General features: G+C 61.9%; 214 protein-coding genes, 9 tRNA genes, 1 other RNA gene and 1 pseudogene (2 of these 225 only partly in view). 86 read left to right on the forward strand and 139 right to left on the reverse strand.

All coding sequences use genetic code 11. From position 1 onward, the window contains the following. Nucleotides 1–429, forward strand: partial view of a Dyp-type peroxidase gene (locus AB0O87_RS10540; RefSeq protein WP_363515224.1) — the 3' portion only. It extends 798 nt beyond the left edge of the window; only the last 429 of its 1,227 coding nucleotides appear in the window; its start codon lies off the left edge, out of view; the stop codon is at nt 427–429. A gap of 287 nt (nt 430–716) precedes the next feature. Here AB0O87_RS10540 and AB0O87_RS10545 read toward each other — a convergent pair whose 3' ends face one another. The 4 genes from AB0O87_RS10545 to AB0O87_RS10560 all read right to left on the reverse strand — a co-directional run bounded on the left by AB0O87_RS10545 (nt 717) and on the right by AB0O87_RS10560 (nt 1,380). Further along, nucleotides 717–863, reverse strand: coding sequence for a hypothetical protein (locus tag AB0O87_RS10545; RefSeq protein ID WP_363515227.1), 147 nt, complete (start codon nt 861–863; stop codon nt 717–719). Between the two features lie 221 nt (nt 864–1,084). Next, nucleotides 1,085–1,156, reverse strand: a tRNA-Val gene (locus AB0O87_RS10550). 26 nt (nt 1,157–1,182) lie between these two features. Continuing rightward, a tRNA-Cys gene (locus AB0O87_RS10555) sits at nt 1,183–1,253 on the reverse strand. A 54-nt stretch (nt 1,254–1,307) separates the two neighbouring features. Further along, a tRNA-Gly gene (locus AB0O87_RS10560) sits at nt 1,308–1,380 on the reverse strand. Between the two features lie 151 nt (nt 1,381–1,531). On the opposite strand from AB0O87_RS10560, the gene AB0O87_RS10565 reads away from it, so the two are divergent. Next, nucleotides 1,532–1,607: transfer RNA gene (locus AB0O87_RS10565), tRNA-Val, on the forward strand. Between the two features lie 46 nt (nt 1,608–1,653). On the opposite strand, the gene AB0O87_RS10570 is transcribed toward AB0O87_RS10565, so the two are convergent. The 6 genes from AB0O87_RS10570 to AB0O87_RS10595 form a co-directional block, all read right to left on the reverse strand. Beyond that, on the reverse strand, nt 1,654–2,745 hold the full coding sequence (locus tag AB0O87_RS10570; protein WP_363515230.1) for a site-specific integrase: 1,092 nt from the start codon (nt 2,743–2,745) through the stop codon (nt 1,654–1,656). Beyond that, nucleotides 2,745–2,936 (reverse strand): helix-turn-helix domain-containing protein, encoded by a 192-nt coding sequence (locus tag AB0O87_RS10575; RefSeq protein ID WP_363515233.1) that lies wholly within the window; start codon nt 2,934–2,936, stop codon nt 2,745–2,747. The genes AB0O87_RS10570 and AB0O87_RS10575 overlap by 1 nt, the downstream gene beginning before the upstream one ends. Nucleotides 2,937–3,635: 699 nt before the next feature. Next, nucleotides 3,636–4,475, reverse strand: a complete 840-nt coding sequence (locus AB0O87_RS10580; protein ID WP_363515236.1) for a hypothetical protein — start codon at nt 4,473–4,475, stop codon at nt 3,636–3,638. Next, nucleotides 4,472–5,017, reverse strand: a complete 546-nt coding sequence (locus AB0O87_RS10585; protein ID WP_363515239.1) for a hypothetical protein — start codon at nt 5,015–5,017, stop codon at nt 4,472–4,474. Before AB0O87_RS10585 ends, AB0O87_RS10580 begins: the two co-directional genes overlap by 4 nt. Next, nucleotides 5,014–5,286 (reverse strand): hypothetical protein, encoded by a 273-nt coding sequence (locus tag AB0O87_RS10590; RefSeq protein ID WP_363515242.1) that lies wholly within the window; start codon nt 5,284–5,286, stop codon nt 5,014–5,016. The genes AB0O87_RS10585 and AB0O87_RS10590 overlap by 4 nt, the downstream gene beginning before the upstream one ends. Before the next feature lie 74 nt (nt 5,287–5,360). Continuing rightward, nucleotides 5,361–5,657 (reverse strand): hypothetical protein, encoded by a 297-nt coding sequence (locus AB0O87_RS10595; protein WP_363515244.1) that lies wholly within the window; start codon nt 5,655–5,657, stop codon nt 5,361–5,363. Between the two features lie 125 nt (nt 5,658–5,782). Between AB0O87_RS10595 and AB0O87_RS10600 the strand changes: the two genes are divergently transcribed. Together AB0O87_RS10600 and AB0O87_RS10605 are read left to right on the forward strand one after the other, a co-directional pair. After that, nucleotides 5,783–6,214, forward strand: coding sequence for a hypothetical protein (locus AB0O87_RS10600; protein WP_363515247.1), 432 nt, complete (start codon nt 5,783–5,785; stop codon nt 6,212–6,214). Between the two features lie 157 nt (nt 6,215–6,371). Continuing rightward, entirely contained in the window at nt 6,372–7,259 is an 888-nt protein-coding gene (locus AB0O87_RS10605; protein WP_363515250.1) for a hypothetical protein, read from the forward strand. On the opposite strand, the gene AB0O87_RS10610 is transcribed toward AB0O87_RS10605, so the two are convergent. From AB0O87_RS10610 to AB0O87_RS10620, 3 genes are all read right to left on the reverse strand, one after another. Next, entirely contained in the window at nt 7,256–8,440 is a 1,185-nt protein-coding gene (locus tag AB0O87_RS10610; RefSeq protein ID WP_363515253.1) for a replication initiator, read from the reverse strand. The genes AB0O87_RS10605 and AB0O87_RS10610 overlap by 4 nt on opposite strands. 164 nt (nt 8,441–8,604) lie before the next feature. Next, nucleotides 8,605–10,203 (reverse strand): sulfatase-like hydrolase/transferase, encoded by a 1,599-nt coding sequence (locus AB0O87_RS10615; protein WP_363515256.1) that lies wholly within the window; start codon nt 10,201–10,203, stop codon nt 8,605–8,607. Between the two features lie 33 nt (nt 10,204–10,236). Continuing rightward, nucleotides 10,237–11,745 carry a sulfatase gene (locus AB0O87_RS10620; protein ID WP_363515259.1) on the reverse strand — a complete coding sequence of 503 codons (1,509 nt, stop codon included), beginning with the start codon at nt 11,743–11,745 and terminating at the stop codon, nt 10,237–10,239. A 104-nt stretch (nt 11,746–11,849) separates the two neighbouring features. Here AB0O87_RS10620 and AB0O87_RS10625 point away from each other — a divergent pair, with 104 nt between their 5' ends. The 7 genes from AB0O87_RS10625 (at nt 11,850) to AB0O87_RS10655 (ending at nt 20,859) form a co-directional block, all read left to right on the forward strand. Further along, nucleotides 11,850–13,391 (forward strand): ABC transporter substrate-binding protein, encoded by a 1,542-nt coding sequence (locus tag AB0O87_RS10625; RefSeq protein WP_363515262.1) that lies wholly within the window; start codon nt 11,850–11,852, stop codon nt 13,389–13,391. 98 nt (nt 13,392–13,489) lie between these two features. Next, entirely contained in the window at nt 13,490–14,437 is a 948-nt protein-coding gene (locus AB0O87_RS10630; RefSeq protein ID WP_363515265.1) for an ABC transporter permease, read from the forward strand. Nucleotide 14,438: 1 nt separating this feature from the next. Then, entirely contained in the window at nt 14,439–15,350 is a 912-nt protein-coding gene (locus AB0O87_RS10635) for an ABC transporter permease (protein ID WP_363515270.1), read from the forward strand. Beyond that, the gene (locus AB0O87_RS10640; protein WP_363515273.1) at nt 15,347–16,984 is read left to right on the forward strand and encodes an ABC transporter ATP-binding protein; all 1,638 of its coding nucleotides are present in this window, start codon (nt 15,347–15,349) and stop codon (nt 16,982–16,984) included. The genes AB0O87_RS10635 and AB0O87_RS10640 overlap by 4 nt, the downstream gene beginning before the upstream one ends. Nucleotides 16,985–17,053: 69 nt before the next feature. Then, the gene (locus AB0O87_RS10645; protein ID WP_363515276.1) at nt 17,054–17,698 is read left to right on the forward strand and encodes a helix-turn-helix domain-containing protein; all 645 of its coding nucleotides are present in this window, start codon (nt 17,054–17,056) and stop codon (nt 17,696–17,698) included. A 161-nt stretch (nt 17,699–17,859) separates the two neighbouring features. Then, the gene (locus tag AB0O87_RS10650; protein WP_363515279.1) at nt 17,860–19,521 is read left to right on the forward strand and encodes a SulP family inorganic anion transporter; all 1,662 of its coding nucleotides are present in this window, start codon (nt 17,860–17,862) and stop codon (nt 19,519–19,521) included. A 162-nt stretch (nt 19,522–19,683) separates the two neighbouring features. Continuing rightward, complete coding sequence (locus AB0O87_RS10655; protein WP_363515282.1) at nt 19,684–20,859, forward strand: DUF1611 domain-containing protein; 1,176 nt, start codon at nt 19,684–19,686, stop codon at nt 20,857–20,859. Here AB0O87_RS10655 and AB0O87_RS10660 read toward each other — a convergent pair. From AB0O87_RS10660 to zapE, 3 genes are all read right to left on the reverse strand, one after another. Beyond that, nucleotides 20,825–21,409 carry a type II toxin-antitoxin system PemK/MazF family toxin gene (locus AB0O87_RS10660; protein ID WP_363515285.1) on the reverse strand — a complete coding sequence of 195 codons (585 nt, stop codon included), beginning with the start codon at nt 21,407–21,409 and terminating at the stop codon, nt 20,825–20,827. The two genes, AB0O87_RS10655 and AB0O87_RS10660, sit on opposite strands and share 35 nt — an antisense overlap. A gap of 19 nt (nt 21,410–21,428) precedes the next feature. Further along, nucleotides 21,429–22,667, reverse strand: a complete 1,239-nt coding sequence (locus AB0O87_RS10665) for an ammonium transporter (RefSeq protein ID WP_363515288.1) — start codon at nt 22,665–22,667, stop codon at nt 21,429–21,431. A 136-nt stretch (nt 22,668–22,803) separates the two neighbouring features. After that, on the reverse strand, nt 22,804–23,841 hold the full coding sequence (gene zapE / locus AB0O87_RS10670) for a cell division protein ZapE (RefSeq protein WP_363515291.1): 1,038 nt from the start codon (nt 23,839–23,841) through the stop codon (nt 22,804–22,806). Nucleotides 23,842–23,986: 145 nt separating this feature from the next. Between zapE and AB0O87_RS10675 the strand changes: the two genes are divergently transcribed. After that, a complete protein-coding gene (locus AB0O87_RS10675; protein WP_363515294.1) occupies nt 23,987–24,880 on the forward strand; it encodes a sulfurtransferase in 894 nt (297 codons plus the stop codon). Between the two features lie 19 nt (nt 24,881–24,899). Further along, nucleotides 24,900–25,331 carry a SufE family protein gene (locus tag AB0O87_RS10680; RefSeq protein WP_363515297.1) on the forward strand — a complete coding sequence of 144 codons (432 nt, stop codon included), beginning with the start codon at nt 24,900–24,902 and terminating at the stop codon, nt 25,329–25,331. Here the strand turns inward: AB0O87_RS10680 and AB0O87_RS10685 are convergent. Beyond that, nucleotides 25,315–26,469: an alpha/beta fold hydrolase gene (locus AB0O87_RS10685; RefSeq protein WP_363515300.1), complete on the reverse strand. Its 1,155-nt coding sequence runs from the start codon at nt 26,467–26,469 to the stop codon at nt 25,315–25,317. The genes AB0O87_RS10680 and AB0O87_RS10685 overlap by 17 nt on opposite strands. A 25-nt stretch (nt 26,470–26,494) precedes the next feature. Between AB0O87_RS10685 and AB0O87_RS10690 the strand changes: the two genes are divergently transcribed. From AB0O87_RS10690 to AB0O87_RS10705, 4 genes are all read left to right on the forward strand, one after another. Then, on the forward strand, nt 26,495–27,076 hold the full coding sequence (locus tag AB0O87_RS10690) for a DUF3000 domain-containing protein (RefSeq protein WP_363515303.1): 582 nt from the start codon (nt 26,495–26,497) through the stop codon (nt 27,074–27,076). Beyond that, complete coding sequence (locus AB0O87_RS10695; protein WP_363515306.1) at nt 27,069–28,262, forward strand: HRDC domain-containing protein; 1,194 nt, start codon at nt 27,069–27,071, stop codon at nt 28,260–28,262. Before AB0O87_RS10690 ends, AB0O87_RS10695 begins: the two co-directional genes overlap by 8 nt. Before the next feature lie 72 nt (nt 28,263–28,334). Next, nucleotides 28,335–29,543, forward strand: a complete 1,209-nt coding sequence (locus AB0O87_RS10700; RefSeq protein ID WP_363515309.1) for a thiolase family protein — start codon at nt 28,335–28,337, stop codon at nt 29,541–29,543. 8 nt (nt 29,544–29,551) lie between these two features. Beyond that, a complete protein-coding gene (locus AB0O87_RS10705) occupies nt 29,552–31,696 on the forward strand; it encodes a 3-hydroxyacyl-CoA dehydrogenase NAD-binding domain-containing protein (RefSeq protein ID WP_363516210.1) in 2,145 nt (714 codons plus the stop codon). A gap of 56 nt (nt 31,697–31,752) precedes the next feature. Here the strand turns inward: AB0O87_RS10705 and dxs are convergent, their stop codons facing one another. From dxs to dut, 5 genes are all read right to left on the reverse strand, one after another. Continuing rightward, entirely contained in the window at nt 31,753–33,693 is a 1,941-nt protein-coding gene (gene dxs / locus AB0O87_RS10710; RefSeq protein ID WP_363515312.1) for a 1-deoxy-D-xylulose-5-phosphate synthase, read from the reverse strand. 156 nt (nt 33,694–33,849) lie between these two features. Further along, entirely contained in the window at nt 33,850–36,687 is a 2,838-nt protein-coding gene (locus AB0O87_RS10715; RefSeq protein WP_363515315.1) for an aconitate hydratase, read from the reverse strand. 153 nt (nt 36,688–36,840) lie between these two features. Further along, nucleotides 36,841–37,575 carry a DUF3159 domain-containing protein gene (locus AB0O87_RS10720; RefSeq protein ID WP_363515318.1) on the reverse strand — a complete coding sequence of 245 codons (735 nt, stop codon included), beginning with the start codon at nt 37,573–37,575 and terminating at the stop codon, nt 36,841–36,843. After that, entirely contained in the window at nt 37,572–38,159 is a 588-nt protein-coding gene (locus tag AB0O87_RS10725; protein WP_363515321.1) for a DUF3710 domain-containing protein, read from the reverse strand. The genes AB0O87_RS10720 and AB0O87_RS10725 overlap by 4 nt, the downstream gene beginning before the upstream one ends. After that, nucleotides 38,152–38,625 (reverse strand): dUTP diphosphatase, encoded by a 474-nt coding sequence (gene dut, locus AB0O87_RS10730; protein ID WP_363515324.1) that lies wholly within the window; start codon nt 38,623–38,625, stop codon nt 38,152–38,154. Before dut ends, AB0O87_RS10725 begins: the two co-directional genes overlap by 8 nt. Before the next feature lie 12 nt (nt 38,626–38,637). On the opposite strand from dut, the gene AB0O87_RS10735 reads away from it, so the two are divergent. Further along, nucleotides 38,638–39,102 (forward strand): DUF3093 domain-containing protein, encoded by a 465-nt coding sequence (locus AB0O87_RS10735; protein ID WP_363515327.1) that lies wholly within the window; start codon nt 38,638–38,640, stop codon nt 39,100–39,102. A 129-nt stretch (nt 39,103–39,231) separates the two neighbouring features. On the opposite strand, the gene AB0O87_RS10740 is transcribed toward AB0O87_RS10735, so the two are convergent. Further along, nucleotides 39,232–39,525, reverse strand: coding sequence for a DUF4193 domain-containing protein (locus AB0O87_RS10740; RefSeq protein WP_363515330.1), 294 nt, complete (start codon nt 39,523–39,525; stop codon nt 39,232–39,234). A 198-nt stretch (nt 39,526–39,723) separates the two neighbouring features. On the opposite strand from AB0O87_RS10740, the gene sepH reads away from it, so the two are divergent. Next, a complete protein-coding gene (gene sepH, locus AB0O87_RS10745) occupies nt 39,724–40,770 on the forward strand; it encodes a septation protein SepH (protein ID WP_363515333.1) in 1,047 nt (348 codons plus the stop codon). Between the two features lie 33 nt (nt 40,771–40,803). On the opposite strand, the gene AB0O87_RS10750 is transcribed toward sepH, so the two are convergent. Next, nucleotides 40,804–41,832 carry a nucleotide pyrophosphatase/phosphodiesterase family protein gene (locus AB0O87_RS10750; protein ID WP_363516213.1) on the reverse strand — a complete coding sequence of 343 codons (1,029 nt, stop codon included), beginning with the start codon at nt 41,830–41,832 and terminating at the stop codon, nt 40,804–40,806. Between AB0O87_RS10750 and AB0O87_RS10755 the strand changes: the two genes are divergently transcribed. Both AB0O87_RS10755 and AB0O87_RS10760 read left to right on the forward strand, forming a co-directional pair. Further along, entirely contained in the window at nt 41,761–41,913 is a 153-nt protein-coding gene (locus tag AB0O87_RS10755) for a hypothetical protein (protein ID WP_363516258.1), read from the forward strand. The two genes, AB0O87_RS10750 and AB0O87_RS10755, sit on opposite strands and share 72 nt — an antisense overlap. Nucleotides 41,914–41,969: 56 nt before the next feature. Continuing rightward, nucleotides 41,970–44,411: a DNA topoisomerase IV subunit A gene (locus AB0O87_RS10760; protein WP_363515336.1), complete on the forward strand. Its 2,442-nt coding sequence runs from the start codon at nt 41,970–41,972 to the stop codon at nt 44,409–44,411. Between the two features lie 48 nt (nt 44,412–44,459). Here AB0O87_RS10760 and AB0O87_RS10765 read toward each other — a convergent pair. Continuing rightward, a pseudogene (locus tag AB0O87_RS10765) lies at nt 44,460–44,714 on the reverse strand (hypothetical protein); the annotation flags it as partial. An 11-nt stretch (nt 44,715–44,725) separates the two neighbouring features. Next, nucleotides 44,726–46,876 carry a DNA topoisomerase IV subunit B gene (locus AB0O87_RS10770; protein ID WP_363516216.1) on the reverse strand — a complete coding sequence of 717 codons (2,151 nt, stop codon included), beginning with the start codon at nt 46,874–46,876 and terminating at the stop codon, nt 44,726–44,728. A 149-nt stretch (nt 46,877–47,025) separates the two neighbouring features. On the opposite strand from AB0O87_RS10770, the gene AB0O87_RS10775 reads away from it, so the two are divergent. Further along, nucleotides 47,026–47,244: a hypothetical protein gene (locus AB0O87_RS10775; protein ID WP_363515339.1), complete on the forward strand. Its 219-nt coding sequence runs from the start codon at nt 47,026–47,028 to the stop codon at nt 47,242–47,244. A gap of 22 nt (nt 47,245–47,266) precedes the next feature. Here AB0O87_RS10775 and AB0O87_RS10780 read toward each other — a convergent pair whose 3' ends face one another. Further along, a complete protein-coding gene (locus tag AB0O87_RS10780) occupies nt 47,267–48,307 on the reverse strand; it encodes an alanine racemase (RefSeq protein WP_363515342.1) in 1,041 nt (346 codons plus the stop codon). Further along, the gene (locus AB0O87_RS10785; protein ID WP_363515345.1) at nt 48,304–49,008 is read right to left on the reverse strand and encodes an alanine racemase C-terminal domain-containing protein; all 705 of its coding nucleotides are present in this window, start codon (nt 49,006–49,008) and stop codon (nt 48,304–48,306) included. The genes AB0O87_RS10780 and AB0O87_RS10785 overlap by 4 nt, the downstream gene beginning before the upstream one ends. An 80-nt stretch (nt 49,009–49,088) precedes the next feature. On the opposite strand from AB0O87_RS10785, the gene AB0O87_RS10790 reads away from it, so the two are divergent. Further along, entirely contained in the window at nt 49,089–50,105 is a 1,017-nt protein-coding gene (locus AB0O87_RS10790) for a sugar-transfer associated ATP-grasp domain-containing protein (RefSeq protein WP_363515348.1), read from the forward strand. Nucleotides 50,106–50,165: 60 nt separating this feature from the next. Here AB0O87_RS10790 and AB0O87_RS10795 read toward each other — a convergent pair whose 3' ends face one another. The 3 genes from AB0O87_RS10795 to AB0O87_RS10805 all read right to left on the reverse strand — a co-directional run bounded on the left by AB0O87_RS10795 (nt 50,166) and on the right by AB0O87_RS10805 (nt 53,206). Continuing rightward, on the reverse strand, nt 50,166–50,861 hold the full coding sequence (locus AB0O87_RS10795; protein WP_363515351.1) for a coenzyme F420-0:L-glutamate ligase: 696 nt from the start codon (nt 50,859–50,861) through the stop codon (nt 50,166–50,168). Then, a complete protein-coding gene (locus tag AB0O87_RS10800) occupies nt 50,858–52,096 on the reverse strand; it encodes an RNA polymerase sigma factor (protein WP_363515354.1) in 1,239 nt (412 codons plus the stop codon). Before AB0O87_RS10800 ends, AB0O87_RS10795 begins: the two co-directional genes overlap by 4 nt. Nucleotides 52,097–52,264: 168 nt before the next feature. After that, nucleotides 52,265–53,206: a PAC2 family protein gene (locus tag AB0O87_RS10805; RefSeq protein ID WP_363515357.1), complete on the reverse strand. Its 942-nt coding sequence runs from the start codon at nt 53,204–53,206 to the stop codon at nt 52,265–52,267. 115 nt (nt 53,207–53,321) lie between these two features. Between AB0O87_RS10805 and AB0O87_RS10810 the strand changes: the two genes are divergently transcribed. The 3 genes from AB0O87_RS10810 to sucB all read left to right on the forward strand — a co-directional run bounded on the left by AB0O87_RS10810 (nt 53,322) and on the right by sucB (nt 57,927). Beyond that, entirely contained in the window at nt 53,322–54,794 is a 1,473-nt protein-coding gene (locus AB0O87_RS10810; protein WP_363515360.1) for a leucyl aminopeptidase, read from the forward strand. 3 nt (nt 54,795–54,797) lie between these two features. After that, the gene (lpdA, locus tag AB0O87_RS10815; protein WP_363515363.1) at nt 54,798–56,171 is read left to right on the forward strand and encodes a dihydrolipoyl dehydrogenase; all 1,374 of its coding nucleotides are present in this window, start codon (nt 54,798–54,800) and stop codon (nt 56,169–56,171) included. 67 nt (nt 56,172–56,238) lie between these two features. Beyond that, complete coding sequence (sucB, locus tag AB0O87_RS10820) at nt 56,239–57,927, forward strand: 2-oxoglutarate dehydrogenase, E2 component, dihydrolipoamide succinyltransferase (RefSeq protein ID WP_363515366.1); 1,689 nt, start codon at nt 56,239–56,241, stop codon at nt 57,925–57,927. A gap of 19 nt (nt 57,928–57,946) precedes the next feature. Here the strand turns inward: sucB and AB0O87_RS10825 are convergent, their stop codons facing one another. After that, complete coding sequence (locus AB0O87_RS10825) at nt 57,947–59,395, reverse strand: hypothetical protein (RefSeq protein WP_363515369.1); 1,449 nt, start codon at nt 59,393–59,395, stop codon at nt 57,947–57,949. Nucleotides 59,396–59,559: 164 nt separating this feature from the next. Here AB0O87_RS10825 and AB0O87_RS10830 point away from each other — a divergent pair, with 164 nt between their 5' ends. Further along, nucleotides 59,560–60,270 carry a DUF4191 domain-containing protein gene (locus AB0O87_RS10830; RefSeq protein WP_363515372.1) on the forward strand — a complete coding sequence of 237 codons (711 nt, stop codon included), beginning with the start codon at nt 59,560–59,562 and terminating at the stop codon, nt 60,268–60,270. Nucleotides 60,271–60,330: 60 nt separating this feature from the next. On the opposite strand, the gene AB0O87_RS10835 is transcribed toward AB0O87_RS10830, so the two are convergent. Then, on the reverse strand, nt 60,331–61,518 hold the full coding sequence (locus tag AB0O87_RS10835) for a RimK family alpha-L-glutamate ligase (protein ID WP_363515375.1): 1,188 nt from the start codon (nt 61,516–61,518) through the stop codon (nt 60,331–60,333). An 18-nt stretch (nt 61,519–61,536) separates the two neighbouring features. Between AB0O87_RS10835 and AB0O87_RS10840 the strand changes: the two genes are divergently transcribed. Then, the gene (locus tag AB0O87_RS10840) at nt 61,537–62,025 is read left to right on the forward strand and encodes an ATP-dependent zinc protease (protein WP_363515378.1); all 489 of its coding nucleotides are present in this window, start codon (nt 61,537–61,539) and stop codon (nt 62,023–62,025) included. 11 nt (nt 62,026–62,036) lie between these two features. On the opposite strand, the gene AB0O87_RS10845 is transcribed toward AB0O87_RS10840, so the two are convergent. After that, complete coding sequence (locus AB0O87_RS10845; RefSeq protein ID WP_363516219.1) at nt 62,037–62,447, reverse strand: RDD family protein; 411 nt, start codon at nt 62,445–62,447, stop codon at nt 62,037–62,039. A 165-nt stretch (nt 62,448–62,612) separates the two neighbouring features. Between AB0O87_RS10845 and glnA (AB0O87_RS10850) the strand changes: the two genes are divergently transcribed. From glnA (AB0O87_RS10850) to AB0O87_RS10860, 3 genes are all read left to right on the forward strand, one after another. Continuing rightward, nucleotides 62,613–64,037, forward strand: a complete 1,425-nt coding sequence (gene glnA / locus AB0O87_RS10850; protein WP_363515381.1) for a type I glutamate--ammonia ligase — start codon at nt 62,613–62,615, stop codon at nt 64,035–64,037. Nucleotides 64,038–64,129: 92 nt separating this feature from the next. Continuing rightward, the gene (locus tag AB0O87_RS10855) at nt 64,130–64,672 is read left to right on the forward strand and encodes a hypothetical protein (protein WP_363515383.1); all 543 of its coding nucleotides are present in this window, start codon (nt 64,130–64,132) and stop codon (nt 64,670–64,672) included. A 130-nt stretch (nt 64,673–64,802) separates the two neighbouring features. Then, the gene (locus tag AB0O87_RS10860) at nt 64,803–65,939 is read left to right on the forward strand and encodes an AI-2E family transporter (RefSeq protein ID WP_363515386.1); all 1,137 of its coding nucleotides are present in this window, start codon (nt 64,803–64,805) and stop codon (nt 65,937–65,939) included. Here AB0O87_RS10860 and AB0O87_RS10865 read toward each other — a convergent pair. Genes AB0O87_RS10865 through AB0O87_RS10880 form a run of 4 tightly spaced genes read right to left on the reverse strand, consistent with a single transcriptional unit; the run spans nt 65,926 to nt 71,444 of the window. Next, nucleotides 65,926–66,846: a diacylglycerol kinase family protein gene (locus AB0O87_RS10865; protein WP_363515389.1), complete on the reverse strand. Its 921-nt coding sequence runs from the start codon at nt 66,844–66,846 to the stop codon at nt 65,926–65,928. The two genes, AB0O87_RS10860 and AB0O87_RS10865, sit on opposite strands and share 14 nt — an antisense overlap. A 50-nt stretch (nt 66,847–66,896) precedes the next feature. After that, entirely contained in the window at nt 66,897–69,872 is a 2,976-nt protein-coding gene (locus AB0O87_RS10870; protein ID WP_363515392.1) for a bifunctional [glutamine synthetase] adenylyltransferase/[glutamine synthetase]-adenylyl-L-tyrosine phosphorylase, read from the reverse strand. A 7-nt stretch (nt 69,873–69,879) separates the two neighbouring features. Next, entirely contained in the window at nt 69,880–71,217 is a 1,338-nt protein-coding gene (glnA, locus tag AB0O87_RS10875) for a type I glutamate--ammonia ligase (RefSeq protein ID WP_363515395.1), read from the reverse strand. Nucleotides 71,218–71,219: 2 nt separating this feature from the next. Then, complete coding sequence (locus AB0O87_RS10880; RefSeq protein WP_363515398.1) at nt 71,220–71,444, reverse strand: SPOR domain-containing protein; 225 nt, start codon at nt 71,442–71,444, stop codon at nt 71,220–71,222. Between the two features lie 68 nt (nt 71,445–71,512). Here AB0O87_RS10880 and ppgK point away from each other — a divergent pair, with 68 nt between their 5' ends. After that, the gene (ppgK, locus tag AB0O87_RS10885) at nt 71,513–72,259 is read left to right on the forward strand and encodes a polyphosphate--glucose phosphotransferase (RefSeq protein WP_363515401.1); all 747 of its coding nucleotides are present in this window, start codon (nt 71,513–71,515) and stop codon (nt 72,257–72,259) included. A 152-nt stretch (nt 72,260–72,411) separates the two neighbouring features. On the opposite strand, the gene rnpB is transcribed toward ppgK, so the two are convergent. The 4 genes from rnpB to AB0O87_RS10905 form a co-directional block, all read right to left on the reverse strand. Next, an RNA gene (gene rnpB, locus AB0O87_RS10890) (RNase P RNA component class A) lies at nt 72,412–72,794 on the reverse strand. Between the two features lie 42 nt (nt 72,795–72,836). Continuing rightward, nucleotides 72,837–74,537, reverse strand: a complete 1,701-nt coding sequence (locus AB0O87_RS10895) for a bifunctional 3'-5' exonuclease/DNA polymerase (RefSeq protein WP_363515404.1) — start codon at nt 74,535–74,537, stop codon at nt 72,837–72,839. Nucleotides 74,538–74,559: 22 nt separating this feature from the next. Further along, nucleotides 74,560–75,294: a C4-type zinc ribbon domain-containing protein gene (locus tag AB0O87_RS10900; RefSeq protein WP_363515407.1), complete on the reverse strand. Its 735-nt coding sequence runs from the start codon at nt 75,292–75,294 to the stop codon at nt 74,560–74,562. 36 nt (nt 75,295–75,330) lie between these two features. Further along, nucleotides 75,331–75,753, reverse strand: a complete 423-nt coding sequence (locus AB0O87_RS10905) for a YchJ family metal-binding protein (RefSeq protein ID WP_363515410.1) — start codon at nt 75,751–75,753, stop codon at nt 75,331–75,333. Between the two features lie 42 nt (nt 75,754–75,795). On the opposite strand from AB0O87_RS10905, the gene AB0O87_RS10910 reads away from it, so the two are divergent. Beyond that, the gene (locus AB0O87_RS10910; protein ID WP_363515413.1) at nt 75,796–76,644 is read left to right on the forward strand and encodes an aldo/keto reductase; all 849 of its coding nucleotides are present in this window, start codon (nt 75,796–75,798) and stop codon (nt 76,642–76,644) included. 56 nt (nt 76,645–76,700) lie between these two features. Here AB0O87_RS10910 and AB0O87_RS10915 read toward each other — a convergent pair whose 3' ends face one another. The 4 genes from AB0O87_RS10915 to AB0O87_RS10930 form a co-directional block, all read right to left on the reverse strand. Continuing rightward, complete coding sequence (locus tag AB0O87_RS10915; RefSeq protein ID WP_363515416.1) at nt 76,701–77,654, reverse strand: L-lactate dehydrogenase; 954 nt, start codon at nt 77,652–77,654, stop codon at nt 76,701–76,703. 56 nt (nt 77,655–77,710) lie between these two features. After that, the gene (locus AB0O87_RS10920) at nt 77,711–78,598 is read right to left on the reverse strand and encodes a TIGR01777 family oxidoreductase (RefSeq protein WP_363515419.1); all 888 of its coding nucleotides are present in this window, start codon (nt 78,596–78,598) and stop codon (nt 77,711–77,713) included. A gap of 136 nt (nt 78,599–78,734) precedes the next feature. Then, nucleotides 78,735–81,035, reverse strand: coding sequence for a hypothetical protein (locus tag AB0O87_RS10925; RefSeq protein ID WP_363515422.1), 2,301 nt, complete (start codon nt 81,033–81,035; stop codon nt 78,735–78,737). A gap of 422 nt (nt 81,036–81,457) precedes the next feature. Then, nucleotides 81,458–81,530, reverse strand: a tRNA-Val gene (locus AB0O87_RS10930). Nucleotides 81,531–81,684: 154 nt separating this feature from the next. On the opposite strand from AB0O87_RS10930, the gene aceE reads away from it, so the two are divergent. The 6 genes from aceE (at nt 81,685) to AB0O87_RS10960 (ending at nt 89,308) form a co-directional block, all read left to right on the forward strand. Further along, on the forward strand, nt 81,685–84,411 hold the full coding sequence (gene aceE / locus AB0O87_RS10935; protein ID WP_363515425.1) for a pyruvate dehydrogenase (acetyl-transferring), homodimeric type: 2,727 nt from the start codon (nt 81,685–81,687) through the stop codon (nt 84,409–84,411). A 7-nt stretch (nt 84,412–84,418) separates the two neighbouring features. Continuing rightward, nucleotides 84,419–85,642, forward strand: a complete 1,224-nt coding sequence (locus tag AB0O87_RS10940) for a helix-turn-helix domain-containing protein (RefSeq protein WP_363515428.1) — start codon at nt 84,419–84,421, stop codon at nt 85,640–85,642. A gap of 98 nt (nt 85,643–85,740) precedes the next feature. Beyond that, on the forward strand, nt 85,741–86,661 hold the full coding sequence (locus AB0O87_RS10945) for an ACP S-malonyltransferase (RefSeq protein WP_363515431.1): 921 nt from the start codon (nt 85,741–85,743) through the stop codon (nt 86,659–86,661). Further along, the gene (locus AB0O87_RS10950; protein WP_363515434.1) at nt 86,658–87,659 is read left to right on the forward strand and encodes a beta-ketoacyl-ACP synthase III; all 1,002 of its coding nucleotides are present in this window, start codon (nt 86,658–86,660) and stop codon (nt 87,657–87,659) included. The genes AB0O87_RS10945 and AB0O87_RS10950 overlap by 4 nt, the downstream gene beginning before the upstream one ends. Nucleotides 87,660–87,727: 68 nt before the next feature. Beyond that, nucleotides 87,728–87,976, forward strand: a complete 249-nt coding sequence (locus AB0O87_RS10955; protein ID WP_017830435.1) for an acyl carrier protein — start codon at nt 87,728–87,730, stop codon at nt 87,974–87,976. A 93-nt stretch (nt 87,977–88,069) separates the two neighbouring features. Further along, nucleotides 88,070–89,308 (forward strand): beta-ketoacyl-[acyl-carrier-protein] synthase family protein, encoded by a 1,239-nt coding sequence (locus tag AB0O87_RS10960; RefSeq protein WP_363515437.1) that lies wholly within the window; start codon nt 88,070–88,072, stop codon nt 89,306–89,308. Between the two features lie 97 nt (nt 89,309–89,405). Here AB0O87_RS10960 and AB0O87_RS10965 read toward each other — a convergent pair whose 3' ends face one another. Next, complete coding sequence (locus AB0O87_RS10965; protein ID WP_363515440.1) at nt 89,406–90,071, reverse strand: hypothetical protein; 666 nt, start codon at nt 90,069–90,071, stop codon at nt 89,406–89,408. A gap of 95 nt (nt 90,072–90,166) precedes the next feature. Between AB0O87_RS10965 and AB0O87_RS10970 the strand changes: the two genes are divergently transcribed. Next, nucleotides 90,167–91,570, forward strand: coding sequence for a PLP-dependent aminotransferase family protein (locus AB0O87_RS10970; protein WP_363515443.1), 1,404 nt, complete (start codon nt 90,167–90,169; stop codon nt 91,568–91,570). Between the two features lie 143 nt (nt 91,571–91,713). Here the strand turns inward: AB0O87_RS10970 and AB0O87_RS10975 are convergent, their stop codons facing one another. Together AB0O87_RS10975 and AB0O87_RS10980 are read right to left on the reverse strand one after the other, a co-directional pair. After that, nucleotides 91,714–92,217, reverse strand: coding sequence for a DUF3145 domain-containing protein (locus AB0O87_RS10975; protein WP_363515446.1), 504 nt, complete (start codon nt 92,215–92,217; stop codon nt 91,714–91,716). A gap of 226 nt (nt 92,218–92,443) precedes the next feature. Then, nucleotides 92,444–93,217 (reverse strand): hypothetical protein, encoded by a 774-nt coding sequence (locus AB0O87_RS10980; protein WP_363515449.1) that lies wholly within the window; start codon nt 93,215–93,217, stop codon nt 92,444–92,446. A 176-nt stretch (nt 93,218–93,393) separates the two neighbouring features. Between AB0O87_RS10980 and AB0O87_RS10985 the strand changes: the two genes are divergently transcribed. Further along, nucleotides 93,394–95,397 carry a DUF262 domain-containing protein gene (locus AB0O87_RS10985; RefSeq protein ID WP_363515452.1) on the forward strand — a complete coding sequence of 668 codons (2,004 nt, stop codon included), beginning with the start codon at nt 93,394–93,396 and terminating at the stop codon, nt 95,395–95,397. A gap of 2 nt (nt 95,398–95,399) precedes the next feature. Beyond that, the gene (locus AB0O87_RS10990; RefSeq protein WP_363515455.1) at nt 95,400–96,647 is read left to right on the forward strand and encodes an alpha/beta hydrolase; all 1,248 of its coding nucleotides are present in this window, start codon (nt 95,400–95,402) and stop codon (nt 96,645–96,647) included. Nucleotides 96,648–96,724: 77 nt separating this feature from the next. Here AB0O87_RS10990 and AB0O87_RS10995 read toward each other — a convergent pair whose 3' ends face one another. The 3 genes from AB0O87_RS10995 to glgA form a co-directional block, all read right to left on the reverse strand. Beyond that, entirely contained in the window at nt 96,725–96,982 is a 258-nt protein-coding gene (locus AB0O87_RS10995; RefSeq protein WP_028501712.1) for a type B 50S ribosomal protein L31, read from the reverse strand. Nucleotides 96,983–97,195: 213 nt separating this feature from the next. Beyond that, entirely contained in the window at nt 97,196–97,981 is a 786-nt protein-coding gene (locus AB0O87_RS11000) for an ABC transporter ATP-binding protein (protein ID WP_363515459.1), read from the reverse strand. Between the two features lie 17 nt (nt 97,982–97,998). Further along, nucleotides 97,999–99,183 (reverse strand): glycogen synthase, encoded by a 1,185-nt coding sequence (gene glgA / locus AB0O87_RS11005; protein WP_363515462.1) that lies wholly within the window; start codon nt 99,181–99,183, stop codon nt 97,999–98,001. A gap of 46 nt (nt 99,184–99,229) precedes the next feature. On the opposite strand from glgA, the gene AB0O87_RS11010 reads away from it, so the two are divergent. Together AB0O87_RS11010 and serB are read left to right on the forward strand one after the other, a co-directional pair. Further along, nucleotides 99,230–100,471, forward strand: a complete 1,242-nt coding sequence (locus AB0O87_RS11010; protein ID WP_363515465.1) for a glucose-1-phosphate adenylyltransferase — start codon at nt 99,230–99,232, stop codon at nt 100,469–100,471. 47 nt (nt 100,472–100,518) lie between these two features. After that, the gene (serB, locus tag AB0O87_RS11015; RefSeq protein WP_363515468.1) at nt 100,519–101,154 is read left to right on the forward strand and encodes a phosphoserine phosphatase SerB; all 636 of its coding nucleotides are present in this window, start codon (nt 100,519–100,521) and stop codon (nt 101,152–101,154) included. Nucleotides 101,155–101,188: 34 nt separating this feature from the next. Here serB and fabG read toward each other — a convergent pair whose 3' ends face one another. Beyond that, a complete protein-coding gene (fabG, locus tag AB0O87_RS11020) occupies nt 101,189–101,899 on the reverse strand; it encodes a 3-oxoacyl-ACP reductase FabG (protein WP_363515471.1) in 711 nt (236 codons plus the stop codon). 128 nt (nt 101,900–102,027) lie between these two features. Between fabG and AB0O87_RS11025 the strand changes: the two genes are divergently transcribed. From AB0O87_RS11025 to AB0O87_RS11035, 3 genes are read left to right on the forward strand one after another with little or no spacing between them, the layout of a single operon-like run. Beyond that, nucleotides 102,028–102,375: a DUF3099 domain-containing protein gene (locus tag AB0O87_RS11025; protein WP_363515474.1), complete on the forward strand. Its 348-nt coding sequence runs from the start codon at nt 102,028–102,030 to the stop codon at nt 102,373–102,375. Beyond that, nucleotides 102,372–102,566 carry a hypothetical protein gene (locus AB0O87_RS11030; RefSeq protein ID WP_363515477.1) on the forward strand — a complete coding sequence of 65 codons (195 nt, stop codon included), beginning with the start codon at nt 102,372–102,374 and terminating at the stop codon, nt 102,564–102,566. Before AB0O87_RS11025 ends, AB0O87_RS11030 begins: the two co-directional genes overlap by 4 nt. Further along, nucleotides 102,563–103,375: an SURF1 family protein gene (locus AB0O87_RS11035; RefSeq protein WP_363515480.1), complete on the forward strand. Its 813-nt coding sequence runs from the start codon at nt 102,563–102,565 to the stop codon at nt 103,373–103,375. The genes AB0O87_RS11030 and AB0O87_RS11035 overlap by 4 nt, the downstream gene beginning before the upstream one ends. Before the next feature lie 24 nt (nt 103,376–103,399). Here AB0O87_RS11035 and AB0O87_RS11040 read toward each other — a convergent pair whose 3' ends face one another. Next, nucleotides 103,400–103,882, reverse strand: a complete 483-nt coding sequence (locus AB0O87_RS11040) for a pyridoxamine 5'-phosphate oxidase family protein (protein WP_363515483.1) — start codon at nt 103,880–103,882, stop codon at nt 103,400–103,402. A gap of 126 nt (nt 103,883–104,008) precedes the next feature. Continuing rightward, nucleotides 104,009–105,607, reverse strand: a complete 1,599-nt coding sequence (locus AB0O87_RS11045) for an ABC-F family ATP-binding cassette domain-containing protein (RefSeq protein WP_363515486.1) — start codon at nt 105,605–105,607, stop codon at nt 104,009–104,011. A gap of 164 nt (nt 105,608–105,771) precedes the next feature. On the opposite strand from AB0O87_RS11045, the gene AB0O87_RS11050 reads away from it, so the two are divergent. Continuing rightward, nucleotides 105,772–106,407 (forward strand): DedA family protein, encoded by a 636-nt coding sequence (locus AB0O87_RS11050; protein WP_363515489.1) that lies wholly within the window; start codon nt 105,772–105,774, stop codon nt 106,405–106,407. A 23-nt stretch (nt 106,408–106,430) separates the two neighbouring features. Here the strand turns inward: AB0O87_RS11050 and AB0O87_RS11055 are convergent, their stop codons facing one another. Continuing rightward, nucleotides 106,431–107,024, reverse strand: coding sequence for an energy-coupling factor transporter transmembrane protein EcfT (locus AB0O87_RS11055; protein WP_363515492.1), 594 nt, complete (start codon nt 107,022–107,024; stop codon nt 106,431–106,433). Then, nucleotides 107,021–107,716 (reverse strand): ABC transporter ATP-binding protein, encoded by a 696-nt coding sequence (locus AB0O87_RS11060; protein ID WP_363515495.1) that lies wholly within the window; start codon nt 107,714–107,716, stop codon nt 107,021–107,023. The genes AB0O87_RS11055 and AB0O87_RS11060 overlap by 4 nt, the downstream gene beginning before the upstream one ends. 78 nt (nt 107,717–107,794) lie before the next feature. Here AB0O87_RS11060 and AB0O87_RS11065 point away from each other — a divergent pair, with 78 nt between their 5' ends. Next, a complete protein-coding gene (locus tag AB0O87_RS11065) occupies nt 107,795–108,367 on the forward strand; it encodes a TetR family transcriptional regulator (RefSeq protein ID WP_363515498.1) in 573 nt (190 codons plus the stop codon). A gap of 9 nt (nt 108,368–108,376) precedes the next feature. Here AB0O87_RS11065 and AB0O87_RS11070 read toward each other — a convergent pair whose 3' ends face one another. Genes AB0O87_RS11070 through sufB form a run of 6 tightly spaced genes read right to left on the reverse strand, consistent with a single transcriptional unit; the run spans nt 108,377 to nt 113,628 of the window. Next, complete coding sequence (locus AB0O87_RS11070; RefSeq protein ID WP_363515501.1) at nt 108,377–109,528, reverse strand: aminotransferase class I/II-fold pyridoxal phosphate-dependent enzyme; 1,152 nt, start codon at nt 109,526–109,528, stop codon at nt 108,377–108,379. A gap of 40 nt (nt 109,529–109,568) precedes the next feature. Then, the gene (locus AB0O87_RS11075; RefSeq protein WP_363515504.1) at nt 109,569–109,898 is read right to left on the reverse strand and encodes a metal-sulfur cluster assembly factor; all 330 of its coding nucleotides are present in this window, start codon (nt 109,896–109,898) and stop codon (nt 109,569–109,571) included. Between the two features lie 9 nt (nt 109,899–109,907). After that, nucleotides 109,908–110,678, reverse strand: coding sequence for a Fe-S cluster assembly ATPase SufC (gene sufC / locus AB0O87_RS11080; RefSeq protein ID WP_363515507.1), 771 nt, complete (start codon nt 110,676–110,678; stop codon nt 109,908–109,910). A gap of 3 nt (nt 110,679–110,681) precedes the next feature. Next, a complete protein-coding gene (locus AB0O87_RS11085; protein WP_363515509.1) occupies nt 110,682–111,008 on the reverse strand; it encodes a non-heme iron oxygenase ferredoxin subunit in 327 nt (108 codons plus the stop codon). Continuing rightward, nucleotides 111,005–112,210 carry a Fe-S cluster assembly protein SufD gene (gene sufD / locus AB0O87_RS11090; protein ID WP_363515512.1) on the reverse strand — a complete coding sequence of 402 codons (1,206 nt, stop codon included), beginning with the start codon at nt 112,208–112,210 and terminating at the stop codon, nt 111,005–111,007. The genes AB0O87_RS11085 and sufD overlap by 4 nt, the downstream gene beginning before the upstream one ends. Beyond that, on the reverse strand, nt 112,210–113,628 hold the full coding sequence (gene sufB / locus AB0O87_RS11095; protein ID WP_363515515.1) for a Fe-S cluster assembly protein SufB: 1,419 nt from the start codon (nt 113,626–113,628) through the stop codon (nt 112,210–112,212). The genes sufD and sufB overlap by 1 nt, the downstream gene beginning before the upstream one ends. A gap of 312 nt (nt 113,629–113,940) precedes the next feature. Here sufB and AB0O87_RS11100 point away from each other — a divergent pair, with 312 nt between their 5' ends. Together AB0O87_RS11100 and AB0O87_RS11105 are read left to right on the forward strand one after the other, a co-directional pair. Continuing rightward, nucleotides 113,941–114,966: a COX15/CtaA family protein gene (locus AB0O87_RS11100; RefSeq protein WP_363516222.1), complete on the forward strand. Its 1,026-nt coding sequence runs from the start codon at nt 113,941–113,943 to the stop codon at nt 114,964–114,966. A gap of 66 nt (nt 114,967–115,032) precedes the next feature. Then, a complete protein-coding gene (locus AB0O87_RS11105; protein WP_363515518.1) occupies nt 115,033–115,443 on the forward strand; it encodes a hypothetical protein in 411 nt (136 codons plus the stop codon). Between the two features lie 85 nt (nt 115,444–115,528). On the opposite strand, the gene AB0O87_RS11110 is transcribed toward AB0O87_RS11105, so the two are convergent. Beyond that, on the reverse strand, nt 115,529–116,434 hold the full coding sequence (locus AB0O87_RS11110; protein ID WP_363515521.1) for a heme o synthase: 906 nt from the start codon (nt 116,432–116,434) through the stop codon (nt 115,529–115,531). A gap of 217 nt (nt 116,435–116,651) precedes the next feature. Between AB0O87_RS11110 and tkt the strand changes: the two genes are divergently transcribed. Genes tkt through pgl form a run of 6 tightly spaced genes read left to right on the forward strand, consistent with a single transcriptional unit; the run spans nt 116,652 to nt 124,765 of the window. Beyond that, the gene (tkt, locus tag AB0O87_RS11115; protein ID WP_363516225.1) at nt 116,652–118,763 is read left to right on the forward strand and encodes a transketolase; all 2,112 of its coding nucleotides are present in this window, start codon (nt 116,652–116,654) and stop codon (nt 118,761–118,763) included. Next, nucleotides 118,760–119,872: a transaldolase gene (gene tal / locus AB0O87_RS11120; RefSeq protein ID WP_363515523.1), complete on the forward strand. Its 1,113-nt coding sequence runs from the start codon at nt 118,760–118,762 to the stop codon at nt 119,870–119,872. The genes tkt and tal overlap by 4 nt, the downstream gene beginning before the upstream one ends. Next, on the forward strand, nt 119,869–121,476 hold the full coding sequence (locus AB0O87_RS11125) for a glucose-6-phosphate isomerase (RefSeq protein WP_363515526.1): 1,608 nt from the start codon (nt 119,869–119,871) through the stop codon (nt 121,474–121,476). Before tal ends, AB0O87_RS11125 begins: the two co-directional genes overlap by 4 nt. Before the next feature lie 21 nt (nt 121,477–121,497). Continuing rightward, on the forward strand, nt 121,498–123,048 hold the full coding sequence (gene zwf, locus AB0O87_RS11130; protein WP_363515529.1) for a glucose-6-phosphate dehydrogenase: 1,551 nt from the start codon (nt 121,498–121,500) through the stop codon (nt 123,046–123,048). Next, nucleotides 123,045–123,980 carry a glucose-6-phosphate dehydrogenase assembly protein OpcA gene (locus AB0O87_RS11135; RefSeq protein WP_363515532.1) on the forward strand — a complete coding sequence of 312 codons (936 nt, stop codon included), beginning with the start codon at nt 123,045–123,047 and terminating at the stop codon, nt 123,978–123,980. The genes zwf and AB0O87_RS11135 overlap by 4 nt, the downstream gene beginning before the upstream one ends. 5 nt (nt 123,981–123,985) lie before the next feature. Then, nucleotides 123,986–124,765, forward strand: coding sequence for a 6-phosphogluconolactonase (pgl, locus tag AB0O87_RS11140; RefSeq protein ID WP_363515535.1), 780 nt, complete (start codon nt 123,986–123,988; stop codon nt 124,763–124,765). A 50-nt stretch (nt 124,766–124,815) separates the two neighbouring features. Here the strand turns inward: pgl and AB0O87_RS11145 are convergent, their stop codons facing one another. After that, nucleotides 124,816–125,835, reverse strand: a complete 1,020-nt coding sequence (locus AB0O87_RS11145; protein ID WP_363516228.1) for a DMT family transporter — start codon at nt 125,833–125,835, stop codon at nt 124,816–124,818. Nucleotides 125,836–125,896: 61 nt separating this feature from the next. Between AB0O87_RS11145 and def the strand changes: the two genes are divergently transcribed. Further along, nucleotides 125,897–126,463, forward strand: a complete 567-nt coding sequence (gene def / locus AB0O87_RS11150) for a peptide deformylase (protein ID WP_363515538.1) — start codon at nt 125,897–125,899, stop codon at nt 126,461–126,463. Between the two features lie 659 nt (nt 126,464–127,122). Here def and AB0O87_RS11155 read toward each other — a convergent pair. The 5 genes from AB0O87_RS11155 to dusB all read right to left on the reverse strand — a co-directional run bounded on the left by AB0O87_RS11155 (nt 127,123) and on the right by dusB (nt 132,497). Further along, a tRNA-Asn gene (locus AB0O87_RS11155) sits at nt 127,123–127,198 on the reverse strand. A gap of 97 nt (nt 127,199–127,295) precedes the next feature. Further along, the gene (locus AB0O87_RS11160; RefSeq protein ID WP_363515541.1) at nt 127,296–128,069 is read right to left on the reverse strand and encodes an ATP-binding cassette domain-containing protein; all 774 of its coding nucleotides are present in this window, start codon (nt 128,067–128,069) and stop codon (nt 127,296–127,298) included. 36 nt (nt 128,070–128,105) lie between these two features. Continuing rightward, a complete protein-coding gene (dnaG, locus tag AB0O87_RS11165; protein ID WP_363515544.1) occupies nt 128,106–129,968 on the reverse strand; it encodes a DNA primase in 1,863 nt (620 codons plus the stop codon). After that, nucleotides 129,968–131,353, reverse strand: a complete 1,386-nt coding sequence (locus AB0O87_RS11170; RefSeq protein WP_363515547.1) for a deoxyguanosinetriphosphate triphosphohydrolase — start codon at nt 131,351–131,353, stop codon at nt 129,968–129,970. The genes dnaG and AB0O87_RS11170 overlap by 1 nt, the downstream gene beginning before the upstream one ends. Beyond that, a complete protein-coding gene (gene dusB / locus AB0O87_RS11175) occupies nt 131,343–132,497 on the reverse strand; it encodes a tRNA dihydrouridine synthase DusB (protein ID WP_363515550.1) in 1,155 nt (384 codons plus the stop codon). Before dusB ends, AB0O87_RS11170 begins: the two co-directional genes overlap by 11 nt. A 59-nt stretch (nt 132,498–132,556) precedes the next feature. Between dusB and AB0O87_RS11180 the strand changes: the two genes are divergently transcribed. After that, complete coding sequence (locus tag AB0O87_RS11180; RefSeq protein ID WP_363515553.1) at nt 132,557–133,051, forward strand: glutathione peroxidase; 495 nt, start codon at nt 132,557–132,559, stop codon at nt 133,049–133,051. Here AB0O87_RS11180 and AB0O87_RS11185 read toward each other — a convergent pair. Then, nucleotides 133,048–133,734 (reverse strand): DsbA family oxidoreductase, encoded by a 687-nt coding sequence (locus AB0O87_RS11185; RefSeq protein ID WP_363515556.1) that lies wholly within the window; start codon nt 133,732–133,734, stop codon nt 133,048–133,050. The two genes, AB0O87_RS11180 and AB0O87_RS11185, sit on opposite strands and share 4 nt — an antisense overlap. Before the next feature lie 68 nt (nt 133,735–133,802). Here AB0O87_RS11185 and AB0O87_RS11190 point away from each other — a divergent pair, with 68 nt between their 5' ends. Then, complete coding sequence (locus AB0O87_RS11190; RefSeq protein ID WP_363515559.1) at nt 133,803–134,414, forward strand: AAA family ATPase; 612 nt, start codon at nt 133,803–133,805, stop codon at nt 134,412–134,414. Here AB0O87_RS11190 and AB0O87_RS11195 read toward each other — a convergent pair. Together AB0O87_RS11195 and recO are read right to left on the reverse strand one after the other, a co-directional pair. Continuing rightward, nucleotides 134,354–135,157: an isoprenyl transferase gene (locus AB0O87_RS11195; protein WP_363515562.1), complete on the reverse strand. Its 804-nt coding sequence runs from the start codon at nt 135,155–135,157 to the stop codon at nt 134,354–134,356. The genes AB0O87_RS11190 and AB0O87_RS11195 overlap by 61 nt on opposite strands. Next, nucleotides 135,154–135,897, reverse strand: coding sequence for a DNA repair protein RecO (gene recO / locus AB0O87_RS11200; protein ID WP_363515565.1), 744 nt, complete (start codon nt 135,895–135,897; stop codon nt 135,154–135,156). Before recO ends, AB0O87_RS11195 begins: the two co-directional genes overlap by 4 nt. A gap of 34 nt (nt 135,898–135,931) precedes the next feature. Here recO and AB0O87_RS11205 point away from each other — a divergent pair, with 34 nt between their 5' ends. Next, nucleotides 135,932–136,624, forward strand: coding sequence for a TRIC cation channel family protein (locus tag AB0O87_RS11205; protein ID WP_363515568.1), 693 nt, complete (start codon nt 135,932–135,934; stop codon nt 136,622–136,624). Between the two features lie 245 nt (nt 136,625–136,869). Here the strand turns inward: AB0O87_RS11205 and leuA are convergent, their stop codons facing one another. The 11 genes from leuA to AB0O87_RS11260 all read right to left on the reverse strand — a co-directional run bounded on the left by leuA (nt 136,870) and on the right by AB0O87_RS11260 (nt 147,949). Then, a complete protein-coding gene (leuA, locus tag AB0O87_RS11210) occupies nt 136,870–138,624 on the reverse strand; it encodes a 2-isopropylmalate synthase (protein ID WP_363515571.1) in 1,755 nt (584 codons plus the stop codon). A gap of 143 nt (nt 138,625–138,767) precedes the next feature. Next, complete coding sequence (gene era, locus AB0O87_RS11215) at nt 138,768–139,661, reverse strand: GTPase Era (protein ID WP_363515574.1); 894 nt, start codon at nt 139,659–139,661, stop codon at nt 138,768–138,770. Next, on the reverse strand, nt 139,654–140,949 hold the full coding sequence (locus AB0O87_RS11220) for a hemolysin family protein (RefSeq protein ID WP_363515577.1): 1,296 nt from the start codon (nt 140,947–140,949) through the stop codon (nt 139,654–139,656). Before AB0O87_RS11220 ends, era begins: the two co-directional genes overlap by 8 nt. After that, nucleotides 140,946–141,404 carry an rRNA maturation RNase YbeY gene (gene ybeY, locus AB0O87_RS11225; protein ID WP_363515580.1) on the reverse strand — a complete coding sequence of 153 codons (459 nt, stop codon included), beginning with the start codon at nt 141,402–141,404 and terminating at the stop codon, nt 140,946–140,948. Before ybeY ends, AB0O87_RS11220 begins: the two co-directional genes overlap by 4 nt. Continuing rightward, nucleotides 141,401–142,426 (reverse strand): PhoH family protein, encoded by a 1,026-nt coding sequence (locus tag AB0O87_RS11230; RefSeq protein WP_363516231.1) that lies wholly within the window; start codon nt 142,424–142,426, stop codon nt 141,401–141,403. The genes ybeY and AB0O87_RS11230 overlap by 4 nt, the downstream gene beginning before the upstream one ends. 79 nt (nt 142,427–142,505) lie before the next feature. Next, nucleotides 142,506–142,856 (reverse strand): HIT domain-containing protein, encoded by a 351-nt coding sequence (locus tag AB0O87_RS11235; RefSeq protein ID WP_363515583.1) that lies wholly within the window; start codon nt 142,854–142,856, stop codon nt 142,506–142,508. A gap of 64 nt (nt 142,857–142,920) precedes the next feature. After that, complete coding sequence (locus AB0O87_RS11240; RefSeq protein WP_363515586.1) at nt 142,921–143,649, reverse strand: 16S rRNA (uracil(1498)-N(3))-methyltransferase; 729 nt, start codon at nt 143,647–143,649, stop codon at nt 142,921–142,923. 2 nt (nt 143,650–143,651) lie between these two features. Next, nucleotides 143,652–144,767 (reverse strand): molecular chaperone DnaJ, encoded by a 1,116-nt coding sequence (gene dnaJ / locus AB0O87_RS11245; RefSeq protein WP_363515589.1) that lies wholly within the window; start codon nt 144,765–144,767, stop codon nt 143,652–143,654. Nucleotides 144,768–144,810: 43 nt separating this feature from the next. After that, on the reverse strand, nt 144,811–145,842 hold the full coding sequence (hrcA, locus tag AB0O87_RS11250; RefSeq protein WP_363515592.1) for a heat-inducible transcriptional repressor HrcA: 1,032 nt from the start codon (nt 145,840–145,842) through the stop codon (nt 144,811–144,813). Nucleotides 145,843–145,916: 74 nt separating this feature from the next. Beyond that, a complete protein-coding gene (gene hemW, locus AB0O87_RS11255) occupies nt 145,917–147,296 on the reverse strand; it encodes a radical SAM family heme chaperone HemW (RefSeq protein WP_363515595.1) in 1,380 nt (459 codons plus the stop codon). Next, nucleotides 147,296–147,949 carry a DUF1990 family protein gene (locus AB0O87_RS11260; RefSeq protein WP_363515598.1) on the reverse strand — a complete coding sequence of 218 codons (654 nt, stop codon included), beginning with the start codon at nt 147,947–147,949 and terminating at the stop codon, nt 147,296–147,298. The genes hemW and AB0O87_RS11260 overlap by 1 nt, the downstream gene beginning before the upstream one ends. Nucleotides 147,950–148,179: 230 nt before the next feature. Here AB0O87_RS11260 and AB0O87_RS11265 point away from each other — a divergent pair, with 230 nt between their 5' ends. Continuing rightward, nucleotides 148,180–148,527, forward strand: a complete 348-nt coding sequence (locus tag AB0O87_RS11265; RefSeq protein WP_363515601.1) for a GIY-YIG nuclease family protein — start codon at nt 148,180–148,182, stop codon at nt 148,525–148,527. A gap of 601 nt (nt 148,528–149,128) precedes the next feature. On the opposite strand, the gene lepA is transcribed toward AB0O87_RS11265, so the two are convergent. Continuing rightward, nucleotides 149,129–150,976: a translation elongation factor 4 gene (gene lepA / locus AB0O87_RS11270; RefSeq protein ID WP_363515604.1), complete on the reverse strand. Its 1,848-nt coding sequence runs from the start codon at nt 150,974–150,976 to the stop codon at nt 149,129–149,131. Nucleotides 150,977–151,216: 240 nt separating this feature from the next. Here lepA and AB0O87_RS11275 point away from each other — a divergent pair, with 240 nt between their 5' ends. From AB0O87_RS11275 to rpsT, 6 genes are all read left to right on the forward strand, one after another. Further along, the gene (locus AB0O87_RS11275; protein WP_363515607.1) at nt 151,217–152,200 is read left to right on the forward strand and encodes an ABC transporter permease; all 984 of its coding nucleotides are present in this window, start codon (nt 151,217–151,219) and stop codon (nt 152,198–152,200) included. A gap of 1 nt (nt 152,201) precedes the next feature. Beyond that, a complete protein-coding gene (locus AB0O87_RS11280; RefSeq protein ID WP_363515610.1) occupies nt 152,202–153,134 on the forward strand; it encodes an ABC transporter permease in 933 nt (310 codons plus the stop codon). After that, nucleotides 153,131–155,059 carry an ABC transporter ATP-binding protein gene (locus AB0O87_RS11285; RefSeq protein WP_363515613.1) on the forward strand — a complete coding sequence of 643 codons (1,929 nt, stop codon included), beginning with the start codon at nt 153,131–153,133 and terminating at the stop codon, nt 155,057–155,059. Before AB0O87_RS11280 ends, AB0O87_RS11285 begins: the two co-directional genes overlap by 4 nt. Before the next feature lie 116 nt (nt 155,060–155,175). Further along, complete coding sequence (locus AB0O87_RS11290) at nt 155,176–156,885, forward strand: ABC transporter family substrate-binding protein (RefSeq protein ID WP_363515615.1); 1,710 nt, start codon at nt 155,176–155,178, stop codon at nt 156,883–156,885. 74 nt (nt 156,886–156,959) lie between these two features. Next, entirely contained in the window at nt 156,960–157,691 is a 732-nt protein-coding gene (locus tag AB0O87_RS11295) for an alpha/beta hydrolase (RefSeq protein ID WP_363515618.1), read from the forward strand. A gap of 165 nt (nt 157,692–157,856) precedes the next feature. Then, nucleotides 157,857–158,117, forward strand: a complete 261-nt coding sequence (rpsT, locus tag AB0O87_RS11300; protein ID WP_363515621.1) for a 30S ribosomal protein S20 — start codon at nt 157,857–157,859, stop codon at nt 158,115–158,117. Between the two features lie 85 nt (nt 158,118–158,202). Here the strand turns inward: rpsT and holA are convergent, their stop codons facing one another. The 6 genes from holA to AB0O87_RS11330 form a co-directional block, all read right to left on the reverse strand. Next, nucleotides 158,203–159,240 (reverse strand): DNA polymerase III subunit delta, encoded by a 1,038-nt coding sequence (gene holA, locus AB0O87_RS11305; protein WP_363515624.1) that lies wholly within the window; start codon nt 159,238–159,240, stop codon nt 158,203–158,205. Nucleotides 159,241–159,301: 61 nt separating this feature from the next. After that, complete coding sequence (locus AB0O87_RS11310) at nt 159,302–159,757, reverse strand: nuclear transport factor 2 family protein (protein WP_363515627.1); 456 nt, start codon at nt 159,755–159,757, stop codon at nt 159,302–159,304. Nucleotides 159,758–159,793: 36 nt separating this feature from the next. Continuing rightward, nucleotides 159,794–162,190, reverse strand: coding sequence for a ComEC/Rec2 family competence protein (locus AB0O87_RS11315; protein WP_363515630.1), 2,397 nt, complete (start codon nt 162,188–162,190; stop codon nt 159,794–159,796). 3 nt (nt 162,191–162,193) lie between these two features. After that, nucleotides 162,194–162,790: a ComEA family DNA-binding protein gene (locus tag AB0O87_RS11320; protein ID WP_363515633.1), complete on the reverse strand. Its 597-nt coding sequence runs from the start codon at nt 162,788–162,790 to the stop codon at nt 162,194–162,196. Nucleotides 162,791–162,880: 90 nt separating this feature from the next. Further along, nucleotides 162,881–165,457, reverse strand: coding sequence for a leucine--tRNA ligase (gene leuS / locus AB0O87_RS11325; RefSeq protein WP_363516234.1), 2,577 nt, complete (start codon nt 165,455–165,457; stop codon nt 162,881–162,883). A gap of 33 nt (nt 165,458–165,490) precedes the next feature. After that, nucleotides 165,491–166,819: an anthranilate synthase component I family protein gene (locus AB0O87_RS11330; protein ID WP_363515636.1), complete on the reverse strand. Its 1,329-nt coding sequence runs from the start codon at nt 166,817–166,819 to the stop codon at nt 165,491–165,493. Between the two features lie 41 nt (nt 166,820–166,860). Here AB0O87_RS11330 and AB0O87_RS11335 point away from each other — a divergent pair, with 41 nt between their 5' ends. Genes AB0O87_RS11335 through AB0O87_RS11345 form a run of 3 tightly spaced genes read left to right on the forward strand, consistent with a single transcriptional unit; the run spans nt 166,861 to nt 169,469 of the window. Next, nucleotides 166,861–167,532, forward strand: coding sequence for a DedA family protein (locus tag AB0O87_RS11335; protein WP_363515639.1), 672 nt, complete (start codon nt 166,861–166,863; stop codon nt 167,530–167,532). 4 nt (nt 167,533–167,536) lie between these two features. After that, the gene (locus AB0O87_RS11340) at nt 167,537–168,562 is read left to right on the forward strand and encodes a phosphatase domain-containing protein (RefSeq protein ID WP_363515642.1); all 1,026 of its coding nucleotides are present in this window, start codon (nt 167,537–167,539) and stop codon (nt 168,560–168,562) included. Nucleotide 168,563: 1 nt separating this feature from the next. Beyond that, nucleotides 168,564–169,469: a 3-methyladenine DNA glycosylase gene (locus AB0O87_RS11345; RefSeq protein ID WP_363515645.1), complete on the forward strand. Its 906-nt coding sequence runs from the start codon at nt 168,564–168,566 to the stop codon at nt 169,467–169,469. Here the strand turns inward: AB0O87_RS11345 and AB0O87_RS11350 are convergent. Both AB0O87_RS11350 and AB0O87_RS11355 read right to left on the reverse strand, forming a co-directional pair. Beyond that, a complete protein-coding gene (locus AB0O87_RS11350) occupies nt 169,430–170,617 on the reverse strand; it encodes a glycoside hydrolase family 3 N-terminal domain-containing protein (protein ID WP_363515648.1) in 1,188 nt (395 codons plus the stop codon). The two genes, AB0O87_RS11345 and AB0O87_RS11350, sit on opposite strands and share 40 nt — an antisense overlap. 22 nt (nt 170,618–170,639) lie before the next feature. Further along, nucleotides 170,640–171,296 carry an SDR family oxidoreductase gene (locus tag AB0O87_RS11355; protein WP_363515651.1) on the reverse strand — a complete coding sequence of 219 codons (657 nt, stop codon included), beginning with the start codon at nt 171,294–171,296 and terminating at the stop codon, nt 170,640–170,642. Between the two features lie 116 nt (nt 171,297–171,412). On the opposite strand from AB0O87_RS11355, the gene AB0O87_RS11360 reads away from it, so the two are divergent. Then, a complete protein-coding gene (locus tag AB0O87_RS11360; RefSeq protein ID WP_363515654.1) occupies nt 171,413–172,435 on the forward strand; it encodes a DUF2804 domain-containing protein in 1,023 nt (340 codons plus the stop codon). Here AB0O87_RS11360 and AB0O87_RS11365 read toward each other — a convergent pair. Beyond that, entirely contained in the window at nt 172,422–173,492 is a 1,071-nt protein-coding gene (locus AB0O87_RS11365; RefSeq protein ID WP_363515657.1) for an NAD(P)-binding domain-containing protein, read from the reverse strand. The genes AB0O87_RS11360 and AB0O87_RS11365 overlap by 14 nt on opposite strands. A gap of 138 nt (nt 173,493–173,630) precedes the next feature. Here AB0O87_RS11365 and AB0O87_RS11370 point away from each other — a divergent pair. Then, a tRNA-Ala gene (locus AB0O87_RS11370) sits at nt 173,631–173,706 on the forward strand. A gap of 44 nt (nt 173,707–173,750) precedes the next feature. Here AB0O87_RS11370 and AB0O87_RS11375 read toward each other — a convergent pair. Beyond that, nucleotides 173,751–174,173, reverse strand: a complete 423-nt coding sequence (locus tag AB0O87_RS11375) for a helix-turn-helix domain-containing protein (RefSeq protein WP_363515660.1) — start codon at nt 174,171–174,173, stop codon at nt 173,751–173,753. 82 nt (nt 174,174–174,255) lie between these two features. On the opposite strand from AB0O87_RS11375, the gene AB0O87_RS11380 reads away from it, so the two are divergent. Continuing rightward, complete coding sequence (locus AB0O87_RS11380; protein WP_363515663.1) at nt 174,256–175,113, forward strand: NAD(P)H-binding protein; 858 nt, start codon at nt 174,256–174,258, stop codon at nt 175,111–175,113. 26 nt (nt 175,114–175,139) lie between these two features. After that, on the forward strand, nt 175,140–175,325 hold the full coding sequence (locus AB0O87_RS11385; RefSeq protein ID WP_363515666.1) for a hypothetical protein: 186 nt from the start codon (nt 175,140–175,142) through the stop codon (nt 175,323–175,325). A 56-nt stretch (nt 175,326–175,381) separates the two neighbouring features. On the opposite strand, the gene AB0O87_RS11390 is transcribed toward AB0O87_RS11385, so the two are convergent. From AB0O87_RS11390 to AB0O87_RS11430, 9 genes are all read right to left on the reverse strand, one after another. After that, entirely contained in the window at nt 175,382–175,801 is a 420-nt protein-coding gene (locus AB0O87_RS11390) for a hypothetical protein (RefSeq protein ID WP_363515669.1), read from the reverse strand. Nucleotides 175,802–175,865: 64 nt separating this feature from the next. Beyond that, nucleotides 175,866–176,150, reverse strand: coding sequence for a hypothetical protein (locus tag AB0O87_RS11395; RefSeq protein ID WP_363515672.1), 285 nt, complete (start codon nt 176,148–176,150; stop codon nt 175,866–175,868). Between the two features lie 93 nt (nt 176,151–176,243). Continuing rightward, nucleotides 176,244–177,329, reverse strand: coding sequence for an Lrp/AsnC family transcriptional regulator (locus AB0O87_RS11400; protein ID WP_363515675.1), 1,086 nt, complete (start codon nt 177,327–177,329; stop codon nt 176,244–176,246). After that, nucleotides 177,275–178,174 carry an alpha/beta hydrolase gene (locus AB0O87_RS11405; protein ID WP_363515678.1) on the reverse strand — a complete coding sequence of 300 codons (900 nt, stop codon included), beginning with the start codon at nt 178,172–178,174 and terminating at the stop codon, nt 177,275–177,277. The genes AB0O87_RS11400 and AB0O87_RS11405 overlap by 55 nt, the downstream gene beginning before the upstream one ends. Nucleotides 178,175–178,200: 26 nt before the next feature. Further along, nucleotides 178,201–179,379, reverse strand: coding sequence for a Xaa-Pro peptidase family protein (locus tag AB0O87_RS11410; protein WP_363515681.1), 1,179 nt, complete (start codon nt 179,377–179,379; stop codon nt 178,201–178,203). A 9-nt stretch (nt 179,380–179,388) separates the two neighbouring features. After that, nucleotides 179,389–180,288, reverse strand: coding sequence for an ABC transporter permease (locus tag AB0O87_RS11415; RefSeq protein ID WP_363515684.1), 900 nt, complete (start codon nt 180,286–180,288; stop codon nt 179,389–179,391). Next, the gene (locus AB0O87_RS11420; protein WP_363515687.1) at nt 180,285–181,247 is read right to left on the reverse strand and encodes an ABC transporter permease; all 963 of its coding nucleotides are present in this window, start codon (nt 181,245–181,247) and stop codon (nt 180,285–180,287) included. Before AB0O87_RS11420 ends, AB0O87_RS11415 begins: the two co-directional genes overlap by 4 nt. A gap of 32 nt (nt 181,248–181,279) precedes the next feature. After that, nucleotides 181,280–182,899 (reverse strand): ABC transporter substrate-binding protein, encoded by a 1,620-nt coding sequence (locus AB0O87_RS11425; protein ID WP_363515690.1) that lies wholly within the window; start codon nt 182,897–182,899, stop codon nt 181,280–181,282. After that, nucleotides 182,899–184,104 (reverse strand): membrane dipeptidase, encoded by a 1,206-nt coding sequence (locus tag AB0O87_RS11430; RefSeq protein ID WP_363515693.1) that lies wholly within the window; start codon nt 184,102–184,104, stop codon nt 182,899–182,901. The genes AB0O87_RS11425 and AB0O87_RS11430 overlap by 1 nt, the downstream gene beginning before the upstream one ends. A gap of 125 nt (nt 184,105–184,229) precedes the next feature. Between AB0O87_RS11430 and AB0O87_RS11435 the strand changes: the two genes are divergently transcribed. Further along, nucleotides 184,230–185,930 (forward strand): ABC transporter ATP-binding protein, encoded by a 1,701-nt coding sequence (locus tag AB0O87_RS11435; RefSeq protein WP_363515695.1) that lies wholly within the window; start codon nt 184,230–184,232, stop codon nt 185,928–185,930. 4 nt (nt 185,931–185,934) lie between these two features. On the opposite strand, the gene AB0O87_RS11440 is transcribed toward AB0O87_RS11435, so the two are convergent. From AB0O87_RS11440 to rplU, 10 genes are all read right to left on the reverse strand, one after another. Next, nucleotides 185,935–186,624, reverse strand: a complete 690-nt coding sequence (locus AB0O87_RS11440; protein WP_363515698.1) for an SDR family oxidoreductase — start codon at nt 186,622–186,624, stop codon at nt 185,935–185,937. Between the two features lies 1 nt (nt 186,625). Next, nucleotides 186,626–187,006, reverse strand: coding sequence for a ribosome silencing factor (gene rsfS / locus AB0O87_RS11445; protein WP_363515701.1), 381 nt, complete (start codon nt 187,004–187,006; stop codon nt 186,626–186,628). Then, the gene (locus tag AB0O87_RS11450; RefSeq protein ID WP_363515704.1) at nt 187,006–188,193 is read right to left on the reverse strand and encodes a hypothetical protein; all 1,188 of its coding nucleotides are present in this window, start codon (nt 188,191–188,193) and stop codon (nt 187,006–187,008) included. Before AB0O87_RS11450 ends, rsfS begins: the two co-directional genes overlap by 1 nt. Beyond that, a complete protein-coding gene (gene nadD / locus AB0O87_RS11455; RefSeq protein ID WP_363515707.1) occupies nt 188,190–188,795 on the reverse strand; it encodes a nicotinate-nucleotide adenylyltransferase in 606 nt (201 codons plus the stop codon). Before nadD ends, AB0O87_RS11450 begins: the two co-directional genes overlap by 4 nt. A gap of 6 nt (nt 188,796–188,801) precedes the next feature. Further along, complete coding sequence (locus tag AB0O87_RS11460; RefSeq protein ID WP_363515710.1) at nt 188,802–189,026, reverse strand: hypothetical protein; 225 nt, start codon at nt 189,024–189,026, stop codon at nt 188,802–188,804. Between the two features lie 58 nt (nt 189,027–189,084). Further along, a complete protein-coding gene (locus AB0O87_RS11465) occupies nt 189,085–190,338 on the reverse strand; it encodes a glutamate-5-semialdehyde dehydrogenase (protein WP_363515713.1) in 1,254 nt (417 codons plus the stop codon). A 9-nt stretch (nt 190,339–190,347) separates the two neighbouring features. Further along, nucleotides 190,348–191,133 carry a glutamate 5-kinase gene (gene proB / locus AB0O87_RS11470; protein WP_363515716.1) on the reverse strand — a complete coding sequence of 262 codons (786 nt, stop codon included), beginning with the start codon at nt 191,131–191,133 and terminating at the stop codon, nt 190,348–190,350. After that, entirely contained in the window at nt 191,130–192,629 is a 1,500-nt protein-coding gene (obgE, locus tag AB0O87_RS11475) for a GTPase ObgE (RefSeq protein ID WP_363515719.1), read from the reverse strand. The genes proB and obgE overlap by 4 nt, the downstream gene beginning before the upstream one ends. Nucleotides 192,630–192,727: 98 nt before the next feature. Next, nucleotides 192,728–192,985 carry a 50S ribosomal protein L27 gene (gene rpmA / locus AB0O87_RS11480; RefSeq protein ID WP_028501603.1) on the reverse strand — a complete coding sequence of 86 codons (258 nt, stop codon included), beginning with the start codon at nt 192,983–192,985 and terminating at the stop codon, nt 192,728–192,730. Between the two features lie 18 nt (nt 192,986–193,003). Further along, nucleotides 193,004–193,312, reverse strand: a complete 309-nt coding sequence (gene rplU / locus AB0O87_RS11485; RefSeq protein WP_363515722.1) for a 50S ribosomal protein L21 — start codon at nt 193,310–193,312, stop codon at nt 193,004–193,006. Nucleotides 193,313–193,557: 245 nt separating this feature from the next. Between rplU and AB0O87_RS11490 the strand changes: the two genes are divergently transcribed. Beyond that, complete coding sequence (locus tag AB0O87_RS11490; RefSeq protein ID WP_363515725.1) at nt 193,558–193,827, forward strand: DUF4031 domain-containing protein; 270 nt, start codon at nt 193,558–193,560, stop codon at nt 193,825–193,827. Here the strand turns inward: AB0O87_RS11490 and AB0O87_RS11495 are convergent. Then, nucleotides 193,789–196,320 carry an Rne/Rng family ribonuclease gene (locus tag AB0O87_RS11495; protein WP_363515728.1) on the reverse strand — a complete coding sequence of 844 codons (2,532 nt, stop codon included), beginning with the start codon at nt 196,318–196,320 and terminating at the stop codon, nt 193,789–193,791. The two genes, AB0O87_RS11490 and AB0O87_RS11495, sit on opposite strands and share 39 nt — an antisense overlap. 281 nt (nt 196,321–196,601) lie before the next feature. Here AB0O87_RS11495 and AB0O87_RS11500 point away from each other — a divergent pair, with 281 nt between their 5' ends. Next, nucleotides 196,602–197,213 (forward strand): vitamin K epoxide reductase family protein, encoded by a 612-nt coding sequence (locus AB0O87_RS11500; protein WP_363515731.1) that lies wholly within the window; start codon nt 196,602–196,604, stop codon nt 197,211–197,213. Between the two features lie 69 nt (nt 197,214–197,282). Here the strand turns inward: AB0O87_RS11500 and ndk are convergent, their stop codons facing one another. The 6 genes from ndk to AB0O87_RS11530 all read right to left on the reverse strand — a co-directional run bounded on the left by ndk (nt 197,283) and on the right by AB0O87_RS11530 (nt 205,049). Then, complete coding sequence (ndk, locus tag AB0O87_RS11505) at nt 197,283–197,699, reverse strand: nucleoside-diphosphate kinase (protein ID WP_363515734.1); 417 nt, start codon at nt 197,697–197,699, stop codon at nt 197,283–197,285. A gap of 1 nt (nt 197,700) precedes the next feature. Next, entirely contained in the window at nt 197,701–198,114 is a 414-nt protein-coding gene (locus tag AB0O87_RS11510) for a DUF4233 domain-containing protein (RefSeq protein WP_363515737.1), read from the reverse strand. After that, nucleotides 198,111–199,463, reverse strand: a complete 1,353-nt coding sequence (locus tag AB0O87_RS11515; protein WP_363515740.1) for a folylpolyglutamate synthase/dihydrofolate synthase family protein — start codon at nt 199,461–199,463, stop codon at nt 198,111–198,113. Before AB0O87_RS11515 ends, AB0O87_RS11510 begins: the two co-directional genes overlap by 4 nt. Beyond that, nucleotides 199,460–202,942 carry an isoleucine--tRNA ligase gene (ileS, locus tag AB0O87_RS11520; RefSeq protein WP_363515743.1) on the reverse strand — a complete coding sequence of 1,161 codons (3,483 nt, stop codon included), beginning with the start codon at nt 202,940–202,942 and terminating at the stop codon, nt 199,460–199,462. Before ileS ends, AB0O87_RS11515 begins: the two co-directional genes overlap by 4 nt. 290 nt (nt 202,943–203,232) lie before the next feature. After that, the gene (locus tag AB0O87_RS11525) at nt 203,233–203,706 is read right to left on the reverse strand and encodes a hypothetical protein (RefSeq protein WP_363515746.1); all 474 of its coding nucleotides are present in this window, start codon (nt 203,704–203,706) and stop codon (nt 203,233–203,235) included. Next, entirely contained in the window at nt 203,703–205,049 is a 1,347-nt protein-coding gene (locus tag AB0O87_RS11530) for a hypothetical protein (protein WP_363515749.1), read from the reverse strand. The genes AB0O87_RS11525 and AB0O87_RS11530 overlap by 4 nt, the downstream gene beginning before the upstream one ends. Nucleotides 205,050–205,232: 183 nt before the next feature. On the opposite strand from AB0O87_RS11530, the gene AB0O87_RS11535 reads away from it, so the two are divergent. The 4 genes from AB0O87_RS11535 to AB0O87_RS11550 all read left to right on the forward strand — a co-directional run bounded on the left by AB0O87_RS11535 (nt 205,233) and on the right by AB0O87_RS11550 (nt 207,834). After that, nucleotides 205,233–205,793 (forward strand): hypothetical protein, encoded by a 561-nt coding sequence (locus AB0O87_RS11535; RefSeq protein ID WP_363515752.1) that lies wholly within the window; start codon nt 205,233–205,235, stop codon nt 205,791–205,793. Nucleotides 205,794–205,835: 42 nt separating this feature from the next. Next, complete coding sequence (locus tag AB0O87_RS11540) at nt 205,836–206,396, forward strand: hypothetical protein (protein WP_363515755.1); 561 nt, start codon at nt 205,836–205,838, stop codon at nt 206,394–206,396. Nucleotides 206,397–206,438: 42 nt separating this feature from the next. Then, nucleotides 206,439–206,999 carry a hypothetical protein gene (locus AB0O87_RS11545; RefSeq protein ID WP_363515758.1) on the forward strand — a complete coding sequence of 187 codons (561 nt, stop codon included), beginning with the start codon at nt 206,439–206,441 and terminating at the stop codon, nt 206,997–206,999. 184 nt (nt 207,000–207,183) lie between these two features. Next, the gene (locus tag AB0O87_RS11550; protein WP_363515761.1) at nt 207,184–207,834 is read left to right on the forward strand and encodes a pentapeptide repeat-containing protein; all 651 of its coding nucleotides are present in this window, start codon (nt 207,184–207,186) and stop codon (nt 207,832–207,834) included. Here the strand turns inward: AB0O87_RS11550 and AB0O87_RS11555 are convergent. The 4 genes from AB0O87_RS11555 to AB0O87_RS11570 are packed head-to-tail and all read right to left on the reverse strand — an operon-like array spanning nt 207,824 to nt 212,721. Further along, nucleotides 207,824–209,332 carry an ABC transporter ATP-binding protein gene (locus AB0O87_RS11555; RefSeq protein WP_363515764.1) on the reverse strand — a complete coding sequence of 503 codons (1,509 nt, stop codon included), beginning with the start codon at nt 209,330–209,332 and terminating at the stop codon, nt 207,824–207,826. The genes AB0O87_RS11550 and AB0O87_RS11555 overlap by 11 nt on opposite strands. Then, nucleotides 209,329–210,141: an ABC transporter permease gene (locus AB0O87_RS11560; RefSeq protein ID WP_363515766.1), complete on the reverse strand. Its 813-nt coding sequence runs from the start codon at nt 210,139–210,141 to the stop codon at nt 209,329–209,331. The genes AB0O87_RS11555 and AB0O87_RS11560 overlap by 4 nt, the downstream gene beginning before the upstream one ends. Then, on the reverse strand, nt 210,138–211,082 hold the full coding sequence (locus tag AB0O87_RS11565; RefSeq protein WP_363515769.1) for an ABC transporter permease: 945 nt from the start codon (nt 211,080–211,082) through the stop codon (nt 210,138–210,140). The genes AB0O87_RS11560 and AB0O87_RS11565 overlap by 4 nt, the downstream gene beginning before the upstream one ends. A 28-nt stretch (nt 211,083–211,110) precedes the next feature. After that, a complete protein-coding gene (locus tag AB0O87_RS11570; RefSeq protein WP_363515772.1) occupies nt 211,111–212,721 on the reverse strand; it encodes an ABC transporter substrate-binding protein in 1,611 nt (536 codons plus the stop codon). 170 nt (nt 212,722–212,891) lie between these two features. Between AB0O87_RS11570 and valS the strand changes: the two genes are divergently transcribed. Beyond that, nucleotides 212,892–215,507 carry a valine--tRNA ligase gene (gene valS / locus AB0O87_RS11575; protein ID WP_363515775.1) on the forward strand — a complete coding sequence of 872 codons (2,616 nt, stop codon included), beginning with the start codon at nt 212,892–212,894 and terminating at the stop codon, nt 215,505–215,507. Continuing rightward, nucleotides 215,507–215,731, forward strand: coding sequence for a hypothetical protein (locus tag AB0O87_RS11580; protein ID WP_363515778.1), 225 nt, complete (start codon nt 215,507–215,509; stop codon nt 215,729–215,731). Before valS ends, AB0O87_RS11580 begins: the two co-directional genes overlap by 1 nt. 389 nt (nt 215,732–216,120) lie before the next feature. Here the strand turns inward: AB0O87_RS11580 and clpX are convergent, their stop codons facing one another. The 10 genes from clpX to AB0O87_RS11630 all read right to left on the reverse strand — a co-directional run bounded on the left by clpX (nt 216,121) and on the right by AB0O87_RS11630 (nt 225,494). Beyond that, on the reverse strand, nt 216,121–217,389 hold the full coding sequence (clpX, locus tag AB0O87_RS11585) for an ATP-dependent Clp protease ATP-binding subunit ClpX (protein WP_363515781.1): 1,269 nt from the start codon (nt 217,387–217,389) through the stop codon (nt 216,121–216,123). Nucleotides 217,390–217,556: 167 nt separating this feature from the next. Next, nucleotides 217,557–218,408: an aldehyde dehydrogenase family protein gene (locus AB0O87_RS11590; protein ID WP_363515784.1), complete on the reverse strand. Its 852-nt coding sequence runs from the start codon at nt 218,406–218,408 to the stop codon at nt 217,557–217,559. Continuing rightward, nucleotides 218,405–219,874 carry an aldehyde dehydrogenase family protein gene (locus AB0O87_RS11595; protein ID WP_363515787.1) on the reverse strand — a complete coding sequence of 490 codons (1,470 nt, stop codon included), beginning with the start codon at nt 219,872–219,874 and terminating at the stop codon, nt 218,405–218,407. Before AB0O87_RS11595 ends, AB0O87_RS11590 begins: the two co-directional genes overlap by 4 nt. Nucleotides 219,875–219,887: 13 nt before the next feature. Continuing rightward, complete coding sequence (gene deoC, locus AB0O87_RS11600; protein WP_363515790.1) at nt 219,888–220,889, reverse strand: deoxyribose-phosphate aldolase; 1,002 nt, start codon at nt 220,887–220,889, stop codon at nt 219,888–219,890. Further along, nucleotides 220,886–221,803, reverse strand: a complete 918-nt coding sequence (locus AB0O87_RS11605; protein WP_363515792.1) for a sugar-binding domain-containing protein — start codon at nt 221,801–221,803, stop codon at nt 220,886–220,888. The genes deoC and AB0O87_RS11605 overlap by 4 nt, the downstream gene beginning before the upstream one ends. A 170-nt stretch (nt 221,804–221,973) precedes the next feature. After that, nucleotides 221,974–222,615 (reverse strand): ATP-dependent Clp protease proteolytic subunit, encoded by a 642-nt coding sequence (locus AB0O87_RS11610; protein WP_363515795.1) that lies wholly within the window; start codon nt 222,613–222,615, stop codon nt 221,974–221,976. Between the two features lie 20 nt (nt 222,616–222,635). Next, nucleotides 222,636–223,232: an ATP-dependent Clp protease proteolytic subunit gene (locus tag AB0O87_RS11615; RefSeq protein WP_363515798.1), complete on the reverse strand. Its 597-nt coding sequence runs from the start codon at nt 223,230–223,232 to the stop codon at nt 222,636–222,638. An 81-nt stretch (nt 223,233–223,313) separates the two neighbouring features. Continuing rightward, nucleotides 223,314–223,808: a tetratricopeptide repeat protein gene (locus tag AB0O87_RS11620; protein ID WP_363515801.1), complete on the reverse strand. Its 495-nt coding sequence runs from the start codon at nt 223,806–223,808 to the stop codon at nt 223,314–223,316. A 70-nt stretch (nt 223,809–223,878) separates the two neighbouring features. After that, nucleotides 223,879–225,360, reverse strand: coding sequence for a trigger factor (gene tig, locus AB0O87_RS11625; RefSeq protein ID WP_363515804.1), 1,482 nt, complete (start codon nt 225,358–225,360; stop codon nt 223,879–223,881). Between the two features lie 60 nt (nt 225,361–225,420). Then, a tRNA-Pro gene (locus AB0O87_RS11630) sits at nt 225,421–225,494 on the reverse strand. Between the two features lie 122 nt (nt 225,495–225,616). On the opposite strand from AB0O87_RS11630, the gene AB0O87_RS11635 reads away from it, so the two are divergent. After that, nucleotides 225,617–225,690 (forward strand) — tRNA-Gly (locus AB0O87_RS11635). 117 nt (nt 225,691–225,807) lie between these two features. Beyond that, nucleotides 225,808–227,037 carry a hypothetical protein gene (locus AB0O87_RS11640; RefSeq protein ID WP_363515807.1) on the forward strand — a complete coding sequence of 410 codons (1,230 nt, stop codon included), beginning with the start codon at nt 225,808–225,810 and terminating at the stop codon, nt 227,035–227,037. 75 nt (nt 227,038–227,112) lie between these two features. Here the strand turns inward: AB0O87_RS11640 and AB0O87_RS11645 are convergent, their stop codons facing one another. The 4 genes from AB0O87_RS11645 to AB0O87_RS11660 all read right to left on the reverse strand — a co-directional run. Then, nucleotides 227,113–227,466, reverse strand: a complete 354-nt coding sequence (locus AB0O87_RS11645; RefSeq protein ID WP_363515810.1) for an RNA polymerase-binding protein RbpA — start codon at nt 227,464–227,466, stop codon at nt 227,113–227,115. Beyond that, nucleotides 227,466–227,714 (reverse strand): preprotein translocase subunit SecG, encoded by a 249-nt coding sequence (gene secG / locus AB0O87_RS11650; protein ID WP_363515813.1) that lies wholly within the window; start codon nt 227,712–227,714, stop codon nt 227,466–227,468. Before secG ends, AB0O87_RS11645 begins: the two co-directional genes overlap by 1 nt. Before the next feature lie 81 nt (nt 227,715–227,795). Beyond that, entirely contained in the window at nt 227,796–228,587 is a 792-nt protein-coding gene (gene tpiA / locus AB0O87_RS11655) for a triose-phosphate isomerase (protein ID WP_363515816.1), read from the reverse strand. Next, on the reverse strand, nt 228,578–228,675 hold the final stretch of the coding sequence (locus AB0O87_RS11660) for a phosphoglycerate kinase (protein ID WP_363515819.1). Its footprint extends 1,117 nt past the window's final position; the window shows 98 of its 1,215 coding nt (coding positions 1,118–1,215); its start codon lies beyond the right edge, outside the window — the gene reads right to left on this strand; its stop codon occupies nt 228,578–228,580. Before AB0O87_RS11660 ends, tpiA begins: the two co-directional genes overlap by 10 nt.

The raw sequence follows: 228,675 nt of genomic DNA on the forward strand, positions 1-228,675 counted from the left end.
CTCGACAAGTGGGACAAGCTCGACCGCGGCGGACGTGACGCCTCCATCGGTCGCACACTCAGCAACGGCGCTCCCCTCACGGGGACGGAAGAGTTCGATGAGCCAGATTTCGATGCCACATCTTCGATTGGGTTCCCTGTGATCCCCCAGTTCGCGCACATCCGGCGCGCACGCGGAGATGGCAAGGAGCGCATCTTCCGTCGTGGGTACAACTACGACGAGCGGCCAGCCGGTTCAGAAATCTCGGATTCGGGTCTGCTCTTCGTCTCGTTCCAAGCTGATGTGGACAAGCAGTTCACGCCGATGCAACGCCGACTCGACGAGCTTGATCTTCTCAACGAGTGGACGATTCCGATCGGCTCAGCCGTGTTCGCTGTTCCGCCGGGATGCGCCGAGGGCGGATTTATCGGAGAGACGCTTCTGTCCTGATCTGTCGTGATCTCCTGAGCGGCCTTGCGCGACCCGTCCCTGGGAGCGCAAGGTCGCTCCGCTATCCGATATTCCCCCGCCTGCCATGCACACCGTCGGGGAAAGACCAGGGCACTCGTCCGAGGGCCGCGAGCTCAAGATCCTCGACGCTCTTCCGCCGGCCTAGGCGGGCGGGTCCGCGAACGAGTTCCGTCTTGTAGCCCCCCAGTTCACCAAATCCGGATGCCTGGCGGCGGTTGGACCGGGGCGGCGAGGCAGGAACTAGCGGAACGGGAGGGCAGTGAGCGTTAGCGGTCCTGTTTCATGTTCTGCTCTGCCGTGTGCTTACGTAGCGCAGACAGTGTTGCGCTGCGGGTGGTTAGCCAAATGATGGTGACCCCGCCAACAAGTGAAGGGAACCAGATGGGCGCGGCAAACATGATGTCATCAAACATGTTGCACACTCTACTGAGGCGGTTGGACTGCTGTGCGGAGAGGTGTCGGTTTGTAGTTACGCCGCCCCCCTGTTCAGGCGGGTATCACGCTGATGCCGCTGCTGAGACCAAGTTGAAACCAAGTAGTTTCCGGGGCGCACTATTGCCGGATCGTATTGCCCAGATATTGCCCAGACTCCCGCGGACACGAAAAAGCCCCCGGGAAACCGGGGGCTTGTCTGTGCGCGATACTGGGATCGAACCAGTGACCTCTTCCGTGTCAGGGAAGCGCGCTACCGCTGCGCCAATCGCGCCCGTTAGGGCTATTAAGTTTTCCGCGAGGTGGCGACGGGATTCGAACCCGTGTAAACGGCTTTGCAGGCCGGTGCCTAGCCGCTCGGCCACGCCACCGTGTGGATTGACCCCACGTGCAGAAGACCTTCCGAAGAAGACCTGCTGCACTCGAGCGGATGACGAGACTCGAACTCGCGACCCCAACCTTGGCAAGGTTGTGCGCTACCAACTGCGCTACATCCGCATTTCGTTCCCGGTTGTCCCGGGCACTCATGAAACATTAGCCGAAGTTGAGCCCTCCTCCAAACCGAGATCGAATCTCGCGCGTGTCTCACAGAGTTGTCAGATCGGCCACTACGCGTCCGGTAGTATCGGTTGACGTACCCCGCGGGTATGGGCGATTGGCGCAGTTGGTAGCGCGCTTCCTTCACACGGAAGAGGTCATCGGTTCGAGTCCGGTATCGCCCACCACCCGGAGAGGCCTTCTGCCCCTTGACAGGAGGCCTTTTCGCTGCCGTCATCCCGCCGCCTCGCTCTCATCGTCGCGCACCCCCGGCGCACCCCCGCCGCCGTTCAGCAGCGCCAACGCCGCCAAATCAGCGCGTGATCCCTGGTAGTGGACGTAGTTCCTCGACGTGACCGACACATCAGCGTGCCCCATGTACTTCGAGAGCGTCGCGAGGTCAACGCCCTTCGCGATAGCGAGTGTGGCGAAGGTGTGCCGCAGGTCGTAGATGCGTCTGTTGTCGCTCGCCACCGTGTAGCCCGACGAGCGCAGGAAGGCCGAGCGCCACAGCTGGCCCCCGTTTTCTCCGGTCAGCAGCAGATCGTCACGACCCTTGCCGAGGATCAGACGCTTGACGATGGTGTGTGCCCGATCCGTCAGCGGAACCGTGCGAGCCGTGCGCCCCTTCGTCGGTGACGCTTCCTGCCCCTCCGACCGTGAGCGGGCCACGCGCAGCGACGGGATCGGTAGCTCGATGAGGTCGCGCCGCCGAAGCTCTCTCGCCTCACCCCACCGCAGGCCCGTTTCGGCAAAGAACACCACGACGTCGGCCAGGTGCTCCGACCGTTCCCGCACCTTCGCGACGGTCACCGCAAGCTCAGACTCCGAGAATGGGCACATCTCGGCAGGAGGATCGACCACGGACGGCAGCCGTGCGCCACGAACCGGGTTATCCTGCCTCCGCCCGACAGCGACGCACGCCGCAAAGAACGAGGACAACGAGGTGCGGTAACGCTTGATCGACGCATCTGACAGGTCACGATCCCGCAGACCGACCAGCCACCGCTCAATATCCACCGAAAGAATCGAGGCGACCGAGCGCGCGCCCAGCGCAGAACTCATCAGCCGAATCAGTTGCGCATCCGTCGTCGCCGCCTGAGGCGTAACCGTCTTTCGCCGATACTCGATCCACTCCGGCAACAGGTCGCGCACCAGTGCCTTCCCCGCGCGAACATCGACACCGCCGTCAGCCGCTGCCTCCAACCGTTCCGCCCAGGCCAGCGCATCCTTGCGCCTGTCGAAAGTGCGCGTGCCTAGGAGAACGCGACCCCGCTTCGCAACGCCTCGGAACCGTCCGGCCTCGTTTTTCCTGACGAATGCCATCAGGCGACCCGAGCTAACGCCAGCAACGCCTGGCGCGGGTAAACCCGGCGGTGCCCAACGTAAACCGGCTGCACCGGCAGCTTGCCTTGCTGAGCAAGCCGCGTCAGCGTCGAGGGATGCACGCCGAGATGCCGCGCGAGTTCTCGCTCGCTGATGAAGAGGCGTCCTTCATCCGCTGTGTCGTCACTCATCGTCGGTTCCCTTCTCATGGCTGACGCACTCGAACAGTTGGCCACGCGGCCCATGCCCGACCGGGCGTTGAGGCTCGACCTCATTCCCGCACACGACCCAGCGCCGACTTCTCGAACTTCGACAACGACGCTTGATCCGCGCGATCCGGGCATTGAGGCCGTCAATGCTCATCGTCGTCACCACCGCGCACGGGTGCCGGGAACCGGCGCGCAATCTCAGCGATGTCCTCGTCAGACACCCATGACGCCCGGAACTGCACGATGTCGCCGGTATCCCCGTCGATCACGTACCCCATGCTAGGTGTCGAGGTTGGGATGCGGTCGCAGTGAGCGCCGGCCTCGTACGCAGCCGACCCGAGCGCGAGCACAGCGTCATCCTTCGTGCGAAACCGCAGCGCGACGGTAGCCGTGAACAGATCACGCGACGCCAGCGACTCCTTCCGAGGGTCCTGCATCGCAGCCAAGGTGGCCCCCGCAGCGGCTCGTGCGACGCTAAGCCACCTTTTGAACGACGCGTCGAGCGCGTTCTTCGACTTCGCATCCGGCGCGAGATAAGACAGCGAAGCCGCCTCATCGACCAACAGGAGTTCGAGAGGCTGCTCCGTCGTCGGGACGTGCTTTCGCAGCCCGTTCTCACGCATGTACGCGAGCCGGTCATCCAGCCGCCGTGCGAGACCTTCGATCATCGCCGCCGCCTCGTCATAGGTGTACGCGACATCGTGGAACAGCGCACGGCCTGCCGTGAGCTCGACGCCCCCTTTCAGATCGACGCCATGCACGCGCACGATTCCCGCGTGGATGCTCGGAGCGAGCTGCCCGAGCACGCTCCAGATCACCGACCCTTTTGCCCGATCCTGACGCGCCGACCAGGAGCGTCTGCCGTCCGAAGATCGGGAGCGAGAACGGGCCTTCCGAAGTCACTCCGACACGTACCGGCGCCGCAGGATCAGAAAGCGGAACCATGCGGAACGGAATCGTGCCCTGATCCGCCAGCGCGTCACGCGAACGCATCTGAATCCGCACCGTCGATGCCGACGCCGCCGAACACTCGACCGGGAACCCCAGCGCCGCACTTACCTTCTCGTCGTCGTAGTCACTCGGCACCGACCCCGGCACCACCTGGAACAGCGCAGCAGGCCCATGCGGTCGTAGCTCGACCCGCGCCAGCCCTGGGAACGTGCGCACCTTGTCGCCGTTGCGGGTCGTGCTGTCACGGGTGATACCCGCAGTGACAGCCCAATCGGGATTGAGTCGCCGCAGACGACCCAGCGCCGACTTCTCGAACTTCGACAACGACGCTCGATCCGCACCGCTCAACCGAGGTTGGAACAGCCGCGCCAGGAGCCAATTACGCCCGAGCACACGATGACGCAGCGCAGGAACCGCGACAACGAGAACCACATCGATGATGAGCACCGCCCACAAGATGCGCCCGAGCAGCGCGACGGACTCCATACCCGACGGTGCGCCGAACAGCCCGAAGCCGAGCAGCAGCACAGCCATCAGCGCGACGACAGCGAACGCAATGAACCTGTTCAACGTTCTTCCTCCTCCGGAACATGCACCCTCAGCCGATCGACCGCGGGCGCTTCGTAGTCGTAGTGCCACTCGCCGGTCTTTGTGTTCTGAGGGACGGGAAACATGAACACGTCGAACTCGTGCTCGCCCGACGTGAGTCCGGTCAGCAGCACTCGGAGGCCGTCAAGCGTGCCAACTCGGTCACCCTCGCGACTATCGAGCCGTTCGAGCACCAAAAGCTCACACGCCCCCGAAGCTGTCTCTACGTCACCAACGACCGAAACCGCGCAGACTTCGCTACCGAACGCGTACGGCTCCACCGACCGCACCCGCACCTCAACACCCGACCAAAACACCGGCAGATAGACCGTGGCTTTCGCGCCTTCATTCGACGCCGCGTCAGACTCCACCGACAACACCGAGAAGCCGTACTTGTCCGGCGCCATCGGTGACGCAACCGCTGCGGGAACCTGCCCCTTGTGTGGCGCGCACCCGGCGATGACGCCTCCCGCAAGAAGCATCACCGCCAGGAACGCGGACCCGATAGCGAACCGCCGCATCACGCGCCGCCCTTGCTGTCGGGCAGCAGCGAGGCGGACACCGTCAACGCGAGGTTGTAGGCATCTTCCGGTCGTACCGTCAGCGTCGCCCTTGCCGGATCAAGCTTCACCGGCTTGAGCACCCCGAGCGGTGCAGCACTGTCGATCACCAGCGCCACCTCTTCGGCAGCGTCCGCCGTGTACCGGATGAGCGCCTTGTGACGGAAGACCGGGCGACCCGCCGCATCACGACGCTGATTGTCGGTGCGTTTGCCGTCGACGTACTCGAACACGGGGCGACCCTCGTCACCGTTTAGGCCTAGTACCTCAGTTCCCGCAGTGAGCGGGAAGCTCATCGTCGATGCCATTAGCGGAACCCCCAAACACGAACCGCGACAAGATCGAAGTCCTTGCGCGCACGTCCAGACCGGTAGTGACCGCCCTCGCTGAAGCACGGCAGACCCCGAGCCTCCGCCATCGCATCGAAGACACGCGCCCAGTTCACGACCCGCTGGAACTCCGCGAAGCTCTTCAAGCTCACCTGACGGGGGTGATCCGCCTTCGCGTATGCGCGCGCCTCAACCTCCGCCTTCGCCGCCAGCAGTGCGGGCAGCGTCGCAAACTGACGCACCCGCTCCGCCTCGGTAACTCTCTTCTTGCCCATCCTCTTTCCTTCTCTCTGTGTCAAAGGTCAGCACACAGTAGACTGCCAAACACCCGTAGCGACGTATCATCCGTACTACTAATACGTCACTACGACAGTAACATCAACCAGGGAGAAGTCAAGTCATGTCGCACTATTGGAACGCCAGCACCGAGGCGGTTGCCGCTTTCGAAGCCACGACGCGCCCCGCGCTCATTGAACGGGCGCGCACCACAAGCGAAGGTCTAGACGGCACAAGCCGCGCTGACCCTGAGCGGTTCCTTCTGCTCACGCAAGAGTCGGAGCGGGTTGCCCGTGCAGCAACCGTGATTGCAGCCGCGCAGCTACTGAGCAACGGCCACAGCGCAAGGTCAATCGTGCGCATGCTCGGTTCGACTGGCAGTGCGTCGAACTGGGCGAGCGATCGTCTATACCGTCAGCTTGCTCCGCTAGCCGACAAGCTCACCGAAGCACGAGCAGCCGGGCAACCTCGACTTGCCGAGGTGAGCCTAGACGTTCCGCTCAATCGCACCGAGGTTCGCACCTACGTCTTCCATGACGTTCCTACCGGCCTCTGATCCGTTGTTGTGCGGAGCAGAGATATTCAGGATCAAGGGCGGCTTCGCCGCGAAGCGAGGGTGAAGCGACCCTCCCGCTTCGCTCCGGGCCGCTTCACCCTCGCTTCGTGTCACACACTGCCCGATAGTCTTGCGACAAGAAACAAGGAGCTAGCCAGTGCATGAAGAACCAACTACGAAACTACGCGAGAAGAGCCCCGCGGCAGGCTGGCGAATTGCACGTCTAATTATCGCGGCAGCGCTGTTAGTTGCGTATGCACTGGCAGCACTCTCTTTCTACAAGGAGTGCTCGACCAAGAACACCGAAGGGGCGGCGCTCGTAACTACATGCCAGCCACCGACCGTTACAAGTGCGACCGTGTTGGTTCTGCTACTTCTCGTGGTGCTCCTGCTCTGGCCGGACATTTCAGAGGTCACAGTCCTCGGCGTGTCCCTCACGCGCAAAGTCGCCGCCGCTGAAGCGGACGCGAAGAAGGCTAGGGACGACGTCACCTCACTTCAGACCTCGTTCCAACTCCAGCAGGTGCGAATCGATGGAATTGTAGAGGCGACCGCTTCCGCATCAGCGAACATAACCATGCATAACAACTGGGGAGCCGAACCACAGTGGTCCAAAGACAGATCGGCACAACTGGAAGATATTGCGAACAAGCTCAGCAGTCAGAACACACCGGGCGAGGCAGAGGCCCCCTCTTCCAACCAGTCAGCATCAACTTCTGACCTGAAACTAGAACTGCTGAGCCAATACGAGGCATTCGCTACAAAAATGGGCTACAACTACGATCGACGACGTCTTCGCGCCAGCGAAGATCCAGCGGTCAAACGCTGGGCCCATGCACAACGGGAGTTCTTCGAGGAGAACCGAGATGCCGTGCAGTCAGTTCGCGCACTACGGAATGGCATCGCGCACGCCCAACCAGTTGAGCGACAAGATGTGGTCGAGGGACTTCAAGTTCTCTCACGATTGCGTCCGATGCTTGAAAAACACTACGCAAGTTTTGACGTACGGGTGCCGTACGAAGTTGAACACGATTCCTTTTTCTAAAGGCGCATGGAGCCTGGCCTGATGTCATCGACTTCTCGGTCTGTCACGCCCTGCTGAGCTACCCACTGCTGCCGCAGCATCTCTTCGCGATGCTTTGCCATCTCAGCCCTGTACTCGCGTACCAGCCTGCTCGCGTAGAGGTCAGCGCCGCTCATACCTTCCGGCTCTTCGTGGGTCGCCTCGTCATCACCTCCTCGCATGGCATCGGCGTAAACCCGTCGAGCCTCCCGAAGGCCCGTCCGCGTCGTGGCGCTCATCGACCACTGCTTGGACTGCGATAGCACCCGCTCACTGCCGACCAGATCAGAATGGATCGGGTGCCGACACTCAGCGCCCCCGTCTTGCCGGTCGCACTCCGCCGAGCAGCGGTAGTCATACGCCGCGTACATCAGCAGCCGATCCGCCGCGCGCGATACCTGCCCCGTCGCATGGTTCACGTCCTTGACAGCGTAGGAAGTCATCTTCACGAGATAGCGCGCGGTTCGAGCAGCATCGTCCGGGTTCTCGGCAGGGTCGAGCAGCTGCACATCGGACTGCCGCCCCCACCGGATGACCTCGCCCGTCCACGCCGCCGTGTACGACTCAGCAGCGACGGCCAGCAACTCGTGAGCGAGAATCGAGCCGCGTTCGAACCGCACCAAGACATGCTTGTGCATCGTTCCCCGCTTCTGAGCCTCCGTCACCGCGAAGTATTGGAACTCCTTGCCGAACGCGCGCCGCCAACGTGTCGTCGTGTTGTTCCACAGTCGCCCCAATGACTGATTGAACAGCAGCGCCCCGTCGTAGTCGTAGCGCCACGGCTCGATGGGTTCCCCGGCCTCTTCCGCGCCGAACTCGTGAACCACGCCGCACGCGCACTTCTCCCGCTTGTCGCGCAGCCGATGCGGAACACGATGCACCTTCCCGAACGACGGCGCTGTGAGCGTGACGAGCGCCCAGACGTAGCCCGTCAGTGGTTGGCCGTCGGCGTCGAAGATCCCGCTACGGCAGATCGCCGCCCAATCGCCCTGAAAGAGCTTCGAGCACGCGGGGCACTTCGAGGCTAACCGGCCATTGCAGCGCACCCACACCGAGCCGTCGCCGTTCACGTCATACGGGTTCGCGCACACCGATTCCAGGTACGCCTCAGCAGCCGCGAGCCTGATTCCTTCATCAGACCCCGGCGCAGTCCGGGAGGTCATCGAGCGCGCACCCCCGGCGCACCCCCACCATGCGAACGACTACCTACAGCCGCAACCGATGCAACGAAATCATCGCGTGGAACCCGCTGCAATACGGGTTCCGAGTCCTTCACACGGAAGAGGTCATCGGTTCGAGTCCGGTATCGCCCACCAAAATCTTCTCGTCACCCCATTGCACGCATCGGGTGTAAGCCGCGCGCTGCGTAGTCATCGAGAACGTCCTGCCAAGGCATGACATCGTGCTCCTCAGCCCAGCGCATATAGTCCGCGGCCAGCAACGCAACTACTTCTGGGCGATCGATCGCGAGGTCTACCGACTCGGTGCGATCAACGGAAAGGTCGTAGAGTTCCCACTCTCCGCCCCACTCGCGCACGAGCTTGAGAGCGCCCCGGCGAAGTGCAGCATTGCCAACGTGCTCCCAATAGAGAGTTCGATCCCCAATGTCAGCATCAGGATCACGCCAAGCTGGCAACAGGTTGCACCCGTCTACTCCGCCTCCCGCTGCCCCTGCAGGGAGAGCACCAGATTCCGGGAGCGCGTCGACCGCCGCGAGGATTGTCGGCACGACATCAGTGATGTGACCAAGGCTACGGTTAATACCCCCTCCCCCCGCTAGCCCGCCGTTGGGCCAAGAAGCGATGAAAGGAGTGGATATCCCACCTTCATGAACCCAGCGTTTCCACTTGCGAAAAGGGGTATTTGAAACGGTCGCCCACTCTTCACCGTAGCTCTGGTAAGTATCTTCTGCCCCCGGCAAGATCGCTGGGTCGTTCCCGAAGCGCACGACGCTCCCGGCGCGCGTCGCTCTCGGCGCCACATCCTCAGCGAAGTAGTTCATTCCGACAGGTAGATCCTCCGAGCATCCGCCATTGTCGGAGAAGAACAGCACGATTGTGTCGTCTTCAGAGTCTGTGGCGGAGACGGCCTCGAGGATTTGCCCCACCCCGCGATCAAGACTCTCGACCTGAGCGGCGTACACCGCCATCCTCTCGGTTTGCCAGAGCGCGTTTTTCTCGTCCCATTCAGGCAGTGGTTGCCCAGGCGGAAGCTCATCCATCTCAGGCAGGAGCCCGCTGACTTTCAGTCGCCTCAACCGCTCGAGACGCGCAGCATCCCACCCACCGGCGAAACGTTCACGGTATTTCTGGATATCTTCCTCCGCTGCATGCAGCGGCCAGTGGGGAGCCGTGTAGGTCATGAAGAGGAAGTACGGATGGTCCGTCGCGCCGTGGCGTCGAACAAAGTCGACGCCGCTCGCAGTGATGTCATCGGTCAGGAAGAAATCGTCATCGAGCTGGTCATCTGCGACGCGCTCCTCGCCCTGCATCAACGGTGGTCGGTAATAGCTCGTTGCTCCGGGGAGTATCCCCCGAAACTCGTCGAATCCTCTCCGTGTCGGCCAGGTTTCACTCGGTGTCTTCGTTTCGCTCGCAAGATGCCACTTGCCGAAAATTCCTGTCGCGTATCCACGGTCTTTCAGACGCTCGGCAAGGGTTGGCACCTCCGCACTGAGCGATCCGGCGTAGCCGTTGGGTCGATTGTCAGTTGTCAGCACGCCGATGCCCACAGAGTGAGGATTGCGTCCTGTGAGCATCGCGGCGCGCGACGGACTGCATCGAGGCGTGACGTAGAACGAGCTCATCCTCGTTCCCTGATCCGCGAGTTTTTGCAAGGCCGGGGTGTCGATCTCACCACCAAAGGGTGCGATGTCGGAGAAGCCGAGGTCGTCGGCCATGATGATGATCACATTGGGGCGAGGCATTGTCTTCGATCCTTTTCGGCAGAAATAGTAGTGTCAGCGCGCTGCGCGAACGTTGGCGACGTATTGCTGCACAAGGGCGAAGATCGTCTCGTCATGCGGCCCCCAATCCGGTCGCGGCGTGTCCGGTCCGACGTACGGCTCGTCGCCGAAACGGCGCTGATACTGCGCGAGCTTCTGTTCAAGCTGGGCTTTCACCTCGACATAGCCAGGATCATCAGCGACGTTGTGCATCTCTGCGGGATCCGCGACAAGGTCGTACAACTCCCACTCGGGCTCGAATATTTGCTCCGAAGCTCCAGGCACGCCCAGGCCGGCGCCGTAGTAGTAGATGAGCTTGTGTTCAGCCGTGCGAACCCCGTAGTGCGCTGGCGCACTGTGAATGGGGTCGTCATGCTCCCAGTACCGGTAATACACCGCATCCGGCCAATCAGGAACCTCCTCGCCGCGCAGTAGTGCGCGAAAGCTTCGGCCCTGTGAAGTTGGCAGCGCAGATGCGGCGTCGATGCCGCAGATGTCGAGGAACGTGGCAGCGAAATCGACATTGGTGACGATTGCATCGCATTGAGTGCCCGCCTCGATTTCGGCCGGCCAACGAATCAACATCGGCATTTGCAACGACTCATCGAACATCAGCCGCTTGTCGAACCAGCCGTGATCGCCCAGGAAGAAGCCCTGGTCCGAGGTGTAGACGATCACCGTGTTGTCACTCAGCCCGCTCTCGTCGAGATAGTCGAGCAGTCGTCCGACGTTGTCGTCGATTGACTGGATGCACTGCAGATAGTCCCGCATATAGATCTGGTACTTCCAACTCATCCGCGCGTGACGGTTCTCCTCCCCACGCAGATGATCGGGCATCGCAATTTTGAGGTCGTCAGCCCCCATGTCATCGGCGATCGTCATGCGTACGCCGCGCACGGCCTTACTCCGTGTAGCGCTGTCGTCGAAGAAGGACTCTGGTTCAGGGATGGCTCCATCTGCGTAGAGGTGGGAGTGCTTTTCGTCTGGAACCCAGGGCCGATGTGGCGCCTTGTGATGCACCATCAGACAGAACGGTTCATCGTCGCCAAGGGACGACATCCAATCAATCGCGAGATCGGTCGTTACGTCGGTCGCGTACCCGCTCATCGTCCGTTCGCCGTGTGCGTCGATCATCGGGGGGTCGACGTACTCTCCCTGTCCAGGGAAGATCGTCCACGCATCGAATCCACGTGGAAGGGCGGAACCGTGTTCCCCCAGGTGCCACTTTCCGAACATCGCCGTCTTGTATCCGGAGTCGTGCAACACATCAACAAATGTCGGGACACGGTAGTCCATCTCCGTCCAGATCGATGAGACACCGTTCACGTGGCTGTAGGTGCCAGTGAGAATCGACGCACGAGACGGGCTACAGATGGAGTTTGTGCAGAAAACTGCGTCCATCCGAGTGCCTTCGCGAGCGATCTTGTCGAGGTTCGGGGTCTGATTAACTCGGCTCCCGTACGCCGAGATTGCATGCGCGGCGTGGTCGTCGGCCATGACGAAAACAATGTTGGGTCGCGACATCTGTGTCGCACCTCCTCCGGAATTGAGTGCTTGCAAACCTACTAAACATTCATTAAGTTAGCCACCACTGCCTGCTATCTCAACGACGAGGAAAGTGAGAAACGATGCTGCACACCAGACGGCGCCAGAGCACACTTGCTGCTGTGGCCGGAATCGCGGCCTTCACAATCGCCCTGGCCGGATGCCAGTCCGCTGTGGACCGCGACACGACCGGTTCTGCGGAACCAATCGAAGGCGGAACGCTCTCGGTGGCGCAGAGCGGTGACATGCAACCGCGAAATCTAATGGCCGCTCGTGCAGGTAACGCCACCTGGGCTTCAAACGTCTTTGAAACGCTGACAACGTACGACGACAACACCGAACCGCAGCCAATGCTCGCGACCGACTGGACCCTCGCCGACGACGGAATGTCGATGCAGATCACACTGCGTGACGACGTCACGTTCCACAGTGGCAAGGCAATGACCGCCGACGACGTGAAGTTCTCGATCGAAACCTCAGCTGACCCTAGCTATAACGCTCAGGTCGGGTACATCGCTCGCAGCTTCACAGCCGTCACAGTATCGAGCCCGACTGAGCTGACAATCGAGTTTTCTGCGCCGACCGCCAACATCTTCGACTTCTTCGAGCAGACCTACATTGTCGACAGTGAGACGATCGCCGGCCTCGCTGACGGTTCCGAAGTTGTCGGAACCGGTCCTTTCACCTTCGAGAGTTGGTCTCCTGGATCGGAAGCGAAGCTCGCGCGGTTCGATGGCTATTGGGGAGAGAAGCCGTACCTCGATGCAATCGACATTGCGATCATCACAGACAGCACAGCCATGCTCAACGCCGTGCGCAGTAACCGCACGCAGGTCTCCTCTGGGATGAACGCCGTGGACGTCCAGACGCTGTCATCGAACAGTGCATACACGATCATCAATAGCGCCAGTGCCGCCTACCCGTTTGGTGTGGACACCACGGTCGCCCCTTTTGACAACAAGGCTGCCCGCCAGGCCGTTCAATACGCGATCGACCGCGAACGTATCGCGGATCAGATTTTCGGCGACGCCGGGCAGGTCACCAACCTCTTCTGGGACGCGAGCACGCCCGACTATCCCGCAGACCTGGAGAACTTCTATACGTATGACACAGACAAAGCGAAGGCATTGCTCGCCGAGGCTGGTGCTGCCGGCTCCGACGTGGAGATCACCGTCATCGGATTACCATCGAACACCGGCGTGGCAGAGATTATCCGAAACAACCTCGAAGAGGTCGGCCTCAATCCCGTCATCACCGTGCAGGATCCTCAGACCTGGGATCAAAACCAGGTCGCCGGGGAGCTAGGGCAGTCTTTCCTTCCGCTCCACGGGCTCAATGGATTCGGCCCGTCGACGTTGCTGAACGTGCTTCCTTCGCTGCGCGAAGGCAATCCCTCGAAGTTCTGGCCTGCTGAGTACGTCGAGCTCCGCGACGCTCTCGCCACCGCATCTGACGCTGAGAACGCCGACGCGCTGTACACGCTTACCGAGTACATCCTCGATGAGGCCTTTACAGGCGTGATCGTTCAGTCCGCAGGGCAGATCGTGGAGTCGAGTGAAGTGCAAGAAATGGACTACACCTCACGAGGCTATCTCCAGGCCGGCGCGGCATTCATCGAAGAGTGATCCTGAGGTCCTCCTCGATTAAGCGGAGGAGGACCTCGTAACTGAGGAGTTGTCATGAGATCTTGCGCGTACCGTCCCCGCAGAAGAGTCGAGGACCGATGATTCGCTTCCTGCTCAGCAAAATCCCATCTATCCTGCTCGTGCTCGTTGCCACATCTGTCATCGCATTTCTGCTGCCGCGATTCGCGCCAGGAGACCCTGCTCAGACGATCGCTGGATCGGAGGCCACCCCAGACCAAGTGGAAGCTATCCGTGTCTCGCTCGGGCTCGACCAGCCCTTGTTCGTGCAGTACTTCACTTGGCTGGGCGGTGTCTTCCGCGGTGAACTCGGCACGTCCTATATCTTCAATCGCCCTGTTTCCGACCTCATCGGTGCTCGTCTCGAAAGTACGGTCGAGCTTGCACTTCTCGCCACTGTGTTCATGATCGTGATCGGTATCGGCTTGGGAGTGCTCGGGGGTTCGTCGCGCACCCGTGCATCACGTATCGCCACCGACTCCATAAACACGCTTCTTATTGCCACCCCCGCTTTTCTCGTCGGGTTGCTCCTGATCGTCTTGTTTGGAGTCACTTGGCGCCTCCTACCCGTCAGCGGAGAGGTCGCGTTGAGCGAAGACTTCGGCATCGGAATGCGGTACCTCCTCTTGCCCGCATTGTCGCTGGGGCTTGCGATGGCGCCAGGAATTGCGCGTCTGTTGCAAACCACGATGATCGCGACACGTGGTGAGGAATTCATCGATCTCGCCTTCGCAAAGGGTGCTTCACCCCGAAGAATTACGTACCGTCATGTGCTGCGCACAAGCCTGGGGGCTGCGGTCGTCGCGATCGGGCTGCGGTTCGGTGAACTGTTCGGCGGCGCCATCATCATCGAAGCGATCTTCGCGCGAAACGGCTTGGGACAGCTCGCCGTACAGGCAGTGAACTCCCGCGACTACCAGCTCGTGCAGATTCTGATCATGGGAGCTGTGCTGATCGCAGTGCTCTCGCAACTCCTCACCGAGATCATCCTCGCTGCGCTCGACCCGCGCGTGAGATTGGACGTGTGATATGCCTCAACCTGATCCCACCCAGGTCGTGAAAGTACCCTCAACGACCGCGATCCTCACCCAGAAGCGGCGTCAGCGGCGGCTCACTCCCAACGCGACAATGCGAAGGTATCTTGCCGCATTCCGGACGCCGCGGGGCGTCGCAGGCGTGAGCATCGTCATCCTCCTGGTCGCGCTGGCACTACTTGCCCCGGTGCTCTTCCCCGGCGGATACGACAGGCAAAGCGGGGATTCTCTGCAGGGCCCCTCGTTCGCTCACCTGTTCGGCACTGATGAACTCGGCCGCGACATTCTGGTCCGCACGATCTACGGACTCAGGATGGACCTTTCGATCATCGCTGTTGCCGTGCCGATCAGCATGGTCTTTGGCACTGCGCTTGGTCTGGTCGGAGCGCTCTCAAAGTTTGCCGGTTCTTTCGTGCAACGTGTGCTCGACATTATTCTCGGCTTCCCCGGCGTGGTGCTCGGCGTGTGCATCGTCCTCATCATGGGGCCTGGCTGGCTTGCGCTGGTGGTGGCGATTTCGGTCAGCGGGCTCCCGCTTTTCGGCCGTCAAGCACGCGCCGCGCTGTTGGAGCAGATGCAACGTGAGTACGTGACAGCGGCAAGAACGCTCGGCGTCAACAAGCGGATGATCCTGACCCGCCACATCCTTCCCAACGCCGTCGATCCGATTCTCGTCAATGGTGCGATCTTCGTCGTGGTCGCAATCTTCATCGAAGCGGGCCTGAGCATTATCGGACTCGGCATTCAGCCACCGGAACCGTCTCTGGGCTCGCTCCTGAATGTCGGCATCCGGTTTATCGAGCAAGCACCCATGTACATCATTGGACCCACGATTGTGCTCATTCTCTTGTCGATGTCGTTCAGCCTCATCTCCGACGCCATGAATGAAACGGTGACCCGCAAATGAACACGCTTCCTTCACCACAGCCAGCCCCCGTTCTGCGCGTAGAAGATCTGCATGTCACTTTCACGCTCGAGCACGGCTCGGTCGTTGCTGTCGACAACATCAGCTTTGAGCTGCTCCCTGGTCAGATCCTCGGGATCGTCGGCGAATCCGGCTCAGGAAAGTCCGTGACTTCGAAGGCGCTCATGCGAATGCTGCGCCATCCCGGCAGGGTCGATAGCGGCAACATCGAACTCCATGGCAGAGACCTATTGGCGCTGAGCGCTAAGGAGATGCTGGAGGTGCGGGGTAAGGAGATCGCGATGATCTTCCAAGATCCCCAAGCCGCGCTGAATCCCGTGATGCGCATCAAAGACCAGATCATCGAGGCGATGAAGATTCACGGCGTCGATCGCGAATCCGCACGCGTGCGTGCTATTGAGCTCCTGGAAAAGGTGGGCATTCCTGAACCAGCCGTGGCCGCCGAGAAATATCCACATCAGTTCTCTGGAGGGATGCGACAACGCGTCGTGATCGCGATCGCGCTTGCGAACGAGCCCTCCGTATTGATCGCGGACGAGCCAACCACCGCACTCGATGTCACCATTCAAGCCCAGATTCTCGACCTCCTACGTCGATTGCGAGATGAGCTCGGCATCGCCATTCTGTTCATCACGCACGATATGGGTGTGGTCGCTGAACTGTGTGACGACGTCGTCGTGATGCACCAAGGACATATCGTTGAGCGCGGAACAGTTCGGCAGGTCCTTTCCAACCCCGTAGACGACTACACAATCGGCCTCATGGCGGCGATTCCAAAGACCGACTCACCGCTACGCGAGGATGCACCAGAGGCAAATTCACTTCCGACACTCGCGGTGAAGGAGCTCCGCACCAATGTGAACCTGCAGCGGCGTGGGCTGTTCCGCAGGACGACCCCACACTTTGCTGTCGATGGCGTCTCACTCCACATTTTGCCCGGCGAGACGCTCGCTCTCGTCGGCGAGTCCGGATGCGGAAAATCAACGCTTTCCCGAACGATCGTGGGCATTAACGAAGTCACGTCCGGTGAGATCGAGGTCGACGGTGTTTCTGTGTCGACGATGTCCGCTGCGCAGAAGAAGTCGATGGTTCAGTCGATACAGTACGTCTTCCAAGACCCGTACTCTTCACTGAATCCGCGGCGCACGGCGGGCCAGTCTCTCGAAGAAGCGCTCACGGTCGCGGGTGCGGACAGGCACGATGTGCGTGATCGCAGCGTAGAGCTCCTGAATCGCGTCAGCCTCGGTCCCGAGTATCTGGATCGGTACCCCTGGGCATTCTCCGGCGGTCAACGCCAGCGCATTGGGATCGCGCGTGCGCTGGCGTCTGATCCGAAACTGCTCATCCTTGATGAGCCGGTGTCGGCGTTAGACGTATCGATACAGGCACAGATACTCGAGCTCTTGCGAGAGCTTCAAGAGCAGTACACCCTCTCCTATCTCTTCATCTCACACGATCTCACCGTCGTGCGGGACATCAGCCACCGCGTAGCAGTGATGAAGAAAGGTCAGATCGTTGAAACCGGCACTACTCAGCAGGTCTACAACGCGCCCCAGCACCCTTACACTCGAGCACTTCTCGACGCGACGCCCCGCCTAGACGCCACAATCACATGATTCGCCTAGGGTGAAATCACTATGGACGGACAGTCGAGGCGGGTACCAAACACAGGGAACGCTCGAAGCGTGCCAGGGCTAAAGACTCGCGTGCGTGGAGAGGAGCGTCGACGAGAGATCCTCCAGACCGCAATGAAGGTGTTCGCCGAAGGCGGGTTTAACTCGGTGAGCCTCGCCGATATCGCGAGTGAGGTCGGGATCACCCCGGCAGGCATCCTGCACTATTTCCCTTCTAAGGCAGCGCTGTTGATGGCAGTCCTTCACGAACGTGAGGCACAAAACGCTGCAGCGCAACAAACACGTCGCGATAGCGGCGCCACACTCGTTGGCAGTTTTGTCGGGATGCTTTCGGACAACGACCGTCGACCCGATCTCGTCAAGTTGTTCGTTGTGCTTGCCGCCGAGGCAAGCGCAGTTGAGCACCCTGGTCACGAATACTTCAAGCATCGCAACGACGATGTGTTGCCTGACATCGCCGAAGAACTACGCGGAGTGATCGATGAGACCCGCTTACCCGATGGGGTCTCTGCCGAGACCGTGGCGCGCTGGCTACTGGCTCTGGCGCACGGGCTCGGCGCACAATGGGTCTTCGACACCACATCGTTTGACCGCGCTGGCCACGTCGCTTTGTTTGTCAACATGCTCGCGCCTTATCTCAAAGAGGGTCTCGACGTGAAACTCATCTCGGAGCGTGCCGCTCACGATCAGCAGTAGTCGAGCCCTCATTTGTCGAGCCCGCAGATGCGATCGATCCCGCACACGCATGGGCTGCCCCCGTCGAGATTCCCGCAGGAGCAACCGCACTCGTTTACTGCGAGGGCCAGTTCGGTGCACAAGATGGCAAGTCGTCGGGTGTGGCGATGTAGCCTGGCGGAGTGAAAAGCCGCGAGGCCGCGTCCTCATCCCCTGTGCGCTCGCGCTGGATCTTTCCCACACTCGCGGACTACCGCCGAGAGTGGATCCGCCGCGATATCGTCGCTGGGCTCTCTGCCGGCGCCATCGTTATTCCGCAGGCAATGGCTTACGCCACAATCGCCAACCTTCCCGTCCAGGTCGGGTTGTATACGTGCATCGTGCCGATGTTCGTCTACGCCGTACTTGGCGGATCGCGCGCTATGAGCGTGTCTACGACATCCACGATCGCAACGCTCACTGCCACAACGCTCTTCTCGGTCGGAGTCGTCAGTGATGCCCACCCCGACGATGCGCTCGGCGCCCTGATCACACTCACGATGCTCGTCGGAGTGATCCTCCTCATCGGGCGCTTGTTGCGGCTGGGATCACTCGTCGAGAACATCAGTCAAGCGACGGTGTTGGGGCTCAAGATCGGCGTGGGGGCAACTGTCGCGGTTGGCCAGCTCCCCAAGCTTCTCGGTCAAGATGCCAATGATTCCGGCGGCGGATTCGTTGCCTCCCTTGTGGGCGCGCTCGGTTCGCTCGACCATACCAACCTGGCGACGGTATTACTGTCGGTCGGATCGATTCTGGCGTTGATCGTGTTGCAACGTTTTGCACCACGCTTCCCCAGCTTTCTTCTCGTCGTGACGGGCGGAATCCTTCTGGTATGGGTGGCAGAGATCGATCAGCTCGGTGTCTCTTTGATCGAACCAGTGCCGTCAGGGCTCCCCATACCTCAGCTCCCAGACTTGTCGTTGGTCGAGGCATTGATTCCCGGCGCCCTAGCGATCGCCGTCATCGCGTTCCTCGAGTCGGCGGCCGTTGCACGAGCATTGAGGTCGCGCACAGATCAGCAGATCAATAGCGACCAGGAGCTGCTGGCTGCTGGCGCGGCGAACGCGATTGGCTCGTTCTTTAGCGCCATGCCCGCAGCTGGCGGGTTCTCACAGAGCGCCGTCAATGACCGCGCGGGGGCCAGGTCGCAAGTTGCTGGACTGCTCACCGTCTTCCTCGCGCTGTTGGTTGCCCTCTTCTTCGGGCCAGTGTTGAGCCTTCTCCCTGAGGCGACGCTGGCCGCGGTCGTGTTCGTGGCTGTCGCATCGCTGATCAACATCCCGGAGCTGGTGCGCTGGTTCTCGCTCAGCCGAATAGACTTCTGGATCGCGCTGATGGTCGCTGTGGTGGGACTCGTCGCCGGACTTCTCGTCGCGGTTGCTGTCGGCGTCTTCGCCACTCTTCTGCTCGTGCTGCACGAGTTGAATATTCCTCGCTTGAGCATCCAAAGCCGGAGCGGCGACGCCATTGTCATCCGCCTCGGGACTGGTCTGTATACCGGAAACGCCCTGGCTAACGAGCGAGCCGTTGTTGCTCTCGTGGCCGCTCAACCCGAAGCAACCCGCGCCGTCGTGCTCGACGTTCGACAGCTCAACATTCTTACCGTGACCGTGCTCGACATGTTGGAGGAGCTTGAGCACGAGCTGGCCGGCATGGGCATTGTTTTGCACCTTGCTCGCCTTCCCAGCGGCGCAAGCAAGATCGCCGCGAAAACCCACTGGTTCGCGGGGCTCGCGTCGGAGGGACGAGTGCACACATCCACTGAAGAAGGACTCGTCGCCGCACTTGCCAACGATCTCAGCTGACGAGCTGCATGCTTCTGCCGCTCGCGGCCTGCCTCCAGCCAGCACTGCTACGGTAAGCAAGCTGGCATCTTGCCGGCGCCAGGGAAGACTTCTTGTCGACCAACGGGCCGCATCGGCCATTTCGTTCTCCGTCGCCTCCTCTGTGTGAGCCCAAGGAGCGTCATGCCCACCCCGTCAGTGCCTTCATTTGTCGAGCCCGCAGATGCGATCGATCCCGCGCACGCATGGGCTGCCCCCATCGAGCTTCCCGCAGGAGCGACCGCACTCGTCTACTGCGAGGGCCAGTTCGGTGCACAAGATGGCAAAACCGCCAACGGGCTGGTTCGTCACTCCGAGAAGTACCAGATCCTCGGCGTCATAGACAGCACACATGCAGGCGCCGACGCCGGCATGCTGCTAGATGAGGCACCAAGCGGCATCCCCATTCTGAGCGGTCTCGACTCGGCAATCATCCACCTTGGCCGAGTACCCGACTACCTCATCTGCGGGGTGGCGCCAGCCGACGGGCTGCTCTCTGAGGATCAGCGCACCGTGTTGCTGGATGGCATTGCTCGCGGCATGCACATCATCAACGGTCTGCACGAGTTCTTGACAGATGACGCGGAGTTCATGGCAGCGGCCCTCCTCGCGCAGGTCACAATCACAGACATTCGCCGCCCGCGCGACAAGAAAGATCTTCACCTGTTTTCAGGGCGTATCTTCGATGTGACCTGCCCTCGCATCGCGATTCTCGGCACAGACGGCGCCATCGGCAAGCGAACCACCGCCACAATCTTGGTGCGCGCCCTCAACGAGCGCGGTATTCACGCTGTGCTCGTTGGTACCGGTCAGACGACAATCATTCAAGGTGGTCGTTACGGCGTGGCCCTTGACGCCCTCGTCCCCCAGTTCTGCTCTGGCGAGGTGGAGAACCAAGTCGTCGCCGCGTTCGAGGGCGAAGACCCCGATGTGATAATCGTCGAAGGTCAGGGCGCACTGAGCCACCCCGCGTACATCACTTCCGCCCACATCCTTCGCGGCAGTCGGCCGGCAGGAGTGATCGTGCAGCATGCACCTGGGCGCAAGGTGCTGGGCGACTTCCCGATGGTGGCGATGCCGACCGTAACGAGCGAGATCGCGCTCATTGAGGCCTTCGCCGACACTCGCGTCATCGGGGTCACCGTCAACCACGAGAATCTTTCCACGGTCCACCTCACCGCGGCGATCGATGAGATCGAGCTCGACACCGGTCTTCCCGCGACCGACCCCCTCACACGCCCGCTCTCCGATTTAGTAGAGATGGTGTTGCAGGCGTTTCCCGCTCTCAACCCGCGAGAGTCCACCCGTAGCGCCGCGTAAGTACGGCGCTTACGCCGTCATAGCGTGCGCGATCCAGGACAGCGGCCTCACGGCGCAATCCTCGCTCGTGCACGCTGTAGAGCTGCTCTACGTCAACCCATGACTCGCGCCCCTGCGCGTCCCAAGCCCCGGTGCCAATAGACACATAGTCGCTATCGGTGCCATGCTGCTTGCTTGTGAGCCTGACCGCATACACGCGATCGGCAGACTCGCGCCCGATCACCAGCACCGGTCGGTCTTTTCCTCGTCCGTCATTCTCTTCGTATGGCACCCAGGTCCAGACGATCTCACCGGCATCTGGCGCCCCATCTCGTTGCGGTGCGTAGGACACCTGTAAGCCGACGATCCATTCCGGATCGATCCGGATGGTCTCTGAGCCGGGCCGTCTGCCTGGTTCCACATCGGAGGTCGATTGCGACGATGCGGGTTGCGCTCCCCTCGCACGCGAAACCGGACGCCTCGGATCTGAAGTCCGAGACGCCCGGTTCGATCCCACTGCTTTGAGCAGGATGTTTGCGAGTGTTGCCAGGATGCCGTTTTTCTTGCTCACACGGTCACCCTAACCGCAGTCAGGCGTTCGTGAGTGCGTAGCCCTCTTCGCCGTGCACGACCTGGTCGACACCGGCGATTTCGTCTTCGTTGGTCACGCGGAAGCCGATCGTCTTCTCGATTGCGATGCCGATGATGAAGGCGACAACGAACGAGTAGATAAGGACGCCGACCGCGGCAAGCGCCTGCACGATGAGCTGGTTGGCGTTGCCGCCGACGAACAGACCGGTTTCGGTGGCGAAGAAGCCGAGGTACAGCGTTCCGATCATTCCACCGACGAGGTGGATTCCCACCACGTCAAGAGAGTCATCGAAGCCCCAGCGGAACTTCATCTCGACGGCGAGAGCACAGACGATACCCGAGACAGCACCCAGCAGCAGTGCCCATCCTGGGGTCAAGTTTGCGCATGCGGGGGTGATGGCCACAAGACCAGCAACTGCACCAGAGGCCGCACCGACGGAGGTGGGCTTGCCGTCCTTGATCTTCTCGATCAGAATCCAACCGAGGATGGCTGCTGCCGTAGCGCCGAGGGTGTTCAGACCGATGAGGCCGACGGCGCCCATGTCTTCTGCGAGCCACTCTGCACCGGCGTTGAATCCGAACCACCCGAACCACAGCAGCGCGGCACCCAGCAGGGTAAGCGGCACGTTGTGCGGCTTCAGGATGCCCTTCTGGAAGCCAATGCGCTTGCCGAGCACCAGGGCGAGTGCCAGAGCCGCCGCACCTGCGTTGATGTGCACTGCAGTACCACCGGCGTAGTCAATCACGCCGATTCCGCTGTCTTCACCAAACATGGTCGTGCCGAGGTTCATGATCCAGCCGCCGCCCCAGACCCACGCTGCGACCGGGAAGTACCCGACCGTCGCGAAGATTCCAGCGAAGATCAACCAGCTACCAAACTTGGCGCGGTCTGCGATCGCTCCCGAGATAAGGGCGATGGTGATGATCGCGAAGGTAGCGCCGTAAGCAACACCCAGAAGCGCGACGTTCGAACCTTCACCCGCAGCCAGGCTGGAAAGCCCGAAGTCCGCGAACGGGTTGCCTGCGAAGGCGGTTGGGCTGTCAACGGCGCTCATCGAGTAGCCGAAGAGAATCCACAGCACAGCGACGAGACCGATAGAGCCGAAGCTCATCATCATCATGCTGACGACGCTCTTCGCCTTGACGAGACCGCCATAGAAGAAGGCGACGCCTGGCGTCATGAGCAGGACCAACGCTGTCGCGGTGATGGCCCACGAGATGTTGCCGGGAGCATCCATAGGGGAAAACCTCACATCCGAAGTAATTGAGAGCTTCAGTGTGACGACCCGCGGTTTCGTGAATGCGTGGGCTATGTTTCGTCGTGGTTACAGCGCGACCGCATCCGTGAACATCACGTTACGCGCATCTTCAGGCTTACTCAGAATGTGTGAGGGCATTGAGGCGAGAGATAGCGCGCAAGTACTTCTTGCGGTATCCGCCTGCGAGCATCTCATCGGAGAAAACAGCGTCCAGGCTCAAACCGGTCGCCAGCATCGGGATCTGTGCGTCGTACACGCGGTCAACGAAAGCCACGAAGCGGAGCGCCTCTGACTGATCGGTGAGCTGTCGGACGTGACGCAGGCCCACTTTGGCGATGCCGTCGATCAAGCGGATGTACCGCGAAGGATGCACCTGAGCAAGGTGCCGAATCAGATCGTCGAAAAGGTCGTCCGACACAGCGCCCGTCGCGCCAGCCGCCTCAACCGCTGCCGTGTAGCCGTCGTCGTCGAGCACGACCGCATGTCCGTCGAGTGCGCGTTGACGAAAATCGACACCGTCAATACGCAAGGTCTGGAAGCTATCCGACATGGCGTGGATTTCGCGAAGAAAATCCTGTGCGGCGAAACGCCCCTCGCCGAGGGCGTTTGGCGGAGTATTAGAAGTTGCGGCCAGCCGCGTTCCCGTGGGCACGAGCTCACCCAGAAGCCGAGTCATCACCATCGTGTCGCCTGGATCATCGAGTTCAAACTCATCGATGCACAGCAGATCTGCTCCTTTGAGCAAGTCGACGGTGTTCTTATAGCCGAGCGCGCCAACCAAAGCGGTGTACTCGATGAAGGATCCGAAGTACTTCCGACGCGCGGGCATCGCGTGATAGATCGCAGCAAGAAGGTGCGTCTTTCCGACGCCGAAGCCGCCGTCGAGGTACACGCCTGGCTTCAGCTCTGGCTCCTTTTTCGCGCGGCTGAAGAACCCGCCGCGCTTGACCGGAGCGCCGCGTCCAGCGAACGACTGCAGCGTCTCTTTTGCCTCTTCCTGCGAGGGATACGCCGAATCGGCGCGGTAGCTGTCAAAAGTCGCCGTGTCGAACTGACGCGGCGGCACAAGGCTCGCCAACATCTCAGGTCCGCTCACAGTCGGCTGACGTTCGGTGAGGTGCACGACTCCGGTGCGGCTTGTCGTTTCGGTCATCACAGTCCTGAATCAGGTGCTGGCCTATATCGAAGTCTTACGAATTGGGCGCAGGAGGCTCGGCGGGGATCTATCGTCGAAGGGACGGATCAACAATACGCCGTCTGCAGCCGCACCTACGCCCGCTCAACGCTTCGGAGATCCCATGGCCATCGAGTTCGACTCCTCCTCCCCCAAATTCGCCGAGTACGCAGAGCCTGGTCGTCTTGTCACCACCGAATGGTTGGCTGAACGATTGGATGCGCCAGGACTAGTGGTGGTCGAATCAGACGAAGACGTTCTGCTGTACGAAACGGGCCACATCCCTGGTGCGGTGAAGGTTGACTGGCACACGGAACTCAACGACGCCGTCGTGCGCGACTACGTGGATGGCGAAGGCTTCGCCGCACTCCTCAGCCGCAAAGGCATCTCCCGAGACGACACTGTCGTGATCTACGGCGACAAGAACAACTGGTGGGCGGCATACGCACTCTGGGTTTTCTCGCTCTTCGGCCACGAAGACGTGCGTCTACTGGATGGCGGCAGGGACCGCTGGATCTCCGAAGGACGCCCACTCACACGAGAGGCTTCAAACCGCCCCGCGACTGATTACCCGATCATCGAGCGTGATGACTCGGTCATCCGCGCCTACAAAGACGATGTCTTGGCACATATCGGAAGCCCCCTGATCGATGTTCGTTCGCCAGAGGAGTACAGCGGCGAGCGGACGACCGCTCCGGCATATCCGGAGGAGGGGGCATTGCGCGCAGGTCACATCCCCACCGCGCAGAGTGTGCCGTGGGCCAAGGCTGTGGCAGAAGACGGCGGGTTCAAGAGCCGTGCGGAGCTTGAGTCGATCTACCGCGATGGCGCTGGCCTGAAAGACGGCGATGAGGTCGTCGCCTACTGCCGAATCGGCGAACGCTCCAGCCACACCTGGTTCGTCCTCAAGCACCTCCTCGGGTTCGAGAACGTGCGCAACTACGACGGCTCCTGGACAGAGTGGGGCAGCGCCGTCCGTGTCCCGATCGTCGCAGGCAACGAGCCTGGTTCCCTGTGAGCGTGTGACAATGACAGGGATGAGCACCATGCCACTTCCTGACACACTCGCTGAGATTCGCGACGGTTTTCTCGAGACCCCTGAATCGGATCGCCTTCTGCTGCTGCTCGAGTTTTCAGACGAGCTTCCAGATGTTTCCGCCGAGGTCGCCGAGCACCCCGAGATGCACGAGCGAGTAGTCGAGTGCCAGTCCCCCGTTTATATCTACGTCGAAGTGAACGACGGCATCGTGACGATGCATGCGACGGCACCCCCGGAAGCACCGACCACACGCGGCTTCGCCAGCATCCTCGTGCAGGGCCTCAGTGGGCTCACCGCAGAGCAGGTGCTGGCGATTCCCGATGACTACCCTCAGTCCATCGGACTCACCAAGGCGGTCTCTCCCCTGAGATTGGGTGGGATGACCGGCATGTTGATGCGCGCAAAAAACCAGGTCAAGCAGAAGAGCTAAAGCCCTGGGTTTCCAGCCAGCTGGCGATCGCCGTTGACCATCCGGTCTCGTCGTAGTTCCAGATCTTCGTGTGGCGAGCGACGGTAAAAGTGGGCATTGTCACCAAATCAGGGCGAGCTTGCTGAAGGGCGTGTGACGCATCCGCCGGCACAAAACCGTCGTCTTCGCTGTGCAAGATCAGGATGGGTGCGGTGAGTTCGTCTGCCCGGGCCACCATGTCAAGACGGTCGAACGCGATGGGTGCGTCAGCGCCGCTGAGTCGGGCAGTGAGCGGCAGCTGAAGCGCTCCCATAGCGAGCTGCGGCAAGGGAGCATGCACCCCGACCATTCGTGCTTGGTAGCGCAACACAGAGCGCCAGTCGACGACAGGCGACTCCAGAATCAATCCGACGATCGACTCTCGATGCCGGGAGTTGACAGCGGCCTGCAACGAGACGGCGCCCCCCATCGACCATCCCATCAAGATCACGCGTGCAGCGCCGTGACGGAGCGCATAGGTGATGGCGGCGTCGACGTCTCGCCACTCCGCCGCACCGAGCGCATAAGCACCAACCCGCGTTCGCGGTCCTTCGCCATCGTTGCGATAAGAGACCACCAGGTTCGCAAGACCAGCGGCCTGCAGGATCGGCACAGCCCGCAGACATTCTGCACGGCTCGCCCCTCGCCCGTGCACTTGGATCACCCAGGTGTCTGAGGAGGCAGGGAAGAACCAGCCAGGGCATGTGCCAGCTGGCGAGTCGATCGTCACTGACTCCCACTGCAGGTGCAGCTCCCCGGGAGACGAGTAGTAGTAACCGCTGAAGGCTGCGGCCCGATCGACTTTTGCCCCTGTTTCGATCTGCGTCAGAAGCTTGCGCCTGACCGCAGAACCGTCAATCCCAAGAACAGCGCCGAGCTTCACATAGCCGTAGGTGCCACTCGTGAAAAGTCCGTATCGGCCAGGCAGGACAGTGTCTGCTGTTGCCCGCAGCTCGATGGTTTGCGCGCCAGTATCGACCGAAAGAATATCGGTGTCTGTCGCGCGGCGCATCGGCGTCACGACCCGACGGGCGACGGCAAAGACCACCAAGGCCACCGCAGCGACCGAAGTGAGCAGAGCAGGGACAAGGAGCGTAACGGCGTGCCTGAGACTCTTCATCGCTTCCTGACTCTAGCCTGTCAGCGTGACCGCACACCCCGAGGCCGGGACGCCTTTCGACAGTGCCGTGGCTGAGCTGCGCGACACAGCGTTCCGCGATGACATCACGGTGAGCGAAATCGCCACCCCTCAGGGACTCGCTCCCTTCGCTATCGCCCTTGCGGCAAATGTGCGTCCAGCGGACGACGGCGAGTCGGTCTACGGCACTGGACGGTTCGTTCTGCTCCACGATCCAGACGCCCCCAGTGCCTGGGGTGGACTGTGGAGAATCATCATCTTCGCCCAGGCGCCGCTGGAGACCGAGATCGGCATCGACCCGCTGCTCGCCGACGTCACCTGGTCATGGCTCGTCGACGCGCTCGACTCCCGCGATGCGACGTATCACTCGCCTTCTGGCACCTCCACCAAGACACTTTCCAAGGGATTCGGCGGCCTAGACAGTGAAGGCGACGGCGCCCAGATAGAATTGCGGGCGTCCTGGACTCCGGACGGCCCCTTCCGACCACATGTCGAAGCATGGGCTGAGCTGGTCGGAATGCTGGCGGGACTTCCGCCCGGCTCCGAGGGCATCGCCGTGATCGGCGCGCGAAAGGCTGTACGTGACTGAATACTCCGTGATCTCGACTACTGAGGAGTTCCGCGCAGCATGCGGCGCCCTCGCCGCCGGTACTGGTCCGGTTGCTGTGGATGTGGAACGCGCCTCAGGGTTCCGCTACTCACAGCGCGCCTATCTGGTGCAGGTGTTCCGTCGCGATGCAGGGGTGTTCCTGTTCGACCCTCCAGCAATCGGTGATTTCTCAGCACTTCACGAGGCCATCGGAAATTTTGAATGGGTGCTCCACGCCGCGAGCCAAGACCTCCCCTCGCTCCGTGAGCTTGATCTCGAACCGCCGACGATCTTCGACACCGAACTCGCCTCACGATTGCTAGGGCACGAGCGCGTCGGGCTGGGGGCTGTGGTGGAAGACACTCTCGGTATCACTCTCAAAAAAGAGCACTCCGCGGCGGACTGGTCGACTCGCCCGCTCCCTGATTCCTGGCTCGACTACGCAGCGCTCGACGTACTTCATCTGATCGATGTGCGCGATGCGCTGGTGACTGAACTAGAAGAACAGGGCAAAACCGCTTTCGCCGACGAAGAATTCGCCGCCACACTCACTCGCCTTCCGAAACCGCCGAGAGAAGACCCATGGAGACGACTGAGCGGTCTTCACCAGGTGCGCGGCGCTCGCAATCTTGCGGTCGCTCGCTCGCTGTGGCAGGCGCGTGAGGCGTATGCCCAAGAGCAAGACACATCTCCTGGGCGACTCGTGCCAGACCGGTCTCTGGTTGCTGCCGTGATGGCGAACCCACAATCGAAGCAGGCGCTGGCTGGCGTCAAAGAGTTCCAGGGAAGAGCAAGCCGCAGCCAGTTGGATCGCTGGTGGCAGGCGATCGTCGACGGTCGCACAAGCGAAGATCTCCCCCGGGAGCGCGTGCCCAGCGACACTCTCCCCCCTCCGCGAGCCTGGTCTGACCGCAACCCCGAGGCAGACGCACGTCTGAAAGCCGCTCGTCCCGTTGTGGAGAGCGTGGCGACCGAGCTGGGTATGCCGACCGAGAACCTCCTCACGCCGGAGTATCTCCGCCGGATCTCGTGGGAACTGCCGGGTGAAACGTCGCAAGAGATCGCCGCGGCGCTGGCCGACCTCGGTGCGCGTACTTGGCAGATTGAACAAACTGCACAGAAGATTGCTGACGCCTTTGTAGAAGCAGCCCAATCGCCTGACCCTGCCCCTGCCGCGACTTCGTAGGTTCAGCCCAACCGATTCCTCCCGGTTTCTCTTGCTTCGTAGACTGAGGCTACGCACTAACTTGGAGGCAGAGTGGCCGAGATCTCGGACGTCTTCTTCGTCGATGGAGTACGCACGCCTTTTGGGCGTGCCGGCGAAAAAGGCATGTACTGGAACACCCGCGCGGATGACCTCGCCGTGAAGGCGACTATCGGGCTGATGGAGCGTAACGCTGCCGTCCCCACCGACCGCATCGATGACGTCGCTATCGCTGCGACAAGTCAGACTGGCGACCAGGGGTTGACCCTCGGACGCTCAGTGGCGATCCTCGCCGGACTCCCCCAGACTGTGCCAGGTCTGGCCGTTGAGCGCATGTGCGCAGGCGCGATGACCAGCGTCACGACCATGGGAGCATCGATCGGCGTTGGCATGTACGACTTCGCCATCGCTGGCGGCGTCGAGCACATGGGACATCACCCTATTGGTGGCAACGCAGACCCGAACCCTCGCTTCGTGTCGGAGAAGATGGTCGATCCGGGCGCACTGAACATGGGCGTTACTGCCGAGCGCATTTTTGACCGCTTCCCCCACCTCACCAAAGAACGCTCTGACCGCTTTGGCATGCTCAGCCAGCACAAGGTGCAGGCAGCTTACGACGCAGGCAAGATTCAGCCGGACCTCGTTTCCGTTGCTACCAAGGGCGTCGATGGCGCATGGGGCCTCGCAACCGAAGACGAGGGGCGTCGTCCGCAAACCACGATGGAAGACCTCGCCGCGCTCAAGACACCGTTCCGGCCGCACGGTCGCGTCACCGCCGGTACGTCGTCACCTCTCACCGATGGCGCCACGATGTCTCTTCTGGCAGGTGGTGGTGCGGTGAAGGAGTTTGGTCTCGCTCCCAAGATGCGGATGGTCTCGTTCGCCTTCGCCGGTGTGCAGCCAGAGATCATGGGCATCGGTCCGATCCCCTCGACCGAGAAGGCTCTTCAAAAAGCGGGCCTCACCATCTCCGACATCGGACTGTTCGAGCTCAACGAAGCTTTCGCCATTCAGGTGATCTCGTTGCTGGATCACTTCGGTATCGCCGACGATGACCCTCGGGTAAACCAGTGGGGCGGCGCAATCGCGGTGGGACACCCTCTCGCGGCCTCAGGTGTCCGACTGATGATTCAGCTCGCTGCACAGTTCGCAGAGCGTCCTGACGTGCGCTACGGCCTGACAGCCATGTGTGTGGGGCTCGGCCAGGGCGGTTCCGTCATCTGGGAGAACCCGCACTACGACGGCAAGAAGAAAAAGAAGTGAGCGCGAACGTGACGAATTACGACGAGATCGACTTCTCCCCCATCCAGGCCCTGACGGAGGGCGAGGTGATTACGCAGTCTCCTGTGCGTGACATTCGTCTCGCCTCCGGCAAGGTTCTCGCCCTGATCACGCTCGACAACGGGCGTGACCACACGCGTCCGAACACTCTGGGCCCGGCAACGCTCACTCAGTTGGGCCAGACGCTTGACGCTCTCAAAAAACGAGCGGCTGCCGGTGAGATCCAGGCTGTCGGCGTAACCGGCAAGCAGTACATTCTTGCTGCGGGCGCCGATCTCTCCGATATCAGCAAGGTGGGCTCGCGTGACAATGCCCGCATGATTGCGCAACTCGGCCACAAGGTTCTCGGAAAGTTCGGAGACCTGGGAGTGCCGTCGTTCGCCTTCGTGAACGGACTCGCGCTGGGTGGCGGGCTCGAAATTGCGCTGAACTCGAGCTACCGCACAGTCGACGCATCAGCAGCCGCTATTGCTTTGCCAGAGGTCTTCCTCGGCATCATTCCCGGCTGGGGCGGCGCGTACCTCTTGCCGAACCTGATCGGTATTGAGAATGCGCTCGAGGTTGTGATCTCCAACCCGCTCAAGCAGAACCGAATGCTGAAGCCGCAGCAAGCGTTCGATCTGGGCATTTTCGATGCGATCTTCCCCGCAGCCAACTATCTCGAAAACTCACTCGCGTGGGCAGACGATGTGCTCGGCGGCAAGAAAGTGGAGCGCAAGAACGAACCGGGAAAGATCGAGCGCCTGACCAAGTGGCCCATCGCGATCAAGATGGCGCGTGGAATGCTCGAGTCGAAGATCGGCACTGTTCCCCAGTCGCCGTATGCTGCTCTCGAACTCCTCGACAAGGCAAAGAGCGGAACGAAGGCCGAAGGCTTCGCCCGCGAAGACGAAGCACTCGCCGAGCTCGTGACCGGTGACCAGTTCGCCGCCTCGATGTACGCGTTCGATCTTGTACAGAAGCGCGCAAAGCGGCCAGTCGGCGCTCCGGACAAGCAACTCGCCAAGAAGGTGACCAAGGTCGGCATCATCGGCGCTGGTCTGATGGCGAGCCAGTTTGCTTTGCTTTTCGTGCGCAAGCTGCAGGTGCCTGTCCTCATCACCGATCTCGACCAGGCTCGCGTCGACAAGGGCGTCGCCTACATTCACGAAGAAATCGGAAAGCTCGAGGCTAAGGGTCGACTCGACTCCGATGCGGCGAACAAGCTCCGCGGGCTTGTTACCGGCACGACCGACAAGAGCCTCTATGCAGACTGCGACTTCGTCATCGAAGCCGTATTTGAAGAGGTCGGCGTCAAGCAGCAGGTTTTCGGCGAGATCGAGAAGGTCATTGCCGAAGACGCCATCCTTGCCACCAACACCTCTTCGCTGTCGGTAGAAGAGATTGGGGCGAAGCTCGCGCACCCAGAGCGTCTTGTCGGATTCCACTTCTTCAACCCGGTCGCTGTGATGCCGCTGATCGAGATAGTGAAGACACCGAGCACGTCGGAGGCCGCACTATCGACAGCGTTCGTGGTGGCAAAGAGTCTGGGAAAGAGCGCGGTACTCACCGCAGATGCTCCTGGGTTTGTTGTCAACCGGCTGCTTGCCAAGGTGATGGGAGAAGCAGCACGCGCTGTGTATGAAGGCACGCCCATCGCCGACGTCGAGAAAGCATTCGGCCCGCTGGGCTTGCCGATGGGGCCGTTCCAGCTCATCAATCTCGTGGGTTGGAAGGTCGCCGCACACGTGCAGGACACGATGGTGAAGGCCTTCCCCGAGCGTTTCTACGCGAACGAGAACTTCCATGCGCTGGCGGAGCTCGATGCAGTCGTAGAGAAAGACAAGGGCGGCCGCGTTGTCGGGTGGAGCAAGCAGGCGGAGAAGGTTCTGAAGCCCGCTGTCGGAAAGACCCCCTCCTCCGCGTCAACCATCCTGCAGAGAGTGCAGGATGGTCTCGCCACCGAGATCAAGCTGATGCTCGACGAGGGTGTTGTTCCCGAGGTTGAAGACATCGACCTTTGCCTGATCCTCGGCGCCGGTTGGCCGTTCATCGATGGTGGAGCATCGCCGTACCTCGACCGCGAAGGCGCCTCGGAGCGAGCATTCGGAGGCTCTTTCCACACCCCGCAGATCCGGGGCGTCGAGAGCCGCTGATTTCACGAAAAAGGGGCCGCATCTCTAGATGCGGCCCCTTTTTAGGTCTGTGGCGGCTAGTGCCGTTCGCTCAACGGCACGTCGACGATGTCGTTCTCTCCGACGTTTCGCGCCTTCGGAATACGTGTTCCGAGCACTTGAGAGACGATGTCTTGTGCGATGCGCGGTGCCGTGAGACCAGCGTCGCTCAGAATCTCGTCTCGGGAGGCGTGGTCAATGAACTCGTCGGGCAGCCCCAGCTCATCGACGGCGGTGTCGATACCGGCTTCACGCAACACCTGACGCACTCGAGTTCCAATGCCACCGACGCGGATGCCGTCCTCCAGCGTGATGACCAGGCGATGGTGTGCTGCGAGCTCAACAATTGAAGGCTGCACAGGAATCGCCCACCGCGGATCGATGACCGTGGCGCCGATACCCTGCGCGCGAAGCCGGTCTGCAACATCGATGGCGAGTTCAGCGAACGCACCGATAGCGACGATCAGAACGTCTTCCGATTCGCCGCGGGCCAACACATCGACACCATCGTCTAGCCGCTCGATCGCAGGAAGATCTGCCGCGACTGCTCCCTTGGGGAAACGGATAACCGTCGGAGCGTCATCGACCTCTACTGCTTCGTCGAGCGCCTCCGTCAGCCTCGCACCGTCTCGCGGAGCCGCGATGCGAATATGGGGGACGATCTGCAGCATTGCCAGGTCCCACATCCCGTGGTGGCTGGGGCCATCTGGACCGGTAACGCCGGCGCGGTCAAGTACGAACGTCACCCCAGCACGGTGCAGAGCAACATCCATCAACACCTGATCGAATGCGCGCCCCATGAAGGTCGCATACAGCGCAACAACGGGGTGCAGGCCGCCGAAAGCCAAGCCAGCCGCAGAAGTCACGGCGTGCTGCTCCGCGATGCCCACGTCGTATACCCGATCGGGGAAGCGCTCAGCGAAAGGGGCAAGCCCGGTAGGCCGCAACATCGCCGCAGTCATCGCAATGACATCATTGCGTCTTTCGCCGACAGAGACCAACGCTTCCGAGAACACGTCGGTCCAACCGCGCCCACCCGAAGAGAGCGTCTCGCCCGTCGCTGGGTCGATCCGACCCACGGCATGGAACTGGTCGGCTTCATCGTCGCGGGCCGGCTGGTAGCCGCGGCCCTTCTCGGTAATCGTGTGGACGATAACCGGAGCGCCATAGGACTTCGCCAACTCCAGAGTCTCCAGAAGTGCAGGAAGGTCGTGTCCGTCGACAGGCCCGAGGTACTTTATGTCGAGGTTGGAGTACAACGCCTCGTTGTTCACGAACCTCGACAGAAAGCCATGTGTTCCGCCGCGGACGCCGCGGAACACCGCACGCCCCACCGGACCAAGTGCGCGGAAGAGCCGGTCAGAGCGCTGATGCAGATCTTTGTATGCTCCGGCGGTTCGCACGCGGTTGAGATAGCGCGACATTCCACCGATGGTGGGTGCATAGGACCGACCATTGTCATTGACCACAATCACAAGGTTGCGATCGTTGTCATCGGAAATATTGTTTAGCGCTTCCCACGTCATGCCGCCGGTAAGCGCACCATCACCCACCACAGCAACGACGTGGCGATCCGCGCGACCGGTAGCGGTGAGCGCCCGGGAAATACCGTCTGCCCAGCTCAGAGAGCTCGACGCATGAGAGGACTCCACCACATCGTGGGGGCTCTCCCCGCGCTGCGGATACCCAGCGAGACCGCCGCGCACACGCAGCGCAGAAAAATCCTGACGACCAGTCAGGAGCTTGTGCACATATGACTGATGCCCAGTGTCGAAAATAAAAGGATCGTCCGGCGAGGAGAAAACCCTGTGTAACGCGATGGTGAGTTCCACGACACCGAGGTTGGGGCCGAGGTGGCCGCCCGTCCGTGAAACATTTTCTACCAGGAATGCACGAACCTCATCGGCGAGGTCGGCGAGCTGTTCGTTCGAGAGAGCGTCGAGATCGCGGGGTCCTGAGATGCTCGAAAGAATGGGCATCTGCGCCTCCTCATAGGCTCCGTCAGAAGCGCCCGACGAGGGTACGAGCGCTCTTTGATCTTACCCCGATAGGCATTACGGGGGCCGTGAACGGGCCCCCCTTGACACGAAGAAAGGGCCCGGATCTGAAGATCCGAGCCCTTTCTTCAGGTGCGGTTATACCAGCGAACGCAATACGTACTGCAAGATTCCACCGTTACGGTAGTAATCCGCCTCACCCGGTGTGTCGATGCGCACAACTGCATCGAATTCCACCGGCTGCTTGCCCTCAGGCGAATTCTCGCTCGGGGTGGCCGTAACACGAACAGTCTTTGGTGTGACGCCGTTGTTGAGCTCTTCCAGGCCGGCGATCGACACGATCTCCGTACCATCGAGGCCCAGCGACTCCCAGCTCTCGCCCGCAGGGAACTGCAGCGGCACAACGCCCATTCCGATGAGGTTGGAGCGGTGAATACGCTCGAAGCTCTCGGTGATGACTGCCTTGACACCCAGCAGGCTCGTGCCCTTAGCTGCCCAGTCACGCGACGAACCTGAGCCGTACTCCTTGCCACCGAAGATGACGAGGGGCGTGCCCTGCTCCTGGTAGTTCATGCTCGCGTCGTAGATGTACGACTGCGGGCCGCCCTCCTTGGTGAAGTCGCGAGTGAAGCCACCCTCGATGACCTGGCCATCGTTGACAGCCGAGACCATCGCGTTCTTCAGGCGGATGTTCGCGAACGTCCCGCGAATCATCACCTCGTGGTTTCCGCGACGAGATCCGAAGGAGTTGAAGTCCTTACGGTCCACTCCGTGCGCCGTGAGGTACTCAGCCGCCGGAGTGCCCGGCTTGATGTTACCCGCAGGCGAGATGTGGTCGGTGGTGACGGAGTCGCCGAGCGTCGCCATCACGCGAGCACCCTCGATGTCGCGCACCGGAGTGAGCTCCATCGTCATGCCATCGAAGTACGGCGCCTTGCGGACGTACGTGGAGTTGTCGTCCCACTGGAAGATCGCGTCGTCAGGAGTCGGCAGGCTCTTCCACCGCTCATCGCCCTCGAACACCGTCGAGTACTGCTTGATGAACTGCTCCCGCGAGATCGACGAATCGACAAGCTCCTGCACCTCGGCCGGCGTAGGCCAGATGTCCTTGAGGAACACGTCGTTGCCATCGGTGCCCTTGCCGAGCGCGTCGTTCTCGAAGTCGAAATGCATCGACCCTGCCAGCGCGTATGCGATGACCAGCGGCGGGCTAGCCAAGTAGTTCATCTTGACGTCTGGGCTGATGCGACCCTCGAAGTTACGGTTTCCGGAAAGGACAGCCGATACCGCGAGATCGTTTTCGTTGATCGCAGCCGAGACCTCTTCGATCAGCGGGCCGGAGTTACCGATGCAAATGGTGCAGCCGTATCCGACCGTGTAGAAACCCAGACCTTCGAGGTCTTTATCGAGCCCCGACTTCTCGTAGTAGTCGGTGACGACCTTCGAGCCTGGACCGAGGGTGGTCTTGACCCAAGGCTTCTGCTTGAGGCCCTTCTCGAGCGCCTTGCGTGCCACCAGACCCGCGGCGATCATCACCGAAGGGTTCGAGGTGTTTGTGCACGAGGTGATCGCCGCGAGGGTGACGGCACCGTTGTCGAGGATGTACTTCTCCCCCGACGGAGTGGTAACCGGCACCGGGTTTGAGACGTTTGCAGGAGCGCCGCTGTTGATGTGTACGGGGCGCCCGACCTCTTCTTCCTCATCACCGGGCACGGAGCCAGGGTCTGATGCGGGGAAGGAATGCTTCGACTCGAGGTCAACCACAGAGTCAGAAGTCGATGCAGACGCGTACGCCAGGATGTCCTTCTCGAACTGCGACTTGGCCTCCGAAAGAAGGATGCGGTCCTGCGGGCGCTTGGGGCCAGCAATCGAGGGAACGACTGTGCCGAGGTCAAGCTCCAGGTACTCGCTGAAGGTCGGCTCGACGCTGGCATCGTGCCAGAGGCGCTGCTCCTTCGCGTAAGACTCGACCAGAGCAACCGCCTCGTCGCTACGACCGGTGAGTCGCAGGTAGTCGAGGGTGACGTCGTCGATCGGGAAGATTGCCGCCGTGGAGCCGAACTCCGGGCTCATGTTTCCGATCGTGGCACGGTTTGCAAGTGGCACCGAAGCGACACCCTCGCCGTAGAACTCGACGAACTTGCCGACGACACCGTGCTGACGAAGCAGATCGGTAATCGTGAGCACCACGTCGGTCGCCGTCACACCGGCCGGAATCTCTCCGGAAAGCTTGAAACCCACAACGCGCGGAATAAGCATCGAGACCGGCTGGCCAAGCATGGCCGCCTCTGCCTCGATACCGCCGACACCCCATCCGAGCACGCCAAGGCCGTTGACCATCGTCGTGTGTGAGTCGGTGCCGACGCAGGTGTCTGGGTATGCACGCAGCACACCGTCAACATCGCGGTCGTAAATAACCTTGGCCAGGTGCTCAATGTTCACCTGGTGCACGATTCCGGTGCCTGGCGGGACCACCTTGAAGTCGCTGAAGGCGGTCTGGCCCCAGCGCAAGAACTGGTAGCGCTCACCGTTGCGCTCGTACTCGATCTCGACGTTGCGCTCAAGCGCGTTCTCCGAGCCGAAGAGATCGGCAATCACGGAGTGGTCGATCACCATCTCTGCCGGTGAGAGCGGATTGATCTTGTTCGCGTCACCACCGAGAGCCGTGACAGCCTCACGCATGGTGGCGAGGTCGACGATGCAGGGAACACCGGTGAAGTCCTGCATGACCACGCGGGCCGGCGTGAACTGGATCTCAGTGTTCGGCTCTGCCGCGGCGTCCCACGACCCCAGAGCTTCGATCTGCGCCTTCGTCACATTCGCGCCATCCTCGGTGCGAAGGAGGTTCTCCAAGAGAACCTTGAGACTGAAAGGGAGCTTTTCGAAACCGGGCACCGTATCGATGCGGAAGATCTCATAGTCGGTGCTGCCGACTGTCAGGGTGCTCTTGGCACCGAAGCTGTTCACCGTGGACACGAATCCGTCTCCTTCTATTCGGATGGGAGCGACAGGCGCCTCCATCTTGCTCGCCATCGAGCCCCTGCGGCTAGCAAGGCGCACCTAACCAGTCTGCTCCGCAAAGCTCGCGGGCGGAAGCCTACGATTTATCTTGATATCAAGATAAATCTATCACGCCTCTGTCGCGTCTTCGCGCGCTGGCTCGCGCGGGTGCAACGCTCTAACGACCAGCCAGGTAAGGGCGACCAAGGGGGCGAACAGCGGCAACCCCATGACCAGCTTGAGCGTGCCAAGCGCCGTCACATCGCCAGCCAAATACAGGGGAAGCTGCACAGCCAACCTCACGAAGAAGAGGGCTGCCCAGGCGATTCCGAGCCAGAAATAGGCCCGACGCTTGCGTCGGTCAGCACGCCAGGTCGTTCCCTCCCCCATCAAGAAGCCGATCGCAAGACCGATCAGAGACCACCCAACCAGAGCGGATATCAAAATCACCGATCCATAGACGGCATTGGTGATGAGACCGGGCACAAAGTTGTCGGCGCCGCGCCCCGTCCATAGCGCCAGAGCAGCTGCAGCTCCCGCGGCGAGAAGGCCTCCGAGAGCGGCTGACGGGGGGGATTTTTGCACAAGACGGATGAGGGTGAATACCGCGGCCAATCCGACGGAAACACCGAGCGAAAGGATGAGCGGCTCTGGACTCAGCGTGAACAGAATGACGAACGCAAGACTCGGCAAGACCGATTCGAGAATCCCACGCACTCCACCGATCGCCGACCAGACGACCTTGTGCGTGCCTGCGCTCTCCGCGGGGTCGAGACCCGCGCGGCGCGCCGCACCGCCGAGCGCTTCGCCAAGAATCTCTGATGCGCTCTTTTCGCGTTCGGAGTCAGGGTCGGGCGTGGTCACGCGGAACCAGGGGTCGCTGGCATCTTCAAGGGGATCAGGTCACGCGGGGGCATAGGCAATCCGCCACGGACGACGACGATCGAACGGAACAGGTCTTCGACCTTCGCTGCCGCCTCCGGATCTGACGCCGCGGCTCCGCCGACCACACCGCGCAGGAACCAGCGCGGACCGTCGATGCCAATGAAGCGTGCCAGTCGCAAGCCCGAGCCCTCGGCCGCTGTAGCGGGAACTTCGGCGAGAAGCTCTTTTCCGAGCGGGCCTTCGCGCTCCTCAACCCGACCACCTTGCGACTTCACCTGGTCGCGCAACTGCACGCGTGTTTCCTCCCACAGGCCGCCTGTGCGCGGAGCCGCGAACGGCTGCACTTGAAGCGAGGAGTCTGCGTAGTCGAGCCCCACCGCAACAACGCGCTTGGTCTGCTCCTCGACCTCCAGGCGGAGGTTTAGCCCTTCGCGCGGCAGAATTTTGATTCCGCCCAGGTCGATGTAGGGGCGCACCGGGTTCGCCTCTGAGTCGTCAAAGGGGCCAGAGGTGGCACGATCTACCGGTGCCGACTTCAAAGGCGTCTCGTTGTTATCAGTCATTGGCCTGTCCTGCTTCGTTCGGGTGGGGCGCTACCTGGTTACCGGTCGAGCCGAAACCGCCGGCACCGCGTGCGCTGTCTGGCAGCTCATCGACCGGGATAAAAACAGCACGGGTGACCGGCATGATGATGAGCTGTGCGATGCGATCGCCGACCGCCACATCGTACGCGCTCTGGGTATCAGTATTGATCAGGCTCACCTTGATTTCGCCCCGATAGCCCGCGTCCACGGTTCCTGGCGAGTTCACGATCGAGATCCCATGCTTCGCGGCGAGTCCACTACGCGGCACCACAAAGGCTGCGTAACCATCCGGAAGTGCGATGCGGACTCCTGTGGCCACGAGCGCCCTTTCTCCCGGCGCCAAATGCACGGACTCCGCCGCCACCAGATCGGCACCGGCATCGCCCGGATGCGAGTATTCAGGGGCGACTGCGGCGATAATGGGAACATCAACGGAATCGGTCACCCAATGAGGCTAATGCAGAACCCCACCACAGACACACGCCCCCGCTACCGCGAGCGACTCGCTCCCAGCCTCTGGTTGCTGGTCACAGTCGCCGTAGCAGGGCCGATGGTCTCGCTCGTTTTCGTGCCCGTCGGCTCAACAGTCGCGCTCGTGATCGGCGTCGTTGTATCAGCCGTGCTGGTGTTGGGATTTGTGGCCGCTACACCGGTCGTCGCTGTCGACGGCACGGTACTTCGCGCTGGCCGCGCGCACATCGACGCGGAGCACCTCGGCGAACCTGTCGCATTGACAGGCGAAGAGGCTCGTCAGGCCAGAGGCCCCGGTCTTCCGGCGAGAGGATGGCATCTCATCCGCGGAGGCATCGACGGGATTGTCGTCGTCCCCAACCTTGACCAGGATGACCCGGTCGAAGCCTGGACGATCTCCACGCGCACCCCGGATCGTCTCGCGGCAGCAATCCGCGTGGCACAGCAGTAAGAGCACAGCAGTAAGAGCTCTGACCGGATTCTGCGACGCCCTCACACCAACGAGGTTCCCCGCGTCTACAACGACAACGCGCCCCTGACCGCTGGTCAGGGGCGCGTAAGAGGTCGCTCAGAGATGCTGTTACGCAGCGCACTCCTTGCAGATCGGTCCGGATGCGCCATCGTGGTCGAGCTGCGAGCGGTGCTTCACGAGGAAGCAGCTCATGCATGTGAACTCGTCTTGCTGCGCAGGCAGCACGACGACGTCGAGCTCGAGGTCGGAAAGGTCGGCACCCGGAAGGTCGAAGCTCGCAGGGTTGTCGGAATCTTCGTCTCCGCTTGAGCCGGAAAGTTTGTCCGGCACACGCTCCTTGAGCGCTTCGATCGACTCGGAGTCGTCTTCACTCTTTCGGGGAGCGTCGTAATCGGTTGCCATTCGGTAAATCTCCACTTTCATGGTGCGAGTGGGTGGTGCGCCGTCGGGTATTCGGCGGCCATAGTTTGCACGACCAAACGGCATAACGCAAATGCGCGTCCGTGCGACAGGTCAAACTCACGGCACGCCCAGGGTATTCCCGCCCATCGAGTCCTGTGCGTGACACCATGAACACACACCCATCAGAGGGGCATTTGCATGGAAAACGTCACCATCGTCGGCACCGAAGCAGGAGTACTCGTACTCGCGACCGAGTCGGGCGAGCGGTTTGCGCTGCCCATCAATGACATGTTGCAGCGCGAGATCCGCCGTGCCACCAGACAAGCCGAACCGACGGCGCACAAGCTGGCCGCCAGTCCGCGTGATATCCAAGCGCAAATTCGTGCTGGTCTCACCGCCGTCGAAGTGTCCGAGCTTCTCGGAATCAGTCTCGAAGATGTCGCCAGATTTGAAGGTCCCGTACTCGCCGAGCGTGAGCACGTTATCGATCAGGCCCTTGCGGTACCTGTCCTCATCGGCAGTGAAGTAGAGCCAGACGCCCAGCCCACTTTTGGTGTTGCCGTGCGCGCAAAACTCGCAGAGGTCGAAGCGACCTCTGAGCGCTGGGCAAGCTGGAAAGAAGAGTCCGGCTGGACCATCAAGCTCGAATTCACGGCTAACGAGGTCGAACACGACGCTCGGTGGAGCTTTGACCCTCGACGCAGCGCCCTCTCCCCGCTGAACTCCGATGCCACGCAGCTCTCGCGCCAGGGCGCGCTACCTGAAGGGCTCATCCCCCGGCTACGGGCGGTAGAAGCCGACCGCGTCACGTCGCCCTACAAGGACGACAGCCGCTTCGACTCCGGCGCATTCGGTCCGAGACTTCTTCCTTCCCCCGATTCTGAAGCGGAAGAAGAATCACACTCGTCGCGCTCGGATGATGCAGCGCAAGACGCAGCGATCAATCGCGCGCCAGCCTCCCCGACGACGAATCAGGAAACGGCGGACTTGCTCGAAGCGCTCCGTCGCCGCCGTGGACAGCGTGAAACCGCACCATTAGTCGACGATTCTGAAGACGCGGAGCGCCCAGACTCCAGCCCCATTTCGCTCTTCGATGCTTTCGATCAGGATCCGGAAGAGCCGCGAAAGCCCGAGGCACAGGCGCCCAGCTCTCCGGAACCGAACGAATCAAGCGGAAGAAAGCGTCGCAGAAACGCAATGCCCTCGTGGGATGAGATCGTCTTCGGCGCTCGTACCGACGAATAGGTTCTGTCCATACGGCCTCGCCTTTCGTGCGCCTCAGCGAGCGAATGCGCCGAGCCGCACCAGGGGGACGTTTCGTTCCTCCGGAGTGAGAGCACCGTGCTGGCCGACCATGCCACGGGCTCTCTGATCTGCTGCTGTGCCGTCGTATAGCGCCCATGCTCCCCTGGCGATAACCAAGAGATCGCCGATGCGAGACGCCGACGCCTCGGTGACGACGGGCCCAAACACCCCAGATTGCACGGCCTCTTCACGAGAGATGACATCTGCCATACCGTCGAGGTCAGCACGCATTCGCGTCGTCACCACATCTGCGTCCGCCTCGGGTTCAAGGTAGGCGTGCAGCATTCGCGGCTCGCCACCAAGATGGCGAATGCCCTCGAGATGCGGCTCTTCCAACACGACCTGTCGGTTGGATGAGACATCGATCATGCCGTGGTCTGAGGTCACTAGAACGCCAACGCCGGGCGGTATGCGAGCGGCCAACGCGGCGTCGATATCTTCCAACGCCGCTACCCATTCGCCAGAGGCGACTCCGTGTTTGTGACCGGCCTTGTCTACCTGTGGCAAGTAGCAGTAGACAAGTGAACCTGGGTGGGACTGCGCTATCTCGTACGCGGTCTCGACATGAGATCGAGGGGTCGTTGCGGGCACGAACTTCGCGCCCCGCAGCGTGGCCTGCGTAAACCCACTGTGGGCATAGGCTGCCGCCCCCACCGCAAAACTCTGATGGCTGTTCGCATGCGCGCGTTCAAAGATGGTGGGAGCCGCCTGCCACGTCAGCGGGTCGATACCTTCGTTCTCCCAACCGCTGAGCTGGTTCACCAGGATGTCTCTTGGGGCGTCCAGTACCTGGTACCCCACCAGACCATGCTCTCCGGGCCACACCCCTGTCACGATGCTGGTCAGAGCGGCCGCGGTCGTGGAGGGAAAGACCGAGTGAGCGACGTCTTTCTTCGTCATGCTCCCGGTAAGCGCACGAGCATGACCCGCATGACTGCGAAGACTAATGGCGCCGAGGCCATCAACGACCACCAATACGACGGATTGGGCAGGCGGATACACCTCGGATTCACCGCGAAGCGCGGCGAACAGGTCGTCCGCCACCCCGACGATGCTCCGGGCGGTCGGCGACTCGGACGGTAGCATAAAAGACATCCGAGCCAGTTTGACACAGGCTCCCGCACGCCCTCAGGAAGTCCATGCCGAAAACTCCGCCGCCCGAACCCGTCGAGGAGCGCATCCAGGACATCGACCTCTCTACGGAGATGCAGGGGTCTTTCCTCGAATACGCCTACTCGGTGATCTACTCGCGCGCTCTGCCCGATGCCCGAGACGGACTGAAGCCCGTACAGCGGCGCATCCTTTACCAGATGGCTGAGATGGGGCTGCGCCCGGATCGCGGTCATGTGAAGAGCGCCCGCGTCGTCGGCGAGGTAATGGGAAAGCTTCACCCGCATGGGGACTCCGCAATCTACGATGCACTCGTGCGGCTCGCTCAGGAGTGGGCACTGCGGGTACCGCTGATTGATGGCCACGGTAACTTTGGTTCACTCGACGATGGGCCGGCCGCGGCTCGCTACACCGAGGCTCGCCTCGCCGCGTCGGCGCTCGCCCTCACCGAGAACCTCGACGAAGATGTCGTCGACTTCATTCCGAACTACGACGGTCAGTTCCAGCAACCCGCAGTGTTGCCCGCCGCGTTCCCGAACCTTCTGGTAAACGGCGCCAGCGGCATCGCTGTCGGTATGGCCACCAACATGGCGCCCCACAACCTCATCGAGGTTGTGGCTGCCGCCACGCACCTCCTCGAGAATCCCGACGCCACCACCGAAGATCTGATGGAATTCGTTCCCGGTCCTGATTTCCCATCTGGAGGAATCTTGATGGGGCTGGACGGTGTGAAGGATGCGTACACGAACGGCCGCGGCGCCTTGAAAGTCAGGGGCAAGATTTCGATTGAGCCCCTGGGTCCACGACGCACCGGAATCATCGTTTCTGAGCTTCCCTACATGGTGGGTCCTGAGCGGCTGATCGAGAAGATTCGCGACGCCGTACAGTCCAAAAAACTGCAGGGCATTAGTGACGTCACCGACCTCACCGATCGCAACCACGGGCTTCGTGTCGCGATCGGGATCAAGACCGGCTTCGACCCGCAGGCTGTTCTTGACCAGCTCTACCGTCTGACGCCGCTAGAAGACTCCTTCAGCATCAACAACGTCGCACTCGTCAAGGGTCAGCCGCGCACGCTCGGCCTCAAAGAGATGCTGAGCGTCTACGTCGGCCACCGCCTCGAGGTCATCACTCGTCGTAGTCGGTACCGTCTGATGCGCAGAGAAGAGCGCCTCCACCTGGTCGAGGGTCTCCTCGTCGCGATTCTCGACATCGATGAAGTCATTCAGGTCATCCGTTCCTCCGACGACTCTGAGCAAGCACGCGCACGACTTCGTTCGGTGTTTGATCTCAGCGAGTTGCAGGCGGAATACATTCTCGAGCTGCGACTTCGCCGGTTGACCAAATTCTCCCGCATTGAGCTCGAAGCGGAGCGCGACGCATTGCTCGCCGAGATTGCGGCTCTGCGTGAACTACTCGCAAGCCCTGTGTTGTTGCGCGCAGCCGTAGCTAAAGAGCTCGATGCCGCTGCAGAGGCGTACGGAACCCCTCGCCGCACGCTGCTGATGAATGCCGCACCACCCAAGCCGCGGGCTACAAAGGGCACCGCTGACCTGCAGATCGCCGATGCCCCGACTGTTCTCGTACTTTCGACGACAGGGCGCACCGTCAGAGTCGATCTCAGCGAAGGCCAAGAGCTCAGCATCCCCGCACGGCGTAGCAAGCACGATGCCATCCAGACCACCGTCTCTACGACAGTGCGCGCGGAGCTCGGCGCTCTTACGAGCCTCGGCAGGGTGGTGAGGTTCTCCCCCGTCGACCTTCCGTCAGTGCCAGCGACCTCCGTGCAACTCGCTGCGGGAGCACCGCTTCGCGACTACCTCGGAATTACGACCAAGGGAGAACGCGTCGTTGGCTTTGTCCGGTTCGACAGCGATGTTCCCGTCGCACTCGGCACAGCGCAAGGCACGGTGAAGCGGATCGTGCCCAGCGCTCTTCCTGCGCGCCCCGATGTCGAGGTCATCAGTCTGAAACAGGGCGATGCTCTTGTCGGTGCGGCCGAAGCGCCTGACGATGCAGACCTGGTCTTTGTGACCACGGATGCCCGTTTGCTGCGCTTCTCTGCTTCGACGGTACGCCCCCAAGGCGCAGCGGCAGGCGGCATGGCAGGCATCAAGCTGGGCGCAGGTGCCACTGTTCTGTTCTTTGGCGTGATCGCGCCAGAGTCAGAGGCTGTGGTAGCCACAGTCTCCGGTGGAGAGAGCATCTTGCCTGGCACGGACCCTGGCCGAGCCAAAGTGTCGTTCTTCACGGAGTATCCGGCGAAGGGACGAGCAACCGGAGGCGTTCGCGTGCATTCCTTCCTCAAGGGCGAAGACCGGCTCACGGTCGCATGGGTCGGCATCGCGCCGGCGCAGGCGGTAGATCCGACGGGCGCTGTGCGCAAGCTCCCAGAGGCCGGCGCACGGAGAGATGCTTCCGGCCAACCCATCGATGGCGTCATCGGAAGTATCGGACGCACGCTGGTATAGAGGTCCCACGAGCGGGACGAAGATCACAACGAGCGTCCAATTGAGCGCTTACACCGACGTGACGCGCTTCGCCGTCCGGGAGAAGAGACCGGCGCGATCGCTATGAGGAGCAAAGCCGCGAGAATCAGGCGCTACCGGTCGTAGATTTCGCGGCGATGCGCGGCACGCACGACCGTAACGGTTAGCTGCGCACTCTTCAAGGGCTTCCAAATCAGCCACGCTGAACAACACTGCGGCGAGCCTCCCATTGCGGGTGACGCCGATCCGCTCATCTGCGTATGTCGTGCGCCCCAGCACATCCGAGAGCTTGCGTTTTACGCGTCGATCGACTCGCGCGACAGCCGATCAGAAGACTCGATGATGAACTCGCGGCGCGGAGCCACTTCGTTTCCCATCAGCAGTTCGAACATGCGACCAGCGGCTTCTGCATCTTCCATCCGCACTCGTCGGAGTAGACGTCCTGACCGGTCCATTGTGGTGTTTGCCAATTGCTCGGCATCCATCTCACCCAGACCCTTGTACCGCTGAATCGGCTCGTGCCAGCGCTTTCCTGCCTTGCGCAGCTTTGCGAGCAGCTTCTGCATTTCAAGTTCGCTATAGGTGTAGATCGTCTCGTTTGGCTTCGACCCCGGATTCATCACGATGATTCGGTGGAGCGGGGGAACAGCAGCAAACACGCGACCGTGTTCGATCAACGGACGCATATAGCGGAAGAACAAGGTCAGCAAGAGCGTGCGGATGTGCGCACCGTCGACGTCTGCATCGCTCATCAGAATGATCTTGCCGTAGCGCGCAGCGTCGATGTCGAAGCTTCGTCCTGAGCCTGCGCCGATCACCTGAATGATCGATGCGCACTCCGTATTGGAAAGCATGTCGCCGATCGATGCCTTCTGGACGTTGAGGATCTTTCCCCGGATGGGAAGCAACGCTTGGAACTCACTGTTGCGCGCGTTCTTCGCCGTACCAAGGGCGGAGTCACCCTCAACGATGAAAAGCTCGCTGCGCTCGACCTCATTTGCTCGGCAGTCGACGAGCTTGGTGGGCAACGTAGAAGACTCAAGCGCATTCTTGCGACGCTGAGTCTCCTTGTGAGCACGCGCGGAAAGGCGTGCCTTCATCTCTGAGACGATTTTGTCGAGTAGCTGAGATGCCTGGTTCTTGTCGTCACGCTTGGTGGAACTGAAGCGCGCGGCGAGATCCTTACGGATCACCTGTGCGACGATCTGACGAACGGCAGGCGTGCCGAGGATCTCCTTCGTCTGCCCCTCGAACTGCGGCTCGGGAACATTCACCGTGAGCACCGCTGTAAGGCCGGCGAGGACGTCGTCCTTTTCAAGCTTGTCGTTGCCGACCTTGAGCCGACGGGCGTTCTGTTCGACCTGCGTACGGAGCACCTTGAGGAGCTCCTGCTCGAACCCCTGCTGGTGTGTACCGCCCTTAGGAGTCGCAATAATGTTCACGAACGAACGCACCCTGGTGTCGTAGCCGGTCCCCCAGCGCAGAGCGATGTCGACGGCGCACACTCGCTCGACTTCGGTCGCGACCATGTGGCCGTCTGCCTGCAACACAGGAACCGTCTCTTTGAACGTTCCTTCGCCCTGAATACGCCAGTTATCCGTGACGGGCGGGTCAATCGCAAGATAGTCGACGAACTCGGAGATCCCGCCCTCGTAAAGGTATGAGGTTACGAACTCGTCGGAAGTCTGGCCGTCTGCATCGACCTCTGCTGCGGATGGACGGTTCGGGCGCTTGTCAGCGACGACAATCTCGAGACCGGGAACAAGGAACGCCGTTTGACGGGCTCGGGTTTCCAACTCGGCGAGCTGGAACGCCGCGTCCTTCGTAAAGATCTGTCGATCAGCCCAATACCGCACGCGAGTACCGGTGACACCGCGGGGTGCCTTTCCGATGATGCGAAGCTCGCTGTTGTCTTGGAATGGCGTGAAGGGAGCGTCTGGCCGCTTCTCCCCCGTGTCAGTGAAGACGCCTGGTTCGCCGCGGTGGAACGACATGGCGTATGTCTTGCCGCCGCGGTCTACTTCGACATCGAGCCGCTCTGAGAGGGCGTTCACCACAGAAGCACCCACACCGTGCAGACCGCCAGAGGCTGCGTAAGAACCGCCGCCGAACTTTCCTCCGGCGTGCAGTTTCGTGTACACCACCTCGACCCCGGTGAGACCGGTACGCGGTTCGACGTCAACGGGGATCCCTCGACCGCGGTCGTGCACCTCGACGCTGCCGTCTGAGTGCAAGATGATGTCGATCTTGGTGCCGTTGCCTGCGACTGCCTCGTCGACAGAGTTGTCGATGATCTCCCACAGGCAGTGCATGAGCCCAGGCGATCCATTGGACCCGATGTACATTCCTGGGCGCTTGCGAACGGCCTCAAGGCCTTCAAGCACCTGGAGATGATGGGCGGAGTACTCGGCATTCACAATTTCCGAGTCTAATCTCGCTCGTCGCATCGCGACCGCAGACACCCCCGTTGGCCTCTAGATCAGGCGGCGCACGTACGCGCTGAGCGAAACACGCCGTAAACCGGGCATGCGCCAGCGTAGGGCGTGGTTGTATTGACGGAATCACCAGCGAAGCCGACACCCGAGGAGGCACCGAGATGAACGCAACGACCGAACGTGACACCTCCACCATCGAGTTCCGTCTGACCGCAGCCGACCGCTGCGACTCGTGTGGCGCTCAGGCCTACATTGCGGCTGAGGTCAACGGATCAGAGCTCCTGTTCTGCGCACACCATGGCCGCAAGTACGAAGAGAAGCTCCGCACCGTTGCCACCAGCTGGCACGACGAGACCGCACGTCTCATCGAAGCGGTCTAACGCGCTTCATCGCAGAGGGCGGTCAATCGACCGCTACTCTGCGCACGTGCGGGGTAAGCCGGGTAAGGATCTCTTCGCCGACGGTATCAATCCGCTCGGCAAGAGTGGTCGCCGAACTCTCTCCGTGTGCCCCTGGCCCGAACAGCACGACTTCATCGCCCACGCGTGCACCGGGCCAGCAATTCACTGAGGAGTCAGTGAAACCGACAGAGGTCAGCGTGACCGGCCCACTTGAGGTGCCGACGGTTGCACCCGCGAGCGTGGATGGCAGCCCATCGAAACTCCCGATGCCAATGCGCGCCTGGTCGCCGTCGAAACCTGCAACGAAGGCCACAAGACTAGCGGCAGGGCGAATTCCCTCTAGCTCTGGGCCATCGGCCGAGCGGACACCGTAACAAAAGGCGCCCACCCTCGACACAGTCCCGCGGAGCTCAGGGCGCCACCACGACGCAGCAGACGCAGTGAGGTGAAGGGCTTCTGGCATTGCGCCGGATTCGCCAACTGTACGGACAGCGCGCAAGAAAGCAGCCTGAGCGGTGTCATCTTCGGCATCGCTGGCTTCGGCGATGTGACTCCACACGCCCTTCAAATCGATGAGACCAGCGCGCTCAGCCGCGCGGACCATAGCAACCGCGGCGGCCCAGTCGTCGGCAAGGATGCCGTTGCGGTGCAGACCGGTGTCAATTTTGAGGTGAATGCGGGCGGGAACACCGAGAACTTGGGCCCTCGCGACGATGCGCCTGAGGTACTCCATCGTGCCCACACCGAGATCAATGCGCGAAAGCAACGCCTCATCGATCTCTGCATCGGTAGAAGTGGCCCAGGCAAAGATCCCGGCGTCGCCTTCGATGACTCTGCGAACCGCTAGGGCGCTGCGGACGTCGTAGCTGCCGAATAGGTCGACCCCGGAGTTCTCCGCCGCCCGCACAGCCCAATCGAGCCCGTGGCCGTAGGCATCATCTTTGAGTACCAACATCAAAGAGGACGGCGCCATGCGCCTGCGTACCGCCGCGATATTGGCGCGAAAGGTTCCTTCGCTCACACGAAGCTCAGGACGCCTCATGACTCCCACCTCCGCACCGCGTGCGTTCCGGCGACGGTGATGAGCTCCGCTGGCTTCATGCCAGTGACCGCAGCCCAGCGCGAAAGGCCGGCCATTGCTGGCCCCTCTCCCCCAAAGTACGTTGCCTCAGCGCCGATCTGCGTGTCTGAATTCCCAACATCGACCACGCAGACATCCATAGCGACCCTTCCCACGATGGGCATCGCAACGCCATCAATTTCTACGGCGGCTTTGTTACCGAGCGCGCGTGCGATTCCTTGCGCGTAGCCGCCTGTCACCAGCGCCACGCTGGTCTCCTCGGCAGCACGGAAGGTGTACCCGTACGACACAGCATCACCCGGTTGCAGTCGCTTGATCGACATCACGTGACCGGTCAACCGCATCACGGGGCGCGTGGCAACGACGCCGCTCTCGTCAGGCAGACCGTAAAGTACCGACGAATCCATATCGGGCCTACCGGTGGTCGCCGCCGTGATCCCCTCAAGACGCAGCGCCTCGACTTCTCCCGGTGCATCGACAAGCACGCTCCCTGCACCGGCAGCAACGACCGCCTGGGCGACGGCCAAAACGCCGTGGCCCCACGCATCGCGCCGCAGGTCAGCGACCGTCCCGCCAGCCCTCACAGCGGCCGATGCCGCTGCGGAAAGCGCAGATCGCGAGATGATCGCGTGCGGCAGGGAGCTAGAAGTCGTCTCACACACGCCTTCCACCCTAGCTTCCGCCTCCCAGGTGAGAATCCCATGCCACCGTAGACTGGTGGGGACCCCAACCCTGGAGCCTTATGTCTCGTCTTTCTCTCGCGCCCCGCATCCGTTATCTGCTGGGACGTGCCCGTCGTATCGATGTCGGATCGGTGGTGGAACGCGCCAAAGAAGCATCCGAGCAGCATGGAAAAGCCGTTCCAGCCATCGTCGTCGATATGCTCTGGTCAGCCGCACGTCACAACGTGGGTTTCCAGGACTACATCGACTACGACTTCGCCATGCTCAGTAAAGAAGAGCGCGAAACGTATATGACACACCCCGTGTCGAATCAGCTCTCGCAGCGTTACGACCACCCGGACTACCGGTGGATCTTCCAAGACAAAGTCGAGTTCGATAAGCAGTTCTCTGCGCATCTGAACCGCGAATGGATGGTCGTCGAAGAAGGCAACGCTGATGCCGTGCGTGAGCTCACCCAGCGCCTTGGCACCATCGTCACCAAAGAGCCGGTCGGACAGGCTGGCACCGGTGTGCACCGCTACCACGCTGCGGAGATTGAAGATTGGGATGAGTTTCATCGCGGACTTCTCAGCCGCGGCGAACTTCTCATCGAAGAAGTGATTCGTCAGCACGACGCTCTCGCGGCGGTGTGCCCTGGAACCGTGAATACGACCAGAATCACTGCCTTTTTCGATGGCGAGAAGGCACATATCCTCGCCATCGCGCAAAAGTTCGGTCGCGGCGCTGTCAGTGACCAAATGACCTTCGGCGGGTTCTACACAATGCTCGACGCAAACGGGCGTGCCGCGGGAGCCGGTTACGATTCCCACGGTCACGTGTACGAGACCCATCCAGACTCAGGCTTCCGGATTGCGGACTTCCAGCTTCCGCACATGGATCAGGTCAGAGAGTTCATCGATCAGGTAGCCCGCGTTGTGCCGCAGGTGCAGTACGTCGGCTGGGACATCGTGGTCTCCCCTGACGGGCCCGTGCTCGTTGAGGGCAACTGGGGCGCCGGTGTCTACGAGAACAAGCCGAGTGTCACTGGCATTCGTACCGGCCACAAGCCTCGTTATCGCGAGGTCATCGGCTTCTGAACAAAGAGGAAGGCCCCGGATGCATGCATCCGGGGCCTTCCTCTTTGTCTCTGGGGTGGGTTAGACCGCGCGCACGATACCGAGCGGAGTCGACTCCACACCCTGACCCAGCGGATTATCTCCGAGAATCTTCAACAGCCGGTTCTCGCCATCTTTGTCGAGGGTCGAACCCAAAATGTTGCCGCCAAGGTCGTTGATGTCCACGACGGCTACTTCTGCCTGGCCACCAATCAGCGCCTTCACACGTGCTGCCACGCCGTCAGGGTCTCGGGGTCCGAGCACAACTGCCTCGTTGTAGGGCGGGATGGTGTGCTTGGTCGGACCGTCGATCGCGCGGGCTTTGTCTCCCGCAATGCGGTAGAAATCACCACGCCTACCGAAAGCCTTGGTTACCGCCGCAACAGCAGACGCAAACAGGATGCGCGGAGTGCCGCACTCCCGCAAAGCCATCTCCATCGTCTCCGGCATGCCGAGCCCGATGCCGTACGGCGTACGAGTCACATATTTGGAGAGAAACAGAGCGAGCTTGCGCGGCTCAATCTCGTCGAGTCGATATGAGCGTCCCTGCGTGATCGCCACGATCTTCTCTGTCACGAAAAGCAGGTCGCCCGGCTCGACGTGATCTTTTGCGTACTCCGTGATGATCGCGTCAAGGTCGTCTTCGGGCATGACAACGCGAGTACGCAGCGGAATGCGCGCGTAGTTCTTGCCGCCAACGCTCGTCTCGAGCGCTTTACCGTCGTTCGCCTCGCTCATTCGAGGTAGTCCCGCAGCGACTGCGAGCGGCTCGGATGACGCAGTTTCGCCATGGTCTTGGATTCGATCTGACGAATACGCTCACGCGTCACACCAAAGGTGTCGCCGATCTGGTCCAGCGTCTTCGGCTGACCATCACCGAGGCCGAAACGCATCCGGATAACGCCAGCCTCCCGCTCGGAGAGCGAGTCGAGCAGCTGCTCCAGCTGACGCTGCAACATGGTGAAGCCCACTGCGTCAGCGGGGACCACTGCCTCAGTGTCTTCGATGAGGTCACCGAATTCGCTGTCTCCGTCTTCACCCAACGGGGTGTGCAAGGAGATGGGCTCGCGACCATACTTCTGCACCTCAACGACCTTCTCCGGGGTCATATCAAGCTCACGGCTGAGCTCTTCCGGAGTGGGTTCGCGACCGAGATCCTGCAACATCTGGCGCTGTACGCGGGCCAGCTTGTTGATGACCTCGACCATGTGCACAGGGATGCGGATGGTGCGGGCTTGGTCTGCCATAGCGCGCGTGATCGCCTGACGAATCCACCAGGTGGCGTAGGTCGAGAACTTGAAGCCCTTGGTGTAGTCGAACTTCTCCACCGCACGAATGAGACCGAGGTTTCCCTCCTGGATCAGATCCAGGAACTGCATGCCGCGTCCGGTGTAGCGCTTTGCAAGCGAGACCACGAGACGAAGGTTTGCACCGAGAAGGTGACTCTTCGCACGCTGTCCGTCGCGAGCAACCCACTGCAAATCGAGACCGAGCTGGCTCGTCTTCTCAGCGGCCGTCATTGCGGAGAGCTTCTCTTCAGCGAACAGGCCAGCTTCGATACGCATCGCGAGCTCGACCTCTTCGGCCGCGTTCAGTAGAGCGACCTTTCCGATCTGCTTCAGGTAATCCTTGACAGGGTCGGCCGTTGCGCCTGTGATCTGGGTCGAGTAGACCGGCACATCTTCATCGTCGTTCGACGAGATGACAATGGCGCCAGTTGGCAACGGCTCCGTGAACTTCGGCTTGGCGTCCTCGTCCTCGTCCTCGTCAGCCGCACTTACCGCGGGGGCCTCGTCATCTTCGACGATGTCCTCGGACTTCTTCTTTTTAACCGGGGCGCGCTTTGCGGCGGCGCGCTTAGCCGCGCTCAAGGGCGCTGGCTTCTCGGGCGCATCAGCCTGAACCGGAGCGTCGGCAGTCGTGTCTTCGGCAGCCTTCTTCGTCCGGGTTTTCTTCGTCGTGGCAGGAGTCACGTTTCGCCTTTCACGGGGCTGCTGAGTAGCCTCGGGACATTTCGGACACTAGTAAGACCCTTGTCAAGTCCAGCATTCGAAAACACTGATTGACAACGGGTCAGAGTCCTAGTATCTCACACGTACGGCGATGCGCACGCATTCTGACGAAGTTACGCAGAAATCGTGTTAGCCCCTGGAGGGCTTTTCGTCGTCACCAGAGGGCCTCGAGGCCAGGTAGCGCTCAAGCTCTGCCGCAAGTTCGTCAGCGCTCGGAAGGTCTCGCTCACTGAAACCGCCCTCATCGTATGAGTCGTCATCCGGGTTTCGTCCCGCCATGTAGGCGTCATAGCGACGTTCGAGGTTGTGCACCATCTCTTGAAGCTCATCGTTTCCCGCGACCTGCTCATCGACTCGAGCCAAGTAGTCGGTCCGTCGCTCTTGCACAGCGTCGAGCATCAATACCAGGCCTGTCGAGGCCATCAACCGCTCAGCGGCGGTGATAACGGCATCGGGATTCTCTGTCTCGGCGAGATAGTGCGGCACAAGCAGGACGAAACTCACTGCACTGTCACCTCGCTCGACGAAACGGAACTCGAGGAGATGCCCCACAGTCGCCGGCACCTGGGTGCGCGGACGCCACACCGAGTGCGCAACAGTCATCTCGCGGCGGTTGCCGCTGACGGTCGTACCAATCGGACGTGTGTGTGGCACCGGCATTGCGATGGAGTGCACCCAGTGCAAGCCAGAGGCGCCAAATTGAGTCGCCAAATCCAAAACGGCGTCTGCGAACCTGTTCCAGGCGAAGTCCGGTTCGTATCCCGAAAGCAGAAGGAATGGGCGTCCTAGCGCATCGGTCGCGAGCGAGAGCTCGAGGCGAGAAGGACGAAATTCGGTCAGGTGATCTTGGTCGAACGAAATCACAGGTCGCCGAGCGCGATAGTCGAGCAGCATGTCGTTGTCGAACACGACAACCGGCTCAGGAGAAGCGGTCTCCCTGAGATGGTCGATGAGGCCTGTCACCGCGCTGCCAGCATCGGTAAAACCAGTGAGAAGGACCACTAGAGGAAGACCGTGCGGCACCACCGGCGCATTCGCGACGCGTTCGTAGATATCACCGGAGAGGGGCATGTCCTCCATGCTACGAGCACGTGAGCAGGCGGGGGCGCGGCGCATCATGCTGAGAGCGAACACACACGCCCGCTTGCGCACGACCATGCCGCCGCGAAGATCCTAGGATGGAGGTATGACGCTTCCTGTGCTCTCGCGTACCCACGATCAGTTCCCCGGAAGCGCTGCAGATGCCGCAGTGCTCGTCGTCTCCGCGCTTCCTGAGTCCGCACAAGCGCTGGCTAGCTACCCCGGCCTCGCTGACACGCTCGCCGGGATCGGCTTCACCGGCGCTGCTGGCTCCTTTGCCCGCGTTTATGCGCCGGAGATCACGACGTTGCCGTTCGCCGTTGTCGGCGCTGGCTCAGCACCAGATGCGGCAGCCGTACGAGGAGCAGTCGGCGTCGCGTTGCGCTCGCTCACCGGCTTTGATCATGTGGCTCTCGGGCTCGCAGAGGGACTCGAGCAGTTTGCCGCCGCCGCAGCGGAAGGCGCGGTCCTTGGTGGTCACCGGTTCGATGGCTACCGCACAGATAAGGGCAAGCCGCGCGCCAGCGCCGTCACCCTTCATGCGGTCATCGAAGATGAAGAGGTCGCCCGCGCTCAGATCGTCGGCGAAGCAGTCGCGCTCGTCAAAGATCTCGTAAACACCCCGGCCGAGTGGCAGAGCCCGGCTCAACTTGCAGAAAGTGCCGCCGAAAGCGTTGCCGATCTGAACGTCTCTGTCGAGATCCTCGACGAAGCTGCTCTCGCCGAGCAGGGTTTCGGCGGCATCCTCGGAGTCGGCCAAGGATCTGACCGCCCTCCTCGGCTCGTACGTCTGGACTACTCTCCCGCCAACGCGGGTCGTCACATCGCGCTTGTCGGTAAGGGCATCACGTTCGACACCGGTGGACTCTCGCTCAAGCCAGCGGCGTCGATGGTCGGCATGAAGTTCGATATGGCCGGGGCAGCAACCTCTCTCGCGGCAATTCGCGCCATTGCCGCTCTCGAGCTTCCTGTGCATGTCACTGCATGGCTCTGCATTACAGACAACATGCCATCAGGGCGTGCGCTACGCCCAGGCGACGTCATCCGCATCCTGGATGGCAAAACGGTGGAAGTGCAGAACACCGACGCTGAAGGACGACTCGTACTCGCCGACGGTTTGGTCGCCGCAAGCCGCGAGCACCCGGACGTGATCATCGACGTGGCAACCCTCACCGGCGCTATCGTGGCAGCTCTTGGCCACCGCCACACCGGCGTGTTCGGCGATGACGACTCGGTCACCGAATTCCTCGCCGCCGCCAAGCAGGCCGACGAGCTGGCTTGGCACATGCCGTTGCCAGCACACATGGAAGAGTTGCTCGACTCGCCCATCGCAGACATGCAGAACGCGAACATGGGAGACCGCATGGGCGGAGCATCCTTTGCCGGTCTTTTCCTTCGTCGGTTCGTCGGACGCGTCTCTGAGGCAGAGGACGCGCCGCAGATCCCCTGGCTTCACCTCGACATCGCCGGGTCTGGCGAGCACAGCGGCTCACCCTACGGTTTCATTGAGAAGGGCCCCACCGGGGCGATGGTCCGATCGATCGTCGCCTTCGCCGCAGCATCCCACACGGAGGCATGACATATGACAACCCACACCTACGACATCGTCGTCTTGGGCGGCGGCAGTGGCGGATACGCCGCCGCTTTACGAGCGAGCGAGCTCGGCAAGTCGGTCGCGCTGATTGAGAAAGACAAGGTCGGCGGAACCTGCTTGCACCGTGGGTGCATTCCCACCAAGGCGTTGTTGCACGCAGCCGAGGTGGCAGAGAACGTGCGGGATGCGGCGGCCTTCGGCGTAACGGCACGCTTGGACGGCATCGATCCTGAAGGCGTGCGCAACTACCGCGAAGGGATCGTTGCCAAAAAGTTCAAAGGGCTCGAGGGTCTTATCAAGGCGCGCGGGATTACAACTGTGTCGGGGCTGGGGCGACTGAACTCAGACCGCACTGTCAGTGTCGGTGACGATGTGTACGTGGGAACAGACGTCGTGTTGGCCACCGGCTCATACAGCCGGTCACTACCCGGACTCGAAATCGGTGGGCGTGTGCTCACCAGCGAGCATGCTCTCGCTCTCGACGTCATCCCCGAGCGAGTGCTCATTCTGGGTGGCGGCGTCATCGGAGTGGAGTTTGCGAGCGTTTGGCGCTCATTCGGTTCCGAAGTGACGATTATTGAAGCGCTGCCCCACCTCGTGCCCAACGAAGACATCGCCATGAGCAAGGGGCTGGAGCGGGCGTTCCGCCGCCGCGGCATTCAGTATTCGCTCGGTGTGCGATTCCAGAGTGTCGTCCAAGACGACTCTTCTGTGACGGTAACCCTGGAAGACGGTAAAGAGTTCACCGCCGACTACCTTTTGGTGGCGGTCGGACGCGGACCAGCCACGGCAGATCTCGGTTTCGAAGAAGCGGGCGTCACACTTGACCGTGGATTCGTCTCTGTGGACGACAACCTGCGCACCGGGGTACCCGGTGTGTGGGCCGTGGGCGACATCGTTCCTGGCTTGCAGCTCGCGCACCGCGGATTCCAGCAGGGTATCGCCGTTGCGGAACGCATCGCCGGGCTGTCGCCAGTCAACATCCCCGACGTGCAGATTCCCAAGGTCACCTACTCGAGTCCAGAAGTTGCCTCGGTCGGTGTGTCAGAAGCTGCGGCCATCGAGACGCACGGAAGCGAAGCCGTCGTCGCATACGAATACAATTTGGCAGGAAATGGCAAGAGCGAGATCATCGCTACGGGTGGTCTCGTCAAGGTAGTGCGCCTGAAGGATGGGCCCGTAATCGGAGTGCATTTGCTTGGCGATCGCGTGGGCGAACTCATCACAGAGGGACAGCTCGCTGTCGCTTGGGAAGCACACCCGGAAGATATTGCCCCCCTGCTTCACGCCCATCCAACCCAGAGCGAGGCGCTCGGAGAGGCCTTCCTGGCCCTCGCCGGAAAGCCTCTGCACGCCCTCTGAGCACCAACCGGTGTCTGAGTCACTAAGCTAGACAAGCGTCATACAACTTCCTGAAGGAGACTGAGTCATGAGCACATCCGTGGTCCTCCCCGCTCTCGGCGAGAGCGTCACAGAGGGTACGGTCACCCGCTGGCTCAAGCAGGTGGGCGACACCGTTCAGGCGGACGAGGGCCTGCTCGAGATCTCGACCGACAAGGTCGACACCGAGATCCCCTCCCCCGTCACCGGCGTTATCGAGGAAATTCTCGTTGCCGAAGACGAGACGATCGAGGTCGGCGCCCTCCTCGCGCGCATTGGCGACGGAAGCGCAGCGGCAACGTCCGATGACGCACCCGCTGCCGAAGCGCCCGCTGCCGAAGAGGCACCCGCTGCCGAAGAAGCACCAGCAGAACCCACCCCTGCGCCGGCCGCAGAAGAGCCTGCTGCCGAGGCTGCACCTGCAGGCGACGCGACAGACATCGTGCTCCCAGAGCTCGGCGAGAGCGTCACAGAGGGCACAGTGACCCGCTGGCTCAAGCAGGTCGGCGACAAGATCGAAGTCGACGAAGCTCTCTTGGAGATCTCGACCGACAAGGTCGACACCGAGATTCCGTCGCCCGTCGCCGGAGTGCTGCAGGAGATCGTGGCTGGCGAAGACGAGACCGTCGCCGTCGGCGCTGTTCTCGCCCGCGTCGGCTCTGGTGCTGCCCCGTCGGCTGCACCGGCCGAAGAGGCCCCCAAGGCGGAGGCACCTGCAGCAGAAGAGCCCAAGGCTGAAGCACCTGCTGCCGAAGCACCGAAGGCTGAAGCACCCAAGGCTGAGGCACCTGTCGCAGAAACGTCGAAGCTGGCGTTGCCGACCGACAACGACAACCTTTACGTGACGCCACTGGTTCGTCGCCTGGCATCGCAGCAGGGCGTTGACCTTGCTTCCGTTACCGGCACCGGTGTGGGGGGTCGCATCCGCAAGGAAGACGTGCTCAACGCGGCAGAAGCAGCATCCGCCGCCCCAGCACAGGCAGCAGTGAGTGCACCAGCGCCCGCTCCGCTTGAGGTTTCGCCGTTGCGTGGCACGAAGCAGCCGATGTCACGTCTGCGCAAGGTTCTCGCCAAGCGCGCTGTGGAGTCGATGCAGCAGACCGCTCAGCTCACGACTGTCGTCGAGGTCGATGTCACTGCGCTTTCCGAGTACCGCGACAGCGTCAAGGCCTCGTTCTTGGAGAAGACAGGCGACAAGCTGTCGTTCCTGCCGTTCTTCGCCCTGGCCACGGCAGAAGCTTTGCAGGCGTTCCCGATTGTCAACGCGACGGTCGACGGCGAAGACATCGTTTACCCCGCCAGCGAGAACGTATCGATCGCTGTCGACACGGAGCGCGGACTGCTTACCCCGGTCTTGCGTGACGCTGCCTCGAAGAACATCGCGCAGATTGCTCACGAAATCGCTGATCTCGCCGCACGTACGCGCGACAACAAGCTCAAGCCAGACGAGCTCGCTGGCGGCACGTTCACGCTGACCAACACAGGTTCGCGCGGCGCGTTGTTCGACACCCCTGTCGTCTTCCTGCCTCAGTCCGCGATCCTCGGCACCGGAACTGTCGTGAAGCGACCTGGGCTGGTCAAGGTCGGGGGCGCAGACGCGATCGCCGTCCGGTCCTACGTGTACTTGGCGCTCTCGTACGATCACCGGATCATCGATGGTGCCGACGCCGCACGCTTCCTCGGCGCTATGAAGGCGCGCCTCGAGGCTGCCGCGTTCGCTGGTCAGCTCGGAGCCTGACCCTCGCACGAGCTCAGTACTAATCTGGCTGATCCGCGACGTTATAGACGTCGCGGATCAGCCATTTTTCGTCCGAGCGGACAAGCACGATCATCAGCTCCACAGCATCGCCGGATGAACTCTGCGCTTCGTCCGTGATGGCTGTAGTGGTCGCGAGTCTGATGACAGCGACGTCCCCGTACTGATCGACCAACGTTGCAGTTGCCGAGTCGGTGTTCACCGATGCGAGGGCGTCTATGACGCCGCTGGGCTCACCAGCAATAGCCGCAGCGCAGGCTGAATCTGATTTCTCGCGACAGGCATCAATCGTGTTCAGCAGCCGCGGCACCGCCTGTGCTGGGCTCTCCTCTGCTGGCGGGGTGGTTTCCGCAGGCAGATCAACAGCAGTCGATTCTGCGCCGTCTTGTGTCTCTGGCGGAGCCGCTGTCGTGGCTGCCGCTGGCGACGGCTTTGTGTCTACGACGTCTGCGTCTGCATCCGGCCAGAGCAACCCTGCGATGAGCACTGCCGCACCGGCGGTGGCGGCGATCGCTACCACTCGCATCCGGGAACGACGCCCATGCACCGCAGGTTTCGACGCCCCGCGGGGGGAGCGGGAAAGGCGTCGATCGCGCGCGCCAACGATGACGCGCACTCCGTGCAGTACGACCGAGCCAGATTTGGCGAGCATGCGTCCGATAAATGTGTCGTGGCTGGCCGTACGTTTCCGTCCAGCCCCGCGTGAGCGGCTCGCTCGCAGTCCTCGTTCGTCGCCCTCTGAGCTCACGGGGCGGGGTGCGACCGCTCTCGCCACATCCCTCGCCAGCTCGGGAGCATGGGAGTCACGCACCAGTGGCTGCGGTGCGGCCACGTCTAACAGCTCTTGCTCCCACGCCTCCAACAGTCGATGCGGGACCCGCGGTTGTGCGGCAGCCTTCGCCAGGCCGCTTTGTACGGCTCCGAGCGTCCGATTCAGCAACTTGTCGGTGCTCTGCGACTCCATCTGGTCGAGAATCTCGGAAACGCCGGCCCGAGCCTCCACCCCCGCACCAAAGACGAAGAGAGGACGGCCACCATCGGTCAGCCACCATTTGCCTTCGTGCCCGTTCTCGTCTCCTCCCAGCTCATCGATCCCACGAAGCAGACTGATTATCAGGGTGGTGCGCTCCCCCGCGCTCAGGTCGTTCCCGCCCGCTCTCCGACGAATCAAGAACAGCGTGACCGTCTCGGTGCACCACGGCAACAACACATCGTGTCCGCCACGGCAACGACTCACGTCCAGCGGTGCGGCGACATGCTCCGACCCCGCGAAGGCCCACCCCTTCCAGCCGGCCAAGATCGCCGTTCCCACCCGCACAGCCACGCCATCGCCCCGCGTCACCAGCGTTCCAGCAAAAGGGCCTTCCTTCGTGTCGAGCACCCGCACCACACGGTGCGCCCCTGGAATCAGCGGCGCACCCCTGGTGTCGCCTCCCTCGGTATCTCCCATGCGGCCATCACACCGCAAGATCCATCACGGCAGGTGCGGTACCGGTCCGAAGCGCACAAGTTTCGTGCCTATCGCCGGTCGTGCAGAAGCAGTGCCGCACATTCTGCTCCGCTTCACGCGAACGACGGCGTCAGCAGGCTCCCAGACTCGGTAGGCTGGTCCTCATGGCAAAGCGTGCTCCTGAACCCGAAAAGCGTCCTGGGTTCTTCTCCCAGATCAAGTCCCTCTTCCGGTTCACACGTGAGGCATATCCGTGGTTGCCGTGGGCACAGGTCGCGATCCTCGTCGGTGGTGTCCTTCTCGGACTTGTCGCCGGCTACCTCATTCCCCCCTTCCAGGTGTGGACACTCATCCTTTGGGGCATCACCGGTCTCATGCTCGGTGTTCTGGGTGCGCTGTTCCTCATGACGCGCATGTCAACATCCGCGATGTACATGAAGATCGACGGCATGCCCGGCGCGACTGGCCATGTGTTGAGCACCAGCCTCGGACGCCGCTGGCAGGCATCTGAGACGCCTGTCGGCATCAACCCCAAGACCCAGGAAGCGGTGTATCGCACCATCGGTCGCGGCGGAATTGTTGTCGTGGGTGAAGGTGCCAGAGGCCGACTCACCCGTCTCGTCAACGAAGAGCGCAGCCGTGCACAGCGCGTTGCCCACGGTGTTCCCGTCACCGTCCTCTATGTCGGACACGGAGATGACGAAGTCTCCATCGCCGACCTCGCCAAGACCATCAAGAAACTGCCGAAGTCCATCGACAAGGCCACGATGGCGGCGGTTATTCGTCGTATCGACTCCGTCTCTCAGTCTCTGTCGTCGTTGCCCATCCCGAAGGGCATCGACCCGACGAAGGTGCGCTCACAGCGTCCACGCTGAGCACCCATCTAGCGCTCGATAAAACGCGGCAGGCCTCGTACGAGGCCTGCCGCGTTTTCGTCACTCAGAGAGCGGTTGTCTGGGAAGTCGACGCACCTTGGCGCGCCGGCGGCGCCGCTCAGGAACCATCGAACGCATCTCTTCCAGTTTGCCGAAGCAGAACAGGCGGTCTTCGGCCTCCAGAACCACATGCTTGCGCGGGTTGGGGATGACACTCACCCCTCGGTGGAGTGTGAGGACCGTGATGTCACGCTCCCAGAGACCAGCGTCGCCCAGGGTCTTCCCCACGAGGTCGACGGCACCGTGCACCTTCAGCTCGGCGACGCCATAACCCGTGGAAACGGTCAATCGCTGGCGAACGTCGATCTCGGGAAAAGCGACTTGCCCGGCGATGTAGTCGATGATCGCGCCAGCGACGTCAAGCTTTGTCGCCGCTTCGATCCCCTGCAGACCGGGTGAAGAGTTAACCTCCATCACCAAAGGCCCATCGTCTCCTTCGAGCATGTCGACGCCCGCGACCCTGAGCCCCATGATTTGCGCCGAGCGTACAGCCGCTCGTTCGTAGACGGGATCGAGTTCGACAGGCTCCACAGATCCGCCTCGATGCACGTTGGAGCGGAACTCGTCGCCCGCAGCAGACCGGCGCATTGCGGCCACCACGCGGTCCCCCACCACCAGAGCTCGGATGTCCCGCCCGCGGCTCTCGGCGATGAACTTCTGGATCAACACGTTCTGCTTCGTGGAGTGCAGGGTCTCAATGATCGCCTCAGCCACCTTGACCTGCGGTGCCAGGATCACCCCGATGCCTTGCGTGCCTTCGAGGAGCTTGATGACGACGGGGGCACCACCGACGCGTTCAATGGCAGGACGCACGTCTGCACGGTTGCGCACAAACGCAGTCGGCGGCATCGAGATGTTGTGCCGCGACAGAATCTGGTTCGCGCGGAGCTTGTCTCGCGCGCTGGAAATACCGTGCGCGGTATTGGGCGTGTACACGTCCATCTGCTCGAACTGACGCACCACCGCGGTACCGAAATAAGTGATCGAGTTGCCGATACGCGGAAGAATCGCGTCGTAATCGCTGAGCTGACGACCCCGGTACTGCAAGTCCGGTTCGTCTGCGGTGAGGTCGATGGCGAACCGCAAGGTATTGAGGACCTTGACGTTATGGCCGCGCTGAAGCGCAGCTGCGCGCAGTCGCTGGGTGGAGTACGCCTGCGGCGCGCGGGAGAGCACTGCGATCTTCACGGGAGATTTCCTGCCAGGATGTATCAGGTGAGTAGGTCTACCCATTCAAACACCCTTACGGGGTGGCGAGAGTGGGTGAGCCTGCCCGATCTCGGAGTTGACTGGATAAAAGCCAAGATTGACACCGGCGCCCGCACCTCATCGCTGCATGCCTTCGACATCAACGAGTTCGAGCGCGAAGGCGAAGCCTGGGTGCGATTTCGAGTCAAGCCCTGGCAGGACAGCCAGGAAGATGCAGTCGTGGTTGAGTGTCCCGTGCACGACCGGCGCGCCGTACGCAGTTCGTCAGGGCACGCGCAGCAACGAATCGTCGTCCGCCTTCGCATTCGTCTGGTCGATAGGGAGTCGCTCGCTGAAGTCACCCTGAGCAACCGCGACGAGATGGGCTTCCGCATGCTGATCGGACGCGAGGCGCTGCGTCGCGGTTACATCATCGACCCCGCACGATCGTTTCTCGGCGGACGTGCACCTCGCGAAGCACGGCGGCGAAACCGCGGTCGCGAATAGCGCGGCGGCGCTCAGGTGCGAATCAGCACCGTTCCGACAGCCTTATCGTGAAGACCACGCTGGTCGGCGTCCCAAATCACCGCTGGCACCACGATCACCAGCAGAGCCGTGCGCACGATCGGACGCCACAAACCGATCCAGCTGCCGTCCATCCGCACCAGGCGCATGCCCAGGATGCGATGACCCGGGCTCCCGCCTGCGGTGGGGATGAACAGAATCTGCAGCACAGCGAAGACGAACATCGGTGCAAACTGCGTGAGACCAGCCTCAGTCGGCAACGCGAATTGGTTGTAACCCAAAAAACCGGTCGCAATAATCGTCGCAGCGACGTAGTCGATGACGAGGGCACCGATACGGCGGCCGGGGCGAGCAATGCTCCCTGCGCCCTGTTCGGGGAGTCCTAGTCGCTCACCGGGATACATGTACGCAGGATCGGTCACTCCCCCAGCCTACCGATCGCGAAAAGCCCGACCATCACTGGTGTGCCTGTAACAAGGCCGAAACAAAGCGGATACCGTAGAGAAATCCCCCGTCCGTACTCTGCAGAGTGGCCGTGAAGCCATCGATCCGCATTACAGGAGTCGTACATGTTCAAAGATTCGTCCGAGGTACTGAGCTACATCAAGGAGAACGACGTCAAGTTCCTTGACATCCGTTTCACCGATCTCCCGGGTGTGCAGCAGCACTTCAACATTCCGGCTTCGACCGTCGATGAGGCGTTCTTCACCGATGGTCAGCTTTTCGACGGCTCCTCGATCCGCGGCTTCGCGAGCATCCACGAGTCCGACATGCAGCTGATCCCCGATGTGACAACGGCGTACGTTGATCCTTTCCGCGAGGCGAGCACGCTCGTCATGCTGTTTGATATCTACAACCCGCGCACCGGCGAGATCTACTCGAAGGACCCGCGTCAGGTTGCCAAGAAGGCAGAGAAGTACCTGACGTCGACCGGCATCGCCGACACCGCGTTCTTCGCTCCCGAGGCTGAGTTCTACATCTTCGACGATGTGCGCTACTCGGTCACCGCGAACTCCAGCTTCTACAGCGTCGACTCTGAAGAGGGCGCATGGAACAGTGGCCGCGAGGAAGAGGGCGGCAACCTGGGCAACAAGACGCCTTACAAGGGCGGCTACTTCCCCGTCAGCCCCGTCGACAAGACAGCTGATCTGCGCGACGACATCACGCTGAAGCTCATCGAGTCTGGCTTCATCCTCGAGCGCTCGCACCACGAGGTCGGCACGGGTGGTCAGCAGGAGATCAACTACCGCTTCGACACGATGGTGCACGCGGCAGACGACATCCTCAAGTTCAAGTACATCGTCAAGAACACCGCAGAGGAATGGGGCAAGGTCGCCACCTTCATGCCCAAGCCCCTGTATGGCGACAACGGCTCTGGTATGCACACGCACCAGTCGCTGTGGAGCGACGGCAAGCCGCTGTTCTACGATGAGGCAGGCTACGGCCAGCTCAGCGACGTTGCGCGTTGGTACATCGGCGGCATTCTGGCGCACGCGCCGGCGATCCTCGCTTTCACCAACCCGACCCTGAACAGCTACCACCGTCTGGTCAAGGGCTTCGAGGCTCCGGTAAACCTGGTCTACTCGGCCGGCAACCGTTCCGCCGCGATCCGCATCCCCATCACGGGGTCGAACCCAAAGGCCAAGCGCATCGAGTTCCGTGCGCCTGACGCCTCGGGTAACCCGTACCTTGCCTTCGCTGCACAGCTGATGGCAGGCCTCGACGGCATCAAGAACCGCATCGAGCCGCACGAGCCCGTGGACAAGGACCTTTACGAGCTTCCCCCCGAGGAAGCGAAAGACATCCCCCAGGTTCCGAACTCGCTGCTCGACTCGCTCGACGCACTTGCGGCTGACCACCAGTTCCTCCTTGAGGGCGGCGTGTTCACCAAGGAGCTCATCGAGACCTGGATCTCTTACAAGTACGAGAACGAGATTCTGCCGATGGCCCAGCGCCCGCACCCGTTCGAGTACGAGCTGTACTTCGGGGTCTGATTTAGGTCTCCGGTCAATGGGCCCGCTTCAGCGTCACGCTGAAGCGGGCCCATTGCTGTGCGTGCACAGCAAGCGGCGTTTAGTCTTAAGGGGTGCATGACTCAGCCCCCGCCTACCGCGCGATCCTGAAGGTCCACAGCAAACTGCGCCCTGGCTTCGGCACCGAAGCCGCCGTCTACGGCACGCTTCTGGTCAGCGGGTTGATCGCTGTTTCATCTGTGCACAGCGAGACGAAGTCCGTCGCGGTCTTGATCACCGTCATCGCTACCGTCCTCGTTTTCTGGGGTGCTCACGTTTACGCTGGCACCATTGCTCGCATGAGCGATCCGCGCAGTGGCCCGGAAAGCGAGCACATCGGGCTCGGTGAGGCCTTTCGCGAGTCCCTCAAGCACTCGTTTGGCATGCTCACCTCTGCTGCTGTCCCCTCTCTTGTTCTGCTTGCAGGAACGACGAGGATCATCCCAGACGACATCGCAAACGACGTGGCATTGTGGAGCGGCGTCATTATCCTTGCCATCCTCGGCTACATCGCTTTCTTGCGCCGCGGCAGCTCACAGTTTGTCCGCATCATTGGGGCGCTGGCAACGGCATCATTCGGGCTGATGTTTGTGGCGCTGAAGGCTTTTGTGCACTGATACCCGGAAGCGAAAGCGCAGGCGACGATCGCTCTTTGTCAAGGGTTACGACGCCGCTTGACCGCGCGGGCCCTGAGTGCTCAACTTGTGAGTCTGACCGCGGACCGGAGGAAGCATGCGTCGCAAAAGAATGAACGCGAATCCCTCGCGGCCTAAGCCGATTGACCCGGTACTTTCACAACCTTCAAACGCCGTCGCGGCGTATGCACGGTCGAACCCCTTCATGTTCGGGCTGCTGGGCGCGCTCGGCGTGTTGGTAGCTCTGATGATCGGCAGCATCGTTGGGCAATTGGCGACTGTTCTCGTCTATGTCGGCGTTGCGGTCTTTCTCGCACTCGGGCTGGACCCCATTGTCACCTTCATCGAGAAGCGTCTCCCCCGCCCCGCCGCAGTGACCATGGTTGTGGCTGGTGTGCTGGCGGCTTTCGCCGGAATCATTCTGGCGATCGTTCCCCTGCTTGTGGAGCAGATCAGCAATTTGATCAACGACGGTCCGCAGATGATTGAAGACTTCATTGCCAGCGACTGGTTTGCCGACGTCAGCGGGCAGTTCGGTTCCACGATCGATGAGTCAGTGCAGGGTGGGCTGGACTTCGTCAAAGACCCAGACAACTTCCTCGACATCGGCGGCGGCGTCTTTGCTGTCGGCGCTGGCATTGCGGGCGGCCTCACCGGCGTGACAATCGTACTCATCCTCACGCTCTACTTCATGGTGTCACTGCGCAGCATGAAGCGCGTGGCGGTCCGCTTTGTTCCTGCGTACCACCGCGACACCTTCAGCGAGCTTTTGGAAGACGTCTCTGGTGCCGTCGGTCGCTATGTGATCGGACAAGCGAGCCTTGCGCTTACCAACGGCATCTTGAGCCTGATCTTTCTCAGCATTATCGGTGCGCCTGTACCAGCGCTCCTCGCGCTCATCGCATTTATCGGATCGATGATCCCGCTCGTGGGAACGCTATCCGCCTCGATCATCATCTCGTTGATCTGTCTCTTCGCCTCACCGACGACAGCCCTGATTTCGATCATCTACTACCTCGTGTACATGCAGATCGAGGCATACGTGCTCTCACCGCGCATCATGAGCAAGGCAGTCGCTGTTCCCGGCGCGCTGGTGGTTATCGCGGCCGTCGGCGGCGGCGCGCTGGGAGGCATCCTCGGTGCGCTCGTCGCAATTCCGGTGGCGGCGAGCGTCATCATCATCGTGCAAAAGGTTGTCTTCCCCGCGCAAGACAACAAGAAGGCTCCACCGGCTGTCACCGCACGGTGACTGCTCCCGGTTGCACGCGCACGGTAAAGGATGTGATTTCGCCGATCTCTTCCCCGTCGATTTCAAACATCTGCGGGGACGAGAGCTCCACTGCAATGCGTTCAGCCACCACGTGACGCGTTGATTCGGTGCTCACCGCTTCGGTTCCGCCGCTGAGACGACGACGAATACCGTTGTCCCACACCACCGAACGCACGGTGTCGAGCCACTGCAACGCGCCATCGGCGCTGACCATCAACAGGTCGAGCTGACCATCGTCGATGAGCGCGTCTGGGAGGATGCGGATTCCGCCCTGAAGCATGCCGCAGTTACCGATCAGCATGGTGTGAGCGCGCACCGCCTGGGCTTCGTCATCGTCGAGCGTGAGGGTGATGTCGGTCATCTCCGTGCCAGCGAGGGCACGACCCATTGCCTCCACATATGCGAGCCAGCCCGCGCGATCCTTCAAGTCGTCATTCGTCTCGACGAGCATCTGCGCATCGACGCCAAAGCCGACCATCACGGCGAACGCGTGGTCTTTGCCATCCAGCTCGACCCATCCGAGGTCGATGTTCCGCGGCGCGCCGTCACGAATCCTCAGAAGCGCTGCCGGGATGTCGTCCAGCGGCACCTCGAGGTTCCTCGCCAACAAGTTGCCCGTTCCCTGCGGAACGATTCCGAGAGCCGTCGTCGTGCCTGCCACGGCCTCAGCAACGGCACGCACTGTGCCATCGCCGCCCACAGCGATCACGATGTCTCTGCCGTCTTCTACGGCCTCTTGAGCCATGCCGAAGCCCGGATCCTCGCGAGTGGTCTGCCACCAGCGAAGGTCGACGTCATCGCCAAATACTCGCTCCACAGCCTCGCGCAACGGACCCTCGTCGAGCTTGGAAGGATTCCAGACGACACCGATGCGCAATTCACTCATATCGTCAGCCTGGAGCACGGACACCGATAAGGCAAACGACCCGCGGCCTGCTACCCGTAGAACAGGTTTTCAAAGGTCTTTCTGGCACGTCTGGTGACCCCGAGATAGTCCTCTTCGAGCTCTGTTGCCGACCGATCGGGGTAACCAAGTAGGCGGCCGATGGCATCGAGCTGCCTCCGGTCTGCGGGCAAGACATCACTGGTCTTCCAAGTCAGGAGGGTAATCGCCGAACGCAGCCGGCTCGACAAAAGCCACGCCTCACGCAGGCGCTCCGCGTCTTCTTCTTCCATAAGCTCAGCGGCCACTGCGGCATCCAGCGCGCCGAGCGTCGACGTCGTGCGCAATCCAGGGACCGCATGCGCGTGTTGAAGTTGCAACATCTGCACGAGCCACTCCACATCGCTGAGAGTTCCTGGCCCCAGCTTCAGGTGCCGCCGCGGGTCAGCACCCTGCGGCAGACGCTCGCCCTCCACCCTGGCCTTGATCCGCTTGATCTCGCGGGTGCTCTGCAAATCAATTGAGTCGGGGTACCGGATCGTGTCGGCCAGCGCGGTGAAACGATCGATCAGCTTCACGCTTCCTGCCACTCCCCTGGCTCGCAGCAACGCCTGGGCCTCCCACGACAGTGACCAGCGTCGGTAGTACTCCGTATACGCAGCGAGCGAGCGCACGACTGGACCATTGCGCCCCTCAGGACGCAGATCAGCATCAAGATCGAGAGGAAGCCGATGATCGGTCAAATGCTCTCGCAGACCAGCCACGATCTGCGTCGAGAGCCGCTGCGCTCTCTGCGGATCCACGCCGTTAGCGTCGTAGACATACAAGATGTCGGCGTCTGATCCGAAGCCCAGCTCGGCACCACCGAATCGTCCCATCGCGATCACTGCAAAGTCGAGCGCCTCGTCTTCGGGCGAGACGACCTCCCTGACCACGGCGCGCAGAGCGGCCTGGATCGTTGCCTCAGTGATCTCTGTGAGCGCCGTAGCCACTTCTTCGATCGAGAGAACATCGAGCACAGCCCCCATAGCGATTCGCAGCAGCTCGCGCCGACGCAGGGATCTGACCGCCTTGAGAGCATCGCCGATCGTCTTGTGTCTGGTCTGGATCGCGCGCGCTTCTTCATCCAGCGCTACCGCCCCACGTGGCCGCAACTTGCTGGTGCTGTCCAGCCACGCAACCGACTCGGGGATCCACTCCAGCAGTTCGCCGATGTATCGCGAAGACGAAAGCAGGCGCGTCAGTCTCTCGGCTGCACCGGAAGAATCGCGCAGCATCCGCAAGAACCACGGCGTGTCCCCCAGCCGCTCGCTGATCCTGCGGAACGCGAGGAGCGCATAATCGGGGTCGCTCCCGTCTGCAAACCATCGCACCATCACGGGCATCAGGTGCCGCTGAATAGTCACCTTGCGGCTGAGCCCTGTCGTCAGCGCTCCGATGTGACGCAATGCACTTGCAGGGTCACGGAATCCGATAGCGGCGAGGCGCACGTGGGCCTGCGCAGCAGAAAGGGTGCGCTCCTCTTCGGGGAGGCCGGCGACAGCGCTGAGAAGCGGCCGATAAAACAGGCGCGTGTGAATCTCGCGCACCTGGCGACGTACCCGCTCCCAGCGCGCCCATACGCTCTCGGTCCCCTCGGGAACTTTGGCACTTCGGGCCAGAATGCGAAGGTCTGCTTGTGTGCGCGGCATCAGGTGCGTACGACTGAGCTCACGCAGTTGGAGGCGGTGCTCCAGGAGTCGGAGGAACCGATAGTCGTCGGCGAACGCTGCCGCATCGACGCGGCCGATGTAGCCCCCAGCGACCAGCGCATCGAGACTCTCCAGAGTGCCTCGCGTACGCAACGATTCATCGGTGAGTCCATGTACGAGCTGCAGAAGCTGCACGGTGAACTCGATATCGCGCAGCCCGCCGGCGCCGAGCTTGAGCTGATACGGCGCTTCCTCCGGATCAATGTGGTCCATCACACGCTCGCGCATGCGCTGCACACTCTCTACGAAGTCGTCTCGCGCTGCGCTCGACCAGATCTTCGGTTGCACAGCAGTGATGTACTCGGCCCCAAGACCGGGGTCGCCGGCGAGCGGACGAGCTTTAAGCAGCGCCTGAAACTCCCAGCTCTTCGCCCAACGGTCGTAGTAAGCCAGATGCGATGCGAGAGAGCGGACGAGGGCTCCCTGTTTGCCCTCCGGCCGCAGCGCGGCATCGACCTCCCAGAGTGGCGGCTCCACTTCAATCTCGCTCAGGTTGCGCATCGTCTCGCGTGCGAGACGGGTGGCGATGTCGATCGCCCGTGCCTCTGTCACAACCTCTTCGTCACTGCTGCCACCGACGAAGATCACATCCACGTCACTGACGTAGTTCAGCTCGTGTGCGCCTGCCTTTCCCATACCAATGATGGCGAGTCTGGTAGCCGCAACCTCATCGCGCCCTAGCGAGTCTTGAAGACGCGTCCGCGCGACGGCAAGCGAAGCCTCCAGCGCGGCCCCTGCGATATCAGCCAGCGCTTCAGAGACGTCGGCCAGAATCGCTTCAGGGGCCGGATGCGAGAGGTCGTACGCGGCGATCGCGGCGAGATTACGCCGGTACGCGACGCGGACGGCGCAGACAGCATCATCGTCGCTTGCATCCGCGAATCCGTCTCGCGCGCCGACGGCAGAGAGCAGGCTCTCCGTCAACGCTTCCGCCGACGGAAGCGAGGTGAGAGGGCCCTCCAATACAGAAAGCTCCTCCGGGTGACGAAGAAAGAACTCGGCAAGCCCCTCAGAAGCTCCGAACACGCGCCATGCTCGACGACGCATCGCTTCGTCGTCGAGCAGTCGGAAGAGCGGCGCAGGATCGCGCCTCGCCACTCTCAGCAGTCCACGGACCGCGGCATCCGGGTCGGCCGCATCCGCCGCCTCCAGCAGCAGCGACCGCGGACGGTCGAGAATCTCCGCCAGCTCAGAAAGGGCAGCTGCGGCCTCACTCAGCTCAGCAAACCCCAGTCTGGCCAGTGCCGACAGCGAGACGGAATCGTCCGGACGAACCATGGCGCTCTCAGAGAAGCTCGAGGTTGTTCTTCAACTCCAGCGGCGTGACCTGCCCTCGATAGGCTTCCCATTCCTTGCGCTTGTTTCGCAGAACGTAGTTGAACACCTGCTCACCGAGCGTCTCGGCGACGAGCTCGGAAGCTTCCATGTACTCGAGTGCATGGTCGAGGCTGGCAGGCAATGACGTATAGCCCAGGGCACGCCTCTCGGCCTCGCTGAGCGCCCACACGTTGTCTTCGGCCTCTGGAGGCAGCTCGTACTCCTCTTCGATACCTTTCAGACCGGCAGCCAACATGAGGGCGTATGCCAGGTACGGGTTCGCCGCAGAATCAAGCGCACGGTACTCCACACGCGAAGACTGGCCCTTATTCGGCTTGTACATCGGCACCCGCACAAGAGCCGAGCGGTTCGCGTGCCCCCAGGTGACAAAGCTTGGCGCCTCGTCGCCGCCCCACAGCCGCTTGTAAGAGTTGACGAACTGATTCGTGACCGCAGAAATCTCGTTCGCGTGCTTGAGCAAACCCGCGATGAAGTGTCGTCCTGTTTTGGAGAGCTGGTACTTCGCTCCCTCTTCGTAGAACGCGTTCTGATCCCCTTCGAAAAGCGACATGTGTGTGTGCATACCGCTGCCAGGGTGGTCGCTGAGCGGCTTCGGCATAAACGTCGCGTAGACGCCCTGCTCGATCGCGACCTCTTTGATCACCGTACGGAAAGTCATCACATTGTCTGCCGTGGTCAACGCGTCGGCGTAACGAAGGTCAATCTCGTTCTGTCCAGGACCACCCTCGTGGTGGCTGAACTCCACCGAAATCCCGAGGTCTTCGAGCATGCGCACTGAGCGGCGGCGGAAGTCGTGCGCCGTTCCACCGGGCACGTTATCGAAGTAGCCAGCAGAGTCGACCGGGATGGGTCCTTCCGGGCCGAATGAAGACGATTTGAGCAGATAGAACTCGATCTCAGGATGTGTGTAGAACGTGAATCCTGCGTCGGCAGCCTTTGCGAGCGTGCGCTTCAAAACCTGGCGCGGATCCGCAACGGCAGGTTCTCCATCCGGAGTGGTCAGATCGCAGAACATGCGTGCTGTCGGATCGATCTCGCCACGCCACGGGAGCGTTTGGAATGTCGTCGGATCAGGCTGCGCTAGCAGGTCGGACTCGTGAGTTCGCGTCAACCCCTCGATCGCGGATCCGTCGAAACCGATGCCCTCGGCGAAAGCACCCTCGACCTCGGCCGGAGCAATCGCGACAGACTTGAGTGTGCCGATCACATCGGTAAACCACAGGCGCACAAACTTCACGCCGCGCTCTTCGATGGTGCGAAGTACGAAATCTCTCTGCTTGTCCATGGTCACTCTGTGCCCTGGCCCTTTGCCTCGTCGTTTGTGTCCCAGCTTTGCTCTGCGGCGTCTTCCTCTGCCCAGACGCGCGCACGCTCCTCTACGACTTCAGGAGCACGCTGAGCTTCAGCCTCCGTCTCGAACGGGCCGATCCGATCGAGGGAGGGCGAGATCATGCCGAACTCAACCTCGCCGGTCTTCGAGTTGAACCAGTACTTGCGGTCGCCATCAGTCATGTCTGCCCCTTCTTCACGCGATGTCATCGATCCTACCGGCGCGCACCTCGGTCGCTAAGCTATGGCTCATGGCAAAAGCGATCGGCGTCGACATCGGCGGCACGGGTATCAAAGCAGGCATCGTCGACCTCGAACACGGGACGATGGCATCTGACAGGGTGCGGGTTCCCACTCCCAAGGGTGCTTCACCGCAAGACGTCCTTGACGCGGTGCGCACCGTTTTGAAGACACTCGACGTGCACAAGTCAACGCTTCCGCTCGGCGTAGCTTTTCCCGCCATCGTCAAGCGAGGCATGACGCTCTCTGCGGCAAACGTCTCGAAAGAGTGGATCGACTTCGACGCGGAGAGCTTTTTCCGCGAGGGACTCGGCCGCAACATCGTGTTTGTGAACGACGCTGACGCCGCCGGTGTGGCCGAAGTGCGGCACGGTGCTGCCAGAGATGTGCGAGGTTTCACGCTGCTGACAACCCTCGGCACCGGAATCGGATCGGCATTCCTCTACGACGGCGTGCTGCTTCCCAACACCGAGCTGGGACACCTGAATTTCCGGGAACATGAATCGGTGGAGCGTTGGGCCGCGACGTCGGCGCGCGAGCGCGAAGAACTGAGCTGGAGCGAATGGGCTGAACGCCTACAAGCGTTCTACTCCCACATTGAGTTCCTCTTCAGTCCCGACCTGTTCGTCGTGGGTGGCGGCGTGTCGAAAAACGCCGGGGATTTCCTCCCGCTGCTCGATCTGAAGACACCAATCGTTCCGGCGATCCATCGCAACAACTCGGGCATCATCGGTGCCGCTTCTTTGGCTGGCGACTGACCCTTCGACAGGCTCAGGGACCTCGGTTGCGGCTCAGGGACCTCGGTTGCGGCTCAGGGACCTCGGTTGCGACTCAGGGGTCCTTCGACAGGCTCAGGGGCCATGAAAGCCCCACTGGCGGTGTCGCCAGTGGGGCTTTCGTTGAGCTGAGGCGAATGGGCCGACCTGTACGCCGGGTTCTGTTCCGGGGTTCTTCGCCCCTTCGACGGCCATCTCTCTTGGCGACACGTTGCCGTGGCACTCTAGCGGTCTACCCGAGGACTCGGCGAGCCGCGTCAACACCCTCTGTCTGACCTTGCTCCGGACGAGGTTTACCTGGCGGGCCATGTCACCATGGCCCCCGGTGGTCTCTTACACCACCCTTTCACCCTTACCGCTTGGAACCCCTCGACAAGCTCAGGGACCAAACGGCGGTCTACTCTCTGTGGCACTTTCTCGCGGATTACTCCGGGTGGGTGTTACCCACCATCCTGCCCTGAGGAGCCCGGACGTTCCTCGGTGCGGTTGCCCGCAACGCGACCGTCCAGTCGACCCATTCGCGTGTCTATCCTACGTTCTTCGCGAGGATCCCCCAGCGCTACTTTTCTGCCGAGTCCGTGATGCGCAGGTCAAGAGGCACATCGATCGGGAACGACCCAAAGAGTCGGGTGGTGGCGGTATCTGCCGCCTCACGTACAGCCGCGGCCGCGGCTTCTGCGTGTTCCTGCGGCACGTGCAGAATTACTTCGTCGTGGAGGAAGAACGCAAGGTGCGGCGCGCGCGCGAACGGACCTGATGCCTCCGCCGCCGTGAAAACCTCAGGGAATTGCTGCAACCGATGCCTGATCTCGGCCAGCCAGATGAGAGACCATTCGGCGGCAGTGCCCTGCACAACGAAATTACGCGTAAAGCGACCCCAGTCGCGCGCCCGACGCCGGGATAGCGCCCCCACAGCCGGATCGGCATCGGCATCGGATGCCTCTGCCTGAAGCCGCATCCACTCTGCAGAGGGACGAGGCGAGGATCGGCCTAGCCAGGTCGAGACGATGCCCCCGTCTTCTCCCGTGCGTGCGGCAGCATCGACGAGCGCCATGGCACGCGGATACACCTTTCGCAGGCGCGGCACGAGCCGGCCGCTATCGCCCGTCGTCGCACCGTACATCGCCCCGAGCACTGCGTACTTTGCCTCTTCGCGCGTTGCAACAGCCCCGGACGCTACGACACCGGCGTACAGGTCGCTTCCCCGAGCGGCTCGGGCCATCGCTTCGTCCGATGCCATGGCAGCGAGCATCCGCGGCTCTAGCTGCGCCACATCGGCAACGACAAGAGTCCACCCCGGATCAGCTCGAACCGCGGGGCGCAGGATGCGGGGAAGCTGCAATGCGCCGCCGCCTGCCGATGCCCACCGCCCGGTGACCACACCGCCGGCGATGTACACGGGACGAAAGCGTCCTTCACTCACCCACTCAGTGAGCCAATTCCAGCCGTTCGCGCTCAGCAGTCTCGAAAGCTTCTTATACGCAAGCAGTGGTTCGACAACGGGATGGTCGTGCTCAGCGAGTTGCCAGCGGCTCGTCGACTCGACCTGCACGCCCACACGATGCAGCGCTCGCAACAGCTTTTGCTGACTATCCAGATGAAGCGACGGGTCACCGAGGAGGGCGCGCACCTGGTCTCCCAGCTCGGCCATGCGAGAGGGGACCCCACCAGCGACGGGGCGAGTGCCGAGCGCTGCGGTCAGAATCGCGTCGTGGACCTGTGGATCCCACGGCAGACCCGCGGCCCGCATCTCTTCTGCGATCAACCCGCCCGCGGATTCCGCGGCACACAGCAGAGTGAGGCGCCCATCCGGGGCTGCTGCGATGACGCGGCGCTGCGCTCTGTATTGATCAAGCAGCGCCGTGACGGCATCCTCATCGTCGTTCGTCTCGAAGACATCGAAGAGCGACGGTATGGCGACGCTGGCCTCGCGACGCTCCCAGCCTGCTTCCGCCAAGAGTGGAGAGGCCACCGACACTGTGTCGCGCAGAATCGCGTGACACAGCACCAGATCATGACTGCGATTGATGCGTACGCCGTCGCGCAGCAGCAGGCCATAAACTTCCACCGCGCTGCGAAAAATCCAACGAGGAGCGCTGTCCGCCTCTGTTGCAGTGACCCACGAGGCGAGTTCGTCTGTGCTCAGGGACGTGCGCTGATGCTCGTTATCTGATTCGTCGAGCTCAACAGCGACATAGCTCTTCGACCCAAGGGCGATGAGTGCGATACGCCGTTCTGTACGCGATTCCGGCGACGTCATCGCTGGTACGCGCAGGCGGCACTCACGAGAGCCCTGACTCCTCGGTGCGCACCAGGATGCAGCCACATTCAGGGCAGGAAACGACAAGGTCTTCTGCCGCCCGACGGATGTCGTTCAGGTCAGTGCTTGGCAGCAAGATACGGCACCCTTCGCAGGTGCCGCGGGTGAGCAGCGCAGCACCCGCACTGTTCGCGGCACGACGGGTGTACTCGGCGAGCAAATCCGCTGCCACTCCCTCTGTAAGGGCAGCGCGGTCGCGCGCGAGCTGCGCTCCGAGATCTGTAGCCGCCGCGACGTCTGCCTTTGCCTGCGCGGTGAGTGCGGAGCCCTCTGCCGTCGTCGTGTCGAGCAGCGCCTGCTGCGCGGCGACAGCTGCTTCGATCTCTTCGAGGCGGCCCATGACGTCGAGCTCAGTATCTTCGAGGTTGCTCTGTCTTCTGGCGAGACTGGCGAGTTCGTGTTCGAGGGCCTGCGCTTCTTTGGCATTGGTCGCCGCAGCAAGACGCTCGGCGTCGCGATTGCGGCGTGTCTCCACGAGCGCGACATCGGATTCCAGTCGCGAAAGTTCAGTCCGAACATCGTCGCGTGTGCCTGTCAAAACAGTTAGCTCGCGAAGCTGCTCCTGACGGATCGCGACGAGCTCGCTGATCCGCCCCGCCTGGGACGGCTTGGTACGGGCACGGTCTGCCTGCGCGATGCGCCGGTCGAGGTCGGCGATGTCGAGCAGGGTGCGCTGGTTCTCGGGGCTGGCGTTCACACTCTCAAATCTAGTCGCTGTGACGACATCCGCCCATCAGCGCACTTCGCCTTCGGTGTAAAACCAGTCTCTTCCCTCGCGCACGAAACTGCTGCGCTCATGCAAAGTTCCTCGTTGCGAGCCCTGCCGCCAGAACGCTTCGAACTCCACAACGCCCTGCCGGTCGAAGGGTCCCCCTGCCATCCGATCGACAATCAGCAGTCGGCGCCACTGGAGACCTGGCTCAAACTCGATCTCGTGAGGCCTCGTCGTGGGGTGCCAAGTACGAAGAAGATACTCCGCGTCTTCCATGGCAAACGCTGTGTAACGCGAGCGCATCAGCCGTTCGGCCGTGGGGGCAGGCGCTCCCTGTAGCAGCGGCCTGCAACAGTTTTCAAAAGTATCCCCCGAGCTACAGAGACAGCGCGCTGCCGCCTGTGGCGTCTCATTTTCTGACGCCGTGCCTCGTTCTGGTGCCATCCCTTCAGCGTACGCTCGTGGAAAACCCCAGAAGGAGCAACCGTGAGCAGCCACCCCGTCGTCCCCACTTTCGCCGCACACAACGGATTCACGCTTCCCGCCATTGGTCTCGGTACATATCGTCTCGATGGTGACGCCGGAGCCGACGCCGTCGCCAGAGGAATCGAGGCGGGCTACCGACTCATCGATACCGCGTTCAACTACGAAAACGAAGGATCAGTCGGGCGTGGGGTTGTTGCCTCCGGCGTGGCTCGCGCAGACATCATCGTCACCACCAAACTCCCCGGCAGGCACCACTCGTCGGCCAAGGCGCGCGCGAGTATCGAGGAGAGCCGTTCGCGCCTCGGCGCAGGGCCGACAGATCTTCATCTCATTCACTGGCCGAATCCCAGCCAGGACGAGTATGTCCAGGCCTGGGCCGCGCTCGTCGAGGCTCAGGAGCGCGGCACCGTACGGCAGATCGGCGTATCGAACTTCCTCCCAGAGCATCTTGAGCGCATCGAGCGAGAAACAGGGGTGCGTCCGGTCGTCAATCAAATCGAAGTGCACCCGTACTTTGCTCAGCAGGAGCAGCTCGAGTATCACCGCGAACGCGGCATCATCACGCAAGCCTGGAGTCCGCTGGGGAGGGCACAAGAGTTGCTCGACGAGCATGTCATTCACGAAGTCGCTGCAGCGCGCGGAATCACGCCGGCTCAGGCCGTGCTCGCATGGCACGTCGCGCGTGAAACGGTGTCGATTCCCAAAGCCTCGTCGCTTGAACATCAAGCAGCAAACCTTGCCGCAGCGGAGATCGTTCTGGACGACGCAGAAGTCGCCGCCATTTCCGCACTCAGCCGGCCGAACGGGCGTCTTTTCGACGCAGACCCCGCCACGCACGAGGAGTCGTAGGGGCTTGGGGTGAGTGATTCTCCGCGATGAGGGGTGACGGGCTCAGCCCGTACCTCTCAGGGGCGGAGAGTCGCTGCCGCCGCCGTAAGCGCGTCGGCAGACTGGCTCAGCAGCGCCAATTCATCGGGAGAGAACGACGTGCTGCGAATCGGCACCGCACCCTTGGCGCTGACGATAGAGGGCACTGAGAGCGCAACACCGTCGATTCCATGGAAGTCGTGCAGAACTGTGCTCACCGGCATGACTGCGTGTTCGTCGCGCAGAATCGCTTCCACGATTCTGGCGCTGGAGAGACCGATCGCGTAGTTCGTTGCCCCTTTGCCCTGAATGACCTTGTAGGCGGCATCACGCACGTCGACAGCAATCTCCTGCAACTCCTCCAACGTGAATCGAGGATGATCAGGCGTCTCCCACTCCAAAATGGGCACGGTGCCAATGGTTGCGCGCGACCACAGCGGGAACTCCGTGTCGCCATGCTCTCCAATGATGTGGGCGTGCACGCTGGCGGTCGACACGCCAGCACGTTGGGCAAGTTTCCAGCGCAAGCGAGAGGTGTCGAGCACCGTTCCAGACGCGAAGATCTGCTCAGGCGGAAGCCCTGTCTCATCCTGCGCGATCGCCGTGAGCACATCGCAGGGATTGGTGACAATCACGTACACGGCGTTGGGGGCGACCGCGAGAAGATCAGGCATCATCCGGCGAATGATCCCGGCATTGACTTCTGCGAGTTCAATGCGGGTCTGACCCGGTTTCTGCTTAGCGCCTGCGGTGATCACTACCACGTGAGAGCCCGCGGCGACAGAAATGTCACTCCCGCCGGTGATGTCGCTGGAGCCGGTGAACTGAGTGCCGTGAGCGAGGTCGAGAACCTCTGCCTCGACCTTCTCCGTCGCAATATCGTAGAGGGCCACATGGCGCGCAGAGCCACGAATGAGAGCCGCGTACGCCACGCTCGATCCGACACTTCCCGCACCGACGACGGTGAGCTTCGAGTTCTCGATGATCTCCATGCGCTCAGTCTTGCAGTGCGACACGAAGATCCGAAGTGAACATCGCCGGAAGAAAGCTAGATTGCAGCCGCGACGGCCTCTTCAGCGGTTGCGTGAGTAAAGCGATAGCCAGAGCGCTCCAAGACCTGCGGTCTGACATCTGCATCCGGCAGCAGCAGTGAATCCGCTGCATCACCGAGCGCCAAGCGGAGTGCCCACGCCGGAGCCGGGAGCCAAAACGGGCGATGCATCTGCGTAGCGAGTGCGCGTCCGACATCGTTCGCCGTGGCTGGTGTGGGGCCGGTGAGATTGACAGGCCCGGCGAGCTGCGCGTCAATAACGTGACGAATCCCTCGAACCTCGTCCTCGAGGGATATCCAAGGCCATACCTGGGTTCCCGATCCCAGCGGGCCAGCAAGCCCCCAACGGGTGAGTTGAATCATCGGCTTCAGAACGCCGCGGCGGTGGATCACGGGGGCGGTGCGCAAAAGCGCCACCCTGGTGTGATCTTCGGCCCGCCGCGCCTCTGCTTCCCAGCGCGCCGTGAGATCGGCCAAGAACGTCTCGCCCGCGGCAGAATCCTCTGTCAGCACCTCTCCAGGAGCCGAGCCGTAATACCCGACGGCCGATGCCGATACCAACGACGGCGTGTCTGTTCGCAGCGCCCGCAAGGCTGTTGTCAAAGTGCGCGTGGTCTGCAGACGAGAGTCGACAAGCTCACGCCGATAGCGCTTTGTCCAAGGGAGCCGCCCGACGCTGGCACCGCCGAGAGCCACAACAGCTTCTGCTCCGGCAAGCACCTCAGGGTCAAGGGGAGACTCCCCCGGCGACCACTGCGCCTCACTCTCTCTTTGCGGGGTGCGTCGGACGAGGGTGGTGACTTCTACGTCGTCCTCTCGCAGAGACGACACGAGTGCAGAGCCGATCAGCCCTGATGCTCCGCTGATGACGATACGCCGAGTCATGTGCTTGCTCTGGTCCCCTCGTAGATGGAATCGCCGTGCGATCCCACGCTACGCCGGATAAAAGGCGAAGGTCGGCATTACAGCAGAACGCCCGCCGGAGGTGTCTCCAGCGGGCGTTCTTCAGATCAGAACTTACTTAGTTTTGCTGCGCGCGGCGGCGGCGTAGAACCATCAGCGTGATCCCGAGCACTACCATCGCACCAGCTGCAGCCGAAAGAACGATCGGGAGCTGGCCTCCCGTCGTTGCGAGCGGGTTTGTCGGTCCCGCAGGGGCGCCTGGTACTTCAGGAACGATGGGGTGTGTGGTGCACAGCACACTGTCTTCGACACATTCTTCCGGAGCGATGGGGTCTTCACCCTCGACAATCGGAACGAGGTAGTTGTCGAGGCGGTCGTTGCCACGTTCGCCTTCATCGTTCACGGTCACGGAGTAGCTGACAACGACCGTAGCCCCAGGTTCGAGACTGCCGCTCACCGTGAACTGCCCATCCGTGACGGCGGTCGCGGTGAGAGATGCATCACTACTCACCGGCGCGGCTGTCACCGTTGCGTCGTCCAGCACATCGGAGATGAAGTCAACGTAGTTCACCTCTGCCACCCCGTTCCCGCTGTTAGCGAAGGTGAGGGTGTAGTCAATCTGTTCGCCGGCTTTCACTTCGGTCGTTGAGGCCGGGTCGCTCCCCTTAGAGACGCTGAGGTTGGGCTCCACCACAGGGTGAAAAGTGCAGAGCGCGTCTGCGGGCAGGCACTCAGCCGGCGGGGTCGGGTCCTCGCCATCCATAACGGCGACCAGATAGTTATTTAGCGCATCGTTGTGGCGCTCGTCGACAGCATTTACGGTCACGCTGTACTGAACTGTTGCCGTAGCGCCGGCAGCCACCGCGCCTGCGATGGTGAACTGTCCGTCAACGACTTCACTTGCAGACAACAGCGGACTGTCGCTCGTGGGCATCGTAGAAATCTCTGCGTCGTCGATGACGTCGCTCAAGAAGTCCACGTAGTCCACGGCCACTGGCGCTGTGCCGGTGTTCGTGAAGGTGAGCGAGTAATCGATGACGTCGCCCGTCGCTACCTCCGATGTGGAGACAGGGTTGCTCGACTTGGTAACGCTGAGGTTCGGGGTCACCGTGATGCTGTCGCTGACGTTGACCTGCGTGTACATCCAGTCATCGATGACGCGCACATCCCCCCAGGACCCGCCCTCGCCATTGTTCGCGTTCTGCGAGCAGGACCAGCCGTGCACACCTGCACTGCTATCTACGCCGCTGGTTCCATCGACCTCGGCAGTAACACACGAGCGTTCATCGGTTTCCAAGGCGGTGTCGTTCCAATAGAGCACACTGTCGCCTGCTGCGGGCCCAGCAAGCGCAACGACGGAGATTGAGTCGCGGCGCTCAACGTCCGTGCTGGTGAAGTGAATCTCACCAGCCTGCAAGATGCTCACTTTAAACGTCAGCTCATCGCCGAGCGGGATTTCCTCCCCGTCATCATCGAGGCCATTGAAAGCAACCGAACCGGTCCCGGATTGGGTAACCGCACCAGGCATTGTTCGCACAGGTGTGTCTGCTCCGTCTGCGTAGACCTCAATGGTGACCGAACCGACATGGTTGGCTGCGACGAAGCTGAGTTCCCCTGCGTGATTGGCTTCGCCACTGGAAACAAAAGACACGCTACTCAGAGTTGGTTCGATCCATTCTGGTGAAACGAACATCGTGTCGGTGCCGTTGGGAAGCAACGCTTCCGCTGGTAAGTCCGAGGAGGGCGCTTCGAAGAAGATGTGGTACCGGACGCCGCAGCGACCTCCAGAGACTTCGAACTGCGGATCTGCTTCGGGGCCAATCGCGTCATAGCTCTCGTACGCAGATATACATGTCCCGACTTCGACAGCACCAAACTGGTCCGACTCGAAAATACTGTCAATTCCCATGTATCCATTGAACGTGGCCTCGTAAACGTACCCGTTATTGGCGACGTACCAGAGCGGGAATGATGCAACGTCTGTGTTATACATCCGATAGCGGTCACTCCAGACGCGACCAGGAACATCTGCCCCTTCAGCCTGCACGTCAATTTGCCAAAAGAACTGAGTGCCGTATTCAACGGGTGGCGCGAATTCAATGCGCCATATACCAGTCTCTGCGGAAGTCAAATCAGTGAACTCGCATGCGGTGCCCGAAGTTGCGTTGGCATCGATGACACAACTTTCGTTGATGCCGCCTGGACCAGCGACCGTAATCGTCGTTGCTTCCTGGGTAGCGGTGTAACGCTGCGCGAAGCGCACATCGATTGTTTCGCCACTCTCCACGTAGGCATAGAAGGTCTGGCCACTGCGGATGGTCGTAGACCCATTATCCGGGGCGGTAGTCGCAGACGCAGGAGCGGCAACCCCCACCCCAGCCACCAGCGCTATCAACACAAGACTGAGAACAATAGCCATTGCGGCAACGCGAGATTTTATCTCGGAAATCAACATTCGAACACCCGTCATCACTTACCCCAGATAATTCGGCGCGCACTCGTATCTTCGAAGTGCGCGACCCCGGCATCAACCCTAAGCCGCGTTATATTGACGCTGTCAAATCAGGAAGAAATGGGTGAATTAGGGGTGTCGCAAAGGATGAGCGAAAGGGTGAAAGAAGGGGTGAGAGAAAGGGTGCTGTACGCGCATTCGGTGGCAGTGTGATGCGTGAACCCCGCAGAACGAGCCTGAACACGCCGGCAGGCGGCAGCACCCGAGGCATAGGGGTGGGGAAGCTACGGCGTGGGGAAGTTTCGCGAAAGACGAGGACTTGCGACTGCGGCGATGCACACCAGTCACTGGGATCCCCTAGGAAGGGTCTTTCGTTGACGTTCTTACTGTGGGCCCTGCCGGGATCGAACCGACGACATCCACGGTGTAAACGTGGCGCTCTACCAGCTGAGCTAAAGGCCCTGGTGTGTCCAGTCTAACGTCATTCAGATGCGCTTCAATGTCCACGAAGAGGGATAGGGTGAATCTGGCGCGCGTTGTGTACAGCTGACAAGGCTGCCCGCGTTGCTTCCCGTTTCCTTGGCATGACCTGCCAGCTTGACGAAAGGTTCCCCCCGTGACTGTGCACGACCAGGATCCGTATTCCCAGGGCCCCCTCGACAGCGATCCGGAGGAAACCGGCGAGTGGCAGCAGTCTCTCGATGAGCTGGTTGATGCCAAGGGGCATGGCCGAGGCCGAGAGATTATGCTCAGCCTGCTCAAGCGCTCGAAAGAGTTGCACTTGGGCGTGCCGATGGTCCCGACCACGGACTACATCAACACCATCGCTCCCGAGAACGAGCCGGAGTTCCCCGGCGACGAAGAGGTAGAGCGTCGGTATCGCGCCTGGATTCGGTGGAACGCCGCGATCACGGTGCACCGCGCACAGCGTCCAGGCATCGGAGTCGGCGGGCACATCTCGACCTATGCTTCGTCTGCCGCACTCTACGAAGTGGGCTTCAACCACTTCTTCAAGGGTGCTGACAGCCCCGGCGGTGCCGACCAGATCTTCATCCAGGGGCACGCCTCCCCCGGTACCTACGCGCGCTCGTACCTCGAAGGTCGTCTGAGCGAGGACCAGCTCGACGGATTCCGTCAAGAAAAGTCGCACGCACCACACGGCATCCCGTCGTACCCGCACCCGCGTCTGATGCCGGAGTACTGGCAGTTCCCGACCGTGTCGATGGGTCTCGGCCCGATCAATGCGATCTATCAGGCGATGTCGAACAAGTACCTCGAGAACCGAGGCATCAAAGACACTTCGCAATCGCACGTCTGGGCTTTCCTCGGCGACGGCGAGATGGACGAGGTAGAGAGCCGCGGTCAGCTTCAGGTTGCGGCGAACGAGGGCCTCGACAACCTCACGTTCATCGTCAACTGCAACTTGCAGCGCCTCGATGGTCCCGTCCGTGGAAACGGCAAGATTGTGCAGGAGCTGGAGTCGTTCTTCCGCGGCGCTGGCTGGAACGTCATCAAGGTCGTCTGGGGCCGCGAGTGGGACGACCTCCTCGCCCGTGACACCGAGGGTGCGTTGCTCAACCTCATGAACGTCACCCCCGACGGTGACTACCAGACGTACAAGGCCGAGTCCGGCGCCTACATCCGTGAGCACTTCTTTGGGCGCGATGAGCGCTCGGCCGCTCTCGTGTCGGACTACTCCGACGACGACATCTGGAACTTGAAGCGCGGTGGCCACGACTACCGCAAGGTGTACGCCGCGTTCAAGGCCGCGACGGAGCACAAGGGCAAGCCCACTGTCATCCTCGCGAAGACCGTCAAGGGCTATGGCCTGGGTCCGCAGTTTGAGGGGCGCAACGCGACCCACCAGATGAAGAAGATGACGCTGGACAACCTCAAGACGTTCCGCGACGCGATGCACATTCCGATTACGGATGCGCAGTTGGAAGAGAACCCGTACCTTCCTCCGTACTACAACCCCGGCCCTCAGGACGAGACGATCCAGTACATGCTCGAGCGCCGTCAGGCACTCGGCGGATTCCTGCCTGAGCGTCGCTCCACCCACGTCGGGCTCTCCCTCCCTGAGGACGCCGCATACGCGCTCCCCAAGAAGGGCTCTGGCACCCAAGAAATCGCCACCACCATGGCGTTCGTGCGGTTGCTGAAAGACCTGCTTCGCACCAAGGACTTCGGACACCGCATCGTGCCGATCATCCCCGACGAGGCTCGCACCTTCGGTATGGATGCGTACTTCCCCACAGCAAAGATCTACAACCCGAACGGCCAGCACTACACCTCGGTCGACCGTGAGCTGCTCCTGGCATACAAGGAGAGCCCGCAGGGTCAGATCATGCACGTTGGCATCAACGAAGCGGGTGCTCTCGCAGCGTTCACCGCTACTGGCACGTCGTACGCCACCCATGGCGAACCGTTGATTCCGATCTACATCTTCTATTCGATGTTCGGGTTCCAGCGCACCGGCGACGCCCAGTGGGCAGCCGGAGACCAGATGGCCCGCGGGTTCATCATGGGTGCCACCGCTGGTCGCACGACGCTCACCGGCGAGGGACTGCAGCACGCTGATGGTCACTCGCACTTGCTTGCGTCGACTAACCCGGCAACGCTTTCGTACGACCCTGCTTACGGCTACGAGATTGCGCACATCGTGCGTTCCGGCCTGGAGCGGATGTACGGCGGCGAGCACGAAGACCCGAACGTGATATACTACATCACCCTCTACAACGAGCCGCTCGTGCAGCCAGCCGAGCCAGAGAATGTAGACGTTGACGGCATCATCCGTGGTATCCACCGCGTATCGCGCGGCGAAGGCGAAGGCCACCGCGCCCAGCTGTTCGCCTCAGGTGTGGGTCTCCTCTGGGTGCTCGAAGCACAGGAGCTGCTGAAGAACGACTGGGGCGTAATCGCTGATGTCTGGTCGGTCACTTCGTGGACCGAGTTGCGCCGCGATGGACTCGCCGCCGACGAGCACAACTTCCTGCACCCTGAGGCCGAGCCGCGCACCGCGTACCTCACCCAGAAGCTTCAGGGCGCTGAGGGTCCGGTCGTCGCCGTCAGCGACTTCATGCACGCCGTTCAGGACCAGATCCGCCCGTGGGTGCCGAACCGTTTCGCCACGCTGGGCGCCGATGGCTTCGGCTTCTCGGACACACGAGCTGCGGCACGTCGCTTCTTCAAGATCGATGGACCGTCAATCGTCGTTCGCACGTTGCAGTCACTCGCAGAAGAAGGCGTCGTCGACCGCTCCCTCGCTGCGCAGGCGATCGAGAAGTACCGCCTTCATGACGTGAACGCAGGCACCAGCGGCAACGCAGGCGGCGAAAGCTGAGCTCTCGGTGACAGGTTCTCCTCCCTCCGCCGCGGCCAAGGCCGCGACGCTCACCTGGCTTCGCCGGATCTCCGGTGATATTGCTTCGGTGACGATTAAGCGCCTGGAGGACACCCTCCCGTGGTACGCCGACATGCCACCAGCCCGCCGCTCTGCGGTCGGGCTGGTGGCGCAGGCCGGTATCACTTCGTTCATCCAGTGGTACGACGACCCCACATCGACCCCGTGGATCGCGGCAGATATCTTCGCCGCCGCTCCGCGCGAATTGCTCCGCAGCGTCAGTTTGCAACAGACACTTCAACTCATCCGCGTGACGGTGGAGGTCACGGAAGAGCGCGTTGCCGGTCGTGATGATGATCTGCGCGAGGCGATTCTGCTCTATTCCCGCGACGTCGCCTTCGCTGCTGCCGATGTGTACGCCAGAGCTGCCGAGGCCAGGGGCCTCTGGGACGCACGACTGGAAGCACTCGTCGTTGACTCGATTCTTACAGGCGAAGCCGACGAGGAGCTTCCGAGCCGAATTGCCGCTCTCGGCTGGCACGGCCACGGAGAGGTCGCCGTACTGGTCGGTACGACGCCTCCACAGTTCGACGTCGATCTCGTTCGGAGAACGGCCCGAAAGCTCGCCGTAGATGTGCTCATCGGAGTGCAGGGTTCTCGGCTGGTGCTCGTGCTGGGCCGAGCACGTATCGATGGTCAAGACAGCGAAGAAGAAGAGGAGCTCGGTTTTCAAGAAATCGCTTCTCGCCTTGAGCCCTCGTTTGGCCCGGGGTATGTGGTGCTCGGACCCGCCGTCGCCGCACTCGTAGACGCAAGCCAGAGCGCACGAGCCGCCCTTGCCGGGTTTGCGGTGGCACGTGCATGGCGTGGCGCTCCTCGCCCAGTCGAAGCCGACGATCTCTTGCCAGAGCGGGCACTCGCTGGTGACCCACTTGCCAAGCAAACCCTGATCGAGCGCATCTTTCGCCCATTGCAAGCCCACTCGACCGATCTCGTCACCACGTTGTGGAGCTACCTCGACAACGGGCGCTCTCTAGAGGCCACTGCCCGGGAGCTCTTCGTGCACCCAAACACCGTGCGCTATCGCTTGAAGCGCGTAAGCGAAGTCATCGGATGGGATGCCACCGGCCCCCGAGAAGCACTCATTTTGCAGACGGCGCTGATCCTCGGTTCTATCGGCGCGGGTGAGCAAGCGCGCCGGCGTACACCTCTGCGACGCCCCCAGCGATAGACCGCTAACACCTGAACTGTGCGCCACACACAAGGGTTTCGCGCAATCTTGTGATGAATCATCCACCCTTCGCGCCCAAACGTTGGCAGACTAGGGATGTGATTGTCGTCGTATGCCCAGGTCAGGGCTCGCAGACCCCCGGTTTCCTCGCCCCTTGGCTCGAGCTCGATGGAGTGGCCGAGCGCCTCGCCGCGTACTCCGACGCCGCCGAAGTCGATCTTCGCGCGCACGGCACGGTGTCAGATGCCGACACGATCCGTGACACGCGTATCGCTCAGCCGCTTATCGTCGCCGCATCGCTGATTGCGAACGAGGCGCTGATAGCCGAGGCCAGAAGGCGACCTGATGGCATGGCCGGGCACTCCGTAGGAGAAATCGCAGCACTCGTCGGCAGCGGCGTGATCGACGCCGCCACTGGCATGCGCTTGGTCGGTATCCGTGGACGAGCAATGGCTGACGCAGCCGCGCTGGCCCCGTCTGGCATGAGCGCCGTGCTCGGTGGCGACGAGGAAGCGTTGCTCGCCCGGCTCGCTGAGCTCGACCTCTCCCCCGCGAACTACAACGGTGGAGGCCAAATTGTCGTGGCCGGCGCGTTGCCTGCTCTCGCGACCCTCGCAGAGGATCCGCTGAAGGGTACTCGCGTGATCCCGCTGCAGGTCGCCGGCGCATTCCACACTCGGTACATGTCAACGGCGGTCGCCGCTCTCCGCGACGCTGTGGCTGATGTCGCACCGGCCGACCCCGATATCACCCTCTGGACCAACCGCGACGGCTCGGCGGTTGCCGACGGTTCACAGGCACTTAGCTACCTGGTCGACCAAGTCTCATCGCCAGTGCGGTGGGATCTCTGCATGCAGTCGTTCGCTGATTCCGGCGTGACTGGCGTCATCGAGCTGGCCCCTGCCGGCGCCCTGGTCGGGCTCGCCAAGCGCGGACTACGCGGTGTGCCGACCGTTGCCGTGAAAACCCCCGAAGACCTCAACGCAGCCGTCGCGCTGCTGAACGGAGAAGCCGCATGAGTGTCACCCTTGCCCAGCTCGCTGGCCCGGCTTACACGCGTATCTACTCGTACGGTGCCGCGCGCGGTGAGAACGCCGTACCGAACGATGATCTGGTCGGGCCGATCGACTCGAGCGATGAGTGGATTCGCCAGCGCACCGGAATCATTACACGTGTGCGGGCGAATAAAGACACCGACGCGATCGACCTCGCCACCATCGCGGCCGCCGAAGCTATCGAGAAATCGGGCGTAGCGGCCGATCAGGTTGATCTGGTCATTGTGGCGACAATCAGTAACCCCAAGCAGACACCGTCGGTCTCCGCAATCGTCGCTGATCGTGTAGGCGCGAATCCTGCGGCGGCATACGACGTCAATGCGGCCTGCGCTGGATACTCCTACGCAATCACACAGGCAGACGCGCTGATCAAGGCCGGCGCCGCGCGCTACGCCCTCGTGATCGGCACAGAAAAGCTCTCAGACGTCGTAGACCCCACCGACCGCAGCATCTCGTTCCTTCTCGGAGATGGAGCAGGCGCTGCCCTCATCGGCCCCAGCGACACTCCGGGCATCGCCCCGGCAGTCTGGGGTTCCGACGGGTCCAAAGCGAGCACGATCGGTATGAACGCGACCCTCACCGAGTTCCGCGACGGTGAAGCAGCATGGCCCACGCTCCGCCAGGAAGGTCAGACTGTGTTCCGCTGGGCCGTCTGGGAGATGGCAAAGGTCGCGCGCGAAGCGCTCGATAAGGCAGGCGTCGAGCCGAACGACATCGCGGCTTTCATCCCGCACCAGGCGAACATGCGCATCATCGACGAGTTCGCTAAGCAGCTAAAGCTCCCGGAAACCACAGTAATTGCCCGCGACATCGAGACCACTGGCAACACGTCTGCCGCCTCGATTCCGCTGGCAAGCCATCGCCTGATGGCGGAGCACCCCGAGCTTTCCGGCGGTCTTGCTTTGCAAATCGGCTTCGGCGCAGGACTCGTTTTTGCCGCCCAGGTCGTCGTCCTTCCCTGAGAATGCGCTGAACTTCTCTAGACTGTTCAACGGTTCCGAAATCAACCCGCAAGAAAGAGGAAGACCACATGGCTTTCACCAACGATGAGGTCCTCGCTGGCCTCGCAGAACTGATCACCGACGAGACCGGCATCAACGCGTCTGAGGTCGCACTCGAGAAGTCGTTCACCGACGACCTCGACATCGACTCGATCTCGATGATGACGATCGTCGTCAACGCTGAAGAGAAGTTCGGCGTCACCATCCCCGACGACGAGGTCAAGAACCTCAAGACTGTCGGCGACGCCGTCAGCTTCATCGTCGCGGGCCAGGAGTAACTCCGGCAGGATGCCACCCCCGCCTCGGCGGGGAGTGGCATCCTCCGCTCTGCCTTCACCCGCTCGACTTCGTTCGACAAGGAACCACACCACATGACCAAGCGCATCGTCGTCACCGGCATCGGCGCCACCTCCGCTATCGGCGGCACGGCCCCGGAGAACTGGACAAACCTGCTCGCAGGGATGTCTGGTACCCGCCCGCTCGAACACGACTGGGTCCAGCAGTACGAGCTGCCGGTCACTTTCGCCGCGGAGGCTATCGTCCGCCCCGAAGAGGTGCTGCCACGCCACGAGGCGAAGCGTCTCGACCCATCGTCGCAGTTTGCGTTGATCGCAGCACGCGAAGCATGGGCAGATGCCGGTTCACCCGAAGTCGCCCCCGAACGCCTCGGCGTCGACTTTGCGACCGGTATCGGTGGGCTCTGGACACTTCTCGATGCATGGGACACGCTCCGCGAAAAGGGCCCCCGTCGCGTTATGCCACTCACCGTACCGATGCTGATGCCGAACGCCGCCGCAGGAAACCTGTCGCTTCAGTTCCAGGCACGGGCCTACGCACAAACCGTCGTAAGTGCATGCGCCTCCAGTACCGAGTCGATTATCCACGCTTTCCACCACCTGCAGGATGGCCTCGCTGACGTCGTCATCGCCGGTGGAACGGAATCCGCTATCCACCCGATCACGATGGCCTCTTTTGCTTCGGCTCAGGCGCTTTCGCGACGCAACGACGATCCAGCCCACGCTTCCCGTCCCGGCGCGATCGACCGCGACGGATTTGTGATGGGCGAGGGCGCTGCTGCACTCATCCTCGAGACTGAGGAGCACGCCAAGGCCCGCGGTGCAAAGATCTACGGCTATGTGCTTGGCGGTGGCGTGACCGCCGATGCCTACCACATCACCGGGAATGACCCCGAGGGCAACGGCGCAGCGCGCGCAGTCACCCAGGCGCTCGATGAGGCAGGAATCACGGCCGATCAGGTCACCCACATCAACGCACACGCCACCTCTACCCCGGTCGGTGACCCGAACGAGTACGTTGCCCTCAAGAAGGTCTTCGGCGACCGGATCGATGAGATTCCTGTCTCGGCCACAAAGGCCTCTACCGGTCACCTGCTGGGCGGCACCGGAGCGCTGGAGGCGATTTTCGCACTCCTCGCCATTCGCGACCGTGTGGCACCACCGACGATCAACATGACCGAGCCGGACCCGGCTGTGCCCTTCCGCCTTTCCGGCGCAGCAGAGCCGCTGGGCGACGGTCAGCAGTTCGCCATCAGCAACTCCTTCGGGTTCGGCGGACACAACGCCGTGCTCGTCGTCGCCAGCGCGGAGTAACTTTCCTTCTCGCACGTGCATGAATCCCGCACACCTGCATGAGCCGTCACCGGCATTTCATCATGCGGGTGTGCGGGATTCATGCATGTGAGGGGTATTAGGCGGGGCGCAATTCTCCGAGCTGTTGCGAGCGTGCCTGACGCCTGCGGGTGATTCGCGGCAGGAACAGTCCGATCAGCGGTCCGATGCCGAAGGCAAACAGCACCGTGCCGATGCCGACGGGTCCGCCGAGCAAGAAACCAAGAAGCAGGACGCTGCCCTCGATCAGCGTGCGTACCAGCCAGACTGCCCAGCCGGTGAGTCGCATGAGCCCCGTCATCAAGCCGTCTCGAGGACCAGGTCCAAAGTCCGCCGCAATGTAGAGGCCGGTGGCGAAGGCAAGCAACACGAGCCCAAAGATGAACATCGCACCACCGACCCATACCGAGGAGGGCTCTGGCAGTATCGCCAGCGCAAGCGCCGCGCTCGGCCCGACCAGTAGGGCGTTCAAAACCGTCCCCAAGCCCATTCGCTGGCGCAGGGGAATCCATAACAGCAACACCAGAAGCGAGACGATGACGGTCATCGCTCCGTAGCCCACCCCTGACTGCTCCACGAGGCCGAGCGCCAGCACATCCCATGGCGCGACACCAATACCCCCGCGCACCATGAAACCGAGCGCGACTCCATAGAGAAATAGCCCCACGAGCAGCTGCGCGAATCGCTCGATGAGGTCACGCCGGCTCGTGGCGGTGATGGGAATGAGGACCGAACGCACGTGCATAGTGCTACTCTGCCCGCCGCGTGGCGACATTTCGCGATACCACTGCACGCAAAGTGGTCTGACTAAAGCAGTCCACTTTGCCCCATGCTAGAAGTATGGGATCACGTTTAGTGGAACAGCTCGGAGCGCATAACGCCGCCGGCGTCGCGTCTACGACGTTGGCCGATCACATCAAAGCACTCATCCTTGATGGCCGCCTCACTGTCGGAGAACGGCTGCCGAGCGAGAGAGCACTCGCCCTGGAGCTGCGACGTTCTCGCTCCACGATTACACGCACCTACAGCCTCCTCGAACAGGACGGATACGTCTCGCGGCTCCACGGCGGGAGCACACGCGTCGCGCTCCCCTACGAAAACGCCTCCCCCGCCAGCGAGCAGAATGACAGCGCCATCGATCTCTCTATCGCCTCGATGGATTCGACGCCAGGTCTCTACGATGCCACCGTGCGGTCACTCCCTCGCCTCGCAGCGCTGCGAGGAACCAGCGGCTACTCACTGCGCGGGCTCCCGGAGCTCAGAGAAGCCGTAGCGCAGCGCTTCACGGAACGCGGCGCAGTGACATCAGCGGATGAGATCATCATCACTTCCGGCGCGCTGAGCGCGCTGAATCTGATCCTCGCGACAATCGGACGACGAGGCGAGCGCGCCCTCGTCGAACAGCCCACGTTCCCCCACGCGATCGAAGCGATCCACCGCCATGGCTACCGGATGATTCCGACTCCGGTGGATGTTGAAGGGTGGGACACGCGGCATCTCAGCGAAACGCTGCTCGGAGCCCGCCCGCACATTGCCTACCTCATCCCCGACTTTCATAACCCGACCGGTGCCACACTTCCCGACGACGTACGCTCACGGATCGTGACCACCGCGCGCAACGTTGGCACGCACCTCATCGTCGATGAGACGACAACAGAGCTCGATATCGACAGAGGCTGGGCCCCCGCACCAATGGCAGCCAGTGGTCCGAACGTCATCACCATCGGTTCCATGTCGAAGATTGCGTGGGGTGGCATGCGCATCGGATGGATTCGGGCGGAGCGAGCCCTCATCGCGCGTCTCCTGGCGGTTCGACCTTCTTTCGAACTCGGCACAGCGCTGCTTGAACAGTGCATCGCCGTCGAGTTGCTCGCTGACATTCCGGCGCTCACCTCTCATGTCAGCAGGCGGCTGCAAGCAGGTCGTGCCGCCGTTTCGAGTGGTGTTGCGACGATGCCAGGGTTTCAGATGCCTCTGACGCCAGGAGGACTCTCTGCGTGGGTAGACATCGGAGCAGCGCTTTCTACCCGCCTTTCGCTCGCCGCACGAAAGCGACAGCTGATTCTGCCGCCAGGCCCGAGGTTCACCACGGGAGGCGTGCTCGAGCGTCGGCTACGCATTCCGATCACGCTGCCGCCAGAACGTACAGCTGAGGCAATGCAACGGCTCTCGCTTGCATGGGACGACGTTCGTGAGGGTGCTCCATCTCACACCATGCACCTGCAACACGCCGCCGTGATCTGAGCAAAACGACGAGAACCCCGCCACCATATTCGGGGCGGGGTTCTCGTCGTGCGAAGCGGGGATACGTTTTCTCAGCGTCCGGGGAAATTCACCGACATCCGATACTCACGCCTCTCCCGCTCCCAGTCAGTGGAAAATCGGGTTCACCCGACCTTGTGCAGCCAGACAACCCTTGCATCGTCACCTGCGTGTCGGAAGGGCTCCAGCTCTTCGTCCCATGCCGCGCCGAGGGCAACATCGAGCTCGCGCTGCAACTCCTCTGCACTTCCCGCCGCGATCTCCATGGCGTACCGAATGCGATCCTCACCAATGACGATGTTGCCAGCGGCATCGGTTTGGGCAAAGTGAATGCCGAGGTCAGGGGTATGCAACCAGCGTCCGCCGTCGTTACCAGGCGTAGGGTCTTCGGTGACTTCGAAACGGAGATGTTCCCATCCGCGAATCGACGTCGCCAGAGCTGCGCCTGTGCCCACAGGGCCGTCCCAATGAAACTCTGCGCGTCGTGCACCATCCAACACGGGCTGCTCGGCCCAGTCGAAGTTCACCGCACGCCCGATAGCGCGACCCACCGCCCATTCAAGGTGCGGGCAGAGCGCGCGAGGCGCAGAGTGGATAAACACCACTCCGCGTGCGTAAGCCGTCGCCATGATCTCTCCGTTTCATCAGGTGCGTCTTCCCCAACGACCTAAACCACGAAGTGGCGAGAATATGCGGTTATGGGGCCATTATTGCCGAGTTACCTGGGAATAACAAGCATGTGATTCCACGACGAAGGCCCCGGTCGGATTGACCGGGGCCTTCGGACGCTTCGACAAGCTCAGCGACCGCGTGGGTGGAGCTCAGCGACCTGGTGGAGCTCAGCGACCTGGTGGGTTAGGCCTCACTCATGGCCTGCTTGACCTGCTGGCCCTTAGCGGCGTAGTACGCGGCGCGCGCTGCGTCCTTGCGCGCCTGCTCCGCGTAACCGAGCTCGAGCGTTTCCTGGTCAACCTCGTAGTTGGCTACATCATCGGTGCCGTTGTACTTCTCGATGTACGCGTCGAGTTCTGGCCCTGACGTCCACGAAGTGATGAGGCAGTACCGCGGCTCTGAACCGTTGTGAGTAGCCGCGTGCCATAGACGCTGCGTGTCGACAATGAGCTGCGCGCCAGCCGGAAGGGCAATGCGGTACTCGATGCTCGGGTCTGTGCGGTTCTCGCGCAGGACGAAGTAGCTGTCTTTGTCGTCGGTCAGGTTGAAGAATCCGCGGACGACCCAGCCAGTGCCATCAGGGTTCAACCGGTTGTTGTCGTCCTGGTGAAGGTTATAGAGGCACTCGCCGTATGGCGTCGGCTGCAGTTCGATGACGCGGCAACGCCCCACGTTGGCGCCTGGCTCCTGCGCACGGCGCGTGAGGTTTGGTGCCTTGGCAGTCTGAGAGTCGATCCAAACGCCGTCTTTGTCGGTGCGCGGTGGCTTGTGGTTCCAGAACCCGTTGCACTCGATGTCACCGAAAGCACTGGCGAGCGGAGCGAACCGGGTGTCACCCGAGGACTTCCAGTCGTTGTACTCGATGTCGAGCCATTCCTTCGGATCGAGTTCCTGGTTGTAGCTATCGAGGACGACGAATCCTTTTTCCTCGAGTGCAGCAGACTTGATGTAACCCATGATCGAGTCATGTTCCTTTCATCGGGGGCCAGCACGTTTTAACAGGCCCTGATAAGGCAAGCCTAACAGCGAAGCCCGCGAGGCCATCAGAGGTCGGCCGTGCATAACCGAATAGACTGATCGGGGCGCCTGGCGAGTCCTCGGCACCCGCGGCTACGGGAGGAATAGACACCAGCATGAGCACCGCGACCAACGTCGAGGCGACGGCAGTCAATACGATCGAGTGGCTCGCGGCGGGGGCGACCAGCATCGTTGTACCCGTGTATCAGCGCCAGTACCGCTGGGATATCGGCGGATGCGAACGGCTCTTGTCCGACATTCGCACAGTCGCCGGTGAAGACGATAAGCACCGGCACTTCATCGGCTCGATTCTGTCGGCAGAAGACGGAGCAACGACCAGCGCTCATCTGATCCTCATCGACGGACAACAGCGCATCACGACACTGATGTTGCTCGTCGCCGCCCTACATCACGCGGTGCGAGATACAAATCCCCACCTGGCTGCCGAACTCGAGCGCGTTTTGGTGCAGACAGACTCACCAGAGCGAACGAAACTACGCCCCCACGCCGCCTGGGCTGAGCTTTACGAGTCTGTCGTGCTGGATCGACGCGACGACACCGACCGCGAATCACGCTTTGACGATAACTACGCGTTCTTCCGCAGCCAGATCCATATCGACGAGGTTCCCCTCATCTGGCGCGGCCTGCAGAAGCTGGAGCACGTCTCGATCACTCTCGGATCCGAGGCGAATGCGCAACAGATTTTCGAGAGCCTGAATTCCACCGGTGAGCCGCTGCGGGATCACGAACTCATCCACAACTACATCCTGATGGGCCTCAGTCACGCAGAGCAGGTTGACGTCGAGTCGCGCTTTTGGGTTCCCATCGAGCAGCACACCGGCGAGGCGATTGGCGCGTTCTGGCGGCACTATTTGGTGTTGGTGACCGGGCGCGAAGTCGCAGCGAACGGTGAGCATGGCGTGTACAGCGCTTTTCGACAGTCGTTCCCGCGCGTCGACGCCGCACATCTGCAGGCCGATGCAGCCCAGTGGCGACACTACGCAGAGATTTACGGAGTCCTTCTGGACCCGTCGCAAGAAAGCGATCCCGAGATCGCGATGCAGCTCCGCCACGTCAACACATTTGGTCGGGCCCCTTATCCGCTCGTGATGAGTGCGTACAGCGACTATGTGCGTGCAGAAATCGACCGTACTGAGCTGGTGCAGACGCTGGAGTGGATCCAAGCCCTCTACCTCCGACGCGCGCTGGTGAACCTTCCGACAGAGCGGCTGGTGGCACGACTCTGCCGCGCCCGCACGGCAGGCGGCGACGCGCTCGCTCGCGCTTTCGCCCGCATCACCCCGTCAGATGAGAGGGTGAGCGCGGTGCTGAAGTACAGCGAACTCCCCCACCCGGCGTACGTCCTCGGGCGCCTAGAGAACGTCGAGAATCTCGATTCCTTCGACATCGAACACATCGTGCCGACAGTACCCAGCGATGCCTGGTCTGGTGATGGCACGCGGCCGTGGGCGGAGTACTCCGAAGATGAGCAGAACAGCCACCGCGCGCTCGCTCCGACACTCGGAAACCTGACGCTGCTCGAGCAGTCCCTCACCGAACGAGTCTTTGGTGCCAGCTTCGCCGATAAGCGCGTCGACGCCTACGCCCGTAGCGCTGTGCCTGCCACGCGCTCGATCGCCGACGTCTCGGTGTGGAATACCTCCGCCATCACCCAGCGCACCGTTGCGCTGACGTCACAACTGATTGACATCTGGGCGCGCCCCGCGCTGCCGGAGATCGACGACGACGGGCTCACCCCGATTCTGGATGCCGTGCGCCGCCGCGGGTGGCCGACTGGTTGGGAGCGCGAGTTCGACTATGTCGAGTACCGCGGGGAGCGATGGGAGGTTTACGACGTCAAGTACCTCTTCAACCGGGTCTTCCGGCGCGCGTGGACTGACAGCACGACGGCGGCGCTCGCATACTGCGCCACGCACGGTGGGCCGATCTACCCAGACATGGCCTGGAAGGGGCAATGGGACGAGCTCGACCGCTCCCACTACCTCTACATGGGCTGGGACTCGAACTACATGATGACCGCTGTGCAGGGTGTGCTGGAGGAGTCTGGCATCGCCTCAGAGGTCTTCATCAAGTACTCCTACATCGGAAATGTGATGTGAACATGAGCACCATCGTCCGTCGCCTGCTGGATCTCACCATCGAAGAGCACACACTCACCGTGCCCCTCGTGTGGGGTGACCCTAACGACCACCGCACCATCGAGATCTACGCCTCCGTTGTCGCAAGAGAGGGCGGCGAGGCGCTCCCCTACCTCGTCTTCTTGCAAGGCGGCCCTGGGCACGAGGCACCGCGCCCGTTCCACTCGTCGACCTCCCCTGCCTGGCTCGATGACGCGCTTAAGCACTATCGCGTGGTGCTGCTTGACCAGCGAGGGACCGGCCGTTCCACTCCGGTCGGAGATCAGGATCTCGCCCGCGGCGCTGCGGAGGTGGCTGAGCACCTCACCCATCTCCGGGCCGATGCTATCGTGCGGGACTGCGAAGCCATGCGGGAGCACCTCGGAGCCGCAACCTGGAGCGTGCTTGGCCAGTCATTCGGCGGCTTCACGACACTGGCGTACCTCTCTACCGATGCGGCATCGCTCGCCGACGTTTTCATCACCGGTGGCCTGAGCGCCGTCGGACGCCACCCAGACGATGTGTATGCCCTTTGCTACGACAAGATGCGCACCGCGTCGGAGCGCTACTACCGACGATTCCCGGAACACCGTGAGTCGATGCGGCGACTCGTCGATCTGGCAGACGCGGGAGAGATTGTGCTTCCAGACGGCGAGATCGTCTCCCGCTCGCGACTGCGCTCGATGGGCTCTGCGCTCGGATCGAACGAGGGCTGGCAGGCGGTATGGTCTCTTCTGGAGCGCGACCCCGCAACCAACGCCTTCCGCTACGACCTGATGAACGCAATGCCCTATGGCGGTCGCAATCCGCTGTATTTCGTGTTTCACGAATCCAGTTACGCCGACGGCTACGCAACTCGTTGGTCGGCTGAGCGCACGGAGCCCACTGATTTCCGTGAAGACCCGACACTTTTCACCGGCGAGCACATCCGCAGCGAGTGGACCGAGACAGTCCCCGCGTTCCGCCCGTGGCGCGACGTCGCGCTTACTCTCGCGGAATTCCAGTGGCCACGCACCTACGATGCCAAGACCATCGCAGCGTCCGGCGCCACAGGAGCCGCCGCCGTGTACGTTGACGACGTCTATGTACCGATGGAGTTCTCACTGGAAACCGCGCGGCTGCTCCCCGACGTGAAGCTCTGGGTCACGAGTGAGCACGAGCACAACGGTCTCCGCTCTGGGCCTGTGCTCCCCCGCCTCATCGACCTAGCCCACGGTCGACGCCTGCGCTGAGGCCGCGCGCAAAGAGGCGCCAATACACAAACAAGGCCTCACACTCCGCAGAGTGTGAGGCCTTGTGTAAGCGGTCGTTACTTTGACGATCCGCCGAAGCCCTTGAAGCGCTGGTTGAACTTCTCGACGCGGCCGGCCGAGTCCATGATGCGCTGCTTGCCCGTGTAGAACGGGTGCGAAGCGGATGAGATCTCGACGTCGATCACCGGGTACTCAACACCATCGAGCTCGATGGTCTTGTCGCCGGTCACGGTCGAACGAGTGAGGAACGTTTCGCCCGAGCCGAGGTCGCGGAACACGACAGCCTTGTACTCGGGGTGAATGTCAGTCTTCATGGGATTCCTTAGTTGCTGCCCTGGATTGTGCCAGGGACGAGGGAAGTCTGCGGTGCAGAGAGCACCAAGGGTCAATTCTATCAGTACTTCGACAAGCTCAGCAACCGGAGGGGACAAGCTCAGTACTTCGACAAGCTCAGTAACCGGAGGGAGACAAGCTCAGCACTTCGACAAGCTCAGTAACCGGAGGGAGACAAGCTCAGCGCGCGACGACTAGATCGTTGCCCTGGCCGCGTAGCGACCATCTTCGCTTGTCAACTTGATCGGCATGTTGAACGCCGCTGTCAGAGTTTCGGAGGTGAGCGTCTCAGCGATCGGCCCTGCTGCGACGACGCTTCCGTCGCGGACCAGCAAAACGTGAGTGAAGCCGACGGGAATCTCTTCCACGTGGTGCGTCACCATCACCATGGCGGGGGTCGTCGGCGACGAGGCATATCCGCTCAGCAGCGCAAGCAGCTCTTCCCTCGAACCGAGGTCAAGCGAGGCTGTCGGCTCGTCCAACAACAGAAGCTCTGGATCGGTCATCACGGCGCGAGCGATCTGTACCCGCTTCTGCTCGCCATCGCTGAGAGTTCCGAAAGATCGGTCAGCGAGATGTTCAAGGCGCCACTCGCCCAGCACACGACGAGCGCGTCGTTCATCGAGATCTTCGTACCTCTCGTTCCAACGCCCAAGTACGGAGTAGGCCGCGGTAAGCACCGTGTTGAGCACGGTCTCATCCCGAGGAATACGGCGGGCCATCGCAGAGGACGCAAAGCCGATGCGCGGACGCACCTCAAAAACGTCGGTGCGCCCGAGCGTCTCCCCCAGCACGGCTACTGAGCCGCCGGTCGGGTGCATAAGCGTGTACGCCAATTGCAGCAGGGTTGTCTTGCCAGCCCCGTTGGGTCCGAGGATCACCCACCGCTGATCATCGTTGACCTCCCAGGTCACGTGATCGATGATGTTGCGCCCTTCACGGCGCACGACAACGTCGGTGAATTCTAGAGCGCTCGGCATGTCTCCAGCCTAACGGCTCAGGCGGTCAGCTCCGCGTAAAGCGCGCGCGTCGTCTCGGCAATAGCTGCCCAACTGAAGTCGTCGCGTGCACGCTCGCGTCCGGCCTCACCATATGCGCGCGCTTGCTCTGGGTCCATTGCAACCTCTGTGAGCACTGCGGCGAGATCAGCAACGTAGCGCTCCGGATTCACCGGCGTGCCCGTTCCATCCTGAAGCTGTTCGATCGGCACCAGTCGTCCAGTGACCCCATCGGCTACTACCTCGGGGATTCCACCGGTCGCTGTGCCGACGACCGCGGCGCCGCATGCCATTGCCTCAAGATTCACGATTCCGAGCGGTTCGTATACCGACGGGCATACGAACGTCGTTGCCGCTGTGAGAATCGCCGACAGCTGCTCGCGTGGCAGCATCTTCTCGATCCAGATCACTCCGTCTCTGCTCTGCTGCAGAAGGCGCACTCCTTCTTGCACCTCCGCCATGATCTCCGGTGTATCTGGTGCCCCAGCACAGAGCACAAGCTGAACCTCCGGCGGCAAAAGTCGGGCGGCTTGCAGCAGATATGGCAGCCCCTTCTGACGCGTGATGCGTCCGACGAAAACCACGGATGGCCGCGCGGGGTCCATTCCGATCGATTGCAAAAATTCCGGGTCCTGCACCGGACGCCAGCGCTCTACATCGATTCCGTTGTGAATGACGTGAACCTTTGCAGGGTCCACCTGCGGGTAGCTGCGCAAGATATCGGCGCGCATGCCCGCACTCACCGCGATGACAGCGGCCGCGTTCTCATACGCGAGACGCTCAACCCCGCTGGAGATGGCGTAGCCACCACCGAGTTGCTCCGCCTTCCACGGCCGCAGAGGTTCGAGGCTGTGCGCTGTCAGCACGTGCGGAATTCCGTGCAATTGCGATGCAAGGTGGCCCGCAAAGTTCGCGTACCACGTGTGGCTGTGCACGAGATCGGCAGCTTCGATGCCGGCGACGATCTCCAGGTCAGTGCCGAGCGTCTGCAACGCCGCATTCGCATCTGCCAGCCCGGCCGGAGTGCGATACGAGTGGGTGTCCGCTTCGTCGCGCGCCGCACCGAACGCACGGACGGTCACATCGACGTGTTCTCGGAGCGCAGTAACGAGTTCGGCGACGTGCACCCCAGCCCCACCGTAGACCTCAGGCGGAAACTCTTTCGTGATCATTTCAACTCGCATGTCTGAACGCTAGTACAGCGAGGAGGATGGCATCTATGGTGGATCCATGTCCGCTCCAAAGAAGGTTTTCGGAATCATCCTCGCCGGCGGCGAGGGCAAGCGACTCATGCCGCTCACGGCGGACCGGGCGAAACCGGCCGTGCCGTTCGGCGGGCAGTATCGGTTGATAGATTTCGCGATCTCGAACCTGATCAACTCCGGCCTTCGACAGATCGTCGTACTCACTCAGTACAAGTCGCACAGCCTCGACCGCCACATCTCCCAGACGTGGCGCATGTCGGCCCTTCTCGACTCTTATGTCACGTCGGTGCCGGCGCAGCAGCGGCTCGGCAAGCGGTGGTTCTCCGGTTCTGCCGACGCGATTCTGCAGAGCATGAACCTGATCAACGACGAGAAGCCTGACATCGTCGTTGTGATCGGCGCTGACCACGTATATCGCATGGACTTCCAGCAGATGATCGAGGCTCATATCGAATCAGGCGCGAAGGCGACTGTCGCTGGTATCCGCCAGCCACTCGCGCTCGCATCGCAGTTCGGTGTCATCGATGCCGATGCCGAGTCAGGGCGCATTAAGCAGTTCCTTGAAAAGCCGACAGACATCGCTGGTCTCGAAGACTCGCCTCACGAGGTGCTCGCCTCGATGGGTAACTACGTTTTCGATGCGGATGCCCTCATCGCTGCCGTCGAAGCTGATGGCGAATCCCCCATGTCTGGACATGACATGGGCGGCGACATCGTGCCGTACTTCGTCGAGCGTGGTGAAGCCGGCTACTACGACATGAAGCAGAACGAGGTTCCGGGGTCATCTCCGCGTGACCGGTCGTACTGGCGCGACGTTGGAACGATTGATTCGTTCTACGACGCGCACCGTGATCTGATTTCTACGCTCCCGATTTTCAACCTCTACAACATGGAGTGGCCTATCCACTCGCAGGCGGTGAACTCTCCGCCAGCGAAGTTTGTGCGCGACTCTGTGGGGCGAATCGGAAACGCGATCGACTCGATAGTTTCTCTCGGTTCTGTGCTCTCGGGAGCCCATCTGGAACGCAGTGTCGTTGGGCCGTGGACACTCGCGGGCGGGGGGTCAACGATCACCGATTCCGTGGTGTTCGATCACGTGCAGATGGGTCAAGGAGCCCGCGTACATCGTGCCATCCTCGATAAAAACGTCGTGCTCGCCGACGGCGCGACCGTTGGCGTTGACCGCGAACGCGACCTCGCCCGCGGCTTTACGGTCACGGAATCGGGGATCACAGTCGTGGGTAAAGGTGTCTTCATCGAACGATGATGCTGTGCGCGGCACGCGGCACCCGAGCGGTCGCTAGGCTCGATAGCGTGACTTCTGCGCGCTTTCTCGTCGTTCTCGATGCCGACTCCACACTCATCCGCAACGAGGTGATCGAGCTTCTCGCTGACGAAGCAGGTCGCCGAGATGAAGTGCAAGCCGCTACGGAAGCGGCGATGCGTGGCGAGGTTGATTTCGCGACGAGTCTGCGATCGCGCGTTGCCGCCCTCCAGGGTGTGCCCGTCGCCGCATTCGAACGGGTCCGCGCGCGCATCGAACCCACCCCAGGCGTGCGGGAACTCACGGCAGCTGTGCACTCGAGAGGTGGCGTCGTGGGGGTTGTCTCTGGAGGGTTCCATGAGATTCTCGACACAGTCGCCCCTGATCTGGGTGTGGACCGCTGGCGAGCCAATCGGCTCGAAGTTGCCGACGGAGCGCTTTCGGGCCACGTTGACGGTGAGATCGTTGACGGGGCGGCCAAAGCCACCTCGCTACAGCAATGGGCTGCAGAGTTGGGTGTTCCTGCTCACGCGACGATCGCGATCGGCGATGGTGCGAATGACCTGCAGATGATGGCCGTTGCGGGTCTCGGTTTGGCTTTCAATGCCAAGCCTGCGGTGCGTCAAGCCGCAAGCCTGGTGATCGGCCCGCAAGACCTGTCAGAGGTCATCTCGCTACTCCCGTAGCGCCCGAAGTCGGCTGTTCGGCTCGGACGCGACGTCAGTGTCCCATCCCGAGACCACCATCGACCGGAATGACGGCGCCGGAGATATAGCCAGCTTCGTCGCCTGCGAGCCAGGTGACGACCCCAGCGACTTCGTCTGCGGTAGCAAAACGTGCCGCAGGAATGTTGGCCTTGTACTGCTTCTGCGTTTCTTCTGGAAGTTCCGCGGTCATATCTGTCTCGATGAAACCGGGCGCAACGACGTTGGCCGTAATTCCGCGAGAGCCCAGCTCTCTGGTGACCGAACGGGCGAATCCGACCAGTGCGCTCTTTGAGGCCGAGTAGTTGACCTGGCCTGCGGAACCATACAGGCCGACGACGCTGGAGATCAGAATGATGCGGCCAAACTTGGCGCGGAGCATCCCCTTCGTGGCGCGCTTGACGACACGAAAAGTACCGCCGAGGTTTGTGGCGACCACGCTGTCGAAGTCGTCCTCGCTCATACGAAGAAGCAGTGTGTCTTTGGTGATCCCCGCGTTTGCGACCACAATTTCCACCGGGCCGAGCTGCTGCTCCACCTCGGTAAAAGCGGCGTCCAAGGCAGCCGCATCCGTCACGTCTGCGCGCACGGTCAACGTGCCCTCGGGGCCTTCTCCGCTTCTGGCAGTGACAGCGACTCGATAGCCATCACGCACGAAGCGCTCTGCGATCGCGCGGCCGATGCCACGATTGCCGCCGGTGACGAGAACGACGCGCTCAGCGCTCATAAGAACTCTCCTGATCTGGGCCGGTAGTTCGGGTGCCGAACCGTCAACGATCCTATCGACGAAGTCGTCACACACAGCCACCTCTACGGCACGCCGCGATGCCCGTACAGGCGTAGGCTGGAGTCATCGTGAAGAACGCGCGCGAAGTCCCTGCCGTCACCTCACTACCGCTGTCTCCGCGGGATGAGGCTGATCATCGTGTGCGCAGGTATGCGCTGACGATGACGATCCGGATCGTGAGTTTCGCGCTCATGGTTCTCGTCCAGCCGTACGGCTGGTACACCTGGGTCTTCGCGCTCTCTGCCGCTGTGCTTCCCTACATCGCGGTGGTCTTTGCAAATGCGGGCAGTGACAGCTCAGAGACGAACGCCGAGTCCCCCACGCTGCAACTCGATGCCAGCCAGCCTCCTGTGGCAGCAAGTGATCCCACTGCTCCCCAGGTGTTCACTATCGGTGAAGGCCCACGCACCCGATGACAGAGCTCGAATGCTCGCGCGCCGGCTGCCGGAGCGCGGCAACAAAGCAGGTGGTCTGGCGTAATCCTCGTATCCATGCAGTGGACCGAGAAAAGATCTGGCTCGCCTGCGATGAACACGTCGATTTTCTGCACGACTATCTGGCGGCGCGTGACTTTCCGGTAGCCGTTCGCGATGGAGATTCTGCATGAGCCGGCGAGTCATCCGTTGGACGGTTTATGTGCTCATTGCGATCGGTTTTGCCGTCGCGTGCGTCTTCCTATCGAACTGGCAGTTCGAGCGGAGCGAAGACCGGGCTGCGCAGATCGAGCTCGTCGATCAGAACTACGACGCCAAGGCCGTTCCTCTCGCCGATGTCATCGGCGCAGACGGCGCTCTTGACCCATCTGATGAGTGGCGGCCCGTGGTCCTCCAGGGCGAGTATCTCAGCGAACAGCAACTACTGGTGCGCAACCGGCCCCTCGGCGGCACCAGCGCATTCGAAGTCCTTGTGCCGTTCCGAGATGTTGACGGTCGCGTGTTCATTGTTGATCGAGGGTGGGTGCCACCAGGCGACGGCGACTCACCAAACTTTGTGCCAGCACCGCCGGAAGGCGACGTCGAGGTCACCGTGCGATTGCGACCAGGCGAGCAGCTCCCTGCTTCGGGCCGCGGCGCACCGGACGGTCAAGTGCCGACGATTAATCTGCCATCCATCGCCGAGCAGGTTGACGGTGACGTGATCACGAGCGCCTATGGGCGACTCATCAGCGAGAACCCCGCAGGCGAAGGTGGACTGGGAACCTTTGACTCCCCCACTGATGACCCGGGGCCCCACCTTTCCTACGCCATCCAGTGGATTCTCTTCGCTCTGATGGGATTCATCTTCATCGGGTACATCATCCGCACCGAGATTGTGAAGCACCGTGAAGAGGTTGAAGGCGTCCCCGCGCCCGTCAAGAAGCCGCGCAAGAAAGATCATGACGCGAACATCGAAGACGAGCTTCTCGACGTCCGATGAAGTGACAATTGGCCAGCCCCGCTGCTAGTCCTTGGGCGAGTCGACGTCCAAGACAGAGTGGGTCCAGCCTGACTCAATGCGCTCGTAAACGATTCGGGTGTGTTTTCGATCAGGAGATCCTTGCCAGAACTCCACGCGGACAGCGTCGATGCGCCAAAGCACCCACTGACTGTCTCCCAGCGCCGCGCGGGCGGACGGGGAACGGGACGCGAGGTCGGCGGCGCTCTCGCTGACTGTTGCTTCGCTGATGCCGCCACGAATCCGAACGGCTCGCATCATGGGTTGCCACCAAAAGTTGAGTGCGCCCACGGGGTTGGACGCGATCTGAGCAGCCTTCCGGGACGACCGTGTTCCGGCGAAAGCCCAGCCTCGCTCATCAACGTCTTTCAGAATCAGCGTTCGGCTATCCGGGAGACCATCCTCATCGACGGTGGCCAACGTTGCCGCAAGCGGTTCGGGAACCCCCTCGCCTGCCGCGGCGACTATCCAAACACGGAAGAGTGTCACTGGATCGAGCGGGAGGTCTGCGGGCTCAAGCGGAGGCGGCGCTCCGATCAACGAAGGTTGTGAACGACACCACTCCCCCATTTGGGGTAGAAGATGCTCACCCGTCGACATACATCGATCATGTCACTACGCGAGCTCGATGAGGTCCTGATACTCCTGGTTCCAGATGTCTTCCACGCCATCTGGAAGGATCAATACGCGCTCAGGATTGAGGGATTGCACAGCTCCTGGGTCGTGCGAGACCAGAACAACTGCTCCCTCGTAGTGCGCCAGCGCATCGAGGATCTCTTCACGTGATGCCGGGTCGAGGTTGTTCGTTGGCTCATCCAGAAGCAACAGGTTGGCCGAAGACACCACAAGCGTGGCGAGCGAAAGACGAGTCTTCTCCCCACCAGACAACACGCCGGCGGGCTTCAGCACATCGTCACCGGTGAAGAGGAACGAGCCAAGAACTCGACGGGCTTCCGTCTCGGTGATGTGCGGAGCAGCGGAAACCATGTTCTGCAGCACAGAGCGATTGACATCGAGGTTCTCGTGCTCTTGCGCGTAGTACCCGACCTTCAGTCCATGACCAGGCTCCAGCTGTCCAGTGTCTGGCTTATCGACTCCGGCAAGCATCCGTAGCAACGTGGTCTTACCGGCACCGTTCAGACCGAGCACCACGACTTTGGATCCGCGGTCAATCGCGAGATCGACATCGGTGAAGATCTCCAATGATCCGTACGACTTCGAGAGCCCAGATGCCATCAGCGGAGTCTTACCGCAGGGCGCTGGCTTCGGGAAGCGCAGCTTCGCCACGCGGTCTTCCTGACGCACGTCGTCAAGTCCGGCAAGCATCTTCTCGGCGCGGGCAACCATCTGGTGTGCCGCGGCCGCCTTCGAAGCCTTCGCACCAAAGCGTGCGGCCTGCAGCTGTAGCGTCGTCGCCTTCTTCTCGACGTTGACGCGCTCCTTCTTGCGGCGTTCCTCGTCGGCGACCCGCTGACGCAGGTAGTTCTTCCAGTTCATGTTGTACGTATCGATGACCTGACGGTTCGCGTCCAGGTAGAAAACACGGTTGACGGTATCGCCGACGAGTTCTACATCGTGGCTGATGACAATCAGTCCGCCCTTGTAGCCCTTCAAGAACTCTCTGAGCCAGACGACACTGTCGGCATCGAGGTGGTTGGTCGGCTCATCGAGGATCATCGTCTGCGCATCGGAGAAGAGGATGCGGGCGAGCTCGATACGGCGTCGCTGACCACCAGACAGAGTGGAGAGCGGCTGATCGAGGATGCGGTCGGGCAATGAGAGATTATGCGCGATCGACGCCGCCTGCGCCTCTGCCGCGTACCCGCCCTGACCCTCGAATTTCTCTGTCAGCGCTGCGTAGCGCTTCATCGCCTTGTCAGCGACGGCTGGGTCATCCGACCCCATGGCGAGAGAGGCTTCTGTCATGCCGAGGTTCAGCTGCCCGAGACCTCTGGCATCCAAGATGCGTGTGCGTGCGAGGTCTTCGGGGTTGCCGGAACGCGGGTCCTGCGGCAGGTACCCCAACTCACCGGAACGGGTCACTTTTCCGCCAGACGGAAGGACGTCTCCGGCGAGCACTTTTGTGAGCGTGGTCTTTCCCGCACCGTTGCGGCCAACAAGACCAATCTTGTCGCCGTCGGCAACACGGAACGAAACGTTCTCCATCAGCAAGCGCGCACCAACGCGAATCTCAAGGTCGTGCACGGCAAGCACAGCAGACGTCCGTTCTTTTGAGGGAGGTGGTTCGGCCGAGTGGCCAGCCCCCCAGTATAAGCGGAGCGGCAGGGAACTACGCTCAGGAACATCAGCCGGAAGGCTGATGGCGGCACAACCACAGGCGGACGCGGCCGTTGGCGTGGGCAAAATAGCGTGTGAGTGTGGACATCATCAACGAGCTCATCTTGCAGGCCGTCGCCTCACCCTGGCTCTACCTCGTACTGTTCGCGGTCACCGTCATCGACGGCTTCTTCCCGCCCATACCCAGCGAGACAGTGCTGGTCGCTGCGGCGGCGGTCATCGCTTCTACAGGAAACGGCAACATCCTGCTGCTCGGCTTGGTCGGGGCTGTGGGCGCTGTAATTGGCGACAACATTGCTTTCACTCTGGGTCGCACACTCGGCACCACCCGCTTCGCGTGGATGCGTCGCCCTCGCGTGGCGCAAGCGCTCACCTACGCCCAGCGCGCGCTCGAACGGCAAAGCGCCACACTCGTTCTCGGAGCGCGTTACATCCCAGTCGGGCGGGTCGCCGTGAATATGTCTGCCGGGGCGCTGGGGTTCGCGTGGCGTCGCTTCCTCCCATTGACGATTATCGCCGGGCTCAGCTGGAGCGCATTCAGCCTCACAATCGGCCTTCTCGCCGGCGCCTGGCTCAAGGACCAACCCCTCTTGGGCGCCGGTCTCGGCATCGCCATCGCACTCGTCATCGGCTTTACGGTCGACAGGGTGTCTGCGGCAAGGCGCCGGGCTGACACTTCCTCCCAGATCCTCGCTGAGAGCATCAGTACGCCGTGAAAGTGCACAGCGCTGGTGCGGCCTCAGTCCAGACCTCGCGCAGCTAGCGCGTCGCCCACCTCGTCAGCATGACGAAGCGCAAGCACGAGCAAGGGCACCACCGCTTTCATCCCGAGCCTGACGCCACGAGCCGACTGGGCCTGTCGCACCCGGTCGGAGAACCCCGCTATCACCGGGATCATCGTGACGGCGAGAGAAACTGCCAGCGCAACCGACTCTGGGCTGTGCCCGATCCGACGAAGTGGCTGCAGCAAGCGACTGAGGACGGACAGGATCTCTGACATGCGCGTGGTGAGTGTCAGCAGACTCGCCAGCAAGAGCACGGCTACAACGCGACCGGTGTTCGTCCAGGCCGCCGCTGGCGAGACAAAGATCAGTAGTGCCCCGGCGAGCACCACCACGAGCCAGCGCAGACGCCACACCTGCTCGAATGGTGTTTGCCACGGCAACCTTCCGACCCAGTACAGCGGCACCACGAGAAATAGCACGAGCGCGACACTTACGGGATCCCGTGCGAACAACGACACCGCGAGCACCGTAATCGCCAATGTTGCGAGTTTGACGCCCGCTGACATGCGGTGAAACACACCGGTTCCCTGACGGTAGAGCACAATCATAAGGATGCTCGGCGATATGACTCAATAACCTCATTGGGCGAGCCGACAGCCACGACCTGTCCTTCTTCGAAGTAGAGCGCTTGAGAACAGCGCGCGGCAAGATCGAGATCGTGAGTCACGACGACAAGCTGCATGGGCTGTCGGAACAACAGATCTGCGATGCGCCGTGAGTTGCGCAGATCCAAGAGCGTTGTCGGCTCATCCGCGACGAGCACCCGGGGTTCGGCGATCAGCACCGAGGCGAGAGCGAGCATCTGCTTTTGTCCGCCGGACAATGTCGAGGCAGGCGAATCCGCGTGATCCTGCAAGCCATGTGCGCGGAGACTCTCACGCACGCGATCGGCAACCTCTGTCTTCGGCACACCGCGCAGAGACAGCGCGAGATCTTCCGCAGGCGTAGGCATGAGTATCTGTGCATCGGGATTCGAGAAAACGAACCCGACACGCTTGCGCACAGCAGCGCGATCGCGCACGGTATCTAGCCCATTCACTCGCACTCGACCGCTCGTAGGCGCGACCAACCCGTTCAGCAGCCGAGCGAACGTGGACTTGCCGGAGCCATTTGCGCCGATCACCGCGATAGTCGGCGCCGACAACTCCAGATTGATGTCCGAGAGCACTCGACGCCCATCGAAGTTGACTGACACTGCCTCTATCGACAACGTTGTCGAGGGCACTTCGGGCTTTCGCATGCTCAGCACTCTCTTCAATCGAACTCGATTCGTCACCTGAACAGTGTTCACCTGAACGACGTTCACTATAGTTGGCACATGAGTCCCGACTCGAATTCAACGCGACATGATCGCGAAAGCGTCGCGAGAGCAGCACTAGCGCTGCTCGACGAGGTAGGCCTTGCCGACCTCTCGATGCGACGCATTGCTGCGCGGCTCGAGGTGCAGCCGAGCGCGTTGTACTGGCACTTCGAGAACAAGCAGGAGCTCCTCGCTGATCTCGCCGACCGGATCACCGCTTCGATCCCCGTCGGCAGCGACGATGTTCTTGCCACGGCGCGTGGCATCAGGGATGCCCTGTTCACACATCGCGACGGCGCGGAGCTGGTTCTCAGCACCTACGCATTACAGCTCGGCTCAGCACGCGCGCAGTCCGCGTTGACAGAGGCGCTCCGTGGCGAAGGAGTCGCAGACGCGGAAGAGCGGGGCGCCGCCGTTCTGCACTTCGTTCTCGGCCATTCAACGCTCGTACAACAGCGGATGCACGCGGACAGTTACGGGGCACTGCCCCACTCCGATGAGCTAGACGTGACCGCCGGACTCGATCGTGTCTTCACTCTTGGCATTGAAGCCCTGGCTGGTCGCGTCAGTAGCGACAGAAACGCTCGCTGACAGAAACAGTCACTGACGGGTGATCGTCGCGATGCGTTCGACAGCCTCGGTGAGGATCTCCGGACTGGTGCCGAAGTTCAAGCGCACGTGGCCTGCTCCCTCGGCTCCAAAAGCAGGGCCGAAGTGCAAGGCGACCTTTGCCTCCTTCAGGATGCGTCGCGCCGGATTGTCACCCCACCCACAGGCCGATAGATCAATCCATGCGAGGTATCCGGCATCAGGAATTCGATAGCGCGCGCCAGGGATGTGCTCCGTGAGAAGTTCGTGAAGCAGGCGCCGATTCTCATCGAGGGTGCGCAGCAGCCCATCAAGCCATGCATCACTCTCTTCTGAGAACGCCGCGACGGCGGCGAGGAGACCAAACTGGCCGGTGCGCCACTCCACCTCCACAGGAAGTGACCTCACCACCGCACTCGTTTGATCACTGCTCGTCACCATCAGCGCGCACTTCAAGCCCGCGAGATTGAAAGCCTTGCTCGCACTCACGACGGCATATCCGACGAGCCGCGCCGCGTCACTCACCGCAAGGAAAGGTGTGTAGTTCGCCTCCGGTTGCGCCAGTGGAGCGTGTATCTCGTCCGATACAACCGCGACACCGAACTCCGCCGCCAATTCGGCGAGAGCTGCGAGACTTTCGCGGTCATGCACCGTGCCAGTGGGGTTGTGCGGGTTGCAGAGCAGGATCGCGGAGGCGCCGTCTTCGAAAGCAGTGCGGATGCCGACGAGATCAAGCTTCCACCCGGCACCTGTGTCGATGAGAGGAACGCGCAGCACCTCGGCACCGGCTTCTTCCACCAGGTCGTAGAAGGGCGGATAGACAGGCGGCGTAACGACAACCTGCCCCCCAGGTTGCGTCACCCGGCGGAGAATCTCCACGATTCCCATACTGACGTCTGCGGTACTCCGCATGCGCGCGGGATCTGGGTTCCACGCATATCGGCGGTGCGCAAAAGCGGCGAACGCCTCGGCAAGTGGCGTGCGTGAGGCCACGTACCCGGTGTCTCCGATTTCGACAGCGCGTTGCAATGCCGCCGACACCGCGGGCGCGAGTGGAAAGTCGGTCTCAGCGACAAAAAGTGGCAGGACATCCGCCGGATATTCCCGCCACTTTTCGCTACTGCGCTCGCGCAACTCCGGCAGGGATAGCGCGGTTACTTGCATCAAACTTTCCCCCGAGATCTAGAGCGTGTGGGTGCTCAGGTTAGATCGCGAACCCGAGCGCACGCATCATGTCGCGTCCGTCGTCGGTGATCTTCTCTGGGCCCCACGGCGGCATCCAGACCCAGTTGATTCTGAACCGGTCAACGACGCTGTCTAGCGCCTCAGCGGTCTGCTCTTCCAGCACGTCGGTCAGCGGGCACCCCGCGCTCGTCAGTGTCATGTGGATGACGAGAGCATCGTTCTCGTCGTCCCAGCTGAGATCGTAGATCAGACCGAGGTCGACGACGTTGATCCCAAGCTCTGGGTCCATAACGTCTTTCAACGCCTCGGTGACGGCGTCGTACTTCTCGTCTGTGAGGGTCGCTGTCATGCGATCAGCCTACGCTTCGATCGGAGCTGCGGGGTCGAGGAAACGGTCGTATCCCTCGTTCTCGAGCCGGTCGGCAAGTTCAGGGCCGCCCTCTTCGACGATCTTTCCTGCGACAACGACGTGCACGTAGTCGGGACGAATGTAACGAAGAATGCGGGTGTAGTGCGTGATTAGCAGAACGCCGAGTCCTGAAGACTCCTTCGCACGGTTTACACCTTCCGAAACGATCTTCAACGCGTCGACGTCAAGACCGGAGTCCGTCTCGTCGAGGATCGCAAACTGCGGCTTCAGTACCTCGAGCTGCAGAATTTCGTGACGCTTCTTCTCACCACCGGAGAAGCCTTCGTTCACGTTGCGCTGTGCGAACTTCGGGTCCATCCGCAGATTCGCCATTGCCGACTTCACGTCTTTGGTCCACCCACGGATCGCGGGAGCTTCACCATCGAGCGCCGTCTTGGCGGTGCGAAGGAAGTTGGTGACCGTAACGCCTGGAATCTCCACCGGGTACTGCATCGCCAGGAACAGACCAGCGCGGGCGCGCTCATCGACGCTCATCGCCAGAACGTCTTGGCCATCGAACGTGATCGACCCAGAGGTCACCGTGTACTTCGGGTGTCCAGCAATCGTGTAGGCCAGCGTCGACTTGCCAGAGCCATTCGGACCCATGATGGCGTGAGTCTCGCCAGTGCTCATGGTGAGGGTGATTCCATTGAGGATCGGGGTAGTCCCCGCCTCAGTCTCGACCGTTACGTGCAGGTCGCGGATCTCGAGAACAGACATTCTTCAAACTTCCTTAGTGACAGTCGGGTCAATGAGCACATCGTCGCCGTCGATCTGAACGACGTAGACGGGGACGGGCTCATATGCCGGGAGATTTTGGGGTTTGCCGGTAAGCAACGAGAAGGCTGAGCCATGTGCCCAGCACTCCACCGTGTCACCCTCGACAAAACCTTCGGACAGCGAGATATCGCCGTGGGTGCAGGTATCTCCGATGGCGTGGATTACCCCATCGCCATCTTTGATTACGGTAATGGGAACGCCGCCTGGATCGACACGAATTGGCGTGTCTTGTTCCAGATCAGCAACGCCACACACCCGCTCTGCGCTCATGCGTTCACCTCTGCGAGCTCCGCTTCGATCGCCGCCAGCAACTCTGTTTCTAGCGCGGGAATTCCCAGTCGCTGCACGATATCTGTCAAGAAGCCGAGCACGACAAGTCGACGCGCTTCTTCTTCCGTAATGCCGCGCGCCTGGAGATAGAACAACTGCTCATCATCGAAACGACCTGTGGCGCTCGCGTGACCGGCTCCGAGAATGTCGCCCGTCTCGATCTCGAGGTTCGGAATCGAATCGGCACGCGCACCTTCGGTCAGCACCAGGTTGCGGTTGGCTTCGTAGGAGTCAGTACCGGTGGCGTCTGCACCAATAAGCACATCACCGATCCATACGCTGTGCGCGTCCTGACCCTGCAGTGCACCCTTGTAGAGAACGTCACCCTTGGTGTGCGGCCCCTTGTGGTGCATGTACACCTGGCTCTCGAAGTGCTGCCCGGCATCTGCGTAGGAGAGTCCGTAGAGGTAGCCCTCTGAGCCGGCCCCTGCAAGCTCGATGTTCGGGTTGACGCGCACAATTCCGCCACCAAAAGTCACAACGAAGTGCTTGAGGGTGGCATCTGCACCGACTCGCGCCTGATGCGCAGCCAAGTGCACTGCGTCGTCTTCCCACTGCTGCAGGCTGATCACGGTGAGCTTGGCACCATTACGCACGATGATCTCGACGTTTTGCGCATACTGCGCAGAACCAGTGTGCTGAAGCACGACGGTCGCAGAACTGTGCTCGAGTGCCTCGATCACAATGTGTGCATCCGCGCGTCGATCGGCCCCGAGACCAGCGACGGAAACCAGAACCGGCTCCGCCACCTCTTCTTCACGCGGGATCTGCACGTGCAGCGCGTCAGCGGCTCCCTGCCAGGCAACTGCCGCAGTCACGTCTTCCGCCAGGAAAACCTCGCCACGCGGTGCTTGGCCAGCCGCGAGCGAGGAGGAAACGTACTGTTCCCCCGTCTCGAAGGTGTAGCTGACGCCATCGTTCTGCGTCGCTACCTCAAACAACGGACCGAGCTTTGCAACCGGTGTGTGCTTCCAGTTGACTTCGCGCCCAGTGGGGACTCCGAAGTCGGATGGTTCGAACGAGTGCGGACGCTCTGATCGCGTCTGCACCGGAACAAAACCTGCCGCGGCGACCTGAGCAGCCGGGTCAATATGCGCGTTCGTGTGCTGCGCCTCGGAAGGCGCTGTCGTCGAGGCCGTCACTAGCCGACCGATCCTTCCATGCCCATCTCGATGAGCTTGTTCAGTTCCATCGCGTACTCCATCGGCAGTTCACGCGCGATCGGCTCAATAAAGCCGCGCACGATCATCGCCATTGCCTCGTCTTCTGGCATGCCGCGGGACTGCAGGTAGAAGAGTTGCTCTTCGCTGACCTTCGAGACGGTGGCCTCGTGTCCCAACTGCACATCATCGACGCGGATGTCGATCGCAGGGTAGGTGTCAGAGCGAGATTTGGTGTCGACGAGCAGAGCGTCACACCGCACAGTATTTGCCGAGTGATGCGCAGCCGCATCGACTCTGACCTCACCGCGGTAACCCGCACGACCACCGCCGCGGGCAATCGACTTCGACACGATCGATGACTGCGTGTACGGCGCCATGTGGATCATCTTCGCGCCAGCGTCTTGGTGCTGGCCAGGGCCAGCAAACGCGACAGAGAGAGTCTCGCCCTTGGCGTGCTCGCCCATCAAGTAGATAGACGGGTACTTCATCGTCACCTTGGAGCCGATGTTGCCATCGACCCATTCCATCGTGGCGCCTTCGTAGGCAACCGCACGCTTGGTGACGAGGTTGTAGACGTTGTTCGACCAGTTCTGAATCGTCGTGTATCGAACGCGTGCGTTCTTCTTCACGATGATCTCCACCACCGCAGAGTGCAAGGAGTCCGACTTGTAGATCGGCGCAGTGCAACCCTCGATGTAGTGAACGTAGCTGTCTTCGTCGGCAATGATCAGCGTGCGCTCGAACTGACCCATGTTTTCCGTATTGATACGGAAGTATGCCTGCAACGGAATCTCGACGTGAACGCCCTTAGGAACGTAGACGAAGGATCCGCCAGACCACACGGCGGTGTTCAACGCAGCAAACTTGTTGTCTCCGGCGGGGATCACCGTTCCGAAGTACTCTTCGAAGAATTCAGGGTGCTCGCGGAGCGCCGTGTCGGTGTCCATGAAGATGACGCCCTGCTGCTCCAGGTCCTCGCGGATCTGGTGGTACACGACCTCGGACTCATACTGAGCTGCAACGCCAGCAACGAGTCGCTGACGCTCAGCCTCTGGAATGCCGAGGCGTTCGTAAGTCTCGCGGATCTCAGCGGGGAGGTCTTCCCACGTCTGGGCTTGCTTCTCCGTAGAGCGGACGAAGTACTTGATGTTGTCGAAGTCGATTTCGCTGAGGTCTGCACCCCACGTCGGCATCGGCTTGCGGCCAAAGAGCTGGTAGCCCTTGAGGCGCGTCTTCAGCATCCACTCCGGCTCTTTCTTGAGCCCAGAGATGCCGCGAACGACGTCTTCAGAGATACCGCGTTTTGCGATAGCACCAGCGGCATCTTCGTCATGCCACCCGAACTCGTACACCCCCAGACTGTCAAGCTCCGGGCGGTCGATCAGCACATCCGACATCCAACACTCTCCTCACAGGTCCCAAACGGTGTCATCCGCCCCGACACACCTGATCCCCGTCGAGTTTGCGGGAGCGGGTGCCGTTAGTGGGCCCTCATCACCGGCGCTTCCATCGCGCCTAAACTGTTGACGATGGTTTAGCGCTGTCAGCGCTCATCGCAACAATCCGATTCTACAGGTTCCGCCTGACAGACGGGCCATGCCCGCCGCGTCGCGCGGTCCGGAGGACCCATGCCCGAGACGACGTTCCCCGCTTCTTCGACGCCGAGCACCGTCTCGCCCCGTCCCACCGGGTGGCGGCGCGCCTTGACTGTGTTTGCATGGCTGTCGTTCATCAGCGAGACCGTCATCATCGGCACCGGCGGCGCCGTGCGTCTCACCGGTTCAGGACTCGGGTGCACTGAGTGGCCGCTATGCACACCGGAGTCGCTGGTACCGATTGTGGAGGTGCAGGGAATCCACGGCATCATCGAGTTCGGCAACCGCTTGATGACGGGAGTCGTCGGAATCATCGCGCTTGCTGTCGTGCTCCTGGTACTGCACCTTTTTAGTGGCAAGCGCGGTCTTTTTATCGCCCTCCGCTTCGCCGCAGGTGGGATCGTAGCCGCCGGCATCGCCTACGCCATTGCCTCGCCGTTCCCCATCCCTGCCTTCCCTGTTGCATCCGCTGTGCTGCTTTTGGCCGTCATCGCTGCCGCCATCTATTCGGCGCGCACAACACCGGCGCGCCGCGATCTGGTCGTCCTCGCGTGGCTCACCCTTATCGGCGTTGTCGCGCAGGCTCTGGTGGGTGGAATCACGGTATTGACGGGGCTCAACCCATTCATCGTCGGATTCCACTACACCTCCTCGCTTCTGCTCGTCTGTGTCACCGCCGCGTTCCTCGTAAGGCTGTACGCGGTGCCCGGCCCTCGCGAACGCTCTGTTCCCGCATGGTTCGCCGCCGCGACGCACGTCACTGGAGTCGCCCTGGCGGCCACAATCCTGTTCGGAGTCCTGACCACAGGCTCTGGGCCGCACTCTGGCGATGCCGAAGTTCTGCGTCAAGGGTTCGACGCGACCGTTCTTGCTCATGTGCATTCCTGGCCCGGATACATCCTCGCTGGGCTGGTCTTGTTTCTCGCGATCGCGGCATGGGTCCTTCGGCTCGAACCGCGCCGTTGGGTTTTGGCCCTGATGTTGCTCATCGTGGTACAGGTGGGCGTCGGCATCTGGCAAGCACGCGAAGGACTCCCCCCCATCCTGGTGGGAACGCACATGGTTTTGGCTGCGCTATCGGCAGCCGCCTACACAGTTGTCGTTCTGCACTTGAAGCGCCCGCGCGTCGATAGTCACTGAGGGCACACAGTTCATACATAGCCTTCACATCGCCGACTCATCAGCGCGTCGGCGATAGTGACACACATGAACAAGTCACTTTCGCGAAGCATCGGCTTCTGGCTCCTCGTCGTCGCCTCCATCGCTACGACGGCAATCGGAGGATGGCTCATCTCCGGCCAGATCGCCTTGATGACCACGACGTTGCTCGATGGCACCGCAACGGGCGTCGAGGTGTACGTGGGACAGTCGCTCGTGGTTGTGGGCGCCGGGGTACTTGCCGCGGGAATCGTCGGCATTCTGCTCTCGCTCGGATTGGTGGCCGCTCGCTCACTGGTCCCGACCCCCGCGCCCGCGGTCGTCGAAGCCATCGACTGGACGAGCGAAGCAGATGCAGAACCACTTGCCCCCGTCACCACCCAGGTCGCCACAGCCGCTGGCGTCGCCTCCGACGCAGACACAGAAGCGGACCCAGCTGCGCAAGAACCTACGCGCTAACAACCCTTAGCGAACAACGAAGCGGCGTCGAGTATTCGACGCCGCTTCGTTGTTCGCTAAGCAGATTTCAGGAAGGCTGCCGACTTCAGAACGGCAGAAGCGGGTCTACCGCGACCGCGACGAAGATCAGCGTGAGGTAGCTGATCGATGCGTGGAAGACACGCATCGGGCGGGCCTCTGTACCGCGCACTGCACGGTTGTAGAGGCGGTGTGACTCGTAAATGAACCAGCCGCCGAAGACAATGGCAGAGACCGTGTAAACGAGACCCATCTGCGCGATCGGGATCAAAAGTAGCGAGCAGGCTACTGTCGCCCACGCGTACAGAATGACCTGAAGCCCAACCTGAGACGCGTTTCGCGTAACCCCCAGCATCGGAACATCCACGTCTTCGTAGTCGTCCTTGTATTTCATCGACAGGGGCCAGTAGTGCGGCGGCGTCCAGAGGAACACCAGCACGAAGAGAATGAATGCGGGCCAGTCAAGTGAGCCAGTAACGGCAGACCAACCGATGAGCACGGGGAAGCACCCTGCGATGCCGCCCCAGACGATGTTCTGCTCCGTGCGCCGCTTGAGGATCATCGTGTAGATCACGACGTAGAAGAAGATCGCCGTGGCGGACAGCGCTGCCGTCAACCAGTTCGTCGTAGCCAGAAGCCACACTGTCGAGGCGATAGCGAGCGTCCAGGAGAAAATCAAGGCGCCGCGGGGGCTGACCTCGCCCGTCACGAGCGGGCGGTTCTCGGTGCGGTGCATGTGCGCATCGATGTCGCGATCGAGGTACATATTGAACGCAGCAGCGGAGCCGGCGCTCAATGAACCGCCGATGACGGTTGCCAACACCAGCCATAGGTTCGGCATGCCACCCTGCGCCAGGAACATCACCGGCACGGTGGAAACCAGCAACAGCTCGAGCACACGCGGCTTAGTGAGGGTGATGTACGCCTTTATGGTGCGACCAAAAGACGACTTCTTTACGGTCTGATCTGACATCGTCGAGATCTCGATCGCCTCCTCCGCACATGTGACCGGACAACCTCTTTAGTCTATGACACGCGATGACGTCATCTGGCCGCCGTCCAGCGAAGCGTGACTCGCGTCACCGCTATGCTGAAAACACTCGCGCCCGGCGATGCGCATACCCCTTCGTGATGATGCGGTTGCGCCAGGGAATACGGGCGCCCTCGAAACTGTCGGAAAGGGCATGAACGTGTCGGAATTGCAGTGGGATGAGATCGATCGGCGCGCGGTAGATACCGCTCGAATCCTGGCGGCCGATGCCGTCGAAAAGGTCGGCAACGGTCACCCCGGCACGGCCATGAGCCTCGCCCCCGCCGCCTATCTCTTGTACCAGCGCGTATTGCGACACGATCCCACCGACACCGACTGGCTGGGTCGCGACCGCTTCATCCTGTCTGTCGGGCACTCCTCGCTGACGCAGTACGTGCAGCTATACCTTGGTGGGTTCGGGCTTGAACTCGACGACCTGAAGGCTCTCCGCACCTGGGGTTCACTCACGCCAGGTCACCCTGAGTACGGCCACACCAAGGGTGTGGAGATCACCACCGGCCCGCTGGGTCAGGGACTCGCGTCTGCCGTCGGCTTTGCGTACGCAGCACGCTACGAGCGCGGCCTGTTCGACCCAGAGGCCGCGGAAGGCAGCAGCCCGTTCGATCACTTTGTCTACGTGATTGCCGGTGACGGCGACCTGCAGGAAGGCGTTACGAGCGAGGCTTCTTCGCTCGCCGGCCACCAGCAGCTCGGCAACCTCATCGCGATTTACGACTCCAACCAGATCTCGATCGAAGATGACACCAACGTCGCCTTCACCGAGGATGTCGCCGCCCGCTACGAGGCGTACGGGTGGCATGTGCAGACCGTCGATTGGAAGAAGAGCGGCGACTATGTCGAGGACGTGGCAGAGCTGCACACCGCCATTGAAGCCGCGAAGAGCGAAACTTCGAAGCCCTCGCTGATCGTCCTCAAGACGATCATCGGATGGCCGTCGCCAGGAAAGCAGAACTCCGGCAAGATTCACGGCTCCGCGCTGGGTGGCGATGAGCTCGCTGCCACGAAGAAGGTACTCGGATTCGACCCAGAGCAGACGTTCGTCGTCGACGAAGAGGTCATCGCGCACACCCGCGGCCTCGCCGAGCGTGCTGCAGATAGCCGAGCCGAATGGCAGAAGTCGTTTGACGCATGGGCAGCTGCGAACCCCGAGAAGAAGGAACTGCTGGATCGTCTGGAGGCCAAGGAGCTCCCAGCTGGCATCTCTCAGGCACTTCCCGTCTTTGAGGCAGGCAAGGAAGTCTCGACCCGCGCCGCATCCGGTCAGATCATCAACGCGCTCGCCGCAGAGATGCCTGAGCTGTGGGGCGGATCCGCTGACCTCGCAGAGTCGAACCTCACGACGATCAAGAACGCACCGTCGTTCATTCCGTCTGAGTGGTCGACTGGCGAATGGTCAGGAAACCCCTACGGTCGCGTTTTGCACTTCGGTATCCGCGAGCACGCCATGGGCGCGATCATCAATGGCATCGTGCTCCACGGCCACACGCGCGCTTTCGGGGGAACCTTCCTCATCTTCAGCGACTACATGCGTCCTGCAGTGCGCCTTGCGGCCCTCATGAACGTGCCAAGCATCTTTGTGTGGACGCATGACTCGGTTGCCCTCGGTGAGGATGGTCCTACCCACCAGCCTGTTGAGCAGCTCGCCACGCTCCGCGCGATCCCCAACCTCGCCGTCGTACGACCGGCCGACGCGAATGAGACGGCCGCCGTCTGGCACGAGCTTCTTCGCCGCAATGCTGGCCCCGCAGGAATCGCCCTGACCCGTCAGAACGTTCCGGTATTCGAGCGTGGCGACGGCGAAGCATCCGGCGAGACCTTCGCAGCTGCTTGGGGAGCCGCCAAGGGCGCCTACGTGCTTGCAGAGGCGCCGAACGGCACGCCAGACGTCATCATCGTGGCCACTGGCTCTGAGGTACAGCTTGCGGTCAACGCCCGAGAGATCCTGGCGAAAGACGGCGTCAATGTGCGCGTGGTCTCTGCTCCTGCTCTGGAGTGGTTCGACGAGCAAGATGAGGCGTACCGCGAGAGCGTGTTGCCTGCATCCGTCACGGCACGCGTTTCGGTCGAGGCCGGTTCGGTGCTGACCTGGCGCGGCATCGTCGGTGACCGCGGCCGTTCCGTCGGCATTGACCACTTCGGCGCTTCGGCCGACTACAAAACCCTGTTTGAGAAGTTCGGGATTACCACCGAGGCTGTTGTCTCGGCAGCCCGCGAGACGATTTCCGCACACAGCACCAAGGAGAACGCATGAGCACCCCCACTGAACAGCTCGCCGCCGCAGGTGTAAGCATCTGGCTCGACGACCTCTCGCGCACTCGCATCTCGTCTGGCAACATCGCCGACCTGATCTCATCGCGAAACATCGTCGGTGTCACCACGAACCCCACCATCTTCGCCAACGCGATCACGGATAAGAACGACACGTCGTACGACGCTCAGGTCACAGAGCTCGCTGCATCGGGCGCCAGCGCTGAAGAAGCAGTCTTCGCCGCCACCACCCAAGATGTTGCCGCAGCCCTCGACGTCTTCCGCCCCGTGTGGGAGGCAACCAACCACGTTGATGGTCGCGTATCGATCGAGGTCTCCCCCGACCTCGCCCACGACACCGACGGTACTGTCGCGCAGGCCAAGGAACTCTGGGCGAAGATCGACCGTCCGAACCTCCTCGTGAAGATCCCCGCGACCAAGGCAGGTCTTCCCGCTATTGCTGAGGCAATCGGTGCAGGAATCAGCGTCAACGTCACGTTGATTTTCAGCCTGGAGCGCTACGCCGACGTCATCGATGCGTACCTCACCGGTTTGGAGACAGCGAAGGCTGCGGGCATCGACCTCTCGACCATTCACTCGGTCGCGTCGTTCTTCGTTTCCCGTGTTGACAGCGAGACCGACAAGCGTCTCGCTGCGATTGGGTCGGAAGAGGCAACGGCGTTGAAGGGCAAGGCTGGTCTCGCCAACGCCCGTCTCGCCTACGAGCTCTACGAGCAGTCGTTTGCCACTGACCGTGCCAAGGCGTTGCTGGAATCTGGCGCGAACAAGCAGCGCGCACTGTGGGCATCGACCGGCGTCAAGGACCCCGCTCTCCCCGACACGCTGTATGTCACAGAACTCGTTGCACCGGACGTCGTGAACACGATGCCCGAGAAGACGCTCGAAGCGACATTCGACCACGGTGTCGTCACCGGCGACACAATCACGGGCGGCTACGAAGAGGCGCGCTCGGTTTTCGCCGGGCTCGCTGAGGTCGGTATCGACTTCGCCGATGTCACCCAGGTGCTGGAGGAGGAAGGCGTCGCGAAGTTCATCGACTCCTGGCACGACTTGCTGACGCAGGTTGCCGAGGGTCTGGAGTCGCAACGATGACTTTCTCCATCCACACCACCGGGGCCGCGAAGGCGGCGATCGACGAGACAGTCCCGAGCCTCGTTCACGATCTCGTTGCCTCGCGCATCACCGGCGGAGACGCGACGCTCTGGGGCCAAGACGCCGAAGCAGAAGCTGCGGTCCGGCTCGGCTGGGTCGAGGCAGTTTCGATCTCCCGCCCGCTCGTCCCTGAGATCACAGCGCTGCGTGCTGACCTGAACGCCAAAGGTGTCACCCGTGTCGTGCTCGCCGGCATGGGCGGCTCTTCACTTGCACCAGAAGTTATTGCGCAGACCGCAGGTGTGCCGCTGACCATTCTCGACTCCACGGCACCAGGGCAGGTACTAGCCGCTCTGGACGAGGGTCTGGAAGACACCGTTCTGGTCGTGTCGTCAAAGTCGGGCTCCACCGTCGAGACCGACTCGCAGCGACGCACGTTCGAGGCAGCATTCCGCGACCTGGGCATCGATCCCGTCGAGCGAATCGTCGTCGTCACCGACCCAGGTTCGCCGCTGGATACCGCTGCCAGGGAGGCCGGTTACCGCGTCTTCAACGCAGACCCCAATGTGGGCGGACGATACTCCGCGCTCACCGCTTTCGGACTTGTTCCTTCTGGCCTTGCGGGAGTGGACATCGACGAGCTGCTGGACGAAGCAGAGGCTTCGTTGCTCGAAGTCGCCGTCGACTCTGCTGACAACCCGGCGCTCCGCCTGGGTGCAGCAATCGCCGCAACGAGTCCACGCCGCGACAAGCTAGGGCTGATCACCGACGGCACCCACATCAAGGGGCTGCCCGACTGGATCGAGCAGCTCATCGCTGAGTCCACCGGTAAGCAGGGAACGGGGATCCTCCCCGTCGTGCTCCTTTCGGTCTCCCCTGAACTTGACCCGGTTCCTGCAGACCTGCAGATTGTGCGGCTGGTCGACGACGCGAACGAGTTCCACCTGCACGAGCGCCATCAGGGCGAGATTCTTGTGAGCGGAACCCTGGGCGCGCAGCTCATCATCTGGGAGTACGCCACGGCCATTGCTGGCCACCTGCTCCGCATCAACCCGTTCGATCAGCCCGATGTGGAGTCCGCAAAGGTCGCTGCACGGAGCCTGCTCGATGCTCGACCGGAGCCGACGACGCCCGCGTTCGTCGAAAATGGCGTGGAAGTGCGTGTCTCTGACCCCGCCCTCGCCGCCTCCGGCACCGTCGAGGGCGTGCTCGACGCGCTCTGGGCGCAGCTGGCTGACGACGGCTACGTCTCGATTCAGGCCTACGTCAACCGTCTCGAACTTGCCCAGCTGCAGGGGCTCCGTGAGCTCGTTGCGGCGGACTCCGGACGCCCGACGACATTCGGCTGGGGACCCCGGTTCCTGCACTCGACGGGTCAGTACCACAAGGGTGGCCCCGCGCAGGGAGTGTTCCTTCAGATCTTGGAACGCACCGATGTTGACCTCGAGATTCCCGACCGGCCGTTCACCTTCGGCCAGCTCATCCAGGCGCAGGCTTCTGGTGACGCTGCTGTGCTCGCCGAGCACGGACGTCCCGTCGTCACGTTGACGATCACGGAATCGTCTGACGACGTTCTCGCCCTTTTCGAAGCCGCACAGAAGTAGCCGTAGGAGAGTCCCTCACTGATGTCTGTTCCCATCTCGCGCGGGCACAACCCGCTGCGTGACCCCGACGATCGCCGACTCAACCGGATTGCGGGCCCCAGTGCCCTCGTGATCTTCGGCGTGACCGGAGACTTGTCACGCAAAAAGCTGATGCCAGCGGTCTACGACCTCGCCAACCGTGGTCTGCTTCCCCCAGGGTTCGCTCTGGTCGGGTTTGCGCGACGCGACTGGGAGGACCAAGACTTTGCGCAGGTCGTGTACGACGCGGTCAAGCAGCATGCCCGCACCCCGTTCCGCGAAGAAACGTGGGAGCAGCTGCTGCAGGGAATTCGCTTTGTCTCTGGTGAGTTCGATAACCCGGACTCCTTCGTCAAGCTCCGCGAGACCATCCAGCAGCTAGACGTCGAGCGTGGAACCATGGGCAACCATGCGTTCTACCTTTCGATCCCGCCAAAGGACTTCCCGCTTGTCGCGAAGCAGCTGAAGGACTCAGGACTTGTCGGCGAAGACAGCGACGACGATGAGCATTGGCGTCGGGTGGTCATCGAGAAGCCCTTCGGTCACGACCTAGAGTCCGCACGCGACCTCAATGCGGCACTCGAAGTAGCTTTCCCCGCCGATTCAATTTTCCGCATCGACCACTACCTCGGCAAAGAGACAGTGCAGAACATTCTGGCGCTGCGCTTTGCCAACGAGCTGTATGAGCCGATCTGGAACCGCAACTACGTCGACCACGTGCAGATCACGATGGCAGAAGACATCGGTGTAGGCGGGCGGGCTGGGTACTACGACGGCATCGGTGCAGCGCGCGATGTTATTCAGAACCACCTTCTGCAGCTGCTGGCACTGACGGCGATGGAGGAACCGATCAGCCTGTCGGCTGCCGACCTGCGGGCAGAGAAAGAGAAGGTGCTCGCCGCTGTGCATGTGCCAGAGGACCTTTCTCAGGCAACCGCACGCGGGCAGTATGACGGCGGTTGGCAGGGCGGCGAAGAAGTTACTGGCTTCCTCGCAGAAGAGGGGATGAACCCCGAATCGACGACAGAAACCTATGCCGCCATCAAGCTGCAGATCGACACCCGCCGCTGGGCCGACGTCCCGTTCTATCTCCGCACAGGCAAGCGACTCGGCCGCCGAGTGACAGAGATCGCCGTGGTGTTTAAGCGCGCCCCGCAGCACCTGTTCGGTCGCGGTAACGCATCTGAACTTGGCCAGAACGCTCTTGTCATTCGGGTGCAACCGGATGAGGGTGTCACGATCCGTTTCGGTTCCAAGGTTCCAGGCAGCGGTTCCAACGTGCGCGACGTCACCATGGACTTCGGGTACGGTCACGCGTTCACGGAGGCCAGCCCTGAGGCTTACGAGCGCTTGATCCTCGACGTCTTGCTTGGCGACCCGCCCCTGTTCCCTCGGCACGAAGAGGTTGAACTTTCTTGGAAGATTCTCGACCCTGTCGAGAAGTATTGGGCGGCCGAAGGTGGCCCTGTAGAGCAGTACGCTCCCGGCTCGTGGGGACCGGCATCTGCCGACGACCTGCTAGCCCGTGACGGACGAGTCTGGAGACGCCCGTGATTATCGATCTTCCCGATACAACTGTCAGCCAGGTCGCTAAGCAACTTGTCAAGATGCGCGAGGAAGGCGGCGCTGTCGCCCTCGGTCGTGTTCTTACGCTGGTCATCTCAGCGCGCAACGGCGTAGCTGAAGCGGCCATCGATGCAGCAAACGATGCCTCTCGCGAGCACCCGATGCGTGTCATCGTGCTCACCACGGGCGACGGCGATTCACGCCTCGACGCGCAGATCCGCGTGGGTGGTGACGCCGGGGCTAGTGAGGTCGTTGTCTTGCATGCATTCGGCGATGCTGCCAGCAATGAAGAAAGCCTCATCACCGGGCTGTTGTTGCCGGACGCACCGGTGGTCGCTTGGTGGCCGGAGGCCGCTCCCGCGTCACCCGCGAAGTCGCCGCTCGGTCGGATAGCGCAGCGTCGAATCACCGATGCAGCGACAGCTTCCGACGTTCTGGCGCGACTCGCGGACCTCGGCACCTCACACGCACCGGGAGACACCGACCTGGCGTGGACGCGTCTTACGCACTGGCGCGAACAGCTTGCTGCAGTGCTGGACCAGCCGCCGTATGAAGAGATCTCCGCTGTTGAGGTGCGAGGAGGATCGGCGTCGCCATCGACCGCTCTTCTCGCCGCTTGGCTGCAGATGGCGCTCGAGATTCCCGTGAAGTGGTCGTACGAAGATCCGGAGCACTGGCAAGAGGGCATCAAGTCTGTGCGACTCACCCGCGAATCTGGCGACATCCTGCTGGAGCGCCCCTCCCCCGGCGTCGCCATCCTCACACAGCCGAACCAGCCGAACCATGACCTCCACCTCCCGCGTCGCACACTGCGTGAGTGCCTGGCAGAAGAGCTGCGCCGCCTCGATCCCGACGTCCTGTACGGTCGAGTGATCACCGAGGGCTGGGAGAAGCTGGGTCCGCCCGAGACAGGAGAGTGACGTCGATGACGACATCGTCCGCCGAGAAGCGTGTGGTTATCGAAGCCACTCCCGCTATCCTCGCCACCCGCGTAGCTGATCGATTTCTTACGCGCGTGCGCGCGCGGACTCGGAACGGCCGGCTGGCGCATATCGCCCTCACCGGCGGCTCGATGGGTGCGGCAGTGCTTCGCGCCACAGCTGAGCACGCGCAAGCGGCTGATATCGACTGGTCACTCGTACATTTCTGGTGGGGTGACGAAAGGTTCTTGGCACGAGACGATGCTGACCGCAACTCGTTGCAGTCACGTGAGGCTCTTCTCAACCACATTCCGGTGCCGGCAGAGAACGTGCACGAAGTCGCTGGCCCCGATGCCGGAGTCACGCTTGAGGAGTCGGCAGCCAGCTACGCGGCTGAACTTGCGCGCTTTGGCACCGATGAGCATCCATGGCCCTCGTTCGCCGTGTGTTTTCTCGGAGTCGGTCCCGATGGCCACATCGCCTCGCTCTTCCCCGATCGTGATGAGGTCACTGTGACCGATGTCGCAGCGCTTCCCGTGCGCAATTCGCCGAAGCCTCCAGCGGAGCGTGTCACCCTCACTCGTCCGGTTCTCAACTCGTCAAAGCGTGTTTGGCTCGTCCTCACGGGCGCGGATAAGGCGTCGGCTCTCGGGCTGGCACTGGCCGGCGCAAGCTACACCAGCGTGCCTGCTGCGGGGGCTAAAGGGCGCAAGCGCACGGTCTTCTTTATCGACGAAGCAGCAGCCGACGAAGTATCTCCCGACCTGATCGATCAGGCGTACTGATTCGATCAGGCGTACTGGGCACCTAGGAGCCCGGCAGGTCACCCATGCTTTCAGCGCGGGGACGAGTCTGGCTTGTCTCCGGTGTGCGGGTCGCTGGGCATGGATGACGTACCGGAGCTGCCGCGGACGATACCCAAGTCTTGCGTATTGCTGATCACCTGCGGGTGGTACCGAGCAAGCCCCACTACTCCCCAGACAGCGATCGCGCCGGCAATGGCGAAGATGACCATCACCCAAGGCGGAGCTGCCGCGGCTTCTCCGAGGATAACCATGCCGATGAGCACCGCAACCAGCGGATCAACCACCGTGAGACCAGCGATGACGAGGTCGGGCGGGCCAGAGCTGTACGCGGTCTGTACAAAGTACCCACCGACGGCAGCGGCGGCGATCAGCGCGAGCACGCACACGGCGGTGATCCACTCGAACTGGCCGGCTTCGATGCGCTTGATGACCACTTTTGCAAGGGTCGCGACGAAGCCGTAGAGCACGCCAGCGCCGATGACGTAGAAGAGGGCACGCATCCGGCGACGGAGGATGAGCCAGCCACCACCGAGGATGATGATGACGACCAGCAGTAGCGCCAGAATCACGAAAAGCTGACGGTCTGTAACCTCTTGCTCTGTCGCGTAAATCGCGGCGAAGAACACGAACAGAAAGATACCGCCGACGCAGCAGGCGATGGCCGTCATCGATTGTTTGGTGGGCGCGTGGCCAGACACGCGCGCATTCAGCAATGTCGTGATCACCAGCGCAATGGCCCCGAGCGGTTGCACCACAATCAGCGGCGCCTGTACCAATGCCGCGAGCTGGCACACGACGGCGAGAGCGAGCATAAGTGTGCCGATGAGCCACGAGGGTCGCGTCAGCAGGCGCTTGATCTGGTTGAGACTGAGACCAGACGCCCCATCAGCGCCGCTGAGCACCTCAACTTTCTCAACGCCGCGGTGCTGGTACTGCGCACCCAACGACATAAAGACGGCACCGGCAAGTGCGAGCGGAATACCCAGGAGGATTCCGGGGTCTTGGAATGCTCCGACGAGCTGATCGCCGACTTCTGCTGCCCCACTCATCAATACGCCTGCGCTCACACTAAGACCCTACCTGTAGAGCCCTGCGCGCTAGGGTTGTGACGTGGCTGTACTACCAATTCGCATCATGGGCGACCCTGTCTTGCACTCCCCTGCATCCCCCGTCGAGACGATCACGGACGAAATTCGCACCCTGGTCGCCGACATGTTCGAGACGATGGATACGGCGCCGGGCGTGGGTCTTGCCGCGCCTCAGGTGGGCGTATCTCTTCGCATCTACACCTACACCTACCTCGATGACGAAGATCAGCCGTGGCGCGGTGTGCTCATCAACCCTGAACTGTGGATGATGCCGCTCGAACCGGGCGACCCCGATCCTGACCTCGAATCGGAAGGGTGCCTGTCATTCCCCGGTGAGCGGTTTCCGTTGCGCCGCTCTGAGCGAGTACGTGTGACAGCCACCGATCTCGACGGGCAGCCCGTATCTATCGACGTCGACGGCTGGCGCGCACGCATCATGCAGCACGAGTTCGATCACTTAGATGGCATCCTCTACGTCGATCGCCTTTCAGACAGCGATTGGAAGACGGCGCAGAAGATTGCACGCAAGCGAGGGTGGAACCGTCCAGGCGCGAGCTGGATCCCCGGCATCGACGATCTCGAAGGATAGTTGCCTAGGCAACCGACAGTCGCCGTCTTTCGAGGTGCTCACGTTTCGCATCTCGAGGAACGCGATCCGGTGCAAGGAACGCTTCAGCGATCTCTCGCGCCCTTTCACTCCCCCGGACCCGGTTGGCGGCGTTCTCATCGCCCTCGATGTCCAAGATGAGATGCGACTCGACGTCGTTGAGACCGCAGTAGGAAAAAATACCCACGTCGAGCTGTGTGCGCATCGCCTCGTCGTACCCGTAGCGATCGTACGTGGCTTGATCTGCTCCGCCGGTACCAATCAGCAGCGTGGGAACGCGGCGTAGCCGAGCGCGAGCGGTTGTTGCTGCATCTCTGCCACGTCTTCGGAGAGAGGACCACCGCGAAAGTGATCGAAGTCCGCCTGAGTGAAGCGTGGGTCAAAACCTTCAGCATGGAGGTCGAGCAGGTCTATCGTGGCCCCGCCTCCCGGAACGGCTCATGAAATGAATCCATAACTGTTGCCGCATATCGATCTGGCAGAGGGTGGGAGAAGATCGTCATCAAATGCAAAAGTAGGCTGCTTCCATCATCAGCCTCCTAGATAGAGGCTGTGGTCCCAGCCTGACGGATGCAGCGCAGATATGGGCGAATCCTTCAGAAAATGAAAGAAGCCCCCTCCGTGGAGGGGGCTTCTTTCATTGGCTCCCCGGCTTGGACTCGAACCAAGAACCTGCCGGTTAACAGCCGGCTGCTCTGCCAATTGAGCTACCGAGGAATGTGCACCGCTCAGCGGGCAACTCGACAAGCTTAGCAAACTCCAGACGCTGTGCGTGACACCGGGGCCACGTTCGCGGACGCCGGGCGTGTCGCATTTAGCGGCGCGAGTCCGACTCCGCATTGGGTACCCAGAGCAGGTCCTTGCCCACTCCGCGAGCAACGACGTGTCCATTGCGGAGCATCAGCGTCTCTGCGTTCAGCTCTCGAATGAACGCAGCATCATTGGTGACGAGGAGCGCTGCCATCGACTGTTCTTTACGCCGGCGTGTGATTGCGTCAAAGACCACAGGTCGCACCTCGAGGTCGAGGTTGGCAAGCACCTCATCAGCAATGAGCACTTTGGGCTCCAAGATGAACGAGCGCGCGATTGCTACCCGTTGACGCATTCCCGCACTGAGTTCGTAGGGGAACTTCGCCGCTGTACCGAGCGGCAAGTGCAACTCGTCGAGCAGCGTCGCAACGCGGATAGAGAGTGCCTTGGTGTTTACTTTGCGCTCACGAACGAGAATCGGCTCGGCGATCACCTCGTTGACCGTCAAACGCGGGGGCAGATCAGCGCCAGCACCCTGTGGCACAAAACCGGTGCGATAGGTGAGGATGCGGTGCTTGCGGCCCGGTCGGCGCACATTCACGCCGCACACCTCCGCTACGCCGCCGACAACTTTAACGGAGGGGTCAGTGGAGCCGGCAAGCGCGGCAACCAACGTCGATTTGCCGGAACCGGTCGGCCCGGCAACGCAAATCAGATCGCCAGGAGCGAGCACGAACGTCACTCCATCGACAGCCCTGGTGGGCATGCCATGACCGATCCGGTCGATCACCAGATCCGAGCACTCGATCGCGTTTGTGGATTCGGACCGTCTGGACATGTTTCCATCCTGCCCTCTTCGGAGCGCAGGGCGCTGTTACGACTCGGTGAAGCGCTGACGCTCTGCATCGATGTCGCGAAGCCGCATACGTAGCGCGCGTCCCCCCACCGAATCTGCAGGCACCCGCTGCACAGCACCAAGCAGCTCTTGTTTCTCGAATTCGAGTTGACGCAAGACGAGCCTGCGGGCGAGGTCAGCGACCGTCGCAACGGCACGTTCTTCGTCGCGGGCTGGGAAAGGTGTCATCAAGAGCTCGCCGGCGAGCGAGCGATACGGCTCACGAACCGCATTCACCGCCTCCGTCACCCACCCCGCCCTGGTGCGGTCATGCGCGGCAGCAATAGCCTCCCGCACTGCATCGAGCTCTTGCGTCCGGAATGGCGCCTCAAGCGCGCGATTCAGAAGAGTTTGATCGATCTGGTGGCCGTATTGCAGAGCCCCCATCAAGGCATCTCGCTCGACGGCGACATCACGACTACGAGGAAGACCAGCGAGCGTCACCGCGACCACCAGCGGCGCACCGGTTGCCGAGTCCACCTGCGGCTGTTGACGTTGTTGCGGTGATGGGGCGGTCGATCCGCCCCGTGAAGCGCGCTCGACTTCGCTACGAACCTCAGTGGGATCCATCCCGAGGCGGCGGGCCAGCACCCGCTCGTAGCCTGGTCGGAGGAGCTGATCGCGAATCTCGGCCACGATAGGAGCGGCGGCACGCAGAGCCCCCACCCGACCTTCGACCGTGGACAAATCGAATCCGCTCAACTTGCGATCGATCGCAAACTCGAACATCGGCTGCTTGGTATTCATCAGCCCTCGGACAGCGGCGTCTCCGCGCTGAAGGCGCATGTCGCACGGGTCGAGTCCGTCGGGCGCGACAGCCACGAACGTCTGTGCGTTGAAGCGGTCGTCTTCGGTGAATGCACGAAGCGCTGCTTTTTGTCCTGCCTCATCACCGTCAAAGGTGAAGACGACTTCGCCTGACGCGTTGTCGTCGCCCATCACTCGGCGCAGCACTTTGATGTGTTCACCGCCGAACACTGTTCCACAGGTGGCGACTGCCGTCGTCAGGCCGGCCAAGTGGCACGCCATCACGTCGGTGTATCCCTCCACGACAACCACTCGACGCGGGTCGCCTCGCGCGATGTCTCGCTTGGCCAGATCGAGGCCGTAGAGCACCTGCGCCTTCTTGTAGATAGGCGTCTCTGGAGTGTTGAGGTACTTCGGCCCCTGGTCATCATCGAAGAGCTTGCGGGCACCGAAACCGATCGTCTGGCCAGAAACATCGCGGATCGGCCACACCAGGCGCCCACGGAACCTGTCGTAGACGCCCCGCTGCCCTGTGGAGACAAGGCCAGCGTTGCTGAGTTCTTCTCTGGTGAACCCCTGTGCGGTGAGCGCTTTGAGCATGCCGTCCCAGCCACGCGGAGCGAAGCCGACACCGAAGTGTGCGGCGGCACCCGCATCAAAGCCGCGCTCCCCGAGAAACCGCCGTCCCGCTTCGGCGTCTGGCGTCAGTAGCTGAGCGCGAAAGAACTCTGCCGCCGCGGTGTTCGCTGCATAGAGCCGGCTACGGCCACTCGTCTCCGGGGCCGCTCCCCCGTCTTCGTAGTGCAGGGTGTAACCAATACGACCGGCGAGCCGTTCGACGGCTTCTGTGAAGCTGACGTGGTCCATCTCCCGCAGGAACGAATACACGTCTCCCGACTCTCCGCATCCGAAGCAGTGGTAGTACCCCACCTGCTGGCGCACGTGAAAGCTCGGGCTCTTCTCGTCGTGGAAGGGGCACAGCCCTTTGAGAGATCCGACACCCGCCGACTTCAGCGCAACGCGCTCACCGACAATGTCGGCGATATTCGTACGCGCCTTAACCTCATCGACATCAGCCTGCAGAATTCGCGGCATTAGCGTGCCCCTTCAGCGACAGGCTGCCCCTCCGCGTGCGGGCGCGCTCCTGGGCGAGGATGACGGGGAGTCCAGATCCCGACCTCGGCGGGATCGATCTCTCCCACCAGCCGGTTGTGCCAATCAATGGCGCTCTGATCAGTCAGGCTCGCGATCTGATCAACGACAACTCGTGCCCGCTCCGCATCCGTTTCGGCGGCGATGAAGTCCGCGGCGAACGCGGGCTCAAGCACATCGGAACCAGCCGACCACAGCGCATCAGTTGACCAAAGCGCATCCGCCAGTCGCTTCAAGACTCGCCGTTGCTCCTTGTAGACACCCTTGCGCGCCTCGATCGTCACGATCGCCTGCCCCATGATGCCTTTGAGGACAGCGATTTCTACCTCGATCACGCGTGGCACAACAACGTGCGCGTTGTAGCGCACGAGCGCCGTAGCTCCGTATGCCTCTTTCGTGGCTCCGACGGCTGCGCGTGCGAAGCGTCCGATCAGGTCGCTTGTCAAGTTTTTGAGTCGCGCAAGCGACTGACGAGAGCGATCGAAAGATCCGATCCACATCGGCTGCGAAGAGAGACGGTACAGGGCGTCAGCGAGCTCATCCCGCGTGAAGTCGTAGCCAACCCATTGCTGAATCCGCGAGAGAAGAGCCTCGTGCGCGCGTGGGTCTGCGAGCTGCGCGATATCGACGTAGCCGTTGACGATCGCATCTTCGAAATCGTGCACCGAGTAGGCGATGTCGTCGGAGAGGTCCATGATCTCTGCTTCGATGCACCGGAGCCTGCCAGGTGCGCCCTCGCGCATCCAGCGGAACACATCTTCATCCTCGGGGTATACGCCGAACTTGAGGCGCCCACCGGGGTCAGGAATCGGGCTGTTCACCGTCCACGGATACTTGCAGGTCGCGTCAAGGCTCGCGCGCGTGAGGTTGAGGCCAACGGAGCGGTCATCATCATCGAGGACTTTGGCTTCCAGCCTGGAAAGAATACGCAGCGACTGCGCATTGCCCTCGAAGCCGCCGATGGGCTCGGCCCACTCGTTGAGCGCGCGCTCGCCGTTGTGCCCAAACGGTGGATGTCCGAGGTCGTGACTGAGACAAGCAGTATCGACGACGTCAGCCGAGACGCCGAGGGCAACCGCAAGCTCGCGCCCCACTTGAGCGACCTCAAGCGAGTGCGTCAGACGATTTCGAGCGAAGTCAGCGGTGCTGGCCGGGCTCAGCACCTGGGTTTTCGCGGCGAGCCGCCGCAACCCTGCCGAATGCAACACACGCGCGCGATCACGCGCAAAGTCATTGCGCTCCGATCGGTGGGTCTCCGCGAAAAACCGCTCGGCATCGCGTGCGTCATAACCGTCGGCGCGAAGGCCGGAAGAAGAGTCAACCGCCACTGTTCTCGATCTCCGCTCCACGCATCATCTCCGAGGCAGTTGGGGCAAGCTCCCGCGACTCCAGCCACTTGTCTGGCAGTGCCGGGCGCTTCGCGTGTCCGGAGCGGCCACGCTGTCCCTCGGCATCAGCGCCGGGGTACGGCGCTGTGCGATCGAGCTTGCCGAGAAAGTCGTCGATCTCCGCGAGGCTCGAGGAGGTTGCCAGACCCGTGCGGATGTCTCCTCCGACGGGATAGCCCTTGAAGTACCAGGAGACGTGTTTGCGCACATCGCGGCATCCGCGATCTTCATCTTCAAAGAACTCGACAAGAAGCTCGGCATGCCGACGGAATGCATCGGAAACGAAGCCGAGCGTCGCGTCGACGGGCTGAGAGTCGGCACCAAATGCTGCGGCGAGCTCTCCGAAAAGCCACGGTCGCCCGAGGCATCCACGGCCAACCACGACGCCATCGCAGTCGGTCTGCGCCATCATCCGCACTGCATCATCTGCCGACCAGATGTCGCCATTACCCAACACGGGGATGCTGGTGACCGCTTGCTTCAGCTCGCCAATCGCGTTCCAGTCGGCGAAACCGGAGTAAAACTCGCTGGCCGTTCTGGCATGCAGCGCGACTGCCGCCGCACCCGCGTCTTCTGCCGCGCGCCCCGCTTCAAGAAAGGTGAGGTGGTGGGGGTCGATGCCCTTGCGCATTTTGACAGTGAGCGGAATGTCGCCTGCGGCCTTCACCGCTTGGTCGACGATGTCGGCGAAAAGCTTCGACTTCCAAGGGAGGGCCGCTCCCCCACCTCGGCGTGTGACTTTGGGCACAGGGCAACCGAAATTGAGGTCGATATGGTCGGCATGGTCTTCGGCGACGATGATGCGCACGGCCTCAGCGATCGTCTTGGGATCAACGCCGTACAGCTGAATCGAACGGGGCGTCTCAGACTCGTGGTGACGGATCAGCCGCATCGTGGTCTCGTTGCGTTCAACGAGTGCGCGCGATGTGATCATCTCGCTCACATAGAGACCAGCGCCGTACTCGCGGCAGAGGCGGCGGAACGCGGTGTTGGTAATGCCAGCCATGGGCGCGAGAACGACAGGCACGTCGAGCTCGATCGGGCCGATGCGGAGGGGGCGAACAGGTGCAGTAGCGACAGTCATTTCTTCTCTATTCTCCCAGACGCGGAGCCAGGAAGGATGCGGCGATTTAAGCTGTGAATATGACCGATTCTGCGCTGCGTTCCATCCCGTTCACCGACGCCAAGGGTGAGGAGAAAACACTCGACGATCTCGGCGCCGACGTGGTGCTGGTTGTCAATGTTGCCTCGAAGTGTGGGCTGACTCCGCAGTACGAGCAGTTGGAAGAACTTCAGCGTCTCTACAGCGACCGCGGCTTTACCGTTGTGGGGTTCCCCTGCAACCAGTTCTTCGGACAGGAACCGGGTTCAGTCGACGACATCTTGGAGTTCTGCTCGACCACATACGGTGTGAGCTTTCCGGTGAATGACAAGGTCAAGGTCGACGGCAAGAACGCCTCCGACCTCTACAAGGCGCTCAAGCAGGCCTCGGATGCCGACGGAAAGTCTGGTCGCGTGGAGTGGAACTTCGAGAAGTTCCTCGTGCTGCCGGACGGAGACGTCCTGCGCTTCCGCCCGAAGCAGAAGCCGGACGCCCCCGAGATTGTCAGTGCAATCGAGGCTGCACTGACCCGCTAGCTCACCGCGGGCTCAGCCTCAGCTTCTCCGCGCTTTGACCAAAGGTCGCGCAAAACGTTCTCGAACGCGGCTGGTGGCTGGGCTCCGCTGATGCCGTACTGGCCGTCGACGACGAAGAACGGCACACCCTGGATGCCATACGCCTGCGCCTGCGCCTGATCCTGACGAACGGCTGGAAGGTACTGCTCACTCTCTAGCGCCGCACGAGAGCGATCGGCGTCAAGCCCCACCTCTGTGGCGAGTGCGACGAGGTCGTCGATACGGCCGACGTGCTTCCCCTCGGTGAAGTAGGCAGACATCAGTCGCTCTTCCATCTCGTGCTGGAGCCCCTCCGCCTTGGCGAAGTGCAGCAACTCGTGTGCCTTGACGGTATTGGTGTGCTTCAGCAGATCGAAGCGGTACTCGAGACCCGCGTTCGCCGCGACGCCGCTCACGTTTGAAAGCATCTCTTCGACTTGCTCTCGAGGCATGCCCTTATGCCCCGCCAAGAAGTCGATCTCGTCTCCGTCGAAGTCGACGGGAGTGTCGGGTGAAAGCTCGAAAGAGTGGAAGGTAACCGTGACCTGCGGAGCGTCTGCATCGCCGGCAACGGCTTCAAGACCCTTCTCTAGGTTGCGCTTGCCGATGTAGCACCACGGGCAGGCGATGTCGGACCAGATGTCAATAGAGATAGGTTCAGTCACACCTATCTCTAACTTGCTGTGGCTCGGTACTATTCCGCAGCGCCCCGCCGCCTGGATAGGATTCTCGGATGCTCCGCGCCGATGAACCATTGTCATTGATGCCTCAGCGTGTGTTGGTGGCTGGGGTTTCCGGCTCAGGAAAGACAACGCTGTCGGGCCGTCTGTCCGAGATATGGGGTATACGGCATGTGGAGATAGACGCCCTCTTTCACGGCGCGAACTGGACGCAGCGCCCCGAGTTTTTAGCTGACGTGCGCGCCTTTGCTTCCGAAGACCGCTGGATCACGGAGTGGCAGTACACCAGCAAAGGCACCGACACGATCCTCACCCCGCGTGCGGATCTCGTGCTGTGGCTCGACTATCCCTACCGTGTTGTGCGCAGCCGCCTGATCAGACGCACGCTCGCCCGCGGCGTCTTGCGGCGTGAGCTCTGGAACGGAAATCGAGAGAAGGGACCGTGGAACATGCTGAACCGCGACCCTGAGCAGAACATCCTCGCGTGGCAACGATCCACGCTTCATAAGTGGGACGAACGGTTTCCGGATATTCAGGTGCGGTACCCGCAACTGAATATTGTGCGGCTACGTCACCCTCGCGAGACAGAGCGGTGGCTTCGTGATCAGGCCGAAGCCTCCGGTGTGTCGATCGCGCCGCCGAAACGACGATCGCGCGCGAGATAAATCTCGATCGCCCGCCATAGCTCTTCGCGTGAGAACTCCGGCCACAGCGTATCCAGGAACACCATCTCCGCGTACGCCGCTTGCCAGAGGAGGAAGTTTGATGTGCGTTGCTCTCCGGAGCTTCGCAAAAAGAGGTCGACATCTGGCATGTCCGGTACATAAAGGTTGCGGCGGATCATCTTTTCGCTGATCGCGTGAGGCTTGGTGCGCCCGGCAGCAACGTCGGCAGCGATCGATCGCATCGCGTCGACGAGCTCGACCCTGCCGCCATAATTGACGCACATCGTGAGGGTGAGGACATCGTTTCCGCGGGTGAGCTGCTCGGCGTGCTGTAGCTCTTTGATGACGCTGCCCCACAGCCGGGGCTTTCGCCCGGCCCAGCGGATACGCACGCCCCATTCGTTGAGCTGGTCGCGACGACGATGCAACACATCGCGGTTGTACCCCATGAGAAAGCGCACTTCTTCCGGAGAACGCGCCCAGTTCTCCGTCGAGAATGCATAAACCGAGAGATGCTTCACCCCGGCCTGGATGGCACCGGCGACGACGTCGAGCAGAACCTCTTCGCCTGCTTTGTGGCCTTCGATGCGGTTGAGGCCGCGCCGGTTAGCCCACCGACCATTGCCATCCATCACGACAGCGACATGCTCGGGAACAGCACGAAAAGCGGGTGGATAAACCCCGGTCCAATCCAGTGGCCGATACGGCACTGCATCTTTGTGGGTGTACGGCTTCGGGCTCACCGTGCTCCTTCCGAAGAGCTGTCAGACACATGGGCGAGCGAGCGAATGCCGCGCTCCAGATGCCATTGTGCGTATGCCGATACGAGACCAGAGGCGGCTGCGGTGTCAGACGAGGCGGCGGCATCGATGACCCCCCAATCCCCTCTCACGAGCGAGCGAAGCAACGTCAACGTCTGCTCCGCCACCCGAGGGCTACCTGCAGGGGCGCAGTTCGTGCACACGACCCCGCCGAGTTGCGCCACAAAACGCGAATGCGGGCCAGGAACACCGCATCGAGCGCACTCATCGAAAGACGGTGCCCAGCCGGAAAGCGACATCACGCGCAACAGGTAAGAGTCAAGGATGCTGCGAGCACCATGCTCACCACGCGACAGTGCGCGCAGGCCGCCCACAAGCAGCAAGTACTGATCTGAGGTGGCTTCAGAATCGCTCAACCGGTCGGCCGTCTCGACCATCGCGTTCGCCGCCGTGAATCGGTCGTAATGTGCCGCGATGTCCGTGCCGTAGGAGCCGAGAGACTCCGCCTGCTGCACGATGTCGAGGGAACGCCCTTGGTAAAGCTGGACGTCGGCCACCATGAACGGCTCGAGTCTGGCACCGAACTTCGAAGAAGTGCGACGCACCCCTTTTGCCACGGCCCGAACCTTGCCATGCCCCCGCGAGAGCATCGTTACGATGCGATCCGCCTCACCCAATTTGTGGGTGCGCAGGATCACCGCTTCGTCTCGGTAAGTGGGCACTCCTCGATTATCCTCCGTGCGGGAGAATAGAGGGGTGACCGAACCGCTCTTCATCATTCCGCTGTGGGCGGACCTGCTCGGCGTTGGCCTCGGCGGAGTCCAGGGCGCAATGTTCGCCTCGGGTTTTCAAGGCCAGCGGCGCCTCGATTGGCTGGGCGTCTCGATCATCGGCATCATGATCGGCATGGGCGGCGGTTTGATCCGCGACATCCTGCTCGGGCAGACGCCCGCAACGCTACAGAGCAACTGGTACCTGATCACCGCGGGCGGCGCTGCGTTGCTCGGGATGCTCCTTGCCGGACTGTTCTCGCGAGTAAACACGGCGATCGTCGTGCTCGACGCCGTCGTAATCGGAATGTTCGGCGCTTTCGGGACAAGTAAGGCCCTTGCCCTGGGCATTCCATCTGTTCCCGCAGTCTTCATCGGCGTGTGTGCTGCGGTCGGAGGTAGCGTGCTGCGCGACATGCTGATGGGACTCCCCACCGCCATCATGCACGTCGGCTCGCTGTACGCGGTCGCTGCTGGCGCAGGCTGTACCTTTATCGTCACCGGCGTGGCGCTGGGAATGCCCATCACACTCGCCGCCGTTATCGGAATCGGGGTGACCACCGTCATCCGCATTCTCGCGGTGACGTTCGACGTCTCCCTCCCGGAGCAACGCCGCATCTACCGCCGCAAGGTCGCCGCCGAAACCGGCGCCATCCGGATCGTCAAGCCCCGCGACTGACCTCGTTCCCCACCCTCGGGTCCCGGATCCCTGATCCCCGGGTCCCTGAGCTTGTCGAAGGGCCGGACTAGGTCCCTGAGCTTGTCGAAGGACCGGGCTAGGTCCCTGAGCTTGTCGAAGGGCCCGGGCTAGGTCCCTGAGCTTGTCGAAGGGCCCGGCGACGCTTCGACAAGCTCAGCGACCCAGCATGGGGGCCGCCGACGCTTCGACAAGCTCAGCGACCCAGCGTGGCGGCTGAGCGGGGGTTAGACCGCGGCGAGCTCGTGCTGGCGCGTGCGAATGGAACGGTTGATCCCCGACACGATTGCCTTCAGCGATGCGGTCGAGATGTCGCCGTCGATACCGATGCCCCAGAGGCGCTGGTCCCCGATCTGCAACTCAACGTAGGCCGCGGCCTGAGCGTCTCCGCCGGCACTGAGTGCATGCTCCACGTAGTCGTACACCGTGATGTCGAAGCCCTGACCGCGCAGCACCTCCACGAAAGCGGCGACGGGACCATTGCCGGTGCCAGACACCGACACCTGCTCGTCGTTATCGCGCAGCACCACATCAAGCACAACGTCACCAGACATATCGCTCCGTGTCTGCGTGCCGAGCAGCTCGAAACGTCCCCACTTCGCGTCGGAGTCGTCTGCTGGGAGGTACTCGTCGTTGAAGATCGACCAGATCTGGTCGGACGTGACCTCGCCGCCTTCGGCATCTGTCTTGGTCTGCACAACGCCAGAGAACTCGATCTGAAGCTTGCGCGGCAGGTCGATCGCGTGGTCCGACTTCAGCAGGTAAGCGACGCCACCCTTGCCAGACTGCGAGTTCACGCGGATGACGGCCTCGTACGAACGCCCGAGGTCCTTGGGGTCGATGGGCAGGTACGGAACAGCCCACTCGATGTCGTCGACCGTGACGCCCTCGGCCTCTGCCCGGGCGGCCATCGCCTCGAAGCCTTTCTTGATGGCGTCCTGGTGCGAGCCACTGAATGCGGTGAACACGAGGTCACCTGCCCACGGGCTGCGCTCAGGAACAGGCAGCTGGTTGCAGTATTCAACCGTTCGCTTGACCTGATCAATGTCGCTGAAGTCGATCTGCGGGTCGATCCCCTGGGTGAACAGGTTGATGCCCAGCGCCACGATGTCGACGTTGCCTGTGCGCTCGCCGTTACCGAACAGGCACCCTTCGATGCGGTCTGCGCCGGCCATGTATCCCAGCTCCGCAGCGGCGATCGCCGTGCCACGGTCGTTGTGCGGGTGCAGCGACAGGATGATGTTCTCGCGGTGATTCAGGTTGCGACTCATCCACTCGATGGAATCGGCGTAGATGTTGGGAGAGGCCATTTCGACAGTCGCCGGCAGGTTGATGATGACCTTGCGGTCTGGCGTGGGCTCAAGAACCTCGATCACCTGGTTGCAGATGTCGAGCGCGAACTCCAGCTCGGTGCCGGTGTAGCTCTCCGGCGAGTACTCGTAGTAAACCTTCGTGTCAGGGATGTTCTTCTCAAACTCGCGGCACAGCCGCGCACCTTCGAGAGCAATGTCGATGATGCCCTGCTTGTCGGTGCGGAACACGACCTCGCGCTGCAACACGCTCGTCGAGTTGTACAGGTGCACGATGGCCTGCTTCGCGCCAGCGATCGATTCGTACGTGCGAGCGATCAGGTGCTCGCGCGCCTGGGTGAGGACTTGGATCGTGACATCGTCTGGAATCAGGTTCTCTTCGATGAGCTGACGCACGAAGTCGAAGTCTGTCTGGCTTGCCGACGGAAAGCCCACTTCGATCTCTTTGTATCCCATGCTGACAAGCAGTTCGAACATCACTCGCTTGCGCTCGGGCGACATCGGGTCGATCAGGGCTTGATTGCCATCGCGGAGATCGACAGCGCACCAGCGAGGCGCCTCGGTGATGCGTGCGTCTGGCCAGGTGCGGTCAGGCAGATTGACCGTGATCTGTTCGTGGAAAGGCCGGTACTTATGAATCGGCATTGCGGAGGAGCGCTGATTGTTCTGCATGATGGGGCTTCTTCTCTTCGTCAAGATAAACGGGCCAACACAAGCGCCGCGACGAGGAAGGCCCTAGCTGTTAGGACTCGTCGCGGCAACTAAGAAGAAGCAGCCCACCGAAAAGCATGTGGCAATGCTAGCAGGGATGCTCGTCAGAATCCGAGCCGACCCAGCTGCTTGGGGTCGCGCTGCCATTCCTTGGCGACCTTCACGTGCAAGCCCAGAAAAACGCGGGTGCCAAGCAACGCCTCAATGCCGGTGCGGGCGCGGGCACCCACGTCGCTGAGACGCTTGCCTTTGTGCCCGATGATGATCGCTTTTTGACTGTCGCGCTCGACGACAATCGAGGCGTGCACGTCGGTGAGGTCGGTACCTTCGCGCGGCGCGATGTCGTCGATCACGACCGCGATCGAGTGCGGGAGCTCGTCGCGGACGCCATCCAGGGCGGCTTCACGAATCATCTCCGCAATGCGATCTTCTTCCGACTCATCCGTCGTGATTCCCTCTGGGTACAGCGCAGGCCCCTTCGGCATCAGCTTCAGGATCTCGTCGGAAAGCACGTCGAGTTGATCGCGGGTCAGAGCGGAAAGCGGAATCACTGCATCCCAGTCTTCTCGCAGCGCGTCGACCTCCAATAGCCGAGCGGTGATCTCGTCGCGGCCAGCAGCATCGGTCTTCGTGACGATGGCGATCTTCTTCGCACGCCGATAGCCGTCGAGAGAAGCGGCGATACGCCGATCGCCAGGACCCACTTTTTCATTCGCCGGCACGCAGAAGCCGATCACGTCTACGTCACCGAGTACTTGCTCTACGAGGTCGTTGAGTCGCTCGCCGAGAAGCGTGCGCGGCTTGTGAATTCCGGGGGTGTCAACGATAACGAGCTGACCGTCTGGGCGATTCACGATGCCGCGAATGGCACGCCGCGTGGTCTGCGGCTTCTCGCTCGTGATGGCGATCTTCTCCCCCACAAGAGCGTTCGTCAGGGTGGACTTTCCCACGTTGGGGCGTCCAACAAAAGTCACAAATCCGCTTCGAGTGTCAGTCATCGTTTCGATCTCCTTCATCCTGCGAAGCGTCAGGGACCCCTGCCGCACGTTCCACAAACACCGTCGCGATTCCGCGACCGCGTCCGCGTGATGCCCCGCCTGTAAGAACGAGACCTTCCACTGTTGCTGTCGCGCCCGGTTGTGGAACCTGACCGAGCGCTTTGCCGAGCAGTCCGCCAATCGAGTCGACGTCTTCGTCTTCCAACTCCAGACCAAAAAGGTCACCGACATCTTCGAGCGAAAGACGAGCACTCACGCGGTATCTGCCGTCACCGAGGTCGACGAACTCAGCGAAGACCTGATCATACTCATCTGCGATTTCGCCGACGAGCTCTTCAATGAGGTCTTCCAACGTCACCAGACCGGAGATTCCGCCGTGCTCGTCGATCACCATGCAGACATGCACGGCATCGCGCTTCATCTGTTGCAGTAGAGTCTCCGCGCGCATCGATTCAGGAACGAAGGTCGCTGGGCGCGCGATGGGTCGGATCGAGGCGGCCCGCCACGCGCTGTCGTCGCGGTAGGCAAACTGCACCAGGTCTTTGAGATACAGCACGCCAACCACATCATCGGCATCGTCATCGACGACAGGCACTCGTGAGACGCCCCGGTTGAGGAACATCGACATGGCTTCGTCGGTGGTCGCACTGGCATCGATCGTCACCATATCGGTGCGTGGCACCATCACTGCGCGGACGAACTGGTCGGTGAAGTCGAACACCGAGTGAATAAGGTCGCGGTCGTCTTCTTCGATGAGGTCGTTTGAGGCGGCTTCGTCCACCATGCTGAGCAGCTGGTCTTCGCTCGTGAATGAGCTGCGACCGGTGCCAGGGGTGACCTTGTTGCCGAGCAGTACCAGTCCCTGGGCGAGCGGCCCCAGAATTATGCGCAGACCGCGCACAATTGAGGCAGTGCCGCGAATCATGCCCTCCGCATGCTGGCGACCGAAAGAACGAGGGCTGGCACCCACCAACACGAAGGTGATCGCCGTCATCAGCAGCGCGGCGGCGAGCATCGCCCACCAGTTGTTTTCGATCAGGATCGTGAACGCGACCGCTACCAGCACTGCTGCGGTGACCTCGGAGAGCACACGAATGAACGCGACTGCGTTAACGTGCGCATCCAGGTCACCGGCAATGCGTTTCAGTGCTTTTGCCCTGCGGCCTTCCGTAGCCATATCGGCGAGATTCCCGCGGGAAGCAACCCCGTATGCGGCGTCGATCGCGGCCATCAGGCCACCGAAGGCGACGAGCAGAACCGACGCTATGAGCAGAAGTGTTGCGGTCATCGCCGTCGTTCAACCGCGGCGAAGCCCTGAATGAGCTCCTTCTGCAGGCCGAACATCTCACGCTCCTCGTCTGGCTCGGCGTGATCGAACCCGAGAAGGTGGAGCAAGCCGTGTGTTGTCAGCAGAATGAGCTCGTCCATCAGGGTGTGCCGCGCGGCTTGTGCCTGAGCTTCGGCTACCTGCGGGCACAGCACGATGTCCCCCAGCAACCCCGGAGGAGTCGGACGGTCTTCGCTTCCAGGGCGCAACTCGTCCATCGGAAAGCTGAGCACGTCTGTGGGACCAGGCTCATCCATCCACTGCACGTGGAGGGCTTCCATGGCGCCTTCGTCGACCAGGACGATGGCGACCTCGGCATCTGGGCTGACATGGAGCTGAGCGAGGTTGAAGTCCGTCAACCTCTGCAACACGGTCTCGTCGACGTCGATGGCAGATTCGTTGTTGATCTCGATCATGAGATTCCTCGCTTGGGCTTGCGGTCACGTGGTCCTGGGCGCTGTGCCCCTCGACGGTCAGCCCTGTTCGCGAACTCGGCGGCCTGTTCACGTTCGAACCGCTGCGCGGTGCGCTTCTCGTCGTATTCGCTGTACGCGTCGACGATGCGTCCGACCAGGGAGTGCCGCACGACGTCGTCGCTTGTGAGACGCGCGAAATGGATGTCGTCCATGCCGTCAAGCACGCGGGTCACCAGACGCAGACCGGAGGATCCCTGCGGAAGGTCGACCTGTGTGATGTCACCGGTAACGACCATCCGGGTCCCGAACCCGAGACGGGTGAGGAACATCTTCATCTGTTCTGGGGTGGTGTTCTGCGCCTCGTCGAGCACAACGAAGGAATCATTGAGCGTGCGTCCGCGCATATAGGCGAGGGGGGCGACCTCGATTGTGCCGGAGGCCATCAGGCGCGGCACGATTTCCGGGTCCATCATCTCGTTCAGCGCGTCGTAGAGGGGGCGCAGGTACGGATCGATCTTGTCTGTGAGCGTGCCGGGGAGGAACCCGAGCCGCTCGCCCGCCTCAACGGCCGGGCGGGTGAGAATAATGCGCTCGACCTCTTTGCGCTGCAACGCTTGCACAGCCTTGGCCATCGCCAGGTAGGTCTTTCCTGTGCCGGCAGGGCCGATTCCGAAGACAACCGTGTTTTCGTCGATGGCGTCGACATACTCTTTCTGCCCGAGCGTTTTTGGACGAATCACTTTGCCGCGCGTGGTGAGAATCGCTTCGCCCAACACCTCGCTCGGCCGGGGCCCATTTTCCTGGCGGAGCATGCGCGCCGAACTCGAGACGTCGCTGGGAGCCAAGTCGTGACCCGCTTTGGTCATCGTGAGCAGCTCATCGACCAGGCCTCTCGCCTTTGTGACGTGCGCGGTATCACCGCTCAGGGTGATCTCGTTTCCCCGCACAAGTACCTGCACCTGTGGGTGCTCTTTCTCGAGCATCCGAAGCAGGCGGTCTTGCGGACCAAGCAACTGCACCATCGCGACGCCGTCTACGTAGATCTTCTCTACGGATTCGGGTTGCGGGGCGTTGAGGCTTCGCTCTTGCGGTTCGTGATTTTCAGGCACTAACGCTCTTTTCGTTCAGTCCGCCAGCCAACACGTGGGCGTGGACATGAAAAATTGTCTGTCCGGCGTTCGCACCGGTGTTGAATACGAGGCGGAATTCCCCATCTTCGGTATGTGCCTTCGCAAGCTCGCCAGCGAAGGCGATCATCTCTGCGAGCAAAGCGGGGTCTCCCTCGGCGACCTCAACCACGTCGCGGTATTCAGCCGTCTTGGGCACAACGAGCAGATGAACCGGTGCTTGCGGAGCGATGTCTCTCAGCGCGAACACTCGGTCTGTCTCGCCAAGGATCTCGGCGGGGATCTTTCCATCGAGAATGCGCGTGAAGATGGTGGGTTCCGTCATACCCTCAAGTCTACTGACCACCGGTCCGGTGCAGCTCAGAGCTTGGTAATGGCTCTGACGCCCTTCACCATCGTCCGAGAGCTACCGAAAGCACCGCAATCGCCGCTGGTCCAGCCGTCGATGTGCGAAGAACCGTCTCGCCGAGAAGCACCCGCTCCGCACCGGCATCGACGAGCTGCACCAACTCCTGATCGGATACGCCGCCCTCGGGGCCCACCACGAGCACAATGTCTCGACCATCCGGTTCGATGTCCGAAAGCCGCGCCGACGCCGTGGGGTCGAGAATCAGCACCCGCTGAGTCGTCGCTCGCTCCGCGAGTTGCTTCGTCGAGACAGGTGCCGCAACCTCCGGCACCCAGGCGCGGTGCGCTTGCTTTGCGGCCTCGCGCACGATCGCGGCCCAGCGATCCCGACCCTTGACAGCTTTGGGGCCCTCCCAGCGCGACACGCTGCGACTTGCCTGCCACGGCACAACCTCGTCGATGCCTAGTTCGCACGCAGCCTGAACTGCGAGCTCGTCGCGGTCACCCTTGGCAAGAGCCTGAACCAAAACGACTCGCGGAGTCGGCAGAGGGCGCTCAGTACGTTCCGAAATGCGGATGTCGACACGGGCTGGCGAGACTTCTTCAGCAGTGCCGGACAGCCAGGCTCCTCGGCCATCGCCGACAGTGACTGCCTCGCCGACCCGAAGCCGACGCACCACCGCTGCATGCTTCGCCTCGGCGCCGATGAGGGCGACAAGATCGCCCACACCAGCATCCGTCGGCGCATCAAGAAGGAAGTGCAACGCCATGATCAGTGGTTGCGGAAGCGGTCGCGCAGCTTAGAGAAGAGTCCTTGCTGGAACTGCGCGAGCTGCGGCTCTGGCGACTTCGCCTTCTTCGCGAAGTCCTCGATCAGCGACCGTTGCGCTGAGTCCAACTTCGTCGGCGTCACCACCTGCACGCCGACGCGAAGGTCGCCACGCTGTGTGCCACGAAGTGGGGTGATCCCGCGGCCCTTGATTGTCAGGACGTCACCGGATTGCACGCCCTGTCGAATCTCGAGGTCGACCTCACCATCGAGTCCTTGGATAGACGTCTCCGTGCCGAGAATCGCATCGGTCATCGACACTTCAAGAGTCGCCAGAAGGTCGTCTCCATCCCGACTGAAGGCAGCGTGCGGGTTGACGGTCACCTCGACGTAGAGGTCTCCGTTGGGACCACCCGCCTTGCCGACCTCGCCGGAACCGGGGAGCTGAAGCCGGAGTCCGGTCTCCACGCCCGCGGGGATGTCGAGCGATACAGTGCGACGCGAACGCACGCGCCCCTGTCCTCCGCATGTGCCACACGGGTACGGAATGGTCGTGCCATAACCCTCGCAGGTGCCGCAGGGCTGAGAGGTGATGACGTTGCCCAGCAGGCTCCGCACCTGACGCTGCACGTGGCCAGAGCCGCCGCAAATATCGCAGGTGACCGGAGACGTGCCCTCTTGGCAACAGGAGCCATTGCACGTCTCACACAGCACAGCCGTGTCGACGTCGATGTCCCGGTGCGCTCCGAAAACGACATCGCCCAGGTCGAGCGTCACTCGCACCAGCGCATCCTGTCCACGCTCTCGGCGTGAACGCGGACGCGCGCCTCGTCCCCCGCCCTGAGAGGCGCCGAAGAAGGTTTCGAAGATGTCCCCGAACCCGCCAAAGCCGCCAAAGTCGTTCGCTGCGCCGTCTCCGCCGCCCATGTCGTAACGACGACGGGAATCGTCATCGCTCAACACGTCGTATGCGTGAGTGACGAGCTTGAACTTTTCTGCAGCGTCGTCTCCCGGGTTTACGTCCGGGTGCAACTGACGCGCGAGGCGTCGGTACGCCTTCTTGATTTCATCGGTGGAAGCTTCCCGGGACACCCCGAGAACTTCATAGTGGTCCGCCACAAATCGCCCTTCTGCGTGTGTGTCTGTTCTGGTGGCAGCCGCGTTAGCGGCTTGCCTCGTCTTCGTCGAGCATTCGCGACAAGTACCGGGCGACCGCCCTGGCTGCGGCGAGGTTGCTCGGGTAGTCCATTCGCGTCGGGCCCATCACGCCGACCCTTGCCGTGCCCCCGGGCGCGGCATAGTTACTGGCGACGATCGATGCCTCTCCGAGGCCGAATGGCGCGTTCTCCGTGCCGATGCTCGCAGCGAGACCGTGTTCGTCCGTGACCATCTCGCTCATCAGCCGCAACAGCGTCACCTGCTCCTCGATCGCTTCGAGAAGCGGATGAATACTGCCGCGGAAGTCTTGTTCGCGGCGTGCGAGCGTCGCTGCCCCCGCCATAACGAGTCGCTCCTGGCGGAAGGCTCCCAACTCGTCTGAGATCACGCCGGCAAGCGTCCGCAGCACACGGTCTCTCGGCGTTTCCTCTGCCGCGAGCAAGGTCTGCAGACGATCCGACGCTTCACTGATCGCCTGACCGGTAATCAAGGCGGCAAATCGCGCACGCAACGCGGCAAGATCTGCCTCATCGATTGTCTCCGGGAGCACGGCCAATCGCTGAGAAACCCCTCCCGCATCCGTCACCAGCACGATCAGCAGGCGGTTCGGCCCCAGTGCGACGATCTCGAGATGAGAGACGTGCGCCCTGGCGAACGACGGATACTGCGCGAGCGCGACCTGACCTGTGACCTGGGTGAGCACTCGCACAGTGCGCACCATCAGATCGTCAAGATCGGCAGGCTCGCTAAGAAAAGACTCAATGGCAGAGCGTTGAGCGGAAGAAAGCGGGCGCAACTGAGCCAAGTGGTTAACGAAGACCCGGTAGCCCTTGTCTGTCGGCACGCGACCAGAAGAGGTGTGCGGGGCGGTGATGAGCTCTTCGTCTTCGAGCATCGCCATGTCGTTGCGAATCGTCGCGGCTGATACCCCGAAAGAGTGCCGGTCGACGATGGAGCGGCTGCCGACGGGTTCGTGGGTCTCGACATAGTCCCGCACGATTGCGCGGAGAACCTGTAGTCCTCGATCTGAGACCATTGCCTTCCCTTCCGCTGGCACTCGGATGTTCAGAGTGCCAATCCTATCGCGTACAGCGACAGGTGTCCGGATTCTCAGTCTGTGAGCTCGCGCACCACTGCATCAGCAAGGAGCCGGCCACGCAACGTCAGCTGGATGCGACCTTGGATAGCCGCGGCGGGATCAACGAGACCATCAGCGATCAGCCCTGCGACGCGGGTTCGGTTGGCGAGCGGGACCTCGCTGATTGCAATCCCGTCGCGAATGCGGCTGAGAAGCAAGATGCGCTCCAGCGTGCGGGACTCATCGTCTGGTCGTTCGGTCCCTGCCGCTGGCGACTCTGCCGCAGCGAGCCGTTGCGCGTATGCGGCAGGATGCTTGACGTTCCACCAGCGCAATCCGGCCACATGGCTGTGCGCCCCTGGCCCGAAACCCCACCAGTCATTCCCCCGCCAGTACGCCAGGTTGTGCCGCGAGCGGTTGTCCCCCGCCGCCGAGCCACCCCCGGCCCCTGAACCTCCCCCGGCCCCTGAGCCTCCCCCGGTCCCTGAGCTTCCCCCGGTCCCTGAGCTTCCCCCGGTCCCTGAGCCTGCGTCGGTCCCTGAGCCTGCGTCGGTCCCTGAGCCTGCGTCGGTCCCTGAGCTTGTCGAAGGGCGCGCCCAGTTACTCACCTCATACCACTCGAAACCACCAGCGGCGAGTCGCGCATCCGCAAGCTCGTACATGTCGGCCTGCAGGTCGTCGTCTGGTGTGGGGACTTCGCCGCGTCGAATCTGTCGTGCGAGTTTTGTGCCGTCTTCGATGATCAGCGCATATGCCGAGATGTGCTCCGACTCAAGCGCGAGTGCCGCATCGAGGGATGCTTCCCAGTCTTGGAGCGACTCGCCTGGCGCGCCATAAATGAGGTCGACGCTCACAGACAGTCCGGCGTCTTTAGCGGCAGTAACCGCCGTGTGCACATTCTCTGGCTTATGCGTGCGGTCGAGAGTGCCAAGCACGTGGGGCACCGCCGACTGCATGCCGATAGACATGCGCGTAACTCCCGCGTTCGCGAGTGTGCGCGCCACAGCGGGCGTGACAGTGTCCGGATTCGCTTCGACAGTCACCTCTGCCCCTGCCGCGAGCCCGAAAGCCGACGTTGCAGCGTCGAGCATGCGCGCGAGGTCGCCAGCGGGAAGGAGCGTCGGTGTTCCACCGCCGAAGAACACGGTGTCCATCGGTCGCAATGCTCCTGCGTCGCTCATGACGCGACGGGCAAGCGCGATTTCAGAAATCAGTGTCGACGCGTAGTCCTCTTGCTTGGCGCCGCGGAGCTCCGTAGAGGTGTACGTATTGAAGTCGCAGTACCCGCATCGCACCGTACAAAACGGGATGTGGAGGTATGCCGAAAATGGAACATTAGTGTCGATCAGCAGATCGGCTGGCAGATGTCCGTCTTGCGGTGCGGGGTCGCCGAGAGGAAGCGGACCCGCCATCACAGCGGCGTCGCGTAGAGCGGTGAGATCGCCCGTAGGTAGCGCGCAAAAAGTTCGCGACGCCGACGCTTCACCAGTGCAGGAATGACGCGGTAGAGCAGCGCGTTCGGAGCATCGAACGCCCGCACGGTGAACCACACTTCGTCATTGTCTTCGCGCCAGTCGATGTCGAAGGATTCTTCACCACTCACCACGGAGCCGCCGACGGTTCCCAGAACAAAACCGATGCGTCGAGTCTCTTCTGTGACAGAGATCACTCGTAGCTCTGAGTCGGCGCGCATGCCACCGACGCGTCCGCGCAGCTGCAGGGTCATACCCGCCCCGACGAAGGGCATGCCTTCGGCGTCGTAGCGGGGCTCGACCTCGCGCTTGCTCGGGGCGATCGCATTGCCCTCGGCATCGAAGCTGACCCCTGCATATGCAGGTCCAGGGGCAGGACGCACGTCTTCTACTGACAACCCTGCCGCGCGCTGTGCCGTCCAAGACAGGAGCGCCTCGCCCGCGGTCTGAAAACGATCTGACCCGCTCCCGATACGCCACGACTCTTCCGCCGGGAGACTGCGCTCCGGCGGGTAGTGCATCAAATCGGGCGCATGGGTCGCACCCACGGCCGCATAGTCAACCGTGTCGTCTCGGAATGTACCGCGCCGCATGACTCCCACCCTACTTCGGGTTGCCTGGACGATCACCCACACGCGCCGCACAGCGTCACATCGATCCCCGCTCCGGTCCCTGAGCCTGTCGAAGGTCCCTGAGCCTGTCGAAGGTCCCTGAGCCTGTCGAAGGGCCCGACTTCCCCTCCACCGAAGGTCCCTGAGCCTGTCGAAGGGCAAAACCTATCAACACCCCCGTCACACCCCACTCCGTCCGGAGATCATGAACGATGGCGTGGACCTACATTCTGCAATGCACAGACGGCAGCTTTTACACAGGCAGTACCGGCAGGGACCTCGACTCGCGCGTGTGGGAGCACAACAATGACGACTATCTCGCGGCACGCTTCACCAGTAAGCGGCGCCCCGTCGTGCTTGTCTACGCGGAGCTGTTCGAGACCGTGGATCTTGCGTTCTACCGCGAGAAGCAAATCCAAGGCTGGAGTAGACAGAAGAAGATCGCCCTCATCGAGGAGCGTGGTGCGGATTTAACTGCCCTGTCACGGTCGTCGAGTTCGGGGACGCTTCGACAGGCTCAGCGACCCAGTTCCACGGAACACCAAGACCCCGCCCCCTGAGCTTCCCCATCGGGCCCTGAGCTTGTCGAAGGGGCCACCATCGGCGCTGGCAGGGACGCTTCGACAAGCTCAGCGACCCAGTTCCACAGAACACCAAGACCCCGCACCCTGTGAGCTTCCCCATCGGCCCCTGAGCTTGTCAAAGGGGCCACCACAGGCACAGGCGGGGACGCTTCGACAAGCTCAGCGACCCAGATTCACAGGACACCAAGACCCCGCACCCTGAGCTTGCCCATCGGTCCCTGAGCTTGTCGAAGGGGCCACCATCGGCGCTGGCAGGGACGCTTCGACAAGCTCAGCGACCCAGTTCCACAGAACACCAAGACCCCGCCCCCTGAGCTTCCCCATCGGTCCCTGAGCTTGTCGAAAGGGCCACCATCGGCGCTAGCGGGGACGCTTCGACAGGCTCAGCGACCCAGTTCCACAGACCCCGCACCCTGAGCTTGCCCATCGGGCCCTGAGCTTGTCGAAGGGGCCACCATCGGCACAGGCGGGGACGCTTCGACAGGCTCAGCGACCCAGTTCCACGGAACACCAAGACCCCGCACCCTGAGCTTGCCCATCGGGCCCTGAGCTTGTCGAAGGGGTCGCCGACGGGGCGCTACTTCTTGGTCTCGACGTCGCCGGAGAGCGCAGCGATAAACGCCTCTTGCGGAACCTCGACACGCCCGACCATCTTCATGCGCTTCTTGCCCTCTTTCTGCTTTTCGAGGAGCTTGCGCTTACGGGTGATGTCGCCGCCGTAGCACTTAGCGAGCACGTCTTTTCTGATCGCACGAATCGTCTCGCGCGCAATGATTCGGGCACCGATGGCCGCCTGGATCGGCACTTCGAACTGCTGACGAGGGATGAGCTTGCGCAGACGCTCAGCCATCAGGGTCCCGTAGGCATACGCCTTGTCGCGGTGCACGATCGAGCTGAAAGCATCGACCTTTTCGCCCTGCAAAAGGATGTCGACCTTCACCAGATCGGCTTCCTGTTGCCCAGCGGGTTCGTAGTCGAGCGAGGCGTACCCCTGAGTCTTGGACTTGAGCTGGTCGAAGAAGTCGAAGACGATCTCGCCGAGCGGCATGTTGTATCGCAGCTCGACACGCTCCTCCGAGAAGTACTCCATGCCGAGGAGCGTGCCGCGACGCGACTGGCAGAGTTCCATGACCGTGCCGACGTAGTCCTTCGGCAGCAAGATCGCGGCCTTCACCATCGGCTCAGAGACCGAGCCGATGCGCCCATCTGGATACTCACTCGGGTTGGTCACCGTGACGGTTTCGTTGGTGTCGCTGGTGAAAACCTCGTAGATCACGCTTGGCGCTGTGGTGATGAGATCTAGGCCGAACTCACGCGCCAACCGCTCGGTGATGATCTCAAGGTGCAGCAGGCCAAGGAAGCCACAGCGGAACCCGAAGCCGAGCGCGACAGATGTCTCTGGCTCGTAGGCAAGCGATGCGTCCGACAGCTTGAGCCGGTCGAGCGCTTCGCGCAGCTCGGAATAGTCGCTACCGTCGATCGGGTATAGGCCGGAAAAGACCATCGGCTTCGGATCGGTGTAGCCAGGAAGCGCCTGCGTTGCGGGCTTCCGATGCGTTGTGACCGTGTCTCCGACTTTGGAGAGCCGCACGTCTTTCACACCGGTGATCAGATAACCGACCTCGCCCACCCCCAGCCCCTGGCTCGGAATAGGTTCAGGGCTCGACACGCCGATCTCGATCAAATCGTGCGTTGCGCCGGTCGACATCATCTGGATGCGCTCGCGAGGCGACAAGCTGCCATCGACCATTCGGACGTACGTGACTACGCCACGGTAGGCGTCGTAGACGGAGTCGAAGATCATCGCGCGGGCCGGCGCATCCGCGTCACCCTTCGGAGCGGGGATCTCTTTGACCAGCCGGTCGAGCAGTTCTTCGACGCCGACGCCGGTCTTACCAGACACCCGTAGAACGTCTTCTGGCTTTCCTCCGATGAGAGACGCGAGTTCTTTTGCGTACTTCTCCGGATCAGCCGCTGGCAGGTCGATCTTGTTCAGCACGGGAATGATGTGGAGGTCATTTTCCAGCGCCAGGTACAGGTTCGCTAGCGTCTGAGCTTCGATGCCCTGCGCCGCGTCCACGAGCAGAATCGCCCCCTCGCACGCCGCGAGCGAGCGCGAAACTTCGTAGGTGAAGTCGACGTGGCCCGGGGTGTCGATCATGTTCAGGGCAACAGTCTCTCCATCGAGTTCCCAGGGCATCCGCACCGCCTGGCTCTTGATGGTAATGCCGCGCTCACGCTCGATATCCATGCGGTCGAGGTACTGGGCGCGCATGTCGCGATCTGAGACCACTCCGGTGATCTGGAGCATGCGGTCAGCGAGAGTCGACTTGCCGTGATCAATGTGGGCAATGATGCAGAAGTTACGAATCTGCGTAGCGGGCGTCGAGGCCGGCTGAAGAGGAGTGTGTGCGCGAGGAGACATGTCCACTCAAGTCTACGGTCAGGTAGTACTAATCCCCGATTCCGGTATACCGGTGATAGTCTCCCAAAGTTGCCCGGGGCAAATCCGTGACACCGGATCCCGTAAGCGATAAGACTCCGTCACACACCCCGTGGTCGCTGTCGCGTCGCGGAAAACGGTAGACGGAGAGTAATTGTCTGCCCGACTCAGCGTTGCGTCGGAAGATCCCGAGCGCGTCTGTAAAAGAGAAAGACTGACCCCTTGATCAAGTACCTCCTGCGCCGAGCGATCGGTTGGCTGCTCATGATCGTGGTCGCTACGAACATCACGTATTTCCTTGCGTGGGGGTTCCTCGACCCGAAGAACAACTTTGTTGGGCGGCGACCTCCGCTGTCGCCAGAGCAGATCGACCAACAGCTCATCCCGAAGAACCTGAGCGATACCGTTCCCCTCATCGAACGGTGGTGGACGTGGCTCACCGGCATCCTTCTGCGCTGGGACTGGGGTGTGAGCCCGACGGGTGGTTCGGTTAACGAGCAGGTCGCCTACCGCATGTGGGTCAGTGCGGAGCTCGTGCTCGGGGCGACGATCATCTCGACGATCCTCGGTATCGCGCTCGGCGTGTACACCGCTTCACGCCAGTACAAGCTCGCCGACCGCATCGGTCAAGCGACGTCGATCATCACGATGAACATCAACATCGTGGTCGCAGCGCTGGCTTTGGTGCTGCTGGCCATCAACTTCAACGAGTGGATTGGTGTCCGGGTCTTTTACGTCACCGGCAGCTCTTCCAAGGGGGTGGAGGGATTCTTCCCCGTCCTCATAGACGCGCTCCAACACCTTGCGCTTCCCACCATCGCGCTGACGATCGTTGGCTATGCGAACATCCACTTCTTGCAGCGTTCGCTTTTGCTAGACAACATCAACGCCGACTACGTGCGCACGGCGAGAGCTAAAGGCCTCACGAAGCCGCAGGCGATTCGTAAGCACGCCCTGCGCACTTCGATGATCCCGGTCGCCACGCAGGTTGCCTTTACGATTCCGGCGATCTTCACCGGCGCGATCCTCACCGAGACGATCTTTGCCTGGAACGGTATGGGCCGCTATTTCGTCGATGCCCTGAACAAGAACGACATCCACGCGACGGTCGCGATCGCGGCCTTCGGCGCTGTGCTGACAGCGATCGGCGCCATCATGGCTGACATCGCCGTCGTTGTCCTCGACCCGCGAGTGAGGGTGAGCTGATATGACCACCGAAATGATCGACCCTTCGATCCAGCCTCCCGACGGAGTGGAGACCACCACGCGGGCTCCCCGCAAGCGCATGTCTAAGTGGTCGCTGTACTACCGGCGTTTCATGCGCAACCGTCCAGCTGTCGGCGGAGTGGTGATCTTCATCCTGCTCGTGCTGTTCGCGGTGTTCGCCCCGCTGATCGCGAAGTACAGCTTCACCGACCTCGACTTCTTGAACCTCAGCACTCCCCCGTCGTCTGAGCACTGGTTCGGCACGACGTCTTCGGGTAACGACACCTTCGCCCAGACGGCGGTCGGCCTGCAGCGCTCACTGATGATCGCGTTGACGGTATCCATCGGAACCACCGTGATCTCGGCGATCGTCGGTACCGCGGCGGCCTACTTCCGTGGCTGGACCGAACGAATTACCCTGCTTGTCATCCACTTCATGATGGTGATTCCGAGCTTCCTGATCCTGTCGCTGCTGTCGAACAAGTCCGGTGGCGACTGGCGCATCATCTCGCTGATCATGATCTTTGTGATCGGCTGGTACTTCCCCGCACGAATCATCTGGACGATGGCGCTCTCGCTCCGCGAGCGCGAGTACGTGCAGGCAGCGCGCTACATGGGTGTGCGCGGAATGGTGATCGTTTTCCGCCACATGCTGCCGAACATTGGTTCACTCCTGGTGATCAACTTCACCCTCGGTGTTGTGACCGCGGTGACCACGGAGACAGGGCTCTCCTTCCTCGGGTTCGGTGTGAAGATCCCGGATGTCTCGCTGGGGTCCCTCATCGGATCCGGAGCGAACACCATCACCAGTGCGCCCTGGCTGTTCTACTTCCCCGCGGCGGCGCTCACCCTGCTGACTATCTCGATGGCTCTCATCGCTGATGGTCTGCGTGACGCCCTCGATCCCACTTCGGCTGCAGGAGGCCGCGCATGAGCCCTGTACTGTCTGTCCGCGACCTCAAGGTCACCTTTGCATCAGAGGCCGGAAGGGTCGATGCGGTCCGCGGCGTCTCGTTCGACCTAGAAGCGGGCAAGACGCTCGGCATCGTCGGTGAGTCCGGCTCAGGCAAGTCAGTGACCTCACTAGCTGTCATGGGCCTTCTCGATGAGAATGCCAAGGTCTCCGGCTCGATCATGTTCAACGGCGAAGAGCTGCTCGGAAAAAACGACGCGCAACTCTCCACCATTCGCGGCAACGGAATGTCGATGATCTTCCAAGATCCGCTGACCTCGCTGACGCCGGTGTACACGGTCGGAGACCAGCTGATCGAGGCGCTCACCGTGCATCGCAGTATGGGGGCGAAGGAGGCGACAGCGCGGGCTATCGAACTGCTCACGCTCGTCGGCATCCCCGAACCAGAGAAGCGGATGAAGTCGTTCCCGCATGAATTCTCCGGAGGTATGCGCCAGCGCGTCGTGATCGCGATTGCGATGGCCAATAAGCCGAAGCTGATCATTGCCGATGAACCGACCACAGCGCTGGATGTGACGATTCAGGCGCAGATTCTCGACCTGATCGAAAAGGCACAGGCCGAGACCGGCGCTGCGGTCATGATGATCACTCACGATATGGGCGTCGTTGCGCGCACGGCCGATGATGTCATGGTGATGTATGCGGGAAAGCCCGTCGAGCAGGCACCTGTCCGCGAACTGTTTCATCAGACGCGTATGCCGTACTCCATTGGTCTACTGGGAGCCATCCCGCGCATCGATAAGGCGGAGAAGGAACCCCTCACCCCCATCAAGGGCAACCCTCCGCTACTGATCAATCTGCCGGATGCGTGCCCTTTCGCTGACCGCTGCCCCATCGTGATGGATGCGTGCCGCACGCAAGAACCCGACCTCCTGCCGGTCGCCACCGCAGGCGGCGGGGAGCACCGCGCCGCCTGTATCCGCTCTCACGAGATCGAAGACGGCGGCAAGCTCGGCGGCTTGCCCGTTTATCCGGTGCGCGAGGTTCCGGAGAGTGAGCTCACCAGACTTCCCCGAGAAGAACGGCCGATCACACTCGAGGTCACAAACCTCACCAAGACGTTCCCGCTCCTCAAGGGAGCCTTCCTCAAGAGAAAAGTTGGCGAGGTGCACGCCGTCAAGGGCATCAGCTTCGATGTGCGCGAAGGGGAAACTCTGGCGATCGTCGGTGAGTCCGGAAGTGGAAAGACCACCACGCTGCTGCAGATCATGGACATGGTGAAGCAGTCAGAGGGTGACATCGTTATCGCCGGCACCAGCGTCAACAGCATCCGTAGCCGCAAGGTTGAGCGAGACCTGAGACGCGATATCCAGATCGTCTTCCAAGACCCCATGGGCGCGCTCGACCCACGCATGACCGTGGCGGACATCATTTCGGAGCCGCTCTTCGCGATTGGAACGCCCAAGACCGAAGCGCATCAGCGCGTAGATGAGCTCATGGATCTCGTGGGCCTCAACCCCGCGCACAGCGACCGCTTCCCACAGGCGTTCTCGGGTGGGCAGCGTCAGCGCATCGGTATTGCGCGTGCGCTTTCTACAAACCCGAAGATCGTGGTGCTCGATGAGCCGGTCTCGGCCCTCGACGTGTCGATCCAAGCCGGAGTCATCAACCTCCTGGACGATCTCAAGGTAAAGCTCGGGTTGTCGTACCTGTTCGTCGCGCACGACCTGTCGGTCGTCCGTCACATCGCCGACCGCGTTGCGGTGATGTATCTCGGCGACTTTGTTGAGCACGGCGATGTCGACGATGTTTTCGACAATCCACAGCATCCCTACACCAAGGCGCTGCTGTCGGCGATCCCCGTTCCTGACCCCGATATCGAGCGCACGCGGCAGCGAATCGTGTTCGATCCGGCGACGCTGACCGATCACCCCGCTGCGTCCTAACCGGTGTCGGATCACTGTCCGATAACAGTTAGCGGATATTCACTCGCGCCGGGGACAGACCCCGCTCCGGCGAACTATTCTCCCCCTATGACACGCCGCAAGGCGAAAGGAGCACCATGAAGCAGTACAAGCTGATGGGGACGCTGGCATTCGGCGCCACCCTCGCGCTCACCCTCGGTGGGTGCGCTGCCAACACCGGAGACAACGGTGACGGTAACGGCGATGCGCCCACGGGCGTCGATGCCGCGGACTACAACCCACAGTCGCGCGACAACCTTCAGGAAGGAGGCACAGTCAACTTCCCGATCAACGAGATCCCGGAGCAGCTGAACGCCTTCAACAGCGACGCGAGCGCCGACACCGCGCGCGTTGCCGCCTGGTACATGCCGCAGATTCTCTTGATGGAGCCAGATGGCACCCCATACAAGAACGACGCGTACCTCGATGAGTGGGACTACGAAGTCGTCGACGGTAAGACCCAGATCACCTTCACCTTCACGGATGAGGCGCACTGGAACGACGGTACAGACATGGACTGGACCGCCATCGACGCCACCTGGAAGGCCAACCGTTCGTACGACGAGGGCTACAACCCGAACGCGACTGACGGCTACAAGGAGATCGAGTCGGTCGAGCAGGGAGACACCGCAAAGACCGCGATCGTCACCTTCAAGAGCGAGTTCGCATGGCCGCAGATGCCGTTCCTCACCGGTGTCATCCACCCGGCGATCAACACGCCTGAGCTGTTCAACGAGGCGTTCGTCAACGAGTTGAACCCCGCCTGGGGTGCTGGCCCGTACACGGTTGAGGAGTTCGACTCGAACAGCGACTACGTGTCGTTCAAGCCGAACCCTGAGTGGTGGGGCAACGCACCGCTGCTCGACTCTGTCACCTTCCAGGGCATGGACGCTGCCGCTTCCATCAATGCCTTCAAGAACGGCGAGATCGACGCCGTCGCCACGGCGAGCAAGGACCGCCTCGAGCAGGTCAAGGACATGGAAGATGTCGTGACTTACCGCGCGCAGCAGTCCGCTAACACGCTGCTCCAGGTCGACGCCGACAAGCCGCAGTTCGAAGACGTCAACGTTCGCAAGGCGTTCTTCCTCGCGGTCGACCGCGAGCAGCAGCAGCAGATCGCCTGGAACGGTCTCGGTTACACCGAGGAGCCGGCTGGTTCGTTCACGCTCTTCTCCTTCCAGCCTGGCTACAGCGACGCGCTCGCTGAGGCTGGCTGGGAGCACGATGTCGACGAGGCCAACGCCCTGCTCGACGAAGCAGGCTGGGAAGTTGGCGAAGACGGTATCCGTGAGAAGGACGGCGAGAAGCTGACCGTCACGTACCCGATCTTTAGCGACTCCCCCGTAAACGAGGCTCTTGCCAAGGCGCTGCAGGCGCAGGAGAAGGAAGTGGGAATCGACGTTCAGATCGATGTTCGCTCCTCACAGGACTTCTCGGCGGACTACACCTCGAAGAACTGGGACATCGTCAGCCTGCGGTTCAGCTCGTCTGACCCGTTCGGTGCTGCCTGGTTCTGCCAGATCTACTGCACCGACAGCGGCCTGAACCTTTCCGCGACCGGTACGCCAGAGATCGATGAGCGCATCAAGAGCGAGGTCGAGTCGATCACCGATCCAGAAGAGCAGACTGCTGCGGCGATGAAGCTCGAGGCAGAGATCTTCGCTGAGACCTGGGGCATCATCCCGCTCTACAACGGCCCGGAGATCTGGACCGCGAAGGCGGGTCTGGCAAACCTCACGCCAGAGCCCTACGTGGGTCTTGACCTCTTCGGTGTACAGCCGGTGGAGAACGTGGGCTGGGAGAAGTAATTTCTCTTTAGCACCTTGTGTGTGAGCGGGGCCGGTGGTTTATCCACCGGCCCCGCTTTCTCTATGCTGGTCGCGTGAGTGCTCAGATCGTCTTCGTGCACGGGATACGTACGTCTGCGACCATGTGGCGTTCTCAGGTGGTCTACCTTGACGAGCACGACTACTCCTCTATCGCCATCGATCTCCCTGGACACGGCGCCCGGATGACGGAGGAGTTCACCCTCGAAGAAGCGTTGCGCACCATTGATGACGCAGTGCGCGCCGCTGCGAGAAAGGGTCCCGTCCTCCTTGTTGGTCACTCAATGGGCGGGCTGCTCTGTCTCGCGTATGTCGGCGGCACGTCAGAGCCCCCGGTCGCAGGGCTCATCGCGGCGGCATGCACCTCGCTCCCCCATGGCGCTGGACTCGCGGCGTACCGACTATTCACCCGCGCCGTTGATGCCCTGCCCGATCGCGGGATGTGGTTGACCGGGCGGATTCTCGAAGCGACTATCCCGGCGGACACTCGGCCGGACTTCGCGGCGGGAGGCTACGCGCTCGACACTCAAGACGCCGCGCTTCGCAGCCTCGGCGCGCTCAACCTTCTCACCGCTCTGCCGCGCATCACCGTTCCGATGTGGTTCGTGAACGGGCAGTACGACCAGCTCAGGCTCAACGAGGCCCTGTTCCGGCGGCTCGTCCCGCATGCCGAGCTGATCATTGTGCCTCGCACGACTCATCTGGTCACCGCGATGCGTCCGCAGATCTTCAACGCGGTGTTGAAACTGGCCATCGCGACGGTGGAACACCCCACCTCAGCCGGGTAGTCCAACGACACAGCGGCACGAGCCGTCCCCGTTTCGCGTGATCACCTGGTCTGCTGGTAGAGTTACTTCTTGGCTTGCGTGTGGGTTCTTCCCTCACGATCGCTGTGCAGCAGCCCTCTTCTGCTGCCGGCATTCCGAATATTCCTGTACAGAAAGCGTCCACACGTGGCAAACATTAAGTCGCAGATCAAGCGCAACAAGACCAACGCCAAGGCAAACGAGCGCAACAAGGCCGTGAAGAGCGAGCTCCGCACGCTTATCCGTTCCACGCGTACCGCCGTTACCGCTGGCGACAAGAAGGCCGCTGAAGCCGGTCTGAAGAAGGCTTCCGTCAAGCTCGACAAGGCCGTCAGCAAGGGCGTCTTGCACAAGAACCAGGCGTCGAACCGCAAGTCGGCTCTCGCCAAGCACGTCGCTTCGCTCTGAGCTGAAGCAGTTTAGAAAGGCCCGCCCCGTTCTCGGGGCGGGCCTTCTTCGTGTGTGTACGCTTCTGCGGCGTCAGCCTCGTGCGTTATTCGCCAAACGGCTGACGGGTAGCGATCACCGTGACCATACGTTCGAGCGCGAAGATCGGGTCACGCGCCGCTCCCTTAACCTCACCATCTGCGCGCGCTGTGGCCTGAATCGCCATTCCGAGCGATCGTTCGTTCCAGCCAGCCAGATCGCGGCGTGCCCGATCAACCTGCCAATCCTTCATCCCTAGCCGCTGGGCAAGTTGTCTGCTCGGCTCGCGATTGCCGGCAACACGAGCCATCGTGCGCAGCTTCATCGCAAATGCAGCCACCATCGGCACGGGATCGGCGCCAGAAGAAAGCGCATGCCGCAAAGCCACAAGAGCTTCGCCGTAGCGACCGGCGATCGCTGTATCTGCGACGACGAAGGCCGAGACCTCTACTCGTCCGCCGTAGTACTTGGTGACGACGTCTTCGGAGATATCTCCTTCGACGTCGCCGATGAGCTGCTGGCAGGCCGCCGCTAGTTCGGTGAGGTCGTCGGCGAACGCGGAGACCAACGCACGCAGCGCGGGGGGAGCAATACGTTTCTTAGCCGCACGGAACTCCCCTGCCGCAAAGTCCACCCGATCGCTGTCCCGTTTAACGGCCAAACATGCGATCTCGATTCCACCGCCGTTGCCCGCGCGGAGAGCGTCGAGCAGCTTCTTGCCGCGCACACTCGCCCCGGTGTGGCGAAGGATGACGGTGGCTCCTTCTTGCGGGTTGTCGAGATACGACACTGCCTCTTGGATGAAGGCATCTGAGCACTTCTCCACGCCTGAAACGCGCACAAGACGCGGCTCACCAAACAATGACGGAGATGTCAGCGACAGCAGAGTGCCAGGGGCATAGTCGTCGGCACGTACGTCACTCACTTCGAGTGCAGGGTCTTCGGCGCGCAAGTAGTCGCGCACTCCGGCAATCGCACGTTCAGCACAGACCTCTTCAGGCCCAAAGACGAGCACGACAGGTGCTGGACGCGGTTCCCGCCACGACACCTGCGGGATTTTGGTCGGTTTCGCTCCACCACGGGACGGGGGACGCGAAGCTGCCATGATCTCAGCCTACCGGCGGTCACAGACACGACAGACTTCTTCGGAGTTGCTCCAGAATTGACTAGCCGTTGATGGGAGCGGCCCTGGCTGCAGGGTTCCCCGCGTCAGCGACGGTCGCGAGCGCCCGCTCGAGCACTTGAAGGTCTTCGATAGTTTCCACCGCAGTGACCTTGCCCCACTTTAGAGTCATGAACTGGAAGACGGTGTTCTCATAGAGTTCTCCTCCGGGCAACGGTCCACTGACACGCGACCGCACGGCGATGCGTGTGTTCCATGGAGCACCGTTGACGAGCACCTCTTGAACGTCAAACTGCGCGCCAGGGAGCACGCTGAGCACCCGCTGCCACCACCGGTTCATCGCCGCTGTTGTCACCCGCCGACCACCCAGCGCATGCTCGCCGCCGAACACGTACTCAAAGGAGGGCGCGAGACCATCGACCATCGCCGCGTAATTGCCGACATTGATTTCGTCGAAGGTGCTGCGCACCTTTTTTCGCACGATCATCGAGTAGATCATTTCCACACCCTGCTTTCCGTAGGTCCGTACACACTCTCACTTTGTCTCGGTCCACACGTGCAACTCGCCGCCGCGGATACCCAGCAGTATGCGACCCTGTTCGTCGGTGCGCAGGATGTGTGCACCGTTCGCTGTCGTGAGCGCGATGGTCTCCGCACGCGGGTGGCCGTAGTCATTGTCGAGACCAGCGCTGAACAGGGCAACCTGGCCTTGCAGCGCCTCATAGAGACCAGGGTCTTGATCTGCGCTTCCGTGATGGGCCACCTTGACGACGTCGTATCGGCTGACTCCGGCGGCCCGGAGAAGGGCACGTTGCGAAACAGCCGAGAGATCCCCTAGGTAGATCGATCGTGGCACTCCTCCGCCTTCGAACTCGATGACCACACTCGCATCGTTCCCCGGGGCGAACGCCGCCGAATCGCGCGCGGGCCACAGCACGCGCCATGCGGCCAGCCCCAGCACTCCGCGCTGGCCCGCGAAGGTTTCGTCGATCCTTGCGCCCGCCTCATCGAGGTCATCGAGCGTTTGCTGATCGGCGCGCTCCCCCACTGGTCCGTGCAACACGGTGGTTACTTTCCCTTTTACGGCAGCGACACCTCCCACATGATCGAGGTCGAAGTGCGTGAGCACGAGCAGGTCGATCCGCTCGATACCAAGCGACCGTAGGCACGCGGCCAAGGGTGCAGGCTCCGGGCCGGTATCGACGAGAGCAACCATTTCTCCCGAGCGAATGAGCACGGCATCCCCCTGCCCGACATCACACAGCGCAATAGACCAGCCGTCTGGAGTCGTCGCTGTAGCCAAAGGTCCGTCAAGAAGAGCACGAGAACCCGCCAGTGCAAGCACAACTATCAAAACTGCAGCAGCGGCGCCTCGCATCCAGCTAGTCGCCCGTCCCGCGAATGCACGCGGCAGCGTGGACGAGCGTCGAATTAGTAAAGCCGTGATCGATGCGCACACGAGTGCAACAAGGAGAGCGCTGCTGATTCCCGGAGCCAACATGATCTGCGCCGCTGGCAGCCCCGCTGTCGTGTTCGCGGTTGTCGCGATCCATGCGGCTGGCAGCCAAGCGGAGGCAGCCAACAGGTCAGCAAGTAACGGTATCGGGGCCGCGAGACATGCCAGAAGGCCCACCACCGTTGCCAGCGGAGCGGCCGGCGCTGCAAGCAAATTTGCGGCGATGCCGACTAAAGACTGTTGTTCGGCGAAGAGGGCGATGATGGGAGCGCACGCCAATTGCGCTGCGAGTGGGACAGCGACAGCCAGGGCGATCGGAGCAGGGAGAGCTTTCTCGAGTCCCCTCGCTAACGCCGGGGCGAGCAGGATCAGCGCCCCAGATGCCGCGACAGACAACGCGAACCCCGGGGTAGCTGCCAACCACGGATCTGCGATCAGAATGCCAGCCACACAGAGCGAGAGAATGCCTGCCCCCGCGCTCGGTTTCCCAAGCAACACGGTGAGCATCCCAACCGCAGCCATCACCGCCGCCCGGATAACACTCGGTTCCGGGGTCACCAGCACCACGAACCCGGCCAGAGCTGTGAGCGACAGGACGACACGCAGCGCACGGCCACCCCCTGCGACCGCCGTCAACCAGAAAACCGCCCCAACGACGATGGCACAGTTCGCTCCGCTGACGGCGGTGAGGTGGCTGAGGCCACTCGCGCGCATGGCATCGTTCAGTTCCACCGAGACCGCGCGCGTGTCCCCCACCGCGAGCCCAGGCAACAAGACACCACCAGGCTCCGGCAAACGAAGCGACCTCTCCACAAACACGCCCCTGGCATCGGCGGCAACACCGAAAACACCACCAGCCGGAGAAACCACCTCCGACTCCATCGCATAAAGGACAACAACAGAACGCTCCCCCGCATCTGTCACCGCAGCCTCGCCCACCACACGAATCTCCGCACCCAACTCAAACCCATCAGCCGGCTCCGCACCGACCCGAATCGGCACCGACACCGGCATTCCGTCACCCCGCGAACCGATCATGCGCGACTGCACCTCAAACCACAGCCGCCCATCTTGACCCACCGATGCCGACGACGTCACCGTCCCTGAAACCTCCACCACCCGCCCCGCAGATGCCACCGCCACATCACGCGCCGTCATCGACAAACCAGCAGTGACCGCCACCGCCGCCATCGCGGCCAAAACCACCACCACAAGCCCCAGCGCCGGACGCACACCCCGACCCCGCCGCGACACTTCTGCCCACACCACCGTGATCCCGATACCGACAGCAGAAAACCCCGCCACCCACCACGTCACCGCAGGCAAAAACACACACACCAACGCCGCAGCCCACACCGCAACAGCAAGCGGCACAAGCCTCAAATCACGCGCCCGCACACGCAACACTTCCCCCAGCATTCCTTCCAACGACGCTAGCTCTCCGCCTCGATCAGAACGCTTCACATCGAATGACATCACCTAGACCCTGACTGCATCGCGCAAGGACGCCAGCATCTTCTCGCCGATTCCTGGCACGGCCATGAGGTCGTCCACGGACTGAAACCGTCCGTTCTCTTCGCGCCACGCAATGATCCGCTGCGAGATCGCTGGGCCGATCCCCGATAGCGTCTCCAGCGCCGCCTGGTCTGCCTCGTTGAGGTTGATCCTGTCGTCTCCGGGCGGCGCTGCCTGGGTCGGGTCGGCCGCAGCACCGACGACCGGGACGACGACCTGTTCACCGTCGGTCAGTACTCTGGCGAGGTTCACGGCGGCCAGATCGGCCTCCGCCGTTGTTCCTCCGGCTGCCGCCAGCGCATCGACGACCCGCGCATCCAGATCCAGAACGTAGAGGCCTGGATTCTCGACAGCGCCGAGAACATGCACATAGAGCTCGCCGGCGGCACTCGCCGTCTCGGTGGCATCTCCTAAAGGAACGGTTTGGGCGGGCGCAGACTGACCACGAACGATGCCGAGGCCGACTGCTACGGAGACCACCACCAACGACAAAACAACGGCGGCGCCGATACTGAGGCGTAGCCGACGTCGAGGCGGCAAAGGAGCCAGCGGTGATGCCATGGAGCCAAGCTAGGCCCGATCACGCACGGAGATCACCGCGAACTCCGCCACGGTGGACAATCCGTGCGGATCGTCCACCGTGCAGAGGCCTCAGCCCTTGACGACGAAGCTGACGATCTTGGGAGCGCGCACGACAACCTTCACGATTTCGCGGTCACCGATCGAGCGAATGACGCGCTCGTCTGCGCGTGCGAGCGCTTCAAGCTCAGACTCGCTGATACGCGCCGATACCTCCAGCTGCGCACGCACCTTGCCGCCCACCTGCACGACAGCCGTGATCGAGTCTTCCACCAGCAGTGCCGGATCGGCCGAGCGCCAGGTGACGAGGCCTACAGACGGCTCGTGCCCGAGAATCTCCCACATCTCTTCTGCAGTGTGAGGCGCAATGAGGTCGAGCATCACGGCGATTGTCTCCGCCGCTTCACGCACGGCAGGATCGGCCGCACCCGCCGCACCATCGATCGTCTTGCGTGTGATGTTCACGAGTTCCATCAAGCGGGCAACCAGCACGTTGAACTTTGTCTGTTCGACCAGCGCAGGCGCCTCAGAGAGAAGTTTGTGAGTCGCGCGGCGTAGAGCAGCGTCGCCGCCGTCGAAGACAACATCCACGGGACTCGAGACTTCGCTGGCAACCCGCATCGCGCGGGCCAGGAACTTCTGCGCCCCTGTCGTCGACACATCGGCCCAGTCTTTATCGTCTTCGACCGGTCCAGCGAACGCCAACCCCACACGCAGCGCGTCTGCACCGTGCGCATCGAGCTCTTCCTGGAACAACACCAGGTTGCCCTTACTCTTCGACATCTTCGTGCCGTTGAGAATGACCATGCCCTGGTTGATGAGGTTCGAGAACGGCTCCGTGAAGTCGATCAGCCCCATGTCGAAGAGCACCTTGGTGATGAAGCGCGCATACAGCAGGTGCAGAATCGCGTGCTCGACGCCGCCGATGTACGAATCGACGGGGGCCCAACGGTCGGCCTGAGCGGGATCGAACGCTACTGTGTCGCTGTTCGGCGACAAGAACCGCAGGAAATACCACGAGCTGTCGACAAACGTGTCCATGGTGTCTGGGTCACGCAACACCGGGTCGCCCGTTTCCGGATCGGTCGTGCGTACCCAACTCTCCGCGCCGCCGAGAGGCGACGTGCCCTTCGGCGAGAGATCGAGGCCATCGATGCTTGGCAGCTTCACCGGCAACTGGTCTTCCGGCACCGGGATGATGCGGCCGTCGTCGGCGTGCAACATCGGAATCGGGGTTCCCCAGAAGCGCTGACGCGAGATGAGCCAGTCCCTGAGGCGATAGTTCTTGGCTGCGCGACCGGTTCCGGATGCTTCCATCTGCTCGATCGCACGGGCAATCGCATTGCGCTTGGACAGGCCATTCAACGAGCCCGAGTTGATCATGCGACCTTCGCCGGTCAGCGCGATGCCGGTCGCAGCCGGGTTCTGCTCGTCAAGAGCCGCCTCTGGATCGATCGGTACGCCGTCTTCATCGACCTCGATGACGGGCATCGATCCGGTGATCGGAGCGGTCGTGTCGACAACAACCTTGACGGGCAGGTCGAACGCGCGAGCAAAGTCCAAGTCACGCTGATCGTGGGCGGGAACCGCCATCACAGCGCCATGACCGTAGTCGGCCAGCACGTAGTCCGCCGCCCAGACCTGCATCTTCTCGCCGTTGACCGGGTTGATGGCGTAGCGCTCGAGGAAGACACCCGTCTTCGGTCGATCCGTTGCCTGACGGTCGATGTCTGAGGCCTTCTGCACCTGCTCCAGGTACGTCTGGAAGCGCTGACGTACGTCATCTGTAGCATCTGCGGCAAGCTCTGCGGCCAGCTCGGAGTCGGGAGCGACGACGAAGAACGTCGCGCCGTGGAGTGTGTCTGGACGCGTGGAGAAGACCGTGACAGGCTCGTCGCGTCCTTCGATCACGAAGTCGACGTCGGCACCGATCGAACGGCCGATCCAGTTGCGCTGCATCTGGAGCACCTTGTGCGGCCAGAAACCTTCCAGCTGGTTCAGGTCATCCAGAAGACGGTCGGCATAGTCCGTGATGCGGAAGTACCACTGGGTGAGCTTCTTCTTGATGACCTCGGCGCCACAGCGCTCGCAACGACCATCGACGACCTGCTCGTTTGCCAGCACGGTCTGGTCGTTCGGGCACCAGTTGACTGGACTCTTCTTGCGATACGCGAGTCCACGCTCGTGCAACTTCAGGAAGAGCCACTGGTTCCAGCGGTAATACTCGGGGTCGGACGTGTGCAGCACGCGGGACCAGTCGAAGGAGACTCCGTATGCCTGGAACCCTTCCTTCTGCTGCGCGATGTTCTGGTACGTCCACTCGCGTGGGTCTGCCCCACGGCGGATCGCGGCGTTCTCTGCCGGCAGCCCAAAGGAGTCCCACCCGATGGGGTTGAGCACGTTGTGCCCGCGGTGACGCCAGAAACGCGCCACGATGTCGGAATAGAGGTAGTTCTCCGCATGCCCCATGTGCAGATCGCCAGAGGGGTACGGGAACATCGCGAGGACGTATCGCCGGGGACGCGTGTCATCGTCTCCCCCGGTAAGGAACGTGCCATTTTCCGCCCAGTACTTCTGCCATTTTTGCTGGATGGCGTGCGCCGATGGGGCCTCATCGCCAGTGGGAGCGGTGGACAGGTTCTCAGACAACGAGCGCACGACCAATCTAAGGAAAAAACGGGATCAGTTCAGGATATCGGAACCCCAGCTCGCCGGGAGTTCAGCGCCGAGCGCGGCCAACGGCGCTCGCGCTTTTGTCGTGACTTCTGCGACCTCTGCTGCGGCGACAGAACCCCAGGTGATTCCCCCACCCGCCCCCACCACTGCGCGGGTGGGCTCGATGACGATGCTTCGGATCACCATCGCAAGATCGAGCGAACCGTCGACACCGATGTACCCGAAGCAGCCCGCGTAAATACCCCGAGCGCCGCCCTCTCGTTCATATAGTCGCGTCATGGCCGACAGTTTGGGGGCGCCGGTCATGCTGCCCGCAGGAAAAGTGGCGGCGAGCAACTCACCGACCGTCACTCCTTTGGCAAGCGCACCGCTCACTGTGCTGACGAGCTGATGCACGGCAGGGTAGCTCTCGACGACCCACAAACCTTCGACCCTGATGCTCCCCGGCTCACAAACCCGGGAGAGGTCGTTGCGCATGAGGTCAACGATCATCACGTTCTCTGCGCGTTCTTTGCTGTTGGTTGCGAGCTCTGCTGCGAGGGCGGCATCTTCCACCGGATCGGTGCTCCGGGGCCGAGTGCCCTTGATAGGGCGGGTGCGCACAGTGCCCTGGGACGCGTGCAGGAACTGTTCCGGACTCGCGCTCAGCAACGACCGATCGCCGATGCGCACGAAGCCGCCGTGATGAGCCGGGGTCGCCGCACGCAAGCGAAGATAAACGTCTGCGGCGTTATGCGAACCCTCCACGGTGAAGCGGGTGGTCAAACAGAGTTGATAGGCGGTGCCCGCACGGATGAGTTCTCGACACTCTTCGATCAACGCGATGTACTCTGCGGGCTCGTGCCGGCTCACGGCATCTCGGCGCATCTCATTGCGGTCAAACGATGATGCGGCAGAGGCGGCTCGATCGGGAGCGTCGGTCCGTGCCGATACCTCAGCAGCCCATGCTTCGAGGTCATCTGCGGAGCTGATCGCCCATGCCTGTTGTGACGCATGATCAATCGCGAGAATGCGAGTGGCGCGCAGCCACGCCCCGTCCATTCGTTCAGAAGAAGCGACCGGGGCACCAGCGGCCGCCGCTCCCGTCTCGTAGTCGAGCCATCCGATCCATCCGTCACAAAACGGAGGGACAGCGCTCTCTGCCGCTGCGACGTCGAGTGCGACGTGATGCGGGAACGTCGAACGGGTGCCGGTGCCGATGAAGCTCCATCCCTCAACGGCGTCGATTCCGGCGTCAAGCCAAAACACCTCAGTGGAGCGCGATTCGAGCATCAGGAACACCGAAGCGGCATCCGGGCACACGGCGAGGATGCGGGAGTTCAGGCGATCAGGCACCTTTCCAGACTACGACCGCGCGACTCCCGTATTCTCATGGGGTGGACGACCTCCTGCTATGGCTCCTCGACACTGTGCAGTCGATCGATCCGATTGCCCGCACTCTGATCGCAAGCGTCGCCATCATGCTGGAGACGAGCATCCTGATCGGGCTCATTGTGCCGGGCGACACCATCGTGATCATCGCCTCGACCGGCGTCGCTACTCCGCTGGAAGGCGTCGCCATGGGCGTCGCGGTCGTGATCGGGGCGCTGATCGGCGAGAGCATCGGCTTCTGGCTCGGACGCTGGCTTGGCCCGCACATCAGAGCCTCCTGGCTGGGGCGCAGGATCGGTGAGCACAACTGGGTCAAAGCAGAGAACTACCTCGCCCGCCGCGGCGGTATTGCAATCTTTCTCTCTCGCTTTCTGCCGGTACTGCACTCCCTCGTTCCCCTCACCGTGGGGATGAGTGAGTACCCGTACCGCCGATTCTTGGCATGGACGGCCCCTGCGTGCATCATCTGGGCGGGTGCCTACGTGAGCGTCGCGTCGCTCGCTGCCGGCAGCTTCAGAGAGCTCGTCGATCGCGTACATTTCGCCGGCTACATCTTCGTCGGCGTCATCGCCCTGTTCCTTCTCCTCGCCTTTCTCGGCAAGAAGCTGTTGCACCGGATTGAAGCACGTCATCTGCACGCAGCGGATCCTGAGCCCGACGCTGACGTGAAAGACTGAGCCAATGGCATCCGCTCCCCCGGCGCACCGGATCCACTGGTTCGCCCGACTCGAACACCGCCTCCATGTGTGGCGAGAAGGTCGTGCGCGCCGTCGTGGCCGTGTCGCGACGATCCTGCCCTTCCCCGGCTACGGCGGTCCTGGGTGGGTGCGCGTCGTCGGACGAGTACTCATCGTGCCGCCGCAACGTCGCACGCGCGATGGTGAACCGGCGAGCGTCAGAGGGTGGCGTAGCTTTGTCGGAATCCCGGTAGGTTTCGCTGGCGTCACCGTGCACATGGGTGACACCACTCATCAGGTCGCGGCAGATCGCGGTGGCGTTTTTGACGCCGTGATTCGGGTCGATCTTGAGCCGGGCTGGCAGACATTCGCATTCGCTGTCGAAGGCCAAGAGCCTGTCGAGGCCCGCGCTTTCGTCGTGGCGGAAGAAACCAACTTCGGTGTGGTCTCCGACGTCGATGACACGGTAATGGTGACGGCTCTCCCGCGCCCTTTCATCGCCTTTTGGAACTCTTTTGTGCTTGATGAGCACGCCCGTCTTCCTGTTCCTGGCATGGCGGTGTTGCTCGACCAGCTTTTGCGACAGCATCCTGGCGCTCCGATGGTCTACCTCTCGACGGGCGCCTGGAATGTCGCCCCGACGCTGTGGCGTTTCTTGAGCCGGCACCTGTTTCCGGCAGGCGCCATGCTGCTCACCGATTGGGGCCCTACCCACGATCGTTGGTTCCGGAGCGGTCGCGAGCACAAGCTCTCGAACCTTCGACGGTTGGCCACAGAATTTCCCGACGTGAAGTGGTTGCTCATCGGTGACGACGGCCAGCACGACGAGTCCATCTACAGCCAGTTCATGGATGAGTACCCGGATTCGGTTGCTGGCGTCGCCATCCGACGGTTGCTTCCCGCTGAAGCAGTGCTTGCCGGCGGCCGCGCTGGCCACGAACCGCACTCCAAAGATGTCGCCCCCTGGGTGAGCGCGGAAGACGGCGCTGGGCTCCGTGATCTGCTCGGCGAAGCCGGCATCCTGCACTGAAATGCCCATAGCACGGCAAGACTGGGCACGATTCGAGTACGAGCATCGCGAGCGTGCAGACGAACTCACCGCTGCACACCGCGAACGTGCTGCGCGGGGTGAGAAGCATCCCGTGTGGGATTTTCTCTTCACCTACTACTCCTATAAACCCTCACAACTCAGACGTTGGCACCCCGGCGCGGGCGTCGAATTAGCGGACGCTACCGACCGACTTGCATGGCGTTGGTATGTCCCAGGCACGCGAGACGACAGTGCGGCGCCAGATGCGAGCGTGTTTGCCAGGGAGAAGTCTGAACTCGCCGGCCTCATCGAACGGATGCTGCGCAGAACAGCATCCAGGCCAGGTCAGTTCGGGTGCTTTGGGTTGCATGAGTGGGCGATGGTTTATCGCGCAGACGAGCATCGACATGCGGTGCCATTGCGGCTCGGGCAGGCCGGCACAGACCGGGTGGTCGAGGGCCACGATCTGCGCTGTACCCACTTCGATGCTTTTCGGTTCTTCACCCCGGAGGCCGTCCCGCGCAACCGCACATCGCTCAGTCGCGAAGAACAGCCGCTGTTCGAGCAGCCAGGATGCTTGCACGCCGGCATGGATCTTTATAAATGGGCGACAAAACTCGGACCACTCATTCCGGGAAATCTCTTGCTGGATTCCTTCGAACTCGCGCGCGACATTCGGCTACTCGACATGCAGGCGGCGCCATACGACCTCTCCCCGTGGAATGTCGTGCCCGTTCCTATCGAAACGGCGGAAGGTAAGGCGGAGTACGTGCGTCGGCAACGAGAATTCGCAGACAGAGGCGCCGCCCTTCGGATGGCCCTGCTGCATGCCTGGCTCGGAGAGACCGCCACAGCGGGGCACGCGCGTCAGTCGACCGGCTCGCAATCGGCGCAGATCGTCCACTGAGCGGTAGCCGCCGAAAGCTCCAACCGCAGACCTAAGACGCGAGTAGCCGCTTCTTCGAGCCGCTCCTCCGGGAGCGTTCCACCATCGACCGCTGCCGCGATTCCTGCCGCCATCTCGCTGGCAGTCTGCGCATCAGAACCCGCGATCATCAGCACCAGGTCGTTGCCTGCCGCAACGGCGGCGACGCCATTCGCGACCGGATCCGCATAGGCCGGGTCGCCAGAGGACAACAGCATGCCCAGGTCGTCTGTCACGGCTACTCCGGTGAATCCGAGCTCGTCTCTCGCGATTTCGTGCCAGGTCGCAGAGAGCGACGCCGGCAGAGGATCGACAGCCGAATACGCCAGGTGCCCGTACATCAGCAGCGATGCGCCCGCGTCAATACCGTCGGCAAATGGAATGGCCGCTGATTCGCGCCAGTCCGCGAGGCTCATCGTCGTGCTCGGGATGGCGCTGTGTGAATCTCCGGGAGCTGCGCCGTGGCCGGGAAAGTGCTTCAGAGTCGATGCGACGAACTGTTCTTGCGCCGCCGTCGCTGCTGCCACCCGTTTGCCGGAGCTTGCAGCGTTCGTCCCGAGAGCACGACCATAGATGAAAGAGCCAGTGTCGGCGGTGTAATCCGCCACTGTTCCGAAGTTCACATTGATCCCCGCTCGGGCCACCTGAGAGCCTCGTGCGAGGAAAGCCGTCGTGGTGTCGGCGACCGGAAGCTGTTTCAGCGACGTGGAAGCAGCGAAATTATCTCCCTTCAAACGCGAGACGATGCCGCCCTCCTGATCGACCGCGATAAGCGGCGGCAGCGAGGGGTCTGTCGTGAGCGCTGCGGTAAGGGCCTGCAACTCCGTCTCCGACGACGGGACGTTGGAACCCATGATGATGAACCCGCCAAGCCCGGATTCCATGTACGCCCGCAAGGCAGCCGGGTCCGTTCCTGCGACGTGGCCCATCACCACAGTCGAAGCCTGCTCCGCAACCGTCATCTCTTCCGCTAGAGCCTGCGCCCGATCCGCGACGACGCTCTCTTTGGACGTCTGGGAAGGGGCGGCGACGACGCCGGAGGGCGCCGCCGCCGCGACGGACGAGACGCACACGGTGGCCAGCGCGGCAACGACAAGTGCGGCTGCGCCTCGCCAGCGGTGATGACCCATGGTGTGCGTGATGGGCAGCGTCTTAGCAGGCGAGCGCGTCAGCGATCGGCACAGCCGATCCGTCTTCACCGTTGCCGAAACGAATCGTCTGACCGATCGTGCAGGGCTCGATCAGCGATGCCGCGATAACTGCCGCCACATCGGCGCGCGACACCGAGCCACGGCCATCAGGATCGATCTGGATCTTCGACGTCGGGTCGTCGAGGGTGAGCGCTCCTGGTCCCAGAATCGTGCTGTCGAGACCTGTACCGCGAAGGTGCTCGTCTGCTGCCCACTTGGCGTCTGCGTAGGCGAAGAAAGAGTCGTCTTCAGGCACACCGTGATCGGCCTTGGATCCGAGCCAGGAGACCATCACGTAACGCTGCACGCCTGCGCGCACGGCTGCATCCATCGAACGCTGAGCCGCGTCACGGTCAACAGCGTAGGTACGCTCTGGCGAGCCCCCGCCAGCACCGGCCGACCAGACAACGGCGTCGTGTCCGCTGACGATCTCGGCGATGGCATCGACGTTCATATTTTCGACATCGGCAACGAGTGCCGTAGCACCGGCCGCCTCGACGTCTGAAGCGTGATCCGGGTTGCGGATGACGCTGGTTACCTCGTCGCCTCGCGCGACAAGCAGCGGAGTGAGCAGAAGGGCGATGCGGCCGTGGCCGCCAAAAACAATAGTGCGCGACATACCTTCACCCTACGCGCCGGATCAGACGTCGGCGCTGAGAACGTCTGTGTGCTGTCGTCTACACTCGACGTAGCAAGGCCGACCCGAATGGCCTTCTCTCTGACAGCAGGACAAAGATGCCCGCATCGATGATCGAGCGCGAAATCACCGCGCCTACGTCGCTTCTCCACGCAGACGGCGCCCTGAACCCTGACGCGTTGGGCTGGTCTCGCACACCGCTACTCGACACCTCCGGCCTCCCAGGTCGCGGGCATTGGGGCCGCAACAAGCGGTGGGAGTACTGGAATGTGATGACGCCATCGCACATCGTTGCTCTCACCGTTTCGAGCCTCGACTACATGGCGGTGCACGAGGTCTGGGTACTTGACCGAGCGACGGGCGAAGACATCGGCTCGACGGTGATCGCCCCCGGAGGTGCCAGCGCAACGCTGCCCGCCTCACTCGGCAAGGGGCCAGCGCGTGCGCGAACACGACGAATCACTCTCGACATTGAAGAGTCGATCGGCGGGACTCGCCTGCGCGGTTTTGCACCACGGGTGTCGTTCGACATGCTTGCTGGTCGGCCGGCAGGACATGAGTCACTGGGCGTTCTCGTTCCCTGGCGGCTCCGCGCTGATGTACGAAGGTTCCAGTACACCGTGAAGGATGTGGCACGCCCAACGACCGGGCGCATCACCATTGACGGTGTCACCCACCAGCTCCCCTCCGACAGCTGGGCGGTACTCGATCATGGCCGGGGGCGCTGGCCCTACCGCGTTCGATGGAACTGGGCCGCAGGCAGCGGCACCGTCGATGGCCGAGTTGTCGGGCTGCAGTTGGGCTCGAAATGGACTGACGGTTCAGGAGCAACCGAGAATGCGGTTCTCGTCGACGGGCACTTGTCAAAGATCAGTGAAGATCTGGTCTGGGAGTACGACCTCCAGCGGCTCATGCACCCGTGGCGGGTGCACGGAACGACTGCTGACCTCACCTTCACTCCGTTTTATGAGAAGCGCACCCACACAAATGCACTCCTCGTCTCCAGCCGCATCGAACAGTCTTTCGGCGTGTGGAGCGGCTGGGTGCACGATGACACCGGCGCGCAGGTGCGCGTCGACGGCATCGAAGGCTTTGCGGAAGAAGCCATCAACCGCTGGTGAGCGTCGCCGCAGGAGAGGACAGCAGACGCTGAACCGCGCTCGCCGCTACCCGCCCAGCGCGGTTCGCGCCGATCGTGCTGGCCGACGGTCCGTACCCGACCATCTGCACGCGCGGATCGACCACGGCTGTCGTCCCTCTGCCATTCCTGTCCAGGCGAATACCACCAGCTGAACCGCGCAGGTGCAGCGGAGCAAGATGAGCGATCGCAGGTCGGAAGCCGGTCGCCCACAGGATGGCGTCTACCCGTGCGAAGCTGCCATCTGGCCACCGGACACCATCGGGTTCGATGCGCTCAAACATCGACCTTCTGGCGGCATAAGCGCCCAGACGCTCGGCGGCACGTTCCTGAGGACGAAGCATGAGTCCCGTCACACTCACCACGCTCTCCGGCGGTAGCCCCGCCGCTACCCGCCGCTCCACAAGAGCGACAGCAGCGGCCCCCGCTTCTGGGGTGAAGTCGTCGCTCCGCCACACCGGCTCATGACGCGTTACCCACACGGTCTCCGTCAGAGGGGCAAGCGCTCCGAGAAACTGCACTGCCGATGCGCCGCCGCCAACGACAAGCACACGTTTGCCTATGAAATGCGAGGGGCCAGGGTAATCGACAGTATGGAACTGTTCACCCCTGAACGCTTCCGCACCAGGAAGGCGCGGCACAAACGGTCGCGACCACGTACCCGTCGCATTGACGAGCGTCTTCGCCCACCACTCCCCCTCCGTGGCGGTCACCCTGAGCACCCCATCCCAGTCGTCGACCCGTGTGACGTGCACTGGCCGTATCACCGGCAGAGCATGCTTCTGCTCGTAGCCCGCGAAGTAGGCGGGCACCGCAACGTTCGCGCGGGCGTCGTCGCGCGGCGGCGGGGCGTCTCCCGGCAGTTCCGCGACGCCGTGCACATCACTCATCGTCAACGCGTCCCACCGGTACTGCCACGCTCCGCCAGGGCCATCACCGGCATCAAGCACCACATGCGAGACGCCCAACCTCGCGAGATGAAAAGACGCCGACAGACCGGCCTGCCCTGCACCAATCACCACGCTTTCCAGAACACTCACGCAGAGAGGAACCCGGATTCGTTCGTCGTTGTTCCACCTCGGTCTCGACACTCCCGGCTGCGCTCGCCGGATTGGTGCTTGTGCAGAGTCTTGTAGTATTCTTTTCAAGTTGCTCCGGCTCATGTGGAGCGGCATTTTGGGCCTGTGGCGCAGCTGGTAGCGCACCTGCATGGCATGCAGGGGGTCAGGGGTTCGAGTCCCCTCAGGTCCACCATTAAGCCCCCGGTCACCCGGGGGCTTTTTTGTATTAGCGGACTGTCACCGAATCTCGTTATCTGGGTGCTGCGCATCGTAAGTACGGCGCGCGAGCGCGATCGCGTCTCGATGCTCGATCGACCAGTCAGCCAGCGCTCTGACGAGATGAGAGATACTCTCCCCCGTCTCGGTGAGCCGGTAGTCGACCTGCGCGGGCACCGTGGGGTAGACCGTGCGCAACACCAAGCCATCACGCTCTAGTCGGCGCACGGTGAGGGTCAGCATCCGTTGCGAGATTCCTTGGATCGCCCGCTGAAGCTCCCTGAACCGCCGTGTGCCGTTACTGAGCTCGACGATTACCAGAACCGACCACTTGTCGCCGACCCTGTCAAGAACATCGCGGATCCCACAGTCCACCTGCTCTGCGTGACCACACGGGTCGAGCTGCGCGGGGCCAGCGGTTACATCCGTGTGCGTCAATGACATGAAAGTGCCTTCTTGTGCGTTGTGATGGTCCCTCTCAGGCTAGGGGTAGTTACGAAAGAGAACCACCTAAGGAGACAACACCATGATTCTGGTCACCGGCGCTAATGGACAACTCGCCACTCTCATCCTCCAGTCGCTGGCCGAGCGCGGCGCGGCCGCCACAGGGGGCACGCGCACGCCTGACGGTGAACAGCGATACGTCGACTTCGACGCACCAGACTCGCTTGATTTCAACGGCGTGACGACGCTTGTGCTCGTCTCAGCCGGATACGCAGAGGACGATCGGGTGATCGCTCGTCACCGTGCGGCGATCGATGCGGCGATCCGTGATGGCGTCGGCCATGTCGTCTACACAAGCGTGACGACGTCGGGTGACCACCTCGGTTTCACTCTCGCGCACCGCGCGACAGAACGGATGCTGCGGTCGAGTGGACTGAGCTGGACCATACTGCGAAACGGCCTCTATGCCGAGCTGTTCGGCGCCATGCTGATGTGGGGACCTGACGGTATTGAATCGGCCTTCGGATCAGGTGCCCTGGCGGCACCGACCCGCAACGACCTCGCAGCGGTCGCCGCCGTCGTAGCGATGCAGCCGAGTGCCCATGTGGGATCGACCTACGAACTCGTCGGCGACCTGATCACCGCGAATGACGTGGCTGCGGCGCTCCATGCAACACACCACAGCATCACCATGGAGGAGTACCGGCAACGACTGCTCTCTGACGCGCGCCTTCTCCCGTTCCAGCCTCCGATGATCGCATCAATAGCCACCGCCGTTCGACACGACTTTTTAAGCGCTCAAACCTCAGACCTCACACGGTTACTCGACAGGCCAGCGGAAGATTCGTTGAGCGCCGCCGCACTCGCCGCGCGGGCGACTAGCGCGGCAGTGGAGCACAGTCAAGGCGGTCGTCTGACGGAGGAACCCGTCGTATCTTGAGCGCATTCCGACGAAAGGATGCGAACATGTCGAACCCCATCTTCCCCCCGGTGCCTCCCCACTCGCACGGCGACGACCAGCCCGACGTACCAACGCAAGAGGTCGACGGTGAGCGAGTTCTTGACCAAGATGTCGATGACGCTCAGGTAGACAGCGCTGAGGCCGATCGCGTTGCCGCCGAGTCAGACACAGAATCCGACTCCCCCGCCTGACGCCAACAACGTCGAAGGTTCTCCCCCACTCGTTGCGGGGAGAACCTTCGTGTGCGTCACGACGACCGCTTGAGCTCCCGTTTCGGTGCCGCGGCACTGCGGATACCTAAAAACTGCAGAACGGCGACCGCGCCGACCAAGATGCCATCCAGAGCGACAAGCATTTTTCCGTCTGCGGGCTCGACCACCGCGATAGCAAGCGAAATCATCACGAGTGAGTACGGCGCGATGATAGCTAGATTTACCCAGGTCCAGCGCACCAGGTTGCTCGTCTTCTGGATCAAGACCAGGGCCACTGCGTGTCCGATCAGGACGAAACCGAAGACCACGATCCAGTAGTCGATGTCGAGTCGGATCACGTCGGCGATCGCCGAAGCTGCAACGACGAACAGCACTCCCATCAGCAACGAGAGCACCGCGTTGATTCTGACCCCTATACGCAGAAGCGAGGCGCGAGATTCACGTTCTGCGCTCATGCCCGTAACGGTACTGGTGGCACTTTACAAAGTAAAGTGCCACCGCCCTCCGAACTAAAGCGCGCTATGTCGTCAACAGCGGCGGGTTCTCCGAGATAGTCACAGGACGCGTCGAGGGGTGGGCCCCATCCATCCGCTCCAGGTCTGCGAGCACATCAAAAGCTGTGCCATAGCGAGTCGCCAGCGGAAGATCACGCAGCCAGGTGACCTCTACTTCTGTCTCCGCGAGTTCGTAAACGCAGGCGACGACGTGGCGCGGATCGTTAGAGGCGTATCGAAGGTCATTGATTACCCACTCCGACGCTGTGATGCGGTTGAGCACAAAGCGCGGATCCGTAACTTGATTCATCTGGGGTCCTCCAGGACTCTCTCTATAGAGAGAGTGCGACATACCTCCGACATTGGGAAGGCCCTTGACATCGCGGGAGGAATATATCCACCGCTATGAATTGGAGTCGGCGGCACCAGCTAGAGCCACTTGAGACCGCCACCACGGGGTCTCGATGAACCCACGCTTCATGAACACCAGTTCCATCGCGGCGTTCCAGCCGCGCACTCCTTTGAGATGCGCGATCGTGCCAGTCAAAAAGTCGTGCAGGGTCTCGGTGCTGGGCAGAATAATCTCGCAGTAGAGCGAGTTCTCCTCCAGCGCCGCAGCCAAGAACCGCACCGACACATGCTGCGCGAGTGTTTGCGCGACGGCGGCCATGCGCGATGGCTCGACGCGAAGAATAAGCAGCGTCTCGGCACTCATCCCCAACGCCGAAGCAGGCACCGTCGTGACGGTGGTGAGACAGCCAGCATTGCGCATGCGCTCGTAGCGACGACGAACGCTACTCTCGTTCATCTCAAGCTTGTTGCCGATCGACTGGAAGGACGCTCGTCCGTTGTGACGCAGCTCTTCAACGATTGCTTTATCCGCGTCATCGAAGTGCGTCGGGTCACACGTGTTCGGTGCCGGCATATACGACTGTGGATCGTTTTTGACCTCGGCATGCGCGTCGTACAGTTGCCGCCCCCAGTCAAAACTCACCTTGTAGGTGTGGACGACCAGGTCGCTGCGCCAGCGCTCTACCCCGGGAATTGCTTGCAGGTCTGTCAGCACATGGGCATATGTCGCCGAATCCCCAGGGATGACGACCTCGGCGAAGACATCGAACTTTCCCGTGACAAGTGTGACGAATCGCACGTAGGGCGATCCAATCAGTGCCTGTGCGACCGTCAGCTGTGCTCCAGGCGTGCAGTTGATGCGCACAAAGAACGTTTCAACGTGTCCCTCACTGCCCAACGTCGGCACAATGCCGACGCTGACTACCCCTTCAGCCAACAGTTGCTGGCCGCGGCGAGTCACCGTCGACACTGAAGCTCCGACAAAGTCTGCAATGGCCGTCCAACTCGCCCGACCATCCTGCTGCAACGCGACGACGATGCGTCGATCGAGATCTTTCACTTCCTTGCCGAGGTCGCCGCGGCTCATCCGATCGGTGGCTGCACTTTGTGCAGGAACGCGCGCACCGTCTTTGTCCACGCTTCTGCCTCCTCGATCTGCGGGGAATGTCCCGATTTTTCGAACACCACCATCTCGGAGTGAGGAATGAGATCGGCGATCGTCTGGCTACACGATACTGGCGTGATCCAGTCGGTACGACCCACGGTGATGAGTGTCGGCACACTGATCTCGTGCAGCCGCGGCTTCAGATCGTAGTTCGGCAGGTTTACGGAGAAGGCGTAGTTGTGCGCACGGTATCGGTAAGGCGTCGCTTGCACCTTCTGCTCCACCGCGTCTGGGTCGTAGGTGAAGTCGTACAGTGGCAAGATCTCCCGCCAGCAGTCCTTGAGGTCCTCATCGTCGTACACCTCGCCGACATCGATGCGGTCGAACTTCTCCATGTCGATCGAAACACGGTCGGACGCCAACGCGTTCTCCCGCGCCAGGTGACCGTTGGAATTATCAGCTGAGGTGTCTCGCAAGACGATCGCCGTCACACGGTCGGGGTAGCGCAGCGCGTACTCCATCGACATGAAGCCGCCATAAGAACCACCCGCCATCACGATCTTCTCTGCGCCGATCCACTCGCGGAGACCGTCGATGTCTGCCGCCCACTGCTCGTGACTGTAAATGCCTTCGCCTTCGCTCTGGCCGCTGCCGCGGGCGTCGAAGACAACCACGCGGTACTCGTCGGCGAGGCGCCCGAAACTCGCTCTCGGTTCCGCGCGGGATCCGAGCCCTGGGGCCCCGTGGTGCGTGATGATCACGGGTGCGCCCTCGGGGCCAAGGACCTCCACGGCCAGGTGGTTTCCATTGATCTCCACCCATTCGTATGCGCTGGTGGCTGCGGCGAACTCCGGGGATACCGGCGGGGTGTTGCTCATGATTTTCCCTCTCGAAGGTGGGCGCGTTACAGCGCGATAGTGCAGTCGTCGAGGCTGCGCGGGTAGGTGGTCAACGGTTCTGCGCCAGTTGGGGTGACCAGCATGCTGTCACTGATGCGGTATCCGGCATGACCTGGGACGTAGATGCCTGGCTCGTTCGAGACGACCATTCCTGCCTCCAGCACTGTCGCATCACCGTCTTCCAGCCAGGGCGCCTCGTGCATCCCCAGTCCGATTCCGTGACCTTGACGGTGGCGGATGAACTCGCCGAGCCCTGCTTCGCGAATCACATCAAGGCAGAGGCGATTTGCTTCCCTGCACTCCAAGCCCGCTCGAATCGTCTCCCTGCCACGCTGCTGTGCGGCGTGAATCGTGTCGTGGTATCGACGTTGATCTGCCGTGGGCTCACCCAGTACGAAGGTGCGTTCCCCTTCGACAAAGCGGCCACCGACGGCACACCCCAGCGAGAGCATGAAGGTATCTCCCGCTTTGAGTCGATTCACGGACGGGAGTCCGTGCGGGAACGCCGAATTCGCTCCGGAGTACACCAGCCCGCCGGCGAGAAGCGATGCGACCACCACGTTGCGATGCTCCGCATACATGATGCCGGTGCCCGTTGCCGTGACGTGCCGCTCGAGTTCCGTTTCTGTGGGCAAGTCACCCCCTGCGGCAACGGCCTGCGCCACCATTTGCACTCCGGCGTCGAGCATCAGATCGGTGACGCGCGCCGCTTCGCGGTGGAGCACCACTTCTTCGGGCGACTTGATGTAGCGGACTCGCGAGAGCATGTCAGAGCCGACCAGATCGGCCTGTCCCATCGCTGCGCGAGCGGCGTCGAGTCGCTGATACGGCATGGTCGAGGCGAACCCGACTCGTCCGCGAGGCGCCACCGCTTTGGCGAGCACTTCAAACGGGGCAACAACTCCGGGGTACTCGAAGAAGGCGACGAGTTCGGCTCTCGCCTGCTGTGATTCTGCGTACTCCCGCTCCAGTTCGGGGAGGAGCATCACCACCCGCCCGTCTGCGTCGATCCAGATGGCGACAGGGCGCTCCGACGGGTGGTGGAAGAAGCCGGTGAGGTACGCGATGTCTTCTGGATGATCCGTCAGGAACGCATCAAACCCTTCCTCCGCCATCTGTGCACGCACTCGTGCCTGCACACCATCGAAAGATATCGGCGCCAGGCGCTGATCAAAAGTGTTCATTTCTGGCTCCTATCGGGAGAGATGGCGGGGGTTGCGCGCATCGTTGTAAGAGATCGAGAGAAGCGTGGCTGACAGCACGAGGATCAGAATCGCGATGGACGGGAAGAGCGTGAGCCACCATGCACTCACCATCGCCCCGGCTTGCTGTGCTTCGTAAAGGATGCGGCCCCACGACCAGGTCGTCGGATCGCCGAGACCGAGGAACGCCAGTCCAGCGGCAGAAAGCACTGCGCGCGATGCTGTCACCACCACGGACACGACCACCACGGGTGTCACCGCCGGCAGAAGGTGACGGCTGATAATCCAGAACGGTGACGTCGTCATCAGTCGCGACGCATCCACGTACGGAAGCCCCACCACGGTGAGCGCTTGCGAACGCACCAGGCGAGTGACCTCTGGCCAAGAGAAAGCAGCGACAACGAAGATGATCGTGGCCGTGCTCGGTCCCACGAGCGCAGCGACCAGAATCATCAAGGGCAGCACAGGCAGGGAGAGCGTCATATCGACGATCACGCTGATGAATGTGTCGAGTTTGCGGAAGTACGCGCCTGCCACCGCGATGATCGTGCCGAACACGATCGCAATCACCGAGGCAGCCACTGCCACAAGCATGCTTTGCTGTGTGCCCCAGATCACTTCGGAGAACACATCGCGACCCAGCGCGTCTGTACCGAACCAGTACTCTCCGCTCGGCGGACGCAAGACGTCTGTTCCGTAGCTGGCGGGGTAAGGAGCGATCAGCGGTGCAGCCACGGCGATGATCACGAGCATGATCAGCAGCCCGAGAGAGATCATTCCTAGTGGGTCGCGGCGGAAAGCCCGCCAGGTGTGAGCGCTTGCACGCTCGCTACCGGCCGCAATGGGCTCCAGGGGAGGAAGGGCTTCGGAGGAGGGCATCGGCGCGGTCATGAGGTCTTCACTCTCGGGTCCAGGTAGCCGTAGATGATGTCAGTGATCGTGTTCGCGACCACCACAGTGACGGCGAGCATGAGGAAGGCGCCTTGCAGCACCGGGAAGTCGAGCTGGGTAACCGCTTCGTAGATTCCGCGACCGATGCCTGGGTAGGCAAACACGGTCTCTGTGAGCACGGCACCTCCCACCAAGAACCCCAGCTGCAGACCGATCAAAGTTGTCGTCGGAAGCAGAGCATTGCGAAGCGCGTGCTTCCAGAGGATGCGACTCCCCCGGATGCCGTTGGCTTTCGCAAGAAGGATGTAGTCCTCGCCGAGCGTCTCAATGAGAGTGGAACGCATCGTCAGCACGTAGGAACCCACTTGGATCAGCATGAGCGACACGGCAGGGAGCACAAGGTGTCGAGCAACGCTCAAATACCACTCCAGGCCGTAAGTGCCGTTGGTATATGCACCACCGATGGGGAACCAGCCAAGGTTGAGGCCGAAGACGTACAGCAGCAGAATCGCCACGCTGGGGACAAACAGGGACTGGCCGGTGACGCCAACCACCTGCACGGCCCGGTCAATGAAGCGACCCTTGTGAGAAGCAGCGGCGACACCGAGCGGCACGCCGATGATGATCGTCAACAGCAGTGCGGTGATCGTCAGCAGCAGTGTCCATGGCAACCGCTGCAGAAGAACATCTGTCACGGGGATCGACTGGGTAAACGAGATTCCCAGGTTGCCTTGGAGCAGCTGCCACATGTACAGCCCGTATTGCACAAGTAGCGGCTGATCCAGGCCGTACTGCTGGAGGATGGTCGCCCGGATGTCGTCCGTCATGTTCGGACTAGCCAGCGCAAGCGCTGGATCACCTGGGAGCAGACGCAGGAGCAAGAATGTCACGGTCACGGCAAACCAGATCGTGAGCAGACCTCGACCTGCGCGGTTGAGAATGAACGATGCTCGGGACACCCGGGCGACCTTCCTCGAGATTTCAGTGGGGGTTACTCGACCGGATACGCGCTCGCGAGCGAGAGCGGGTTCACGATCGAGAGCAGTTCACTCGGCTTCGAGATGAAGCCGGCCCATTCGTCGCTTGCAGCGAAGAACAGATTCTGCGTGTACATAATGTTGTCGTAGACCTGCTCGTGCACGATCTTGTTCGCTTCCTGCATGAGGGCGATCTTCTCGTCCTTCTCGAAGGTGACCATGCCCTCTTCGATCAGTGCGTTCAGCTCTGCGTCATCAACGTGGGTGTAGTTGATCGCTCCACCGGGCAGGTACGACAGGGCGAAGTTCGTCACCGGGTCGTCCATGATGGCGAAGTTGCCCGCGTAGATGTCGTAGTCGCCCTCGTTGGTCATCGAGAGATACGTGTTGCGTTCCGTGCCCTGCAACTCGATCGTGATGCCCGCTTCTGCCGCGCTGTCCTTGACCATCTGAGCCCACTGACTGGTCACGCTGTCCTGCAGCGAGTAGATCAGTCGGAACGAGAGGGGGAACATGCCATCGGAGCCCTCCGTGTAGCCGGCGTCTTCCATCAGGGAACGCGACAACTCCGGGTCGAACTCGTACTCCGAGATCGAATCGTCGTAGTAGTCAGCCAACACCGGCATCAGCGCGCTGGAACCTGTCGAAACAGCCTGTCCCTGCAGCACCACAGCGCGGATGGCGTCGTAGTCCACCGCATGGGCGAGCGCCTGACGCACCTCCGTCTTGGCGAGGTCTGGCTTCTCCATGTTGTAGACCAGGTGCGCGTAACCGAGCCCTGCGGCCTCGATTACCTGCAGACCGTCAGTGGTGCTGAGCTGCTCGACCTGTGCCGGCGGGAGCGCATTCGCGATCACGTCGATCTCGCCACTCTGCAGCGCAAGAATCTCCGTGTTCACGTCAGGGTAGACGCGGTAAACGACCTCGGCAGGCCCCGGAACGCCACCATCGATGAGCGGGTAGTCCTCCACGCGATCCAGCGTGTAGTGCTGACCCACCTGGAAGTCGCTCATCACGAACGGGCCCATACCGACCCAACCGCCATCGCTACCGTCGTTCGCGAACTCGGCAATCGACCCCTGCGGCTCGAAGATGTGCTTCGGAACAACCACACCCCAGAAACCGATCTCGTCAATGATCGAAGAGTCCGGCTGCGTGAGGGTGAGCTCAACTCTGGTGTCAGAAACTGCGGTCGCGGTATCAAGGTTGCCCAGCTGACCGTAGAACGTACCAGGGGCCTGATCGCGCTTCACGGCGTTCAGTGTCCAGGCAACATCCTCAGCGGTGAGAGGCTCTCCGTCGCTCCAGGTCAGGTCGTCACGAATCTCGTAGAACCCCGTGGTGTCATCCACGTAGCCCCAGTCAGTGGCGACGTGCTCTTCCTTACTGCCGTCGTCGCTGATGCTGAGAAGGTGCGGGTACATCAAGTTGGTGACCCACGAGTCGGTCCGGCTGTTACCCAAAACCGGGTTGAAGTTCACGACATCTGTCGTCGTACCGATGCTGAGCGTCTCATCACTCGGACCAGCGGAGCCAGAAGACTCCCCCGACTCCGGCGCAGACGGAGCGCACGCAACCAGACCAACAGCAAGAGCCGCAGCCGAACCGAGCGCGAGGTATTTTCTGTGCTTCATCAGACCCAAACCTCCTCGAGTACGCGCATGGTGTTGCCACCGACGACGGCGCGAATTTCATCGTCGGAGTAGTTGTGCTTCACAAGCCAGCCAATGATGTTGTAGAACGCCTCTGCAGGGTTCTCAATACCGTCAACGTACGGCTGCTTCTCGTAATCAACGTTGGCATGCGCCTGTCCCAGGGACAGGTTCGAAGAGAACGCGTCGTGCAGACCAACGTGGTCGCCGAACAGCGTGTCCGGGCCAAAGCTCACATGCTCCAGTCCCACCAAGTTGACGCAGTACTCGAAGTGATCCATCACCGAATCAAGCGAGTGCTTCGGGTGCTGAGGCGAGATGGTCGTGTGCGGAGCAGCCTCAATACCAATCACGCCGCCGCGCTTGGCGCACTCAATGATCGTCTCGTCGGTCTTCATCCGGTTCGTCGGCCACAGACCACGTGCACCAGCGTGAGTGATGAACACCGGCTTCTTCGAGTGCGCAATCACATCAAGGCACGTCTGGTCGCCGGAGTGCGAGATATCGATCGCCATGCCGAGCTTGTTCATTCGCTCAACCGCGCGCTCGCCGAAGTAGGTGAGTCCGCCGTCGCCGCGCTCTTTCAAGCCGCTGCCGAGGGTGTTGGCCTCGGAGTAAGCGATACCCATCTGACGCACGCCGAAACCGTAGAGCACGTCGAGGCGGTCTACCTCGTTCTCGATCATCGTCGATGCCTCGAGAGCGAAGATGTGCGCGACGCGTCCGGTCTCTGCGGCGTGACGAATATCTTTGATCGACTCGGCCTTCATCACGAAGTCCTGGTGCGCGAGGTCAGCCATGCGCACACCGAGGTCGAACAAGACGTCCTGGTACTTCCAGCCAGCGTCACTGGAGATGCAGCAGGTACCGTCCATACCGTTGTCGAACACGGCAGTCAGACCAGAGCGGGCAAGGCCCTGGTAAGCGGTGGGTTCGCGGCCCTGACGGATGTGCTCGCGGAGCTCCCCCATGTCTTCAGGGAAGACCTGCACGTGCTCGTGCATCGAGATCACGGTCTCTTCGCGGAGCAGACGTTCTGCGCGTTCCTGCTGCGCCTCGGTCAATCCGAGGTCGTAGGCCGGCACGCGGCCGATCTGCTTTGCGTAGCTGAACTCGCGGTAGTCCTTGCCTGCTTCGAGATAGTCGTAGGCGGTGTAGCCGGTGTACCGGCCTGCTTCTTCGAGCACGGATGCGCTCCTTCGGTTCGATGATGCGGGTGCCACTCCCGATCGACGAACGGGAGATTTCCTCGAATCTCGGGCATATCGGCGCTGATGTCAACTCTTATGGTGATTTTCGGCGAAAATGTTTCATGTTCGAAACATTTCAGAACCTGGAAGCTGGCATGATGGCATCCATGGAGAACACATCCGCCCCCCAGCAGGCCGTGGTCCTCGATGTTCAGGGACTCACCGTCACCCTCACCGGAGATGGGCGCCGAAACTGCGTCGTTGACGGCATCGACATCACGGTGCGCCGTGGGGAGGTGTTCGCGCTTCTCGGTGAGTCCGGTTCTGGCAAGTCCATGACCGCTCGAGCGATCATGGGGCTCATCGAGAACGGAGATGTCGAAGCCAGCACCATGACCCTGAGCGGGACCGATCTGCTCTCCCTCTCCCCCGAGCAACATCGTCGACTTCGTGGTGTGCAAGTGAGCTTGGTCATGCAAGATGCACTCTCCGCACTGAACCCGGTGCTCAGCATCAGCGATCAGATCATTGATCTCATTCGCGCCCACCGCAGTGTCAGTCGCAAGGAAGCGGAGGCCCGCGCGGTCGAGTTGCTCACGCTGGTCGGGATCCCCACCCCAGAAAAGCGCGTGCATGACTACCCGCATCAGTTTTCGGGAGGTCAGCGTCAGCGGATCCTCATCGCGATGGCCATCGCCCTCGACCCAGACCTCATCATCGCCGACGAACCGACCACCGCCCTCGACGTCACGGTGCAGGCGCAGATCCTCGATCTGCTGCTGTCGCTACGCGATCGCCTCGGCATGGGCGTCCTCCTCATCACGCACGACCTCGGCGTCGTGATGGAGGTGGCCGACCACGTCGCTGTCATGCGCACCGGCCGAGTGGTGGAATCCGGTCCTGCCGACGACGTACTCACCCAGCCAGAGCACCCCTACACAATCCAGCTGCTGAATTCGATGCCGCGCGATGTCAGCGCAGCTGCCGAAGACGATGGCGCCGCTCCGATTTTGGCGGGACATGGCCTTGAACGCACGTTCCGAAGCGGCACCGGTCGCCGCGCACACCGTGTTGCCGCTGTCGCTGGCGTCGATCTGGAGCTTCGAAAGGGCGAGATCCTCGCGATCGTCGGTGAGTCAGGCAGCGGAAAGTCCACGCTCGCGCGCATGCTGGTCGGTCTCGACTCGCCGGACGCCGGCACCCTGCGCTACCGAGATCAGGATGTCACGCGGGGGCGCCTGCGCGATCGCAAGATCTTGCGAAAAGGCGTGCAGATGGTCTTCCAAGACCCATATATGTCGCTCAACCCACGAATGACTGTCCAGCAGATCATCGCGGAACCTCTCGCAGCTACTCACTCCGGAACGCAGGCAAGCAGAAGCGCACGCGTAGCGGAACTTCTCGACCTCGTAGGGCTCACCCCCGAAATGGGCTCCCGCTTCCCCCACCAGTTCTCCGGGGGCCAGCGGCAGCGCATCGGCATCGCGCGCGCGCTCGCTCTTGATCCTGATGTCTTGGTGTGCGACGAGCCTGTCTCGGCGCTAGATGTGTCGATCCGGGCGCAGATCATCGATCTGTTGTGCGATCTCCGCGAACGGTTGGGTATGTCCATCGTGTTCATCGCCCACGATCTTTCGCTTGTGCGTCACATTGCCGACCGCGTCGCAGTGATGTACCTCGGCAACATGGTGGAGATCGGAGACACCGAGAAGGTCTACCTGCATCCGGAACATCCATACACGCAGTCGCTGCTGTCTGCTATTCCGCCACAGACGCGCGCCGATCGCGGAATGCTCGAGCGCCGCACGCGGCTCTCCGCCTGAGCGTCTAACGCCCTGGACGCACCATGAGGTCGGTGATGATCGCGTCGCGCGGGAGGTCAATGGCGGTGAGGATGGTGGTCGCGACGGAATCCGGCGTGATGAAACGCTCGGCGTCGTACTCCGCACCTTCTTGATGGTGCACACGCTCTTGCATGGGAGTTGCTGTGCGCCCTGGGAAGATCGAGGTGACCCGCACACCATGCGCTGATTCCTCCGCGCGGAGTGCGTCTGCAAGCGCCTTCAGCCCATGCTTTGAGGCCGCGTATGCCGACCAGCCAGCATTGGCCCGAAGCCCAGCGCCCGAATTCACGAACACGACATGTCCCTCAGAGACACGCAGTACCGGAAGCAGCAATCGCGTGAGTTCCGCAGGAGCGACCAGGTTCACCGCAAGCTGCTGCTCCCAGAGCGTCGCCGGAAGATCTCCCACGTCGCCGAGGTCGACGACGCCAGCCGCATGCACCAGGGAGTCAATACGGTCAGGCAAGTGCTGTTTCGAGAACGCCCACGAGAGCCGCCCTGGTTGAGACAAGTCCCCAACGATCACCGCCGCTCCGGGAAGCTCAGCCGCGATCTGTTTGGCTCTCCCCGCATCGCGGGCCAGCGCCACCACGTGATCACCGCGGTCCAGCAATCGACGAGCGAGCACCGCTCCGATACCGGATCCTGCACCAGTAATCAGGTGCGTCGACATGTCAGCTCTGGTCTGCTGCTGGCTCGGCCACATCAAGCGGTACGACAGGGCAGTCTTTCCACAGGCGCTCGAGACCGTAATAGACACGCTCTTCCTGGTGGAAGACATGCACGATCAGATCACCGAAATCAAGCAACACCCAGCGCGCCTCTGCGCGCCCTTCGCGGCGCACGCGCTTGTGTCCAGACTCAATAAGACGGTCTTCGATCTCGTCGGCGATAGCGGCGACGTTGCGCTCGCTGTTACCGGTGACGACCAGGAAGATGTCAACGAGCGGGAGAGGCTCAGAGACGTTCAGCGCGACGAGGTCTTCTCCGCCCTTGTCTACAGCGGCTTGTGCGGCGAGACGCAGCATCTCTTCGGCAGTTTCAGGTGATTGCATTAGAACACATTCGTTGTGATGGCGATAACGACGACGACACCGACAGCGAGGGCAAGGCCTCCGGCGACAATCGCCAGGATGACCATCAACCGATTGCCCTTTTCAGGTGCCGGCGGACGAATCACCTCGCCGGCGGGCTTTAGGGTACTGACCGCCGAGCTCGCGGCGATCGGAGTAGGTGATGACGCAGGAGGAAGCTCGCCGTCGATAAGAACAGCGTCGACATCTCTGCCATCGGTAGTACCGAGAGCATGGCCCTGTGAGCCCATGCCCTGCGGAAGTTCGTAGGAACCGGTGACGAGAACTTCACCGGTCGATGCCACTGGCCCAGAAAGCGAACCCTCACCCGGAGAGGGGGTAAAGATAAGCGCGTTTGCGGAGGAGTGTTGTGATCCTGTGGAGTCAGCCACCGTCAGGAGCTCATCAAAGGAGGGCCGGAACGGCGTGTGCGTGACGGCGGCGTCCGCGAGGACTCCTTCACCGAACGCAGAGCTCACGGTCGGTCGTTCGTCTGTGTCTTTTTCGGCGTCTGGCGCGGTGCCGGCATCGGCCTCCGCAAGCAGGTCATCGTTCTCAGCGACGTCGTTCTCGCTTGCATCCTGCTCATCGGATACAAGTCCCAGGGCCGCTTCGACATCGTCGCTGTCATCGACGCTGTCATCGTGGTCTACAACAGCTTCAGAAGGCTTTGGGGCTGGCAGCACCTCGTCGACATCCGCTACCTCAGTCGCGCTCACCGGCGCGACAACAACGGCATCGTCAATGTCATCGATATCGTCGTCGTCACCGGGATCAACGGCAGAAACGCGAGGGCTACTCGGCACGGCTTCTGCCGACTCGTCGCGTGATGGGTTGGCATCAGAGACAGTGCCATCAGAGACAGCCGTCTCACCGGTCTCGAGCTTCTCGCGCTCGCGTACCTGCCGACGCGTAAGCCGAGCGGTCTCTGCTGCCGCATTGGCATCATGCTCAGCCGATGGAGCTGGAGTTGCAGGTGGAGTTTCAGGAGTTACGGGTTCGGGAGTTGCAGGTTCAGCTACCTCAGGAAGTGGCGGCGCTGGCGGGGCTGCTTTCACTGCAGCCGCGGCGTCTTCGGTCGAGATGACGGGGGTGGACCCCGTCAACCGGATCTCACGCAGTTGCTTGCGCGTCAGCGGACCCTGCTCCGGCTGATCCGATGTACTCATTCCTTACTCCGATACAAATGGTGCTTCGCAATGTATTGAACGACCCCGTCGGGGACCAGGTACCAGACCGGCTGATCGTCGCGAACGCGTTCACGGCAAACCGTTGATGAAATCGACAGCGCCGGCACTTCCAGCTGGCTGACGTTGTCGCTCGGGAGGCCATCTGTGCTCAGGACGTGCCCTGGGCGAGAGACCGCGACGAAGTGGGCCAGTTCCCACAACTCATCATGGTCCCTCCAACTGAGAATTTGCGCTACGGCATCCGCACCCGTAATAAAGAAAAGCTCAGCATCGGGTCGTTCGCGCTTGAGATCCCGCAGCGTATCAATGGTGAAGGTGGGGCCATCCCGGTCAATATCTACTCTGCTCACCGTGAACTGAGGGTTCGATGCGGTCGCGACAACGGTCATCAGATAGCGATGTTCGCTGGGTGAAACTCCAGACTTCTGCCACGGGTGTCCGGTGGGAACAAACACAACCTCATCGAGACCGAAAGAGTTCGCGACCTCGCTCGCTGCAACCAAGTGGCCGTGATGAATGGGGTCGAACGTACCGCCCATCACGCCGATGCGCGGGGTGCGCGTGGTCACAGCATCGTTCATGGGGGCCTAGTGGCCGTGTCCTGCCTCGTGACCGTCCTTGCCGTGCTTTGCCGCCCACGCTTCCGCTTTCGCGGAGTGGCGGTTGGCGACGTTCTTGTACGAGAAGGTGACAAGACCCAGCAGAGCAAACAGGACCGCAGCGATAATTCCGAAGATGAGAGTTTCGAGCGCAACGTTTCCAGAGTGCTCGTTCTCGGCGGCGGCCATCGCGAATTGTGCGACGAGGTTCATCCTGACTCCGTTTCGTGGCGTGCTGTTCGGGTTCCTGCAGCAACCCCCAGTCTAGTCCTCAGGCGCGAGTCTGCCCTGCTCCACGCGCCAGCCACTTCGTACTCGTCAACTCTGGCAGCCCCATCGGGCCCCGAGCGTGCAGTTTCTGTGTCGAAATGCCCACCTCGGCACCGAAGCCGAACTCCGCTCCGTCAGTGAAACGCGTGGAGGTATTCACCATCACCACCGCGGAATCAACCTCCGCGAGGAATCGCTCTGCATTGCGTGTGTCTGTCGTAACAATCGACTCGGTGTGCCCCGTGCTGTAACGACGGATGTGGTCAAGGGCGTCGTCCAGAGAATCGACGACCTTCATCGCGACGTCAAGGCTCAAGTACTCAGTCGACCAGTCGTCCTCTGTCGCGGGAATGACCTGAGTCACCATGCCAGCGACAGTGTCGTCGCCATGAATCGCCACGCCCTCACTCTGCAGGGCACTGGCGACGAGTGGGACCAACCGTGGAGCGGCCTGTCGGTGCACGAGGACAGTCTCAACGGCGTTACACACGCTGGGACGCTGCACCTTGGCATTCACCACGATGTCGCGAGCCCAGTCGTCTGGTGCCGTTTCATCGAGCACAATATGAACGTTGCCCGCACCGGTTTCAATCACCGGCACTGTCGACTCGGTCACGACAGTCTCGATGAGCCCGGCACTTCCTCGTGGCACCAACACGTCGATGAAGCCGCGACCGTGCATCAGCGCCTTGGCACCGTCACGCCCGAAGTCGTCGACAGTCTGCACTGCCTCTGGAGTGAGGCCAGCGGTTTCCATCGCCCCGCGCATCACATCGACAAGCACCGTGTTGGACTCTCGCGCTGCGCTTCCGCCGCGCAGGACCACCGCGTTGCCCGAGCGCAAGGCGAGGGCGGCGATGTCGACCGTGACATTGGGTCTGGCCTCATAGATTGCCCCGACGACGCCGAACGGCACACGCACTTGAGTAAGAGCCACCCCATTGGGCATGCGATGTCCGCCGACTACCGCCCCCACAGGGTCTGGGAGTGCTGCGACCTCGCGCACGGCCGTGGCTAGTGCCTCGACACGCTTGTGATCCAGCCGCAGGCGATCAACGAGAGACTCCCCGATTCCTGCCTCACGACCGCGCGCCACGTCGCGTCCGTTTGCCTCAATGATGCGAGGGGCGGCTTCAAGCAACGCGAGGGCGATTGATTCGAGAACGCGCGCCTTGTCGTCGCTCGTCAACGCCGCGGTGGAACGGGAGGCCTCTTTGGCACGCTCAAGGCGTACCTGCGGGGTCTGGTCGGTCATCCGTCCAGTTTATGAGGTGGCCGGCTCGAACCAGGTACCTATTTCGGCCCCCGAGAGGGCTTCTCCCACCAGATCGGCGCTCGTCACAAGTACACCAATACCGGATGCCGCAGCGAGCCGCGCAGCGGAAACCTTGGTCGCCGCTCCCCCGGTACCCACGCTGTTGACAACCGTCGACCCAAATTCCAACCCCGCGAGGTCGGCATCCGGCGCCACGACATCGATAGGTTCGGCACCTGGGTCGGTGGGGGGCTTCGTGTAGAGCGACTCGATATCGCTCAGAAGAACGAGCGCATCTGCGTCGATCAGTTGGGCAACGAGCGCCCCGAGGCGGTCGTTATCGCCGAAGCGAATCTCTTGAGTCGCGACCGTGTCGTTCTCGTTGACGATCGGAAGCGTCCGCAATCCGAGAAGACGATCCATCGCACGGCGCGCGTTCGATCGCGAAGTCGGGTTTTCGAGGTCACCGGTGGTGAGCAAAACCTGTCCGGCGACGATGTCGAACGAGCGAAGCGCCTCCTGGTACCGATACACGAGGATGTTCTGTCCGACCGCCGCCGCCGCTTGCTGGGTGGCCAGGTCTGTTGGACGCGAGTCGAGCCGCAAGAAAGGAATGCCGGAAGCGATGGCGCCAGACGAGACAAGTACAACTTCTACTCCACGCGCATGCGCCGCTGCGAGAGCCTCAACGATGACGGGAATGCGCCACGACGACTCTCCACTGATCGAGGAGGAACCAACCTTCACGACGATACGAGACGCGGAGGCGAGCTCCGCACGAGTGTGTGCTGTCACTCGCCTTCCTCGCGGTAGGCAGCACGGCGCTGAGCTTCCACCTCTGCGCGCGCCTCAGCCTTGGCGTCCATTCGCTCGTAGTAAGTTTCGCGACGCTCTGATGTGGTCCGTCGAGCATTTGGAGCAAGACGAGGGTCAGTTCCGCGAGGGGCGCTCATCAACTCTGCCGCCGAGGTCATCGTCGGCTCCCAATCGAAGACGATGCTGTCGCCCTCGCCGATAACGACGGTAGAGCCTTGCACGGCACCGAGCCGGAACAACTCATCCTCGACGCCGAGCTTCTCGAGCCGGTCAGCGAGGTAACCCACGGCCTCTTCGTTCTGGAAGTCAGTTTGCTGCACCCAGCGAACCGGCTTCTCGCCCAAGATGCGGTAGACGTTTCCGTAGGTGCCGCCCTCAACCCGGATAGTGAACCCCTTCTTGGGACCCCTCGGACGAATGATGACGCGCTCTGGCGGCGTCTCGACGGCTGCTTCTGCGCGGTGCTTGTCGACCAATTCACCCAAGGCAAACGTGAGCGGACGGAGTCCCTCGTGCGAAACCGAGGAGATTTCGAACACTCTGAACCCTCGCGCCTCCAGATCGGGGCGCACCATCTCGGCAAGGTCGCGAGCCTCCGGAACGTCAATCTTGTTCAGCGCAACGAATTGCGGGCGCTCCAACAGAGGCGTCTGCCCCTCCGGCACCTGGTAAGCACCCAGCTCGGCAAGAATCACGTCGAGGTCGGAAATCGGGTCGCGCCCTGGCTCGAGCGTCGCGCAATCGAGCACATGCAGCAGGGCGGAGCAACGCTCAACGTGGCGCAGGAACTCGAGACCCAAACCGCGGCCCTCGCTCGCACCCTCGATGAGCCCAGGAACATCGGCGACGGTGTAACGGAAATCACCCACTTGCACGACCCCGAGGTTCGGGTGCAACGTCGTGAACGGGTACTCCGCGATCTTGGGACGTGCTGCCGAAACTGCACCGATCAAGCTCGATTTGCCTGCAGACGGGTAGCCCACGAGGGCAATGTCGGCGACAGTCTTCAGCTCGAGAACAACGTCACCTTCGTACCCGGGGGTACCAAGCAACGCGAACCCTGGCGCTTTACGCTTCGGGGTCGCGAGTGCCGCGTTGCCGAGGCCACCCTGCCCACCGGCGGCAATGACGAATTTTTCGCCAGGAATGATCATGTCGATCAGAACTTCGCCGTCGGTGTTCTTCACCACGGTTCCCACAGGCACGGGAAGTTCGAGAGTCTCGCCCAGGAATCCGGAGCGGTGGTCGCCCATGCCGGGGCCACCGTTGCCAGATGACCGGTGCGGCGAGTGGTGGTACGAGAGCAGCGTGCCGGTCTGCGTGTCAGCAACGAGCACGATGTCGCCGCCGTCTCCGCCGTTACCGCCGTCGGGGCCGCCGAGCGGCTTGAACTTCTCGCGGTGCACGGAGACGCAGCCGCCGCCACCCTTACCCGCACGCAGGTGCAGTGTGACGGTGTCAACGAACGTGACCATTTGCGAGTCCTCTGGGTTGCTTTAGATGTTGAAGGGTAGATACACAGATGGGGCGAGCCGAAGCCCGCCCCGTCCGGATGTCTAGTGCTGTGCTGTGATTACTCAGCTGCAGCGACGATGTTGACGACCTTGCGGCCGCCCTTCGCGCCGAACTGAACTGCACCAGCAGCCAGGGCGAACAGTGTGTCGTCGCCGCCACGGCCGACGTTAACGCCGGGGTGGAAGTGGGTGCCGCGCTGGCGGACGATGATCTCGCCTGCGAGAACCTGCTGACCACCGAAGCGCTTCACGCCGAGGCGCTGGGCGTTGGAGTCACGACCGTTACGGGTGGAGCTTGCGCCCTTTTTATGTGCCATGTCCTGGTCTCCTCGGTCTTACTTGATGCCGGTGATCTTGACGCGGGTGAGCTCCTGACGGTGCCCCTGGCGCTTCTTGTAACCGGTCTTGTTCTTGTACTTCTGGATGATGATCTTCGGTCCGCGGAGGTTGCCGATAACCTCTGCCGTGACCTTGACCTTCGCCAGCTTGTCGGCGTCGGTGGTCACCGAGGCGCCGTCGACGAGCAGCACAGCGGCAAGCTCGATCTTCTCGCCCTGGGCAGCCTGCACACGGTCGAGCTGAACGATCGTGCCGACCTCGACCTTCTCCTGCCGCCCACCGGCGCGCACTACTGCGTAAACCACTTCATACCTTGTTTCGTTGGGGAGCACGTTGGCTCCGAGAATCTCACGGGAAGACTGTTGCTTGCATGCGCCGTAAAACGACGGGCGCGAACGCAAGACTCTCCGCTTCAACCGACGAGGAAGACGCGGCATACGCACCAAGGGACTACTTTACCGGAAGCTGGTCGGTGTCGCAAAGCGAAGCGGTGCCGTGTCGCCGCACAGCACGCCGCGCCGGCCTGTCAGCACAGACTTAGGCTGATGAGATGACCATACTCGTCGACGCTCCACTATGGCCTGCACACGGACGCCTCTGGGCACACCTGGTCAGCGATGACAACCTCGAAGAGTTGCACACGTTTGCCCGAGCGAACGATCTACCAGCGCGCGCCTTCGATCTCGACCACTACGACGTGCCGGAGGAAATCATCCCCCGGCTCGTCGTGAACGGTGCCCACCCTGTGGGCAGCAAAGAGCTGGTACGCCGTCTGATCGCCTCAGGACTCCGAGTCCGCGGCAGGGACAGACGGCGCTGAAGGCTCGGAGTTCACCGAAACAGGCGTGCCGGTAAGCGCCGCCGTGCTCACGCGACGACGACCGCGGCCGTGCCCAGGAGCTTTGGGCTCTGGAAGCGCGTCGAGCACGGAGTCAAGCAGCTGCTCAGCCGGTGACTTCGGCGCCTTGCGGTCTCCTCCACGCTTCTTCCGGGGCTTCTTCGGCCGCTCTGCGGGTGCGGCTTCGATGGGAGCTTCGATGGAGCCGACTTCTTCGGCACCGTCGACGGTCGGGATGATCGTCGATGCAGCGATCTGAGCAAGAGCCGACTTCGCACCCTCGGTAATGCTGTGGGTCACATGCGGTGCAGGAGCGGCGCTCTGGTTCTGGCCATTGCCATTTCCGTTGCCGTTCCCGCCGCCGTTGCCGTTGCTATTGCCGCCACCGTTAGAACCGTTGCCGCGCTGGCGACGATTGCTCTGGCCATTGCCGTTCGAGTTGCTGCCGCCGTTGTTGTTGTTGGAGGAGCGGTGCTTGACGACGGGGTCGTGATGAACAACCACGCCTCGTCCAGCGCACACCTCGCACGCCTCGCTGAAGGTCTCCAGCAGGCCGAGTCCGAGCTTCTTACGGGTCATCTGCACGAGACCCAGCGAGGTGACCTCAGCCACCTGGTGCTTGGTCCTGTCACGGCTCAGGCATTCGATCAGTCGGCGCAGCACAAGGTCGCGGTTCGATTCGAGCACCATGTCAATGAAGTCGACAACGATGATCCCGCCGATGTCGCGCAGTCGCAGTTGACGGACGATCTCTTCGGCGGCTTCTAGGTTGTTCTTCGTGACTGTCTCTTCGAGGTTTCCCCCCGAGCCAACGAACTTGCCGGTGTTGACGTCGACGACCGTCATAGCTTCTGTGCGATCGATCACAAGCGAACCACCGGATGGCAACCAGACCTTACGGTCGAGCGCCTTCTCGATCTGCTCTGTGATACGGAAGGCGTCAAAAGGATCGGTGTCGTCTTCGTAAGCTTCTACCCGCTCAAGCAGGTCGGGCGCGACGCTTTCGAGGTAAGCGCGAATCGTCTGCTGCGACTCTTCGCCCTGAATCAGCATCTTGGTGAAGTCTTCGTTGAACACGTCGCGCACGATCTTCACAAGAAGATCTGGCTCTGCATGCAGGAGCGCCGGAGCCTGCTGACTCTCGACCTGCTTCTGGATGTGCTCCCACTGCGAAGTGAGCCGCTGCACATCGCGGGTGAGCTGGTCTTCCGTTGCTCCCTCGGCCGCGGTGCGCACGATCACCCCGGAGGACTCAGGAAGCACCTCCTTGAGGATGCGCTTCAGACGCGCGCGCTCGTTATCTGGGAGCTTGCGGCTGATGCCGTTCATCGACCCACCAGGTACGTACACGAGGTAACGCCCAGGGAGCGAGATCTGGCTCGTGAGCCGTGCGCCCTTGTGCCCCACCGGGTCTTTCGTGACCTGGACGAGCACTCGATCGCCTGGCTTCAGGGCGAGCTCGATACGACGCGGCTGGTTGCCGGTCTCGACACCATCCCAGTCCACCTCGCCGGAGTACAGCACGGCGTTGCGGCCGCGACCAATGTCGACGAACGCTGCTTCCATGCTGGGAAGCACGTTCTGCACACGGCCAAGATAAACGTTTCCAATCAGGGATGCGTCTTGGTTGCGGGCAACGTAGTGCTCAACCAAAACGCCGTCTTCGAGAACACCGATCTGGGTGCGACCGTTCTTGGAGCGCACCACCATCTTGCGATCGACAGACTCTCGACGTGCGAGAAACTCTGCTTCTGTGACAACCGGACGTCGACGTCCAGCATCCCGACCGTCGCGTCGGCGCTGCTTCTTGGCCTCGAGGCGCGTGGATCCCTTGATGGCCTTCGGCTCGGTGATGTACTCGACGACTCGCTGACGCTGACGCGGCTCTTCGCGCTGGTCATCGCCCTCGCTACCACCGCGACGACGACGTCCGCGACCACGACCGGAAGAGTCTTCCTGGGGCTGCTCACGCTCGACGTTGCGGTCCCGATCGGGGCGTGCGGGCAGCGGCACGACCTCCGGTGCATAGAAGTGCAACCGGGTAGAGACCTGGGAGACGAAGACCTCAGGGAGCAACCCCAAAGTCACAGCCGTCACTTCACGCGGGGCCTCAGGAGCAGGTTTAGCTTCTGGCGCTGTGACGTCTTGCTCGACTACAGCCTCGGCCGCGACGACTGCCGCAGCCTCATCCGCTGCAGCGTCGTCTGCAGCTGCCGCCGCTGTCGCGTCATCGGCAGCGGCCGCTGCGTCTTCCGCTGCAGCATAGCCAGCAGCGACGTGGTCAGCAGCGGCGTCGGCTGCTACTTCCGCGGCGTCGGAGGCCTTCTGGGAGGCGTTCTCGTCTTCGCGAGACGACTCACTCTCGGGCGCCGAGCTGTCGGCGGCGTCTGGAACGCTCTGCTCCGTCAGCTCTCCCGCGGCTTCAGCCGGGGCATCGAGGGTAGGGCTGTTGTTGTCATTATTGTCATCGGCCATCTCTGGCTTACTCCCTGCACGGGCCACTAGGTGTCCGTGAAATCTCATGCGGTACCCGCAGGTTCCGCAAACTCACTCGGTGTGCGACCGGCTCATGGCTCTGATCGCGTGGGGCATAGGGCCCCGAAGTCTTCTTGATGCGTGTCGCGACAACGTCGTTCATCGCATCACAGGCCATTATCGCACCAAGTCTGTCCGTTCGCGGCATCCCCGACTTCTCGGGCTCTTTTCTCTGGCCCGTTCTCGCCACATCCATAGCCGTTACTGGGATAATCCGCAGTATGAGCGAGCAGCACCCCCGCCCCGTCATCTACGCCGTCTGGCTGATCGTTGCGAGCGTGGTCGGCTGGTTTGCCGCCTTCGAGCTCACAGTCGAGAAGTTCGCCCTCTTGGAGAACCCGACCGAGGCACTCTCCTGTGACTTGAGCCCCTTTATCCAGTGCAGTACAAACCTAGAGTCGTGGCAGGGCTCTGTCTTTGGGTTTCCCAACCCGATTCTTGGTTTGACCGGATGGATGGCACCTTTTGTCGTGGGAGTTGCGATCCTGGCAGGTGCCCGGTTCCCACGATGGTTCTGGGCCGGATTCGGCGTCGGCGTGACCTTTGCGTTTGGCTTCGTGTGCTGGCTGATCGGGCAGAGCCTCTTCGACCTCTTCGTGCTGTGCCCCTGGTGCATGGTCACGTGGGCCGTCACCATCCCCACGTTCTTCGCGACCATGTTGCACCTGACCCGGAACGGTACTTTCACGCAAAACGCGAAGGTGCGAGCGCGCGCCAATGCACTGATGCCCTGGGTGCCCCTGGCGACGATTCTGGCGTATGCGCTGATTATTGTTCTCGCGCAATTGCAGGGCCTCGACTTCCTGGGCGAGATGGCCAAGATCCTCTTCTAATCGGGGTTTCCCCAACAAAAAGCCCGTCCGCCACAGTGGCGGACGGGCTTTCTTGATGATGGGTAGCGCTTAGCTGAACCAGATGCCCAGTTCGCGTGCGGCCGATTCCGGGCTGTCGGAGCCGTGCACGAGATTCTGCTGCACCTTGAGTCCCCAGTCGCGGCCGAAGTCGCCACGGATGGTGCCGGGGGCCGCGGTGGTCGGGTCTGTCGTTCCCGCGAGCGAACGGAAGCCCTCGATCACTCGGTTGCCAGCGAGACGGATCGCCACAGATGGTCCGGAGAGCATGAACTCCAGGAGCGGTTCGTAGAACGGCTTTCCTTCGTGCTCGGCGTAGTGCTCTGCGAGGAGGTCGCGATCTGGCTCGACAAGACGGATGTCGACGAGGGCGTATCCCTTCGCCTCGATGCGGGCAAGGATCGCGCCAGTGAGGCCGCGAGCGACACCATCGGGCTTAACGAGGACGAGTGTTTCTTCGGTGGCCATGTCATTCACTCTCTGTCTGAGTTGTGGTCGTGGATTCGGTCTGACGTCGTGCGTCGAGTCGAGCCCCTCCGATGGTGGCATACGCCCACATCCCGCCGAAAATCAGAACGACGAGCAAAATCGAGGGAACGAAGAACGCAGACAACGCGATGATGGCCTGAATGACCCATCCGGCGGTGATCGCCCAAGATTTCGTCATCATGCCGGAGATGGCAATACACGCGACCGCGAGCACGGCGCCAGCGACGATCCCCCACCACTGCGGGATGCCAGCGGGAAGGGCCCCTAGCCCGAAGATGGTCAGCCCCACGAGGAACACCACGATCGCTTCGAAGCCCAGTACAACCGGAGCGAGCTTTTGTACGAGCGTGCGCGGAGGGCGCGGAGGGCGAGCAGGGCTCGACGCGTGAGTCACGCGCGCCACCCCGACTTCCATTCCTCTTCTTCTGCAAGCACGATCGACTCTCCGGCGAGCACCACTGAGCCCGCGATGATCACGGCCCGGCGATCGGTGGATGCTGCCCACTCTCGTGCTGCGTCGGCCGCATCAGCCAGCGAGTAATGCACGGTAGCGCGGTGCCCCGCCTGCTCAACAAGGTCGGCGATCGCGTCTGCATCGCTGGCGCGATCAGAGTCTGGTGCGGTCGCAAAAACGTGGGCGACCGCAGGAGCGAGTTCGGCGACGATGCCTGCGGCGTCCTTGTCGGACAGAACCCCGAGCACTAGTCCCCACTCGTCGAAGTCGAAGCTGTCGTCCAGCGCCTGCGCCAATGCCTTCGCACCGTGCGGATTGTGCGCGGCGTCGACGATCACGGTCGGTGCGATACCGAGCAGTTGTAGCCGGCCGGGCGAAGCACTCTCCTGCAAGCCTGCGGTGACGATATCTGCCGCGATCTGCTGCGTCGCACCTCCGATGAATGACTCGACGGCGGCGACCGCAAGAGCTGCGTTATGCCCCTGGTGAGCGCCATACATCGGCAAGTACTCCTCGGTGTACTCGCCTGCAAGACCTCGAACCGTAAGAAGCTGCCCTCCCACCGCGAGTTTCTGCTCGGTGAGTCCGAACTCTTCACCCTCGAACACGATTGTCGCGTTGCGCTCTGCGGCCACGCGACGAAGCACCTCCACGGCCTCTGCAGGTTGCTGCGCGGAGACGACGGCGGCGCCCTCTTTAATGATGCCCGCCTTCACCTGCGCGATCTCTGCAATTGTGCTGCCGAGGCGGTCTGCGTGATCGATGTCGATGGGGGCGAATACCGCCACGTCGCCATCGGCGGTATTCGTGGAATCCCACTCCCCGCCCATGCCGACTTCGAGCACCAGTACATCGATCGGTGCGTCAGCTACCGCGACGAATGCCAGCACCGTCAGCAGCTCAAAGAACGTCAACGGGGCGTCGTCCGCTGCCTCAAGCTCCGCATCGACGATGTCGACGAACGGCAGAATCTCGTCCCAGGCATCAGCCACTGCCTCATCGGAGATCGGTTCTCCATCGATCATGATGCGCTCGGTGAAACGCTCCAGATGCGGACTCGTGAAGAGTCCGGTGCGCAGATCGTGTGCCCTCAGCAGGCTCTCGATCATGCGGGCCGTTGAGGTCTTCCCGTTGGTCCCGGTGACATGCACGACACGATAGGTGCGCTGCGGGTCGTCGAGAAAAGCCAGGATGCGCGCAGTGCGCTCCTTGCGGGGCTGCACCCACCGCTCCCCTGCCCGACTCAGCAGAGACTCGTAGACGGCATCCGCGCGGTCTTTGGCGCTCATGCTTCTGCTCCCATCCTGGTCACCGAAATCGTAAAGTCACCCGCGTTGGCGTAGGTGCCTGCGGGAATCTCTGCCGAGAACTCCGGCGTCAGTCCTCCAGCCGCGGCCAACACCGCGCCATGCCCGAAGATCGAATCGCCCTGCGCGTCGATGACGAAGTACTCTTCCGCCAAAGTCTCTGCGGCGATGCCTGCCAGTTCAAAGGCAGAGACGACCGCTGTCGTGTCTGCATCGTCTCCGAACCGCAGCACGAGCTGGATACGGTCACTCACATCAAAGCCGGCGTTCTTGCGGGTCTCTTGCACGGCACGAATGACGTCGCGTGCCAGCCCCTCTGCCTCCAGCTCTGTCGTCGTCTTCGTATCAAGGAGCACAAAGCCACCGGTCGGGACGATGGCCAACGCTTCGCCTTCAGGGCGACCAGTGGTCTCAAGCACGAGTTCGTATTCGGAGGGCTCGAGCTCGATCCCCCCGGCTGTGACGACGCCACTGAACTCGCTCCAGTCGCCAGAGCGCGAAGCCTGAATAACCTTCTGCACGTCTTTGCCGAGGCGCGGACCTGCGGCACGAGCGTTGACGCTGAGCCGGTGCGCGATGCCATACTCCGCTGCCGTCTCGTCGGCGAGGGTGACGAGCTCGACGGCCTTGACGTTGAGCTCCTCCCGCAGGATTCCTTCGAACTGACCGAGCGAGGCTGCCAGCGGAGAGACCACGGTAAACCGGGCGAGCGGGAGCCTGACGCGCAGCTTCTCCTTCTTGCGGAGGGCATTACCGACGCTGGACAACTCGCGGACCGCATCCATTGCGTCGCGGATTTCATCCGCCGCGGGGAACTGCGTGTCGTCTGGCCAGTCGGTCAGGTGCACGCTTCGGCCGCCAGTGAGCCCCTGCCACACGCGCTCACTGATGAGAGGCACAAGCGGCGCCGCAACACGGGTAAGCGTCTCCAAGACCGTGTACAGCGTGTCAAACGCCTCACGGCTCTTCGGATCTTCCGTCACCCCTGTCCAGAACCGATCCCGCGAACGCCGGATGTACCAGTTCGTGAGCACCTCAGCAAAGTCACGCAGACGAGCGGACGCTGTCGTGGAATCGAGACCTTCCAAGTCCGCGCGAACGTCGCGGACGAGGTCGCCGAGCCTGGCCAGGATGTAGCGATCGAGCACGTCTGTGGAGTCGGTGCGCCACGACGCGACATAGCCATCACTCGTCGACGCCGTGGCATACGTCGCAAAGAAGTACCAGGAGTTCCACAACGGCAACAGGAATTCCCGCACCCCGGAGCGGATACCTTCCTCCGTAACGGCGAGATTGCCACCGCGCAGTACCGAGCTAGACATCAGGAACCAGCGCATGGCGTCTGAACCGTCGCGGTCGAGCACCTCAGAAACGTCGGGATAGTTGCGCAACGACTTCGACATCTTGTAGCCGTCACTGCCCAGGACGATGCCGTGACAGCTCACACCGGTGAACGCTGGCCGGTCGAACAACGCGGTCGACAGCACATGCATCACATAGAACCAGCCGCGGGTCTGACCGATGTACTCGACGATGAAGTCTGCCGGTGCATGGGAGTCAAACCATTCCTGGTTCTCGAACGGATAGTGCACCTGCGCGTATGGCATTGAGCCAGAGTCGAACCAGACATCGAAGACGTCTTCGATGCGACGCATCGTGCTTTTACCCGTGGGGTCATCCGGATTCGGACGCGTGAGGTCGTCGATGTACGGACGGTGCAGGTCGACTTCACCCTCGGGGTTGCGAGGCAACGTACCGAAGTCTCGCTCCATGTCTTCCAAAGAGCCGTAAGCGTCGACGCGAGGGTACTCAGGGTCATCGCTCTTCCAGATCGGGATAGGCGAGCCCCAGTACCGGTTGCGGCTGATGGACCAGTCGCGGGCGCCCTCCAGCCACTTACCGAACTGGCCGTGCTTGACGTTCTCGGGGACCCACTCGATCTGCTCGTTGTTGGCGAGCATGTCGTCTTTGATGTCCGTGACCCGGATGAACCAGCTCGAAACTGCCTTGTAGATCAAAGGGTTACGGCAGCGCCAGCAGTGCGGGTAGGAGTGGTCGTAACTCTGCAGACGGATGAGGCGACCGCGCTCACGCACCAGACGCACCAGCGGCGTGTTCGCGTCCATCCACAGCTGTCCGGCGACATCTGTCACGTTCGGAAGGAACTTTCCGCCGTCGTCAAGCGAGAGGATCGTAGGGATGCCTGCCGCGCCGGCGACGCGCAAGTCGTCTTCACCGTAGGCCGGCGCCTGGTGCACGATGCCGGTGCCGTCGCTGATCGTGACGTAGTCGTCGACGAGGATGCGCCAGGCGTTCTCCGTGCCGTAGATCTCTGCGTCGGCGTAGTAGTCGAACAGCCGATCGTAGGTCACGTCCTGCAGCTCCGCGCCACGGAGGGTCATGCTCACCGCAGCGAGGGCATCTTCGGTGCTCTCGTAGCCGAGGTCTTTGACATAGCCGCCCAGCAGTTCGCGTGCGAGAAGGTAGCGGTGAGCAGATGCCTCTACCGCCGCGTCTGCGGTGCCAGGAGTCTGGTGCACATCGGCAGCGCCGTTGGGCCCTGCAGGAAGAACGACATATTCGATCTCCGGTCCCACAGCGAGCGCAAGGTTGGTGGGAAGCGTCCACGGCGTCGTCGTCCAGGCGAGTGCGCGCACCCCGGTGAGTCCGAGCGCTTCTGCCTTCGCACCGGTGAGGGGGAAGGTGACAGTCACCGACGGGTCTTGACGCATCTTGTAGACGTCGTCATCCATGCGCAGCTCGTGTGCGGACAACGGCGTCTCGTCACGCCAGCAGTATGGAAGCACGCGGTAGCCCTCGTACGCGAGCCCCTTGTCGTAGAGGGTCTTGAATGCCCAGAGGACACTCTCCATGTAGCCGAGGTCGAGCGTCTTGTAACCGCGTTCGAAGTCGACCCAGCGCGCCTGGCGGGTGACGTAGTCCTGCCACTCGTGCGTGTAGGCGAGCACCGAGCTCTTCGCCTTCGCGTTGAAGACGTCGATGCCCATTTCTTCGATCTGGGCCTTTTCGGTGATGCCGAGCTGCTTCATCGCTTCGAGTTCAGCAGGGAGGCCGTGGGTGTCCCACCCGAAAACGCGGTCGACTTTGTTGCCGATCATCGTCTGGAAGCGTGGGAAGACGTCTTTCGCGTAGCCCGTCAGCAGATGCCCATAGTGCGGAAGACCGTTTGCGAATGGTGGGCCGTCGTAGAACACCCACTCTGGCGCGCCTTCGCGCTGGTCGATCGACGCACGGAACGTGTCGTCTTGCTTCCAGTACGCGAGCACCTCTTCCTCGATCTGTGGGAACCGAGGGCTGGGCGCAACAGCGGCCGGTCCGAAGGCGCTGCCGCCTGTGGCGTCAGCCCCTGCTCCAGAGTCGTGGGTCCCTGATCCAGAGGCGTCAGCCCCTGAGCCGGAGGCGTGGGTCCCTGAGCTTGTCGAAGGGCGGGGGTAGGTCATCGTGTCTCGCAGTGTTCGTCGTGGCGGATGCTCTTGCAAGGACGACCCTCACGGACCGCGGTACCACCTCGCGTGCCTCCAAGACCCTTCGACAAGCGCAGGGACCTGGGACCACTTTCACTGCGGCTGTGACGGGCCTGCCCCGCTCGGTTCTACTGGGCCCGTTGCCGGGCTGTTCTTCCGAGAGCTCCCCGGTGATGCCGGATCAATGCTCGTATCTCCAGTGTACGCGAGTGCACAGTTCGTGGGCGTCGATGTCGTCCGCTCGCCGTCCACCAGAGGAAGGTGGCCTACGGAGCCAGTTCCGGTCCGACCCTGTCGATGAATCGCACCTTCGCTTCGCCCAAAAACGGCTCGTCGCCTACGCAATACGTGATCGCCATGCGGTCAGCGTGTGACGATTCGATGTCTGGACTGAAGCGCAATTTGATCGGCACCAGTGTGGCCAGAAACTCTTCTCTCGTTGAAGATTGCCTCCGCGAGTCGGCCGACTTCCATGCTTCGAAGAGTCGACTCATAGACGATGCGCCGTTGCGAAAGCCAGCACGAAGCACGTCGTCGATCATCGGCTGCACTCGGTCGAAGTTTTCAAGAACCGCATCGATGGTCTCGACAAGTTTGTCATCGAGCTTGCCGGGTTCGTCTATTTCCAGGGTTACCGGCACGGTATGGTGCTGAATCTGCATCGTGCTCTCTAAAAACCCGCCCCCTCTGCCGCCGTTAAGCACGATCGGTCCGAGCACTCGGCTCACGAGGTCGCTCACCAGGTCACCTCCGAGACTCCGAGCTCCGCATCATGAAGTTGCTTGACGGTAGCCTTGGCGTCCTCTTCGGTCTGGAAGTAGTCCGCAACTGTCGCGTCGAAGAGCGCAACCCCGCGAGCGTATTCTTCGGTCGAACGTGTGAGGCAACCGCGCAAACGACTGAACAGCGATGATGCTGCGGTGTAGGTCCCGTCGACCGAAACCCCAATCGAGGAGGGACGCACTGAAGGATTTGAGCCTGGTTCCGCGCCTAACGCGGATCCCGCTTCGGCCATGGAGCTGTGCACGCGCGTCATATTCTGCTTGATCAAGGAGGTTGACGTCGGGTCCATCGCCATGGTGCCGTCTGTCAGGGGGTAGTCGGCCAGCACAAAGTAGTCGAGATCGTAACTGGCTCGGCTCGAATAGATCTCGTCGTCCATCTGAGAGAGCATCAGGTTGAGTCTCTTGTCTTGCTCTGCGATGGTGGCGCTCAGACCTTCGAGCGCCTCGCTGAGCGATTCTAAAATACTGTCAAAACTGCTCCCGTTGACAGCAACTTCGCGGTCGATTCCGGCCAGCGCCACTGAGGCGGCTCCACCAACGGAGCCGAGGACGCCAGAAGCGGCCGCGGCGGAGGCCGCGGCTGCCGTCACAGTCGTCGCTGCCAGTGCCGCACCAGCTGTCACGACGGCTGCCACGCCGGAAGCCACTGCCCCGACAACCGCCAGCGCGGCCTTGGAGTTCGCGACTTCAGCCTCTGCCGCAGCCTTAGTCCACGCTTCCCAAGCCTGAAAACAGAGTCTTGCGACATCCTCACGTGCTGCTGGCCAGAGTTCTTCCTCGGCAGCGTAGCTTGCCGCCAGGATCACGCAACCGTCGCCGATTCCATGGACGACCGTCAACAGTTGCGAGCAGTACTTATCGACGAACGGCGCGACAAACATTCCCTTCAAATTGCCAGATGCCACGCTTGCAACCTGTGCGCGGGAGTCCTCGAGTTCCGGGCTATTCTCACGGGAGTTCCCCAGAATCGCGCTTGATCCATTCGCCGAGTCTTTGTAGGCACCTAATCCGGTACCGGTTGGCAACGAAAGCCATGGGTCCACAACACGGTCGACAGCAGCACGAACACTGTCCATGGCGGCTTCGCAATTGACCCCATCGCCATAGCCGACGCTCTTTCCGCCGCCATTCCCATTCTCATCTGGCCGGTGGTACTGGAACGGGGCCCAGCCAAATTTGGCATACGTGTGTTCTGCGCCGGCCGGCGGCGAGAAGCCTTGATCCGCCATCCAACAATCGATCGCGGCCCGATACACCTTTCCTTTGAAGTCAGCCAAGTCTTCATATGCCACAGCCATTTCGGCTCCCCCTTGCACCTTGCTACTACGAGTCTCCGGTCTTCAATGCTTGAACCGCCGGGTTCAATCATTGAAGCTAATCTATAGTCCACGATTAGCCACACCGCGCTCGATGCAATCAGATCCACGGCTCACCCAGCCGTGTACGCTCAGACGAGCTAACTGGCAATGTAGTGGGGTGCGATGTCTGAAGAGGTCTCTAGCGGCGATGCTACTCGGGCGGTGAGTCCGTGGTGGGGTGTTGCGGCGGTTGTGATCGCTACCGTTCCGTTCGCAGTGCAACCAGCCCTGGTGCGACTACCGTTCATCATCGTCGCCCTCGCGCTCGGTGCGTGGGCCGTCGTCGCCGCATTGAAGACACGCTCCAAACCCGCCCATCGACGCACGTCGTCGATCCTGGCTGTGGTTGCGCTTCTGGCCGCGGTCATCATGGTCATCGCCACCGTCGTCGGCGTGAATGCCGAGCGCAACCGACCCCGCGTGGTCACGATCGAGGCGTCTGGATCCGACATCATGCGGGTCAACTACGACGGGGGTGAGTATTCGGCTTCTCAGATCTGGGGCTCTGGTGACCGAAGCTCTTTCCTCGCCGAGGGAACCCGGGCAACTGTGCACGTGACAGCACAGATCGGGCCTGCCGAACCCCTCACCTGCAAGATCTACATCGACAACGAAATCGTCGTGACCGAAGTGTCAACGACCGACGAAGTCTCCTGCACCTACGTCTACCCGTGGCTGAAATAATCAACCACGCCGACGGCTCACCCCGCCGTGTACTCTCAGACGATGTCTGAAGAGAGTTCCGGTGGCGACGCTCCTCGGGCAGTGAGCCTGTGGTGGGGTGTTGCAGCGGTTGTGATCGCTGTTGTTCCGTTCGCGTTGCAACCAGCCCTGGTGCGGCTGCCGTTCGTCATCGTCGCCCTCGCGCTCGGGGCGTGGGCCGTCGTCGCCGCATTGAAGACACGCTCCAAACCCGCCCGTCGACGCACGTCCTCGATCCTCGCTGTGGTTGCCGTTCTGGCCGCGGTCGTCATGGTCATCGCCACCATCGTCGGCGTGAATGCCGAGCGAAACCGCCCCCGCGTGGTTGTCGTTGAGGCAACCGGATCCGACATCATGCGGGTCAAGTTCAGCGGAGGTGACTATCCGTATTCCGGGATCTGGGGCTCTGGTGACCGATACTCTTTCCTCGCCGAGGGAACCCAAGCAACCATGCACGTGACAGCACAGATCGGGCCTGCCGAACCCCTCACTTGCAAGATCTACATCGACAACGAACTGGTCGTGACCGAAGTGTCAACGACCGACGAAGTCTCGTGCACCTACGTCTACCCGTGGCTGAAATAATCAACCGCGCCGACGGCTCACCCCGCCGTGTACTCTCAGACGATGTCTGAAGAGAGTTCCGGTGGTGACGCTGCTCGGGCAGTGAGTCCGTGGTGGGGTGTTGCGGCGGTTGTGATCGCTGTTGTTCCGTTCGCGTTGCAACCAGCCCTGGTGCGGCTGCCGTTTGTCATCGTCGCGCTCACACTCGGTGTGTGGGCTGTCGTCGCCGCATTGAAGACACGTTCTAATCCCGCCCGTCGACGCACGTCCTCAATTCTCGCTGTGGTTGCCGTTCTGGCGGCGGTCGTCATGGTCATCGCCACCATTGTCGGCGTGAATGCCGAACGAAACCGACCCCGCCTGGTTTCGATTGAGGCGTCTGGATCCGACATCATGCGGGTCAACTACGACGGGGGTGAGTATTCGTCCTCTGAGATCTGGGGCTCTGGTGACCGACACTCCTTTGGCGCCGAGGGAACCCGGGCAACTGTGCATGTGACAGCACAGATCGGGCCTGCCGAACCCCTCACTTGCAAGATCTACATCGACAACGAACTGGTCGTGACCGAAGTGTCAACGACCGACGAAGTCTCCTGCACCTACGTCTACCCGTGGCTGAAATAACCAACCACGCCGACCACGGTCATGGATAGTCCCCGTCAGTCGTTGCCTGTCACGCGAACGCGTCCACGTCGAGCGCGCCTTTGCGGATTCTCGGCTCGGTGGAGTCTGGCACCAGGTACGTCATAGCGCGCGGCGACTGCAGCTCGTGGACGTGGATGTCGTCGGCTCGCCATACGCTCGAGGGATGGCCCGCACATCTGAGTCTCCTGCTCCTCCCCGCGTCTCGGCTCCTGATGTTCCGCCGGTGCTGGAGCTGGCGACACCGCGGCGCAGTGCAGACCTCATCGCATCTCGCCTTGAACTCAGCGGGGCCGTTGATCTCGCCTACGCGATGCTGGAGCAGTGCAGGGTCAGTGCCGAGGCCGACACTGTTGATTTGACGAGTGCGACGCTTCTCGATGTAGAGATCGTTGACGCACGCATCGCTTCGCTGCGTATGCGCGATACCAACGTGCGACGGCTGCGTATCAGTGGCGGACGGATCGGCACTCTTGATCTCAGTGAGGCGCGCATTTCGGAGCTAGAGCTGAACGACGTGCGAGTCGAGTACCTGAATCTCGGTGGGGCGAAGGTGAGCGATCTGGAAGTGTCCGGTTGCGCTATCCGCACGATCGATATGCCGCTGTCTACACTCACCCGCGTGCGTTTCACTGCTACGTCAAGCGACGAGGTCGATCCGCGAGGGATGCGTGCGAAAGACGTTGATCTACGAGGACTCGATGCGTCGGCGTATCTCGATGCGAACAGCCTGCGCGGTGCCACATTCACGCCGTTTCAAATGCAGCAGCTCGCGCCGATGTTCGCGGTCAGCCTTGGCATCCAGATCAAAGATTGACGCGCCCGCTCGCTGCCAACAGCTCCCGCGTAAACGCATGCTGCGGCGCTGAGAACACCGTTGCCGTGGCGCCCTGCTCCACAATCCGTCCTTCTTGCATCACCAGTACGTAATCGGCGACAGCTCCCACCACGTCCAGATCGTGCGAGACAAGGATCATGGTCAGTTGTCGCTCCTGCTGTAGCCGTTCGAGAAGCCGCAACACACGTTCGCGTACCGACGGGTCAAGCGCCGAAACCGGTTCGTCCAGCACCAACACGTTGGGGTCTGCGGCGAGCGCTCTGGCGATGGCTGCGCGCTGTCGTTGACCGCCCGAGAGAGCGTGTGGTCGCCGCGCAGCAAGTTCTGCTGGGAGCCCGACTTCCTCCAGGAGATCGGTAACGCGCCGTGTGCGCTGGCTGCGCTCGACGCCACCCGCTTCGAGGGCCTCTCGAAGCGATCGCTCGATCGTCCATCTCGGGTCGAATGCCCCCAACGGGTTTTGGTGCACGAGTTGCACTCGCGGATTGCTCCTCCACAGCAGAGTGCCCGTATCTGGTGCTTCGATGCCGACGATCATTCGCGCGAGTGTGGTCTTGCCTGACCCTGATTCCCCCACGACCCCGATCGTCTGAGCTTCGGCGACGGTAAAGCTCGCTCCGGCAACTGCTGGGGCGTTGGAGAAGCTCTTGGAGAGGTCGTTAGCTACCAGTAGCGGTGCCGTGTCCGTGGGGTCAGTGACTCTGGGTGCGTGCATGGTGGCAGCGATGAGCTGCTGAGTGTATTCGTGCTGGGGTCTTTCTAACACTTCACTGACGGCACCTGATTCCACTACTTCCCCTGCCCTCATCACGAGCACTCTGTCGGCGAGCTGTCGGACGGCCGCAAAATCGTGGCTGATGAAGACCACGGCCGTTCCGGCATCGGTAATCTCACGCAGGAGCGCCAGGATGCGGGCCTGCACGGTCGCATCGAGGGCGGTGGTGGGCTCGTCAGCTATCAGGATTGTGGGAGTTGCGGCGAGCGCGGAAGCGATCAAGGCACGCTGCCGTAGACCGCCAGAGAGTTCGTGCGGGTACTGTTTCGCTCGCCTTTCCCCCTCTGGCATCGATACGCGCTGCAACAGGTCCTGCACACGCTGTTGTCGACCGGCCCGTGAATGCACCAGCCGGTGCAGGCGCAGCGGTTCCTCAATTTCTGCGCCGATGCGACGCAACGGGTCAAGGGAAACGAGCGCATCTTGGGAGACAAGCGCGATGCGGTCGCCGCGGATCTTCCTCCACTCTCGCTCGGCAAACTCGCTCGCGTCGGTGCCATCGATACGGAGATGGTCTACGCCGACGGTGGCGTCTGGGGGCAACAAACCCAGGAGCGCTCTGGCGGTCAGGGACTTACCTGCACCAGATTCGCCGACAATTGCGACGCACTCGCCCTGTTCCACCGCGAAAGAGACACCGTCAACAACCCGGTCGCTGGCGAACGCTACCCGTAACCCTTGCACTTCGAGCGCCGCGGTCATGATGCTCCCCTGTCTGCCCGTGCGCGCAGGATGCGTCCGATTACCGTTGCCGAAACGACAGTGAGAGTGATGGCAATGCCGGGGAACAACGAGATCCACCAGGCTTGGCCGAGCACGTTTCGTCCGCCCGCAAGCATCAGGCCCCATTCTGGTGTGGGCTCGGAAGGGCCAAGCCCAAGGAAACTCAGACCTGCGGCCGCGAGGATGCTGGAGCCGATCCCGATGGTCGCCAGCACACTCAGCGCGCCGATGACGCCCGGCAGCACATGCCGGAAGAAGGCACGCACCGGCGGCACCCCCAAGATCTGAGCCGCCTCTACGTGCTCCGCCCTTCGCAGCGTCTGCGTCTGTACGCGGGCGAGCCTGATGTAGACGGGAACGGCAGCTACCGTCACGGCGATCGCGATATTCACGGGTCCTGGTCCCAGCACGGCTACGACAACCAGTGCGACGAGGAACTCGGGAAAAGCCATCAGGACGTCGTTTACTCGCATCACGGTGGTGTCGACCGGTTTTGGCGCTACTCCCGCGAGCCCCCCGATCAATAAGCCTCCGGTGAGAGCAACGGTGGTCGCAAAGAGTCCGATCCCCAAAGAGCGACTTGCGCCGTAGACCACGCGCGAGAAGACGTCGCGACCGCTCTGGTCTGTACCGAAGAAGTGTTCCGCACTGGGCGGGAGCAGGGCACCGCGAACATCCGTTTGGAGGGGATCGTGAGTGGCGAGCACCGCAGGCCATAGGGCCGCGAATCCGATCACAGCGAGAACCGCAATCGCTGCCCACAGCAGAATGCGTTGCGCGCGCTTCATCGAAGCCCCCTGTGACCATTCGACCTCGCGCGCGGATCAATCAAGGGCTGGAGGAGCTCAACGAGAAGGTTCACGACAACGAACACGAGTGCGCTCAGCAGAATGATGCCAGTGATGACGGGGAGATCGCGGTCGCTGATAGCGGCAAGGGTGACTCGACCAAGCCCCGGTCGAGCAAACACTGTCTCGACGAGCACCGCACCCCCGAGCACTGAACCGGTCAGGTAGGCGGCGAGTGTGATCGCCGATGCCGCGCCGTGGCGCAGTCCATGCCGCAACGTGAACCAAGAGGGTGTCGCCCCCCGTGCACGAACAGTCTCTGCAAACGGCATCCGCTCTGCCTGCATGAGCGCATCTCGCAGCACCTGGCTGAGCAACGCCGCAACGGGAAGAGCAAGCGTCACAGCCGGAAGCACAAGAGTGGCCGGATTACGTGCCCCTGATACCGGGAACCAGCCCAGGCCGAAAGCGAACACGCTGAGCAACACGAGTCCGATCCAGAACACGGGAGACGACAGCACCACCAGCTCCACACTGGCGGCAATCGTTCTCCCCACAGTGCCGCGCACGAAGACGGTCACGATCAACGCAAGCACCACGGCAAGCAGGAGAGCCAAGACGGAGAGTTGGATAGTCGCCCCCAGCTGCCTGCCGATCACCTCGGTCACCGGCATGCGCAACTGGTAAGACTCCCCCAGGTCCCCGCGTGCCAACTGGCCGATATACGAGAGGTACTGCTCGAACGGTGGTCGATCCAACCCGAGGTCGGCGCGAATGCCATCCTTCACCGCTTCGCTCACCTGCGCTTGGGGTCCCAGCATCACCGACACCGGATCTCCGGGAATCACCCGGAATGCGAGGAATGCCACCGTCGCCGCGCCCCAGAGCACGACGACAACAGAGGCGATGAGACCGGCGGCGCGGAAGAGAGCAGCCTTCACCACTCACTCCCTCCGCTCAGCCAGCGCTTTAGCCGACCGTCACATCGTAGAACAGCGGACGACCGTACAGGTCGTACTCCAACCCCTCCACCCGCTCGCCGACCGCTGTAATGGCAGCGGGGCTGTACAGGGGAACGATCGCTGTGTATTCCGCGTTCCACTGCTGCAACTGGGTGTACAGCTCGTTGCGTTCGTCCTGATCACTGCTGGCCACCGCCTGCTCCAACAGCGCGTCAATCTCGGGGTCGCTCACCTGGGACGCGTTCTGGAACCCATCGGTGTGCAGATGACTGCGCAACAGATCAGGGTCTACACCGGAGAAGCCCCAGTCAGTCAGATCGAACGTCTTCGGCTCATACTGCTCGTTGTACGCGCCGGGCTCCAGCACCTCACGCTCCACCTCAAACCCGATCGCCTTCAAATCAGACTGGATCGCGTTGGCGAGCGCCGCACGGTCATCCGGAACCGGCGTCCATGCAATCCACCGCACCGAAAGACGCTCGCCGTCTTTCATGCGAATGCCATCCTCGTCGCGCTCTGTCCATCCCGCGTCGTCGAGCAGAGCGTTAGCCGCATCCTGGTCGAACGGCCAGCTGTCTTCGAGCGTCGAGTCGTATCCAGGAGTTGTTGAACCCAAAATGCTCCACGCGCGAGGGTATTGTCCGAAGAAGATCTCTTCCACCGCGGCGTCGATATCGATGCCGCGCGCGAACGCCTGGCGCACCTTCTCGTCGGCGAACACACCGTACTCCTCATTCAGGTACAGCGAGTACGGCAGCCCGGGGTACTCGATCGAGTCGACAGTGAGGCTTTCGTCCAGGTCTTGGGCCAGGTTCGGAGGAATGTTGCTCGCAAGATCTGCCTCCCCACTCTCCGCCACCCCCGTGCGCACCGATGCCTCCGGCTGCACCTCGACGCGCAACGTCTCGAACTGAGGCGCCTTCGCTTCGTGAGGGCCCCACGCATAGTCATCGTTGCGGGTGTAAACGAGCTCTTGGTCTGGCGTGTACTCCGTCAGCTCGAACGGTCCAGTGCCGACGGTGATGCCAGGTCCGCCAGCCTTCAGCTGATCTGCCGAGGATTCGAGCACGGCTGGCGAGTAGAAACCGAGCTGTGCAGTGCTTGCCGCCTGCAGGAAGGGTGCATACGGCTGAGTGAAAGACACCGTGACGGTGTAGTCATCGATGACCTCTGTACCGTCATAAAAATCGGATCCGAGCATGCTCGCGGCCTGCGCGGAGGCGGTTTCCGGATCGACGATGCGATCGAAGTTCGCTTTCACTGCCGCGGCATCGAACGCTTCACCATCAGTGAACGTCACATCATCACGAAGCACGAAGGTGTATTCGGTGCTGTCGTCCGAAACCGTCCACTCCTTTGCGAGCCAGGGGGTAAACGTGCCGTCTGCCTCCTGGAACACCAGCGAGTCGAGCACCGCCCGCTGCACCATTCCGGAGACATCGAGCTGGCTCACCTGCGGATCCATGTGCCCCGCAGACAGGTTCGCTCCCTCAATTGACCAGACGAGCTCGCCGCCCCCCTCTTCCGAAGCAGGCGTGGCGCAGGCGCTGAGCACCAGTGCGCTGGCTGCGGTGAGTGCCACGAAGGGCAGGAGACGACGCACAGTATTTGCGGGCATAGCGGTTCCTCAGAACGAGCGGGTCGGGATATCTCCATCTTACGGCGAATTGTTGGACGGGGTCGATTTGCAGCGGAGTCCCCGCAGTACTTCGCTCGGTAGAATGGGCGACACCACCCACACTCAGGCACGCTCACACAGTGCCGCATACATCGCTCGAGGAGACGTCCATGCCTGCTTCCGCATCATCGCCGAACCAGATTCCTGACAAGCCAGCACTCGAAGGCCTCGAGACAAAGTGGGATGCCGCGTGGGCAGAGCAGGGCACCTACCTGTTCGACCGCATTCGTGCGGCACAGAGCGGCCGTGACGGCGTGTACTCGATCGACACTCCCCCGCCGACGGCCTCTGGCAGCCTGCACATCGGACACGTGTTCTCGTACACCCATACCGACGTAAAGGCCCGCTTCGAGCGCATGCGCGGCAAGACCGTGTTCTACCCGATGGGGTGGGACGACAACGGGTTGCCCACCGAGCGCCGAGTGCAGAACTACTACGGAGTGCGTTGCGACCCGTCGCTCCCCTACACCGAAGACTTCACTCCCCCGTTCGAGGGTGGAGACAACAAGTCCAGCCGCGCCGCTGACCAGCAGCCGATCAGCCGCCGCAACTTCATCGATCTGTGCGAACGCCTCACGATCGAAGACGAGAAGCAGTTCGAAGCGTTGTTCCGCCAGCTCGGATTGAGCGTGGACTGGTCACAGACCTACCGCACGATTTCGGACGACACGATCCGGCAGAGCCAGCTCGCTTTCTTGCGCAACATTGAGCGTGGCGAGGCATACCAGGCGATGGCCCCCACCCTGTGGGACATCGACTTCCGCTCCGCGATTGCGCAGGCCGAGCTTGAAGATCGCGACCAGCAAGCCGCGTACCACACCATCGAATTCCCTTTCGCTGACGGTTCAGGCTCGCTCACCATCGACACCACCCGTCCGGAACTGTTGCCCGCGTGCATTGCTCTGGTGACGCACCCAGAGGGTCCGCACAAGCACCTCATCGGCACCAAGGTGCGCACGCCTTTCTTCGGCGCCGAAATCGAGATCCACGGGCACCACCTCGCACAGCCAGACAAAGGCACCGGAGCGGCGATGGTGTGTACGTTCGGCGACGTGACAGACATCGTGTGGTGGCGTGAACTGCGCACCAGCGACAATGAGCCACTGCCCAACATGACGACGATCGGTCTCGACGGCCGATTCCTCCCAGAGGCGCCTGCGTCTGTTGCCGATGCAGACGCCGTCGCCTGGTACAACGACCAGCTCGCGGGGAAGACAGTCTTCAGTGCTCGCAAGGCGATCGTGGAGAAGTTGCAGGAGACCGGCGACATGACGGCGGTGGGCAAGCCGTTCAATCACGCCGTGAAGTTCTTCGAGAAGGGCGACCGCCCACTCGAGATCGTCTCCACACGTCAGTGGTACATCCGCAACGGCGCGCGCGACGGCGAACTCCGCGACAAGTTGATCGCGCACGGACAAGACCTCGCATGGCACCCCGACTTTATGCGCGTGCGGTACGAGAACTGGGTCGGCGGCCTCACCGGTGACTGGCTGGTGTCGCGTCAGCGCTTCTTCGGTGTGCCGATTCCGCTTTGGTATGGACTCGACGAAAACGGGGAACGCGACTACGACAGGGTCCTCACACCGGACGCCGCATCCCTGCCAATCGACCCGACCACCGACGTACCTGCCGGCTACACGGAAGAACAGCGCGGGGTTCCTGGCGGGTTTGAGGCCGAGGCCGACATTCTCGACACATGGGCTACGTCCTCCCTCACCCCGCAGCTGGCAGGCGGCTGGCAGCGTGACGAGGAACTGTGGGAGCTGACGGCACCGTTTGACCTGCGCCCCCAAGGCCAAGACATCATTCGCACCTGGCTGTTCTCTACGATGCTGCGCTCCGCCCTCGAAGACGACAGGACCCCGTGGCGCAACGCCGCGATTTCTGGCTTCATCGTCGACCCCGACCGCAAAAAGATGTCGAAGTCAAAGGGCAATGTGGTCACCCCGGCTGATGTGCTCGACAAGCACGGCTCCGACGCTGTGCGGTATTGGGCGGCTTCCAGCCGTCTCGGTATGGACGCGGCGTTCGACCCGCAGAACCCGACACAGGTGAAGATCGGCCGCCGACTGGCTATCAAGGTACTGAACGCGGCGAAGTTCGTCTTGTCGTTCCCCGTGCCGGAGGGCGCCGAGGTTTCGCACGCACTTGATGCGTCGATGCTGACCGCCCTCGATGGTGTCGTCGCCGAGGCGACCAAGGCGTTCGACCGGTACGACGCTGCTCGCGCTCTGGAACTCACCGAGGCCTTCTTCTGGACCTTCTGTGATGACTACCTGGAGCTCGTCAAGGAGCGTGCTTACAACCAAGCCGATCCTGGACAAGCCTCTGCGGCTCTGTCGCTGCGGTTGGCTCTTTCGACGCTCCTGCGCCTACTCGCGCCCGTGCTCTCGTTCGCGACTGAAGAAGCGTGGTCTTGGTTCGAAGAAGGCTCGGTGCACACCGCAGCCTGGCCGACACCGCTTGGCATCGAAGGCGACCCCGCCGTCCTGTCCGCCGCCAGCGAAGCACTCATTGGCATCCGCCGCGCGAAGACCGAGGCGAAGGCATCGCAGAAGACTCCGGTCTCCCGCGCGGCTATCGCCGCGCCAGCGGTAAAGCTCGATGCGCTGCGCGCGGCTGCCGACGATCTGCGGGCTGTCGGTCGCATTGCTGAGCTGGAATTCAGTGAGGCAGAGGAATTCGCCGTGACCGCGATCGAGCTCGCCCCGACTGAGGCCTCCTGATGCAGCTCGGCACTCGCTGGGCCGCAGGCGCTGAAGCTCCGGCTTCGGTGCCTGCGGCCCTGCGCCCGGCGATCGCTGAGGTCGAAAGCAGCCTCGGCGACGCAGCACACGGGCACTGGACGCTGACCTGGCTGGAAGGCCGAGCGATCGCAGAGCTCGATGCCGGCTGGGAAGTCTTCCAGACAGCATCAGGTGATGTTACAGCTCGCCCGTTCCAGGACTAAAAGCCCCACGACTGGGCACTCGTCTGTCGCGTGCGAATGCACAATTTCAGCGACCGATCCACTCCATCGCTTTGTACCAGGTGAGCTGGTGGTAGCTCTGGGCTAATTGGACACCGAGCCCATCCAACTCACGCGTATGCACAGCTATTGACTCGCTCTCGTCGAGTGACTGTTTGCCTACTTGCCGACAGTTCAGGGCTCTTCGACGACAATCGCTTTGTCGTTCGTGTCAACCGCCAGCACGGAGACTCAGTCTGCATATTCCATGACGTAGTACGGCGCTATCGTCCTACCAGAGGAGTCTTGACACTCGTCCGCGTGTAAACGAAGCCATCGGTCATCGACCAGCGTCGTTCGAGCGACTGTCGTCCAGGGCGCTGGATCCTGGCTCATGCGCTTTTACGCTTGCGCTCCATCACAATGGTGGGAGGCGCGCCCTCGTCGACAGCTGCGCGAGTGACGATCACCTTGGCGACGTCTTCTGCCGAGGGGATCTCGAACATGATCGGGCCCAGAACATCTTCGAGGATGGCACGGAGACCACGAGCACCCGTCTTGCGTTCGACGGCGAGGTCAGCGATAGAGCGCAGAGCCTCGTCTTCGAACTCAAGTTGCACACCGTCGATCTCGAACATGCGCTGATACTGCTTGACCAACGCATTGCGCGGGCCGGTGAGGATGTCGATGAGCGCCGACTGATCAAGCGGCGACACCGAGGTCACGACGGGCAGACGCCCGATGAACTCTGGGATCAGGCCGAACTTGTGCAGGTCTTCTGGGAGTACTTCGCTGTAGAGGTCAAGGTCTTTGTTCTTGTCGTGAAGCGGCGCACCGAAACCGATGCCGTGCTTGCCGACGCGCGCAGAAACAATATCGTCGAGTCCGGCGAAAGCGCCCGCCACGATGAACAGCACATTCGAGGTGTCGATCTGCAGAAATTCTTGGTGCGGGTGCTTGCGTCCGCCCTGCGGCGGCACAGAAGCAACGGTTCCCTCGATGATCTTCAAGAGCGCCTGCTGCACACCCTCACCTGAAACATCGCGAGTGATTGAAGGGTTCTCTGCCTTTCGGGCGATCTTGTCGACTTCGTCGATGTAGATGATGCCCTGCTCCGCCCGCTTGACGTCGTAATCCGCGGCCTGAATGAGCTTGAGAAGAATGTTCTCGACGTCTTCGCCGACATATCCAGCCTCCGTCAACGCGGTGGCATCTGCGACGGCGAATGGAACGTTGAGGCGCTTGGCAAGAGTCTGTGCGAGGTAGGTCTTTCCGCAACCCGTCGGTCCGATGAGCAAAATGTTGCTCTTCGCGATCTCGACCTCTTCTGCCTTTTGCTCGGCCGACTGCAATGTGCCGTGAGCACGCACGCGCTTGTAGTGGTTGTACACCGCGACGGAGAGGCTGCGCTTCGCCGATTCTTGACCGACGACATACTCCTCGAGGAACGCGAAGATCTCTCGCGGTTTCGGGAGCTCAAATTCAGCGACGCCCTCAGCGGAGGACTCCGCCATGCGCTCTTCGATGATCTCGTTGCAGAGCTCTACGCACTCATCGCAGATGTACACGCCGGGTCCGGCGATGAGTTGCTGCACCTGTTTCTGGCTCTTTCCGCAAAAAGAACACTTGAAAAGGTCGGCGCTTTCACCGATGCGGGCCATGCGCGTCCTCCCAGTGGGATCAGAGATCGTTCTTCGAGCCTAACCGCTGCATGCGACACCGGGCCGCATTGGCGCGGACCCGTCGTCGGATCGCGTAATGACACAGGGCCGGGCACCACCGAGGTGCCCGGCCCTGTGTCGGGTCAGCAAAGCGCTTGGACCAGTTTTTAGACCATGCTCTTCGTGTGCCAGACGGTCTTCACTTCAGTGAACGCACCAATCCGCTCCGGCGAGGCGATGACCTCTCCAGGGGGCAAGACGCGAGTGAGAGTCTCCGCCGCAGCAATCTGCATGTCGACCCAGTCCAGGTCACCAGCGCCAGCTAGATCGAGCGCGTTGACGTCCTGATGCGAGGCAAGCCACGGCGCCATTTCTGCCGGTGATCCCGTGAGCACGTTAACGACGCCGCCAGGCAGATCGCTGGTCGCCAGGACCTCAGCAAGGCTGATGGCCGACAACGGGTGCCGCTCACTGGCGATAACCACCACGCTGTTTCCCGCGACCAATGCGGGCGCCACGACCGATACGAGACCGAGCAATGCAGAGTCTTGCGGAGCGACGATCGCGACGACTCCGGTGGGCTCGGGTACGGAGATGTTGAAGTATGGGCCAGAAACCGGGTTCGCGTTACCGGCGACCTGTGCGTACTTATCGCACCACCCGGAGTACCAGACCCACAGGTCGATCGCTTCGTCTACCTGCGTCGCTGCGGCGGAGGAGGAAACACCCTCCTGAGCAACGATCTCGTCGATGAACTGCGAGCGTCGGCCTTCCAGCACCTCAGCGATGCGGTAGAGCACCTGGCCACGGTTGTAGGCAGTCGCTCCCGACCATCCTTTCACCGCGGCACGAGCGGCGACCACGGCGTCGCGGGCATCCTTGCGGGAGCCCTTCGCGGCGTTTGCCAGGAATGCGCCCTTGCGGGTCAGCACCTCATAGGTGCGGCCGGACTCGCTGCGAGGGAAGGCTCCACCGATCGCGAGCTTGTAAGTCTTGGGAACAGTAAGTCGCTTGCTCATTTTCCTTCTCCTCGGCTAAAACCCTGAGCATTTCGCGGGGTGAGGTAAGCAGTAAGCCCCTGCCGTCCACCCTCGCGGCCATATCCCGACTCTTTGTACCCACCGAACGGGCTCGCCGGGTCGAACCGGTTGAAGGTGTTGGCCCAGATCACCCCCGCACGCAGGCGGTCAGCGACAGCCAAAATGCGGGATCCCTTGTCAGACCAGATACCGGCAGACAAACCGTACGGCGTGTTGTTCGCCTTGGCGATGGCTTCCGCTGGTGTGCGGAAAGTGAGCACCGAAAGCACCGGGCCGAAGACCTCGTCGCGCGCAATCCGGTGCGAAGCCTCGACACCCGTGAAGATCGTCGGAGCGAACCAGAAACCGTTCTCGGGAATCGCGCAATCGGCCGTCCAACGCTCGGCGCCTTCTGCTTCGCCGATGTCGCTGAGTTCGCGGATGCGTGCCAGCTGGGCAGACGAGTTGATGGCACCGATGTCGGTGTTCTTGTCGAGCGGGTCACCCAGGCGAAGCGTTGACAGGCGGGTCTTCAGACGGTCAACAACTTCATCATGGATTGACTCCTGCACCAGCAGTCGGCTTCCAGCGCAGCAGACGTGACCCTGGTTGAAGAAGATGCCGTTGACGATACCTTCGACTGCCTGATCGATGGGCGCATCGTCGAACACGATATTTGCGGCCTTGCCACCCAGTTCCAGCGTCAGCTTCTTGTTCGTACCCGCAACGGCACGCGCGATGTCGCGGCCAACCCCGGTCGATCCGGTGAAGGCGATCTTGTTGACGTCAGGGTGACGCACAAGCGCGGATCCCGTTGCGCCCGCACCGGTGACGATGTTCACGACACCAGCCGGAAGCTCCGCTTGCTGCAGAATCTCTGCGAAGATCAGCGCGGTGAGCGGAGTCGTCTCGGCCGGCTTGATCACCACGGTGTTTCCCGCCGCGAGGGCAGGAGCGATCTTCCACGCCAGCATGAGCAGCGGAAAGTTCCACGGGATGATCTGACCAGCGACCCCGAGCGCCTGGGGGTTGGCGCCGAGCCCTGCGTGATCGAGCTTGTCTGCCCAGCCCGCGTAGTAGAAGAACCAGGAAGCCACGAGAGGCACATCGACGTCCCGGCTTTCCTTGATCGGCTTTCCGTTGTCGAGGCTCTCTGCGACAGCAAGTTCGCGAGCGCGCTCCTGCACAAGGCGAGCGATGCGGAAGAGGTACTTTCCTCTGTCGCGACCGCTCATCTTCGACCAGGTCTTGTCGTAGGCACGCCGAGCGGCGGCGACCGCACGATCAACGTCCTCGTCACTGGCGGAGGCGATCTCTGCGATGCGCTTTTCGGTGGCCGGGTTGATCGAGTGGAACGGTGTGCCAGCCCCATCGACGAACTCGCCGTTGATAAACAGACCGTAGCTGTCTTTGAGGTTGAGGACCGCAGTGGACTCCGGTGCCGGAGCGTATTCCAAAAATGTCATGTTTGTCTTCCCGTCAGTCGATCGTGACGTAGTCGGGGCCCGAGTAACGGCCAGAGCTGAGCTTCTGACGCTGCAAAAGCACGTCGTTCAGAAGGCTGGATGCACCGAACCGGAAAAGGTGTGGTTGCAGCCATTCCTCGCCGACCGTCTCTGCAACAGTGACGAGATACTTCACGGCGTCTTTCGACGAGCGGATACCACCGGCAGGCTTGACGCCGATCTTCTCCCCCGTGCCCTTGTGCCAGTCCCGCACTGTTTCGAGCATCAGCAGCGTGGTCGGCAACGTGGCTGCAGGCTGGATCTTGCCTGTCGAGGTCTTGATGAAGTCCCCTCCAGCCAGGATGCCGAGCCAGGAGGCACGCTTGATGTTGTCGTACGTGTTCAGCTCACCCGTCTCCAGGATCACCTTCAGCGAGGCGTACGAGCCGTCTTCACGACGGCATGCTTCCTTCACCTGAGCGATCTGATCGAAAACGAGGCCGTAGCGTCCAGAAAGAAAGGCTCCGCGATCGATGACCATATCGATCTCGTCCGCGCCCGCGGCAACCGCCTCAGCTGTGTCAGCGAGCTTGATCGCCAACGACGACCGACCGCTGGGGAACGCTGTGGCGACAGCCGCGACAGAAATCAAGCCGTCGTCCGGATCTCCGTGCGCTCCTGCAAGGGCAGTGACGGCGTCTGCGACCATGTCGCCATAGACGCACACTGCGGCTACCCGAGGGGTCGTCGCATCTGCGGCATCCGGCGTCTTGGCCTTCGCGACGAGCGAGCGCACCTTGCCAGGAGTGTCGGCGCCTTCCAAAGTCGTGAGGTCGATCAGCTTGATGATCGTATCGAGCGCCCACGCCTTTGATGTGGTCTTGATGGAGCGGGTGCCGAGACCGGCAGCGCGCTGCTCGAGACCGACGGCATCCACACCGGGAAGTCCGTGTAGGAAGCGTCGAAGTGTGGCGTCATCCGGCTCTCCGCCGAGGACATCCACCGCCGCCCTGCGGCTCAGTTCTTGGGTCGTCACTGTTCCTCCAACAATGCTCGTGCTGTGGTTTCATCGGTCACCAATACGCCACACAGTCCGCTTGTGACCACTGTGCGCGCAATGTCGTGCTTGGCAGGGCCTGCCGTCACGAAGACCGCGTGGGTAGCGCCGCGCAGCCGGTCCAGCGATACGCCGACCGTCCGTGCGTCAAGTTGTGAGTCGACGATGTTGCCTTCGGCGTCGACATATCGTCCGAGAACGTCACCGACGGCACCTCGCCGTGCGAGCTCGTCGACATCCTCAGCACTGAGGTAGCCGTTCTCGACATGTGCAGATGAGGCATCGCACGGTCCTGCTGTGAAGAGGAATGCCTGTGCTTCCGCTGCCTCTTCGAGAACGGCGGCAACAGTGCGGTCGGATTCAATCGCCTGCTTTGTCTCTACGCGTTCAAGAATCGCGGGGCTGGGCAGCAGTGATACTTGCCCCGATGCGCGCTGAGCAATCGTGACAGCCAGTCCGGCTGCGCCGCCGGAGCGGCGATTCAGGCTCACTCCCCCGTTCAGCTGAACGACAGTAACGCCGTTTGCCCAACCGTCGGGAAGTGCCTCTGCGACGGCGCGAAGTGTCCGCCCCCAACTCACACCGAGTGTGCGTGGAACAGGGCGCAACGCTGTCAAGAAGTCGGCAGCGGCCTGCGCCACGCGCTCGAGCGTCCCTTCGTCGCCTTCTGGCGAAGGGACAACGACAGCGTCAGTCAATCCGTACTGATCGACAAGTAGTCGCTCGAGGCCGAGGCGTCGCGCGCGCGGGTGAACGATTTCGATGCGCACGATGCCACGCTCGCGGGCCTGGGTCAGCAGGCGGCCAACCTTCCACCGAGAGATCTTGAGGAGTCCGCCGATCTCGTCCTGTGTTTTGTTCTCGTCGTAGTACAGCTCAGCGACACGAACCATAAGCAGATCTTCTTCCACAGCGTCCTCCTTCCTCCTCCAGCGTAGAGCCATATCCGCGTTCGCGCATCTGGATGCTCATATGCGCAGTACTCGCTCGACGGACTGCGCATCCGCCGGGGACGGCAAAAGGGCGCCCGTCGTAATGACGGACGCCCTTATGAACAGATGCGTTAGGCGCGCTTGCGCGTCGTGAGCACCTGGTCGACGATGCCGTACTCCAACGCCTGAGCGGCGGAGAGGATGTTGTCGCGATCGATGTCGCGGTTGATCTGCTCAGCAGGCTTTCCGGTGTGCTTCGCCATGGTCTCTTCGAGCCAGGTGCGCATGCGAAGAATCTCCGCGGCCTGAATCTCGATGTCAGAAGCCTGTCCCTGACCGGCCTCACCCATAGCAGGCTGGTGGATCAGAACGCGAGCGTTCGGGAGCGCGAGACGCTTGCCCGGAGCACCAGCAGCCAACAGCACCGAGGCAGCGGAGGCGGCCTGTCCGAGCACCACCGTCTGAATTTGCGGGGCAACGTACTGCATCGTGTCGTAGATCGCCGTCATCGCGGTGAAAGAACCACCGGGTGAGTTGATGTACATCGTGATGTCGCGCTCAGCATCCTGGCTCTCCAGGACGAGGAGCTGTGCCATGACGTCATCAGCCGATGCATCGTCTACCTGCACGCCGAGGAAGATCACGCGGTCTTCGAACAGCTTGTTGTACGGGTCCTGACGCTTGAAGCCGTAAGCCGTGCGCTCCTCGAACTGTGGAAGCACGTAGCGACTGGAAGGCATGTTGCCTGCGGATTGGAAAGTAGGGGTGTACATGATGTCCTTTCGAATCCGAATTACGCTGCGTCGTCCGCAGTGCCGCCGCCACCGGCGACATCACTAGCGTGCTCGCGAATGTGGTCAACGAAACCGTAGGCGAGCGCCTCATCCGCCGTGAACCAGCGGTCGCGGTCGCCGTCTTCGTTGATCTGCTCAACAGACTTTCCTGTCTGCCCAGCGGTGATCTCTGCGAGACGCTTCTTCATCGAGAGGATGAGCTGCGCCTGGGTCTGGATGTCACTTGACGTACCACCAAAGCCACCGTGCGGCTGGTGCAGCAGCACACGCGCGTTCGGCGTGATGTAGCGCTTGCCCTTGGTGCCACTGGTCAGCAGCAGCTGACCCATAGATGCCGCCATGCCGATCCCGACCGTGACGATGTCGTTCGGAACGAACTGCATCGTGTCGTAGATCGCCATTCCTGCGGTGATCGAGCCACCTGGCGAGTTGATGTAGAGGTAGATGTCTTTCTCAGAGTCTTCTGCGGCGAGAAGAAGAATCTTCGCGCAGATCTCGTTGGCGTTCTGGTCTCGCACCTCTGAGCCTAGCCAGATGATGCGATCTTTCAGCAGTCTGTCGAAGACGCTCGTTGCGACGAGGGGTTCTGCAGCCATGTCAGCTCCTGATTCCGTGTTTCAGTGATTCGAATCTACCGGCGACAACGCGGCGGCTAGGCCGTGTTCGCCGTCGGCATATCAAGCGTCGAGTTCCGCGATCTCCTGGGCGTACGCGGACATTGATCGGTGATACCGCGGGAGGTGCGGCACAAGGGCCATGAGTGCAACCGAGAGACCATGCGCTGGGCGGCCTGAGCTGGCGAGAGTCAGAGCATGAACTGTCGCGATGGCGTCTCGGTACGGGGAGCCAGCGGGCAAGCTCTCTGCGCACTGAATGACCGTCAACGCCTCGTCATACTCGCCCATATTGCGTAACGAACTGGCCAGTTGCACAATGCACTGCGCACGATGGTCATCATCAAGCCCCAGTGCGAGAGCGCGACGATAGAGCACCACCGCATCTGCGGGGTATCCCGCCGAGTCGCGCGCACCCGCACGCTCGAACTCCGCGCGCGCATCATCGACTCCGCGCTCAGCAGCAAGAGCATCGATTCGCGCGATGGTTTCTGCCCCCACTTCTTCGCCTGAAGCATCTGCCCATACCGCGTCGACGCGGTCGTCCCAGCTCTTCATCGCCACTTCCTCTCGACAAGAAAAGAGGGCGGATGCCGCAGCACCCGCCCTCTTTCTGAAGTTTTACTGACTACTCAGCCTTGTCTGCAGCCTTCTTGGCCGGAGCCTTCTTAGCAGCAGGCTTCTTGGCAGCTGGCTTTGCGTCGGCATCGGCATCGTCAGCCTTTTCTGCCTTCTTAGCCGGAGCCTTCTTGGCGGCAGGCTTCTTGGCCGGAGCCTTCTTGGCCGGCTTCTCCTCAGCCGCAGCCTCGGTCTCCGCAGCCTCAGCCTCGTCGTCGGTGACAATGAAGTCGGAAAGGTCAACGGACTTGCCGTTGCTGTCCACAACCTTCACCTTGCCGAGCGCGATAGCAAGAGCCTTGTTACGGGCAACCTCGCCGACGAGAGCGGGAAGCTGGTTCGACGACTGCAGCGCCTCAACGAACTCCTGCGGAGCCATGCCGTACTGCGAGGCCGACTGGATCAGGTACTGGCTGAGCTCCTCCTGGGAGACCTGCACATCAGCCTGCTCGGCAATGGTGTCCAGCAGAACCTGCGTGCGGAACTGCTTCTCGCTCGCCTCGGTAACCTCTGCACGGTGCTCATCGTCGTCGAGACGGCTTTCGCCCTCGAGGTGGTTGTGCACCTCATCTTCGATGACCTTCGGCGGGACCGGGATCTCGATCTTCTCGAGCAGCGCCTCAACGAGCTTGTCGCGAGCAGCAGAGCCCTGCGTGAAGACACCCTGCTGAGCTACGCGCTCAGCCAGGCTCTCGCGCAGCTCGGCGATCGTGTCGAACTCGCTGGCAATCTGCGCGAAGTCGTCGTCTGCCTCTGGAAGCTCGCGCTCCTTGACAGCCTTCACCGAGACAGAGACCTCAGCTTCGGAACCGGCGTGGTCGCCACCAACGAGAGCGGAGCGGAACGTCGTGTCCTCACCAGCAGTGAGGGACTCGATCGCGTCGTCGATACCTTCAAGCAGCTCGCCAGAGCCGATCTCGTAGGAGACGCCTTCTGCGCGATCAATCTCTGCGCCATCGATAGCGGCAACGAGGTCGAGCTCGACGAAGTCACCCTTCGCAGCGGGACGGTCGACGGTAACGAGCGTGCCGAAACGCGCACGCATGTTGTCGAGCTCAGCGTCAAGCGCTGCCTCGTCTGCCTCGATTGCGTCCACCGTGACGGTGATGTCGTCGTAAGCAGGCAGCTCGATGTCGGGGCGAACATCTACCTCGACGTCGACCAGCAGGTCGCCAGAGAAATCCTTCTCGTTCGGCCACTGGGTGATGTCTGCAGCCGGACGGCCAACGACGCGCACCTTGTGCTCGACCGTTGCCTCGCGGAAGAACTTGTCGAGGCTCTCGTTCACCGCGTGCTCGATAACAGCACCGCGTCCGACGCGCTGGTCGATGATCGGAGCAGGAACCTTGCCCTTGCGGAAGCCGGGGATCTGGATGTCCTGGGCGATGTGCTCATATGCGTGAGCGATGCTCGGCTTGAGGTCGTCCGGGGTGACCGTGATGGTGAGCTTGACCCGCGTCGGGGTCAGCTTCTCGACGGTGCTGTTCGCCATGCTCGTGTGTTCTCCTCGTGATTTCCGCATCAAGTTGCGGCCGTAAGGTCTGGGTTTGTGTCGGGGCGACAGGAGTTGAACCTGCGACCTCCCGCTCCCAAAGCGGGCGCTCTACCAAGCTGAGCTACGCCCCGGTGAATCCGTAAACGAATTCGACCCCACCGAGTCTAACGGACGAAAACACTCTCCACTGTCCGCTATGATCGATCTCGCGGAGTTCCGATTCCGCCCGGTCCTCGATTTAGGTCAAGGATTCGGGGCTGTAGCTTAGTGGTAAAGCCTTAGTCTTCCAAACTAATGATGCGGGTTCGATTCCCGTCAGCCCCTCCACTTAAGAAGGCCCTCACCACACGGTGAGGGCCTTCTCGCATTTTGTCGCAACTTCTGAATACAGTGACATCACTGCCGCATTTCCGGCACGCGGAACCAGGACCGAATGGGATCGATGTGACCGAACCGAATCTGCGGGACGAAGACGGTAGCGTCCTGATGGAGCACAATGGCGGGCACCAACTGCCCGGATTTTTTTCTGCGAATGCGGCGCACACCACCGCGACACGCCCGAGACGACGAAAAGGCGTAATTCTCGGAGTCCTGGGTGGGGCAGGCATCATCGCCGCCCTGGTAGCCACCCAGGTGGGCGCCAACCTCGGTTACGACCAGGCAGCAACCCGATACGACGAGACCTCGCTGGTCGCTTTCGAACTCAAAGCCGAGGTGCGAGCCGACACAGCAGAGTTACGCGAGTCTGCCTCTGCTGCCAACCTCATCCTTTCCCGCGAGAGCCGATCGATTGTCGTGGAAGAGGATCTCTCTGCGGCGCTCTCCAGCTCACTTTCCGAAGGCGAGGAAGCAGCCGGCAACGCAGATGTCGTTGTCTCCAGCGACCTTGCCCCAGTCATGAACAAGCCCGTGTGGTTTTGGGAGCTATTTGGTAGAACGACCGAGCTCAACCAGAACACCGAGGATGCTGAGCGGCTGATCACCGCTCTGCAGGACGAGAGCGGTGATGTCGTCGAGGCTGAGCAGTCGATCACGACAACGGGTATCGCCGTGCTGCAGGCCGCGAGTACCGCTGCAGCACCGTTTGAAACTGCGCATCTCTCTGCACGCAATGACGCGGTGATCGAGCTCCGTACCGCGGCAGCTTCTGTCGCCAATGCGACTCTCGTCGACCAAGAAGCGGCGGCGGCCTACATCTCGCTCCAGGATGCGGGTGACCAAGTCATCGCAACCGAGGCAGCTGAGCTAGCCGAGAAAGAAGGACCGCTCAAGAACGCTCGCCTGGAGATCGAGGCGTACGCTCGCTCGATCGCGCCGGAAGTCCTGCTCGAGTTCGATTGGTCTCCCGTAGTCAACGGTGCGGGATACAACGGCAGCATGGGCGGATACACGACCTGGTGGTGGGAGACCCCGGGGCGCGCAAACATCGAGCTTTCTAACTCTGTCGCCGAGCAATGGCCGGCTGCGCGCAGCAAAGCGCTTGTCGCCCACGAGATCGGTCATGCCATCAGCGTGAAATGCCAGGACATGTACGATTCCTCGACGCAAGACAGTATCGAGAAATGGGCTACAGCCTGGGCCATCGGCATGGGGCACACCGACGACGCCAACGGGGTCTGGGCATACGGCTACCCACCACAGAGCTACATCGATGCCGCGTCCGGGTGCCGTTAGACCGCCGCGTACTCCAGGCTCACAGAAAAGACCGCCGCGATTACTCGCGGCGGTCTTTTCGATGTCACGCTGAGGTCACTGCCCCCGACGCTCGCGGAGCTGTGTGAGCGCGTCGTCAAGCAGCTGAACTGCTTCTTCGTCTGTGCGACGTTCCTTCACATAAGCAAGGTGAGTCTTGTAGGGCTCAGGCTTCGCGAGTGCAGGCGGATTTGCCTTGTCGCGACCCGCAGGGAGCCCAGACTGGGGGTGGTCGATCGTATCGGGAATCTCTTCCTCGGGGAGACCAGCTGCGAAGTAACGCACAGTCTCATTGCCGAGGCCATCCCAATACGAAACCGCTGTGCGGTCGGTGTGGTAGCCGTGGTCCTGCTCCCCCATCGGCCCTGAGCCGACGCGAGTTCCACGGATTGCGTTTCCACCGGTAGCCATTAGCTTGCCTCGAATTTCGTGATGAGGCCCAACGCGACGATGGCGACGAACCAGGTGAGTGCCAGGACCACTGTGAAGCGGTTCAGGTTCCGCTCCGCGAGCCCAGAGGAGCCGGCGGTCGACGTCATGCCACCACCGAACATGTCGGACAGGCCGCCACCGCGACCTTTGTGCAAGAGGATGAGGAGGGTCAGCAGGACGCTGGTGATACCCAGCACAACCTGCAGAACGAACTCGAGAATTGCCACGAGAAAGAGCCTTTCGCTGGGGCCGAAGCGCCCCCGTAACGGTCAAGTATACGGTGCAGCGGGGCCGAAGCCCCGCTGCACTCACACGCCGACGTGCTTCTCGAAGCGAATGATCGCGGCAAACTCGTCTACGACGAGGCTTGCCCCGCCGACCAGAGCGCCGTCTACATCAGGTTCGCGCATGAAGCTGGCGATGTTCGCTGACTTCACAGAACCGCCGTACAGAATGCGCGTGCGCGCTGCGGCGTCATCCCCGAGGACCTTGGCGACAACCGTCCGCAAAGCAGCGCAAACATCCTGCGCCTGCTGTGGCGTTGCTGCTTTGCCTGAGCCGATGGCCCAGACGGGCTCGTACGCGACGACGACATCAGCCTTCGGCGATACGCCCTGCAGTGCTGCCTCAAGCTGACCTGCAGGAACAGCGCTTGCACCAAACTTCTCGAGGTCGTCTGCAGTCTCACCGACGCAGATAACCGGAACGAGGTCATGCTTCAGCGTTGCTTGCACCTTCGCCGCGACGACGTCATCGCCCTCGGCGTGGTACTCACGACGCTCAGAGTGACCGATGATGACGTACTTCGCGTCAAGCTTCGACAGGAATGCACCAGACACCTCACCGGTGTAGGCACCGGAATCGTGAGCTGAGACATCCTGCGCGCCGAGCGCGAAGGGAATCTTGTCTGCATCGATCAGCGTCTGCACGCTACGAATGTCTGTGAACGGCGGGAAGACCGCCACCTCGACAGAGCCTTCTTCGTGCTTGGCGTCTTTCAACGTCCAGTGCAGTTTCTGCACAAACGCGACCGCCTGTAGGTGGTCAAGATTCATTTTCCAGTTTCCCGCGATTAGCGGGGTACGAGAGTTCACGCCCATCCGAGGACCTCCAGCCCAGGTAGTTTCTTGCCCTCGAGGAATTCGAGGCTCGCGCCGCCGCCGGTCGAAATATGACCGAACTGATCGT

Source organism: Microbacterium sp. NPDC076768 (genome assembly GCF_040687205.1).
Classification (GTDB): domain Bacteria; phylum Actinomycetota; class Actinomycetes; order Actinomycetales; family Microbacteriaceae; genus Microbacterium.

What these genes read in the sequence shown, in the direction of transcription:
- AB0O87_RS10620 (WP_363515259.1), bottom strand. Translation starts at nt 11,745, where the DNA reads ATGTCGCGACCCAACATTGTTTTCGTCATGGCCGACGACCACGCCGCG.
- AB0O87_RS10615 (WP_363515256.1), bottom strand. Translation starts at nt 10,203, where the DNA reads ATGCCTCGCCCCAATGTGATCATCATCATGGCCGACGACCTCGGCTTC.
- nadD (WP_363515707.1), bottom strand. Translation starts at nt 188,795, where the DNA reads ATGAACGATGCTGTGACCACGCGCACCCCGCGCATCGGCGTGATGGGC.
- AB0O87_RS10950 (WP_363515434.1), top strand. Translation starts at nt 86,658, where the DNA reads ATGAGTGTCACCCTTGCCCAGCTCGCTGGCCCGGCTTACACGCGTATC.
- AB0O87_RS10845 (WP_363516219.1), bottom strand. Translation starts at nt 62,447, where the DNA reads ATGTATCCCGGTGAGCGACTAGGACTCCCCGAACAGGGCGCAGGGAGC.
- AB0O87_RS11515 (WP_363515740.1), bottom strand. Translation starts at nt 199,463, where the DNA reads ATGAGCGCCAAAGACCGCGCGGATGCCGTCTACGAGTCTCTGCTGAGT.
- AB0O87_RS11465 (WP_363515713.1), bottom strand. Translation starts at nt 190,338, where the DNA reads ATGACCGACCAGACCCCGCAGGTACGCCTTGAGCGTGCCAAAGAGGCC.
- AB0O87_RS11385 (WP_363515666.1), top strand. Translation starts at nt 175,140, where the DNA reads ATGTCGAACCCCATCTTCCCCCCGGTGCCTCCCCACTCGCACGGCGAC.
- valS (WP_363515775.1), top strand. Translation starts at nt 212,892, where the DNA reads ATGCCTGCTTCCGCATCATCGCCGAACCAGATTCCTGACAAGCCAGCA.
- AB0O87_RS10920 (WP_363515419.1), bottom strand. Translation starts at nt 78,598, where the DNA reads ATGACTCGGCGTATCGTCATCAGCGGAGCATCAGGGCTGATCGGCTCT.
- AB0O87_RS11310 (WP_363515627.1), bottom strand. Translation starts at nt 159,757, where the DNA reads ATGATCTACTCGATGATCGTGCGAAAAAAGGTGCGCAGCACCTTCGAC.
- AB0O87_RS11410 (WP_363515681.1), bottom strand. Translation starts at nt 179,379, where the DNA reads ATGAACACTTTTGATCAGCGCCTGGCGCCGATATCTTTCGATGGTGTG.
- tig (WP_363515804.1), bottom strand. Translation starts at nt 225,360, where the DNA reads ATGGCGAACAGCACCGTCGAGAAGCTGACCCCGACGCGGGTCAAGCTC.
- AB0O87_RS11540 (WP_363515755.1), top strand. Translation starts at nt 205,836, where the DNA reads ATGTCTGAAGAGAGTTCCGGTGGCGACGCTCCTCGGGCAGTGAGCCTG.
- AB0O87_RS11450 (WP_363515704.1), bottom strand. Translation starts at nt 188,193, where the DNA reads ATGAGTACATCGGATCAGCCGGAGCAGGGTCCGCTGACGCGCAAGCAA.
- ileS (WP_363515743.1), bottom strand. Translation starts at nt 202,942, where the DNA reads ATGACCTACCCCCGCCCTTCGACAAGCTCAGGGACCCACGCCTCCGGC.
- AB0O87_RS11550 (WP_363515761.1), top strand. Translation starts at nt 207,184, where the DNA reads ATGGCCCGCACATCTGAGTCTCCTGCTCCTCCCCGCGTCTCGGCTCCT.
- AB0O87_RS10960 (WP_363515437.1), top strand. Translation starts at nt 88,070, where the DNA reads ATGACCAAGCGCATCGTCGTCACCGGCATCGGCGCCACCTCCGCTATC.
- tpiA (WP_363515816.1), bottom strand. Translation starts at nt 228,587, where the DNA reads ATGGGCGTGAACTCTCGTACCCCGCTAATCGCGGGAAACTGGAAAATG.
- AB0O87_RS11590 (WP_363515784.1), bottom strand. Translation starts at nt 218,408, where the DNA reads ATGAGCAAGCGACTTACTGTTCCCAAGACTTACAAGCTCGCGATCGGT.
- AB0O87_RS10630 (WP_363515265.1), top strand. Translation starts at nt 13,490, where the DNA reads ATGATTCGCTTCCTGCTCAGCAAAATCCCATCTATCCTGCTCGTGCTC.
- glnA (WP_363515381.1), top strand. Translation starts at nt 62,613, where the DNA reads ATGTTCAAAGATTCGTCCGAGGTACTGAGCTACATCAAGGAGAACGAC.
- AB0O87_RS11260 (WP_363515598.1), bottom strand. Translation starts at nt 147,949, where the DNA reads ATGCGGCGCGGTACATTCCGAGACGACACGGTTGACTATGCGGCCGTG.
- AB0O87_RS10725 (WP_363515321.1), bottom strand. Translation starts at nt 38,159, where the DNA reads ATGACTGATAACAACGAGACGCCTTTGAAGTCGGCACCGGTAGATCGT.
- AB0O87_RS11030 (WP_363515477.1), top strand. Translation starts at nt 102,372, where the DNA reads ATGACAGAGCTCGAATGCTCGCGCGCCGGCTGCCGGAGCGCGGCAACA.
- AB0O87_RS10865 (WP_363515389.1), bottom strand. Translation starts at nt 66,846, where the DNA reads ATGAGTGAATTGCGCATCGGTGTCGTCTGGAATCCTTCCAAGCTCGAC.
- AB0O87_RS10970 (WP_363515443.1), top strand. Translation starts at nt 90,167, where the DNA reads ATGGGATCACGTTTAGTGGAACAGCTCGGAGCGCATAACGCCGCCGGC.
- AB0O87_RS11105 (WP_363515518.1), top strand. Translation starts at nt 115,033, where the DNA reads ATGAACAAGTCACTTTCGCGAAGCATCGGCTTCTGGCTCCTCGTCGTC.
- AB0O87_RS11555 (WP_363515764.1), bottom strand. Translation starts at nt 209,332, where the DNA reads ATGACCGCGGCGCTCGAAGTGCAAGGGTTACGGGTAGCGTTCGCCAGC.
- AB0O87_RS11065 (WP_363515498.1), top strand. Translation starts at nt 107,795, where the DNA reads ATGAGTCCCGACTCGAATTCAACGCGACATGATCGCGAAAGCGTCGCG.
- AB0O87_RS11345 (WP_363515645.1), top strand. Translation starts at nt 168,564, where the DNA reads ATGCCCATAGCACGGCAAGACTGGGCACGATTCGAGTACGAGCATCGC.
- AB0O87_RS10775 (WP_363515339.1), top strand. Translation starts at nt 47,026, where the DNA reads ATGAACGCAACGACCGAACGTGACACCTCCACCATCGAGTTCCGTCTG.
- hemW (WP_363515595.1), bottom strand. Translation starts at nt 147,296, where the DNA reads ATGGCGGGTCCGCTTCCTCTCGGCGACCCCGCACCGCAAGACGGACAT.
- AB0O87_RS10570 (WP_363515230.1), bottom strand. Translation starts at nt 2,745, where the DNA reads ATGGCATTCGTCAGGAAAAACGAGGCCGGACGGTTCCGAGGCGTTGCG.
- AB0O87_RS11315 (WP_363515630.1), bottom strand. Translation starts at nt 162,190, where the DNA reads ATGTCATTCGATGTGAAGCGTTCTGATCGAGGCGGAGAGCTAGCGTCG.
- AB0O87_RS11435 (WP_363515695.1), top strand. Translation starts at nt 184,230, where the DNA reads ATGTTCGAAACATTTCAGAACCTGGAAGCTGGCATGATGGCATCCATG.
- dusB (WP_363515550.1), bottom strand. Translation starts at nt 132,497, where the DNA reads ATGACTGTCGCTACTGCACCTGTTCGCCCCCTCCGCATCGGCCCGATC.
- AB0O87_RS10870 (WP_363515392.1), bottom strand. Translation starts at nt 69,872, where the DNA reads ATGGTTCGTCCGGACGATTCCGTCTCGCTGTCGGCACTGGCCAGACTG.
- era (WP_363515574.1), bottom strand. Translation starts at nt 139,661, where the DNA reads ATGACTGACACTCGAAGCGGATTTGTGACTTTTGTTGGACGCCCCAAC.
- obgE (WP_363515719.1), bottom strand. Translation starts at nt 192,629, where the DNA reads ATGGTCACGTTCGTTGACACCGTCACACTGCACCTGCGTGCGGGTAAG.
- glnA (WP_363515395.1), bottom strand. Translation starts at nt 71,217, where the DNA reads ATGGACAAGCAGAGAGATTTCGTACTTCGCACCATCGAAGAGCGCGGC.
- AB0O87_RS10955 (WP_017830435.1), top strand. Translation starts at nt 87,728, where the DNA reads ATGGCTTTCACCAACGATGAGGTCCTCGCTGGCCTCGCAGAACTGATC.
- AB0O87_RS11395 (WP_363515672.1), bottom strand. Translation starts at nt 176,150, where the DNA reads ATGAATCAAGTTACGGATCCGCGCTTTGTGCTCAACCGCATCACAGCG.
- AB0O87_RS11495 (WP_363515728.1), bottom strand. Translation starts at nt 196,320, where the DNA reads ATGGCCGATGACAATAATGACAACAACAGCCCTACCCTCGATGCCCCG.
- zapE (WP_363515291.1), bottom strand. Translation starts at nt 23,841, where the DNA reads ATGACCGAAACGACAAGCCGCACCGGAGTCGTGCACCTCACCGAACGT.
- AB0O87_RS10975 (WP_363515446.1), bottom strand. Translation starts at nt 92,217, where the DNA reads ATGGCGACGGCTTACGCACGCGGAGTGGTGTTTATCCACTCTGCGCCT.
- AB0O87_RS11595 (WP_363515787.1), bottom strand. Translation starts at nt 219,874, where the DNA reads ATGACATTTTTGGAATACGCTCCGGCACCGGAGTCCACTGCGGTCCTC.
- AB0O87_RS11615 (WP_363515798.1), bottom strand. Translation starts at nt 223,232, where the DNA reads ATGGCTGCAGAACCCCTCGTCGCAACGAGCGTCTTCGACAGACTGCTG.
- AB0O87_RS11000 (WP_363515459.1), bottom strand. Translation starts at nt 97,981, where the DNA reads ATGCCGAGCGCTCTAGAATTCACCGACGTTGTCGTGCGCCGTGAAGGG.
- AB0O87_RS10895 (WP_363515404.1), bottom strand. Translation starts at nt 74,537, where the DNA reads ATGACGTCGCCGGAATCGCGTACAGAACGGCGTATCGCACTCATCGCC.
- AB0O87_RS11280 (WP_363515610.1), top strand. Translation starts at nt 152,202, where the DNA reads ATGACCACCGAAATGATCGACCCTTCGATCCAGCCTCCCGACGGAGTG.
- AB0O87_RS11070 (WP_363515501.1), bottom strand. Translation starts at nt 109,528, where the DNA reads ATGCAAGTAACCGCGCTATCCCTGCCGGAGTTGCGCGAGCGCAGTAGC.
- dxs (WP_363515312.1), bottom strand. Translation starts at nt 33,693, where the DNA reads ATGCCCATTCTTTCGAGCATCTCAGGACCCCGCGATCTCGACGCTCTC.
- AB0O87_RS11415 (WP_363515684.1), bottom strand. Translation starts at nt 180,288, where the DNA reads ATGACCGCGCCGATGCCCTCCTCCGAAGCCCTTCCTCCCCTGGAGCCC.
- AB0O87_RS11010 (WP_363515465.1), top strand. Translation starts at nt 99,230, where the DNA reads ATGTCCGCTCCAAAGAAGGTTTTCGGAATCATCCTCGCCGGCGGCGAG.
- AB0O87_RS11190 (WP_363515559.1), top strand. Translation starts at nt 133,803, where the DNA reads ATGCTCCGCGCCGATGAACCATTGTCATTGATGCCTCAGCGTGTGTTG.
- AB0O87_RS10905 (WP_363515410.1), bottom strand. Translation starts at nt 75,753, where the DNA reads ATGGCACCAGAACGAGGCACGGCGTCAGAAAATGAGACGCCACAGGCG.
- AB0O87_RS10575 (WP_363515233.1), bottom strand. Translation starts at nt 2,936, where the DNA reads ATGAGTGACGACACAGCGGATGAAGGACGCCTCTTCATCAGCGAGCGA.
- sufB (WP_363515515.1), bottom strand. Translation starts at nt 113,628, where the DNA reads ATGTCGGATGTGCTGATCGACCGCCCGGAGCTTGACAGTCTGGGGGTG.
- AB0O87_RS10830 (WP_363515372.1), top strand. Translation starts at nt 59,560, where the DNA reads ATGGCAAAGCGTGCTCCTGAACCCGAAAAGCGTCCTGGGTTCTTCTCC.
- AB0O87_RS11545 (WP_363515758.1), top strand. Translation starts at nt 206,439, where the DNA reads ATGTCTGAAGAGAGTTCCGGTGGTGACGCTGCTCGGGCAGTGAGTCCG.
- zwf (WP_363515529.1), top strand. Translation starts at nt 121,498, where the DNA reads ATGTCTGTTCCCATCTCGCGCGGGCACAACCCGCTGCGTGACCCCGAC.
- dnaG (WP_363515544.1), bottom strand. Translation starts at nt 129,968, where the DNA reads ATGCCGCGAATTCTGCAGGCTGATGTCGATGAGGTTAAGGCGCGTACG.
- AB0O87_RS11085 (WP_363515509.1), bottom strand. Translation starts at nt 111,008, where the DNA reads ATGAGCGCAGAGCGGGTGTGTGGCGTTGCTGATCTGGAACAAGACACG.
- AB0O87_RS11035 (WP_363515480.1), top strand. Translation starts at nt 102,563, where the DNA reads ATGAGCCGGCGAGTCATCCGTTGGACGGTTTATGTGCTCATTGCGATC.
- AB0O87_RS10990 (WP_363515455.1), top strand. Translation starts at nt 95,400, where the DNA reads ATGAGCACCATCGTCCGTCGCCTGCTGGATCTCACCATCGAAGAGCAC.
- AB0O87_RS10780 (WP_363515342.1), bottom strand. Translation starts at nt 48,307, where the DNA reads ATGAGGCGTCCTGAGCTTCGTGTGAGCGAAGGAACCTTTCGCGCCAAT.
- AB0O87_RS11405 (WP_363515678.1), bottom strand. Translation starts at nt 178,174, where the DNA reads ATGAGCAACACCCCGCCGGTATCCCCGGAGTTCGCCGCAGCCACCAGC.
- AB0O87_RS11220 (WP_363515577.1), bottom strand. Translation starts at nt 140,949, where the DNA reads ATGACCGCAACACTTCTGCTCATAGCGTCGGTTCTGCTCGTCGCCTTC.
- AB0O87_RS10545 (WP_363515227.1), bottom strand. Translation starts at nt 863, where the DNA reads ATGTTTGATGACATCATGTTTGCCGCGCCCATCTGGTTCCCTTCACTT.
- AB0O87_RS10675 (WP_363515294.1), top strand. Translation starts at nt 23,987, where the DNA reads ATGGCCATCGAGTTCGACTCCTCCTCCCCCAAATTCGCCGAGTACGCA.
- AB0O87_RS11350 (WP_363515648.1), bottom strand. Translation starts at nt 170,617, where the DNA reads ATGGGTCATCACCGCTGGCGAGGCGCAGCCGCACTTGTCGTTGCCGCG.
- AB0O87_RS11290 (WP_363515615.1), top strand. Translation starts at nt 155,176, where the DNA reads ATGAAGCAGTACAAGCTGATGGGGACGCTGGCATTCGGCGCCACCCTC.
- AB0O87_RS11500 (WP_363515731.1), top strand. Translation starts at nt 196,602, where the DNA reads ATGAGCGAGCAGCACCCCCGCCCCGTCATCTACGCCGTCTGGCTGATC.
- AB0O87_RS11145 (WP_363516228.1), bottom strand. Translation starts at nt 125,835, where the DNA reads ATGAGTGGGGCAGCAGAAGTCGGCGATCAGCTCGTCGGAGCATTCCAA.
- holA (WP_363515624.1), bottom strand. Translation starts at nt 159,240, where the DNA reads ATGGCAGCTTCGCGTCCCCCGTCCCGTGGTGGAGCGAAACCGACCAAA.
- AB0O87_RS10685 (WP_363515300.1), bottom strand. Translation starts at nt 26,469, where the DNA reads ATGAAGAGTCTCAGGCACGCCGTTACGCTCCTTGTCCCTGCTCTGCTC.
- glgA (WP_363515462.1), bottom strand. Translation starts at nt 99,183, where the DNA reads ATGCGAGTTGAAATGATCACGAAAGAGTTTCCGCCTGAGGTCTACGGT.
- AB0O87_RS10740 (WP_363515330.1), bottom strand. Translation starts at nt 39,525, where the DNA reads ATGGCAACCGATTACGACGCTCCCCGAAAGAGTGAAGACGACTCCGAG.
- AB0O87_RS10985 (WP_363515452.1), top strand. Translation starts at nt 93,394, where the DNA reads ATGAGCACCGCGACCAACGTCGAGGCGACGGCAGTCAATACGATCGAG.
- hrcA (WP_363515592.1), bottom strand. Translation starts at nt 145,842, where the DNA reads ATGGTCTCAGATCGAGGACTACAGGTTCTCCGCGCAATCGTGCGGGAC.
- AB0O87_RS10980 (WP_363515449.1), bottom strand. Translation starts at nt 93,217, where the DNA reads ATGGGTTACATCAAGTCTGCTGCACTCGAGGAAAAAGGATTCGTCGTC.
- AB0O87_RS10795 (WP_363515351.1), bottom strand. Translation starts at nt 50,861, where the DNA reads ATGAGCGAGGCGAACGACGGTAAAGCGCTCGAGACGAGCGTTGGCGGC.
- AB0O87_RS10915 (WP_363515416.1), bottom strand. Translation starts at nt 77,654, where the DNA reads ATGGAGATCATCGAGAACTCGAAGCTCACCGTCGTCGGTGCGGGAAGT.
- AB0O87_RS10595 (WP_363515244.1), bottom strand. Translation starts at nt 5,657, where the DNA reads ATGGGCAAGAAGAGAGTTACCGAGGCGGAGCGGGTGCGTCAGTTTGCG.
- AB0O87_RS11530 (WP_363515749.1), bottom strand. Translation starts at nt 205,049, where the DNA reads ATGGCTGTGGCATATGAAGACTTGGCTGACTTCAAAGGAAAGGTGTAT.
- AB0O87_RS11390 (WP_363515669.1), bottom strand. Translation starts at nt 175,801, where the DNA reads ATGAGCGCAGAACGTGAATCTCGCGCCTCGCTTCTGCGTATAGGGGTC.
- AB0O87_RS10810 (WP_363515360.1), top strand. Translation starts at nt 53,322, where the DNA reads ATGACGCTTCCTGTGCTCTCGCGTACCCACGATCAGTTCCCCGGAAGC.
- AB0O87_RS11320 (WP_363515633.1), bottom strand. Translation starts at nt 162,790, where the DNA reads ATGGCATCACCGCTGGCTCCTTTGCCGCCTCGACGTCGGCTACGCCTC.
- AB0O87_RS10610 (WP_363515253.1), bottom strand. Translation starts at nt 8,440, where the DNA reads ATGACCTCCCGGACTGCGCCGGGGTCTGATGAAGGAATCAGGCTCGCG.
- AB0O87_RS10860 (WP_363515386.1), top strand. Translation starts at nt 64,803, where the DNA reads ATGAACGCGAATCCCTCGCGGCCTAAGCCGATTGACCCGGTACTTTCA.
- ndk (WP_363515734.1), bottom strand. Translation starts at nt 197,699, where the DNA reads ATGGCCACCGAAGAAACACTCGTCCTCGTTAAGCCCGATGGTGTCGCT.
- AB0O87_RS10965 (WP_363515440.1), bottom strand. Translation starts at nt 90,071, where the DNA reads ATGCACGTGCGTTCGGTCCTCATTCCCATCACCGCCACGAGCCGGCGT.
- AB0O87_RS11570 (WP_363515772.1), bottom strand. Translation starts at nt 212,721, where the DNA reads ATGCCCGCAAATACTGTGCGTCGTCTCCTGCCCTTCGTGGCACTCACC.
- AB0O87_RS11180 (WP_363515553.1), top strand. Translation starts at nt 132,557, where the DNA reads ATGACCGATTCTGCGCTGCGTTCCATCCCGTTCACCGACGCCAAGGGT.
- AB0O87_RS10735 (WP_363515327.1), top strand. Translation starts at nt 38,638, where the DNA reads ATGCAGAACCCCACCACAGACACACGCCCCCGCTACCGCGAGCGACTC.
- AB0O87_RS11235 (WP_363515583.1), bottom strand. Translation starts at nt 142,856, where the DNA reads ATGACGGAACCCACCATCTTCACGCGCATTCTCGATGGAAAGATCCCC.
- ppgK (WP_363515401.1), top strand. Translation starts at nt 71,513, where the DNA reads ATGGCAAAAGCGATCGGCGTCGACATCGGCGGCACGGGTATCAAAGCA.
- AB0O87_RS11060 (WP_363515495.1), bottom strand. Translation starts at nt 107,716, where the DNA reads ATGCGAAAGCCCGAAGTGCCCTCGACAACGTTGTCGATAGAGGCAGTG.
- AB0O87_RS10825 (WP_363515369.1), bottom strand. Translation starts at nt 59,395, where the DNA reads ATGGGAGATACCGAGGGAGGCGACACCAGGGGTGCGCCGCTGATTCCA.
- AB0O87_RS11355 (WP_363515651.1), bottom strand. Translation starts at nt 171,296, where the DNA reads ATGTCGCGCACTATTGTTTTTGGCGGCCACGGCCGCATCGCCCTTCTG.
- AB0O87_RS11425 (WP_363515690.1), bottom strand. Translation starts at nt 182,899, where the DNA reads ATGAAGCACAGAAAATACCTCGCGCTCGGTTCGGCTGCGGCTCTTGCT.
- AB0O87_RS11560 (WP_363515766.1), bottom strand. Translation starts at nt 210,141, where the DNA reads ATGAAGCGCGCGCAACGCATTCTGCTGTGGGCAGCGATTGCGGTTCTC.
- clpX (WP_363515781.1), bottom strand. Translation starts at nt 217,389, where the DNA reads ATGGCCCGCATCGGTGAAAGCGCCGACCTTTTCAAGTGTTCTTTTTGC.
- AB0O87_RS10680 (WP_363515297.1), top strand. Translation starts at nt 24,900, where the DNA reads ATGAGCACCATGCCACTTCCTGACACACTCGCTGAGATTCGCGACGGT.
- AB0O87_RS11380 (WP_363515663.1), top strand. Translation starts at nt 174,256, where the DNA reads ATGATTCTGGTCACCGGCGCTAATGGACAACTCGCCACTCTCATCCTC.
- AB0O87_RS11490 (WP_363515725.1), top strand. Translation starts at nt 193,558, where the DNA reads ATGACCATACTCGTCGACGCTCCACTATGGCCTGCACACGGACGCCTC.
- AB0O87_RS11360 (WP_363515654.1), top strand. Translation starts at nt 171,413, where the DNA reads ATGCCCGCATCGATGATCGAGCGCGAAATCACCGCGCCTACGTCGCTT.
- AB0O87_RS11535 (WP_363515752.1), top strand. Translation starts at nt 205,233, where the DNA reads ATGTCTGAAGAGGTCTCTAGCGGCGATGCTACTCGGGCGGTGAGTCCG.
- sucB (WP_363515366.1), top strand. Translation starts at nt 56,239, where the DNA reads ATGAGCACATCCGTGGTCCTCCCCGCTCTCGGCGAGAGCGTCACAGAG.
- sepH (WP_363515333.1), top strand. Translation starts at nt 39,724, where the DNA reads ATGGAAAACGTCACCATCGTCGGCACCGAAGCAGGAGTACTCGTACTC.
- AB0O87_RS11440 (WP_363515698.1), bottom strand. Translation starts at nt 186,624, where the DNA reads ATGTCGACGCACCTGATTACTGGTGCAGGATCCGGTATCGGAGCGGTG.
- AB0O87_RS10665 (WP_363515288.1), bottom strand. Translation starts at nt 22,667, where the DNA reads ATGGATGCTCCCGGCAACATCTCGTGGGCCATCACCGCGACAGCGTTG.
- AB0O87_RS11375 (WP_363515660.1), bottom strand. Translation starts at nt 174,173, where the DNA reads ATGTCATTGACGCACACGGATGTAACCGCTGGCCCCGCGCAGCTCGAC.
- tal (WP_363515523.1), top strand. Translation starts at nt 118,760, where the DNA reads ATGAGCACCCCCACTGAACAGCTCGCCGCCGCAGGTGTAAGCATCTGG.
- pgl (WP_363515535.1), top strand. Translation starts at nt 123,986, where the DNA reads ATGACGACATCGTCCGCCGAGAAGCGTGTGGTTATCGAAGCCACTCCC.
- fabG (WP_363515471.1), bottom strand. Translation starts at nt 101,899, where the DNA reads ATGAGCGCTGAGCGCGTCGTTCTCGTCACCGGCGGCAATCGTGGCATC.
- leuA (WP_363515571.1), bottom strand. Translation starts at nt 138,624, where the DNA reads ATGCAGAACAATCAGCGCTCCTCCGCAATGCCGATTCATAAGTACCGG.
- AB0O87_RS10880 (WP_363515398.1), bottom strand. Translation starts at nt 71,444, where the DNA reads ATGACTGATGGCGACCGCAAGTACTGGTTCAACTCGAAGACCGGCGAG.
- AB0O87_RS11110 (WP_363515521.1), bottom strand. Translation starts at nt 116,434, where the DNA reads ATGTCAGATCAGACCGTAAAGAAGTCGTCTTTTGGTCGCACCATAAAG.
- AB0O87_RS11620 (WP_363515801.1), bottom strand. Translation starts at nt 223,808, where the DNA reads ATGAAGAGCTGGGACGACCGCGTCGACGCGGTATGGGCAGATGCTTCA.
- AB0O87_RS11055 (WP_363515492.1), bottom strand. Translation starts at nt 107,024, where the DNA reads ATGATTGTGCTCTACCGTCAGGGAACCGGTGTGTTTCACCGCATGTCA.
- rpmA (WP_028501603.1), bottom strand. Translation starts at nt 192,985, where the DNA reads ATGGCACATAAAAAGGGCGCAAGCTCCACCCGTAACGGTCGTGACTCC.
- sufC (WP_363515507.1), bottom strand. Translation starts at nt 110,678, where the DNA reads ATGTCTGTTCTCGAGATCCGCGACCTGCACGTAACGGTCGAGACTGAG.
- AB0O87_RS11460 (WP_363515710.1), bottom strand. Translation starts at nt 189,026, where the DNA reads ATGAACCTCGTCGCACAATTCGCGATGGCCGCCGCCGAGAACGAGCAC.
- AB0O87_RS11240 (WP_363515586.1), bottom strand. Translation starts at nt 143,649, where the DNA reads ATGGCGTTGCACTTCCTTCTTGATGCGCCGACGGATGCTGGTGTGGGC.
- AB0O87_RS10925 (WP_363515422.1), bottom strand. Translation starts at nt 81,035, where the DNA reads ATGGCTATTGTTCTCAGTCTTGTGTTGATAGCGCTGGTGGCTGGGGTG.
- lpdA (WP_363515363.1), top strand. Translation starts at nt 54,798, where the DNA reads ATGACAACCCACACCTACGACATCGTCGTCTTGGGCGGCGGCAGTGGC.
- AB0O87_RS11340 (WP_363515642.1), top strand. Translation starts at nt 167,537, where the DNA reads ATGGCATCCGCTCCCCCGGCGCACCGGATCCACTGGTTCGCCCGACTC.
- AB0O87_RS11645 (WP_363515810.1), bottom strand. Translation starts at nt 227,466, where the DNA reads ATGGCTACCGGTGGAAACGCAATCCGTGGAACTCGCGTCGGCTCAGGG.
- lepA (WP_363515604.1), bottom strand. Translation starts at nt 150,976, where the DNA reads ATGTCTCCTCGCGCACACACTCCTCTTCAGCCGGCCTCGACGCCCGCT.
- AB0O87_RS10770 (WP_363516216.1), bottom strand. Translation starts at nt 46,876, where the DNA reads ATGCGACGAGCGAGATTAGACTCGGAAATTGTGAATGCCGAGTACTCC.
- AB0O87_RS10840 (WP_363515378.1), top strand. Translation starts at nt 61,537, where the DNA reads ATGTATCAGGTGAGTAGGTCTACCCATTCAAACACCCTTACGGGGTGG.
- AB0O87_RS11230 (WP_363516231.1), bottom strand. Translation starts at nt 142,426, where the DNA reads ATGGTGCAGTTGCTTGGTCCGCAAGACCGCCTGCTTCGGATGCTCGAG.
- AB0O87_RS10995 (WP_028501712.1), bottom strand. Translation starts at nt 96,982, where the DNA reads ATGAAGACTGACATTCACCCCGAGTACAAGGCTGTCGTGTTCCGCGAC.
- AB0O87_RS11075 (WP_363515504.1), bottom strand. Translation starts at nt 109,898, where the DNA reads ATGACAGCGACCCTCACAGACGAGAAGTACGACGCCGTCACCGAGGCG.
- AB0O87_RS11580 (WP_363515778.1), top strand. Translation starts at nt 215,507, where the DNA reads ATGCAGCTCGGCACTCGCTGGGCCGCAGGCGCTGAAGCTCCGGCTTCG.
- AB0O87_RS10625 (WP_363515262.1), top strand. Translation starts at nt 11,850, where the DNA reads ATGCTGCACACCAGACGGCGCCAGAGCACACTTGCTGCTGTGGCCGGA.
- AB0O87_RS10805 (WP_363515357.1), bottom strand. Translation starts at nt 53,206, where the DNA reads ATGCCCCTCTCCGGTGATATCTACGAACGCGTCGCGAATGCGCCGGTG.
- AB0O87_RS11610 (WP_363515795.1), bottom strand. Translation starts at nt 222,615, where the DNA reads ATGTACACCCCTACTTTCCAATCCGCAGGCAACATGCCTTCCAGTCGC.
- AB0O87_RS10655 (WP_363515282.1), top strand. Translation starts at nt 19,684, where the DNA reads ATGCCCACCCCGTCAGTGCCTTCATTTGTCGAGCCCGCAGATGCGATC.
- AB0O87_RS10755 (WP_363516258.1), top strand. Translation starts at nt 41,761, where the DNA reads ATGACTGCGAAGACTAATGGCGCCGAGGCCATCAACGACCACCAATAC.
- AB0O87_RS11125 (WP_363515526.1), top strand. Translation starts at nt 119,869, where the DNA reads ATGACTTTCTCCATCCACACCACCGGGGCCGCGAAGGCGGCGATCGAC.
- rsfS (WP_363515701.1), bottom strand. Translation starts at nt 187,006, where the DNA reads ATGCAATCACCTGAAACTGCCGAAGAGATGCTGCGTCTCGCCGCACAA.
- AB0O87_RS11265 (WP_363515601.1), top strand. Translation starts at nt 148,180, where the DNA reads ATGGCGTGGACCTACATTCTGCAATGCACAGACGGCAGCTTTTACACA.
- AB0O87_RS11285 (WP_363515613.1), top strand. Translation starts at nt 153,131, where the DNA reads ATGAGCCCTGTACTGTCTGTCCGCGACCTCAAGGTCACCTTTGCATCA.
- ybeY (WP_363515580.1), bottom strand. Translation starts at nt 141,404, where the DNA reads ATGATCGAGATCAACAACGAATCTGCCATCGACGTCGACGAGACCGTG.
- AB0O87_RS10790 (WP_363515348.1), top strand. Translation starts at nt 49,089, where the DNA reads ATGTCTCGTCTTTCTCTCGCGCCCCGCATCCGTTATCTGCTGGGACGT.
- AB0O87_RS10635 (WP_363515270.1), top strand. Translation starts at nt 14,439, where the DNA reads ATGCCTCAACCTGATCCCACCCAGGTCGTGAAAGTACCCTCAACGACC.
- AB0O87_RS10760 (WP_363515336.1), top strand. Translation starts at nt 41,970, where the DNA reads ATGCCGAAAACTCCGCCGCCCGAACCCGTCGAGGAGCGCATCCAGGAC.
- AB0O87_RS11160 (WP_363515541.1), bottom strand. Translation starts at nt 128,069, where the DNA reads ATGTCCAGACGGTCCGAATCCACAAACGCGATCGAGTGCTCGGATCTG.
- AB0O87_RS10640 (WP_363515273.1), top strand. Translation starts at nt 15,347, where the DNA reads ATGAACACGCTTCCTTCACCACAGCCAGCCCCCGTTCTGCGCGTAGAA.
- AB0O87_RS11605 (WP_363515792.1), bottom strand. Translation starts at nt 221,803, where the DNA reads ATGGTTCGTGTCGCTGAGCTGTACTACGACGAGAACAAAACACAGGAC.
- AB0O87_RS10600 (WP_363515247.1), top strand. Translation starts at nt 5,783, where the DNA reads ATGTCGCACTATTGGAACGCCAGCACCGAGGCGGTTGCCGCTTTCGAA.